At 70.2% G+C, this 181829-nt stretch carries 156 protein-coding genes, 6 pseudogenes and 1 riboswitch; of the genes and pseudogenes, 67 read left to right on the plus strand and 95 right to left on the minus strand.

Annotated elements, in window-relative coordinates; translation table 11 throughout:
* The 14 genes from SKC42_RS18355 to SKC42_RS18420 form a co-directional block, all read right to left on the minus strand.
* A partial coding sequence (locus SKC42_RS18355) for a WXG100 family type VII secretion target (RefSeq protein ID WP_330965708.1) occupies positions 1-643 on the minus strand: 643 nt, incomplete at its 3' end.
* 2 nt (positions 644-645) lie between these two features.
* The gene (locus SKC42_RS18360; protein ID WP_330965709.1) at positions 646-1113 is read right to left on the minus strand and encodes a YbaB/EbfC family nucleoid-associated protein; all 468 of its coding nucleotides are present in this window, start codon (positions 1111-1113) and stop codon (positions 646-648) included.
* A 41-nt stretch (positions 1114-1154) separates the two neighbouring features.
* Positions 1155-1928 carry an ESX secretion-associated protein EspG gene (locus SKC42_RS18365; protein WP_330965710.1) on the minus strand — a complete coding sequence of 258 codons (774 nt, stop codon included), beginning with the start codon at positions 1926-1928 and terminating at the stop codon, positions 1155-1157.
* Positions 1925-2923: a hypothetical protein gene (locus SKC42_RS18370; RefSeq protein WP_330965711.1), complete on the minus strand. Its 999-nt coding sequence runs from the start codon at positions 2921-2923 to the stop codon at positions 1925-1927. The genes SKC42_RS18365 and SKC42_RS18370 overlap by 4 nt, the downstream gene beginning before the upstream one ends.
* Complete coding sequence (locus SKC42_RS18375; protein WP_330965712.1) at positions 2920-4827, minus strand: hypothetical protein; 1908 nt, start codon at positions 4825-4827, stop codon at positions 2920-2922. The genes SKC42_RS18370 and SKC42_RS18375 overlap by 4 nt, the downstream gene beginning before the upstream one ends.
* Before the next feature lie 16 nt (positions 4828-4843).
* Complete coding sequence (locus SKC42_RS18380; RefSeq protein WP_330965713.1) at positions 4844-5161, minus strand: hypothetical protein; 318 nt, start codon at positions 5159-5161, stop codon at positions 4844-4846.
* Between the two features lie 197 nt (positions 5162-5358).
* The gene (locus SKC42_RS18385) at positions 5359-5643 is read right to left on the minus strand and encodes a hypothetical protein (RefSeq protein ID WP_330965714.1); all 285 of its coding nucleotides are present in this window, start codon (positions 5641-5643) and stop codon (positions 5359-5361) included.
* Positions 5644-5659: 16 nt separating this feature from the next.
* Positions 5660-5929, minus strand: coding sequence for a hypothetical protein (locus SKC42_RS18390; protein WP_330965715.1), 270 nt, complete (start codon positions 5927-5929; stop codon positions 5660-5662).
* Between the two features lie 67 nt (positions 5930-5996).
* A complete protein-coding gene (locus SKC42_RS18395; protein ID WP_330965716.1) occupies positions 5997-6824 on the minus strand; it encodes an ESX secretion-associated protein EspG in 828 nt (275 codons plus the stop codon).
* A complete protein-coding gene (locus SKC42_RS18400; RefSeq protein WP_330965717.1) occupies positions 6821-7909 on the minus strand; it encodes a PPE domain-containing protein in 1089 nt (362 codons plus the stop codon). Before SKC42_RS18400 ends, SKC42_RS18395 begins: the two co-directional genes overlap by 4 nt.
* Positions 7910-7961: 52 nt before the next feature.
* The gene (locus tag SKC42_RS18405; protein WP_330965718.1) at positions 7962-8258 is read right to left on the minus strand and encodes a PE family protein; all 297 of its coding nucleotides are present in this window, start codon (positions 8256-8258) and stop codon (positions 7962-7964) included.
* A gap of 14 nt (positions 8259-8272) precedes the next feature.
* On the minus strand, positions 8273-9727 hold the full coding sequence (locus SKC42_RS18410) for a hypothetical protein (protein ID WP_330965719.1): 1455 nt from the start codon (positions 9725-9727) through the stop codon (positions 8273-8275).
* A 1-nt stretch (position 9728) separates the two neighbouring features.
* The gene (locus SKC42_RS18415) at positions 9729-10007 is read right to left on the minus strand and encodes a hypothetical protein (RefSeq protein ID WP_330965720.1); all 279 of its coding nucleotides are present in this window, start codon (positions 10005-10007) and stop codon (positions 9729-9731) included.
* A 446-nt stretch (positions 10008-10453) separates the two neighbouring features.
* Complete coding sequence (locus SKC42_RS18420; RefSeq protein WP_330965721.1) at positions 10454-12091, minus strand: AMP-binding protein; 1638 nt, start codon at positions 12089-12091, stop codon at positions 10454-10456.
* Positions 12092-12227: 136 nt separating this feature from the next.
* Between SKC42_RS18420 and SKC42_RS18425 the strand changes: the two genes are divergently transcribed.
* Positions 12228-13145, plus strand: a complete 918-nt coding sequence (locus SKC42_RS18425; protein ID WP_330965722.1) for a class I SAM-dependent methyltransferase — start codon at positions 12228-12230, stop codon at positions 13143-13145.
* A gap of 14 nt (positions 13146-13159) precedes the next feature.
* Positions 13160-14359 (plus strand): CoA transferase, encoded by a 1200-nt coding sequence (locus SKC42_RS18430; RefSeq protein ID WP_330965723.1) that lies wholly within the window; start codon positions 13160-13162, stop codon positions 14357-14359.
* Between the two features lie 109 nt (positions 14360-14468).
* On the opposite strand, the gene SKC42_RS18435 is transcribed toward SKC42_RS18430, so the two are convergent.
* From SKC42_RS18435 to SKC42_RS18460, 6 genes are all read right to left on the minus strand, one after another.
* Complete coding sequence (locus SKC42_RS18435; protein WP_330965724.1) at positions 14469-14909, minus strand: response regulator; 441 nt, start codon at positions 14907-14909, stop codon at positions 14469-14471.
* Positions 14906-16417, minus strand: coding sequence for a sensor histidine kinase (locus SKC42_RS18440; RefSeq protein WP_330965847.1), 1512 nt, complete (start codon positions 16415-16417; stop codon positions 14906-14908). Before SKC42_RS18440 ends, SKC42_RS18435 begins: the two co-directional genes overlap by 4 nt.
* 71 nt (positions 16418-16488) lie before the next feature.
* Entirely contained in the window at positions 16489-17679 is a 1191-nt protein-coding gene (locus SKC42_RS18445) for a PP2C family protein-serine/threonine phosphatase (RefSeq protein WP_442932193.1), read from the minus strand.
* A gap of 188 nt (positions 17680-17867) precedes the next feature.
* Positions 17868-19037, minus strand: a complete 1170-nt coding sequence (locus tag SKC42_RS18450; RefSeq protein ID WP_330965725.1) for an acyl-CoA dehydrogenase — start codon at positions 19035-19037, stop codon at positions 17868-17870.
* Positions 19038-19109: 72 nt separating this feature from the next.
* Positions 19110-19631 carry a 5-(carboxyamino)imidazole ribonucleotide mutase gene (gene purE / locus SKC42_RS18455; RefSeq protein WP_330965726.1) on the minus strand — a complete coding sequence of 174 codons (522 nt, stop codon included), beginning with the start codon at positions 19629-19631 and terminating at the stop codon, positions 19110-19112.
* On the minus strand, positions 19624-20859 hold the full coding sequence (locus tag SKC42_RS18460; RefSeq protein ID WP_330965727.1) for a 5-(carboxyamino)imidazole ribonucleotide synthase: 1236 nt from the start codon (positions 20857-20859) through the stop codon (positions 19624-19626). Before SKC42_RS18460 ends, purE begins: the two co-directional genes overlap by 8 nt.
* A 118-nt stretch (positions 20860-20977) precedes the next feature.
* Here SKC42_RS18460 and SKC42_RS18465 point away from each other — a divergent pair, with 118 nt between their 5' ends.
* On the plus strand, positions 20978-21661 hold the full coding sequence (locus tag SKC42_RS18465) for a GtrA family protein (protein ID WP_330965728.1): 684 nt from the start codon (positions 20978-20980) through the stop codon (positions 21659-21661).
* On the opposite strand, the gene SKC42_RS18470 is transcribed toward SKC42_RS18465, so the two are convergent.
* On the minus strand, positions 21619-22134 hold the full coding sequence (locus SKC42_RS18470) for a PH domain-containing protein (protein ID WP_330965729.1): 516 nt from the start codon (positions 22132-22134) through the stop codon (positions 21619-21621). The two genes, SKC42_RS18465 and SKC42_RS18470, sit on opposite strands and share 43 nt — an antisense overlap.
* Positions 22135-22144: 10 nt before the next feature.
* Positions 22145-22972, minus strand: coding sequence for a biotin--[acetyl-CoA-carboxylase] ligase (locus SKC42_RS18475; RefSeq protein ID WP_442932187.1), 828 nt, complete (start codon positions 22970-22972; stop codon positions 22145-22147).
* A 48-nt stretch (positions 22973-23020) separates the two neighbouring features.
* Between SKC42_RS18475 and SKC42_RS18480 the strand changes: the two genes are divergently transcribed.
* The 7 genes from SKC42_RS18480 to SKC42_RS18510 all read left to right on the plus strand — a co-directional run bounded on the left by SKC42_RS18480 (position 23021) and on the right by SKC42_RS18510 (position 29539).
* Entirely contained in the window at positions 23021-24661 is a 1641-nt protein-coding gene (locus SKC42_RS18480) for an acyl-CoA carboxylase subunit beta (protein WP_330965731.1), read from the plus strand.
* A complete protein-coding gene (locus SKC42_RS18485) occupies positions 24658-24933 on the plus strand; it encodes an acyl-CoA carboxylase subunit epsilon (protein WP_330965732.1) in 276 nt (91 codons plus the stop codon). Before SKC42_RS18480 ends, SKC42_RS18485 begins: the two co-directional genes overlap by 4 nt.
* On the plus strand, positions 24930-25562 hold the full coding sequence (locus SKC42_RS18490; RefSeq protein WP_330965733.1) for a Maf family protein: 633 nt from the start codon (positions 24930-24932) through the stop codon (positions 25560-25562). The genes SKC42_RS18485 and SKC42_RS18490 overlap by 4 nt, the downstream gene beginning before the upstream one ends.
* Positions 25563-25708: 146 nt before the next feature.
* Positions 25709-26602 (plus strand): sulfurtransferase, encoded by an 894-nt coding sequence (locus SKC42_RS18495; protein ID WP_330965734.1) that lies wholly within the window; start codon positions 25709-25711, stop codon positions 26600-26602.
* Entirely contained in the window at positions 26599-27021 is a 423-nt protein-coding gene (locus SKC42_RS18500) for a SufE family protein (RefSeq protein ID WP_330965735.1), read from the plus strand. Before SKC42_RS18495 ends, SKC42_RS18500 begins: the two co-directional genes overlap by 4 nt.
* Positions 27022-27153: 132 nt before the next feature.
* Positions 27154-28947, plus strand: a complete 1794-nt coding sequence (locus SKC42_RS18505; RefSeq protein WP_330965736.1) for an acetyl/propionyl/methylcrotonyl-CoA carboxylase subunit alpha — start codon at positions 27154-27156, stop codon at positions 28945-28947.
* A gap of 160 nt (positions 28948-29107) precedes the next feature.
* Positions 29108-29539, plus strand: coding sequence for an STAS domain-containing protein (locus SKC42_RS18510; protein WP_330965737.1), 432 nt, complete (start codon positions 29108-29110; stop codon positions 29537-29539).
* Here SKC42_RS18510 and SKC42_RS18515 read toward each other — a convergent pair.
* The 5 genes from SKC42_RS18515 to SKC42_RS18535 all read right to left on the minus strand — a co-directional run bounded on the left by SKC42_RS18515 (position 29510) and on the right by SKC42_RS18535 (position 31968).
* Positions 29510-30298: an RNA polymerase sigma factor SigF gene (locus tag SKC42_RS18515; RefSeq protein WP_330965738.1), complete on the minus strand. Its 789-nt coding sequence runs from the start codon at positions 30296-30298 to the stop codon at positions 29510-29512. The two genes, SKC42_RS18510 and SKC42_RS18515, sit on opposite strands and share 30 nt — an antisense overlap.
* A complete protein-coding gene (locus SKC42_RS18520; RefSeq protein ID WP_085255941.1) occupies positions 30295-30732 on the minus strand; it encodes an ATP-binding protein in 438 nt (145 codons plus the stop codon). The genes SKC42_RS18515 and SKC42_RS18520 overlap by 4 nt, the downstream gene beginning before the upstream one ends.
* A gap of 73 nt (positions 30733-30805) precedes the next feature.
* Complete coding sequence (locus SKC42_RS18525) at positions 30806-30946, minus strand: hypothetical protein (protein WP_330965739.1); 141 nt, start codon at positions 30944-30946, stop codon at positions 30806-30808.
* Between the two features lie 205 nt (positions 30947-31151).
* Positions 31152-31463, minus strand: a complete 312-nt coding sequence (usfY, locus tag SKC42_RS18530; protein ID WP_330965740.1) for a protein UsfY — start codon at positions 31461-31463, stop codon at positions 31152-31154.
* A gap of 121 nt (positions 31464-31584) precedes the next feature.
* A complete protein-coding gene (locus SKC42_RS18535; protein WP_330965741.1) occupies positions 31585-31968 on the minus strand; it encodes a hypothetical protein in 384 nt (127 codons plus the stop codon).
* A gap of 163 nt (positions 31969-32131) precedes the next feature.
* On the opposite strand from SKC42_RS18535, the gene SKC42_RS18540 reads away from it, so the two are divergent.
* From SKC42_RS18540 to SKC42_RS18555, 4 genes are read left to right on the plus strand one after another with little or no spacing between them, the layout of a single operon-like run.
* Positions 32132-32794, plus strand: coding sequence for a TetR/AcrR family transcriptional regulator (locus SKC42_RS18540; RefSeq protein ID WP_330965742.1), 663 nt, complete (start codon positions 32132-32134; stop codon positions 32792-32794).
* A 34-nt stretch (positions 32795-32828) separates the two neighbouring features.
* Positions 32829-37433, plus strand: a complete 4605-nt coding sequence (locus SKC42_RS18545; RefSeq protein ID WP_330965743.1) for an ATP-dependent helicase — start codon at positions 32829-32831, stop codon at positions 37431-37433.
* A gap of 15 nt (positions 37434-37448) precedes the next feature.
* The gene (gene nei2 / locus SKC42_RS18550; RefSeq protein WP_330965744.1) at positions 37449-38213 is read left to right on the plus strand and encodes an endonuclease VIII Nei2; all 765 of its coding nucleotides are present in this window, start codon (positions 37449-37451) and stop codon (positions 38211-38213) included.
* Positions 38214-38267: 54 nt separating this feature from the next.
* Positions 38268-38600, plus strand: coding sequence for a DUF732 domain-containing protein (locus SKC42_RS18555; protein WP_330965745.1), 333 nt, complete (start codon positions 38268-38270; stop codon positions 38598-38600).
* Between the two features lie 9 nt (positions 38601-38609).
* Here SKC42_RS18555 and pstS read toward each other — a convergent pair whose 3' ends face one another.
* Positions 38610-39719 carry a phosphate ABC transporter substrate-binding protein PstS gene (gene pstS, locus SKC42_RS18560; protein ID WP_330965746.1) on the minus strand — a complete coding sequence of 370 codons (1110 nt, stop codon included), beginning with the start codon at positions 39717-39719 and terminating at the stop codon, positions 38610-38612.
* A gap of 88 nt (positions 39720-39807) precedes the next feature.
* Positions 39808-40725 (minus strand): extracellular catalytic domain type 1 short-chain-length polyhydroxyalkanoate depolymerase, encoded by a 918-nt coding sequence (locus SKC42_RS18565; RefSeq protein WP_330965747.1) that lies wholly within the window; start codon positions 40723-40725, stop codon positions 39808-39810.
* 204 nt (positions 40726-40929) lie between these two features.
* Here SKC42_RS18565 and SKC42_RS18570 point away from each other — a divergent pair, with 204 nt between their 5' ends.
* Both SKC42_RS18570 and SKC42_RS18575 read left to right on the plus strand, forming a co-directional pair.
* Complete coding sequence (locus SKC42_RS18570) at positions 40930-41280, plus strand: DUF732 domain-containing protein (RefSeq protein ID WP_330965748.1); 351 nt, start codon at positions 40930-40932, stop codon at positions 41278-41280.
* Positions 41281-41411: 131 nt separating this feature from the next.
* The gene (locus SKC42_RS18575) at positions 41412-41741 is read left to right on the plus strand and encodes a DUF732 domain-containing protein (protein WP_330965749.1); all 330 of its coding nucleotides are present in this window, start codon (positions 41412-41414) and stop codon (positions 41739-41741) included.
* A 318-nt stretch (positions 41742-42059) separates the two neighbouring features.
* On the opposite strand, the gene SKC42_RS18580 is transcribed toward SKC42_RS18575, so the two are convergent.
* Genes SKC42_RS18580 through phoU form a run of 4 tightly spaced genes read right to left on the minus strand, consistent with a single transcriptional unit; the run spans position 42060 to position 49285 of the window.
* The gene (locus SKC42_RS18580) at positions 42060-44963 is read right to left on the minus strand and encodes an arylsulfatase (protein ID WP_330965750.1); all 2904 of its coding nucleotides are present in this window, start codon (positions 44961-44963) and stop codon (positions 42060-42062) included.
* 11 nt (positions 44964-44974) lie between these two features.
* On the minus strand, positions 44975-47620 hold the full coding sequence (mgtA, locus tag SKC42_RS18585; protein ID WP_442932188.1) for a magnesium-translocating P-type ATPase: 2646 nt from the start codon (positions 47618-47620) through the stop codon (positions 44975-44977).
* Entirely contained in the window at positions 47617-48606 is a 990-nt protein-coding gene (locus SKC42_RS18590; RefSeq protein ID WP_330965751.1) for a magnesium transporter CorA family protein, read from the minus strand. Before SKC42_RS18590 ends, mgtA begins: the two co-directional genes overlap by 4 nt.
* A 13-nt stretch (positions 48607-48619) precedes the next feature.
* Positions 48620-49285: a phosphate signaling complex protein PhoU gene (gene phoU / locus SKC42_RS18595; protein ID WP_330965752.1), complete on the minus strand. Its 666-nt coding sequence runs from the start codon at positions 49283-49285 to the stop codon at positions 48620-48622.
* A 153-nt stretch (positions 49286-49438) separates the two neighbouring features.
* Here phoU and SKC42_RS18600 point away from each other — a divergent pair, with 153 nt between their 5' ends.
* From SKC42_RS18600 to SKC42_RS18610, 3 genes are read left to right on the plus strand one after another with little or no spacing between them, the layout of a single operon-like run.
* On the plus strand, positions 49439-53869 hold the full coding sequence (locus SKC42_RS18600; RefSeq protein ID WP_442932189.1) for a cation-translocating P-type ATPase: 4431 nt from the start codon (positions 49439-49441) through the stop codon (positions 53867-53869).
* Positions 53857-54477: a DUF5994 family protein gene (locus SKC42_RS18605; RefSeq protein ID WP_330965753.1), complete on the plus strand. Its 621-nt coding sequence runs from the start codon at positions 53857-53859 to the stop codon at positions 54475-54477. The genes SKC42_RS18600 and SKC42_RS18605 overlap by 13 nt, the downstream gene beginning before the upstream one ends.
* The gene (locus tag SKC42_RS18610; protein ID WP_330965754.1) at positions 54474-56978 is read left to right on the plus strand and encodes a cation-translocating P-type ATPase; all 2505 of its coding nucleotides are present in this window, start codon (positions 54474-54476) and stop codon (positions 56976-56978) included. Before SKC42_RS18605 ends, SKC42_RS18610 begins: the two co-directional genes overlap by 4 nt.
* On the opposite strand, the gene SKC42_RS18615 is transcribed toward SKC42_RS18610, so the two are convergent.
* Complete coding sequence (locus SKC42_RS18615; protein WP_330965851.1) at positions 56938-58473, minus strand: FMN-binding glutamate synthase family protein; 1536 nt, start codon at positions 58471-58473, stop codon at positions 56938-56940. The two genes, SKC42_RS18610 and SKC42_RS18615, sit on opposite strands and share 41 nt — an antisense overlap.
* A 202-nt stretch (positions 58474-58675) precedes the next feature.
* Between SKC42_RS18615 and SKC42_RS18620 the strand changes: the two genes are divergently transcribed.
* Positions 58676-60994: a heavy metal translocating P-type ATPase gene (locus SKC42_RS18620; protein ID WP_330965852.1), complete on the plus strand. Its 2319-nt coding sequence runs from the start codon at positions 58676-58678 to the stop codon at positions 60992-60994.
* A gap of 1 nt (position 60995) precedes the next feature.
* On the opposite strand, the gene SKC42_RS18625 is transcribed toward SKC42_RS18620, so the two are convergent.
* The 5 genes from SKC42_RS18625 to SKC42_RS18645 form a co-directional block, all read right to left on the minus strand.
* The gene (locus tag SKC42_RS18625; protein ID WP_330965755.1) at positions 60996-62129 is read right to left on the minus strand and encodes a PPE family protein; all 1134 of its coding nucleotides are present in this window, start codon (positions 62127-62129) and stop codon (positions 60996-60998) included.
* A gap of 80 nt (positions 62130-62209) precedes the next feature.
* Complete coding sequence (locus SKC42_RS18630; protein WP_330965756.1) at positions 62210-63358, minus strand: PPE family protein; 1149 nt, start codon at positions 63356-63358, stop codon at positions 62210-62212.
* Positions 63359-63638: 280 nt separating this feature from the next.
* Positions 63639-64496, minus strand: coding sequence for a pseudouridine synthase (locus SKC42_RS18635; RefSeq protein WP_330965757.1), 858 nt, complete (start codon positions 64494-64496; stop codon positions 63639-63641).
* The gene (locus tag SKC42_RS18640; protein ID WP_330965758.1) at positions 64493-66247 is read right to left on the minus strand and encodes a glycerol-3-phosphate dehydrogenase/oxidase; all 1755 of its coding nucleotides are present in this window, start codon (positions 66245-66247) and stop codon (positions 64493-64495) included. The genes SKC42_RS18635 and SKC42_RS18640 overlap by 4 nt, the downstream gene beginning before the upstream one ends.
* Positions 66248-66320: 73 nt before the next feature.
* Complete coding sequence (locus SKC42_RS18645; protein ID WP_330965759.1) at positions 66321-67736, minus strand: NAD(P)H-quinone dehydrogenase; 1416 nt, start codon at positions 67734-67736, stop codon at positions 66321-66323.
* A 76-nt stretch (positions 67737-67812) separates the two neighbouring features.
* Here SKC42_RS18645 and SKC42_RS18650 point away from each other — a divergent pair, with 76 nt between their 5' ends.
* Positions 67813-68289, plus strand: a complete 477-nt coding sequence (locus SKC42_RS18650) for a gamma-glutamylcyclotransferase (protein WP_330965760.1) — start codon at positions 67813-67815, stop codon at positions 68287-68289.
* Between the two features lie 85 nt (positions 68290-68374).
* On the opposite strand, the pseudogene SKC42_RS18655 reads toward SKC42_RS18650, so the two are convergent.
* The 4 genes and pseudogenes from SKC42_RS18655 to SKC42_RS18670 all read right to left on the minus strand — a co-directional run bounded on the left by SKC42_RS18655 (position 68375) and on the right by SKC42_RS18670 (position 72439).
* Positions 68375-69240, minus strand: a pseudogene (locus SKC42_RS18655) (endonuclease domain-containing protein).
* A 122-nt stretch (positions 69241-69362) separates the two neighbouring features.
* Complete coding sequence (locus SKC42_RS18660; protein WP_330965761.1) at positions 69363-70532, minus strand: amidohydrolase; 1170 nt, start codon at positions 70530-70532, stop codon at positions 69363-69365.
* A complete protein-coding gene (locus SKC42_RS18665) occupies positions 70529-71713 on the minus strand; it encodes a M20 family metallopeptidase (protein WP_330965762.1) in 1185 nt (394 codons plus the stop codon). The genes SKC42_RS18660 and SKC42_RS18665 overlap by 4 nt, the downstream gene beginning before the upstream one ends.
* A gap of 63 nt (positions 71714-71776) precedes the next feature.
* Positions 71777-72439 carry a cutinase family protein gene (locus tag SKC42_RS18670; protein WP_330965763.1) on the minus strand — a complete coding sequence of 221 codons (663 nt, stop codon included), beginning with the start codon at positions 72437-72439 and terminating at the stop codon, positions 71777-71779.
* A gap of 115 nt (positions 72440-72554) precedes the next feature.
* Between SKC42_RS18670 and SKC42_RS18675 the strand changes: the two genes are divergently transcribed.
* Together SKC42_RS18675 and SKC42_RS18680 are read left to right on the plus strand one after the other, a co-directional pair.
* Positions 72555-73358, plus strand: a complete 804-nt coding sequence (locus SKC42_RS18675) for a purine-nucleoside phosphorylase (RefSeq protein ID WP_330965764.1) — start codon at positions 72555-72557, stop codon at positions 73356-73358.
* Positions 73359-73363: 5 nt separating this feature from the next.
* The gene (locus SKC42_RS18680; protein WP_330965765.1) at positions 73364-74944 is read left to right on the plus strand and encodes a phospho-sugar mutase; all 1581 of its coding nucleotides are present in this window, start codon (positions 73364-73366) and stop codon (positions 74942-74944) included.
* On the opposite strand, the gene upp is transcribed toward SKC42_RS18680, so the two are convergent.
* Positions 74941-75564: a uracil phosphoribosyltransferase gene (gene upp / locus SKC42_RS18685; RefSeq protein WP_330965766.1), complete on the minus strand. Its 624-nt coding sequence runs from the start codon at positions 75562-75564 to the stop codon at positions 74941-74943. The genes SKC42_RS18680 and upp overlap by 4 nt on opposite strands.
* Before the next feature lie 153 nt (positions 75565-75717).
* Here upp and SKC42_RS18690 point away from each other — a divergent pair, with 153 nt between their 5' ends.
* The 3 genes from SKC42_RS18690 (at position 75718) to SKC42_RS18700 (ending at position 79044) form a co-directional block, all read left to right on the plus strand.
* Positions 75718-76554: an alkaline phosphatase family protein gene (locus tag SKC42_RS18690; RefSeq protein WP_330965853.1), complete on the plus strand. Its 837-nt coding sequence runs from the start codon at positions 75718-75720 to the stop codon at positions 76552-76554.
* Positions 76555-76596: 42 nt separating this feature from the next.
* A complete protein-coding gene (satS, locus tag SKC42_RS18695; protein ID WP_330965767.1) occupies positions 76597-77928 on the plus strand; it encodes a protein export chaperone SatS in 1332 nt (443 codons plus the stop codon).
* A gap of 132 nt (positions 77929-78060) precedes the next feature.
* A complete protein-coding gene (locus SKC42_RS18700; RefSeq protein WP_330965768.1) occupies positions 78061-79044 on the plus strand; it encodes a VWA domain-containing protein in 984 nt (327 codons plus the stop codon).
* A 6-nt stretch (positions 79045-79050) separates the two neighbouring features.
* Here SKC42_RS18700 and SKC42_RS18705 read toward each other — a convergent pair whose 3' ends face one another.
* Both SKC42_RS18705 and SKC42_RS18710 read right to left on the minus strand, forming a co-directional pair.
* Positions 79051-80058: a VWA domain-containing protein gene (locus SKC42_RS18705; RefSeq protein ID WP_330965769.1), complete on the minus strand. Its 1008-nt coding sequence runs from the start codon at positions 80056-80058 to the stop codon at positions 79051-79053.
* Between the two features lie 65 nt (positions 80059-80123).
* Positions 80124-81158, minus strand: a complete 1035-nt coding sequence (locus SKC42_RS18710; RefSeq protein WP_330965770.1) for a cupin — start codon at positions 81156-81158, stop codon at positions 80124-80126.
* Between the two features lie 144 nt (positions 81159-81302).
* On the opposite strand from SKC42_RS18710, the gene SKC42_RS18715 reads away from it, so the two are divergent.
* Positions 81303-81980, plus strand: a complete 678-nt coding sequence (locus tag SKC42_RS18715; protein ID WP_330965771.1) for a GntR family transcriptional regulator — start codon at positions 81303-81305, stop codon at positions 81978-81980.
* 100 nt (positions 81981-82080) lie between these two features.
* Complete coding sequence (locus SKC42_RS18720) at positions 82081-82365, plus strand: GlsB/YeaQ/YmgE family stress response membrane protein (RefSeq protein ID WP_330965772.1); 285 nt, start codon at positions 82081-82083, stop codon at positions 82363-82365.
* Between the two features lie 58 nt (positions 82366-82423).
* Here the strand turns inward: SKC42_RS18720 and SKC42_RS18725 are convergent, their stop codons facing one another.
* Genes SKC42_RS18725 through SKC42_RS18735 form a run of 3 tightly spaced genes read right to left on the minus strand, consistent with a single transcriptional unit; the run spans position 82424 to position 85184 of the window.
* Positions 82424-83512, minus strand: coding sequence for an adenosine deaminase (locus tag SKC42_RS18725; protein WP_330965773.1), 1089 nt, complete (start codon positions 83510-83512; stop codon positions 82424-82426).
* Positions 83509-84792: a thymidine phosphorylase gene (locus tag SKC42_RS18730; protein WP_330965774.1), complete on the minus strand. Its 1284-nt coding sequence runs from the start codon at positions 84790-84792 to the stop codon at positions 83509-83511. The genes SKC42_RS18725 and SKC42_RS18730 overlap by 4 nt, the downstream gene beginning before the upstream one ends.
* On the minus strand, positions 84789-85184 hold the full coding sequence (locus SKC42_RS18735; RefSeq protein WP_330965775.1) for a cytidine deaminase: 396 nt from the start codon (positions 85182-85184) through the stop codon (positions 84789-84791). Before SKC42_RS18735 ends, SKC42_RS18730 begins: the two co-directional genes overlap by 4 nt.
* A gap of 262 nt (positions 85185-85446) precedes the next feature.
* On the opposite strand from SKC42_RS18735, the gene sdhC reads away from it, so the two are divergent.
* From sdhC to SKC42_RS18755, 4 genes are read left to right on the plus strand one after another with little or no spacing between them, the layout of a single operon-like run.
* Positions 85447-85785: a succinate dehydrogenase, cytochrome b556 subunit gene (gene sdhC / locus SKC42_RS18740; protein ID WP_330965854.1), complete on the plus strand. Its 339-nt coding sequence runs from the start codon at positions 85447-85449 to the stop codon at positions 85783-85785.
* Positions 85782-86261, plus strand: coding sequence for a succinate dehydrogenase hydrophobic membrane anchor subunit (locus tag SKC42_RS18745; RefSeq protein ID WP_330965776.1), 480 nt, complete (start codon positions 85782-85784; stop codon positions 86259-86261). The genes sdhC and SKC42_RS18745 overlap by 4 nt, the downstream gene beginning before the upstream one ends.
* 16 nt (positions 86262-86277) lie before the next feature.
* Positions 86278-88032 (plus strand): succinate dehydrogenase flavoprotein subunit, encoded by a 1755-nt coding sequence (gene sdhA / locus SKC42_RS18750; protein ID WP_330965777.1) that lies wholly within the window; start codon positions 86278-86280, stop codon positions 88030-88032.
* Positions 88032-88856: a succinate dehydrogenase iron-sulfur subunit gene (locus tag SKC42_RS18755; protein ID WP_330965778.1), complete on the plus strand. Its 825-nt coding sequence runs from the start codon at positions 88032-88034 to the stop codon at positions 88854-88856. The genes sdhA and SKC42_RS18755 overlap by 1 nt, the downstream gene beginning before the upstream one ends.
* Here the strand turns inward: SKC42_RS18755 and SKC42_RS18760 are convergent, their stop codons facing one another.
* A complete protein-coding gene (locus tag SKC42_RS18760) occupies positions 88857-89921 on the minus strand; it encodes a GGDEF domain-containing protein (protein ID WP_330965779.1) in 1065 nt (354 codons plus the stop codon).
* A 150-nt stretch (positions 89922-90071) separates the two neighbouring features.
* On the opposite strand from SKC42_RS18760, the gene SKC42_RS18765 reads away from it, so the two are divergent.
* On the plus strand, positions 90072-90674 hold the full coding sequence (locus SKC42_RS18765; RefSeq protein ID WP_442932190.1) for a carboxymuconolactone decarboxylase family protein: 603 nt from the start codon (positions 90072-90074) through the stop codon (positions 90672-90674).
* Here SKC42_RS18765 and SKC42_RS18770 read toward each other — a convergent pair.
* Positions 90610-91551, minus strand: coding sequence for a sigma-70 family RNA polymerase sigma factor (locus SKC42_RS18770; RefSeq protein ID WP_330965780.1), 942 nt, complete (start codon positions 91549-91551; stop codon positions 90610-90612). The two genes, SKC42_RS18765 and SKC42_RS18770, sit on opposite strands and share 65 nt — an antisense overlap.
* A gap of 138 nt (positions 91552-91689) precedes the next feature.
* Between SKC42_RS18770 and SKC42_RS18775 the strand changes: the two genes are divergently transcribed.
* From SKC42_RS18775 to nagA, 3 genes are read left to right on the plus strand one after another with little or no spacing between them, the layout of a single operon-like run.
* Positions 91690-92937 (plus strand): D-alanyl-D-alanine carboxypeptidase family protein, encoded by a 1248-nt coding sequence (locus SKC42_RS18775; protein WP_330965781.1) that lies wholly within the window; start codon positions 91690-91692, stop codon positions 92935-92937.
* A complete protein-coding gene (locus tag SKC42_RS18780) occupies positions 92934-94295 on the plus strand; it encodes a sugar porter family MFS transporter (protein WP_330965782.1) in 1362 nt (453 codons plus the stop codon). Before SKC42_RS18775 ends, SKC42_RS18780 begins: the two co-directional genes overlap by 4 nt.
* Entirely contained in the window at positions 94292-95416 is a 1125-nt protein-coding gene (nagA, locus tag SKC42_RS18785; protein ID WP_330965783.1) for an N-acetylglucosamine-6-phosphate deacetylase, read from the plus strand. The genes SKC42_RS18780 and nagA overlap by 4 nt, the downstream gene beginning before the upstream one ends.
* An 18-nt stretch (positions 95417-95434) precedes the next feature.
* On the opposite strand, the gene yhjD is transcribed toward nagA, so the two are convergent.
* Positions 95435-96463, minus strand: coding sequence for an inner membrane protein YhjD (gene yhjD, locus SKC42_RS18790; protein WP_330965784.1), 1029 nt, complete (start codon positions 96461-96463; stop codon positions 95435-95437).
* A gap of 9 nt (positions 96464-96472) precedes the next feature.
* Positions 96473-97492, minus strand: coding sequence for a tryptophan--tRNA ligase (gene trpS, locus SKC42_RS18795; protein WP_330965785.1), 1020 nt, complete (start codon positions 97490-97492; stop codon positions 96473-96475).
* Positions 97493-97689: 197 nt separating this feature from the next.
* On the opposite strand from trpS, the gene SKC42_RS18800 reads away from it, so the two are divergent.
* Positions 97690-98529 carry an alpha/beta fold hydrolase gene (locus SKC42_RS18800; RefSeq protein WP_330965786.1) on the plus strand — a complete coding sequence of 280 codons (840 nt, stop codon included), beginning with the start codon at positions 97690-97692 and terminating at the stop codon, positions 98527-98529.
* Between the two features lie 299 nt (positions 98530-98828).
* Here SKC42_RS18800 and SKC42_RS18805 read toward each other — a convergent pair whose 3' ends face one another.
* The 3 genes from SKC42_RS18805 to SKC42_RS18815 form a co-directional block, all read right to left on the minus strand.
* A complete protein-coding gene (locus SKC42_RS18805) occupies positions 98829-99446 on the minus strand; it encodes a TetR/AcrR family transcriptional regulator (protein ID WP_330965787.1) in 618 nt (205 codons plus the stop codon).
* A gap of 842 nt (positions 99447-100288) precedes the next feature.
* On the minus strand, positions 100289-101518 hold the full coding sequence (locus tag SKC42_RS18810; protein ID WP_330965788.1) for an NADP-dependent isocitrate dehydrogenase: 1230 nt from the start codon (positions 101516-101518) through the stop codon (positions 100289-100291).
* Between the two features lie 27 nt (positions 101519-101545).
* A complete protein-coding gene (locus SKC42_RS18815) occupies positions 101546-103783 on the minus strand; it encodes an NADP-dependent isocitrate dehydrogenase (protein WP_330965789.1) in 2238 nt (745 codons plus the stop codon).
* Between the two features lie 145 nt (positions 103784-103928).
* Positions 103929-104049: riboswitch (SAM riboswitch) on the plus strand.
* Between the two features lie 157 nt (positions 104050-104206).
* Here SKC42_RS18815 and SKC42_RS18820 point away from each other — a divergent pair.
* Genes SKC42_RS18820 through SKC42_RS18830 form a run of 3 tightly spaced genes read left to right on the plus strand, consistent with a single transcriptional unit; the run spans position 104207 to position 107462 of the window.
* A complete protein-coding gene (locus tag SKC42_RS18820; RefSeq protein ID WP_330965790.1) occupies positions 104207-105559 on the plus strand; it encodes a bifunctional o-acetylhomoserine/o-acetylserine sulfhydrylase in 1353 nt (450 codons plus the stop codon).
* An 11-nt stretch (positions 105560-105570) separates the two neighbouring features.
* Positions 105571-106731 carry a homoserine O-acetyltransferase MetX gene (gene metX, locus SKC42_RS18825; RefSeq protein WP_330965791.1) on the plus strand — a complete coding sequence of 387 codons (1161 nt, stop codon included), beginning with the start codon at positions 105571-105573 and terminating at the stop codon, positions 106729-106731.
* The gene (locus SKC42_RS18830; protein WP_330965792.1) at positions 106728-107462 is read left to right on the plus strand and encodes a class I SAM-dependent methyltransferase; all 735 of its coding nucleotides are present in this window, start codon (positions 106728-106730) and stop codon (positions 107460-107462) included. Before metX ends, SKC42_RS18830 begins: the two co-directional genes overlap by 4 nt.
* Positions 107463-107479: 17 nt before the next feature.
* Here SKC42_RS18830 and SKC42_RS18835 read toward each other — a convergent pair.
* Positions 107480-108931: pseudogene (locus SKC42_RS18835) on the minus strand (FAD-dependent monooxygenase); the annotation flags it as partial.
* Positions 108932-109022: 91 nt separating this feature from the next.
* Between SKC42_RS18835 and SKC42_RS18840 the strand changes: the two are divergent.
* On the plus strand, positions 109023-109670 hold the full coding sequence (locus tag SKC42_RS18840; RefSeq protein ID WP_330965793.1) for a TetR/AcrR family transcriptional regulator: 648 nt from the start codon (positions 109023-109025) through the stop codon (positions 109668-109670).
* A 28-nt stretch (positions 109671-109698) separates the two neighbouring features.
* On the opposite strand, the gene SKC42_RS18845 is transcribed toward SKC42_RS18840, so the two are convergent.
* The 3 genes and pseudogenes from SKC42_RS18845 to SKC42_RS18855 form a co-directional block, all read right to left on the minus strand.
* On the minus strand, positions 109699-111099 hold the full coding sequence (locus SKC42_RS18845) for an HNH endonuclease signature motif containing protein (RefSeq protein WP_330965794.1): 1401 nt from the start codon (positions 111097-111099) through the stop codon (positions 109699-109701).
* Between the two features lie 133 nt (positions 111100-111232).
* Positions 111233-113230: an APC family permease gene (locus SKC42_RS18850; RefSeq protein WP_442932191.1), complete on the minus strand. Its 1998-nt coding sequence runs from the start codon at positions 113228-113230 to the stop codon at positions 111233-111235.
* An 89-nt stretch (positions 113231-113319) separates the two neighbouring features.
* A pseudogene (locus SKC42_RS18855) lies at positions 113320-115299 on the minus strand (APC family permease); the annotation flags it as partial.
* Positions 115300-115972: 673 nt separating this feature from the next.
* Here SKC42_RS18855 and SKC42_RS18860 point away from each other — a divergent pair.
* Entirely contained in the window at positions 115973-117754 is a 1782-nt protein-coding gene (locus SKC42_RS18860) for an NAD-binding protein (RefSeq protein ID WP_330965795.1), read from the plus strand.
* Between the two features lie 151 nt (positions 117755-117905).
* Complete coding sequence (locus SKC42_RS18865; protein ID WP_330965796.1) at positions 117906-119237, plus strand: PPE family protein; 1332 nt, start codon at positions 117906-117908, stop codon at positions 119235-119237.
* A 17-nt stretch (positions 119238-119254) separates the two neighbouring features.
* On the opposite strand, the gene SKC42_RS18870 is transcribed toward SKC42_RS18865, so the two are convergent.
* Positions 119255-120724 carry an FAD-dependent oxidoreductase gene (locus SKC42_RS18870; protein ID WP_330965797.1) on the minus strand — a complete coding sequence of 490 codons (1470 nt, stop codon included), beginning with the start codon at positions 120722-120724 and terminating at the stop codon, positions 119255-119257.
* A 249-nt stretch (positions 120725-120973) separates the two neighbouring features.
* Between SKC42_RS18870 and SKC42_RS18875 the strand changes: the two genes are divergently transcribed.
* Positions 120974-121447 (plus strand): DUF732 domain-containing protein, encoded by a 474-nt coding sequence (locus tag SKC42_RS18875; protein ID WP_330965855.1) that lies wholly within the window; start codon positions 120974-120976, stop codon positions 121445-121447.
* Here SKC42_RS18875 and SKC42_RS18880 read toward each other — a convergent pair.
* Both SKC42_RS18880 and SKC42_RS18885 read right to left on the minus strand, forming a co-directional pair.
* Positions 121444-121725: a DUF3017 domain-containing protein gene (locus SKC42_RS18880; protein WP_330965798.1), complete on the minus strand. Its 282-nt coding sequence runs from the start codon at positions 121723-121725 to the stop codon at positions 121444-121446. The two genes, SKC42_RS18875 and SKC42_RS18880, sit on opposite strands and share 4 nt — an antisense overlap.
* A complete protein-coding gene (locus SKC42_RS18885) occupies positions 121722-122567 on the minus strand; it encodes a bifunctional methylenetetrahydrofolate dehydrogenase/methenyltetrahydrofolate cyclohydrolase (RefSeq protein WP_330965799.1) in 846 nt (281 codons plus the stop codon). Before SKC42_RS18885 ends, SKC42_RS18880 begins: the two co-directional genes overlap by 4 nt.
* A gap of 26 nt (positions 122568-122593) precedes the next feature.
* On the opposite strand from SKC42_RS18885, the gene SKC42_RS18890 reads away from it, so the two are divergent.
* From SKC42_RS18890 to SKC42_RS18900, 3 genes are read left to right on the plus strand one after another with little or no spacing between them, the layout of a single operon-like run.
* Positions 122594-123802 (plus strand): NADH:flavin oxidoreductase, encoded by a 1209-nt coding sequence (locus tag SKC42_RS18890; protein ID WP_330965800.1) that lies wholly within the window; start codon positions 122594-122596, stop codon positions 123800-123802.
* 30 nt (positions 123803-123832) lie between these two features.
* Complete coding sequence (locus tag SKC42_RS18895) at positions 123833-126511, plus strand: ATP-binding cassette domain-containing protein (RefSeq protein WP_330965801.1); 2679 nt, start codon at positions 123833-123835, stop codon at positions 126509-126511.
* 48 nt (positions 126512-126559) lie between these two features.
* The gene (locus SKC42_RS18900; protein WP_330965802.1) at positions 126560-129160 is read left to right on the plus strand and encodes an ATP-binding cassette domain-containing protein; all 2601 of its coding nucleotides are present in this window, start codon (positions 126560-126562) and stop codon (positions 129158-129160) included.
* 4 nt (positions 129161-129164) lie between these two features.
* On the opposite strand, the gene SKC42_RS18905 is transcribed toward SKC42_RS18900, so the two are convergent.
* Genes SKC42_RS18905 through SKC42_RS18925 form a run of 5 tightly spaced genes read right to left on the minus strand, consistent with a single transcriptional unit; the run spans position 129165 to position 133751 of the window.
* Positions 129165-129734: a pentapeptide repeat-containing protein gene (locus tag SKC42_RS18905; protein WP_330965856.1), complete on the minus strand. Its 570-nt coding sequence runs from the start codon at positions 129732-129734 to the stop codon at positions 129165-129167.
* The gene (locus SKC42_RS18910) at positions 129731-130318 is read right to left on the minus strand and encodes a GTP-binding protein (RefSeq protein WP_330965803.1); all 588 of its coding nucleotides are present in this window, start codon (positions 130316-130318) and stop codon (positions 129731-129733) included. The genes SKC42_RS18905 and SKC42_RS18910 overlap by 4 nt, the downstream gene beginning before the upstream one ends.
* Complete coding sequence (locus tag SKC42_RS18915) at positions 130299-130673, minus strand: DUF742 domain-containing protein (protein ID WP_330965804.1); 375 nt, start codon at positions 130671-130673, stop codon at positions 130299-130301. Before SKC42_RS18915 ends, SKC42_RS18910 begins: the two co-directional genes overlap by 20 nt.
* Positions 130674-130680: 7 nt before the next feature.
* Positions 130681-131079 carry a serine protease inhibitor gene (locus tag SKC42_RS18920; RefSeq protein WP_330965805.1) on the minus strand — a complete coding sequence of 133 codons (399 nt, stop codon included), beginning with the start codon at positions 131077-131079 and terminating at the stop codon, positions 130681-130683.
* Positions 131076-133751: a sensor histidine kinase gene (locus SKC42_RS18925; protein ID WP_442932192.1), complete on the minus strand. Its 2676-nt coding sequence runs from the start codon at positions 133749-133751 to the stop codon at positions 131076-131078. The genes SKC42_RS18920 and SKC42_RS18925 overlap by 4 nt, the downstream gene beginning before the upstream one ends.
* A gap of 246 nt (positions 133752-133997) precedes the next feature.
* On the opposite strand from SKC42_RS18925, the gene SKC42_RS18930 reads away from it, so the two are divergent.
* Positions 133998-134471 (plus strand): tRNA (cytidine(34)-2'-O)-methyltransferase, encoded by a 474-nt coding sequence (locus SKC42_RS18930; RefSeq protein WP_330965807.1) that lies wholly within the window; start codon positions 133998-134000, stop codon positions 134469-134471.
* A gap of 30 nt (positions 134472-134501) precedes the next feature.
* The gene (locus tag SKC42_RS18935) at positions 134502-134828 is read left to right on the plus strand and encodes a transcription initiation protein (RefSeq protein WP_330965808.1); all 327 of its coding nucleotides are present in this window, start codon (positions 134502-134504) and stop codon (positions 134826-134828) included.
* Here SKC42_RS18935 and SKC42_RS18940 read toward each other — a convergent pair whose 3' ends face one another.
* Together SKC42_RS18940 and SKC42_RS18945 are read right to left on the minus strand one after the other, a co-directional pair.
* Entirely contained in the window at positions 134829-135473 is a 645-nt protein-coding gene (locus SKC42_RS18940; protein ID WP_330965809.1) for a nitroreductase family protein, read from the minus strand.
* A gap of 88 nt (positions 135474-135561) precedes the next feature.
* Complete coding sequence (locus SKC42_RS18945) at positions 135562-138855, minus strand: error-prone DNA polymerase (RefSeq protein WP_330965810.1); 3294 nt, start codon at positions 138853-138855, stop codon at positions 135562-135564.
* A gap of 164 nt (positions 138856-139019) precedes the next feature.
* On the opposite strand from SKC42_RS18945, the gene SKC42_RS18950 reads away from it, so the two are divergent.
* Both SKC42_RS18950 and otsB read left to right on the plus strand, forming a co-directional pair.
* Positions 139020-140393, plus strand: a complete 1374-nt coding sequence (locus tag SKC42_RS18950) for a wax ester/triacylglycerol synthase domain-containing protein (RefSeq protein ID WP_330965811.1) — start codon at positions 139020-139022, stop codon at positions 140391-140393.
* Positions 140394-140433: 40 nt separating this feature from the next.
* Complete coding sequence (otsB, locus tag SKC42_RS18955; RefSeq protein ID WP_330965812.1) at positions 140434-141594, plus strand: trehalose-phosphatase; 1161 nt, start codon at positions 140434-140436, stop codon at positions 141592-141594.
* Between the two features lie 3 nt (positions 141595-141597).
* On the opposite strand, the gene SKC42_RS18960 is transcribed toward otsB, so the two are convergent.
* The gene (locus tag SKC42_RS18960; RefSeq protein ID WP_330965813.1) at positions 141598-142470 is read right to left on the minus strand and encodes a MaoC family dehydratase; all 873 of its coding nucleotides are present in this window, start codon (positions 142468-142470) and stop codon (positions 141598-141600) included.
* Positions 142471-142553: 83 nt separating this feature from the next.
* On the opposite strand from SKC42_RS18960, the gene SKC42_RS18965 reads away from it, so the two are divergent.
* From SKC42_RS18965 to SKC42_RS18975, 3 genes are read left to right on the plus strand one after another with little or no spacing between them, the layout of a single operon-like run.
* The gene (locus tag SKC42_RS18965) at positions 142554-143261 is read left to right on the plus strand and encodes a histidine phosphatase family protein (protein WP_330965814.1); all 708 of its coding nucleotides are present in this window, start codon (positions 142554-142556) and stop codon (positions 143259-143261) included.
* A gap of 47 nt (positions 143262-143308) precedes the next feature.
* On the plus strand, positions 143309-145315 hold the full coding sequence (locus tag SKC42_RS18970) for an SDR family oxidoreductase (RefSeq protein ID WP_330965815.1): 2007 nt from the start codon (positions 143309-143311) through the stop codon (positions 145313-145315).
* Positions 145316-145370: 55 nt separating this feature from the next.
* Positions 145371-146333 (plus strand): nucleoside hydrolase, encoded by a 963-nt coding sequence (locus tag SKC42_RS18975; RefSeq protein WP_330965816.1) that lies wholly within the window; start codon positions 145371-145373, stop codon positions 146331-146333.
* On the opposite strand, the gene SKC42_RS18980 is transcribed toward SKC42_RS18975, so the two are convergent.
* The 3 genes from SKC42_RS18980 to SKC42_RS18990 all read right to left on the minus strand — a co-directional run bounded on the left by SKC42_RS18980 (position 146328) and on the right by SKC42_RS18990 (position 149379).
* Positions 146328-147020 (minus strand): hypothetical protein, encoded by a 693-nt coding sequence (locus SKC42_RS18980; RefSeq protein ID WP_330965817.1) that lies wholly within the window; start codon positions 147018-147020, stop codon positions 146328-146330. The genes SKC42_RS18975 and SKC42_RS18980 overlap by 6 nt on opposite strands.
* A 93-nt stretch (positions 147021-147113) precedes the next feature.
* A complete protein-coding gene (locus tag SKC42_RS18985) occupies positions 147114-148700 on the minus strand; it encodes a DNA polymerase Y family protein (protein ID WP_330965818.1) in 1587 nt (528 codons plus the stop codon).
* A 4-nt stretch (positions 148701-148704) separates the two neighbouring features.
* Complete coding sequence (locus SKC42_RS18990) at positions 148705-149379, minus strand: hypothetical protein (RefSeq protein WP_330965819.1); 675 nt, start codon at positions 149377-149379, stop codon at positions 148705-148707.
* Positions 149380-149478: 99 nt separating this feature from the next.
* Between SKC42_RS18990 and SKC42_RS18995 the strand changes: the two genes are divergently transcribed.
* Complete coding sequence (locus SKC42_RS18995) at positions 149479-150093, plus strand: hypothetical protein (protein WP_330965820.1); 615 nt, start codon at positions 149479-149481, stop codon at positions 150091-150093.
* A gap of 24 nt (positions 150094-150117) precedes the next feature.
* On the opposite strand, the gene guaA is transcribed toward SKC42_RS18995, so the two are convergent.
* The gene (guaA, locus tag SKC42_RS19000) at positions 150118-151695 is read right to left on the minus strand and encodes a glutamine-hydrolyzing GMP synthase (RefSeq protein ID WP_330965857.1); all 1578 of its coding nucleotides are present in this window, start codon (positions 151693-151695) and stop codon (positions 150118-150120) included.
* A 93-nt stretch (positions 151696-151788) separates the two neighbouring features.
* Positions 151789-152430: a winged helix-turn-helix transcriptional regulator gene (locus tag SKC42_RS19005; protein ID WP_330965821.1), complete on the minus strand. Its 642-nt coding sequence runs from the start codon at positions 152428-152430 to the stop codon at positions 151789-151791.
* An 80-nt stretch (positions 152431-152510) separates the two neighbouring features.
* Here SKC42_RS19005 and SKC42_RS19010 point away from each other — a divergent pair, with 80 nt between their 5' ends.
* From SKC42_RS19010 to SKC42_RS19030, 5 genes are all read left to right on the plus strand, one after another.
* Positions 152511-154046 (plus strand): MFS transporter, encoded by a 1536-nt coding sequence (locus tag SKC42_RS19010; protein ID WP_330965822.1) that lies wholly within the window; start codon positions 152511-152513, stop codon positions 154044-154046.
* 31 nt (positions 154047-154077) lie between these two features.
* A complete protein-coding gene (locus tag SKC42_RS19015; RefSeq protein WP_330965823.1) occupies positions 154078-154902 on the plus strand; it encodes a class I SAM-dependent methyltransferase in 825 nt (274 codons plus the stop codon).
* The gene (locus tag SKC42_RS19020) at positions 154899-155711 is read left to right on the plus strand and encodes a class I SAM-dependent methyltransferase (protein ID WP_330965824.1); all 813 of its coding nucleotides are present in this window, start codon (positions 154899-154901) and stop codon (positions 155709-155711) included. Before SKC42_RS19015 ends, SKC42_RS19020 begins: the two co-directional genes overlap by 4 nt.
* Before the next feature lie 143 nt (positions 155712-155854).
* Entirely contained in the window at positions 155855-156595 is a 741-nt protein-coding gene (locus tag SKC42_RS19025) for a beta-phosphoglucomutase family hydrolase (RefSeq protein ID WP_330965825.1), read from the plus strand.
* A complete protein-coding gene (locus SKC42_RS19030) occupies positions 156592-158961 on the plus strand; it encodes a glycoside hydrolase family 65 protein (protein WP_330965826.1) in 2370 nt (789 codons plus the stop codon). Before SKC42_RS19025 ends, SKC42_RS19030 begins: the two co-directional genes overlap by 4 nt.
* A 3-nt stretch (positions 158962-158964) precedes the next feature.
* On the opposite strand, the gene SKC42_RS19035 is transcribed toward SKC42_RS19030, so the two are convergent.
* Entirely contained in the window at positions 158965-159534 is a 570-nt protein-coding gene (locus tag SKC42_RS19035) for a TetR/AcrR family transcriptional regulator (protein WP_330965827.1), read from the minus strand.
* A 59-nt stretch (positions 159535-159593) separates the two neighbouring features.
* On the opposite strand from SKC42_RS19035, the gene SKC42_RS19040 reads away from it, so the two are divergent.
* Positions 159594-160490 carry a TauD/TfdA dioxygenase family protein gene (locus SKC42_RS19040; protein WP_330965828.1) on the plus strand — a complete coding sequence of 299 codons (897 nt, stop codon included), beginning with the start codon at positions 159594-159596 and terminating at the stop codon, positions 160488-160490.
* A gap of 15 nt (positions 160491-160505) precedes the next feature.
* Here the strand turns inward: SKC42_RS19040 and SKC42_RS19045 are convergent, their stop codons facing one another.
* From SKC42_RS19045 to guaB, 3 genes are all read right to left on the minus strand, one after another.
* Positions 160506-162242 carry a GMC family oxidoreductase gene (locus SKC42_RS19045; protein ID WP_330965829.1) on the minus strand — a complete coding sequence of 579 codons (1737 nt, stop codon included), beginning with the start codon at positions 162240-162242 and terminating at the stop codon, positions 160506-160508.
* Positions 162243-162364: 122 nt separating this feature from the next.
* Positions 162365-163492 carry a GuaB3 family IMP dehydrogenase-related protein gene (locus tag SKC42_RS19050; RefSeq protein ID WP_330965830.1) on the minus strand — a complete coding sequence of 376 codons (1128 nt, stop codon included), beginning with the start codon at positions 163490-163492 and terminating at the stop codon, positions 162365-162367.
* Positions 163493-163499: 7 nt separating this feature from the next.
* Positions 163500-165101, minus strand: a complete 1602-nt coding sequence (guaB, locus tag SKC42_RS19055) for an IMP dehydrogenase (RefSeq protein ID WP_330965831.1) — start codon at positions 165099-165101, stop codon at positions 163500-163502.
* A 175-nt stretch (positions 165102-165276) separates the two neighbouring features.
* Here guaB and SKC42_RS19060 point away from each other — a divergent pair, with 175 nt between their 5' ends.
* Positions 165277-165687, plus strand: coding sequence for a DUF5319 domain-containing protein (locus SKC42_RS19060; protein WP_085255589.1), 411 nt, complete (start codon positions 165277-165279; stop codon positions 165685-165687).
* A gap of 7 nt (positions 165688-165694) precedes the next feature.
* On the opposite strand, the gene SKC42_RS19065 is transcribed toward SKC42_RS19060, so the two are convergent.
* The 3 genes from SKC42_RS19065 to SKC42_RS19075 form a co-directional block, all read right to left on the minus strand.
* The gene (locus tag SKC42_RS19065) at positions 165695-166489 is read right to left on the minus strand and encodes an anti-sigma-D factor RsdA (RefSeq protein ID WP_330965858.1); all 795 of its coding nucleotides are present in this window, start codon (positions 166487-166489) and stop codon (positions 165695-165697) included.
* Positions 166482-167057: a sigma-70 family RNA polymerase sigma factor gene (locus SKC42_RS19070; protein ID WP_330965832.1), complete on the minus strand. Its 576-nt coding sequence runs from the start codon at positions 167055-167057 to the stop codon at positions 166482-166484. Before SKC42_RS19070 ends, SKC42_RS19065 begins: the two co-directional genes overlap by 8 nt.
* Positions 167058-167139: 82 nt before the next feature.
* The gene (locus tag SKC42_RS19075; RefSeq protein ID WP_330965833.1) at positions 167140-167967 is read right to left on the minus strand and encodes a hypothetical protein; all 828 of its coding nucleotides are present in this window, start codon (positions 167965-167967) and stop codon (positions 167140-167142) included.
* A 362-nt stretch (positions 167968-168329) separates the two neighbouring features.
* Here SKC42_RS19075 and SKC42_RS19080 point away from each other — a divergent pair, with 362 nt between their 5' ends.
* The 3 genes and pseudogenes from SKC42_RS19080 (at position 168330) to SKC42_RS19090 (ending at position 169866) form a co-directional block, all read left to right on the plus strand.
* Complete coding sequence (locus SKC42_RS19080; protein ID WP_330965834.1) at positions 168330-168638, plus strand: WhiB family transcriptional regulator; 309 nt, start codon at positions 168330-168332, stop codon at positions 168636-168638.
* Positions 168639-168705: 67 nt separating this feature from the next.
* Positions 168706-168816: pseudogene (locus SKC42_RS19085) on the plus strand (hypothetical protein); the annotation flags it as partial.
* A gap of 285 nt (positions 168817-169101) precedes the next feature.
* A complete protein-coding gene (locus tag SKC42_RS19090; RefSeq protein WP_330965835.1) occupies positions 169102-169866 on the plus strand; it encodes a superoxide dismutase family protein in 765 nt (254 codons plus the stop codon).
* A 29-nt stretch (positions 169867-169895) separates the two neighbouring features.
* Here SKC42_RS19090 and SKC42_RS19095 read toward each other — a convergent pair whose 3' ends face one another.
* The 12 genes from SKC42_RS19095 to SKC42_RS19150 all read right to left on the minus strand — a co-directional run bounded on the left by SKC42_RS19095 (position 169896) and on the right by SKC42_RS19150 (position 181333).
* Positions 169896-170813 carry an LLM class F420-dependent oxidoreductase gene (locus SKC42_RS19095; protein WP_330965836.1) on the minus strand — a complete coding sequence of 306 codons (918 nt, stop codon included), beginning with the start codon at positions 170811-170813 and terminating at the stop codon, positions 169896-169898.
* Between the two features lie 50 nt (positions 170814-170863).
* On the minus strand, positions 170864-171193 hold the full coding sequence (locus SKC42_RS19100) for a hypothetical protein (RefSeq protein ID WP_330965837.1): 330 nt from the start codon (positions 171191-171193) through the stop codon (positions 170864-170866).
* A 173-nt stretch (positions 171194-171366) separates the two neighbouring features.
* Complete coding sequence (gene groL / locus SKC42_RS19105; protein ID WP_330965838.1) at positions 171367-172989, minus strand: chaperonin GroEL; 1623 nt, start codon at positions 172987-172989, stop codon at positions 171367-171369.
* 85 nt (positions 172990-173074) lie between these two features.
* A complete protein-coding gene (gene groES / locus SKC42_RS19110) occupies positions 173075-173377 on the minus strand; it encodes a co-chaperone GroES (protein ID WP_007167930.1) in 303 nt (100 codons plus the stop codon).
* Between the two features lie 234 nt (positions 173378-173611).
* Positions 173612-174646 (minus strand): tRNA (adenosine(37)-N6)-threonylcarbamoyltransferase complex transferase subunit TsaD, encoded by a 1035-nt coding sequence (gene tsaD / locus SKC42_RS19115; protein WP_330965839.1) that lies wholly within the window; start codon positions 174644-174646, stop codon positions 173612-173614.
* Positions 174643-175113, minus strand: coding sequence for a ribosomal protein S18-alanine N-acetyltransferase (rimI, locus tag SKC42_RS19120; RefSeq protein ID WP_330965840.1), 471 nt, complete (start codon positions 175111-175113; stop codon positions 174643-174645). Before rimI ends, tsaD begins: the two co-directional genes overlap by 4 nt.
* Entirely contained in the window at positions 175110-175736 is a 627-nt protein-coding gene (tsaB, locus tag SKC42_RS19125) for a tRNA (adenosine(37)-N6)-threonylcarbamoyltransferase complex dimerization subunit type 1 TsaB (RefSeq protein WP_330965841.1), read from the minus strand. Before tsaB ends, rimI begins: the two co-directional genes overlap by 4 nt.
* Positions 175727-176200, minus strand: a complete 474-nt coding sequence (gene tsaE / locus SKC42_RS19130; protein WP_330965842.1) for a tRNA (adenosine(37)-N6)-threonylcarbamoyltransferase complex ATPase subunit type 1 TsaE — start codon at positions 176198-176200, stop codon at positions 175727-175729. The genes tsaB and tsaE overlap by 10 nt, the downstream gene beginning before the upstream one ends.
* Positions 176193-177302 (minus strand): alpha/beta fold hydrolase, encoded by a 1110-nt coding sequence (locus SKC42_RS19135; RefSeq protein ID WP_330965843.1) that lies wholly within the window; start codon positions 177300-177302, stop codon positions 176193-176195. The genes tsaE and SKC42_RS19135 overlap by 8 nt, the downstream gene beginning before the upstream one ends.
* Entirely contained in the window at positions 177292-178467 is a 1176-nt protein-coding gene (gene alr / locus SKC42_RS19140; RefSeq protein WP_330965844.1) for an alanine racemase, read from the minus strand. Before alr ends, SKC42_RS19135 begins: the two co-directional genes overlap by 11 nt.
* Positions 178468-178506: 39 nt before the next feature.
* On the minus strand, positions 178507-179889 hold the full coding sequence (locus SKC42_RS19145) for a glutamate decarboxylase (RefSeq protein WP_330965845.1): 1383 nt from the start codon (positions 179887-179889) through the stop codon (positions 178507-178509).
* 22 nt (positions 179890-179911) lie between these two features.
* Positions 179912-181333 carry an NAD(P)H-hydrate dehydratase gene (locus tag SKC42_RS19150; protein ID WP_330965846.1) on the minus strand — a complete coding sequence of 474 codons (1422 nt, stop codon included), beginning with the start codon at positions 181331-181333 and terminating at the stop codon, positions 179912-179914.
* A 117-nt stretch (positions 181334-181450) separates the two neighbouring features.
* Between SKC42_RS19150 and SKC42_RS19155 the strand changes: the two are divergent.
* A pseudogene (locus tag SKC42_RS19155) lies at positions 181451-181753 on the plus strand (class I SAM-dependent methyltransferase); the annotation flags it as partial.
* A pseudogene (locus tag SKC42_RS19160) lies at positions 181747-181829 on the plus strand (hypothetical protein); the annotation flags it as partial. The pseudogenes SKC42_RS19155 and SKC42_RS19160, both read left to right, overlap by 7 nt.

The raw sequence follows: 181829 nt of genomic DNA on the forward strand, positions 1-181829 counted from the left end.
AGCTCGCCGGCTGCACCGGCTGACCCGATGCCAACACCGAACCCACCGGCACCCCAGGCTGCACCGGCTGGGCAGGCTGCGCCGGGATCTCCGGCGACAAGCTCGCCGGCTGCACCGGCTGACCCGATGCCAACACCGAACCCACCGGCACCCCAGGCTGCACCGGCTGGGCAGGCTGCGCCGGGATCTCCGGCAACAGGGTGCTGGGCAGCGCGGCTGACAGCTGATTTCCCGTCGCGGTGAGAACTTGTCCGGGCCCACCCGAGCCCGAGCCGGTGCCTCCCCCACCGCCCTGGTTACCGGAGCCGTTGCCGGGCAACCCGTTTCCCCCGCCGCCCCCGGTCCCCGGTTGCCCATCCAGTTGCTCGAAGTTGCTCGCGGCCGCCGTCAGCGATTGGGCGATGCTGTCGAGCTGCTCGGCGGATCCCTGGATCGCCTGGTTGACCTGGTCCACTTGTGCGAGGTAGCCGCTGGAGCCGTTGGCGAACTGGTTCCCAATCGAATCGTCGCCCCACGGAGACCCAAGAGCAGCCAGCTGACCAGTCAGCGAGGAGAGCAGCTCCTTCATCTGGTTGGCGACGTCTTCGACGTTGGCGGCCGCCGTGCGCATACCGTCCGGACTGGCGCTGAGCGAGTCGGACATGACTATCTCCTCACCGTCGGGTACGAGGTTCCGTCGTCGACGTCCTCATCGCCGTTGTCGACCAGCCGAGGTTCCGGCACGGCCGGCGCATTCAGGGTTCCTAGCAACTCCCCGAAATCAGGGATATCCACGGACGAGCCGGCCAGCGACGATATTTCTTGCCGACGCCGCGCCAATGGCGCCATCAGCGCGGCCGCCTGTCGTTCGACCTCCTGCGTGGCCTGCTGCGCCGCGGCGGTGATGTGGCCGCCGAGGTCGGCGAAATCGAAGTCCTCCAAGTAAGACTCGTCAATCGTGATCTTGGTGACCATGCGTTGCGCGTCGACGGTCACCTCGACGGTTCCGTCCGCGGTGGTCGCCGCCCCGGACAGCATGGCCCGTTTCTGCTGCATCGAGGACAGTTCGAGCATCTGCTCCTGAACCAGCGCCAGCACATGATCAAAGTCGTGGGCCGCGGCATCGTTGTCCACGCTATCTCCCTCCTGTTGCCGAGATTGGGCCACCAGCCCTGTTAATCGCGCCGGAACTCCCGCAGGATCGCGATGTCGTCGGCGATGAGCCGGTCGATTTCTTCACGCAGCGCCGACCTGGTCATGGGCCTGGCGTGTGATTGGTCGGACGCGTAGAGGTACTCGCCGTCGTCGCCGACCCGCACCCACACCAGCGCACGCTTGCCCCGATCCAGGCCCCATCTGCGCGTTGGACGCCAATGGCTTTGCACCGTGGCGTATATGGTCACCTCGCTTGCGGGGACGCTGACACCCGCAGTCGCAGTCGACCGGTGACGCACCACTAAGCTATTGCTGTCGTACTCGGGCCTGGCGTTCGGCACGTATTCCGGTATCACGATCTCGGGGTGCGTCCCCGGTTGGGTCAACGGCAACGCCTCAGCAATTGCGGGACCCAGGTCGTATGGGGACAGGGTGTGAACGTCGATCACGTCGGCGTCCGGGCGTTGCGACGCGAAGAAGCCGAGATGTCCGGCCCGGTAGGCGATCAAGCGCACACTCGGGGTGTCGGCCGGTATGTATTGCGCCCGACACTCGACCCGAATATCGGCCGCATCGTAGGCGGCCACGCATTCCATGAATGTCTTCAGGTCCCCGTGTAGGAACCGATCCGGAACGGCGCCGACATACGCGCGGGCCTCGTCCCCGCTCGCAAAGCGCGGGCCCTGGGTGAACATGAACGGGTACGGCAGAAAGTCGTTTCCGTAAAACTCGCCGATCGCATTCAGGTCAAGCAGATCGAGGGACCCGACCCTACCAGTCAGCACACCGCTCACGAGATCACCTGCATCATCTCTCGCGCGCGCACCCGGGGCGGGCGAACGATTCGAAGGACGACCGCGGTGGCGCTCATCTGATACTCGGCAGCCAACAACAGGACAATCGAGTCCCTGGTGAGGCACCCCTCGTTGGCCAGAAATACGAGCCCATCCGCCTGGGTGCTCACGCCGAGGTAGCCGTGATCGAGGGTGTGCCGGTGCAATTCGTCCGACCACGGTAATCCGAGGACCTCCGCCAACAGGCGAAACGGCTGACCGGTGTCCGAACCCTGCGGCACGAAGTGATCGACGTATTGTGCGCTTATCCGAGCGTCGGCCAACGCGGCCTTGATGGCGCAACCGAACATCTGAAATGAGTCGCGCAGCGACTCCTCGGACCGCAGCGCCGTAGCGCGGGTGTAGGCATTGTGGAAGTCGTCGGTCTTCGTGTTCTCCCAGAACGAGTCGTGAATGCGCCAATCGTCCGCCATACCAGGACAACTCGCGCTACCGCTGCCCAGCAGCTTCGCGAAACCGCCGCGCTGTGAGATGACGGTCGAATAGGCGACGTCCGAAAACGGTTCACCACCAACCGCTCTGCAGGTCGCCAATCGATCACTCCACGACCAGTTGTCGGCGCCGGTGCAAATGGCGTAGCCGCACTCGTCGATCAGCCGCGAGCCCAGCACCCACGAGGTGAGCCCGCCGGCGCAGTTCTGTTTGAGTTCCAGCGCATTGCCGTGACCACCGATGACGCCGTTTTGGATGTGGTGATGCACCGGCCAGCCCTGGCTGCCCTGCGGTCCAACCCCGGCGTGCAGCAGCCAGCGTGTTCTCTCGGCGTCGGCATCGGCCGCCTCGAGCGCGGCCTTGCCCGCCTCGACCGCCATTTCCGCCGGAGTGGTGCCGGGATACTCGCAGACGGCCCGCCAATGGCAGTCCGGACCGACATCATCGGCCGCGATGGGTCGCGGCGGCGGCCGCAGCACAGCGACCGATCGCAGCGAACTCACCGGCCGACCTCCGTTCGCTGTTCCAACACCGGCCGACGCGGCGTGCCCGTCGGGGCCGGCCGGGGCGGCTGGGGCACCGGGGAAACCGGGGCGCGCTGGGGCGGCTCGGCCTCCTCGGGACCGTCGTCACCGATCACCGGGACGACGGCGTCGACGTCACCGAGGACGAGCTCACCGTTCTTGACTCGCCGCAACGCTTTATTGGCCTTGTGCTCCTTACCGCCCGGTCCCCGTTGTCCGCCGCCGCCACCACCCGGTGGCGCTCCGCCGGCACCGGCGGCGCCGAGCGGAGCGCCACCCGGACGCGCAAGGGCACCCTCCGGTGCTTGGGGAGCCTTGGCCGCGGCGGCCACGGGCGCACCCGCGGGCCCCAGAGTGTCACGCCCTTGAGATCCCAGCCCGGCGCCGCCGCCGGCGCCGTGACCGGCTCCTCCACCCGGCTTGCCCAGCGCGTCGAGGTCCTTCGGCGCGAACCCCGGCGCCCCGCTTCCCGGCATGCCACTCGGGTGGCCTTGCGCCGCGCCCAACGCCTGTTGGAGTGGTTCGCCGAGCCCCTCGGCCGCTTGGCCCAGTCCGCTCAGACCGGCGGCCGGATTGGTCGCAGCGCCGGCACTATTGGTCGCGCCACTGAACGGATTGGTCGCGCCGGTGCCGCTGGGCAGCGGAAAGTTGCCGGAGCTTCCGGCGGGATTGCTGATGTCGCTGAACGGATCGCTGGTGGGCGCGCCGTTCGGGGCCGACGGTCCGCCCGGCACCCCACCCGGAAGCGCGGATCCCCCGGAGGCCGCGTTTGACCCGAACGGGTTGGCGAGGCCTGCGGCGCTGGGCAGCGGGAAGCTCCCGGAGCTTCCGGACGGACCACCGTTGGGCAGGGCGAAGTCACTCGAGCCCACGCCCGGAACGCCGCTGGGTAGGGCGAAGTTGCCGAGACCGGCGCCCGAAGCACCTGAGCCGCCGAATGGACTGTTGATTCCCGCGCCCGCGAGCGGGTCCCCCGGCGGGGGAACGGACCCGTTCGGCCCGAGGTCGGTGTTCAACTGCGGCGGGGGCGGGGCACCGCTCGGGTCGGTCGGTGGCGGAGTGGGGTCGGGCGGCGGTAGCGCCGTGTTGTCGACCGGTGGTGGCGGGCCCGTGTTGTCGGGCGGTGGTGGCGGGGTGTTGTTGTCGGTGGGCGGCGGCGGAGGGGTGTCGGGCGGCGGCACCGACGACGAGTCGGGCGGCGACGACGCGGGAGTGGAAAAGCCGGGGTTGTTGCTCGCGATACTCGTGATGTTCGGGGCGTAGACGGTGTTCATCACGTCTTGGGCGAACGAGTCATAGACCTGATTGATCTCGTCGACCTCGTTGGGCCACCTGCTCACCGACTCGTCGTACCTCGGCTTGTTCTGGTTCAAATACCACTGGGTCTGAAAAATGGTGTGCGAGAACGCGTCGATGAGCAATCCCAACGCGTTGGCCCCCATCGCGATGTTGGTGACGTCCGGCAGCGACTCGGTGATGTTGGCGATCGCGGCATCGTGTGTCTTTCCCACCCACAGGTTCTGAGCTTCCTGCTGCCCGAGGGCTTCCTGGAAAGTGTCCGACGCACTGACGATGGCGGACGAAATCTGCTGCAGGGCTGAGCCATTGCCGTTGTCCAGGGTCCCGGAGGCGCCCTGGAAATCAGCGAACATGGTCGTGAAGGAGACGCCGGTAAAGTCCTCGACCGCGACGGCGGCGGGATTCTGGGTGATCCCGGCGATCTGCTGCAGCTCGTCCTGCGAGGTGGTGAGCGACGAGACGTCACTGTTGGTGAGGGCTTCGAACAACCCCCAGTTCGCCCCGGCGGTACCAGCGGGGAGTTTGCCCGAGTTGATCATGTCGTCGATCTGCTCGGGTGTGAGCGACTTCTTGTGGTGCGACACAGGCGGAATCCCGGCGCTATCCAGACTGGAGGAGGCGGTCGGCGGCCTTCTTCACCGTGGTCGAGAACTGATCCAGGTAGGACAGGTACTGGTTGATCGACGCCTCGATACCTTCCATACCGGAGATGTCGAGCTCGAGATTGCTCTTGGTCTGGTTCGCCGACGCGAGCGAACCCGGGCTCCCCAGCGAGCCCAACTTGCCGATCGCCGTGAGCTGATCCTGCAGCTGACCGCGAAATGTACTGATGATGTTGAGATACGCGTCCCGGGTGGCCGAAGAGAGTTTCACGTCGGCCGGTCCGCTGTCCCCCAGCTGCTTGAGCTGGCTGGTCAAATCGGCGATGTTAGCGCCCCCCGCGCCCGTCCCGCCGGTGCTGGATGCGCCCGTTCCCGGCCCGTTAGTCCCCGACCCGCTGCCGGACCCGCTGCTGCCTGAGCCACTGCTCGCCATTGTTCCTGCGCTCCTTCCCGTTTCGCGGCCGAATCGCCCGGGCTCGCCACTGTGGCGGGCCCGGGCTCAGCGGCGATGCCTCAGAATGCGGACGCGTTCTGCTGGTCCAGGGCCTGCATCGCGGCCTGCTGGTCCTGAGCCTGCTGCTGCGTGATGGCCATGTTGTCGAGCATGTCGTTCAACATCGCATCGATGTTGCTATGCGCCTGATTCAGCGCGGTCGCGCCGGCGCCTTCGTATACGGTGGCCAGCACACTGAAGAGGTTGCTGATGTCGGAGCGGACCTCCTGAATGCTGTTGATGTTGCTGTTCACGTCGTCCAGCGACGCGTTGTTGGCCCCGAAGTTGTAGAAAATCTCGCTCATGGTGTCGCTCGCTCCTCTAGCCGTTGTCCATGTTCGCCACGGCGCGGATCTGCGCTGATCCCGTCTCGACAATCTGGTTGAGGTAGTTGATGATCTGCTGGGCGTCCTCCTGCTGCTGCGAGGACGTGTTGCCGTAGGTGTTCGCGCTGCCGCCCTTCCAGCTCGCACCGAGCATGGACTGCTGGGTGTCGGCGATCCGCCCGAGGATTGAGACCGCCTGATTGCGGGCGTCCTCGATCTGGGAAAGCTTTGACTGCGCTTCCGCCTGCGTGAGGGACAGTGTCATGTTGTTTCTTGTTTCCTTTCTCATTTATCGGTTGTCGGATCCGCGGGAAATGACCAGCAGCGCTGCGTCAGAACGCATTCCCGCCACGAGGGGACCAACCCTCGTCTCCCAGCGCGACCAGTTGGTTGATCGCCTGGACCAGCGCATGGTCGGAGCCCGCCTTCACGGTGCTCCACAGTTGACCGGTCGGTGACGCGCTCGGGGCGCCGATCACGCGCCCCCGTCCCGTGTAGAAGACCCCGACCGCCGAGGGCGCACGGCAAATCCTGTCCTCGTCATCGCCCAGGGTGTAGTAGACGATTTCGGCGAACGCCTGACGCGAGGCCAGCGCCGCACCAAGCAGCATCGCCGCGCGCGGTTCGGCACCCAGGGCCCGGACCCGGTCCGCGAGCGCCATGGCATCGCCTGGGGCGCGGAGGCTTTCCATAAACTCCTCGAGCGGTGCCGTCACCGGCGCAATGTCGGCCACCTTGGCTCTCGGCAGCTCGGCCAGCAACGCCGTTGTCACGTCGTGTAATCCGACACCGTGCCCGACGGTCCGCAGCAGGATCTCGTCCGCGATCCGGCGCGCGAGCACGCACAACCCGCCCCGTCGAACGACACTGACTCGCGCAGTACCGTCCGGCGTCACCAGGCGCATGGCCAGTTCGCGGTCCGGCCGGTGTAGCGCCTGCAGCACCGGCATGAGGTCCGGGTGAACCGCGCCATCGACGATGAGGTTGCGGGCGGACAGGTCCCGAGCCGCCCGTTCGTACGCCCCCTCGCGACCGGTGACGGTGTCGTGGCGCGGCCGCGACGCAAGGACCGTCGGGAGGTCATGCACGCCCACGCGCGCCGCCACCACCCGCAGCTCATCATCGGTGAGCGCCAGCCGCTCGACCAGGGCCGTGCTCACAGCGTCAGCCCCTTATCCACGCCGATCACCGGCGGGGAGACCCACCGATTGGACACCTGCTCGAGGGTCGGACCCGGCGCGTCGGCGTACTGCGGCGGCTCCGGCTCGGCGGGCGCCGCGAGTTGGTCGAACACCGACGTGTCCGGGCCCCAGCTGACGTGGGACACGGTGAACGGCGCATCGGCCTGTTGCGCCGCGGGCAGCCACGACGGGTCGTCCGCGGACAACCCTGCACCCGGCTCCCCGCCGCCGTCGAGGGGGGCTCCCAGCCAGGCCTGATGCTCACGCGCGTTGTTGCCGCGCCCGAGGGCCGCCATCGGGCCGTATCCGCCGGCCACGGGCGCCGCACCTGTTGTGGCGCCGGTTGGCTCGGCGTGGTGCGACGCCTTCCCCTCGCTGGTCGGCTTGACCGCGGCAGCGCGGAACGGTGCGAGCGGCGGGGGCGTGACGACCGCCCCGGAGCCGGCACCGCCCGGCAGAGCGCCCGCGGCCCCGGCGTCGCCGCCCGCTTTGGCCTCGTGCTCGGCGTTGAGCGCCGCGCCGTTGCTGACGGCGGGCGGGCCGGGTTGTTCCCACGGCGCGGCGATTTCGGCGCACGCTTCTTCGTACTGGTACATCGCCGCGGACGCGGTCGCCTGATGAGCCGTCACCGCCTGGTCGAGCTCGGCGAACTGCCCGTTGAGTACCGCCCCGTTGTAGGCGGCCAGGGACGCCATGATGTCGTGGGTTGTCCGCGCCTCGACGGCGTCCGGAACGCTCGGCATGGCGAGGAGGGCGACGCTGTAGGCGACGGCCGCTTCCTCGGCCCGTTCACCGTTGGCCGCCGCGCTGAGGCTCACCGATTGCAGCCACTTGCCGAATTCCTCGAGTTTGCGCGCCGCCCGCTCGGCGCCCTGGCCGGCAAACGACGCCTTGATCTTCTCGACGATATTGTCGTAATCCTCGGAGATGCTGGCCCATTCGTCGGCCAGGCGTACCCATGCCGCGCCGGCCCCTCCGACGGATGCGGGCCCGGGGCCGTCGGCGAGATCGCGGGCAAGCTGCTCCGCGCTGCGCGACTCCCAGGCCACGTTGGTAAACCCCATGCCTTGACCTCCTTTCCGACGAGCGGGCGGGCGCCACAGCGGCGCCGCCTATTCAGACGGCGAAATCCTGTTCAGCCGCAATGACGTTGTCGGTGTGCGCGCGCAAAGTCGCCGAGACCTGCCGCAATTCGACGGTGGCCTGATCGGTCGATTTGCCGAAGGCGGCGTGGACGTCATTCAGCGTTGCCGCGACACGGCGCGACACCTCGTCACGTCCCGCGGCCGTGACCGACAGGTGGGGCGCCTCGTCTTGCATGAGTTTCTCGGCGCGGCTGGCCAATTCGTCGAGCTGCCGGGTGGCATCGGCGACCTCCGCCGGCTGCATCCGGAAATCAGCGGTGCTTGTCACGCGAAACTCCCTTCCTAGATCCTCAATTCGATGTCGGGGCCGGTAACGGTATCGAGCTCACCGATCACCGATGGGGCGACGCTGCCGAGGTCACCAACGATTTCGTCGCCTTGGTCCGAGGTGTGCAGAAACGCCGCCGCGCTGTGGCTTTTGCTGGCGCCGGCCCGCGCGCCGAGCCCCATCGGCGCGCCGCCCATTATTGGCGCGCCGCCCATCGCGGCGGGCGCCGCGGCGTCGGTGGCGATCGCGGCGGGGGCCGTATCGGAACCCGGGGCTAGCGGTCCGGCCACGCGCGACTCGATCGTTTCGGGAAGGGCACCGGCGACCCCCGCGCCCGCACCGCCGCCGATCCCCGCCTTGCCCGCGGCGCCGGGTCCGCCGCCGGCCGCGTGGCCGGCGCCCGGAGCCGAGGCCGACGGGGCCGGCGCGCCGCCGGCGCCGCCACCCTGCAGGGCGCCCGTCGCCGCGCTTATCCCGCTCATCGCCGGCATGGCGACGGCCTGCAGCATCATCGGCGCGAACGCCGAAGCCGGGGCGGATGCCACCGCGGCCGGGGCGCCGGCCGCGGCAGCGGGGGCGCTCGCCGTGGCGGCCGGCGCCGCCGCGAAATTGGCGGCGAGATGCGAACCGGCGGTCGTGGACGCGCCCGTCGCGGCGAGTTCGCCACCGGTCTGCGGCGCCGACGTCACCGAGACGGGCGCGCCGATGGCGGTCACGTTGGCCGCCTCGGCGGCCAGCGAGCCCTGCAACTCGGTCATGACCTCGGCTGCCATGGTGACCGCGTGGTTAGCGGCCGCGATGGCTTCGGCGATCCCCCAGGGAAAGATGATGTTGGGGCCGATCGCCGCTATCGTCGCGAAGAATTCGTTGGCGATGGCGACCAGCTGAGCCCCCGCCTGTTGAACGTTGGCGGCCGCCGTGGACAGGCTGGCGCCCAGGGCGGTCGCCTGGTTGGCGACCTGCGTGCCATCCGCCAGGGCCGCGCTCGTCTTCGCGCTCGCGGCAGAAGCGGCGGCGCCCTGCCACACGCCGTCGATCTCGCTCAGGGCCTGCTGGACCGGCTGGCTCGCCGCTTCGAACGCCTGAGAAATCCCGCCGAACATCTGCGTCGGGTCCAGGCCTTCGAACATTCCGGGTCCCAGCATCCCCAGGGCGTCGGTCACCGGCTGGATCATTTGCGTCAGCAGACCGGCCAGCATGCCGGGCACCTGACTACCGGCCCCGGCGCCCGGCCCGGCATTCGGGTCGGGCTGATCCGGGGGCGGTGCCGCTTGCGGGGGCGCCGGCAGCCCGAGGCGCCCCATGAGGGCGTGCACCGGTTGGTTCAGGTAATCGGCAAGATTCGATTCCCGCGCGTCGATGGCGGGTGCGGCGTCGAAACCGGACAGCGTCCGGGCCAGCTGACCCGTCGGGGTGAGGGTTTCCGCCGTCGGCGGCGTGACCGGCGCGGCGTGCTGCGTCGAAGCCACGTCACAACTCGTCAGCGGCCACGAACGACGCCTTCGCGGCCTCCGTCGCGGCACCGATTGCCTCGTGCGCCTGCCCCACGAGCAGGGTCGCCGCGAGATTATTGGCTTGCGCGGGCCCATACGCCGCCAGATAGCCGGCGCCGATGGGCCCCAACGCCGCGGCCGCCGCGTTCAGCATCGCCGCGGAGTCGGCCGACCCGGCCGACGTGATCAGCTCCGCCGCAGCGGAATTGGCAGCACCGAACGCCGTTAGCACCGGGGGAACAACTGAAAGAACCACTGTGAGGACCCCTCCCTGAGCTGATGACCCGTCATCCCGCGTGCGACCGATACTAACCTCGCCGAGTTACTCACGGGTGAACAATACAAGCCAAAATCTATCAGAGATATCGTCGTTAACCGTTGACTCCCAACAATATTCAGCTCACGTCCGCCGGGGCTGCCGGTAAACGGCCGGAAACTTCCGGGGAGCCCTACCCGTCCGCGAAACGCCTGGTACGACCCTCTTGGGTCAAGGTAATGGCGTTAAGTCAGCTAATTCCAATGCATTTCGCCGAAAACCGGCATTTCACCCTGTCGGTGAACGTAAGGGGCTCACCGATCCACCAAACCGGTCAAAGACGCGCCTGGTAAAGCGGCGTTGTCGAACAATAGCGCCGTTAAGTCAGCTAATTCGATCGTCCGTCACCGAGACATGTTTTGGTTCAGCGCATTTCGTGCGACCGCTCAGCGATCGGCCGGGTCGGTGAGCGCCGCGCCGTTGAGCAGACGCTTGAGCACCTTGCCACCGGCGTTGCGCGGCAGCGCATCGACGAAGATGACGTCGCGCGGAACCTTGAAGCGGGCCAGCCTGTTTCGCACGTAGTCCCGAATGTCCTGTTCCGTCACTGTCACGCCCGGGCGGGACACGATGTAGGCGCGCAGCCGCTGGCCGAACTCCTCGTCGTCGACCCCGATCACCGCGGCCTCGAGGACGCCGGGGTGGTGGGCCAGCGCCTCTTCCACCTCGCCTGGGTAGACGTTCTCCCCGCCGGAGACGATCATCTCGTCGTCGCGGCCGTCGATGAACAGCCTGCGGTGCGCGTCGAAGTGCCCGATGTCACCGGTGGACATCAGACCCGCGACCGATTCCTTGGTGCCACCGCCGGTGTAGCCCTCGAAGGCGAGCACGTTGCCGACGAAGATGCGGCCCGGTGTCCCCGCAGGGGCCTCGCGCCGGTCGTCGGTGAACACCTTCACGATCGATCCGGGCACCACCGAGCCGACGCACCCGGGAGCGGCGGCGAGGTCGGCGGGCGTGGCGATGGTGGCGTAGGCGACCTCGGTGGAGCCATACATGTTGTAGACGATCGGCCCCAGCGCCTCCAACGCGCGGGTGGCCAGCGCGGCGCTCAGCTGCGAGCCACCAACGAACACGATCCGCAACGAGGAAAGGTCCCGCGCCGCAAGCGCCTCCGGGCCAAGGTCGAGGATGCGCCGCAGCATGGTCGGAACGACGATCATGGCGCTGGCCCGGTGTTCGGCCACGCTCGCCAGCGCCTGCTCGGGGTCGAAGTGGCGGCGCAGCACCAGCGTCGAGCCCAGCACCATCCCGTACATCGCGTGGCTGAATCCCATGGAATGGAAGAGCGGCACGCAGCATTCGGTGACTTCCCGGCCGTGGAACGGCACCTTGCCGAGCAGGCCGCCGACCGGTATCAGCGAGTAGGGCTCCGATCGGGCGGCGCCCTTCGGGACGCCGGTCGTGCCGCTGGTCGAGATGACGATCTTAGGCCGGCCTCCGGACCGGGGCGGCGGGGTCCGGTCGCCGCGCGCGATCAGCGCGTCGAGGGTGTCGGGGGCGGGCGTGTCGCTCCACGCGCGGACGCGGCCCAGCCTCGGGTGGACGTCGACGACCACATCGCGGGACTCGTCGTCGTAGACGAGCAGGTCCGCCTTCTCGCGGGTGACCATCTCGGCGAGCTGGGTGTGGCCGAAGCCGGTGTTCAGCAGCAGCACGCCCGCGCCGCACTTGCCGGCGGCGAAGACGGCTTCCAGGAAGCCGCGGTGGTTGCCCACCAGGATGGCTACGCTGGCGCCGGGGCCCAGGCCGAGGCGGCGCCACTCGTTGGCCAGCGCGTTGGTCCGCGCGTCCAATTCGGCGAAGCCAAGGGGCCCGCGCTCGTCGATCAGCGCCAGTCCCCTCGCATCCCGCCCGGCGGTGATCGCCGTCGCCGCCCCCAGCAACCCGTAGCGTTCGACAGCGCGCAACACGGGCAGGACCTCACCCGGTGGCAACGGTCGCATGCCGCCGGACCGCACGTACAGCAGCAGCGAATACGCTTCCAGCCCCAGCCGCCGGACCAACCCCGCAGTTGTCGTCACACGTCGATGCTGCCGTCGGACTCCCGCGCGCAGAAGGGCGCAACGCCACCACCGGGCGGGTCTTTGGTCCCCGGCGGGGCACGCGGGACGCATCGTTATTGTGGCTAATAAGTAGACCGGGAGGGGACTTGCCACGATGGGCCGCACCGAAAACGACACCTGGGATCTCGCGACGAGCGTGGGGGCCACCGCCACCATGGTGGCCGCCGGGAGGGCCCGGGCCACCCGTGACGCGCTGATCGACGACCCGTTCGCCGAGCCGCTGGTGAGCGCCGTCGGCGTCGACTTCATGACCCGCTGGGCGCGCGGCGAACTCGACGCCGCCGACGTCGACGTTCCCGGCGCACCGTGGGGCATGCAGCGCATGACCGACATGCTGGCCGCCCGAACCAAGTACATCGACGCGTTCTTCGCCGACGCCGGGAACCAAACGGACCCGGCGATCCGCCAGGTGGTGATCCTGGCGTCGGGCCTGGACGCGCGGGCCTACCGGCTGCCCTGGCCGGCGGGCACCACGGTGTTCGAGATCGACCAGCCGGAGGTGATCGAGTTCAAGACCGCGACCATCGGCAAGCTCGGCGCCCGGCCGACCGCCGAGGTCCGGTTCGTGCCGATCGACCTGCGCAACGACTGGCCGGCCGCGCTGGCCGAGGCGGGCTTCGACGCCGGGCGGCCCACCGCCTGGGCCGCCGAGGGCCTGCTCGGGTTCCTGCCGCCGGAGGCCCAGGACCGGCTGTTGGACCAGGTCACCGCGCTCAGCGCCGACGGCAGCCGGCTGGTGGCCGAGGTGTTCGTGAATTCGGGCCCGAGCGGGGACGCCTTGAACGCCGCGAGTGAGAAGTGGCGGGCCAACGGCCTGGACATCGCGCTCGGCGACCTTGGCTTCCCGGGCGAACGCAACGACGCCGCAACGTATTTGGAGGAGCGGGGCTGGCGGCCGGTGCGCAACCCGCTCAATCAACTCCTCGACGACGCGGGATTGCCGTTGCAGAGCGATGACCCCGGCGCGCCGTTCGCGAAGAACTACTACTGCACCGCGGCCAAGTCAGGTTAGACGGAAGGCTGCGCATGCCAAATGACAAGGCGTCCAAGCCGCTTGACGGATTCCGGGTCCTCGACTTCACGCAGAACGTGGCCGGCCCGCTGGCCGGGCAGGTGCTGGCCGACCTGGGCGCCGAGGTCATCAAGGTGGAGGCGCCGGGCGGCGAGGCCGCCCGGCACATCACCGCGGTGCTGCCCGGCCGCCCGCCGCTGGCAACGTATTTCCTGCCCAACAACCGCGGGAAGAAGTCGGTGACGGTGGACCTGACCACCGAGGAGGGCAGGCAGCGGATACTGCGGCTGGCCGACACGGCCGACGTCGTGCTCGAGGGCTTCCGGCCGGGCGTCATGGAACGCATGGGCCTGGGCCCCGACGAGTTGCGGTCCCGCAACGCGCGACTCGTCTATGCGCGGCTATCGGCCTACGGCGGCAACGGCCCGCACGGCAGCCGGCCGGGCGTCGACTTGATGGTCGCCGCCGAAGCGGGCATGACCACCGGGATGCCTACCCCGGATGGCAAGCCGCAGATCATCCCGTTCCAGCTCGTCGACAACGCCAGCGGCCACGTGCTGGCCCAGGCGGTGCTGGCCGCCCTGCTCAACCGCGAGCGCCACGGGGCGGGCGACGTGGTCCGGGTCGCGATGTACGACGTCGCGGTGGGGTTGCAGGCCAACCAGCTCACCGTCCACCTGAACAAGCCCGCCGCGGCCCCCAAAGCCGATGCGGGCCCGAAGCCGAAGCGGCGCAAGGGTGTTGGCTTCGCGACCCAGCCGTCGGACGCTTTCCGGGCCGCCGACGGCTACCTGGTGCTCAGCGCGTACGTGCCCAAACACTGGGCCAAGCTGTGCGAGATCATCGGGCGGCCGGACCTCCTGGACGACGAGCGGTTCGCCGACCAGCGGTCCCGGGCGCTCAACTATCCCGAGCTGACCGAGGAACTCGAGTCCGCGCTGGCCGCCAGGACCGCCGCCGAATGGGTCGAGCTGCTGCAGGACGGCGGCCTGATGGCCTGCCTGGCGTACACCTGGAAACAGGTCGTCGACACGCCGCTCTTCGCCGAGAACGAGCTGGCCCTGCGCGTGGGCGGCGATTCGGAAGCCGCGGCCATCACCGTCATCCGCACCCCCGCGCGGTACTCCAGTTTCGACGCGGCGGCCACCGACCCGCCCCCGGCGCCGGGACAGCACAATGACCAGTTCCTGGCCGAGACGGAGCCGGCAACATAGTGTGTCTCGCAACCGAGATCGACGCTAGCGTGGTGCTCACTCGAACTTCTCCGCGCTGACGTCGATCTCGACAGAAGTTCGCGGGATGCGGGCCGGATGCCCGCCGGCGCTAGATCCCCGGAAGCCGCACGACCTGAATGAAGAACTCGTCGATCTGGCGGACCGCGTTGATGAACTGGTCGAGGTCGACGGGCTTGGTGACGTAGGCGTTGGCGTGCAGCTCGTAGCTGCGCAGGATGTCCTCCTCGGCCGACGACGTGGTCAGCACCACGATCGGGATGCGCGACAAATCGGGGTCGGACTTGACCTTCTCGAGCAGCTGGCGCCCGTCGTACTTGGGCAGGTTCAGGTCGAGCAGGATCAGGTCGGGCCGCGGGGCGCCCTTGTATTCGCCGCGCTTGTAGAGGAAGTTCAACCCCTCCTCGCCGTCGTGCGCGACGTGCAGGTTGTTCTTGAGCTTGTTGTGTTCGAACGCTTCCCGCGTGATCAGCTCGTCCCCCGGGTCGTCCTCGACGAGCAGGATCTCGATGGCTCTACCGGCCGATGTCATTCGCGCGCTCCTTCCATAAGGGTGGGTTCGGCCACGGGCGCGGGGGCCGGAATGGTGAACACGAAACGGGTCCCGTCGGTGTAGGACGCGTCGATCCAGATGGTGCCGCCGTGGTGCTCGACGATCTTCTTGACCAGCGCCAGCCCGACACCCGTTCCTGAGTACACGTCGCGGCCGTGCAGGCGCTGGAAGATGACGAAGACCTTGTCGGCGAACTCCTGCGGAATGCCGATGCCGTTGTCCGACACCCGGAACAACACTTCGTCGTCGCCCCGCTCGCACTCGATGACGACCCGCGGCGGGCGATCCTTGTGCCGGAACTTCACCGCGTTGCCGATGAGGTTCTGCCACAGCATCGTCAGGAGCATCGGGTCGCCGACGATCTGCGGGAGGGGCTGCGCCGGGCGCACGACCTCGGCACCCGCCTCCTCGATCGCGGCGGACAGGTTGTCCAGCCCGGCGTCCAGGACGGTGTCGAGCTGAACCTCGGTCTGCAGGGTGTTCAGCCGGCCGACCCGGGAGAAGGTGAGCAGGTCATTGATCAGCACCTGCATGCGTTTGGCCCCGTCGACCGCGAACGCGATGTATTCGACGCCACGCTCGTCGAGCTTGTCGCCGTACCGCTTTTCGAGCAGCTGGCAGAACGATGCCACCTTGCGCAGCGGTTCCTGCAGGTCGTGCGACGCGACGTAGGCGAACTGCTCGAGCTCGGTGTTCGACCGCCGCAACTCGCCGGCCTGTTCGTCCAGGCGCTCCCGGGCCGACCGCGACACCTCGAGCTCGTCGACGATCCGCTTGCGCATGTTCTCCACGTCGATCGCCATGTCGCGGACGTCCCGCGGCCGCTTCGGCGGCACGATCCGCTCCTCGAAGTGGCCCTCGGTGATCCGCCGGCACGCGGCGGCCAGCGTGGCCAGCGGTCGCGCCACCATGTCGCGCACCAGGAAACCGAGCAGGGCGGCGGTGCCGAAGAAGACCAGCACCATGGCGATCAGCACCCGGTTGCGCCAGCCATCGGTGTGCCCGAGTTCCTCGGCGGCGTGCGCGCGGGCCGCCGACAGATCCGCGTTCTGCTTGTCGAAAAGCGAACGGAGATGGTCGAATTCGGCCTTGCCGCGCTCCGTCGCCGGCCGGTCGGTGAGATTGCGGGCCTCGGGAGCCACGCTCGCGATCGCGGGCTCGGCATAGTTCGCCCGCCAGCTGGTGGCGGCCTGTTCGATCGCCTCCAGGTCGGCGAGCAGGTCGTCGCGCCCGGCGAGGCGGCGCCGGATGTCGTCGGCCGCGGCCCGTTCGGTGTGCTGGCCGTCGTAGTAGGGCGTCAGGAACTGCCGGTCGGCGGCGATCAGGTAGCCCCGAATGCCGGTCTCCTGGTCGCGCAGCGCCGCCTGCAGCTGGCCGGCCGAAACGCGCGCCGGCTGAATCCCGTCGGTGAGTTCCCGCGTCATCGCGTCGGTGTGCCGTAGCAGCACCGCGCCGATCACCGCGCCGGCGAGCACCGTCGCGCCCATGACGAACAACGCCAGCGCCTGCCAGCCGCGCACGGTGAGCTGCGACGGGCGCAGCCGGCCCAGCAGAGCGTTCACGCGCCGGTCCGCTCGATGCGCAGCACGGCGATGTCATCGGTCAGCCCACCGCGCGGCTGGGCGAGCAACTGGGCGCCGTCGATGAGGGCGTCGACGAACTCCGGGCCCGCGCGGTGCGCGTGCGTCCGGGCCAGCGCAAGCAGGCCGTCCTCGCCGAGCCGTTCGTTGCCGCGGCCCGAGTAGCCCTCGAAGAGCCCGTCGGTCAGCAGCAGCAGGCCCTCCCCCGCCGCCAGCTCCAGCTCGTGCCGCGGCCACTCACCGGCCCGCAGCCCCAACGCCGGCCCGGCCGGCGGCTCGACCCAGTTCACGGTGCCGCCGCGCTGCAGCAGCATGCCGGGATGACCGGCGCGCACCGCGGTCACGTGGGGGCTGCCGGGCTCGATCTCCAGGCTGAGCACCGTCGCGAACACCGCGGAATCCGAGCGCTCCGAGTGCAGCACCTGTTCGAGCTGGCGCATCAGGGCGACACCCCGCACGCCCGCGAGGGTGAGGGCGCGAAACGCGATCCGCAGGGCCGCGCCCAGGGCCGCCTCGTGGGGCCCGTGGCCGGCGACGTCACCGATGAGGACGTGCGCGACCCGGTCGGGGGTCTGCACGACGTCGTAGAAGTCCCCGCACAGCAACGCGTCCTCGCGGCTGGGCCGGTAGCGGGCGACGATGTCCACGCCGGGGTTGTCGAGGAGCAGCGGCGACGGCAGCAGGCCGCGCTCCAGCAGCGCGTTCTCGCGGGCCCGCAGCTGGCTGGCGTGCAGGTCGGCCGCGATCAGTTCGGCGCGTTTGCGCTCGATCGCGTACAGCAGGGCGCGCCGCAGCATCTCGGGTTCGACCCGGCCCTTGACCAGGTAATCCTGCGCGCCGGCCGCCACGGCCGACGCGCCGAAGTACTCGTCGTTCAGGCCGGTCAGCACGACGATGGGGACGGTGGCGTCGCGTTTGGCGATCCGGTCCAGGGCATCGATCCCGTTGGCATCGGGCAGGTGCAGGTCCAGCAGGACGCAATCGGGGCGGGCCGTGGCGAGTTCTTGTTCGGCGTGGGCCATCGACTGGGCCCAGACCACCCGAATGTCGGCGACCGCGTCGGCGATCAGGTCTTCCACCAACACCGCGTCGGCCCGGTCGTCCTCGACCAACAGCAAGGACAACGACCGCCAATGAGCGGCCGGGGTGACTGGAGCGCGCACCGGCATCAATTCCCGGTCAGCCGCGGACACGCGGGGACGCCATGTCGGTCAATGGACACCCCCTGGCCCCGGTATGACCCTTTACTCCGTGCCGACGTTCCGGCTGTTTGGCCGGTGCGCCGACGCTAACTCGCTGACTCTACGTGTGGCCCTACCACCCCGAATGGCTGCCCCGGGGAATCCTAGCGCTGCGCTCAGCGCAGGAGTGCTCGCGACATCACCACGCGCTGAATCTGATTGGTGCCCTCGTAGATCTGGGTGATCTTGGCGTCGCGCATCATTCGTTCGACGGGGAAGTCGACGGTGTAGCCCGCGCCGCCGAACAGTTGGACGGCGTCGGTGGTGACCTCCATGGCCACGTCGGAGGCGAAGCACTTTGACGCCGCGGAGATGAACCCGAGGTTGGTTTCCCCGCGCTCGGCGCGGGCGGCGGCCTGGTAGACCATCAACCGCGCGGCTTCGACCTTCATCGCCATGTCGGCGAGCATGAACTGCACACCCTGGTTGTCGCTGATCGGGCGGCCGAACTGCTTGCGGTCCTTGGTGTAGGCGATCGCGGCGTCCACCGCGCCCTGGGCGATGCCGACCGCCTGCGCGCCGATGGTCGGGCGGGTGTGATCCAGAGTGGCCAGCGCAGTCTTGAAGCCGGTGCCCGGCTCGCCGATGATCCGGTCCCCAGGAATCCGGCAGTTCTCGAAATACAGCTCGGTCGTCGGGGAGCCCTTGACGCCGAGCTTCTTCTCCTTGGGCCCCACGGTGAACCCCTCGTCGTCGGCGTGCACCATGAACGACGAAATGCCGTTGGCGCCCTTGTCGGGGTCGGTCACCGCCATCACCGTGTACCACGACGACTTGCCGCCGTTGGTGATCCAGCACTTGGCGCCGTTGAGGATCCAGTCGTCCCCGTCGGCCTTGGCCCGGGTACGCATCGCCGCCGCGTCGCTGCCGGCCTCTCGCTCGCTCAGGGCATAGGACGCCATCGCCGTCCCGTCGGCGAGCGAGGGCAACACCTGCTTCTTCAGCTCGTCGGAGCCCCGCAAGATCAGGCCCATGGTGCCCAGCTTGTTGACCGCCGGGATCAACGACGCCGAGGCGTCCACCCGCGCGACCTCCTCGATCACGATGCACGCCGCCACCGAGTCCGCGCCCTGACCGCCATACTCCTCGGGCACATGCACCGCGTTGAACCCCGAGGCGTTCAACGCATCCAACGCCTCCTGCGGGAACCGCGAATTCTCATCCACCTCGGCGGCATACGGAGCGATCTCCTTCTCCGCCAGCGCACGGATCGCCGTCCGCAACTCCTGATGCTCCTGCGGCAACTGGAACAAATCAAAGGTGGGGTTTCCGGCCCAACCAGCCATCTCAAGCCTCCTCGTGCGCTTCCATCGTGCCCGGATCCCCCACGGCCGGAAACGGGCCGCGGCGTCACCGCGCTACTGACCGGTAACTTTACCGTGCAGCTCCTGCACCGCCTCATCCTTGGCCCGGACGCTCTCCGCCAGCCGCGCCTGGAACTCCGCGATCCGGGCCCGCAGGGCCGGGTCGGACGATCCGAGGATGCGCACGGCCAGCAGGCCGGCGTTGCGGGCGCCACCGATGGAGACCGTCGCCACCGGGACACCCGCGGGCATTTGCACGATCGACAGCAGGGAGTCGAGGCCGTCCAGCCGCGCCAGCGGCACCGGCACCCCGATCACCGGCAGCGGAGTCGCCGAGGCCACCATGCCGGGCAGGTGCGCGGCGCCCCCGGCGCCGGCGATGATCACCTCAAGGCCACGTTCGGCCGCGCCGCGCGCGTAGTCGAACATCACGCCCGGGGTGCGGTGCGCCGAGACCACCCGGACCTCGGCCGGCACGTCGAACTCGGCCAGCGCCGCCGCGGCGTCGGCCATCACCGACCAGTCGCTGTCGCTGCCCATGATCACGCCGACCCGCGGCCGATCAGCATTACCCATGCGGATCCCATCCGTCTGTCCACTGCCCGTGCGACAACCAGTGTGCCGCCAGCCCGGCGCGTTCGCGCAGCGCGGGCAGCTCGGCCATGTCCGTCCCCAGGAAGTTGATGTGGCCCACCTTGCGCCCCGGCCGCTCGGTCTTGCCGTAGAGATGCACGCGGGCGTCGGGCATCCGCGCGAACAGGTGGTGAAGGCGTTCGTCGACTGTCATCGCTGGCTCGGCCCGCGCACCGAGCACATTGGCCATCACCGTCACCGGCGCGATCGCGTCGGTACTGCCGAGCGGGTAATCCAGCACCGCGCGCAGATGCTGCTCGAACTGGCCGGTGCGTGACCCGTCCATGGTCCAGTGGCCGGAATTGTGCGGCCGCATCGCCAGCTCGTTGATGAGCACGTCGCCCCCGGGCGTCTCGAACAGCTCGACAGCCAGCACGCCGACCACGCCCAGCTCGGCGGCCAGGCGCAATGCCAGGTTCTGCGCGGCCGACGCCACGTCGGCGGGCAGCTCCGGGGCGGGCGCGATCACGAGGACGTTGATGCCGTCCCGTTGCACCGTCTCCACGACCGGCCACGCGGCCCCCTGCCCGAACGGGGACCGGGCCACCAGCGCCGACAACTCGCGGCGCAGTTCCACCCGCTCCTCGAGCAGCACCGGCACCCCGGCGGCCAGGTACTCGCGGGCGATGTCGCGGGCGTGCGCCGCGTCGTTGGCCATGCGCACGCCCCGGCCGTCGTAACCGCCCCGGACCGCCTTGACCACCATCGGCGCCCCAACCTGGGCGGCGAACGCGTCGAGGCCGTCGGGGCCGTCCAGGTCGTCGAGGTCCGCGAAGCCGGCGTACCGCGGCACCGGCGCGCCCAGCGCCTCCAATCGCCGCCGCATCACCAGCTTGTCCTGGGCGTGTACCAGGGCCTGAGGCGGCGGGGCGACGTTGACGCCCTCGGCGACCAGCTTGTCCAGCAGCTCGGAGGGGACGTGCTCGTGGTCGAACGTCAGCACGTCGGCCCCCGCGGCGACCCGCCGGAGGTCGTCCAGCTCGGTGTGCAAGCCGATCACGACGTCCGGGGTGACCTGCGCGGCCGGCTCGTCGGCGGCGGTCGCCAGCACCCGCAGCGTCTGGCCCAGCGCGATCGCGGCCTGGTGCGTCATGCGGGCAAGTTGGCCGCCCCCGACCATGGCGACGACGGGGGCTACCGCGGGAGTGCGTTGATCCGGCACGGGCTTCATCGTGTCATGGCCGGTCATGGCAGCGGTTGCCGGCTTTAGGCGTGTTGACCGGGGGTGACGCCAAATCGTTAGGTAAAATTTTGCGTCGTTTTTGTGTCCAACCGTATGCTGACGTGTTGTGTCCTTCGCCGAAGCCGCAATCGCGCGTCTACCCGAGGCCATTCAGCCTTATTTACTGCGCCACCACGAACTGATCAAATTCGCGATCGTCGGGGGCACGACGTTCGTCATTGACTCCGCGATTTTTTACACGCTGAAGCTCACGGTTTTGGAGTCCAAGCCGGTCACCGCCAAGGTGATCGCCGGGATCGTCGCGGTCATCGCCTCCTACGTGCTGAACCGCGAGTGGAGCTTCCGCGACCGGGGCGGCCGCGAGCGTCACCACGAGGCCCTGCTGTTCTTCGCGTTCAGCGGCGTCGGGGTGCTGTTGTCCATGGCGCCGCTGTGGTTCTCCAGCTACGTGCTGCAGCTGCGGGTGCCGACCGTGTCGCTGACCGTGGAAAACATCGCAGACTTCGTGTCGGCGTACATCATCGGCAACCTCATGCAGATGGCGTTTCGCTTCTGGGCGTTCCGGCGCTGGGTGTTCCCCGACGAGTTCGCCCGCAACCCCGACAAGGCGCTGGAGTCCGCGCTCACCGCGGGCGGGATCGCCGAGGTCTTCGAGGACGCCCTGGAGGGCGGTCTGGAAAACGGGAACGTCACCCTGCTGCGGGCCTGGCGGAACAAGGCCGGCCGGCGCTCCCAGCTGGGCGACGCTCAGGACCCGGGCGAACCGAGGGTGTCGTCGAAAACCTCGTGATACAGCAGCGCGTGCACTTCCCGCAGGCGCGGAATGTCGTAAAACTCCAAAGGGTCTTGTGACGCGGACTCGATAATCAGCGTTCCGGTCCGAAACATTCGCTCAAAAATCCGGTCGCGGAATTCGACGCTGTTGATTCGCGCCAGCGGGATATCGATCCCGGTGCGGGTCAGCACGCCGTGGCGGAACATCACCCGGCGGTTGGTCACTACAAAATGGGTGGTCAGCCAGCTCAGGAACGGCCACAGCGTCAGCCAGCCGACGATCACCAGCCAGATCCCCCAGATCACCCCGTGCAGGATGTTCTTGGCCGTCTGCTCCCAGTGGGTCGAGTTGACGTAGCCGGACCCGAACGCCGCCAGCGCTGTGGCCAGGATCAGGACCACCACCGGCCAGATCAGCCGCTTCCAGTGCGGATGGCGGTGGATGACCACCTGCTCGCCTGCGGCCAGGGCGTTGTCCGGATAGCTCACGTGAGCGAAGCTACCGCGGCTGGCGGAGATGCACGACGTCACCGGCCGAAACGACGACGGCCCCGCTTCCGGTCTCCAGGCACAATCGCCCATGATCGTCGATGCCGGTGGCCGATCCGACGATCTCCCTGCCCCCGGGGAGGTGGGCGCGGACGCGGTTGCCGATGGTCAGGCTGCGTGCGCGGTAGTCAGCGGCCAGCGCCCAGTCCGCGCCGCGGGCGGCGCGCCAGGCGACGATGCGCCGGCCCAGCTCCCGGAGCAGCACGCACACCAGCCAATGGCGGTCGGGCGCGGCCACGCCGAGCCCGACCAACGACGTCGCCCCGTCGACTCCCTCGGGCGCCTGAAAAACGTTGAGCCCCAGGCCAACGACCACCACGGGCCGCGACACCTCGGCGAGGATGCCGGCCAGCTTGCCGCCGGATCCGGCCGGGCCGGCCAGCACGTCGTTCGGCCACTTGAGGCCCACCGACATCCCGGTCCCGTCGAGCAGCGGGGCGACAGTGTCGACGACCGCCACGCCGGTGGCCAGCGGCAGCCACCCCCAGCCGGCTACGGGGACATCGACGACGCTGACACCGACCGACATCGTGACCTGGGCCCGCGGGGCGGCCACCCACCCGCGGCCGTGCCGCCCGCGACCGGCGGTCTGGTTCTCGGCGATCAACACCGACCCGGCGATGTCGGTGCCGGCCGCCGCGCGCGCCAACAGGTCGGCGTTGGTGGAGCCGGTCTGCTCGACGACGTCGAGGTGCCGCCAGCCCAGCCCGGTCCCGATCAGCTCGGCGCGCAGCGCGGCCTGGTCCAGCGGCGGTGTCAACCCTTCGGAGTCCATCACCGCCCAGCCTAAGAGCCCCGCGGGGGGCAGCCGATACCATCGACTCCCATGACGAGCGTTACCGACCACACCGCGGAGCCCGCAGCCGAGCACACCATCGACATCCACACCACGGCGGGCAAGCTGGCCGAGCTGCACAAGCGCCGGGAGGAGTCGCTGCACCCGGTGGGTGAAGAGGCGGTCGAGAAGGTGCACGCGAAGGGCAAGCTGACCGCCCGCGAGCGCATCCTCGCGCTGCTCGACGAGGACTCGTTCGTCGAGCTCGACGCCCTGGCGCGGCACCGCAGCAAGAACTTCGGCCTCGAGCACAACCGCCCGCTCGGCGACGGCGTGATCACCGGCTACGGCACCATCGACGGCCGCGACGTGTGCGTCTTCAGCCAGGACGCCACGGTGTTCGGCGGCAGCCTCGGCGAGGTGTACGGCGAGAAGATCGTCAAGGTGCAGGAGCTGGCGATCAAGACCGGCCGCCCGCTCATCGGCATCAACGACGGCGCCGGCGCCCGCATCCAGGAGGGCGTCGTCTCGCTCGGCCTGTACAGCCGGATCTTCCGCAACAACATCCTGGCCTCCGGCGTCATCCCGCAGATCTCGCTGATCATGGGCGCCGCCGCGGGTGGGCACGTCTACTCCCCCGCCCTGACCGACTTCGTGATCATGGTCGACCAGACCAGCCAGATGTTCATCACCGGCCCCGACGTCATCAAGACCGTCACCGGCGAGGACGTCACCATGGAGGAGCTGGGTGGCGCACACACTCACATGGCCAAGTCCGGGACCCTGCACTACGTCGCGTCGGGTGAGCAGGACGCCTTCGACTGGGTCCGCGACCTGCTGAGCTACCTGCCCCCCAACAACGCCACCGACGCGCCGCGCTACACCGCGCCCGCCCCCGAGGGTGCGATCGAGGACAACCTGACCGACGAGGACCTCGAGCTCGACACGTTGATCCCCGATTCGCCCAACCAGCCGTACGACATGCACGAGGTGATCACCCGGATCCTCGACGACGACGAGTTCCTGGAGATCCAGAACGGTTACGCGCAGAACATCGTCGTCGGGTTCGGCCGCATCGAGGGCCGGCCGGTCGGGATCGTCGCGAACCAGCCCACCCAGTTCGCCGGCTGCCTGGACATCAACGCCTCGGAGAAGGCCGCCCGGTTCGTGCGGACCTGCGACTGCTTCAACATCCCGATCATCATGCTGGTGGACGTTCCGGGCTTCCTGCCGGGCACCGGCCAGGAGTACAACGGCATCATCCGGCGCGGCGCCAAGCTGCTGTTCGCCTACGGCGAGGCCACCGTCCCGAAGATCACCGTGATCACGCGCAAGGCCTACGGCGGCGCCTACTGCGTCATGGGCTCCAAGGACATGGGCTGCGACGTCAACATCGCCTGGCCGACCGCGCAGATCGCCGTCATGGGCGCCTCGGGCGCAGTCGGGTTCGTCTACCGGCAGCAGCTCAAGGAGGCCGCGAAGGAAGGCAAGGACGTCGACGCGCTGCGGCTCGAGCTACAGCAGGAGTACGAGGACACCCTGGTGAACCCGTACGTAGCCGCCGAGCGCGGTTACGTCGACGCTGTCATCCCGCCGTCGCACACCCGCGGCTACATCGGCACCGCGCTGCGCCTGCTGGAGCGCAAGATCTCCCACCTGCCGCCGAAGAAGCACGGGAACATCCCGCTGTGAGTGAGGACGCTGTGAGTGAGGACGCTGTGACGAACGAAAACGGTTCCGCGCCAACGGACTCCGCACACGAGCCGCACATCCGTATCCTCCGCGGGCGTCCCACCGCCGCGGAGTTGGCCGCCGTGATCACCGTGCTGGCCAGCGCCGGCGGCGGGGGCGAGCCCGCCCAGCCCGAGAGCACCCGCTGGGGGCTTCCGGTGGACCGGCTGCGGTTCGCGATGTCGAACTACCAGCGGCTCACCATGCAGCAGATGACGCACATGAAGCAGTGACCCGCCTGGTCCTCGGGTCGGCCTCCGCGGGGCGGCGCGCGGTGCTGCGCCAGGCGGGCGTCGACCCGCTGATCAGGGTGTCGGGTGTCGACGAGGACGCGGTGGTCGCCGCCCTAGGTTTCGGTGCCGCTCCGGACCAGGTGGTGTGCGCGCTGGCGGCGGCCAAGGCCGAGCAGGTGGCGGACGGGCTGGACGGCGATGTCGCCGCCGATTGCGTTGTCCTCGGCTGCGATTCGATGCTGGAACTCGACGGTGAGTTGTGCGGCAAGCCCGGCTCGGCCGACGCCGCGACGGCCCAGTGGCTCCGCATGGGCGGCCGGTCCGGCCGGCTGCACACCGGGCACTGCCTGCTGCGGCTGAGCGACGGCGCGATCACCCACCGTGAAATACAATCAGCTTGCACCACAGTGCATTTCGCTGCACCCACGGACGCGGATTTGCGGGCCTACGTGGCCACAGACGAGCCGCTGCAGGTGGCCGGCGGGTTCACCCTCGACGGGCTGGGCGGCTGGTTCGTCGACGGGGTCGATGGCGACCCGTCGAACGTGATCGGCGTGAGCCTGCCGCTGCTGCGGTCCATGTTGCAGCGGGCCGGGTTATCGGTGGCCGCGCTGTGGGCGGCCGATTAGCCGTGGGCGGCTCCGCCCCCCGGCGAGACATAAGCATCTGCGCGCCCGACCGGCGCGTCGTCGCAACCGGATATGTGTCCTGGCCGCGGGTGGCCGGCGGCGGCAAGTTGGGACGAGCGCTGAGCGCTGGCGGTAGGCTCGGCAACGTGCCACTACCCCCCGATCCCGACCCGTCGCTGTCGGAATACGCCCACCCCGAACGACTGGTCACCGCCGATTGGCTGTCGGCCAATATGGGCGCGCCCGGCCTGGCGATCGTCGAATCCGACGAGGACGTCCTGCTCTACGACATCGGCCACATTCCGGGTGCGGTGAAGGTCGACTGGCACACCGACCTCAACGACCCCCGGGTCCGCGACTACATCGACGGCGCGCAGTTCGCCGACCTGATGAACCGCAAAGGCATCTCCCGCGACGACACCGTGGTGATCTACGGGGACAAGAGCAACTGGTGGGCCGCGTACGCGCTGTGGGTCTTCACCCTGTTCGGCCACCCCGACGTCCGCCTGCTCAACGGCGGGCGCGACCTGTGGCTGGGCCAGGGCCGCGAGACCACGCTGGACGTCCCGGCGAAGACCAGCACCGGATACCCCGTCGTCGCGCGCAACGACGAGCCAATCCGGGCGTACAAGGACGACGTGCTGGCCATCCTGGGCAGCCAGCCCCTGATCGACGTCCGCTCGCCCGACGAGTACACCGGCAAGCGCACCCACATGCCGGAGTATCCGGAGGAGGGCGTGCTGCGCGGCGGCCACATCCCGACGGCCCGGTCTATCCCGTGGAGCAAGGCGGTCGACGACTCCGGGCGGTTCCGCAACCGGGCCGAGCTCGAAGCGCTCTACGACTTCATCGACCCGGACGACAAAACCGTCGTCTACTGCCGCATCGGCGAGCGGTCGAGCCACACCTGGTTCGTGCTGACGCACCTGCTGGGCAAGCCCGGGGTGCGCAACTACGACGGGTCCTGGACCGAGTGGGGCAACACCGTGCGCGTCCCGATCGTCGGCGGTGAGGAACCCGGGGTCGTCCCCGCCCGATGAGCATGCCCGCGCCCCTGGCCGAGGTGGTGTCCGACTTCGCCGACGTCGAGGGCCAGGACAAGCTGACGCTGCTCCTGGAGTTCGCCAACGAGCTGCCCGCCCTGCCCCCCGACCTGGCGGAGGCCGCCATGGAGCCGGTGCCCGAATGCCAGACCCCGCTGTTCCTGCACGTCGACGCCAGCGACCCGGACCGGGTGCGGCTGTACTTCAGCGCGCCCGCCGAGGCGCCCACCACCCGCGGCTTCGCCTCCATCCTGGCCGCCGGGCTCGACCAGCAGCCGGCCGCGGACATCCTGGCGGTTCCCGAGGACTTCTACACCGAGCTCGGCCTGGCCGCTCTGATCAGCCCGCTACGGCTGCGCGGCATGTCAGCCATGCTCGCGCGCATCAAACGGCACCTGCGGGCTACCGCCGAGTAACTCCCGAAACCGGACACCGCCTCATCGGCCCAACGGCGCGGCGCTTAAACTTCCGGAGACAAAGCGGTAAGAAATTCTCTTAGAGAAGCGCGCAGAACGTCGTCTGCGACAGAGGCCAATCAGGGAGGCGCAGTGGCCAGTCACGCCAGCTCGAGGATCGCCAAAGTGCTCGTCGCAAACCGCGGCGAAATCGCTGTCCGGGTGATCCGCGCGGCCCGCGATGCGGGCCTGCCCAGCGTGGCGGTGTACGCCGAGCCCGACGCCGACGCGCCGCACGTGCGGCTGGCCGACGAGGCGTTCGCCCTGGGCGGTCAGACGTCCGCGGAGTCCTACCTGGACTTCGGCAAGCTGCTCGACGCCGCGCACAAGTCCGGCGCCAACGCCATCCACCCCGGCTACGGCTTCCTCTCCGAGAACGCCGACTTCGCCCAGGCCGTGATCGACGCCGGCCTGATCTGGATCGGCCCCAGCCCGCAGTCCATCCGCGACCTCGGCGACAAGGTCACCGCCCGCCACATCGCGGCGCGCGCCCAGGCGCCCCTGGTGCCCGGCACCCCCGACCCGGTTAAGGACGCCGACGAGGTGGTGGCGTTCGCCGAGGAGCACGGCGTGCCCATCGCGATCAAGGCGGCATTCGGTGGCGGCGGCCGCGGCATGAAGGTCGCGCGCACCATCGAGGAGATCCCGCACCTGTACGAGTCGGCGGTGCGCGAGGCCGTGGCCGCGTTCGGCCGCGGCGAGTGCTTCGTCGAGCGTTACCTCGACAAGCCCCGCCACGTCGAGGCCCAAGTGATCGCCGACCAGCACGGCAACGTCGTCGTCGCGGGCACCCGCGACTGCTCGCTGCAGCGCCGCTTCCAGAAGCTCGTCGAGGAGGCGCCGGCGCCGTTCCTGACCGACGCGCAGCGCAAGGAGATCCACGAGTCGGCCAAGCGGATCTGCAAGGAGGCCCACTACTACGGCGCCGGCACGGTCGAGTACCTGGTCGGCCAGGATGGCCTCATCTCCTTCCTCGAGGTCAACACCCGCCTGCAGGTCGAGCACCCGGTCACCGAGGAGACCGCGGGCATCGACCTGGTGCTGCAGCAGTTCAAGATCGCCAACGGCGAGAAGCTCGACCTCACCGAGGACCCGACGCCGCGCGGCCACGCCATCGAATTCCGGATCAACGGGGAGGACGCCGGCCGCGGCTTCCTGCCCGCGCCCGGCCCGGTCAGCAAGTTCCACCCCCCGACCGGCCCGGGCGTCCGGCTGGACTCGGGCGTCGAGACCGGCTCGGTGATCGGCGGCCAGTTCGACTCGATGCTGGCCAAGCTGATCGTGTACGGCGCCGACCGCAGCGAGGCGCTGGCCCGCGCCCGGCGCGCGCTCGCCGAGTTCGAGGTCGAAGGCCTCGCCACGGTCATCCCGTTCCACCGGGCCGTCGTGTCCGACCCGGCGTTCATCGGCGACGAGGACGGGTTCTCGGTGCACACGCGGTGGATCGAGACCGAGTGGAACAACACCGTCGAGCCGTTCACCGCGTCGGAGCCCCTCGACGAGGGCGACACCCGGCCCCGCCAGAAGGTCGTCGTCGAGGTCGACGGCCGCCGGCTCGAGGTGTCGCTGCCCGGTGACCTGGCGCTCTCCAACGGATCGAGTGACCCCGCCGGCGTCATCCGCAAGAAGCCGAAGCCGCGCAAGCGCGGGTCGCACGCGGGCGCGACGGCGTCCGGTGATGCCGTGACGGCGCCGATGCAGGGCACGGTCGTCAAGGTCGCGGTCGAGGAGGGCCAGGAGGTTGCCACCGGCGACCTCGTGGTGGTCCTCGAGGCGATGAAGATGGAGAACCCGGTCACCGCGCACAAGGACGGCACGATCACCGGGCTCGCCGTCGAGGCGGGCGCCGCCATCACCCAGGGCACGGTGCTCGCCGAGATCAAGTGAACCTGATCCGAATCGTTGTCTCGCGCGTCCGATTGCGAGTAGCGTTGACGATCAGGTTGAGTTCACAGCCGTCGGATCACGTCAGGACGCGGGGAGGTCAACTTCCCGCATCGGCGCTGTCGGCGCCCTGACGTCATCCACAGCACATCCTCCACTACTGATGGAGAAAGCAATGTCTGTGGCTCAATCGTGGCTGCAAGGCCGCACCGCCGTATTTGCCGCCCGCTTCGACCCAGCGGGCACCGTGATCACCGTCAACGGTGAACTCGACGCCGCCAACGCCGATCAGCTCGCCTCGTACGTGCAGCACAGCATCAGCCGCTGCCGCCGCGTGATCCTGGACCTACGGGGCCTGGAATTCATTGGCACCGCGGGTTTTTCGTCGCTGCACCGGATCAACGTCGTGTGTTCGGGCGCCCGGGTCCAGTGGGCCATGGCGCCCAGCCCGGCCGTGTCGAGATTGCTGCGCATCTGCGACCCGGACGGCACCCTGCCGGTGACGACGCCCTCGCAGGAGCCCATGCTGCCGAAGATCCGGGCCGAGTTAGGGCCGCAGGGCCCGCTACTCGAGCTGGTCCCGCAGCCGCGTTAGCGACTTGGCCAGCAACCGCGACACGTGCATCTGGGAGATCCCGACCCGTTCGGCGATCTGCGTCTGAGTCATCGACTCGAAGAACCTGAGCACCAGCACCGTCCGCTCCCGCTCGGGAAGCGCCTCGAGCATCGGCCGCAGCGACTCCCGGTCCTCGATCCGGTCCAATCCGGTGTCCACGTCGCCCAGGGTGTCGGCGATGGCCCGCACCTCGTCGTCGTCGCCCCCGCCGCCGCTGTCGATGGACAGGGTGTTGTAGGAGCTTCCCGCCACCAGGCCCTCGACGACCTCGGCGCGGTCCATGCCCAGCTCCGCGGCCAACTCCGTCGCGGTGGGCGCCCGGCCGAGCCGCTGCGACAGCTCGGCCGTGGCGGTGCCGAGCCGCAGGTGCAGCTCCTTGAGTCGCCGCGGCACCTTGACCGACCAGCTGTTGTCGCGGAAGTGGCGGCGGACCTCGCCCATGATCGTGGGCACCGCGAAGGACACGAAATCCGTGCCGGCGTCGACGTCGAAGCGGACCACCGCGTTCACCAGCCCGACGCGCGCGACCTGGACGAGGTCGTCGCGGGGCTCCCCCCTGCCCTCGAAGCGGCGGGCGATGTGGTCGGCCAGCGGCAGGCACCGCTCGACGATCTTGTCGCGCTGGCGCTGGAACTCCATCGAATCGGGCGCGACACCGGCCAACTCCCGGAACATGTCCGGGACATCGGCGTACTCGTTCGGCCGTGAGACCGAACCTCCGGCAGCTCGCGCCGTCACCTGCTGGAGGCCGCCCGTCGCGCCGTCAGCTTGATACCGAAGATGCTGCCGGTTTCGTTGGGTTCGCGCCCGTCGTGGAAGGTCTGCACGTCGTCGGCCAGCGAGGTCAGGACGTGCCAGCTGAAGCTGCCCGGGGCCACCACGTCGTGGGTGTCGCAGGCCGCCGACGCCTCGACGATCAGTTCGTCGTCGTGGGGGTCCACCACGACGACGAGCGTGGCGTCCGGGGTGGCCGAGCGGATGAGCCGGGTGCACACCTCGTCGACCGCGAGCCGGAGGTCGGCCACCGCGTCGAAATCGAGGTCCTCGAAGGTGCCGATCGCGCCGACCAACGTGCGCAGCATCGCCAGGTTCTCCAGCCGTGCCGCGACATGCAATTCCACGGCCCGGTGGCCGCGTTGACGTTGGTTGGCGCGCGATCCCGCATCGGTCATCTGGTCTCCCGGCGACGTTTGACTGACAGTATTACTGCTTTGCAGCCTGCCGTGGACCGTAGGCTCCAATCGATTAGTCATGATGGCCGCCGGGTATCCGGGCCGACGTGGCGAACTCCGAGACCACCGAGCCGGCCGCGATGCGCCGGTATCGGAGGGTCGCGGTGGTCGCAGGGATCACGCTGGTCATCTTGCTCGTTCTCGCGGTACTCATCTATGTCGGTGTCTTCGCGTCTATGTCGGTGTGTTCGCGTCTATGTCGGTGTCTTCGCGTATGTCGGTGTCTTCGTGATTCTCGCCCCGATGATGGGGTGACCACGCTGACGCAACCCTCACGGCACTCATCATGGTCTAGCTCTTGTACCCACTCGCGTTCGCGCATAACCCACCTGGGTTATGGCGAGGGTCACCCGCGCGGCTCAGCCGGCCAGGCGCTGTCGGGGAACTTCGGGGTGTTCGGCATACCAGCGATCCGCGATCTTGCGGATCCGCCGGTGCTCGACCGTCACCCACAGCAAGCCCAGCACGGTGACGACGATCGCGATGAGGCCCGCGGTCATGCCCTCGTGCCCGTGTCCGCTGCCGAAGCCCGCCAGGCTGGCAGACGTGCCGGTCACACCCGTCACGACGAGCAGGTAGCCGGGCCAGTGCACCACGTCGATCAGGGACTCGCCGGCGAGCGGGCGCGTGGTCCGCAGATGATCGATGGGGTCGTGATACGTGTCTCCCATGGCTGCTCCTATCGCAGATCTTCGGAGGCCTTTATGCAGCTCAAGATGGGTCGCACATACAACGGTAGACCTCGCGGAGCGCTTTGACGAGGGTGTCGGGACCAGAGGCTTTGCGCGCGCCTTACAGCGGCAGGACGGGGCCGGCGATGCGGGAAACGCCGAGCGAGACCGTCACCACCATCAGCGTGAACAGGAACCAGCCGGCACCGTGCCACGCCCACCACGTGCCCTCCGCCTTCCATACCCGGTAGGTGCGCAGGAAGGCCCAGAGGCCGCCGGCCAGCAAGATCAACGGGCTGCCGCAGGCGAGCAGCGTCCGTTGCGGGGCGCCGCACGCGACCGTGTCGACGGTCGTTCCCGGGCAGGTGCTGACCCACAGGGCGGCCAGGACGAGGAAGCCGAGCCCGGCGGCGGCCGCCAGCATGGCGAACCGGATCGCCGCGTGTACCTCGCGGTCGTCGTGTCCCAGGTGGTCCCCGGGCGATCGCTCGTCAGCCCTCTGCATCGGCGCCCTCCCATCCACCGGCCGGCATAAGCGTGCTCACTTTGCGAGTTCATCGTTGGCCGCGCCGCTTTAGTTACCGCACCCCGGACCTGGGGTAAACCGGGACCCACGGGTTCGATGCGGCGGCCAAGTCGAAATCACCTGCGTGAGTAACATGTGACACATGCCCAATTCGAGGAGGCGGCTGTCCCCCGAGGATCGACGCGCCGAACTGCTCGCCCTGGGGGCGGAAGTATTCGGGAAGCGGCCCTACGACGAAGTGCGCATCGACGAGATCGCCGAACGCGCCGGGGTGTCCCGAGCGCTGATGTACCACTATTTCCCCGACAAGCGGGCGTTCTTCGCCGCGGTGGTCAAGGACGAGGCGGACCGCCTGTACGCGGCCACCAACAACCCGGTTCCCGACGGCATGACGATGTTCGAGGAGATCCGGACCGGTGTGCTGGCCTACATGGCCTATCACCAGCAGAACCCGGAGGCCGCGTGGGCCGCCTACGTCGGCCTCGGCCGGTCCGACCCGGTCCTGCTCGGCATCGATGACGAGGCCAAGAACCGCCAGCTCGAACACATCATGACGCGCATCGCGGAACTGGTGAGCACCTTTCCGGACCGGGAACTCACGCCAACGGTCGACCGGGACCTGCGGGTCATCATCTACGGCTGGCTGGCGTTCACCTTCGAGATCTGCCGCCAGCGCATCATCGACCCCACGACGGACGCCGACCGGCTGGCCGACGCCTGCGCACACGCGCTGCTGGACTCCATCGCCCGGGTGCAGGACATTCCGCCAGAGTTGGCCCACGCGATGGCCACGGCGCGATTCTAGGCGTCCTGTCGGCGCCCCTTGGCACCATGGTGGGGTGAACGCTCGCAGCGATCCCCCGCAGCCCGACCCGTTGGGCCGGTTCAGCGCGGTCACGCGGGAATGGTTCGCCAGTACCTTCACCGAGCCGACCATCGCCCAGGCGCAGGCGTGGAAGGCCATCGCCGACGGCGACAACACCCTGGTCATCGCGCCGACCGGGTCGGGCAAGACGCTGGCGGCGTTCCTGTGGGCGCTGGACAGCCTCGCCGCCGCGGCCGACCGGCCGCCCGGCACCAGCGTCCTGTACGTGTCCCCACTCAAGGCACTGGCGGTCGACGTCGAACGCAACCTGCGCACCCCGCTGGCCGGGCTGACCCGGATCGCCGAGCGCCGCGGGGTACGTCCCCCCGCCATCAGTGTGGGTGTGCGCTCCGGGGACACGCCGCCCGCCGCGCGCCGCCAGCTCATCGCCCGGCCGCCCGACGTCCTCATCACCACGCCCGAGTCGCTGTTCTTGATGCTTACCTCCGCCGCGCGCGAGACGCTTGCCGCCGTGCAGACGGTGATCGTCGACGAGATCCACGCCATCGCCGCGGGCAAGCGCGGCGCTCACCTGGCGCTCTCGCTCGAGCGGCTTGACGAGCTGCGCCACACGATGTCCCAGGCGCGTCCGGCTCAGCGCATTGGGCTGTCGGCGACGGTCCGTCCGCCCGAGGAGCTGGCCCGGTTCCTCTCCGGCCAGCAGCCGACGACCATCGTCGCTCCCCCGTCCGCCAAGACCGTCGACCTCAGCGTCCAGGTGCCGGTGCCGGACATGGCCAACCTCGCCGACAGTCCCTCGCAAGAGGGTGGTACCCCCAGCATCTGGCCGGACGTGGAGGCGCGCCTGGTCGACCTGATCGAGGCGCACAACTCGACCATCGTGTTCGCCAACTCACGCCGGCTGGCCGAGCGGCTCACCGCCCGCTTGAACGAGATCCACGCCGAACGCCGCGGAATCGGGCCGGGAGCCGAGACCAACCCGAAGGTGGCCGGCGGCGCACCCGCCCACATCATGGGCAGCGGCCAGACCTACGGCGCCGAGCCGATCCTCGCGCGGGCCCACCACGGGTCAGTCAGCAAGGAGCAGCGGGCGCTCGTCGAGGACGACCTCAAACGCGGGCTCCTCAAGGCGGTGGTGGCCACGTCCAGCCTGGAGCTGGGCATCGACATGGGCGCGGTGGACCTGGTGATCCAGGTGGAGGCGCCGCCGTCGGTGGCCAGCGGCATGCAGCGCATCGGGCGGGCCGGACATCAGGTCGGCGAGGTGTCCCGCGGGGTGCTGTTCCCCAAGCACCGCACCGACCTGATCGGGTGTGCGGTGACCGTGCAGCGAATGCTGGCCGGCCAGATCGAGACGATGCGGGTGCCCGCCAACCCGCTCGACATCCTCGCGCAGCACACCGTCGCGGCGGCCGCGCTCGAACCGCTGGACGCCGATCGGTGGTTCGACACCGTGCGCCGCAGCGCCCCGTTCGCGACCCTGCCCCGCAGCGTGTACGAGGCCACCCTGGACCTGCTGAGCGGCAAATACCCGTCCACCGACTTCGCCGAGCTGCGCCCCCGGCTGGTCTACGACCGCGACACGGGCACGCTGACCGCGCGGCCCGGCGCCCAGCGGCTGGCGGTCACCTCGGGCGGCGCCATCCCCGACCGCGGGATGTTCACCGTCTACCTCGCCACCGACTCCGAGAAGCCGTCCCGGGTCGGCGAGCTCGACGAGGAGATGGTGTATGAGTCGCGGCCCGGCGACGTCATCTCGCTGGGGGCGACCAGCTGGCGGATCACCGAGATCACCCACGACCGGGTCCTGGTGATCCCCGCGCCGGGCCAGCCGGCCCGGTTGCCGTTCTGGCGCGGCGACGACGCCGGCCGCCCGGCCGAGCTGGGCGCCGCCCTGGGCGCGTTCACCGGCGAGCTCGCGGGCCTGGGCCGCGGCGATTTCGACCGTCGTTGCGCGCAACTGGGCTTCGACGGCTACGCGACCGACAACCTGTGGCGCCTGCTCGACGAGCAGCGCACCGCGGCCGGGGTGGTCCCCACCGACACAACGCTGCTGGTCGAGCGGTTCCGCGACGAGCTGGGCGACTGGCGGGTGATCCTGCACTCGCCGTACGGGCTGCGCGTGCACGGCCCGCTCGCCCTGGCGGTGGGCCGGCGGCTGCGCCAGCGCTACGGCATCGACGAGAAGCCGACGGCCTCCGACGACGGCATCGTGGTGCGGCTGCCCGACACCCTTTCCGACACCGGGACCGATGCCCCGCCGGGTGCCGAGTTGTTCGTCTTCGACGCCGACGAGATGGACCCCCTCGTCACCGCCGAGGTGGGTGGCTCGGCGCTGTTCGCGTCGCGCTTCCGCGAGTGCGCGGCCCGCGCCCTGCTGCTGCCGCGCCGACACCCCGGCCGCCGGTCGCCGCTGTGGCAGCAGCGCCAGCGCGCGGCCCAGCTGCTGGAGGTCGCGCGCAAGTACCCCGACTTCCCGGTGGTGCTGGAAACCGTCCGGGAATGCCTGCAGGACGTCTACGACGTCCCGGCCCTGGTGGAGCTCATGGCCGGCATCGCGCAGCGCCGGATCCGGGTGCTCGAAACGGAGACGGCGAGACCGTCGCCGTTCGCGGCGTCGCTGCTGTTCGGCTATGTCGGCGCGTTCATATATGAGGGCGACTCGCCGCTGGCCGAGCGCCGGGCCGCGGCGCTGTCGCTCGACAGCTCGCTGCTGGCCGAGCTGCTGGGGCGGGTGGAACTGCGGGAGCTCCTGGATCCCGAGGTGATCGCCGCGACCGGCCGTCAGCTGCAACACCTTTCCGACGACCGCGCCGCTCGCGACGCCGAGGCGGTCGCGGACCTGCTGCGGCTGCTGGGACCGTTGACCGAGGACGAGGTCGCCGCCCGGGCCGGCGGCGCCGAGGTGGGCGGTTGGTTGGAGGGTCTGCGCGCCACCCGCCGGGCGCTGACCGTGTCGTTCGCCGGCCGCGTCTGGTGGGTGGCCGTCGAGGACATCGGGCGGCTGCGCGACGGCGTCGGAGCCCCGGTTCCGCTGGGCGTGCCCGCGACGTTCACCCAGGAGGTGGCCGACCCGCTCGGCGAGCTGCTGGGACGCTTTGCGCGCACCCGCACCCCGTTCACCACGGCGGAGGCCGCGGGCCGGTTCGGCCTCGGGCTGCGGGTGACGGCGGACGTGCTGGGCCGGCTGGCTTCCGACGGCCGCCTGGTTCGCGGCGACTTCGTCGCCGCTGCCGAGGTCTCGGGCGCCGGGTCCGAGCAGTGGTGCGACGCCGAGGTGCTGCGCATCCTGCGGCGGCGCTCGCTGGCGGCGCTGCGCGCCCAGGTGGAGCCGGTCAGCACCGCCGCCTACGGCCGGTTCCTGCCGGCCTGGCACCGTGTCGGCGCCACGCCGGGCGAGGCCGGGCACTCGGGCGTCGAGGGCCTGATGGCGGTGATCGACCAGCTGGCCGGGGCCCGGATTCCGGCGTCGGCGCTCGAGCCGCTGGTGCTCGCGCCGCGGGTGCGCGACTACTCCCCGCCGATGCTCGACGAGCTGCTCGCGACCGGCGAGGTGACCTGGTCGGGGTCCGGGTCGATCTCCGGCAGCGACGGCTGGATCGCGCTACACCCCAGCGACGCGGCGCCGCTGACGCTCGCCGCGCCCGCCGAGATCGACCTCACCGACGCCCACCGCGCCATCCTGGACACGCTGGCCGGGGGCGGCGCCTACTTCTTCCGGCAGCTCGAGCCGGGTGAGGCCGGATCGGCCGAGCTCAAGGCCGCGCTGTGGGAGCTGATCTGGGCCGGCCGGGTCACCGGCGACACCTTCGCCCCGGTCCGTGCCCTGTTGAGCGGAACGGGCGCCCGAAAGCGGTCCGCCCCGGCCCACCGGGCGCAGCGCCCGCCGCGGCTCAGCCGCTACAGCGTCGCGCACGCCCAGCACCGCGCCGTCGACCCGACCGTCGCGGGCCGCTGGTCGGCGCTGCCCGCCCCGGAGCCGGACTCGACCCCGCGCGCGCACTACCAGGCGGAGCTGTTGCTGGGCCGCCACGGCGTCGTCACCCGGGGGGCGGTGGCCGCCGAGAACGTCTCCGGCGGGTTCGCCACCCTCTACAAGGTGCTCAGCTCCTTCGAGGACGCCGGCCGCTGCCAGCGCGGATACTTCGTCGAGTCGCTGGGCGGGGCGCAGTTCGCCGTCGCGTCGACGGTCGACCGGCTGCGCGCCTTCTCCGACGGGGTCGACCCGGAGCGACCCGAATACCGGGCGGTGGCGCTCGCCGCCGCGGACCCCGCCAACCCTTACGGCGCCGCGCTGCCGTGGCCGTCCGCGACGGAAGGCGCGCGGCCGGGCCGCAAGGCCGGGGCGCTGGTCGTGCTCGTGGACGGCGGCCTGGGCTGGTTCCTCGAGCGCGGCGGGCGGTCGCTGCTGACCTTCACCGACGATCCCGCCGCCCACCGGGCCGCGGCCACGGCGCTGGCGGGCCTGGTCTCCGCGCGCCGCGTCGCATCGCTGCTGGTGGAGCGCATCGACGGGGCGCCGGCCCTGCAACCGGGTGACGGCGGCCCGGGCCCGATCGTCGACGCGCTGTCGGAGGCCGGGTTCGCGCGGACCCCGCGCGGCATGAGGTTGCGGTGAGCGGGCCGGGCGGCCATGCCCGAGGGTGACACCGTCTGGCACACGGCCGCCGTGCTGCGCGAGCGGCTGGTCGGGCGCACGCTGACCCGCTGCGACGTGCGGGTGCCGCGGTACGCGACCGTCGACCTCACCGGCGAGGTGGTCGACGAGGTGCTCAGCCGGGGCAAGCACCTCTTCATCCGGGTCGGCCCGGCCAGCATTCACTCGCACCTGAAGATGGACGGCAGCTGGCGGGTCGCCGACCGGCCGGTGCGGGTCGATCACCGCGCGCGGATCGTCCTGGAGGCCGGCGCCGTCCGCGCCGTCGGCGTCGACCTCGGGGTGCTGGAGATCCTCGACCGCGGCCACGACGGCGAGGCGGTCGCGCACCTGGGACCCGACCTGCTGGGTGAGGACTGGGACGCCGCCCGTGCCGCCGTGAACCTGCTGGCCCGGCCGGACCGGCCGCTCGCCGAGGCACTGCTGGACCAGCGGGTGCTGGCCGGTGTGGGGAATGTCTACTCCAACGAGTTGTGTTTCGTCAGCGGGCTCGCGCCCACCGCCCCGGTGAGCGCCGTCGCCGACCCGCGGCGCCTCGTCGCGCGCGCACGGGAGATGTTGTGGCTGAACCGTTTCCGCTGGAATCGGTGCACCACAGGGGACACCCGGGCGGGCCGGCAACTGTGGGTTTACGGGCGTGCGGGGCAGCCGTGCCGCCGCTGTGGAACCCCCGTCAATTACGACGGGACCGGCGAGCGGGTGACCTATTGGTGCCCCTCCTGCCAGCGGGACATGCGATGATCGCAGAGTCAGCGGCTTGGCGTGCCGCCAGGACTGCTAGGGGAGGTTTCAGCGATGTCGACCTGCCACGTGCGCTCGCCCAGGAACCGACTGGCCGTCCTCGCCCTCGCCGTCGCGCTGCCGGGCATCGCGGCCGTGTCGGCGCCGGCGGCCGGGGCCGACACGATCGACAACGCGTTCCTGTCCGCGGTGAAGGGCAAGGGCATCAACTTCGCGTCGCCGCAGGCCGCGATCGTCGCCGGTCACGAGGTGTGTGACGAGCTCGACCTGGGCCGGCAGAAGTCCGACGTCGCGTCCGAGGTGATGACCAACAGCAACCTGGACGCCTACCGCGCCGGGTTCTTCGTGGGCGCCAGCGTGTCCGCCTTCTGCCCCCGGTACCGCTGATCGCGGCGGTCAGCCGATCGCGTTCACCGCGGCGGCCAGTCGCGGCTTGAACTCCTCCGGGATGGGGATGTAGCCGTTGTCCGCCAGCCCGTCTTGGCCGGCGCCGATCGTGCTCTGCAAAAACGCCTTGACGGCGGTGCCGACCTGCGGGTCGGGATATTTCGAGCAGACGATCTCGTAGGTCGCCAGCACGATCGGGTACGCCTCCGGCTGGTTGGGCCGGTAGAACGAGATGGTGTCCAGCGCCAGGTCGTTGCCGTCGCGGATGAACCAGGCCGACGAGATCGTCTTGCCCACCGAGTGTGTCGTGATCCCCACCGGGTCGGGGCCGGCCGACGTGATGATCCTGGCCATGTCCAGGTGCTGCGCCTGCGCGAAGGACCACTCGTTGTAGGTGATCGACCCCTCAATGCCCTTGGCGGCCGCGGCGGCGCCGTCGTTGCCCTTGGCGCCCTCCCCGACTCCGCCGTTGAACCTCTTGCCGGCGCCCTTGCCCCACGCGCCGTTGGACGCGGTGTCGAGATATTTCTGGAAGTTGTCCGTCGTGCCGGAGTCGTCGCTGCGGAACACCACCCGGATGGGCTCCGACGGCAGCGGCACCCCGGGGTTCAGCGCCTGGATCGCCGCGTCGTTCCACGTAACGATGCCCCCGTTGAAGATTCTCGCCGCGGTCGGGCCGTCGAGCGCCAGCGTCGTCACACCGCTGACGTGGTAGGCGATCGCGATGGGGCCGAACACCACCGGCAGGTTCCACACCGGCGAACCGCACCGCTGCTGCGCGCGGGCGTACTCGTCCTTGCTCAGCGGCGAGTCGGAGCCGGCGAAATCCGTCTGGTTGCCCACGAACTCGCTGATCCCGGCGCCCGAACCGTTAGGGGTGTAGTTCAGGGACTGGCCGGGGCAGGCCTGCTCGAAGGCCTTGACGAACCTGGTCATCGCGTTTGCCTGTGCCGTCGATCCGCTGGCCTTGGGGGCCGGGATCCCGCCGCACGCCACCTTTGCGGGTGAGAGGGGCGTCGCGTGCCCCCCGCCGCCGTTTTTGTCACCGCCGCACGCCGACAACGGCCACGCGGCGACGGACAGAACGGTCAGGACGAAGCCAAATCTATTGAGCCTCAACTGGAGTACCGACTTACTCTCGCTTACTCGCGACCATGAGGCATGGTAACAAGACGGCGGCGGGCGGGCATGCCGAGCGATTTCCCGGCTAATCCCTGGCGTGTGCCAGGAAGAACTGCGCGATCGCCTCCGAGGCGTCGAGTGCGCGCGTGGTGGGCCCGATGACCGCCCGCGGCAGGTATTGCTGGCCGCCCGGCCAGGTGTGGCCGCCGCCGTCGATCTGGTACAACACCACCTCGGTGGCCGCCGCGCATCCCGCGGAAGCGAACCGGTGGACGACGGTGCCGTCACCCACGCCGGGCAGGTCCTGCGCCGACGGCTGGCCCTGGCAGCCGTCGACCGAGCGCCACTTGTCCACCATGCTCTTCGCCGAGATGGCGTGACTCAGCCCGCCGCGGCCGCGCACCTCCCCGCCGTTGAACGGCACCAGCGGGTCGGCGGTACCGTGCGCCGCCAGGACGGACACGGGCCGCGCGGGATTGCAGGCCACCCCGACGCCGAGCGTGCCCGCCACCGGCGCGGCGGCGGCGAAGACGTCGGCGCGGTCGCAGGCCAGCTTGTTGGACATGAAGGCCCCGTTGGACATTCCGGTGACGAACACGTGCCCCGGCGCGATGCCGTAGTCGGTGCGCAGCTTGCCGGCGAGCGCGGTCAGGAACCCGACGTCGTCGACGTGGCGCCGGTCGGCCGGCGACGCCCCCCGGCCGTCGGCCCAGCTCTTCTCGTAGCCGTCGGGATACGCCACCAGCAGGCCGTGGGTGTCGGCGACCGCGTCGAAGTCGGTCAGGCCCCGCTGCCCGACCCCGGTTCCGCCGCCGCCGTGCAGGCTCAGCACCAGGGCGACGGGGTCGCCGGGCGGCACGTGCAGCGTGTACGTCCGGTCCATCCCGCCGGAACGCAGCGTGCCGGGCACGTCCTTGGCGCTGGCGGCGGACACGTCCCGCACGCCGCAACCGGCCACGCACGCCGCCATGACGGCGAGGCACAGCAAGCGCGCGTACGGCATGGGGGTCAAATTACCGATCCGCGCGGTGAATCGACGAGGACGCGCAGATGAAGGGTCGCCGCCGGGCCCCGAAGGTAGAGGAAAGTTAGACTGCTCGCAATCTCGACGACGATTACACCGCACCAATCCGTAACCTTCCGGCCACCTTTGGCGCAACACTTGATGTAGTCAACGATCAATTTCCAATATCGACGGGGTATCACTATGACCAGCAAACGCACCCGTAAGCCCGTACTCCTGTCGATGCTCGGCGCCGGCGCCCTCGCGGTGGCGGGACTGCTCGGCCCGCTCGCGGCGGCCCCGTCCGCGCACGCCGACGGCACCGACGACGCCTTCATCACGGCGCTGAGGAACGACGGCATCGAGCACGAGTCCAAGCAGGCCGCCGTCTCGGCCGGTCACCTCGTCTGCCACCAGCTCGACATGGGCAAGACGCAGGAGCAGATCGCCACCGACGTGATGAACAGCAGCGGCATCGACGGCGACCACGCCGGGTACTTCGTCGCGATCGCCGAACGCGCGTACTGCCCGCAGTACGCCGACATCCCCTCGTGACGCAGCGGGCATCGCGCTTTCGTTCGCGATGATCCAAAATTTGGCGATCGCGCCCGCCACGCGGACGTAAAGTGCAACTTGTTCGCATTCACCCGTCGGCGACCGGGATAACTGCACAGGGGAGTTCTGTCATGACGAGCAGGAGATTGTTCGGCTCCCTGTTGCGCATGGGCTCCGGCCTGCTGCTGGCGCTCGGCCTGCTCGCACCGCTGGAGGCGACCGCCCACGCCGACGCCACCGACGACGCCTTCCTCGGCGCCCTCAAGGCCAAGGGCATCAAGTTCGGGTCGTCGGAGAAGGCCCTCGTCGCCGCGCACGAGGTGTGTGACGAGCTCGACAACGGCAAGTCGCCCGCCCAGGTCGCCTCGACCGTGCAGAGCAACAGCGACCTGGATGGCTACCACGCGGGTTTCTTCGTGGGCGCCAGCATCCGCGCGTACTGCCCGCGGTACGCGTCTTAACGAGATCGCAACGCTCGCAGCCCCTGCGTGAAACACGCGCGTCCGTAAAATTTTGCGCAGTGCTACGACGGAGACTGTGAGTGATTACGAAACTATTGGTTAGCGGCGCTGTCGTTGTGGGGGCGGGTCTCGGTTTAGCCGGACCGGCGGGCGCCGATCCGAGCGTCTTCGGTGTGCTCAGCTGTGGCTGCCACGAAGTCGCGCCCGCCAACAGCCCGGTCCCCACCGACCGGGTGAACGAGGGAATCCGGCAAGGGCTCGCCGGCCCGGCATCCACCCCGGTTCAGTAAAAGCGGCCCGGCGGGCCCTGCGACCCGCTCACCCGGCCGCGCCGTGCCCGACGGCCTGGACGGACGCGTGCTCGTGCAGCGCCTTCTCGGCCTCCTCGGGAACCGGCTTCAGGTCGAACACCACCTCGTTGACGGTCCCGGTGAACGGGTACGGCGCCCTGTCCTCGTAGTCGCGGTCGACCACCAGGCCGTTGTCCCGGCTGACGTCCATCCCGGCGTAGGAGGTGAACGCCAGCGGCACCGTGTGCGCCATCTCTCCCTCGCCGATCTGGGTCTCGTTGGCCCACAACGTCACCCGCCCGCCGGAGCCGGCGACGGGCCGCTCGGTTTCGAACAGCATCCGCACCGTCACGTCGCCCGCCGGGATCGGCTCGGTGGAGACCTGCCGGTAGGTGTCCACGCCGAGATACGAATACGTGTGGTGCAGCCGCTGCGTCTCGTCGACCCAGAGCGCGAACCCGCCGATAAAGTCGCCGTTGGCCACGATCACGCCCTGGGCGCCGCCGTCCGGAACATGCAGCCGCGCCTCGATCGCGTACGAGCGGCCGAAGATGCGGGGCACCATGCCGCGCTGGATGTTCTGCACGTCGCCCTTGAAGGTGAACCGCGTGGTGGTCGGCAGCGGTGGCAGCTCCCCGAACATCACCGCGATCCCGCCGAGCAGCGGCAGGACCCGGTTGCGTTCGGCCTCCTGCCACCACAGCCCGGCGAGTTCGGCGACCTTGTCCGGGTGCTGCGCCGCCAGGTCGGTGGCCTGCGAGAAGTCGTCGGGCAGGTAATACAGCTCCCACACGTCGTCGTCCGGGTCGTACTTGCCCGGCGCGAAGCGCTGCAGGGTCTGCGGCGACAAGTCCCACGGCGCCTTGTCGAGGCGGGCGCAGGCCCACCACCCGTCCTTATAGATGGCGCGGCTGCCGAAGTTCTCGAAGTACTGCACCGTGTGGCGCTCTTCGGCCGATTGGTCGCCGAAGGTGTGCAGGAAGCTGGTGCCGTCCATCGGTTCCTGCTCGATCCCGTCGACGTGGGTGGGCTCCGGTAACCCGATAGCCTCCAACACCGTTGGGGCGATGTCGATGCAGTGGGCGAACTGCGAACGGATCGCGGCGTCCGCGGGAATCCGGCTCGGCCAGGCGATCACCATCGGATCGCGGGTGCCGCCCAGGTGGCTGGCCATCTGCTTGCCCCACTGGAACGGGGTGTTGCTGGCGTGAGCCCAGGCCGACGCGAAGTGCGGCGCGGTGAATTCGTTGCCCAGCGACTCCATGCCGCCGTACTGCTCGATGAGCTCGAGCTGGTGGTCGGCGTCGAGCAGCAGCCCGTTGAGGAACGTCATCTCGTTGAACGAGCCGGTGATGGTGCCCTCCATGCTGGCGCCATTGTCGCCCCAGATGTAGAAGACCAGCGTGTTGTCCAGCTCGCCAAGGTCCTCCACGGCGTCCAGCAGCCGGCCGACGTTGTAGTCCGCGTTCTCCGAGAACCCGGCGAACACCTCCATCTGCCGGGCGTAGAGCTTCTTCTCATTGTCCGAGAGGCTGTCCCAGGCCGGGAACAACTCGGGCCGCTCCGTGAGTTGGGTGTCGGGCGGGATGATTCCCAGCTCCTTCTGCCGTTCGAAGGTCTTGCGGCGGTATACGTCCCAGCCCTCATCGAATTGGCCGCGGTACTTGTCGGCCCACTCGGCGAACACGTGGTGCGGCGCGTGGGTGGCCCCGGTCGCGTAGTACATCAGCCACGGCTTCTCCGCGTCCTGGGCGCGCACCGCGTGCAGCCACTCGACGGCCTTGTCGGTGAGGTCGTCGGGGAAGTAATAGGGCTTACCGTCGCGGCCCTGCGGGACTCCGAGGACGGAGTTGTCCTGGGTGATCAGCGGGTCGTACTGACCCGCGGCGCCGGACAGGAAACCCCAGAAGTGGTCGAACCCCCAGCCCACGGGCCAGTTGTCGAACGGCCCGGCCGCACCCTGCACGTTGTCCGGGGTGAGGTGCCACTTGCCGAAACCGCCGGTGACGTAACCGTTGTCGCGCAGGATTCGCGGCAGCGACGCGCAGCTGCGCGGCCGCACCGTCGAATAGCCGGGGAACGGGCCCGGGAACTCGCACACCGATCCGAACCCCACCCGGTGATGGTTGCGTCCGGTCAGCAGCGCGGCGCGGGTCGGTGAGCACACCGCGGTAACGTGAAACCTGTTGTAGGTCAGCCCATTTTGCGCCACCCGGCTCAACGCCGGGGTGTGGATGCCGCCGCCGAAGGTGTCCGGGCCGCCGAAGCCGGCGTCGTCGATCAGCACGATCAGCACGTTCGGCGCGCCATCGGGCGCCTTGGGGCCGGGCACGATCGTCCAGTCGCCGACCGACTCGCCCATGGTGCGACCCACCGTGCCGCCGAAGCCGCGTTGCGGCAGCGGCAATTTGGTGCGGTCCGGGTTGAACTTGCCCATCGCCTCCTCCAGCGCGGCACCCAGGCTCCGCAGTGTCGAACGGCTCAGCTCCGCAACGGATTTCATGGGTGAGCCGGCCAGCGCCTGCTCGGTCGCGAGCCGGCCCTCGGACGGCACCACGGCGATGACGACGGCGCTGCCCGCGGCCAGCGCCTGCCCGATCTTGTCGCCCAGCCCGCTGGTGATCCGGTGCTGCGCGAACGTTCCGGCCAGCGCCCCGGCGGCGGCACCCACCGCCGCGGAGGCCAGCAGCGCCGGGGAGAACAACCCGACGGCCAGGCCCGCGCCGGCGCCCCATGCGGCACCGCGCCGGCCCAGGCGGTTGCCGGTGTCCAACAGGACCGCGTTGCCGTCCGGATCCTTCCCGACCAGCACGGCGCCCCGCAGCGCAATCCGCCTGTGTTTCGTTCCCTCGGTGAGGGTTTCGAAGTCCCGGCGGGCCGGGTCGATGTCCTGATATCCCGCGACGATGACCAGCGCGCGTTCTTCACTCATGACGGGGGACCCTACTTCCGAACGGGCCGCTGACGCGGCAATACACCGTTGACCTGATTGAAATAGTGAAACCGGGCGGCGCGCCGCCGGATGTGGTGGGCGCTTCCGCGGGCGCGCCGCGGCGGCGCGGGCGGGTGCATCGGCTCGGCGTAGAACATCAGCTTCGCGAGCTCGACCAGCACCAGGTAGCTGAGGACGAAGGCGCCCAGCACGGCGAAGAACTGCCACGGCAGCGGGCGGAAGCCCAGCGGCCGGGCCAGCGGCGAGATCGTGATCACGACACCGGCCGCCACCACGGTCAGCGTGGTGGCGGCCAGCTGCCAACTCGGCCGACTGCGGAAGAAGGGCACCTTGCGGGTGCGGATCGCGAAGATGATCAGCGTCTGCGTCGCAAGGGATTCCACGAACCAGCCGGTGCGGAACTCGACGGCGCCGGCGTGCAGCACGCCCAGCATCAACCCGAAGGTCAGGAAGTCGAACAGCGAGCTGATCGGACCGAAGATCAGCATGAACCGCCGGATGAAGGCGACGTTCCAATGCGACGGCGCATGCAGTTGCTCCTCGTCAACCCGGTCGGTCGGGATCGCGAGCTGCGAGCTGTCGTAGAGCAGGTTGTTGAGCAGGATCTGGCTGGGCAGCATCGGCAAGAACGGCAGCAGCGCCGAGGCGGCGGCGGCGCTGAACATGTTGCCGAAATTGCTCGACGTCCCCATCAGGACGTACTTGATGGTGTTGGCGAAGATCCGCCGGCCCTCGGCCACCCCGGTGGCCAGGACGCCCAGGTCCTTCTCCAGCAGCACCACGTCGGCGGCGTCCTTGGCCACGTCGGTGGCGCTGTCCACCGAGATCCCGACGTCGGCGGCGTGCAGGGCCAACGCGTCGTTGACGCCGTCGCCGAGGAAGCCGACCGACCGGCCGACGCGGCGCAGCTCGGTGATGAGCCGCGCCTTCTGCTCGGGGGTGATGCGGGCGAAGATCGTGTGGGACTGTGCGGCGTCGGCGAACTCGTCGTCGTCGAGCCCGTCGAGCTCGACTCCGGTGACGGTGCCCCGCGACGCCAAACCGAGATCGGCGCACACCTTTTCGGCAACGCGTGGGTTGTCGCCGGTGGCGATCTTGAGCTCGATGCCCAGATGCGCCAGATCGGCCAGGGATTCGCGCGCCGCCGCCTTGGGCTCGTCGGCGAACACCAGGAACCCGGCCAGCGAGAGGTCGCGTTCGTCGGCCGTGGTGATGCCGGTCGCGCCGGGGGCGGGCCTGGTCGCCACGGCCACCACCCGGCGCCCCGCCGCGAACAGGCTCGCCAGCGTGTCGTGGGCGGCCGGCGCCGTGGCCCGGCACTGGGCCAGCACCTGCTCGGGGGCGCCCTTGACGACGAGCACCCGGCCGCCGTCGTCGTCGACCAGCACCGACGTCGCGCGGCGCTCGTGGTCGAACGGCAGCACCGCCACCCGCCGCACCGTCCCGATCAGGTCGCGCGGCCGCGGCGACTCCCAGAGCGCGGCGTCGAGCGGATTGCCGCTGACCCCACCGGATTCCGGCTCCACGTCGGTGGCCAGCAGGCCGAGCCGGCGGACCGATTCGCTGGGCTGCCCGGCCGCGTCGATCGTCTCGACCAGCCGGATCCGGCCTTCGGTCAGGGTGCCGGTCTTGTCGGTGATCAGGATGTCGATGTCGCCGAGGTCCTCGATGCACACCAGCCGCTTCACCAGCACCTTGGCCTTGGCCAGCTGGCGCGAGCCGGTCGCCAGGCTGGTGCTGACGACGGCGGGCAGCAGTTGCGGGGTGATGCCGACCGCGATCGCCAGCGAGAACAGCACGGAATCGATGATGGGCTTGGACAGCAGCAGGTTGCTGAGCAGGATCACCACCATCAGCGCGACCGCGACCTGCAGCAGCAGGTAGGAGAATCGGCGCAGCCCGACCTGGAAGCCGGTCTCGGGCGCCCGCTCGTCCAGACCGGCTGCGATGCGTCCGAATTCGGCGTTGCGGCCGGTGGCGTACACCACGCCGACGCCCTCGCCGGCGCTGACGATGGTGCCCATGAACGCCAGGTCCGACGCCTCGGCGAGTTCGGTCCCCTGGGGCACCGGTTGCGGTGACTTCTCCGAACCGGTGGATTCGCCGGTCAGGATGCTTTCGTTGCATTCCAGGCCGGTGACCTCGATCAGCCGGACGTCGGCGGGCACGGCCTCGCCGAGCGAGAGCCGGATGACGTCGCCGGGCACCAGCGCGGTGACATCGAGCGTGACGTAGGCGCCGTCGCGGCGCACCAGCGCGTTGTGGCGCACCCCGGCGTGTAGGGCGGCGGCGGCGCGTTCGGCGCGGTACTCGTTGACGAACCCCAGACCGGCGCTGGCCGTGAGGATCACGAAGATGATGATCGCCTGCATGCTGTCGCCCAGAAAGTAGGAGACCACCGCGGTGCCGGCGAGCAGGATCAGCACCGCGTTGCGCAGCTGGCGGCCCAGCACGGCCAGCGCGTTGACGTGGTGGGTGCGCACCGCGTTCGGGCCGTGGCGGGCCAGGCGGGCGGCCGCCTCGCCGCTCGACAGGCCCGCCGCCGAAGTGTCCAACCGCCGCAGGACCTCGTCCAGGCCGGCCGCGGCGACCAGCCTGGTGTCGAAAGTGGGCTCCGCGACCCCGATCCCGGTCACAGCCAGTCACGCCGTCGGAACATCACGTACAGCACGGCCATGAACACGAGGATCACGGTGGTGCTGGCCGCGAACCCGGCCGCGGTTCCGAAGCCCGGGTACGGGACGTTCTGGCCGTAGAACCCGGTGATCGCCGTCGGCACCGCGATGATGGCCGCCCAGCCGGTGAGCTTTTTCATGACGGTGTTCAGCCGTGCGTCCTGCAGGGACAGGTTGGTCTCGAAAATCGTTGTGATCATGTCGCGTAACGACTCCGTCCACTCCGACACGCGCAGCACGTGGTCGTACAGGTCCGCGTAGAGCGGGTCAAGTTCCCGTGGGGCCGCGACCTCGAGGCGATGGTGCTGAACCGAGTTGACGACTTCGCGCATCGGCAACGCCACCCGCCGCAGGTTGACCAGGTCGCGGCGCATCCGGAATGTCCTGCGCTGGAAGGACCCTCGCGGTGAGTTGCCGTCGAACAGCTCGTCCTCGATCGCCTCCACGCAGTCGTCCAGCGCCTCGACGGCCGCGAAATGGCTGTCGACGACGACGTCGAGCAGCCCGTGCACTAGCGCACCGACCCCGTACTGCTGGGCGCCGATCTCGTCCCACCGGCGGCTGACCTGCGCCATGTCGAAGTCGGGCGTGAGGCGGACCGTGATCAGGCCGCGGGGCAGCACGAACGCCGACACCCGGCGCGTCGCCAGCATCCGCGGGCTGTCGTCCACGCCGTCGGCGGCGACGTCGACGGCGTAGACGGTGAAGAAGGTGTGGGTGGAGTAGGCGGTGGCCTTGACGCGCTCGGCCGCGGCGGCCGCGTCCTCGACCGCCCAGTGGTTCAGGCGCAGCTCGTCGGCCAGCCCGCACAGCGTGTCGTGATCGGGACCGCAGAGATCCACCCACGCCAGGGTGTCCTCGCGGTCGAGATACTCCGCCACATGGTCGAATTCGAAGTCATCCTGCGGCTTACCGGAACGCCACACGCGGCCCTGGATTTTCGGCACGACCCGCTTTCCTCTAGTAGGTGGAGATCTTGTCCCCGGCGGGTAGCGTACCGGTGACCGCGAAGATGACGCGCCGCCCGACTTCCACCGCATGATCGGCGAAGCGCTCGTAAAACCGGCCCAGCAACGCGGTTTCGACGGCCGCGGGGATTCCGTGGTTCCAGTCGTCGCCCATCAGCACGTCGAACAGGTGCCGGTAAAGGCGGTCCATCGCGTCGTCCTGTTCGTGCAGCCGGGCCGCCTCCTGCGGATCGCGGGTGGTGAGCACCCGCTTCGCGCTCTCCCCCATGGCGATGGCGACCGCGGCCATGTCGACGAAGCACTCTCGAACATCTTGCGGCAGAACGTGTCTGGGGTGTTCGCGCCGGGCGATCTTGGCGATGTGCACGGCCAGCGCGCCCATCCGCTCGGTGTCCGCGATGATTTGGATGCCGCCGAAGATGGCCCGCAGGTCCCCTGCCACCGGCTGTTGCAGCGCCAGCAGGTCGAACGCGACCTTGTCGGCGTGCGCGCGCATCGCCACGATCCGCTCGTGGTCCCGAATCACACCCTCGGCGGCCGCGAGGTCGGCCTCCAGCAGGGCGCACGTGGCGCGCTGCATCGCCACACCGGCCAGCCCACACATCTGTCCGAGTTGCCCGGCCAGCTCGATCATCTGCTTGCGGTATGCGGTTCGCATCGCTCAAAGCCTAGAGCTTCCGACGTTTCCCACAAGTGACAAAAGGCATCCGAATGGGTCCGTAACGACCCCTGCGCAAACGTGCGCTGGGGGCTAATCTCCCCTCATGTCGAACGGTTTGCCGAACGTTCATTGACAGGATCTGTCTGAACCGTGAACAGATTGATTACCACGCCTTTCCGGGTCGCGGCGGCCGGCACGCGGCTGGCGGTCACCGCCGGCGCAGTGGTGGCGGGCACGGCCGGAAGCGCCGCCCTGTTGGGCGGCCGGTCGCTGGCCCGGGCGACACCCGATGTTTCGGCGCTGACCCGCGCCGCGGCGGGCATGGCGGTCGAGGCGATAGGCGGCCCGCCGGCGCGGCGCACCAGCAGCAACGGCGCGCGGTGCTGGATCGAGGTGCGTGGCCTCGACGGCGGGCAGGCCCCCACCATCGGCGCCGACGTGCTGGCCGCCGCCCGCGCCACCCCCGGCGTGCGCGAGGCCTACCTGAACCCGACCCTGGCGCGGCTGGTCGTCACCCTCGAATCGGAGGACGGGCCGTCGACGGCCGAGCTGTGCCGGATCGTCACCGACGCCGAGCGGCGCGGCCGCGCCGGCGCGCCGAGGGCGCTGCCGGCGAGCCTGCCCGGGGACGACGCGCTGCTGATGGGCCGGATGATCGCCGCGACGGCCGCCGCTGTGGGCCTTGGCCTTTCGCTGACCGGCAGCCTGCTGCGCCTACCCAGGCTGCCCGACCTGGTGGCCGTGCCCCCGACGCTGGCCGACCACGTGCCGAGGCTGCGCCGCGAGCTGGACCGGCGCCTGGGGCCCGACGGCGCCGACGTGTTGTTCGGTTTCGTCAACGCCGCGACGGCGGCGCTGACGCTGTCGCCGACGGCGGCGGCCGCCGAGGCCGCGACGCGGGCGATGCTGGCAGCCGAGGCGTGGAACGGCCGGCTCACGTGGTCGCGGCGGGAACCCGTGCTGGGCGCCCTGCCGGTGCCCGACGACGCGGCCCTGACGCCGCGCCGCACGGCGGTTGTGCCGGACGGGCGCGCGGAACGCTACGCCGACCGCGCCGGCCTGGCCGGTGCCGCGGCCGCCGCGGCGGTCGGCCTGCTCTCCCGCAGCCCCGATGCCGCCGGTGCGGCCGCGCTGGCGGCCGTCCCCAAGCCGCTGCGCACCGTCCGCGAGGCGTTCGGGTGCGCGATGAGCCGCGGCCTGACCGCCCGCCACGACGCCCTGGTGTTACGGCCCCGGACCCTGCGCGCTCTGGACCGGATCGATGCGGTAATGATCGACCCGCGGGCGCTCTACACCGCCGACCTGATGGTGAGCCGCGTTCTGGGAGTGGAGAATTCGGAACGCGCTCGGGCCTGGGTGGCGGTCCGCGACGCGCTCGACGGCGACGGCCTCTCCCCGGGCTGGCACCGGCTGGCCGACATTCCCGGCGCGGGCGACGCCGGGGAGGCGCTGATCAGCCCCGTGCGGGACCGCTACGCCGCGGCGGTGCTGACCGAGGCGCGCCAGGCGCAACCGCGCATCTACTCGCTCGACGACGACGGATTACGCTCCCTCGCACAGGGTTTCGACCAGCTGTACCCGTCTGACGGGTCGATCGACCACGCCGTGGCGGCGGCCGTCGCCGAGCTCAAGGCGGGCGGGGCGACCGTGGCGCTGCTGACCACGTCGGAGATGCGGGCCCCGCACCGGTCCGACGTCACGATCGGGGTGCTGCGCGACGGCCACCCGCCGCCGTGGGGCGCCGACCTGCTGGTGTCCGACCTGACCGGTGCCTGGCGCGTGCTGCACGCGCTGCCCGCCGCGCGCGCCGCCACCGACAGCGCGATCCGGCTGGCGGCGTCGGCGTCGGTGATCGGCGCGCTGATGCTGATCCCCGGGGTGCCCGGGCGCAGCTCGACGTCGACGAACGTCGGAATGGCCGCCAGCCTGTGGTTCGGCTACCGGGCGGGCGCGAAGGTCTTCCGCGACCGGCTGCCGGAGCCCGAGACCACCCACGACTGGCATGGCCTGCCGGTCGCGGAGGTCCGGCGCCTGCTCCCCCCGCCACCCGGGCAACACCCCGCGGAGACGTCCGCGGGGTGGCAGGGAGCGGCCCCCGTCCGCGCGCTGCGCGGCGCCACCGCGACGTCGTGGGGGTTGTTCCGCGATTTCGCCGGCGAGATGCGCGACAACCTGGCCGATCCGATCACCCCGCTGCTGGCCACCGGGGCGCTCGCCAGCGCGCTGCTGGGTTCGCCGCTGGACGCGGTCCTCGTGGGCAGCGTGCTGCTGGTCAACGCGGCGATGTCGTCCGAGCAGCAGCTGCACGCCGAGCGGATCCTGAACCGCCTGCTCGCCGTGCAGGAACCGCCCGCGCGGCGCCGGGTCCGCTCCGATCCTGGGGGCGACGGGAAGCGCACCGAGAAGGTCGCGGCGACGCGGCTGCGTCCCGGCGACGTCATCGAGGTCCGCGCCGACGAGGTCATCCCGGCCGACGCCCGGCTGATGCACGCGCTGAACGTCGAGGTCGACGAGTCCACCCTCACCGGCGAGTCGCTGCCGGTGGCCAAGCAGACGGAGCCGACGCCCGGCGCCCCGCTGGCCGAGCGGACCTGCATGCTCTATGCCGGGACCACCGTGGTGGCGGGCACCGGGGTGGCCGTGGTCACCGCCGTCGGGTCACGCTCGGAGATGCGCCGGGCGCTGGCGATGGCCCCCCGCAAACTGCAGGAGATCGGCCTGCAGCGGCAGCTGCAGCGGATCACCCGGCGGGCCCTGCCGTTCAGCGTCGCCAGCGGGGGCCTGGTGGGGGCGCTCAGCGTGGCGCGGGGCACCCCGCTACGGGAGGCCGTCGGCGGCGCCGTCACGCTGGTCGTCGCCGCCATTCCCGAGGGGCTGCCGCTGGTGGCCACCCTGGCCCAGCAGGCCGCCGCGCGCCGGCTCACCGGCGAATCGGTCCTGATCCGCAACGCCCACTCCATCGAGGCGCTGGCCCGGCTGAACGTGGTGTGCTTCGACAAGACCGGCACGCTGAGCGAGAACCGGCTCAAGGTGAAGTCGGTGCGCCCGGTGGACGGCTTCACCCCGGGGCAGGTGCTGGACGCGGCGGTGAGCACGAGCTACGCCATGCACAGCCACCGCGTGGAGCACGCCACCGACGACGCCATCACCCAGGCCGCCGACGACCCCGCGCTGCGGGGGGACGGCCCGCCGGCCGCGCCGCGGGCGACGCGCGACGCGTTCCTGCCGTTCCAGTCCGGGCGCCCGTTCGCGGCCGCGCTGGTCGGCACGCGGCTGACCATCAAGGGCTCGCCGGAGGTGCTCGCGTCCGCGCTGCTGCGCGACGACGAGCCGCTGGAGGAGCGGATCGAGGCGATGGCGGCGGGCGGCCTGCGGGTGCTCGCGGTGGCCGAGCGCGAGCTGACTCCCGAGCAGGCCGCGGCCGCGGCGGCGGACCCCGACCGGCTGGAGGACCTGTGCACGTCGAACCTGACCCCGGTGGGGCTGCTCGGGTTGGCCGACACGCTGCGCCCGGCGGCGCCGGGCCTGATCGCGGAACTGGCCCGCCGCGGCATCGGGGTCCGGCTCATCACCGGTGACCATCCGGCGACCGCCGCCGTCATCGCCCGCGAGTTGGGCATCGACGTCACCACGGATCAGGTGGTCGTCGGCGGTGACTGGGAGGCCATGTCGGCCGACGAGCGCGCCGAAACGGCCGCGTCGCGCCAGGTTTTCGCGCGCATGACGCCCGAGCACAAGATCGACGTGGTGCAGACCCTGGAGCGGGCCGGGGTCGTCACGGCGATGGTCGGCGACGGGGTCAACGACGCCGCCGCCATCCGGGCGGCCAGCGTGGGCATCGGGGTGGCCGCTCGAGGCAGCGACGCGGCGCGCACCGCGGCCGACGTCGTGCTGCTCGACGAGCGGATCGAGGCGCTGCTCGACGCCCTCGACGAGGGCCGGCAGCTGTGGCGGCGGGTGCAGTCGGCGGTGGCGATGCTGGTCGGCGGCAACCTGGGCGAGGTGGGCTTCGCCCTGCTGACGACGATCCTCACCGGGCGCTCGGTGCTCAACGCCCGCCAGCTGCTGCTGGTCAACATGCTGACCGACGCGCTGCCGGCCGCGGCGCTGGCCGTCAGCCCGCAGACCGGCAGGGCCGACGTCGACCCCGACGAGGCCACGATGTGGCGGTCGATCGGGGTCCGCGGCGCTGCCACCACCATGGGCGCCACGTTGGGGTGGGGCATGGCCAGCGTGACCGGCACCCCGCGCCGGGCGGCCACGGTCGCGCTGATCGCCCTGGTCAGCACCCAGCTGGGCCAGACGCTGGTGGACTCGCGGGCGCCGCTGGTGGTGCTGACGTCGGTCGGGTCGCTCGGCGCGCTTGTCGCGGTGGTCAGCACCCCGGGGCTCAGCCAGGTGTTCGGCTGCACCCCGGTCGGCCCGGACGCCTGGGCCCAGGCCCTGCTGGCCGCGGCGGCCGGGAGCGCGGCGTCCGCGCTCGCCCCCGGCCTGCTGGCCCGGGCCGCCGAGACGGGGCAGCGCCGCCTCCTCCCTCTTCAGCCCGCACCTTCGAGCAGAGAGACATCATGGAACACGTAGATCGATTGCAGCTCAAGCCCTTCCGGACCGCCTCCGAGCACATCGACGGCGCCTGGTGGCCCCGGTCGACGGATCTGGTCAATGAGCTACCGGACCTGGTGGCATCGGTGGCGGACCGACTCGGGCGGGTGGTGATGGTGGGCTACCGGCGCAACGGCTGGCACGAGACGCCGCCGCTGGCCGAGATCGCCGGCCACCAGGTCGAGCTGCTGGGCTTCATCAGCGACGAGCCGTCCAGCGTCATCCTGATCGGCGAGGATGGTCGGCATCTCACCCTGCACGTGATCCGGCCCGACACCGGCGAGCAGGTGGCCCGGCGGGCCCTCGACGAGGCGCGCGCCCAGCCGGCCGCTGAGGCTCCCGACGCCACACCCGCCGCCCGCGCCCTGGTGTCGCGGTCGGTCGAGGACGTCGCCGACAAGCTCGCCCGCCACGAGGGCCTCGACGACGACCAGCGGACCGCCCAGATCAGGGCGTGGTGCGAGGAGGCCGCCCGCCAGTTCGTCGACGCCCCGGTCCAGACCTTCGTGCCCATCCTCGTCGAGCACATCGTCCGCAACCGCATGATCGAGTCACGCAGGCAACCCACGTCGCCCGTGCACTCGTGACCCCCGAACCGGGGCTCACCGCGCAGGAGGCCGCGCAGCGCCTCCTGGAGGTCGGCCCCAACGAGATCGAGGGTGTGCCGCCGGCGCCGGTCTGGCAGAAGGTCCTCGCCCAGTTCCGCAGCCCCCTGATCTACCTGCTGGGCGCCGCGCTCGTCGCCTCGCTGGCGGTGTGGGTGGCCGAGGGAGCCGCCGGCTGGCCGGTCGACGCCGTGGTGATCGGGGTCATCCTCGTCCTCAACGCGGCGCTCGGCTACGTGCAGGAGGCCCGCGCCGAGCGGGCGGTCGACGCCCTGGCGCGGATGACCGCGGCCACCGCGACCGTGGTCCGCGACGGCGTGGCGGCCCGGGTACCGGCCCGCGAACTGGTGCCCGGCGACGTGCTGCTGCTGCGCGAGGGAGACGCCGTCGCCGCCGACGCCCGGCTATTGTCGTCGGAGGGGCTGGAGGTGTCGGAGGCCGCGTTGACCGGGCGCAGCGCACCCGTCCGCAAACAGGCCGGGGCGGAGCACGATCGGGCCGACATGGTGTTCCGGGGCACCGCCGTCACCAAGGGCGCCGCGCGGGCGGTGGTGACGGCCACCGCGATGCAGACGCAGACCGGGCAGATCGCCGGCCTGGTGCGCACCGTCGACCACGAACCGACGCCCCTGCAACGCGAGGTGGCGCGGGCCAGCCGAGTGCTGGGGATCGCGGTGCTGGTCATCGCCGTCGTGGTCATCGCGACGGTGGTGTTCGTCTTCGGCATCCACAGCGCCCAGGACGCGGTGACCGCCGTGCTGCTCGGCGTCTCGCTGGCGGTGGCCGCCGTTCCGGAGGGCCTGCCCGCGATCATGTCGGTGGTGCTGGCGCTGGGGATGCGGCGAATGGCCGGCCGGCACGCCATCGTCAAGGAGCTGGCGTCGGCGGAGACGCTGGGATCGGCGTCGGTGGTCTGCTCGGGCAAGACGGGAACCCTCACCACCGGCGAGCTGACGATCGTCCGGGTCGTGACGCCGGTGGGCGAGGCCGCCATCAGCGGCGAGCCCCCCGACGACGCGCTGTCGCGGCAGGTGGCGCTGGTGCTGGCGGCGGGCGGCGCGGCCGGCGAGGGCGCCGACCCGGGCGATCCCATCGCGGCGGCCTTCCGGGTGGCCCGCGGGAAGGCCGGCGGGACCGGGCCCCTCGTCGCCGGCGAGGTCGGCGAGCCCGCCGCGCTGCTCGACCGCTGCGCGTGGGTGCAGTCCGGTGATCGGCCCGCTCCCCTCGACGACCGGGCGCGGGCCGCCATCCGCGCCGACGCCGAGCGGCTCGCCCACGACGCCCTGCACGCGGTCGGGGTCGCATGTCGCCGGCCGGACGGTGATCTGGTCTACCTGGGCATGGTGGGTATCACCGACCCGCCGCGGCCCGAGGCCGCCGCGGCCATCGCCGACGCACACCGCGCCGGGGTCCGGGTAGTGATGATCACCGGCGACCATCCCCGCGCCGCGGCGCGCATCGCCCGGGAGCTTGGCATCGAGGACCGGGAGTCGGCGGTGTCCGGCGCCGAACTCGCCACCCTCGACGACGACCAGCTGCGCGAAACCGTGCGCCGGCACTCGCAGTACACCCAGGTCAACCCGGCGGACAAGCTGCGCATCATCGACGCGCTGCAGGCCGACCACCAGGTGGTCGCCGTCACCGGCGAGGGCATCAACGACGCGCCCGCGCTCAAGCGGGCCGACATCGGCATCGCGATGGGACGCACCGGCACCGACGTCGCCCGCGAGGCGGCGAACATGATCCTGGCCGACGACAACTTCGCGACCATCGTCGAGGCCATCCGGGAAGGCCGGGGCATCTTCGCCAACATCAAGAAGTCGCTGCGCTACCTGCTGTCGTCGAACATGGGTGAGATCTTCACCGTCTTCTTCGGCGTCGTGCTGGCCGGCACGATCGGCCTGTCGCAGGGCGGCACCGTCGCGCTGCCGCTGCTGGCCACCCAAATCCTGTGGATCAACCTGCTCACCGACGGCGCCCCGGCGCTGGCGATCGGCGTCGACCCCCAGACCGAGGAGGTCATGGGCCGGCCGCCGCGCTCGAAGTCCGACCGGGTCATCGACGGGCGGATGTGGAACAACATCGTGGTGATCGGCGCGGCGGTGGGCGCCGCGACGCTGGTCACGATCTGGCTCTACTCACCCCGCGGCCCCCTGCCGTCGTCGCTGGACACCGCCCGCACCGCGGGCTTCACGGTGCTGGTCATCACCCAGCTGTTCAACACGATCAACGCCCGCAGCGAGACCCGGAGCGCGTTGCACCGCTTCTTCGCCAACGGCTGGCTGTGGGCGGCCATCGCCGTCTCGGCGCTGCTGCAGGTGGCCGTGGTTCAGCTGCCGTTCCTCAACACGGCGTTCACCACCACACCGCTGTCGCCGAGCCAGTGGCTGGTGTGCGTCGCCGTGTCCAGCAGCGTGCTGTGGGTCAGCGAACTGCGCAAGCTCATCCTCCGGCGGGCCGACCGGCGGCCGTCAGCGCCGTGAGGGCCGCGACGTCGCGCGGCCCCGGGAGGCCCCAGTCCGGCTTGTAGTCGAACAGCTCGTCGGCCGGGACCGTCTGCAGGTCGACGTCGAGCAGCTCGATGGCGTTCAGCGGAACCAGGGCCGGGTGCACGTGGCCGCATGCGCGGGCGAGGCACAGCAGCTCGAAGCGCAGCGTGGCCAGGTAGTTCGCGCAGCGCACGGCCTTGAGGTCCGGGTCGAGGCCGTGCTGCAGCCACGCCGACTGGGTGGCGACGCCGGACGGGCAGCGGCCGGTGTGGCAGCGCTGGGCCTGGATGCAGCCGATGGAGAACATCGCCGTCCGGGCGACGTTGATCATGTCGCAGCCCATGGCCAGCGCCAGCAGCGCGTTCTCGGGGATGCCGAGCTTGGCCGAGCCGATGAACACCACGTCATGGTGCAGCCCCTCCTCGGCGAAGGCGCGGTACACCCGCGGGAAAGCCCACTTGAAGGGCAGGGCCACGTGGTCGGTGAAGACCAGCGGCGCCGCGCCGGTGCCGCCCTCGCCGCCGTCGACGGTCACGAAGTCGACGCCCCGGCCGGTGCGGGCCATCCGCGCGGCCAGCTCGGACCAGAACGCGCCCTCCCCGACCGCGGACTTGATCCCCACGGGCAGCCCGGTCTCGGCCGCGATGGTCTCCACCAGGTCCAGCAGCCCGTCGACGTCGCGGAAGGCCGAATGGCCGGCCGGGCTCTTGCAGTCCACCCCGACCGGGATGCCGCGGATAGCCGCGATCTCGGGGGTTACCTTGGCGCCCGGCAGCATGCCGCCCAGGCCCGGCTTGGCGCCCTGGCTGAGCTTGATCTCGATCGCCCGGATGGACGGCGTGGCCGCCACCCGGTCGACCAGCCGCGGGAGGCTGAACGTGCCGTCGTCGTTGCGGCAGCCGAAGTAGCCGGTGCCGATCTGCCAGACCAGGTCGCCGCCGTGCAGGTGGTAGGGCGACACCCCGCCCTCTCCGGTGGTGTGCAGGGCGCCGGCCAGCCCGGCGCCGCGGTTGAGCGCGGTGACGGCGGCACCGCTCAGCGATCCGAAGCTCATCGCGGAGATGTTGACCAGCGAGGACGGCCGGAACGCCTTGGCGCGGCCGCGGGCGCCGCCGAGCACCTTCGCGGCCGGCAGCGGCACCGCAGGATCCGGGTGCTCCGGCTCGCCGGCGGGGGCCGGCATCGGGAACGCCGCATGCTTGATCACCGGGTAGTTGTGCACCCGTTCCAGGTCGTTGTCGGTGCCGAAGCCGAAATACCGGTTGGCCAGCTTCGACGACGTGTACACCCAGCGCCGCTGGTCCCGGCTGAAGGGCCGCTCGGCGTCATTGTCAGTGACGATGTACTGGCGCAGCTCCGGGCCCACGGCCTCCAGCAGGAACCGCAGGTGGCCGACGATCGGATAGTTGCGCAGAATGGTGTGCCGTCGCTGCCACAGGTCCCAGCCCGCCACGGCGGTGAGGCCCCCGCCGACGACGCCGCCGACGATGGCGGCCGGGGGCGGCTTTCTGCGGCGCTTCACGCCACCCATGTTCACCAGAACTTCGCCGACCCTTCTAGTGACCTCGGTCCTCAATTAAGTCCCAATAGGTCCTGGGGTCGGCGACTTCCGGCCCTAGCCCGTCCGACGAGGGCGCGCCAGGCTGACTGACACGCCGAAAGGGAATGGTGTGGGCGGTAAGCGTTTTGTCATCCGGGGGTTGGTCGAGCCGGTCCTCGTCGCGGTGACCGCCGGCGCGTTGGCCGCGGGCGGCATCGCCTGGCTGGCCGGCTCGCGACGGGTGGCTGACTGGTGCTGGATCGCGGGCACGATGGTGGCCGTGGCGCCCGCCGTCGTGTGGGTGCTGAAGGCCCTACGTCGGGGCCGGGTCGGCGTCGACGTGATCGCGGTGCTGTCGCTGGTCGGGACGTTGCTGGTCGGGGAATACCTCGCCGGCGCGCTGATCGCGGTGATGCTGGCCGGCGGGCGGGCACTCGAGGCGGCGGCCGAACGCCGCGCGTCCCACGACCTGCGGGCGCTGCTGGAACACGCGCCGCGCTTCGCCCGCCGCCGGGTCGGCGCGGCGGTCGGCGTGATCGCGCTGAACGACGTGGCGGTCGGGGACCAGCTGGTCGTCGGGCCGGGCGAGGTGGTGCCCGTGGACGGGCGCGTCACCGGCCCGGTCGCGGTGCTCGACGAGTCCGTCCTGACCGGCGAGCCGCTGCAGGTCGAGCGGGACGTCGGCGAACCGGTGCGCAGCGGGGTGGTCAACGCGGGCGGCGCCTTCGAGATCGAGGCCACCGCCACCGCCGCCGACAGCACCTACGCGCACATCGTCCGCCTCGCCGAGCAGGCCGGGGCCGAGAACGCGCCGGTGGTCCGGCTGGCCGACCGGTACGCCGCCTGGTTCCTACCGCTGACGCTGCTGATCGCGGCCGGCGCTTGGCTGGCCAGTGGTTCCGCGGTGCGCGCGGTCGCGGTGCTGGTGGTGGCGACCCCGTGCCCGCTGCTGCTGGCCGCGCCGGTGGCCATCGTGTCCGGCCTCTCCCGCGCCTCCCGTCAGGGCGTGGTGATCCGCAACGGGGCCGCGCTGGAAACCCTCGGCCGAGCGACCACGTTGGCGATGGACAAGACCGGCACGGTGACGACGGGGCGGCCCGTCGTGATCGACGTCGCGGCCGCCCCCGGGCGCGACGCGATCGAGATACTGCGGCTGGCGGCCTCCGTGGATCAGTTGTCGCCCCACGTGCTGGCCGAGGCGATCGTCACCGAGGCCCGCGCCCGCGGCCTGGGCCTGGCCCTGCCCAGCGCGGTGGTCGAGGAACCCGGGCACGGGGTCACCGGCACCGTCGACGGCCGGCGCGTGCAGGTCGGCAAGGACGCCGGGGAGACGGGGTCGGCGGCGTGGGCGCGCACGGCCCTGAACCGCGCCCTGCTGGACAGCGCCGCGATCGCATGGGTCCGGATCGACGGGCGACCGGCCGGCGCGGTGCTGTTGCGCGACCCGCTGCGCCGGCACGCGCCGCGAACCGTGCGCCGGTTGCGTTCCGCCGGCCTGAACCGGTTGGTGATGCTCACCGGCGACCGCGCGGAGCCGGCCCGGGAAGTGGGCGCCGTGCTGGGCCTCGACGAGGTGTACGCCGGGCAGACCCCGGCCGACAAGGTCGCCGCCGTGCGCGCCGAGAAGGACCGCGCCGTCACCGTGATGGTCGGCGACGGCGTCAACGACGCGCCCGCCCTGGCGGCGGCCAGCGTCGGCGTCGCGATGGGCGCCCGCGGCACGACCGCGTCGTCGGAGGCGGCCGACATCGTGCTGACCACCGACCGGCTGGAGCGCCTCGCCGACGCGATGGACATTGCCCGCTGGTCGCGTCGCATCGCCGTGCAGAGCGCGGTCGTCGGCATGGGGCTCTCGCTGGCGGCGATGGCCGTCGCCGCGCTCGGGTGGCTGCCGCCTGCCGTGGGCGCGCTGCTGCAGGAGGGCATCGACGTCGCGGTGATCGGCAACGCGTTGCGGGCGCTGCGCGGCAACCCGGCCGTCGAGGTCGACCTGCCGCCGCGCACGGAGGAGATGTTGCGGCGCTTCGACGCCGAGCACGACGAACTGCGGGACGCCGTCGGAGTGCTGCGGGACGCCGCCGACCGCCTGGCGGCCGAGCCGGACGGAACGGCCCTGCAGGCGATCACGCGGGCGTACGCGCTGCTGACCGAGCGGATCCTGCCCCACGAACGCGCCGAGGAGACCCAGCTCTACCCGGCGCTGGCCCATCCCCTGGGCACGGGCGAGGCCACGGCGACGATGAGCCGCACCCACGCCGAGATACAACGGCTGTCGGACCGGGTAGGCGCCCACCTGACGCTGGCCCGCGACGGCGGCGCGATCGCGCCCGATCAGGTCGACGACCTGCTCGCCTGCCTGTACGGCCTGTACGCGCTGCTGCGGCTGCACTTCGTGCAGGAGGAGGAGAACTACTTCACCCTCGCCGGGGACGAGCACGGGGCCGCCGCCCCCAAGATCGAAGCCGGGTAGCTCACCCGGCCGACGGCGGCCGGTGCATCACCGTCCCCTTGAGTTCCAGCCCGAGCTCGATGTCGTCGTAGTCGCGGCCCTCACGCTTGCGCTTGGCCGCCGACATCGGCGGCATCCGGAAGGGGGGCATCTGGATCTCGGGCAGCCCGAATTCGCTCGTCGGCAGCGGGGACACCGCCGACGCCAGCTGCACCTGCGGGCCGGGGACCACGCCGACCACGGACGGCGGCATCATCAGCTTGCCCACCAGCACGCCGACGCCCGTGGCGGCGGTGGGCGCCGATCCGATCGCGCGCGCCGCGCCCGTCAGGCCGCTGGCGACCGCGCCCAGCGCACTCTCGCCCTCCCCCAGGCCCTGGACGATATCGCTCCCCACGTTCTGCAGGGTCTGCGACGAGCCGAGCTGGGCCAGGTAGCTGAGCAGGTTGATCGGAATCCCGCCGGCGATGAACTGGTTGGCGTAGGCGTTGAGCAGCCCGAACCAGCCCTTCTGGGGGTTGAACCCCAGCGGCGTGCTCAGCAGCGAGGTCAGCAGCTCGCCCAGCGGCGTCTGCGCCGGGGCGGCGGCGGCCTGCGCGGCGGTTGCGGTCGTCTGGGCGGCGGCCATCGCCGGGTTGACGATCGCGGGCGGCGACGAGAACTGCGGCAGGTCGAGCGCCTGCGCCGAGGCCGCCTCGTAGCGGTACATCGCCGCCGAGTTCCGCACCCACATGCCCTCGTACTGGGCCTCCGTCTCGGCGATCGGCACGAGGTTCGTCCCGAGCCAATTGGTGGCCAGCAGCTGCGCCAGCCGGGCGCGGTTGGCAGCGACCTCCGCTGGCAGGGCGATCGAGCCCCGGGCCGCCTCGAACGCCGCCGCGGCGGCCTGCAGCGAGGCGCCGACCTGCTCACACTGCTGGGCCGTGGCGCGCAACCACGCGAGGTAGGGCTCCACGGCCTGGCCCATCGCCGCCGCGGACGGCCCGCGCCAGGCCTCGCCCAGTGACCACAGCTCGGCGGCGTAACGCGGGAGGGTGTCCTCGACGTCGATGGCCAGCGCCAGCCACACCCCGGCGGCCTCGACCAGTGACCCCGCACCAGGTCCGGAGTGAATCAGCGCCGAGGTGATTTCGGGGGGCATCATCCCAAAATCCATGACGCCCTACCCCGAGTTCGAGAACGGTGGCTGCCTCATGCGACGAGGCATTTCGGTTTCCCCCGCACGGCGATCAGCCCTCATCCCGCCGACGGCGATCGGGGCATGAAGCTGCCCTTGAGTTCCTTACCGACCGCAAGATCCTCGTATTTCTGCTGTTTTCTCTTGCGCCAGCCGCTGCCGGCCGAGATCGGCGGCGGCATCAACGGGGGCAGCATGGGGAAGCCGGCGTCCCCGGCGTCGAGCGGGGACGCCGCGGACGCGAGTTGCACGGGTGCCTGCGACGCGGGCAGCAGCCCGACCACCGCGGGCGGCGCGCTCAGCTTGCCCACCGTGACCGCCACGCCCATGGCGGCCGTGGGCGACGCGGTGGCCCCGACGGTGCGGATCGCGCTCGACAGGTCGCTGGCCGCCGCGCCCAGCGCCCCCTCGCCCTCCGTCAGGCCCTGCCCGACCTCGCCGCCCACCGCCTGGATCGCCTGCACCGAGTTGGCCTGCGCCACGTAGCTGAGCATGTTGATCGGGAAGCCGGACGAGATGAACTGGTTGGCGTAGGTGTTGGCCAGTCCGAACCAGCCCGCGTTGGGGTCGAACCCGAAGGGGGTGCTGAGGATCGACGTCAGGAAGTCCCCGATCGAGTTCGCCGGCGTGGCGGCGGCGGTGGTGGCCGCGGAGGTGGCGGTGGCCTGCGCCGCGGTGCCGGTGTCACTGGTGATCGCCGGCGGCGCCGAGAACTGGGGCAGGTCCAGGGCCTGGGTGGAGGCCGCCTCGTAGCGCGACATGGCGGCGGAGTTGTTGACCCACATGGTCTGGTACTGGGATTCGGTCTCGGCGATGGCGGCGAGGTTGCGGCCCAGCCGGTCGGTGGCGATCAGCTGCACCAGCCGCGTCCGGTTGGCGGCGACCTGCGCCGGCGTGACCACCGAGGCCACCGTCGCGCTGAAGGCCGCCGCGGCGGCGTTCGCCGAGGACGCCACCTGTTCGCACTGCTGCGCGGTGGTGCGCACCCAGGTGAGGAACGGCGCGACGGCCTCGCTCATCGCCGCCGAGGACGGCCCCTGCCAGGCCTGGGTGAGCTCCGAAACCGCCTCGGTATACAGCGGTGCGGTCTCCTCCAGGCCGACGCCCAGGTTGTGCCACGCGTTCGCCGCTTCGATCAGCGATTCAGCCCCGGGCCCGGCGTGGATCATGGCCGAGGTGATCTCGGGGGGCAGCGATATGAAGTCCATGACTGTCACACTCTCCGACGGCGGAAATCCGGTGAAAACTCTCGATGTCTACGGCACGAATAGCCCAAAAACATTGCGCTTCGACGCCTTAGCTGCGGTCGAAAATTTCGCAATTGACGCTAGCACTTGCCGTGCCCGACGTGCGCTTTTCCCCTCAGCGGGTGACGTGAGGATCGGCACGCGCAGCGCCCACCTTCAGACCGCGAGCGTGCGTGTCTGTACGCCGACACGCCGCTGCGAGTGGCATTCCGCGCACCCTCGCGAGGAGGTCAGGCGGGCGCTAGGGTGCCGTCCGGCGGCTGACGAACTCGCGGCGCGCACCGGTCAGCGGGTCGGTGAACGCGACGCGCTGGGCCAGGAGCCGCAGCGGCGCGCTGAAATCGTCGGCCGGCACGTCGATCACGTTGGGGTACAGCGGATCCCCGTCAATCGGCAGCCCGAGCGAGGCCATGTGCACCCGCAGCTGGTGGGTGCGGCCCGTGCGCGGAGTCAGCCGGTACAGGCCCTCGCCGGCGCGTTCCACCAGCGTCTCGGCATTCGCCGGCCCCGGCTCGCAGACCGCCTGCAGGTGTCCCCGGCGCTTGACGATGCGGTTGCGCACCACGCACGGCAGCGCGACGGACGGCGCGCCGGCGGCCCGCGCCAGGTACGTCTTGGCCACCAGCGCCTGGGCGAACAGCGTCTGGTAGGCGCCGCGCACCTCGCGGCGCGCGGTGAAGACCAGCACGCCCGCGGTCAGCCGGTCGAGCCGGTGCGCCGGGGCCAGCTCGGGCAGGCCCAGGTCGCGGCGCAACCGGACTAGCGCGGTCTGCACGACGTGCCGGCCCCGCGGCATGGTGGCCAGGAAGTGCGGCTTATCGACGACCACGATGGACGCATCCCGGTAGAGCACCGGCACGTCGAAGGGCACCGGAACCTCAGCGGGCAGCTCCCGATAGAGATAGACGTGCGCCCCGGCGGGCCGCACCGTCGCCTCGTCGACCGCCACCCCGTCGGCGTCGACCACCTCCCCCGCCAACACCTTCGACCGGGCCGCCGCGCCGAACCGGGCGGTCAGCTCCGCCAGCACCGGCCCGCCGCGCAGCCGCACCCGCGCCGGGCCGAGGCCGTCGCGAACCGGAAGCGGCGCGGCCCTCAATTGAGCGGCACCGGCTCGAGGATCTCGGCGCGCGCCTCCGGCGCGCTGGCCCGCAGCTCATCGGCCGACACGTCGTCGGGCTGGGCCTGCGACAGGACCTCGGCCTCCACGCGCGCGGTGTAGTTGGCCACCTCGCGCTCCACGTCGCCGGCGCTCCACCCCAGCACCGGCGCCACCACGTCGGCCACCTCCCGGGCGCAGGCGACGCCGCGGTGCGAGTACTCGATCGAGATCCGCATCCGGCGGGCCAGGATGTCCTCCAGGTGCAGCGCCCCCTCGGCGGTGACGGCGTACAGGGCCTCCACCTTCAGGTAACCCGGCGCCTCCTTGAACGGGCGCAGCAGGTCGGGGTCCCCGGCCGCGAGGGCCAGCACGTCGCCGATCAAGGACCCGTAGCGGTCCAGCAGGTGACGCACCCGATACGGGTGCAAGCCGTGGGGCGCCGCGACGTGCTCGGCCTGGTTGACCAGCGCGAAGTAGCCGTCGGCGCCCAGCAGGCTCACCTTCTCGGTGATCGACGGCGCCACCCGGGCCGGGACGAACTGGACCGCGGCGTCGATCGCGTCGGCGGCCATCACCCGGTAGGTGGTGTACTTGCCGCCGGCGATGGCGACCAGCCCCGGCGCCGGCACCGCGACGGCGTGCTCGCGGGAGAGCTTCGAGGTCTCCTCGCTCTCGCCGGCCAGCAGCGGCCGCAGCCCCGCGTAGACGCCGTCGATATCGGCGTGGGTCAGCGGGGTGGCCAGCACCGTGTTGACGGTGCGCAGGATGTAATCGATGTCGGCCTTGGTGGCGGCGGGGTGGGCCAGGTCGAGGTTCCAGTCGGTGTCGGTGGTGCCGATGATCCAGTGGCTGCCCCACGGTATGACGAACATCACGGACTTCTCGGTGCGCAGGATGATCGCGACGTCGCTGACGATCCGGTCGCGTGGCACCACCACGTGCACGCCCTTGGACGCGCGCACCTGGAACCGCCCGCGCTGCTTGGACAGCGCCTGGATCTCGTCGGTCCACACGCCCGTGGCGTTGACGACGACGTGGCCGCGGACGTCGGTGATCGAGCCGTCCTCGGAGTCGCGCACCCGCACGCCAGTGACGCGGTCGCCCTCCCGCAGCAGCGCCACCACCTGCGTCGACGACCGCACCACCGCGCCGTAGTGCGCGGCCGTGCGTGCGACGGTCATGGTGTGGCGGGCGTCGTCGACGACGGTGTCGTAGTAGCGGATGCCGCCGATCAGCGAGCTGCGCTTGAGGCCCGGGCTCAGCCGCAGCGCCCCCGCGCGGGTCAGGTGCTTCTGCGCGGGAACGGATTTCGCGCCACCGAGCTGGTCGTAGAGGAAAATCCCGGCGGCGATGTACGGCCGTTCCCACCCGCGATGGGTCAGGGGAAACAGGAAGGGCATCGGCTTGACAAGGTGGGGCGCCAGCGTGGTCAGCGACAGCTCCCGCTCGTAGAGCGCCTCGCGCACGAGGCCGAATTCCAGTTGCTCGAGGTAACGCAGGCCGCCGTGGAACATCTTCGACGAGCGGCTCGAGGTGCCCGAGGCGAAGTCGCGCGCCTCCACCAGGGCCACCCTGAGCCCGCGGGTGGCGGCATCAAGCGCGCACCCGGAGCCCACCACGCCGCCGCCGATGACCACCACGTCGAACTGCTCGGCGCCGAGCCGGTCCCAGGCGTCCCGGCGTTGCTGCGGTCCCAGCACGGACGCCGGCGAGCTCTGCCCGCTCGGTGCGTGAATCGGGTCGCTCACTGGGGAAACTCCTGTCGGTTACTCGTCAGTAGGACTCGTGCACCACCAAGGCTACGGCTTCTCCCCTGGCGTTTCAGTCCAGATCGTCGTGGGCCATCAGCCGCCGGGCCGCCTCGGTGATCGACCCGGACAACGAGGGGTAAACGGCGAGCGTCTGCGCCAGCTCGTTGACGGTGATGCGATTCTGGACGGCCACCGCGATCGGCAGGATCAGTTCCGAGGCGATCGGGGCCACCACCACGCCGCCGATCACCACGCCGGTGGATTTGCGGCAGAACATCTTCACGAAGCCCTGCTGCAGGCCCGACATCTTGGCCCGCGCGTTGGTGCGCAGCGGGAGCATGATCGTGCGGGCCGACACCGAACCGTCGTCGATCATCGCCTGCGGCACGCCGACGGCCGCGATCTCGGGCCGGGTGAACACCGTGGCCGCGACCGTGCGCAGCCGGATCGGGCTGACGCCCTCGCCCAGCGCGTGATACATCGCGATGCGGCCCTGCATGGCGGCGACCGACGCCAGCGGCAGCAGGCCGGTGCAGTCACCGGCGGCGTAGATCCCGGCCACCGAGGTCCGCGACACCCGGTCCACGGTCAGGTAGCCGCCGCGGCCCAACTCGATGCCGACGCGGTCCAGGCCCAGGCCGCCGGTGTTGGGCACCGACCCGATCGTCATCAGGGCGTGGCTGCCCTCCACGGTGCGCCCGTCGGCCAACGTGACCAGCACGCCGTCGTCCGTGCGGGTGACCGACTGGGCCCGGGCGTTCTTGACCAGCTGCACGCCGCGCTCGGAGAACGCCTCCTCCAAAACCAGGGCGGCGTCGGCGTCCTCGTAGGGCAGCACCCGGTCGCGGCTGGCTACCACCGTCACCGGAACGCCCAGCTCGGTGTAGGCGTGCACGAACTCGGCGCCGGTGACGCCGGAGCCGACGACGACGAGGTGCTCGGGCAGCGCCTCGAGGTTGTACAGCTGCCGCCAGGTCAGGATCCGCTCGCCGTCGGGCTGGGCGGACGGCAAGACGCGAGGGCTGGCGCCCGTCGCGATCAGCACCACGTCGGCTTCGAACTCCGTGGTGGTGCCGTCCGGGGCGGTCGCCTTGATGCGGTGGCAGGCCAGCCCCGGCGTGGGGTCGACCAGCTCGCCGTGGCCGGCGACCACGTGCACGCCCACGGCGAGCAACTGTTCGGTGACATCGGCCGACTGCTCCTTGGCGAGCCGCCTGACCCGGGCGTGGATCGCCGGCAGCGAGATCTTGGCGTCGTCGATGTCGATGTCGAACCCAAGCCGCGGCGCCCGGCGCAGCTCGGTGCGTAACCACGTGGAGGCGATGAAGGTCTTGGACGGCACGCAGTCGTCGAGCACCGCCGCGCCGCCGACGCCGTCCGAGTCGATGACGGTGACGTGAGTGGTGTCGGGGTGGGAGGTAGCGGCGACCAGCGCGGCTTCGTAACCGGCCGGGCCTCCGCCGAGGATCACGATGCGGGTCGCCACGGTTCAAACCTAGCGGCAGGCCGGGCGAAGCGCTCAGGTGAGCACCGCGCGGCGCGATGCCGTTTAAGCTTGCCCCGTGCCGCTCTACGCCGCCTACGGGTCGAACATGGATCCCGAGCAGATGCTGAAGCGCGCACCGCACTCCCCGATGGCCGGAACCGGCTGGTTGCACGGCTGGAGGTTGACCTTCGGCGGCGAGGACATCGGCTGGGAAGGCGCCCTGGCCACCATCGTGGAGGATCCCGATTCGAAGGTGTTCGTCGTCCTGTACGACATGACGCCGGCGGACGAGAACAACCTGGATCAGTGGGAGGGCTCGGAGTTCGGTGTGCACAAGAAGATCCGGTGCCGGGTGGAGCGGATCTCGTCGGACACCAACACCGATCCGGTGCTGGCGTGGCTGTACGTGCTGGACGCCTGGGAAGGCGGCCTGCCGTCCGCGCGGTACCTGGGCGTGATGGCCGACGCCGCCGAGATCGCCGGCGCGCCGGCCGACTACGTGCACGACCTGCGGACCCGTCCGGCCAGCAACATCGGCCCGGGGACGGGTTGACTTTCCGCGGCGCGCCTCGCCTTTTTTTGGCGAGCGTGCGTGTTTGCACACCGACACGCCGTCGTGGACGGCATTCCGCGCACGCTCACGCCGCCCGCTCGCAGCGCCGCGCGATCCGCGCCACGAGTTCGCGAGGCCGAAGCCTGACATCCTCGGCAACGATGGGCACGACGACCCAGCCGAGGTCCTGGAGCGCGGCGGCGCGGCGCCGATCACGCAGGAAAGCGCGCGGCCCGGTGTGCCAGTCAACGCCGTCATACTCGGCGGCGACGCGGTGCTCGGGCCAGGCGAAGTCCAGGCGCCAGATGTTGCCCTCCAGGTCCACGACCTCGTGCTGCAGCACCGGGTCGGGCAGCCCGCCGTCGATCATGACGAGCCGCACCTCGCTCTCCATCGGTGACTCGGCGAGCGGGGAGGCCAGCGCAGCAGCGCACGCACGTTGACCACGCCGCGACGCCCGGACTGCAGCCGCAGCGCCCGCGTCAACTCGCCACGGCCGCACCGCCCGCTGCGCAACGCGGCGTCCAGCGTGGCCAGAGCCCGGGGCCGGCGAAGCCCTCGGGCGACCTCGATCGCCGTCCACGCGGGCGCTGTGGCCGGCCGCCCCGCGACCACGGTCAGCGGCGCACCCTCGCGCCGATGCACGACGAGGCCGTCGGCCGACCGCAATTGCCCACCCGGCGGACTGAGGACGTGCAGGTCCGCGCCACTCTCGGTGTTGAAGCCGTACGCGGCCGCGGCCGTGCTCAGGCACACCGCCACCCTGCGACCGCAGGCCAGGTCCAGCCCCTTGAGCCGCAATGCGTCGGTTACCTCGCCTTGCCCATAGATCCCATACCAAATCCGTTGCAGCTCACGCTCCAATCGGCGACGGGGCAAGTACGTCAGCGCCTGAGCGGATGTGACGACTCCGCCTTGAGCGTCGAGCAACCGGCCGAGCTCTGGGTGCATGCCAGCAATCGTGGGAGTCCCCGGTTATGCCGACAATTCACCCTGGCGAGCGTGCTGGCGAGCGTGCGCAGAATGCCGCCAGCAGCGGCGTGTCGGCGTGCAAACACGCACGCTCGCGGTCCTTAGAAGGTGGCTGCCTGCTCGATGATGTTGACCATTACGCGCACGCCGATCGCCAGGGCGCGCTCGTCCAGGTCGAAGTTCGGCTGGTGCAGGTCGAGCTGCGGGCCGTCCCCCGGCCACACGCCCAGGCGCGCCATCGCGCCGGGGATCTCCTCGAGGTACCAGGAGAAGTCCTCGCCGCCGCCCGACTGCCGGGTGTCGGCCAGCGCGTCGGGACCGGAAGCCTCGATCGCGTGGGTGAGGATGCGCGTCGACACGTCCTCGTTGACCACCGGCGGCACGCCGCGGTGGTACTGCAGCGTGTGCTCGATGTTCAGCGGCGACAGCAGGGCGGAGACGGACTCCCGGATCAGGCCCTCCAGCTCGAGCCAGGTGTGCCGGCTGGCCGTGCGCACGGTGCCGCACAGGACGCCGGTCTGCGGGATCGCGTTGGCAGCGACGCCCGCGTTGACCGCCCCCCAGACCAGGACGGTGCCGTTGCGGGGGTCGAGGCGGCGCGACAGCACCCCAGGCAGCCCGGTGATCAGGGCGCCCAGCCCGTAGACCAGGTCGGCGGTCAGGTGCGGGCGCGACGTGTGGCCGCCCGGCGAGTACAGCCGGATCTCGATCGAATCGGCGGCCGAGGTGATGGGTCCGTGCCGGACCGCGACCTTGCCGACCTCGAGCCGGGGGTCGCAGTGCAGGGCGAAGATTCGCGACACCCCGGTGATCGCCCCGGCGGCGATGGCGTCGATCGCCCCACCGGGCATCAGCTCCTCGGCGGCCTGAAAAAGCAGCCGCACCCCGACCGGCAGCTCAGGCACCGACGCCAGCGCCATCGCGGTACCGAGCAGGATCGCCGTGTGCGCGTCGTGGCCGCAGGCGTGCGTGACGTTGGGCATGGTCGACGCGTAGGGCGCGCCGGTCCGCTCGGCCATGGGCAGGGCGTCGATGTCGGCCCGCAGCGCGATCCTCGGCTCCCCCTCCGGGCCGAGGTCGCAGACGAGACCCGTGCCGCCGGGCAGCACCTTGGGGTTCAGGCCCGCGTCGGCCAGGCGCTCAGCGACGAACTGGGTCGTGGCGTATTCCTGCCGGCCCAGCTCGGGGTAGCGGTGGATGTGCCGGCGCCACTCGACCAGGTCGTCGGCGTGGGCGGCCAACCACGATTCGGCGGCTTCGGCGAGGCTCATGCGTGTGCCCGGCGTTCGTGGGCCGCCAGCACGCGGTCGCGTTCGGCGGGGTTCTGGGCGAGGTGGATCACTGTGCGCGCCAGCATGATCGCCCCCTCGACGACGGCCCGGTCGGCGCTGGGCCCGGCGGCGGCAGCAGCGAAGGCACGCTGGTGGACCATGGCGCCGCCGGCGTCGACCCCGATGACGGGGTGAATTCCCGGCAGCACCTGCGTCACGTTGCCCATGTCGGTGCTGCCCATGGGCAGCGCCGATTCGTACTCGGGAGCAACCGGCTCACGCCCCAGCCGGCGCATCTCCTCCCGGAAGACCCCGGCCAGCCACGGATCGGGCTTGAGCTCGTCGTACGGCGGTGCGGGGTTGGCGATCTCGTATTCGCAGCCGGTGGCCAGGGCACCCGCGGCGAAACACGCGTACATCCGCCCCTCCAGTTCCCGCAGCGACTCCGCCTCGACCGCCCGCATCGCGTACTGCAGGCTCGCGTGCCCAGGGATGACGTTGACCGCCTGTCCGCCGTCGGTGACGATGCCGTGCACCATCTGCCCCGGGGCGAGCTGCTGCCGCAGCAACCCGATGGCCACCTGGGCCACCGTGACGGCGTCGGCGGCGTTGACGCCCTGGTGCGGCGCGACGGCGGCGTGCGACTCCTTGCCACGGTAATCGACGTCGGCTTCCGACAGCGCCAGCGAGCGGGCCGCGGCGATGTCGGCCGGCCCCGGGTGCACCATGACCGCCGCCACGACGTCGTCGAACACCCCGGCGTCCAGCAGCAGCGCCTTGCCTCCACCGGCCTCCTCGGCGGGGGTTCCGATCAGCGCGACGCGCAGGCCAAGCTGGTCGGCCACCTCCGCCAGCGCCAGGGCCGCGCCCACCGCCGACGCGGCGATGATGTTGTGGCCGCAGGCATGCCCGATCTCGGGCAGCGCGTCGTACTCGGCGCACACCCCGACGACCAGGGGTCCGCCACCGAAGTCGGCGCGGAACGCGGTGTCCAGGCCACCGGCGGGCGCGGTGACCTCGAAGCCGCGTTCCGCGACGAGCGCCCGTGTCTTGGCGCAGCTGCGGTGCTCGGCGAACGCGAGCTCCGGTTCGGCATGGATGGCGTGGGACAACTCGACGAGGTCGCCACCGCGTCGCCGCACCACGTCTTCGGCGCTGTCCAGGGGGGTGGCTGTGGGCATCCTTGCAGTATCCCACCCAGCGGTCTCCCGGCCTTCTCCCCCGGCGTCCCCGTCCGAGGCGGCCTACACCAGTCCGGCGATGAAGGATGCCGCCTGGCCCGGGTAGGGCGGATCCCCGTAGTCGTGATGCGCGTCGCGGTCGCGACCGCCGACGACGCAGATGGGGTCGCCCGGGCTGCAGATGTCGATGGCACGGCCGGCGAACAGCCCGGTCGACGAGAGCGGGGTGTTGAAGCGATTCCCGGGGTTGCCGAAGACCGCGACCGCCGCGACCTTGCCGGCCAGGCCGGGATCCAGCGGCGGCGCCGAGCCGAAGTTGCCGATGGTGTTGCCCAGCGGCGGCACGTCGGCCAGCATCGAGACGGCCGCGGCGCCCTGCGAGAAGCCGCCGAGCACCAGTCGCGTCGACGGGCACTGGTCGACCATTTGCGCGATGTGGTCACGCGCGTCGTTGGCCGCGTCGGCGGTCGTCAGGAAGTTGTAGCTGGCCGGGTAGTTCACCGGATAGGCCTCAACCGTGTGCCCGCCGAGGGACCGCTGCATCGCGGCGAACAGCGCGTCGCCCTCGGCCCCCAGGCCCGGCGGCTCGGCGGTGCCGCGGGCGAAGATGAGTTGGACATTGGGGCAGTCCGCCCGCGCCGCCGGCGCCGGACCGCCGGCAAGCGCGAGCAGTGAAACCGCCACGGCGGCGACCAGGCCGGCAACCGGCCAGCTCCGAAATCCCATGCGGCAGATCCTCACATATCCCGGACGGCAGCGCGGGTCGAGTCCCGGCGAAAGGACCAGCCGGCGGGTGGGGGGGGCAGCGCCTCCCCGCGGCCCGCCCCGTCGCCGGGCTAGATTGACCGGTGTGAGCGACCCCTTGGACCTCGCGCGGCGGTCGGCGGACGTCATCGCCGAACGTACCGGGGTCGACGAGCACGACGTCGCCGTGGTCCTGGGCTCGGGATGGTCGCCGGCGGTGACGGCGCTGGGCTCCCCGACCGCCGCCCTCCCGCAGGCCGAGCTGCCCGGGTTCGCGCCGCCCACGGCAGTCGGGCACACCGGTGAGCTGTTGTCGACGCGCCTGGCCGGGCACCGGGTGCTGGTGCTGGTCGGCCGGGTGCACGCCTACGAGGGGCACGACCTGGGCCACGTCGTGCATCCGGTGCGGGCGGCGTGCGCGGCCGGCGCCCGCGTGGTGGTGCTCACCAACGCGGCCGGTGGGCTGCGCCCGGACATGGCGGTCGGTCAGCCGGTGCTCATCAGCGACCACCTCAACCTCACCGCCCGATCGCCGCTGGTAGGCCCGCAGTTCGTCGACCTGACCGACGCCTACGCCCCGCGGCTGCGCCGGCTCGCCCTCGATGCGGAGCCCGGCCTGGCCGAAGGGGTTTACGCCGGGCTGCCCGGCCCGCACTACGAGACGCCGGCCGAAGTCAGGATGCTGCGGACGCTGGGCGCCGACCTGGTCGGGATGTCGACGGTGCACGAGACGATCGCGGCGCGGGCGGCGGGCGCCGAGGTGCTCGGGGTCTCGCTGGTGACCAACCTGGCCGCCGGGATCACCGGCCAGCCGCTGAGCCACGCCGAGGTGCTGGCGGCCGGGGCCGCCTCGGCCACCCGGATGGGCACCCTGCTGGCCGACGTCATCGCCCGGCTCTGACCCGGATGACGCCCGAGGAGTGGATCGCGCACGATCCCGACCCGGTGACGGCGGCCGAGCTTGCCGCGTGCACGCCGGCCGAACGCGCGGCGCGGTTCGCCCACCCGCTCGCCTTCGGCACCGCGGGCTTGCGCGGCCCGGTGCGCGGCGGTCCCGACGCCATGAACCTCGCCGTCGTCCTGCGCGCGACGTGGGCGGTCGCGCGGGTGCTCAGCGATCGCGCCGGCGCGGTAGTCGGCGGCGACGCCCGGCACGGCTCGGCGGCCTTCGCCGCCGCGGCAGCCGAAGTCCTTGCTGCTGAGGGTTTTTCGGTGCTGGCGCTACCCCTACCGGTGCCCACCCCGGTGGTGGCGTTCGCGGTGCGGCGCACCGGCGCCGCCGTCGGCATCCAGATCACCGCATCACACAACCCGCCCGCCGACAACGGCTACAAGGTGTACTTCGAGGGCGGCATCCAGATCGTCCCTCCCAGCGACCGCCGGATCGAGGCCGCCATGGCCGACGCTCCCCCGGCCGACGAAATCGCCCGCACGCCGGTGGCATTCGCCGGCACGGATCTGCTCGAGCGCTACGTCGAGCGGGCCGCCGGGGTGCGGCGCGGCGCGGGATCCGTGCGGGTGGCGCTCACACCGCTGCACGGGGTGGGCGGCGCGGTTGCGCTGGAGGCGCTGCGCCGCGCGGGCTTTGCCGACGTACACACCGTCGGGGCGCAGTTCGCGCCCGACCCCGACTTCCCCACCGTCGCCTTCCCGAATCCGGAGGAGCCCGGCGCCACCGACGTGCTGCTCGCCCTCGCCGCCGATGTCGGCGCCGACGTCGCGATCGCCCTGGACCCCGACGCCGACCGGTGCGCGGTGGGCGTGCCGGCGACCGGGGGCTGGCGGATGCTGTCGGGCGACGAAACCGGCTGGCTCCTAGGCGATTACCTGCTGTCGCACGCAACGCCCGGCCGGCACAACGTGGTGGCCAGCACGGTGGTGTCGTCGCGGATGCTGGCGGCGATCGCCGCGCACCACGGCGCGACGCACGTCGAAACGCTCACCGGCTTCAAGTGGTTGGCACGCGCGGACTCCGCCGGCGGCCGGCTGGTGTACGCCTACGAGGAGGCGATCGGGCACTGCGTCGACCCGGACGCCGTGCGCGACAAGGACGGCATCAGCGCCGCGGTCCTGGTCTGCGACCTGGCCGCTTCGCTGAAAAGCCGGGGCCTTTCGGCGCTCGACGCGCTCGACGACCTCGCCCGCCGGTATGGTGTGCACGACGTGGCGGCCGTGTCGAAGCGGGTCGCCGACACCGACGAGGCGGCCGGACTCATGCGCCGGCTGCGCGCGGCGCCGCCGGACCGGTTGGCGGGTTTCGACGCGACGACGACCGACATCGGTGACGCGCTGATCTTCACCGGCGGCGAGCCGGCGAGCCGAGGCGCGTGGGTGCGGGTGGTGGTGCGCCCCTCGGGCACCGAGCCCAAGCTGAAGTGCTACATCGAAATTGGCTGCCCGGTGACCGGCGAACTCGATGCCGCCCGGCAACGGGCCCGCGCCCTGCGCGACGACGTGATCGCTGCCGTCGGCGGCCTGTTCGGCTAGCGCGGCCCGTACTGGCGGTCGCCCGCGTCACCGAGGCCCGGGACGATGTAGGCGATCTCGTTGAGTCCGTCGTCGACGGCCGCGGTGTAAAGCCGTGCGCCCGGCGCCGAATCCCCCAGCGCCGCAATGCCTTCGGGCGCGGCCACGGCGCACACCACGGTGATGTCCGCCGCGCCCCGGGCGGTCAGCAGGCCGACCGCGTGGATCAGCGATCCCCCGGTGGCCAGCATCGGGTCGAGGACCATGACGCCGACGCCGGTCAGGTCGTCGGGCAGCGACTCGAAATATCCCGTCGCCCGGTGCGTTTGCTCGTCGCGCGCCACGCCGACGAAGCCCACCCGCGCGCCGGGCAGCAGCGCGAGCGCCTGGTCGACCATGCCGAGCCCGGCGCGCAGCACGGGAACCAGCAGCGGCGGGTTGGCCAACCGCACCCCGAGGGTGCCGGTCAACGGCGTGCGGATCGGGAACGACTCCGTCGCGGCGTCGCGGGTGGCCTCGTAGACGAGCATCGCGGTCAGGTCGCCCAGCGCCGCGCGGAAGCCGGCATTGTCCGTGCGTTCGTCGCGCATCGCGGTCAGCCGGGCCTGTGCCAGCGGGTGGTCAACGACGCGTACGTCCACGGGCTTTGACCTTATATAACAATCCGATCCAAGTCGGTTGACACGCTTGCGCGCGTGCGGTTCGGCGGCCGCGGCCGACCATATACTCCCCGCGTGCGGCGCCCACGACGACAATTCACAACGGCCCGACGAACGGCCCGACGAACGGCCCGGCTGCTCGCCGCGGCGGTGGTCGCCGGGGTGGCGGCCACCCCGCTCGCCCCACGGGTCGAGCTCACGGCCGCCGCGGTCCCCCAGCCCGCCCACGTGGTGATCGTCATCGAGGAAAACCGCTCGCAGAACAACATCATCGGCAACAAGTCGGCGCCCTTCCTCAACGCGCTGGCCGCCCGCGGCGCGCTGATGACGCAGTCGTTCGCCGAGACCCACCCCAGCGAGCCGAACTACCTCGCGCTGTTCGCGGGCAGCACCATGGGCGTGACCAAGGACAGCTGCCCGGTCGACGGCGGCGCCACACCCAACCTGGCCTCCGAGCTGCTGGCGGCCGGTTACACGTTCGTCGGGTTCGCCGAGGGCCTACCCGCCGTTGGCTCCACGGTGTGCAGCGCGGGAAAATACGCGCGCAAGCACGTGCCCTGGGCCAACTTCACCAACGTGCCGCCGGGGGACTCGTTGCCGTTCTCGGCGTTCCCGATGGGCAACTACGCCAGCCTGCCGACCGTCTCGTTCGTCATCCCCAACAACGACGACAACATGCACGACGGCTCGATCCCCCAGGGGGACGCCTGGCTGAACCAGGAGTTGTCGGGGTACGCGAACTGGGCGGTGGCCAACAACAGCCTGCTGATCGTGACGTGGGACGAGGACGACAACTCGACGACCCGCAATCAGATCCCGACGGTGTTCTACGGCGCGCACGTGCGGCCGGGCGCCTACCCCGAACAGATCAGCCACTACAACGTGCTGTCCACCCTGGAGCAGATGTACGGCCTGCCCAAGATCGGTTTGGCGGCCAACGCGCCCGCCATCACCGACATCTGGGGCGGGTAGGCGCGCCGCGCCACATCGCCGGCCGTCGCTATTGTGTGCCGCATGGCTGCTGACCTCGTGCCCATCCGCCTGAGCCTGCCCGACGGCGACCGCTACACCGTCTGGGCACCCCGCTGGCGTGATGCCGGCGACGAGTGGGAGGCCTTCCTGGGCAAGGACGAGGACCTGTACGTCTTCGAGACCGTCGCCGACCTGGTCGCGTTCGTGCGCTCCGACACCGACAACGACCTCGCCGACCACCCGGCGTGGAAGGACCTGACCGGGGTGCACGCGCACAGGTTCGAGCCCGCCGACGACAAGCGCTTCGACCTCGTCGCGGTCGAGGAGCTGGTGTCGGAGAAGCCGACCGAGGAATCGGTGACCGCGCTGGCCGGGGTGCTGACGATCGTGTCGTCCGTCGGTTCGGTGTGCGAGCTGACCGCGGTGTCGAAGTTATTCAACGGCAACCCCGCCCTGGGCACGGTCTTCGGTGGCATCGAAAACTTCACCGGCAGGGCGGGCCAGAAGCGGTGGACTGCGATCGCCGAGATCGTCAACCGCAGCTGGGACGACGTGCTCGCCGCGATCGAAGGCATCGTCAGCACCCCCCAGGTCGACGAGGCCCTGTCGGAGAAGGCCGCCGAGGAGCTGGCCGAAGAGCCCGAAGGCACGGAAGAGGCCGACGACGAACTCGAAGACACCGAAGACGCCGAAGACACGGAAGACACGGAAGACACGGAAGACACGGAAGACACGGAAGACACGGAAGACACCGAAGACTCCGAAGAGAGCGACGACGCCGAGGAGGTGCCCCGCGCGTCCGGCGACACGGTGGTGCTGGGAAGCGACGAGGACTTCTGGCTGAAGGTGGGCATCGACCCGATCCGGATCATGACCAGTTCGGGCACCTTCTACACGCTGCGGTGCTACCTCGACGACGAGCCGATCTTCCTGGGCCGCAATGGCCGCATCAGCGTGTTCACCTCGGAGCGGGCGCTGGCCCGATACCTGGCCGACGAGCACGACCACGACCTGGCGGACCTGGCCACCTACGACGACATTCGCACCGCCGCGACCGACGGCTCGCTGGTCGTCGAGGTCACCGACGACAACATCTACGTGCTGTCCGGGCTGGCCGACGACTTCGCCGACGGACCCGACGCAGTGGACCGCGACCAGCTGGACCTGGCCGTCGAGCTGCTCCGTGACATCGGCGATTACTCCGAGGAGGGCACGGTCGACAAGGCGCTCGAGACGAGTCGGCCGCTGGGGAAGCTGATCGGGTACGTGCTCGAGCCGGATTCGGTCGCCAAGCCCAACCCGCCGTACGCGGCGGCGGTCCGGGAATGGGAACGGCTGGAGCAGTTCGTCGACGGGCGGCTCCGGCGCGAATAGGGCGCGCACGAGCGGGAACGGCCGGGAATTCAGTGCGTTTGACGGGCCGTCGAGTCTCCTCTTTACTGGCGGCAGCATCCGCCGTCGGTCGAGGGGGCGGCTCGGGCGGGCCTGGACGGGAGGGTGAGTCACGTGTCGCTTCCCGGCGTCGGTCCCCTGCCGCTGTACGGATTCCAGCGCCCGGCGATGCTGCTGTTCGCCCTGGTCCCGCTGGCCCTGCTGGGCCTCTACGTCGTCGTCCAGGCCCGCCGCCGACGCCGGCTGCACCGGTATACCGACGCGCGGGTGCCGCAATCGGTGTGGCGGCACCTCCCCCTCGCGGTGGCCCTGCTCAGCCTGATCCTGCTGACGATCGCGCTGGCCACCCCCACCCATGACATGCGCATCCCGCGCAACCGCGCGGTCATCATGCTGGTGATCGACATGTCGCAGTCCATGCGGGCCACCGACGTCGAACCCAACCGGCTCAAGTCGGCCGAACAGGCGGCCAGCCAGTTCGCCGGTCAGCTGACCCCGGGCATCAACCTCGGGCTGGTCGCGTTCGCCGGGACGCCCTACCTGCTGGTGCCGCCGACCCCGCAGCACCAGGCCACCGTCGACGCGCTCAAGAAGCTGGACTTCGCCGACAGCACCGCGACCGGCGAGGCGATCTTCGCCGCCCTGCACGCGATCGGGGCCTCGGCGATCACCGGCGGCGACCATCCCCCGCCGGCCCGCATCGTGCTGCTCTCGGACGGCGGCGAGAACCGGCCGTCGGATCCCAACGACCCGCACGACGGGGCCTACACCGCGGCGCGGCTGGCCAAGGACCAGGGGGTGCCGATCTCGACGATCTCGTTCGGCACGAAGACGGGCGAGATCGAGATGGACCGGCAGCGGATCGCGGTCCCGGTGTCGACGGACCAGATGAAGACCATCGCCCGGCTGTCCGGCGGCCAGACCTACACCGCCACCAATCTCAGCGAGCTCGAGAAGGACTACGACGCCATCGAGCGTGAGATCGGCTACCGGATCGTCCCCGGCCCCGGCAGTGCGGGGTGGCTGCGCCTGGGGGTGATCGCCGCGCTGGTGGCGGCGGCGCTGGGGCTGCTGATCAACCGGCGGCTCCCGGTCTGACCGCGCTCAGGCGGGCAGCCTGCGGTTCAGCAGCAGGCCGGCCAGCAGGGCGCCGGCCAGCACCACCGCCCCCAGCAGCATCCAGGCGAGGCTGGCGTCCCCCTTGACGGTCTCGTAGCCGATCTGATGCTGCAGGGTCGTGTAGACCTCCTTGAGCGACTCCAGGCTGTCGGCGTGGAACGACTGGCCGTCGGTGATCTCGCAGATCTTCTGCAGCGTCTGGTCATCGACGGGGACGGGGATGGTGGCGCCCTGGTATTCGACGGTCCCGTAGGGGGTGCCGAACGAGATCGTCGAGATCTGGATGCCCTGCGCCTTGGCGGCCCGGGCCGCGGTGAAGGCGCCCTGGGGGGCGTTCGGGTCCAGTGGGACGTTCTCGGCGCCGTCGGACTCCAGCACGATCCGCGCGGGCGGCGGGCCGTCGCCGCCGCCCAGCACCGAGCCGACGGTCGCGATCGCCTGCATCGCCGTGAAGATGCCCTCGCCGGTCGCGGTCTTCGGCGCGGGCTTGAGGCTGTCGATCGCGGCCTTGACGGCGTCCCGGTTCGTCGTCGGCGCCACCAGCAGCGAGGCGTTGGCCGCGAATTCCACCAGGCCCAGGTTGATGGCCGGCGTCAGCTCGTCGGCGAACTGCTTGCCGGCCACTTTGGCGGCGGTCAACCGGTCGGGTGCGACGTCGGTCGCGGCCATCGATTCCGACACGTCGATCACCAGCATGACCACGGCGCGGTTGAGGGGGATCCGGACGTCGGACGTCGGGCCGGCCATCGCCGTGGTCAACAGGACCAGCGACGCGGCGAGTAGCACCGTCGGCAGGTGGCGCCAGCGGCTCGGGCGCGGCGGCGCGACGCGCTCCAAGACCTCCATGTTGGCGAACCGGAGCGCGCGACGGCGGCGCCTGAAGAGTAGGGCGGCGTAAACGCCCACCACCAGCAGCACCGCCAGCAGGAACAGGAAGAACCAGGCGTGCTGGAAGCCGGTGAGCGACACGGGGCCCAGCAGAGGCAGCTTCATGTCCAGCCACACTATTCGTCGACTCCCGACGCTGCAGGACCCCGTGGCCCCCGGTCACACGCGCATCAACCGACGACGAGGTCGTGGCTCTTGCTGAACCTGATGTCGAGGCTGCGCAGGTGGGTCTGCAGGCCGGCGTCCTGGATGGGGATCAGGTGGGCGGGCCGGTCGGTCTCGTTGTAGTGCGCGTGCCACATGCCCGGCGGCGTGGTGAAGGCCCCGCCGGCCCGCCACTCGACCCGCGTCGGGTTGACGATGTCGCCGTTGGCGTCGAGTTCGGTGCCGAGCAGCGTGTAGCAGCCGTGCTCGGGCGCGTCGAGGATCAGGTCCAGGGCGACCGACTGGTGCCGGTGGGCGCGCTGCACCTGGTTGGGCGGCAGCACCCCGAACATCGCCCACAGCACGTCGGTGATGGTCAGCGTCTGCTCCTGGTTGGCGTTGGCCAGCAGCACGCTGACGCGGCTCTTGTCGTTGGCGCCGGGCTGGGCGGCGATCTCCTCCAGCTTGGCCACGGCGTCCGTGCGCCGGAACTTGGTGGCGCGGAACCGCGGCTGGGTGGCCTCGGCGCCGAGGTAGCGCAGCAGGGGCTCGTCGTGCACCCAGTACATCGCCGTCTCGTCGTCGGCGTAGAAGACCGAGTGGGTGCCGGCCGGCAGGGTCAGGAAGTCGCCCTTCTCCCACTTGACGAGCTGACCGTTGATGGCCGCGATCCCGCGCCCGTAGAGGACGTAGTAGAGCTGCGAGGTGGCGTTCGGGCTGGCGTCGACCTGCTCGCCGGTGCGGATGCGCACGAAGTTGGCGAGCAGCGCGGGGCTGGTGGCCTCGCCGGTCGTGAGCCCGAGCTCCTTGGAGAGATCCAAAGGGAAGATTCCCGTCGGCTGATCGACGTAGATACCCGGGTCAAACCGGGTAATCGGCACCTGCGGGGCGTCTCCCGAGCCGATCGGGTTGGCGGCCTGCGAGTACTCGTAGAAGCGGGCGTCGTCGGCCCACTCCGCGAAGCGGCCCTCGAAGCCGTACTCGGCGACGTTCACCATCGGGGCCGGGACGGTGGGGTCGAGGTTGGGAACCACGGACTGGTTCGTTTCCAGGGTCGTCATAAGGCATCCTTTGGGCTGGACTTGACTTACATCCCTAACGTATCTCACTTGTATCTCAGCGTCAACGCGCCGGCGACGGCCGTCGACCGGTGTACCGTTCAAAGACGCTTTTGAGATACGACTGAGCTACAAGAAAGGCTGGAGGTGGCCACCAGACCCAGTGACGCGCGGCCGGCCACGGCCAAGGACCGCGCCCTCGAGTACGTCAAGACCCAGGTGCTCACCGGAGCGTTCCCCGGCGGCGAGTTGATCAGCGAGGGTGACGTCGCCGGCGAACTAGGCATGTCCCGTACGCCGGTGCGCGAGGCGTTCCTGCGCCTCGAGGCCGAGGGGCTGCTGCGGCTCTATCCGCAACGCGGCGCCCTGGTCGTCCCGGTGTCACCCGAGGAGGTGCGCGCCGTCATCGAGGCGCGGTCGGTGCTGGAAAGGTTCGCCGCGACCACGGTGATCAATCGCGGCCCCGCCGCCTGCGCCGCGCTTTTCGAGCGGTTGTCGGGTCAGCTGCAGCGACAGAGCGAGGCGGCCGCCGCGGCCGACTGGCGCCAGTTCCTCGACGCCGACCGCGCCTTTCACGCCGCCACACTCGACGAGTCGGGCAACGCCATCCTGGCCGGTTTCTATTCGTCGCTGCGGGACCGGCAAATGCGGATGATCGGCGAATCGGCACTGCGCGAACCCAGCCGGGTGGCGACCATCCTGGACGAGCACCGCGCCATCGCCGAGGCCCTGCGCGACGGCGACCTGCCCCGCGCGCAGCGCGCCGTGCAGGCCCACCTCGCCAGCACGGTGCGGGCCATGGGCGTCGCGGTCGACCACATTTGAGAGTGCCGTCCCGGCCGAACTGTGTTACGAGACGCCGATTCCGGGGAACTCCTGTCCAAGATGGCGCCCACCCCGGGAGCCGTTACGAACAGGAGCGGAAATGATCGGATCGATAGTCCTCGCCATCGTGGTGGGCGCGATCATCGGTTTGGTGGCGCGTCTCGTGATGCCGGGTAAGCAGAACGTGGGCATGCTCATGACGGTTGCCATCGGCGCCGTCGGTGGCCTGGTCGGCTCGGCGCTCGCGAGCCAGTTCGGCTACCACAATGCCAACGGAGGAGTCGCATGGATTCCGTTCTTCATCGGAGTCGGCGTCGCCATCGTTCTCATCGCCCTCTACGAGACCCTGACGGGTCGCCGCACCGGCACCAGGCTGCCCCGCTAAGCGGCCAGCCCTCGCAAACGCCGCTCGCCCGGTCGCCGGGCGGGCGGCGTTCGCCGCCTCAGCCGATCAGCACCGCGTACCGCGGCTTGATCACCTCGTCGATGATGGCCAGCCGCTCGTCGAACGGGATGAACGCGGACTTCATCGCGTTGATGGTGAACCGCTCCAGGTCGCTCCACCCATAACCGAAAGCGTCCACCAGGCGCGACATCTCGAGGCTCATCGAGGTGTCGCTCATCAGCCGGTTGTCGGTGTTGACCGTGACCCGGAACCGGGTGCGTGCCAGCAGGTCGAACGGGTGGTCGGCGATGCTGCGCACCGCGCCGGTCTGCACGTTGGAGCTGGGGCACAGCTCCAGCGGAATCCGCTTGTCCCGCAAGATGGATGCGAGGCGGCCAAGCCGGACGCCCCCGTCGGCAAGCACGTCGATGTCATCGACGATGCGCACCCCGTGGCCCAGCCGGTCGGCACCGCAGAACGCGATGGCCTCGTGGATCGACGGCAGCCCGAACGCCTCGCCGGCGTGAATCGTGAAGCGCGCGTTGTTGTCCCGCATGTACTCGAAGGCGTCCAGGTGTCGCGTCGGGGGGTTGCCGGCCTCGGCGCCGGCGATGTCGAATCCGACCACGCCCCTGTCGCGCCAGCGGATCGCCAGCTCGGCGATCTCCCGGGACACCGCGGCATGTCGCATCGCGGTGACCAACAGCCGCACCACGATCGGCCGTCCCGCTGCGGCGCAGGTCTTCTCGCCGTCGGTGAAGCCGGCCAGCACGGCGTCGACGATCTCGTCGAACGACAGCCCGCGGTCGATGTGCAGCTCCGGGGCGAACCGGACCTCGGCGTAGGCCACCGAGTCGGCGGCCAGGTCTTCCACGCACTCGAACGCCACGCGGTGCAGCGAGTCCGCCGTTTGCATCACCGCCACCGTGTGCGAGAAGGGCTCGAGGTAGCGCTCCAGCGAGCCGCTGTGCGACCGCGTGCGGAACCACTTCGCCAGCGCGTCGACATCGGTGGCGGGCAACCCGTCATAGCCGGTGCGGCCGGCGATGTCGACCACCGTCGACGGGCGCAGGCCCCCGTCGAGGTGGTCGTGCAGCAGGGCCTTGGGCGCCCTCTGGATCTGCTCGAAGGTCAGGGGGGTGGTCATGTGAGGATCCGATCGATGACGAGCGGCCGGCCCGCGGGTGCGGTATCACCCACGCTGTAGCCGCCGGCCAGCTCGGCCATCGCGGCGGCGAAGCGGTCCGGGGTGTCGGTGTAGAGCGTGAACAACGCCTCGCCGGCCGCTACCGGCTCCCCCGGCCGGCGGTGGATCCGCACGCCCGCACCCGACTGCACGGCACCACCCGGCCGGGCTCGTCCCGCGCCGAGCCGCCAAGCCGCCAGCCCCACTGCCATCGCGTCGATATCGCCCATTGTGCCGCCCCGGGCCGCGGTCACGGTCTCGGTATGCGCACCGATCGGCAACGGGACCGACAAGTCGCCGCCCTGGGCGGCGATCAGGCGCCGGAAGCGGTCCATGGCGGAGCCGTCCCGCAGGGCGTCGGCGGGGTCGCGGTCACCGATCCCGGCGAGCTCGAGCATCTCACGGGCGAGTCGCAGCGTCAGCTCGACGACGTCCGGCGGGCCGCCGCCGGACAGCACCTCCAGCGATTCGGCGACCTCGAGCGCGTTGCCCACCGTCTTGCCTAGCGGGCAGTTCATGTCCGTCAGCAGCGCGCGGGTCGGCACGCCGTAGGACGCGCCCAGCTCGACCATGGTGCGCGCCAGGTCGCGGCATTGCGCCTCGGAGGCCATCAGCGCCCCCGACCCCACCTTTACGTCGAGCACCAGCGCGCCCGTGCCCTCGGCCAGCTTCTTGCTCATCACCGAGCTGGCGATCAGCGGCAGCGACTCGACGGTGCCGGTCACGTCGCGCAGCGCGTACAGCTTGGCGTCGGCCGGGGCCAGCTCGCCGGCGGCGAAGATGGCCGCGCCCACGCCGCGCAGCTGCTCGCGCACCCGGCCGCTGGGCAGGTCGGCGGTGAACCCGGCGATGGACTCCAGCTTGTCCAGGGTGCCGCCGGTGTGACCGAGCCCGCGGCCCGAGGCCTGCGGCACCGCCGCACCGCAGGCTGCGACGACGGGCACCAGCGGCAGGGTGATCTTGTCCCCCACCCCTCCGGTGGAATGCTTGTCCACGGTCGGCAGCGGCAGGTCACCGAAATCCAGGCGCGGCCCGGACGCCACCATCGCCGCCGTCCAGCGCGCCAGCTCGCCGCGGTCCATGCCGCGAAAGACGATCGCCATCAGCAGGGCCGCCATCTGCTCCTCGGCGACGACACCGGCGGTGTAGGCGCCGATCACCCAGTCGATGGCGGCGTCGGACAACCGGCCGCCGTCCCGCTTCGTCTTGATCAGCGTCGGCGCGTCGAACGGGAGGCTCACGCCAGATCCTCGGGCCCGAACGCGTCGGGCAACAAGTCGCCGAGGCGGCGCGGCCCGGCCGGATGGTCCACCAGCAACTCGGGGCCGCCATGCTCCAGCAGCACCTGGCGGCAGCGTCCACAGGGCATCAGCGCCGAGCCACCCGCGTCCACGCACGCCAGGGCGACCAGCCGCCCACCCCCCGTTGCGTGCAGGGCGCAGACCACCCCGCATTCGGCACAGAGACCAAGGCCATATGAGACGTTCTCCACATTGCACCCGGTGACGACGCGGCCGTCGTCGACCAACGCGGCGGCGCCGACCCGAAATCGCGAGTAGGGCGCATACGCACCCGTCGATGCCTGAGTTGCCTTGTCGCGCAAGTGATCCCAGTCGATTCCCGGCGTGTTCAACCCGCTACCTCCGAAGGGCCGTGTCCCCAGGTCACCCTAGACCCAAACCCCATTTCGCCTGGCGGTGAGTTCGGCGCCGCGGGCTAACTCGCCGGGTTAGGCTGGACTGCCCGGCTTGGCTGTGGGCGAGTGCCCGGGAAGGGCGGTGAGGACAGGGGTGAGTACACAGGCGACGACCGCGGAGGCGGCTGACGCGGGGTTACCGAAGGCGCCGTCGCGCAAGCGGCGGCCACCGCGCACCCTCTACCGGGGTGACCCTGGGATGTGGTCCTGGGTGCTCCACCGCATCAGCGGCGCGACCATCTTCTTCTTCCTGTTCGTCCACGTGCTGGATGCGGCGATGCTGCGGGTGAGCCCGCAGACCTACAACGCGGTGCTGGCGGACTACAAGACGCCGATCGTCGGGCTGATGGAGTACGGCCTGGTCGCGGCGGTGCTGTTCCACGCGTTGAACGGGATCCGGGTGATCCTCATCGACTTCTGGTCCGAGGGGACCCGATACCAGAAGCTGATGCTGTGGATCGTCGCCGTCGTCTTCCTGTTGCTGATGGTCCCGGCGGCCGTGGTGACCGGCATCCACATGTGGGAGCACTTCCGATGAGCAGCCCCGACCTTCAGCTCGGCCCTCAATTTCAAAGAGGCCAGCCCGCGCCGGTGCGGCAGCGCAGCCACGACCGCCCCGCCAGCCTGGACAACCCGCGCTCGCCGCGGCGCCGCGCGGGCATCCCCAACTTCGAGAAGTTCGCGTGGCTGTTCATGCGGTTCTCCGGGGTGGCGCTGGTGGCCCTGGCGATCGGGCACCTGTTCATCACGCTGATGTGGGACAACGGCGTCTACCGCCTGGACTTCAACTTCGTGGCCCAGCGCTGGGCGTCGCCGTTCTGGCAGTTCTGGGACCTGGCGCTGCTGTGGCTGGCCCAGCTGCACGGCGGCAACGGCCTGCGCACCATCATCGACGACTACAGCCGCAAGGACGTCACCCGCTTCTGGCTCAACAGCATCCTGCTGCTGTCGATGGGCTTCACGCTGGTGCTGGGCACCTACGTGATCCTGACGTTCGACCCCAACATTTCCTGATGGAGGCGATCCGCAGTTGATCCAGCAACACCGATACGACGTGGTGATCGTCGGCGCGGGCGGTGCCGGCATGCGGGCCGCCGTCGAGGCCGGACCCCGGGTGCGGACCGCGGTGCTCACCAAGCTCTACCCCACCCGCAGCCACACCGGCGCCGCCCAGGGCGGCATGTGCGCGGCGCTGGCCAACGTCGAGGACGACAACTGGGAATGGCACACGTTCGACACCGTCAAGGGCGGCGACTACCTCGCCGACCAGGACGCCGTGGAGATCATGTGCAAGGAAGCGATCGACGCGGTGCTCGATCTGGAAAAGATGGGGATGCCGTTCAACCGCACCCCCGAGGGCCGCATCGACCAGCGCCGGTTCGGCGGGCACACGCGCGACCACGGCAAGGCCCCGGTGCGCCGCGCGTGCTACGCCGCCGACCGCACCGGCCACATGATTCTGCAGACCCTCTACCAGAACTGCGTCAAGCACGACGTGCAGTTCTTTAACGAGTTCTACGCCCTGGACCTGGTTTTGACGCAGACCCCGAGCGGCCCGGTGGCCACCGGCGTGGTGGCTTACGAGCTGGCCACCGGCGAGATTCACGTGTTTCACGCCAAGGCCGTGGTGCTCGCCACCGGCGGCTCGGGCCGAATGTACAAGACGACCTCCAACGCGCACACGCTCACCGGGGACGGCATCGGCATCGTCTTCCGCAAGGGGCTCCCGCTGGAGGACATGGAGTTCCACCAATTCCACCCGACCGGCCTGGCCGGCCTGGGCATCCTGATCTCCGAGGCGGTGCGCGGCGAGGGCGGCCGGCTGCTCAACGGCGAGGGTGAGCGATTCATGGAGCGCTACGCCCCGACGATCGTCGACCTGGCCCCGCGCGACATCGTGGCCCGCTCAATGGTTTTGGAAGTCCTCGAGGGCCGCGGCGCAGGTCCGCACAAGGACTACGTCTACATCGACGTGCGCCACCTGGGCGAGGACGTGCTGGAGTCCAAGCTGCCCGACATCACCGAATTCGCCCGCACCTATCTGGGCGTGGACCCGGTGCACGAGCTGGTCCCGGTGTACCCGACGTGCCACTACGTGATGGGCGGCATCCCGACCACGGTGACGGGACAGGTGTTGCGGGACAACACCTCCACCGTGCCGGGCCTGTACGCGGCGGGTGAGTGCGCGTGCGTGTCGGTGCACGGCGCCAACCGGCTGGGCACCAACTCCCTGCTGGACATCAACGTCTTCGGCCGCCGCGCCGGCATCGCGGCCGCCGACTACGCCGACGGGCACGACTTCGTCGGCATGCCGCCCAACCCGGAGGCGATGGTGGTCGGCTGGGTGGGCGACATCCTCTCCGAGCACGGCAACGAGCGCGTCGCCGACATCCGCGGCGCGCTGCAACAGTCGATGGACAACAACGCCGCCGTCTTCCGCACCGAGGAGACGCTGAAGCAGGCCCTGACGGACATTCATGCGCTCAAGGAGCGCTACTCCCGGATCACGGTGCACGACAAGGGAAGGCGATACAACAGCGACCTGCTCGAGGCGATCGAGCTCGGCTTCCTGCTGGAGCTGGCCGAGGTGACCGTGGTGGGCGCGCTGAACCGCAAGGAATCGCGGGGCGGGCACGCCCGCGAGGACTACCCGAACCGCGACGACGTCAACTACATGCGCCACACGATGGCCTACAAGCAGGGCACCGACCTGCTCAGCGACATCGCCCTGGACTTCAAGCCCGTCGTGCAGACCCGCTACGAACCGAAGGAACGGAAGTACTGATGACCGCGGACGTGGAGCCGACCTCAGCGCCGACCTCGGCGCCGGAGCCACCAGCAGAACGGCCGTTGCCCCCGATCCCCGAGGGCGCGGTGATGGTGACGCTCAAGATCGCCCGGTTCAATCCGGATCAGCCCGAAGCGTTCACCGAAACCGGTGGCTGGCAGAGCTTCCGGGTGCCCTGCCTGCCGAGCGACCGGCTGCTCAACCTGCTGATCTATGTGAAGAGCTACCTCGACGGGACGCTGACCTTCCGGCGGTCCTGCGCCCACGGGGTGTGCGGGTCGGACGCCATGCGCATCAACGGCGTCAACCGGCTGGCGTGCAAGGTACTGATGCGCGACCTGTTGCCCGCCAAGCCCAAGCCCGGCAAGACGCTGACCATCACGGTCGAACCGATCCGCGGACTGCCCGTGGAAAAGGACCTGGTGGTCGACATGGAACCGTTCTTCGACGCCTACCGCGCGGTGAAGCCGTACCTGGTCACCACCGGGAACCCGCCGACGCGCGAACGCATCCAGAGCCCCACCGACCGCGCGCGTTACGACGACACCACCAAGTGCATCCTGTGCGCGGCCTGCACGACCAGCTGCCCGATCTTCTGGAACGAGGGCACCTACTACGGCCCGGCGGCGATCGTCAACGCGCACCGGTTCATCTTCGACAGCCGCGACGAGGCCGCGGCCGAGCGCCTCGACATCCTCAACGAGGTGGACGGGGTGTGGCGGTGCCGGACCACGTTCAACTGCACCGAGGCGTGCCCGCGCGGCATCCAGGTCACCAAGGCGATCCAGGAAGTCAAGCGCGCGTTGATGTTCACGCGCTGATCACCTGGGGCGGTCACACGGCTTGTGATGGCTGCTCCGGTTGCCGCCCATCCGCTTGGCCTGGTACATGGCCGCGTCGGCGGCGGTGATCAACTCCGCCAGAACCGATTGCGGTTCGGACGCGGTGTCGTCGAGGTCGGCGCACGCGGTGCCGATGCTGGCGGTCACTCCGGCGGTCGACGCCGCGATCGCCCAGCATATCCTCGCGGCCAACGGCTCGGCGTTGCAGCTCGAGGACGTGGCCGCCAAGAGGAACTCCTCACCACCGCTGCGCGCCACCACCGAGTCGTCGGAAGCGGCCGACAGCGCTTGGGCAACTTGAACCAGCGCGCGGTCCCCCGCGGCGTGACCAAGCCGGTCGTTGATCGCCTTGAAGTGGTCGAGGTCGATCAGCATGACCACGAGGTGGGAGTCGATGCCGCGTCGGGCCAAGATCATCCCCAACGCTTCGTGCTGAAATGTGCGCCTGTTCAGCAGGCCGGTCAGGGGATCTCGGTCGGCCTGCAGCAAATCCCCCGTCAAGGCGCGCATCAAGATTCGAATGGCGAGCGGTAGCGCGATGTTCACTTCGATCACCAACCACAGATCCACCCCGCCGAGGCTGAGATGGCCGGATCGGGCCAGCGAAAACGCCTCCCAAGCGCCGACGGCGGCGGCGACGGCAAAGTTGTACAGCACGAATCCGGTGGTGTGAAAGAACGCCATGTAAGCGCCGAAGGTTGCGAAGGCGATGCAGCCGATCAGCGCGGCCAGCGGGTTCGGATGCGCCAGGCATGCCAACGCGACGGCGGTGTTGCACGTCAGGGCGAACACGATGGACTGCCTGCGCGTCGGCCAGCGCCACGCCCACAGCAGCACGCCCGCCACCCCACCGGCGACGGCCACCCACATCATCGCCACCGGTACCGATCCGCGGGGACCGTCCGAGCTGGCCAGCAAGGCGACAAGGCATAACGCCATCGATCCCGAAATGAGCGCCATCACCGCCCGAGTGGCACCGCCGATGCCCCGCGAAGCAAGGTAGCCGGAGAGCCAGTCGTACTGATCGGCCCGCCGGCTAGACACCGCGGGCATCGTTGACTAGCAATCACACCGCCGTTCATCAATTCGAAAAGGCTAGCCGCATGCTACGGATATCCCGCTGCTCTCGGGGCGGATTGCCGCCGCCGCGCGTACGGCCGTCACACTTTCGCGGCCCATCCCGTCTTCAAGGTCATGACGCAGAAAACCCGCATCGAACCCCTGTCCCCCGAACGTGCCGGGCTGTTGACCCGCGCCATGTACCGGATCGCCAGGCGGCGCTACGGCCAGGTGCCCGAGCCCTTCACCGTCGCCGCCCACCATCGCGGCCTGATGCTCGCCGGAGCCGTGCACGAGACGATGGTCGAGCGGGCGTCGCGCATGCTGCCGGTCAGCGTCCGGGAACTGGCGGTGTACTGGACGGCGCGCACCGTCGGCTGCTCCTGGTGTGTCGACTTCGGATCCATGCTGCAGCGCCTGGACGGCCTTGACGTCGCCCGCCTGCAGGAAATCGACCGGTACACGACCTCTTCCGCCTTCACCCATGACGAACGCGCCGCCATCGCCTACGCCGACGCGATGACGACCGACCCGCACACCGTCACCGACGAGCAGGTCGCCGACCTGCGTGCCCGCTTCGGCGACGGGGGCGTGATCGAGCTGACCTATCAGATCGGCCTAGAGAACATGCGCGCTCGCGTCAACTCCGCGCTCGGCATCACCGAGCAGGGCTTCAGTTCCGGTGCGGCGTGCCGGATTCCGTGGGGCGACCGGCAGCCCCCAGCCCAGAGCCGGTGAACTTGTCGGGATTGGCGATATCCCACAGCGCGCAGACCTTGCCGTCGCGCACGGTGAACGCCGTGATCCGCGGCAGCATGCCCCGGTGGCCGTCGTCACCGGGGGTGCCCGCGGTGTAGGCGCCGAGCTCGCCGTTCACCCGGGCGAGCTGCTGGGCGGTGAAAAACGCCGGGCCATAGCGGTGGGCCAGTCCGAGCATGAACCGCACCACCTTGTCACGCCCGTGGATGACCTGAACGGCCGTCGGCGCCTTGCCGTTTGAGTCGCCGGTGAAGATCACGTCCGGGTGCAGCAGTGCCACCACCTCGTCCACGTCGCCGGCGGCCATGGCCGCCATGAGGCGGCCGACGACCTCGTCGTGCGAGGGATCGGGCTTCGGCGGCGGTTGCGCGGCGACCGCCTTGCGCGCCCTCGATGCCAGCTGCCGGGCGGCGGCCGCGGTGGTGCCGAGCACCCGCGCCACCTCGGCGAACGGCACGGCGAACCCGTCGTGCAGCACGAACGCCACCCGCTGATCCGGCGACAGCCGCTCCAGCACCACCATCGCCGCGAACCGGGCATCCTCGTGGGCCACCACGGCGGCCAGCGGGTCGGCCTCCTGGGACAACGGGGTGACGACGGGTTCGGGCAGCCAGTTGCCGGTGTAGGTCTCGCGGCGGTGCGCGGCCGACCGCAGCTTGTCCAGGCCGAGCCGGCTGACCACCGTCGTCAGCCACGCACGCAGATCGGCGATGTCAGAGTCCTGCCGGTCCCAGCGCAAAAAGGCGTCCTGCACGATGTCCTCGGCGTCGGCCACCGTGCCCGTCAACCGGTAGGCGACGGCCATGAGATGCGGTCGCAGCGACTCGAATTGGGCGACCTCCTGCGCTGAGGTCATGTCATGAACCTACCCGAGCCCATCGTCGGCGAGGAGTGCCGGCGCCCGCCGGGGGCAAGGCCGGAAGCAACTTGCGTCCCAGCAGTCACAGCGCGGCTCCCCGGAATCGGGGCGCGGATCGCCTAGTCTGCACACACAATGAACTTCCTGCGCTCCGCATCATGCCTGGCAGCGGCGGCTTTCCTGACGGCGGCCCCGGTGCTGTTCGCGGCGACCGGCGCCCTCCCGAAGGCGACCGCCGAGCCGAACCCCGGCCCCAGCGCGGCACCGGCGAATTGCCCCTTCAAGGTCAACACGCCTCCGGCGGTCGACTCGTCGGAGGCGCCGCAAGCCGGCGACCCACCGATCCCGTTGGCGGTTCCGGCCAAGCCGATCGGCGGCGAGGCGCTGGGCGACTGCGGCATCGTCACGGCGCCGGACACGCCGCCGCTGCCGACCGACGTGTCGGCCGACGCGTGGCTGGTGGCCGACCTCGACAGCGGGGCCGTCGTCGCCGCCAAGGACCCCCATGGCCGGCACCGGCCCGCCAGCATCATCAAGGTGCTCGTCGCGATGGCGTCGATCAACGCATTCAACCTCAACAAGTCGGTGCCGGGCACCGCCGAGGACGCCGCCGCCGAGGGCACCAAGGTGGGCGTCGACGAGGGCGGGATGTTCACGATCAACCAGTTGCTGCACGGCCTGCTGATGCATTCCGGCAACGACGCCGCCCACGCACTGGCCATGCAGCTCGGCGGAATGCAGCAGGCGGTGGAGAAGATCAACGTGCTGGCCGCCAAGCTCGGCGGCCGCGACACCCGGGTGGCGACGCCGTCCGGCCTGGACGGCCCGGGCATGAGCACGTCGGCCTACGACATCGGGCTGTTCTACCGCTACGCCTGGCAGAACCCGACTTTCGCCGACATCGTCGCCACTCGCTCGTTCGACTTTCCCGGCCACGGCGACCACCCCGGATACGAGCTGGAGAACGACAACCAGCTGCTCTACAAGTATCCCGGCGCGCTGGGCGGCAAGACCGGATACACCGACGACGCCGGCCAGACGTTCGTGGGCGCGGCCAACCGCAACGGGCGGCGGCTGATGGCGGTGCTGCTGCACGGGACGCGGGTGCCGATCGCCCCCTGGGAACAGGCGGCGCACCTGCTCGACTACGGCTTTGCCACCCCGCAGGGCACCCAGGTCGGATCGCTGGTCGAGCCCGACCCCTCGGTGCTGGCGAAGCACGACAGCGCCACGGACCGGCAGACCGGCGCCCAGGCGGCGGGCCTCATCCCGTCGGCGGACGCGATGCCCGTGCGGGTGGGCGTCGTCGTCGTCGGCACCATCGTCGTGTTTAGCTTGATCATGGTCGCACGCTCGATGAACCGCCGACCCCAACACCGTTGACCGCGCGGGCCGCCCGGCTGCGCGGCGCGCTGGTCGGGCTCACGGCCGCCAGCGTCGGTCTCATCTACGGCTACGACCTGTCCATCATCGCCGGAGCCCAGCTCTTCGTCACCGACGATTTCGGGCTCACCACCCGGCAGCAGGAGCTGCTGACGACGATGGTGGTGCTCGGCCAGATCCCCGGCGCGCTCGGCGCCGGCGTGCTCGCCAATAGGATCGGCCGCAAGAGATCCGTCGTGTTGATCCTGGTCGCCTACGCGGCGTTCGCGTTGCTGGACGCGTTCTCGGTGTCGCTGCCGATGCTCCTGGCAGCACGGTTACTGGTGGGCCTGACCATCGGGGTGTCGGTGGTGGTCATTCCGGTGTATGTCGCCGAATCGGCCCCCGCGGCGGTGCGCGGCTCGCTGCTGACGGCCTATCAGCTCGCCGTGGTCAGCGGCCTCATCGTCGGCTACCTGACGGGCTACCTGCTGGCCGGAACGCACAGCTGGAGGTGGATGCTGGGTCTGGCCGCCGTGCCCGCAATCCTGTTGTTGCCCTTGGTTGCCCGGATGCCCGACACCGCCCGTTGGTACCTGCTGCGAGGCCGGGACGACGACGCCCGCGCCGCGCTACTGCGCGTGGAGCCCGCCCTCGACGCCGACGCCGTCGACGCCGAGCTGGCCGAGATCGGCCGCGCGCTCGGTGAGGGGGGCGGCGGGGCGGCCGAGATGCTGCGACCGCCGTACGCGCGGGCCACCGCCTTCGTCATCACGCTCGGCTTCCTCATCCAGATCACCGGCATCAACGCGATCATCTACTACAGCCCAAGGATATTCGCGGCGATGGGCTTCACCGGCGACTTCGCCCTGCTGGCGCTGCCGGCGCTGGTGCAGGTCGCCGGCCTGGCGGCGGTGGGCATCGCGCTGCTGCTCGTCGACAGGGTCGGGCGACGGCCGATCCTGTTGTGTGGCATCGCGATGATGATCGCCGCCGACGTCGTCCTGCTGATCGTGTTCGGCCGGGGCGCCGGCGGGGTGATCCTCGGGTTCGCCGGCGTGCTGCTGTTCATCGTCGGCTACACCATGGGTTTCGGCTCGCTGGGCTGGGTCTACGCCAGCGAAAGCTTCCCCACCCGGCTGCGTTCCATCGGGTCGAGCGTGATGCTGACCTCCAATCTGGTGGCCAACGCGATTGTCGCCGCCGTCTTCCTGACCATGCTCCATTCGCTCGGCGGCGCGGGCACCTTCGCGGTGTTCGCGGCCCTCGCGGTGTTCGCGCTGGGCTTCGTCTACCGGTATGCGCCCGAGACCAAGGGTCGCCCGCTCGAGGACATACGCCACTTCTGGGAAAACGGCGGCCGCTGGGAGAACGGGTGACACTGCTGCGCGCCGGGGCGATGGTCCTCGACGGGGACCTCGCCCGGCCGGGGTGGCTGGAGACCTCCGGCGGCCGGATCCTGGCCTGCGGCGCCGGCCCCGCGCCCCGGCCGGCCGACCACGACTTCCCGGATTGCACCGTGGTGCCAGGCTTCGTCGACATGCACGTGCACGGCGGCGGCGGCGCGTCCTACACCGATCCCACCGCCATCACAACGGCGGCCAGCTTCCATCTGCGCCACGGCACCACCACCACGCTCGCGAGCCTGGTCACCGCACCGCCCGCCGTGCTCCTCGCCGGCGTCCGCGCCCTCGCCGGGGCCACCCATGAGGGCACGGTCGCCGGCATCCACCTGGAGGGGCCGTGGCTGAGCCGTGCGCGCTGTGGGGCACACGACGCCGCCCAGACGCGTCCCCCGGAACCCGCCGAGGTCGACGCCGTGCTGACGGCCGGTGGCGACGCCATCCGGATGGTCACGCTGGCCCCGGAACTGCCCGGCGCCGGCGCGGCGATCCGACGCTTCCTGGACGCGGGAGTCGTTGTGGCCGTTGGCCATACCGATGCTACCTACGAGCAGGCCGAGCGGGCCGTCACCGCCGGTGCCACGGTCGCCACCCACCTATTCAACGCGATGCCGCCGCTGCACCACCGCGAGCCGGGGCCGGCGCTGGCGCTGCTGCAGGACTCGCGGGTGACGTGCGAGCTCATCGCCGACGGCGTGCACGTGCACCCGGCCGTGCTCCGCGCCGCGATCCGGGCGGCGGGACCCGGCCGCGTCGCGCTGGTCACCGACGCCATCGCCGCGGCCGGATGCGGCGACGGCGCATACACACTCGGCGCCGTGCCAATCGACGTGGAGTCCGGCGTCGCGCGGGTGCGCGGCGGGTCGACGGTCGCGGGCAGCACCGCCACCATGGCTCAGATCTTCCGGGCCGCCGCCACACTCGCGGGGGTGCCCGCCGCCGCCCGGATGACCGCCGCCACGCCGGCGCGGGCCCTGGGCCTCGATCGGGTGGGACACCTGCGCGCGGGTTACGACGCGAACCTCGTCGCGCTGGACGAGGACCTCGGCGTCCGGGCGGTGATGGTGCGCGGCGAGTGGCGGGTCGCCACAGACTAACGCCGGCCTAACGCCGGCCTAGCGCTGCCAGCGGGTCAGGCGCGAAAAGGCCAGCGCCACAACTGCTCCCAGTCCCATCGCGGTCAGCGTCTGGCGCGCGCTGAGGCCCTCGTCCAGCTGCACCCGGGGGGCGATGATGGCCGGGGGCGGTGGCTCGACGGGGCGACGGCGCGCATCGGTCGAGGTGGTCGCCGCCCAGGCGGTGCAGAACAGCACGAGATAGGCGGTGATGTAGGCGAACACCATCAGGCCCAGCACCGGCCCGAACGTGGCACCCGCCGGGCTGCGCGACACCACCCGCAGGTAGATCGATGCCACCTGCTTGAAGATCTCGAAGCCGACCGCCGCCATCAGCCCGGCCCGCATCGAGTCGACCAGGCTGACCCTCTCCCGGGGCAGCCTGGCGATCATCCAGGTGAACAGCAGCCAGGACACCAGCGCCGACACCGCGATCGAGATGCCCCGGAAGAGCCAGTCGAACACCGAAAACTCCGGTATGCCAGCCCATCTCAGCACCGCGGCCATCGGCTGCTCGTGGCCCAGCGTGGTCAGCGCGATGGTCGCCACCGTCACCGCGAACGTCCCGAGCATCGCCACCAGGTCGGAGACCTTGTTGCGCACGAAACCCGGCGAGTCCACGGAGTGCTCCCACCACATCTCGGTGAGGGCCTGCCGCAGGTGCGAAATCCAGCTCAGGCCGCCCCAGGCGGCCGTCGCCAGGCCGATCACGCCGACCGATGCCCGGGCGTCGATCGCCGAGTCGATCAGTTCCAGCAGCTGGTCCCCGAGCGGGCCCGACACCTGTGCCCGGATGTGATCGTCGATCGTGGCCAGCAGCCGGGGGCGGGTCGCGAGCAGGAAGCCGAAGACCGCGAACCCGACCATCAGCAAAGGGAACAGCGCGAAGATCGTGTAATAGGTGAGCCCGGCCGCGAAGAATCCACCGTTGCGGTCGTCGAAGCGCTGGTAGGCGCGCACGGCGTGGTCCAGCCAGTCGTACCGGGCCCGCAAACGGTCCAAAATCCCCGGCTTGGCCGGCTCGTTCATGTGTGAAACCTATTCCCGCTGCGGGAGGAAGCCCAGCCGATCGTAGACCCGACGCACGGTCTTGCCGGCCACGTCCTCGGCGCGGGCCGCGCCGGCGCCCAGCACCGACTCCAATTCGGCACGGTCGGACATCAGTTCGTCGACGCGCGCCTTGATGGGGCCGACATACTCGACGACCGCCTCGGCGGTCTCCTTCTTCAGGTCGCCGTAGCCGCGCCCGGCGTAGCCCTCGACGAGCTTGTCGATCCCCACCCCCGTGACGGCCGACTGGATGCTCAGCAGGTTCGAAACGCCCGGCTTGGCTTCGAGGTCGTACCGGATCTCGCGTTCGCTGTCGGTGACCGCCGAGCGAATCTTCTTGGCGGACACCGCCGGATCGTCGAGCAGGTTGATCAGCCCGGCGTCCGAGGACGCCGACTTGCTCATCTTCGACGTCGGGTCGGCCAGGTCGTAGATCTTCGCGGTGACCTTGGGGATGAGCACGTCGGGAACCACGAACGTGTCCGGGAACCGGCTGTTGAAGCGCTGCGCGACGTCGCGCGCGAGCTCCAGGTGCTGGCGCTGGTCCTCGCCCACGGGCACCAGGTCGCTGTCGTAGGCCAGGACGTCGGCGGCCTGCAGCACCGGATAGGTGAACAGCCCGACGGTGGTCGAGTCGCTGCCCTGCTTCGTCGACTTGTCCTTGAATTGCGTCATGCGCGACGCCTGACCGAAGCCGGTGAAGCAGCCCAGCACCCACGCCAGCTGGGTGTGCGCCGGCACGTGGCTCTGCACGAAGACGGTGCTGCGGCCGGGGTCGATGCCCAGCGCCAGGTACTGCGCCGCCGTCACCAGCGTCCGGTGCCGCAGCGCCGCCGGGTCTTGCGCGATCGTGATCGCGTGCAGGTCGACCACGCAGAAGAACGAGTCATGCTCGTCCTGCAGCGCGACCCACTGGGTGATGGCTCCCAGCGCGTTGCCGAGGTGAAGCGAGTCAGAGGTGGGCTGCACGCCGGAGAAGATCCGGCGGGGTTCGGTCGGGGTGTTCATGATGCCTCGATCTTTTCACGAGCGTCTTTCCTTGCATTCCCGCGCCTGCCCGCGCCTGCCCGGCCAGTCCCGTCGCCGACACCTGCCCGACCAGTCCCGTCGCCGAGTGCCCGGCCAGCCGGGGGCCAGCCTTCCAGAGCCCGGCCGGCAGGGCGCTCGCTTGCGGTACCGGCGGTACCGCATTTACTGTCACGGATATGGGGAACCGTCCACCGATCCACATCGGCTCCGGGGAGCCGGTCCTGCTGTTGCACCCGTTCCTGCTGTCCCAGGGGGTATGGGAGGGCGTGGCCCGGCGGCTGGCCGACACCGGCCGCTACGAGGTCTTCGCCCCGACGATGGCCGGCCACAACGGCGGCCCGCGCGCCGGCACCTGGTTCTTGTCCTCGGCGGTGCTCGCCGACCACGTCGAGCGCCAGATGGACGAGCTGGGCTGGGACACCGCCCACATCGTGGGGAACTCCCTGGGCGGCTGGGTGGCATTCGAGCTGGAGCGGCGCGGGCGGGCCCGCAGCGTCACCGGCATCGCGCCCGCGGGCGGCTGGACGCGGTGGAGCCCGCACAAGTTCGAGGTGATCTTCAAGTTCATCCTGGGCATCCCGTTGCTGCTGCTGGCCTGGGCGTTCGGGCCGCGCGTCATGCGCCTGCCGTTCAGCCGTCAACTGGCGACGTACGCGATCAGCGGATCGCCGGACGCGGTCAGCGACGCGGACATCCTGAGCTGCATCGACGACGTGGCGCACTGCCCCGCCTACTTCCAGCTCCTCGTCAAGGCGACGCTGCTGCACGGCCTGCGGGAGCTCGCCGACAACGCGGTTCCCGCGCACCTGGTGGTGTGCGGGAAGGACCGCGTGATCCCGGCGCCCAAATTCAGCCGGCACTTCACCAACCACCTGCCGGACCACCAGGTCACCGAGCTCGAAGGCGTGGGGCACGTCCCGATGTTCGAGGCGCCCGACCGGGTCACCGAAGTGATCAGCGGTTTCATCGACGGGTGCACCCGCGAGACGCGCGACAGCCAGCAGCCGGCGGGCTAGTCGACCACTCAGCCCTCGCCGGCCCCGTCCCACCGGTGGACGGGAGCCCGTTGGTGTCGCAGCCGACCGGCCCCCACCCTGTCGAGGCTTACGTCGACGCGTGCGCTCCTTCGGCGCCCCTCAAACACGTTGACCGCAAACGCATTGGTTGGAGACCTGGACCGAGCGCCGCGAGCGAGGGGTGATGGCGCCGGGACATCACGGTCGATATTCAACGAATCGCGCGGCCCGGCTGAATTCCGCCGGCGCCCTCAGCCTCGATCGACCGATCGGCCCGTCCGCTCCGCAGGTGGAGCCCGTCAAGGTCGTTTGACCGGCGCAACGAGCTTGTCGACAGTCCGCTGCGCGGCGGCGATCACCGCCGCTTGCGAGGCGGCGTCAGACATGGCGCGCGAGATTGAGACGGCACCCACGATGAGCGAGACGATGCTCCACGCTCGACGCTCACGGTCGGCTCGGGCACCGTCGAGCAGGTCCGCCACCCGACCGGCCATCGCGGTGATCTTGCGTTCGTATGCGAGTCGCGCCGCCGTTCCCGCCCGGCCGACGTCTGCGCTGAGCGCGGGCATAACGCAACCCTCGGCCGGATCGGACACGTGGTCGGCATTGAGATACTCCGCGAGAAACTTCTTCAACTGCGCGCGCCGCTCGGCCTTGCTGCCGGATTCGGTGTCGGACAGCAGCGGCTCACCGACACCGGCCTCGACGATCGCCTCGAGCATCGCTTCCTTATTAGGGAAGTTCGAGTAAAACGCTCCTGAGGTCACGTCCGCCGCGGCGGCAAGTCCGTCGACCCCCACCCCGTTGAAGCCATTGACCTTCATCGATCGCATGCCGGCTTGCAGCAGCGCAGCGCGCGCCTTCTGCTTGTGATCCGGTGGATATCTCATCTCGCCCTCGCCAGCCGCATCCTTCATGCGCTCCCGACGACTCTACACCCATTGCGTAATGGTCGATATCACAAAACCATTCCGGGCGGCCGGTCGCCCCACCCGGAGCCGAAGGGCGTTGACGCGATACGCATTCGGAACCTTGGCCCAGGCTCTGGGACAGCCCAATCGGCACGTAGCCCGCATCCCCAGGGCCCGAGACACCGCGGGTTTTGGGCAGGTTTTGGGCCCAGGGGAGGCACCATTGAACCGGAGCCGGAAAAGGCCCGCCAGGCGCCGGCGTTCGCCACCCGCAACGAACGCAGCGCCTACAACGCCGCCCCCGTGGCATCACTAGGGTAGATCCCCCATGAAAGCCTCTTGACCACAAGCCGTTCCGTGACGGTTTGCCCTACCTAGTCCTCGCGGCGCGCTCGTCGCCGACCAGACCACCAACTCGCCGACTGCCCAACACATTTGGCCGAACGGCCGGGGGTCGGAGCGCCCCTGGGGACGGCGACTGAAGCGCTCTAGACGACGCGCGCGAGGCGCTGGAGGGCGAGACCAGCAGGGCGATACTGCGCTCGGCCGCCGATGAACCGGAGGTCTCGAGCCGGCTTGGCTCGCGCGGCGACGATGATCGGTGTTTCACGCAGCTACGTCTTCGACACGCTCGGAGAAATGTTCGCAACGATAGCAGCGGGAGACGAGCCGTTTCTTGACCAGCTGCGCGGTGGGCATGATCGCTCAGCACGGGCTCGCGCAGGAACGCGGGTGGGAGTGGTCTGGAGCGCTGCATTTCGGCACGCAACCCCGGATCGCGGCATACTGACCGGTCGGCGGCCGCGGCATGACCGCGGGTACCGGCGCGGGACACCGCCCGCCGGACTTCAGCCGGCCAAAGCCTTCTCGAGGTTCTCGGCGATCGAGTTGAGGAACTGCTCGCTCTGCTGCCACTCCTGATCCGGACCGATGAGGATGGCGAGATCCTTGGTCATCTTGCCGCTCTCGACGGTCGCGATGACCACGCTTTCCAGCGTCTGGGCGAAACCGATCACTTCCGGCGTGTTGTCGAGTTTGCCGCGGTGCTGCAACCCGCGCGTCCAGGCGAAGATCGAGGCGATCGGGTTGGTCGACGTCGGCTTGCCCGCCTGGTACTGCCGGAAGTGCCGGGTGACGGTGCCGTGCGCGGCCTCGGCCTCGACGGTCTTGCCGTCGGCCGTCATCAGCACCGACGTCATCAGACCCAGCGAGCCGTAGCCCTGCGCGACGAGGTCCGACTGGACGTCGCCGTCGTAGTTCTTGCAGGCCCACACGTAGCCGCCCTCCCACTTCAGGCAGGCGGCCACCATGTCGTCGATCAGCCGGTGCTCGTAGGTGAGCCCCTCGGCCTCGAACTTGTCCTTGAACTCTTCCTCGTAGATGCGCTGGAACTCGTCCTTGAACATGCCGTCGTAGGCCTTGAGGATGGTGTTCTTGGTGGACAGGTACACCGGCCACCCGGCGTTGAGGCCGTACGCCAGCGAGGCGCGCGCGAAGTCCCGGACGGATTCCTTGAAGTTGTACATCCCCATCACGACGCCGCCGCCCTCCGGGATGGAGACCACCTCATGCACGATCGGCTCGCTGCCGTCCGACGGGGTGAAGGTGATCGACACGGCGCCCGGCTTGTCCACCTTGAAGTTGGTCGCCCGGTACTGATCGCCGAACGCGTGCCGGCCGATGACGATCGGCTTGGTCCAGCCCGGAACCAGCCGGGGGACGTTCGAGATCACGATGGGCTCACGAAAAATTGTGCCGCCCAGGATGTTCCGGATCGTGCCATTGGGCGACAGCCACATCTTCTTGAGGTTGAACTCGGCGACGCGGGCCTCGTCGGGGGTGATGGTGGCGCACTTGACGCCCACCCCGTGCCGCTTGATGGCATACGCGGCGTCGATCGTCACCTGGTCATTGGTTCGATCGCGGTTCTCGATGCCGAGGTCGTAGTACTCGAGGTTGATGTCGAGGTGCGGCAGGATCAGCAGGTCCTTGATGAACTTCCAGATGACGCGGGTCATCTCGTCACCGTCGAGCTCGACGACGGGGCCCTTGACCTTGACTTTGCCTCCGTCGGACATCTCGAGTCGACCCCCTCCTCGCTGCCCCTAGGCTTGCGAGCGTGCCAGCGCTTCGTTGAACGTTTTGCTCGGCCGCATGACCGCCGTCGTCTTCTCGTCGTCCGGTCGATAGTAGCCACCGATGTCAACGGCCTCGCCCTGCGCTGCGGCGAGCTCGGCCACGATCGTGGCCTCGTTTTTGCTCAGCGCGTCAGCCAGGGCGGCGAAGTGCACACGTAGCTCCTCGTCGTCGGACTGCGCGGCGAGCTGCTCGGCCCAGTACAGCGCGAGGTAGAACTGGCTGCCGCGGTTGTCAAGTTCGCCCGTCTTGCGGGACGGGCTCTTGTTGTTGTCCAGTAGCTTGCCGATCGCGGCGTCCAGCGTCTTGCCCAGGATCTTGGCGCGCTCTTTGCCGGTCTTGATCCCGATGTCCTCGAAACATGCTCCCAGCGCGAGGAACTCTCCGAGGGAGTCCCAGCGCAGGTGGTTCTCCTCCACGAGCTGGTGGACGTGCTTGGGCGCCGACCCGCCCGCCCCGGTCTCGTACATTCCGCCGCCGGCCATCAACGGCACGATGGACAACATCTTGGCGCTGGTGCCGAGCTCCAGGATGGGGAACAGGTCGGTGAGGTAGTCGCGCAGGATGTTTCCGGTGGCGGCGATGGTGTCCTGCCCGCGCACCGCGCGCTCGATCGTGTACCTCATCGCCCACACCTGCGGCATGATCTGGATTTCCAGGCCCTCGGTGTCGTGCTCCTTAAGGTACCGCTTCACCTTGTTGCGCAGCTCGACCTCGTGCGGCCGCTCGGTGTCCAGCCAGAACACCACAGTCATGCCCGAGTTGCGGGCCCGGGTGACGGCCAGCTTGACCCAGTCGCGGATTGCGGCGTCGGTGACGACGGGCATGCGCCAGATGTCGCCCTCCTCCACGTTCTGGGTGAGCAGGACTTCCCCGGTGTCGAGGTCGACGATATTGGCGACCCCGTCCTGGGGAATCTCGAACGTCTTGTCGTGCGAGCCGTACTCCTCGGCCTGCTGCGCCATCAGGCCTACGTTCGGCACGGTGCCCATCGTGGTCGGATCGAACTGCCCGTTGGTCTTGCAGAAGTTGATCATCTCTTGGTAGATGCGGGAAAACGTCGACTCGGGATTGACGGCCTTGGTGTCCTTCTGACGCCCGTCGGCGCCGTACATCTTGCCGCCGGCCCGGATCATCGCCGGCATCGACGCGTCCACGATCACGTCACTCGGCGAGTGGAAGTTCGTGATGCCCTTGGCCGAATCGACCATCGCCAGCTCGGGGCGGTGTTCGTGGCAGGCGTGCAGGTCGCGGATGATCTCCTCGTGCAGCGACCTGGGCAGCGACTCGATCTTGTTGTACAGATCGACCAGCCCGTTGTTGACGTTGACGCCGAGCTCGTCGAACAGTTCCTGGTGCTTGGCGAAGGCGTCCTTGTAGAAGATCTTCACCGCGTGACCGAAGACGATCGGGTGAGAGACCTTCATCATCGTCGCCTTGACGTGCAGCGAGAACATCACGCCGGTCTCGTAGGCGTCCTCCATCTGCTCCTCGTAGAACTCGCAGAGCGCCTTTTTGCTCATGAACATGGAGTCGATGACGTCGCCCTCGCGCAGCTCGACTCTGGGCTTGAGCTCGAGGGTCTCGCCGCCCTTGGTCTCCAGCACCATCTTCACGTTGCGCGCCCGGTCCAGCGTCATCGACTTCTCACCGTGGTAGAAGTCGCCGTGCCGCATGGTCGCGACGTGCGTGCGCGACGCCGGTGACCACGCGCCCATGCTGTGCGGGTGCTTGCGCGCGTATTCCTTGACGGCCTTGGGCGCGCGCCGGTCCGAGTTGCCCTCGCGAAGCACGGGATTCACCGCGCTGCCAAGGCATTTGGCGTAGCGGTCGCGAATCTCCTTGTCCTCGTCAGTCTTCGGGCTCTGCGGAAAGTCCGGGATCTTGAATCCCTTGCCCTGCAGCTCCTTGATCGCGGCGACCAACTGGGGCACCGACGCGCTGACGTTCGGCAGCTTGATGATGTTGGTATCGGCCAGCTTCGTCAGGCGGCTGAGCTCACCCAGGTTGTCCGGCACCCGCTGTTCCTCGGTCAGGTGCTCGGGGAACTCGGCCAGGATCCGGGCGGCCACCGAGATGTCGCTGGTCTGGATCGTGATGCCCGCCGGCTCCGCGAAGGCGCGCACGATCGGCAGGAAGGCGTAGGTCGCCAGCAGGGGCGCCTCGTCGGTCAGGGTGTAGATGACGGTCGGCTGTTCGGCGCTCATGGTCCCTCTCCCGGCGTCAATATCTTCACTATCGGTCAGATCTCTGGGGGGTCCAGCGTTCTGCCTGTCACGTTAGCAAGGGCGTTTAGGCAGGTGTAGACCTGCCATTGGCACGGAGTCGGCACCGTAAGATAGTCTTCGTATTGGTCATGAGCGCCAGCATCAAGCCCCGGCTTGCTGGCCGGCAACCCTCCAACCGCGGTGGGGTGCCCCGGGTGATGACCAGGTCTAGTAGCCAGTAGCCGGCTGCACGGCAAGCGCGGGTCCGCCATGACGGACCCCTGACTAGAGGGGAAACGTGATGTGCCTCCATTCACCCTGTCCGGGTTCGCTGATGCGCCTAGTTGCGTGCCGCTGTTAACCGGCTGCCGGCATCGCATCCTTTCTTCGCACCAGAGCACCTTCAGCAGAAAGTAACCATTCATGAGCTCGGAAAACACGACCGACCCGGACCCCGCGGCGCGCTGGTCCTTCGAGACCAAGCAGGTCCACGCCGGGCAGCAGCCCGACCCGACCACCCGCGCCCGCGCGCTGCCGATCTACCAGACCACGTCGTATGTGTTCGACGACACCACGCACGCCGCGGCCCTGTTCGGGCTCGAGGTTCCGGGCAACATTTACACCCGGATCGGCAATCCCACCATCGATGTCGTCGAGCAGCGCATCGCCGCGCTGGAGGGCGGGGTGGCCGCGCTGTTCCTCAGCTCGGGGCAGGCGGCTGAGACGTTCGCCATACTGAACCTCGCATGTGCCGGGGATCACATCGTCTCCAGCCCGCGGCTGTACGGCGGCACCTACAACTTGTTCCACTACTCGCTGGCGAAGCTGGGTATCGAGGTCACCTTCGTCGAGGACCCGGACGACCTGGACTCCTGGCAGGCCGCGGTGCGCCCGAACACCAAGGCGTTCTTCGCCGAGACCATCTCGAACCCGAAGATCGACGTGCTCGACATTCCCGGGGTGTCCGGCGTCGCCCACGCCAACGGCGTGCCGCTGATCGTGGACAACACTATCGCGACGCCGTACCTGATCCAGCCGTTCTCCCACGGCGCCGACATCGTGGTGCACTCGGCGACCAAGTACCTGGGCGGGCACGGCACCGCGATCGCCGGCGTCGTCGTCGACGGCGGCACCTTCGACTGGACGCAGGGCCGCTTCCCCGGTTTCACCGAGCCGGACCCGAGCTACCACGGGGTGGTGTTCGCCGAGCTGGGCCCGCCGGCCTACGCGCTTAAGGCGCGGGTGCAGTTGCTGCGCGACCTCGGTTCGGCCGCGTCGCCGTTCAACGCCTTCCTGGTGGCCCAGGGCTTGGAGACGCTGAGCCTGCGGATCGAGCGGCACGTCGCCAACGCCCAGCGGGTCGCCGAATTCCTCGCCGGCCATGACGGCGTGGTGTCGGTCAACTACGCCGGGCTGCCCAGTTCGCCGTGGCACGAACGAGCAAAGAAGCTGGCGCCCAAGGGAACCGGGGCGGTGCTGTCGTTCGAGCTGGCCGGGGGCGTCGAGGCGGGCCGGGCGTTCGTGAACGCGCTGAAGTTGCACAGTCACGTCGCCAACATCGGGGACGTGCGCTCGCTGGTGATTCACCCGGCGTCGACCACCCACGCCCAGCTGAGCCCGGAGGAGCAGCTCACCACCGGTGTCAGCCCCGGGCTGGTGCGGCTGGCGGTCGGCATCGAGGGCATCGACGACATCCTGGCCGACCTGGAGCTGGGCTTCGCCGCGGCCCGCAAGCACGCGGCGAGCTCCGACCCACAGGCTGTGGCGGCGTTCTAGGGGTTTCCGACGTGACAATCTCCGACATGCCGACTCAAACGCTGCCCGCCGAGGGGGAACTCGGCTTCGTCGACATCGGCTCGCTCACCACCGAGAGCGGCGCGGTCATCGACGACGTGTGCATCGCGGTCCAACGCTGGGGCGAGCTGTCGCCGACGGGGGACAACGTGGTGGTGGTGCTGCATGCGCTCACCGGTGACTCGCACATCACCGGGCCCGCCGGACCGGGGCATCCCACGGCCGGCTGGTGGGACGGGATCGCCGGTCCCGGCGCGCCGATCGACACCAACCGCTGGTGCGCGGTGGCGACCAACGTCCTGGGCGGTTGCCGCGGTTCCACCGGCCCCAGTTCCCGCGCCCGCGACGGAAAGCCCTGGGGTTCAAGGTTTCCGCTGATCACGGTGCGTGACCAGGTGGCGGCGGACGTTGCCGCGCTGTCCGCGCTCGGCATCGACCGGGTCGCCGCCGTCGTCGGCGGATCCATGGGCGGCGCAAGGGCTTTGGAATGGATGGTCGGCCACCCCGACCGGGTCCGGGCCGGGCTGCTGCTGGCGGTCGGGGCGCGTGCCACCGCCGATCAGATCGGCACACAGACAACGCAGATCGCGGCCATCAAGGCTGACCCGAACTGGCACGGCGGCGACTATCACGAGACTGGGCGCAGGCCGGACGCCGGCCTGGCGATCGCGCGTCGCTTCGCGCACCTCACCTATCGCGGCGAGGTCGAGCTCGACACCCGTTTCGCGAATGACGCGCAGGGTGACGAGGACCGCGCGAACGGCGGCCGGTACGCGGTGCAGAGTTACCTGGAACACCAGGGCGACAAACTGCTGGCCCGGTTCGACGCCGGCAGCTACGTTGCGCTGACCGAGGCGCTGAACAGCCACGACGTGGGCCGTGGCCGCGGCGGGGTCGAGAAAGCCCTGCGGGGCTGCCCGGTCCCGGCCGTGGTAGGCGGCATCACCTCCGACCGGCTTTACCCGCTGCGCCTGCAGGACGAGCTGGCCGAACTGCTGCCCGGCTGCGCGGAGCTGCAGGTAGTGGACTCGATCTGCGGGCACGACGGCTTCCTGGTGGAAACCGAGGCCGTCGGGGGCTTGGTGCGCAAGACGCTCGGCCTGGCCCTCGCGGCCGGGGACACGGACGGGACCGAAGTCGCGTGCCGGCGGTGACGCGTTCCAGCCACGAGCGCTCCCTGTCGTTCGGCTCGGCGGCCGCCGCCTATGAGCGCGGCCGCCCGTCCTACCCGCCGGAGGCGATCGACTGGCTGCTGCCGCGGGGCGCCCGCCAGGTGCTCGACCTCGGGGCCGGCACCGGGAAGCTGACCACCCGGCTGGTGGAACGGGGCCTGGAGGTGGTGGCCGTCGACCCGATCCCCGACATGCTCGAGGTGTTGCGCGCCTCCCTGCCGGAGACCAACGCGCTGCTGGGAACCGCCGAGGAGATCCCGTTGCCGGACGACAGCGTCGACGCCGTGCTGGTGGCCCAGGCCTGGCATTGGGTGGATCCCGAGCGGGCCATTCCCGAGGTCGCCCGCGTGCTGCGGCCGGGCGGCAGGCTCGGGCTGGTGTGGAACACGCGCGACGAACGGCTCGGCTGGGTGCGCGAGCTCGGCCAGATCATCGGATCCGACGGCGACGGAGGCCGATTCGACGTGGACCTGAGCGCGGCCTTCGGGCCGCCCGAGCGGCATCACGTCGAGTGGACGAATTACCTTACGCCGCAGGCCTTGATCGATCTGGTCGCATCGCGCAGTTACTGCATCACCTCGCCGACCGAGGTGCGCAGCAAGACGCTGGGCCAGGTGCGCGAGCTGTTGGCCACCCATCCGGCGCTGGCCAATGCGACGGGCTTGGCGCTGCCGTATGTCACGGTGTGCATCCGGGCGACGCTCGCCGCCTGACCGCAGGGCAGTTGGGTGAACCACCTGTCGAGCGCATCCGGTAATCCCGCGGTTGAGCCGTCCGCCACCCAGGCGACGTAGCCATCAGGCCGGATGAGCACTGCATCCGGAGCACTAACCTCGCCGATGACCGGAAGCTCCCACGCGCCCTTGTAGTTCACGTCGAACGTCGACACTTGGTCCTTCCAGCGCGTGATGTCGAAGTCCCATGGTTGGCCAACGAAGTTCAGGAGGACGCCATGGGCCTGGTGTAGGAGCGTGAAGACCCGAGTGGGGCTGGAGGGAGTCTGCAGGTCGAGGTCTGGCATGCGGCGGCCGAGCAGTGGGTGCCCGTCGCCGAGGTCGTAGTGGATGTCCAGGCCACACATCATGGCGGCGATCCGCGTGCGGGGTTCGCGCAGGGTGAGGATCTCGGCGACGGTGTCCCGTAGGGCATCGATGCGTTTCCCAGGTCCATTGAGCGCGGTTTGGGCCATGGTGTTGTGCAGCACGCGGGCGGCGACGGGATGCCGTTCAGCGTGATAGCTGTCGAGGAGGTCCTCACCGGATACGCCGCGCACGACCTGTGCCAGTTTCCAGCCCAGGTTCACTGCGTCCTGGATCCCGGTGTTGAGACCTTGCCCGCCGATCGGGAAGTGGATGTGCGCGGCGTCGCCGGCCAACAGTACGCGACCGGCTCGGTAGTTCACGGCTTGGCGAGTGGCGTCGGTGAACCGGGAAATCCATGTGGCGCTACGTATTCCATAGTCGGTTCCGCAGACGGCAATAAGTGCTTCAGTGAGATCGGCCAGAGTTGGTTCGGTTGTATTTCCGACCTGCGGCTCAGCCACCATCACCCGCACGGTGTCCTCGCCGTCGAAGGTGAAGAACGAGTGGAACCCGCCGTATCGATGCAAACCCCAGGGCGGCTCGTCGGTCATGTGGACGTCTGCGACCAGGCAACTAATTGATGGCTCCCATCCGGGGAAGCCGATACCAGCCTTTCTCCGGACAACGCTGCGGCCCCCGTCGCACCCGACCAGGTATCCGCAGCGCAGCGTCGTCCCATCTGACATCGCGGTATCGACGCCAGAGTCGTCTCGGGTGAAGTCCGTGATTCCACGGCCGTAGTGAACGGGCACGCCCAGTTCGGCGATCCAGTTCGCCAGGATTGTCTCGACGCGGTACTGCAGCAGTCCGAGCCCATAGTTGTGACGGGTCGGCAGATCGGACACGTCGAAGAACAGCCCTGCGTAGTGGCCGTTTTGGCCGATGGTGCCCTGGGCGAGGAATCGATCGGCAATGCCGCGCTGATCGAGCACCTCTATCGTGCGGGGTGTCATGCCACCTGCACGCGATCCCACCAGGTCACAACCGGTTCGACGCTCTATCACGGCAACGTCAGCTCCGGCCAGCGCCAGTTCGCCGGCCAGCATCAATCCCGTCGGGCCCGCACCTGCGATCACTACCTGGTGCTCTGTCGTCCCCATCCCACTCCCCACTTGGTAAACATTGTTCACTACGGAAGTCTGGGGTGGCGCGGCCGCTCTGTCAACAACGCCCGCTCTACGCTGGCCTGCGATGGTCAAGCGTGGATTAACCCGTGACGCGTTGGTGGCAATCGCTCACGAATACGTGGGCGCCAACGGGTTGGACGCGCTGACGATGCGCCGACTGGCAGCCGCTGCCGACGTCACTCCGGGAGCGCTGTACAAGCATTTTCGGGATCGCAAAGACCTGCAGCGCGCAATGGCCGACGCGATCTACGCCACGATCGACCTCTCTGACATCGACACCTCCGACCCATCAGTCCAGCAGGTGAAGACCTGCTGCGAGCGGATGCGCCACGCGATGCTGGCATTCCGCGACGGCGGCCGCATCATCGCCGGCACCTACGCCCCCTTGGCCGCGACGCTCAACCTGTCGGCAACGCTGATGGCGCTGCTGCAGGCGGTCACCGCACCCGAACACAGTCCAGGCCAGCTCGCAGCCCTATTACGCTCCTACACAACCGGATTCGTGATCGATGAACAGGCCTTCCTTGAGCTCAAAGGCACAGACGAGTGGGACGCGTTGGTACAACAGATAGCCGACAGCGGCCACCATCGACCCGTCGAGGCCAATGACCTCATTGCAATACTGACCGGCGACCGCGACCGACGATTCGATACCGGACTAGACATGATCCTCACCGGACTCGTCCGAGCCGGCGTGGCCCCGCCAAACTAACCGACGCTGTCCGATTGGCCAGCAACAATTAGTTCCCGCGTTCCTCGTCGTCACCGTCACAGTCCCCGCCTTTTTCGGTGTGGAGGAGTTTTTCGGGGTGCCAGTAGGGGTTGGTACGGGGTTGGCCGCGGTCGAGGTGGGGTGGGGGGATCCATTCGGTGTCGCCTCGAGGGCTGGTGCGGGTGGTCCAGCCGCCGGGTTGCAGCAGCCGGTGGTGGGGGCCGCAGGCGAAGGTGAGGCCATCGATGTCGGTGCGCCGGCATTTTGCGTAGTCGGTGACGTGATGGACTTCGGAGTAGTAGCCGGGCACCGTGCAGCCCGGCGCCGAACACCCACGGTCCTTGGCGTAGAGCACGATCCGCTGCCCCGGTGAGGCCAGCCGCTTGGCGTGGTAGAGCGCCAGGGCTTTGCCCTTGTCGAAGATCGCCAAGTAATGGTGCGCATGGCGGGCCAGACGGATCACGTCGCTCATCGGCAGCCGAGTCCCGCCGCCGGTGCGGCCGACCCCGGCGGCGGCTTCGAGTTCGGCCAGCGTGGTGGTGACGATGATGGATGCCGGCAACCCGTTGTGCTGGCCCAGCTTTCCCGAGGCCAGCAACGCCCGCAGCCCCGCGAGCAGCCCGTCGTGCTGGCGTTGGGCGGCGCCGCGGGCATCGCCGTCGATCGCCTCCTGCGACGGGGTGCCCTCCACACACGGGGCCTCGTCGAGGGGATTGCACATGCCCGGCGCGGCCAGCTTGGCCAGCACCGCCTCCACGGTGGCGCGAGCCTCCGGGGTCAACCGCCCCCGCAACTCCGACATGCCGTCAGCGCCCTGCGGCCCCACCGTCAGCCCGCGACGCCGCGCGCGGTCGCTGTCGGTGTAGCTGCCGTCGGGGTTGAGGCAATCGGCGAGCACCGCGGCCAACTCGGCCAGCTGCTCAGGGCGATAGCGGGCGCCCTCGGCGGCCAGCCGGGCCTCGACCCGCTCGCGGGTCTGCTCATCGACGCAGCCGGGCAGGTGGCCGAAGAACTTCCGAATCACGCGCACTTGCCCGGGCCCCAGCACACCGGCGCGCTGAGCCGCCGCGGTCGCCGACAACACCGGCGCGATCGGCTCCCCGGTCAACCCGTGGCGCGGACCCAGCTCGACCGCGTCGTCGACCCGCCGCGACGCCTCGGCCCGGCTGATCCTCGCCGCCTCGGCGATCGCGTGCGATAGCTTGCCGCCAAGCTCTTCCGGAGTGGCCTGGCGGCCCAGCAGATTGATCAGCGGATGCTCCAACGCCGGGAGCCGGCGGCGCACCCGCTCGGAACGCTCCAAGAACTCCAACGCCTCGTCCGGCGAGAACGCATCGCAGTCGACCCCCACCGCCTTGTCGATCGCGGCGTCGATGGTGTCGAAGGCGGCCGCCAACGCCTCCCGACTCATCCCACCGCTCGACACCATGACACGAATCTAAAGACGGCCTCTGACATTTAGCCCCGGCCAAAGCGACCTGGATGCACACTCGACAAAATACTTACAGCCGGGCGTACGTACGTGCCCTAAAACCGCGGCCGCCCAAACGATCTGCCGCCCGTCAGTCACCCACCATGCTGGACAGCGGCGCCTCACGCTCGACGTCGCGCGTCGCGACCTCGAGATCGGCGGGGGCGACGCGCGCTATTCGCGACTCGATGTCGTACGGCACGATGATGGCGGTAGCCCCGCGAACGCGGCTGACGGCGCGGGCCATCTTGTCGGCAGTCCGGTCGTGCAGCAAGCGACCCAGCAGCGGCGAGTAGGTCCTTCGCGGCAGCAGCACAGTCACTTTGGTGTCCGCATGGTCGTTGAGAACCCGCATTACCAGCTCGTGCGAGGCTCGGCCGAGGTGGCGATCCGGACAGTTGATCAACCACAGCGGCGTGTCGTGCTCGAAGACACTCCAACGTTCCCGCAGCGCCATCGCGTGATCGACGTCGATCACGAAGTGCACCGCCGTGAGCTCGTCGGCGTGCAACCCGTAGCCGAGGCGCAACGCCTCGATCTCCGCGAGATCGATCGAGTCCACGAAGACCAGCACCTGCAGTCGCGGATGCCGGTTGAGGTCAAGGTGTTCGGCGCGCGACATCTCCAGCACGGAGGCCTCGTCGCGGTATTTCCGGTTCAGGCGCATCAGCGCCAGCACCAGCAGCGGGAAGATGACGACGATCAGCCAGGCCCCCTCGGTGAACTTGGCCACCACGAAGATGCCCACCACGACCGTCGACATGATGCCGGCCGAAAGGTTCACCGCCACGTTGAATCGCCAGCCGCGCTCGCGCCGGGTCAGGTGATGCTTCGCCATGCCGTAACCCGCCATCGCGAAAGCGGTGAACACCCCGATCGCGAAGAACGGCACCAGCGCGCTGACCTTGGCTTCGGTGATGACAAGCAGCATCATGGCAAGCGCAGTCAACACGAAGATGCCGTTCGAGAAGACCAGGCGGTGGCCGCGTTTCGTCAGCGGGCGCGGCAGGAAGCGGTCCTCGGCAACGAAACTGGCCAGCGCGGGAAAGCCATTGAAGCTGGTGTTGCATCCCGTGAACAGAATGGCCGCGGTCGACGCCTGCACCAGGAAGTACAAGATGTTGCCGACCGCCCCGTGGCCGAAGACCGCCCGCGCGATTTCGGACAACATCGACGGGTATTCGTCGAGGTAGGGCGTGGCGTGGGTGACGTGCGTCAGCCACGCCACGCCCGCGAGCAGGAAGCCGAGTATGCAGGCCATCCACGTCAGCACGCGACGGGCGTTGGGGCCCTGCGGCTTTTGCAGGACGTTGACGGTGTTCGACACCGCCTCGACCCCCGTCAAGGACGTACCGCCATTGGCGAACGCGCGCAACACGATCAGGAGGGACGCGCCCATCACGAGCCCGCCGCCCTGATGAACCGGTACCGCCCCCACGATGTGCTGCGGATCGTATTTAGGCAACCCCCAGAGCATTTCGCGGACGAATCCCGTGACGATGGTCAGGGTGATCATTCCGACGAAGGCGTAGGTCGTCATCGCGAAGGTGCGGCCCGATCGCCGCAACCCGCGCAGGTTGGCCAGGCAGATCAGGACCACCGCGGCCAGCGTGATCTCCAGGTGGTAGTGCCGCAGCGGCGGAATCGCCGAGACCACCGCCACCGTTGCGGCCGCGGGCTGCACCGCCACGGTGACCACGTAATCGATGAGCAGTGCCGCGGCGGCCACCTGCGCCACCCGCGGACCGAAGTTCTCCCGCGCGACGGTGTAGGACCCGCCGGCCCGGGTATAGGCCATGACGACCTGGCGGTAGGACACGGACACCAACGCAAGGACGACCAGGATGACCCCGGTGATCGGGAGCACCAGAGCAAACGCCGCCATCCCGGCCGCCGGCAGCAGTTCGATCATGATCTGCTCGGTGCCGTACGCGGTCGAGGAGATCGCGTCCGGGGAAAGCGCGCCCAGGGCAATATGATTCGGCAGCCGTTCGCCATCGAGCTGATCGGTGGTCAGCGGCTTGCCGAGGAACACTCGCTTGCATTTGTCAGTGAAAGAGAGCGGTAATCCACCACTCGGTTGCGTCACAATGCATCCCTTCCTCAAGGGTTCTCGATCGATTCGGTTCCGCGGCCGCACTGTTCCCCCGGCCGCCGTGATCATCCGGCGCGAGTGACCTCTGCGATACGCGACTCGATGTCATACGGGACGATCTGGGCGGCGGCTCCCGGAATGCGGCTGACGGCGCGGGCGATCTTGTCGGCGGTGCGGTCGTGCAGCAGCCGGCCGATGAGCGGCGAGTAGGTTCGACGCGGCAAGAGCACGGTCGCCTTGGTGTCGGGATGCTCGTTGAGCACTCCCAGGATCAACTCGTGCGCGGCCCGACTGAGGTGACGGTCCGGGCAGTCGACCAGTCGCAGCGGGGTCCCGTGTTCGAAGACCTCCCAGCGCTTCTCCAACCGGGCGGCGTGATCGGCGTCGATCACGAAGTGCACGACCGTGAGCTCGTCGGCGTGTAAGCCGTTGGCGTACCTCATGGCCTCGACCTCGGCAAGGTCGATCGCATCCACGAAGACGAAAACCCGGTGTCGGGTGTACCGGCTCAGGACTGGCGGTTCGGTGCGCGACATCTCCAAGACCGAGGCCTCGGCCCGGTACTGCCGGTTGAGGCGCATCAACGCCAGCACGAGCAAGGGGAACACGACGACAATGAGCCAGGCGCCCTCGGTGAACTTGGCAACCGCGAAGATGCCCACCACGATCGTCGACAGGATGCCCGCCGACATATTGATCAGCACCTTGCGACGCCAGCCCGACCCGCGTTGCGCAAGATAGTGTTTGGTCATGCCGTAACCGGCCATCGAGAACCCGGTGAACACCCCGATGGCGTAGAACGGCACCAGCGCGTCGACCGAGCCGCCGGTGATGACGAGCAGTGCGATCGACAGGGCGGTCAGGGCAATGATGCCGTTGGAGAACACCAGGCGGTGTCCGCGTTTCATCAGCGGTCGCGGCAGAAAGCGGTCTCCCGCAACGAAACTGGCCAACGCCGGAAATCCGTTGAAGCTGGTGTTCCCGCCGGTGTAGAGGATCGCCGCGGTCGACGCCTGAACCAGGATGTACAGGACGTTACCGATCACCCCGTGGCCGAACACCGCCCGCGCGATCTCGGACAACATGGAGGGGTATCCGTCGGTGTAGGGCACTGCGTGGGTGACGTGCGTCAGCCACGCCACGCCCGCGAGCAAGAACGCCAGGATGCAGGCCATGATCGTCATCACCCGGCGCGCGTTGATGCCCTCCGGCTTCCGAAAGGTGGTGACCGTGTTGGAGATGGCCTCGACTCCGGTCAGCGACGATCCCCCGTTGGCGAACGCGCGCAACACAACCAGAATCGTCGCGCCCATGATGAGGCCGCTGCCGTGATGGACCGGCACCGCCCCGACGACGCGTTCGGCATCGTAGACCGGCAGGGTGCCGCACACCTCGCGGACGACCCCGACGACGATCGTCAGTGACACCATGGCGACGAAGGCATAGGTCGGTACCGCGAACCGGGCGCCGGCCTCACGCAAACCACGAAGGTTCGCGAAGCACATGAGCAGCACCATTCCGACGGTGATCTCCAGACTGTATGGGCCCAACGCGGGCAGCGCCGAGGCGACCGCGACCGTGCCGGCCGCGCATTGGACGGCGACGGTGACCACGTAGTCGATCAGCAGGGCGGCCGCGGCGACCTGCGCCACTCGGGGCCCGAAGTTTTCGCGGGCGACCACGTACGATCCGCCGGATCGGGTGTAAACCATGACGACCTGGCGGTACGACGCCGCCACCAGCACCAGAATCACCAGGATCACACCGGTGATCGGCAGTAGCAGGGCGAACGCCGCCATTCCGGCCGCCGGAAGCAGTTCGATCATGATCTGCTCGGAGCCGTAGGCGGTCGAGGAGATCGCATCCGGCGACAACACGCCCAGCGCGACCGGGTTCGACAATTTTTCGTGATCGAGCTGGGAGTTGATCAAGGGCTTGCCCAGGACGCCGCGCTTGCACGTGTCGCCGAAGGACGACCACGCCTTGTGCTCGCCGGCGCGCCCGTTGGCCCCCGCTCCCCCTTTAGCCAATGACGTTGCCAAAAGCCATATCCCTTCCCCCATACCTCACAGCCCGCCCCCGTGGGCCGTGATACCCCCGGAAGCGTAGCGGCCACAGTGCGGATGTCCCATCCCCATCCGCCTCCAGCAACCACAACCACAGGACTTCCTCAGCAGATTTGCCAGCACATTCCCAGATCCGTGACCCGGAGGTAACAAATCGCCGGGCGCCGGAAATAGATCTCCGCGGGGTGGTCGAGTTGACACATCTCGTGATACCGACGCGAAACATGCTGCGAATCACAGATCTTCGACGTCGCCGACGAAACCTTGGCCGCCCGCCAAGAATGCCCGAGTAGGTGTGACCATCAAACATGTTGCCCGGCAATTGGTCTGATCGCCATCGATCGACCGTCATTCGTACATTTCTCACAACACCAGGTTAGAGAAATTTAAATACGTTGCGGCGCAGACGTTTTTAGACTGTCAGCGACGAGGAGTTCACGTGGCTGCGTTATCGAACCGACGCCCTAAAACTAGCCACCCGGCGAATCTGCCTGTTAGCATCGGGTTAGATCTCCATTTCCTTGGAGCAGCACGCGACACACGTCAGCAAAGTATGCGCTCACGCCAGAGCACGCGGCTGCCCCGCCGGAGTCGTGGAGCAACCAATCCAGGTCATCCTGATTCAACGTTCGGCGGAGGGGTGGAATGTCCATCGGAGGGAAGCGGTCTCATGAGCCAACGTGTCATCGTCAGCGGTGACGACGCACTGGCGTCGACCATCGTCGATGAGTTGAAGAGGGCGGGCGCAAGCGTGGCCAGACTTCTCGACTCCGACCTCGCCAGCACCCGCGTCAAGACCGAGCTCACCAGGGCGGGAGTCACCGAGGCGGTGGCGGTCGTCTGTGCCGGCAATGACGACGCGACGAACCTCGAGATCGCGCTCCTGGCCCGGCGCGCCAATCCGGACATTCGTGTGGTCGCGCGGCTGGCCAATGACGTACTGCGCGAGGCGGTCGCCGCCGACGACGGGCCCAGCACGATCCTCGGCGTCGCAGACATCGCCGCGCCCGCCGTGGTCGAGGCGAGCCTGGCGCGCACCACGCATCCCTTCGAGGTGGCCGGCATCGACTTCGTCGTCTTTGGCGCCGAGGCGCCATTCGACGCGTCGCTTCGGGAGATCTACGGCGACCTCGCGCCGGTTGCAGTGGTGCACAACGACGACGCCGCGAACGCGGGCGAGGTGCTCGTGTGCCCCGGGCGGGACATGCGCGTCAGCGCCGGGGACTGGACGGCGATGATCGGCACCTCCGAGGAGGTGGCGGCGTGCGGTATCAAGGTTCCCGGGCAGGTCAAGGGTGGGCGGTCGCAGCTCTCGCGACTGCGCCGGTTCATCTACGCGGCGCGCGCCCTGCCCACTGAGGTCAACCCCGCGTTCTATCCCGTGATCGCCGCCTTGACCATATTGATCATCGTCTCGACGACGTTGCTGCACTTCTCCTACATCCATCCGGGAATGTCCTGGACCGACGCCTTCTACTTCACCAACGAGACGATCACGACGACGGGCTACGGGGACTTCAGCTTCGCCAAACAGCCGACGTGGCTGCGGTTGTACGCCGCCCTGCTGATGCTGGGGGGCGTCACCACCACCGCCCTGCTGGTCGCGTTCGTCGCGGACGTCCTGCTGTCTCGGCGTTTCCTGTTGTCCTCCGCGCGCCCGCGAGCGCGCCACCTGCGCAACCACGTCATCGTGGTTGGCCTCAGCGCCCTCGGGGTACGCGTCGTCACCGACCTGACCGAGGCCGGATACGACGTCGCCGTCATCGAGCGCGACCAGAACAACCCCTTCTTGGCCACGGCGGCCGAGCTCGACGTGCCGGTCATCTTCGGAGACGCGACGTTACGGCCGACCATGGAGGCGGCCCGGGTCGACACCGCGCGCGCGGTCGCGGTGCTGACCCGCGACGACATGGTCAACATCGAGACGGGGATCGTCGTCCGCGAGATGCTGGGATCCCAACCCGCGCCCGTGGGAAATCGCTGGGGGCAAGTGCCGCTGGTGCTGCGTGTCTACGATCACGACCTGGCGTCCGCGGTCGCGCAGCGATTCGGATTCGAAAACGTCCGTTCCACAGTCGAACTCGCCGCACCATGGTTCATCGGCGCGGCGATGGGCCTGCAGGTGCTGGGCACGTTCTCGGTCGGGAACCGATCGTTTCTGATTGGCGGCATGTACGTGCAGGCCGGCAGCGAGCTGGACGGGCTGCAAATGTTCGAAGTCTCGACCCAGACCAGGGTCATCGCCGTGACGCGCGAGGACGCGCCGGTTCGGCTGCACCCACGCCGCGACTCGCGGCTCAGTGCGGGCGACACCGTCTACCTGGTCGGGCCGTATCGAGAACTGCTGGCCACCCTGGCGAAGGGGCGGCCGGCACCGCGCTCGGCTCCGGAACAAGAGCTGGCGCGGGCAACGTCCGACGGCTCCACCCGCTCGGGGAGGGGCGCGGCGTAGCCAATCATCGACCCGACACCGGTCCGGCCGCCGGTTCGCCACAAGCCATTCGAGGGGGAAGGCTTTGTCGTCCACGACCGCTCAATCGAACGTGACCGCCCACGGCTCATGCGGCCGCGCACTCGGCGCGCGCCGGAGATAGGGCGTTGCAATGGATTACGCGACGCTCCCACCGGAGATCAACTCTAGCCTGATGTATGCCGGCCCGGGCGCCGCGCCGATGCTCGCCGCCGCGGCCGCGTGGGAATCATTGGCCGCCGACCTCTACGGAACGGCCAGTTCGTATCAGTCGGCCGTCGCGGGACTCACCGCCGGGCCGTGGCTGGGGCCGTCGTCGATGATCATGGCGGCCGCCGCCTCGTCCTACACGGCGTGGATCAGCGACACCGCGGCGCGGGCCGAGGAGACCGCCGGCCAGGCCAAAGCGGCCGCCGCGGCCTACGAGACGGCCTTCGCGGCGACGGTGCCGCCGACCGAGGTTGCGGCCAATCGCAGCCTGCTGGCCGCGCTGGTCGCCACGAACCTGTTGGGGCAGAACACCGCTGCGATCGCGGCGACCGAGGCGCTGTACGGCGAGATGTGGGCACAGGACGCGGCGGCCATGTACGGCTACGCGGGATCCGCGGCGGCCGCCACGCAACTGACGCCGTTCAGCCCGCCACGGCAGAACACCGATGGCGTGGGCGCGCAGGCCGACGTGGTGGCGCAGGCCGCCGAGCTGCCGGGAGGCTCCGCGCAGGGCCTGTTGTCCGTGCTCACCCAGCCGATTTTGTCGGCGGCGCAGGCCCTCACCAGCGCGACGTCCCCACTCGGGGTGCAATCGCCGCTAGACCTCGTGAGCCTGGGCGCGGACGGCATCGCCTACGGGTTTGACGCCCCCATGTCGCCCCTGGGGGCCATCTCGCTTCCGATCGACCTCATCGGCGCCCAAACCGGTTTGCACACCGACGACATCGTCAGCGGCTGGGAGGCGCTGGGAGCACTGCCCGGGGAAGTAACGACCACCACGCCCGTGACGGCGGCGGCATCGGAGGCCGCCTCGAGCACCGTGTCGGCGGACGTCGGAAGCGCGGACGCGATCGGCGCGCTCTCGGTGCCGCCCTCCTGGACCGCGGCGGCGCCGGCGGTGCGCTCGATCGCGCTGGCGTTGCCCGCCGCCCCCGCGGGCCTCGGTGCGCAAACAGTGTCAGCCACCCTGGGGAACACGTTCGGCGAGATGGCACTGGCCGGCACGGCCGCCCGTGCTCTGCGCGACAGCATCGGCGTGCGCGGTCCCGACCCACGCGACAAGGAAGCCGCCCGATGTCCGGCGCCTGCCGGCGGGGACGCCGAGCCCGCCGGTGATGGCGCCGAGCCGAAAGACCCGGGACGGACCGTGGTCATGGGGCTCGCCGCGGAAGTACGCGAGTTCGCCAAATTACGCGATGAGGGCCTGATCACCCACGAGCAATTCATCGAGCATCGGGACCGTCTACTGGGGTGAGCCGCGCGCGGCCGTGATCAAAAGTCCAACCCCGAGAACATCACCCGGCTGGGGTCGTACTTCTGCCGGACCGCACTGAGCCGGGAGAGGTTCGGCCCGAAATAACGCGCGGCCGACGTATTGGCCTCCAGGTAGTTGACGTAGCCGCCCGCCGAAAATTGTTGCACCGCTTGATGCGCGGCGGCCACCCACTTGTTTGCGGCGGCCACCTCGTTGCTGGCCGGTTCGACATACCACTGCAATACGGCGGCCTGGGTCCGCCACGGGAAGGCGGTATCGGCGGTCGCAACGTCGCCGGCCGCGCCGCCGAGCGGGTCGACGATCACCGAAGCCTTGCCCGATCCGGACGCGGGCCACAGGCCGATCGCCGTCGCAATGGCGTGCGCGGCAGCGGAATTCACCGTGCCGATGACGTCGGACCCGGCGACGAAGGCCCGCGGCGGGCTGGTCGAACTACCGCCGGCCAGATACGTCATCAGGTCCAGGTAGCCGAAGGTCTTGTTCTGAACCGAGTTGGGCGCCAGCCCGATCGCCGACTTGAGTGCATTCGCCACACCCGATCCGGCGCCGGCGGGGCACGCGGCCAGCACGTGGCAGTTCGCTTGGGCCGACCCGACGGACAGGTCGACCAGCCCCCAGGTGTTCCGGTCGGCCGCCGACAACCAGGACTGCCAACCGGTGAGCACCTGCACCGCCGCGGACGGCGCGAACTCGAGCCGGACGAGGTCGCTGTCGGCGGTCGGGAACGTCGCGAACGTCATGGACGTCGTCACGCCGAAATTGCCACCGCCGCCGCCGCGGAGCGCCCAGAACAGGTCGGGATGGTCGTTGGCCGACGCGGTGACCACCTCGCCGCTGGGCAGCACCACCGTGGCCGACCGCAGCGCGTCACAGGTCAACCCGGTGTGCCGCGTGGCCGACCCCATCCCGCCCCCGAGGGCCAGGCCCGCGACGCCCACGGTCGGACAACTGCCCGTCGGCATCGCCCGCCCGGAGGCGGCCAAAGCCTGTTGTACCGCATACAGGTTGGTGGCCGGGGTGACCGTTACGTTGCCGCCGCCGTCGAGGTTCGCGCCACCGGGCAGCCCGCGCAGGTCGATCACCATCGTGCCGTTGGCGCTCGACGCGCCGACGTAGGAATGCCCACCGCCGCGCGGGGCGATCTTGAGATTGTTCGCCGCCGCGAACGCGACCGCCTTCTGGACGTCCGACTGCGACGAAACCGCAACCACCGCGGCCGGATTCGAACTGTCGTAGAAGGAGTTGAAGATCTGCTTGCCCGAGGCGAATTGAGCTCCACTGGCCGGCAACAGCACCCGTCCCCCGATCGAGGATGCCAGGCCGCCCCAACCTCCTGCCGGGTCCGCCGCGGCGCGGGACATCCCGAAAACGGCGCCGGTCGCCAGTACCGACACCGCACCACGAAGGAAGCTCTGACGCGAGATGCCCCGGGCAGGGTCCAGCGGACGGCCGTGAGTAGTCGTCATGGCCGGATTCTTTCCCATTTCCAACGCGAAGTCCGGCGTCGCCGCCCGTGTCGGGTAACTTTGTTGCGACGATCGTTGGGACGGCCCATAATCCACGCCTCGGGGACGCTACCCTCACGAAACGCTTATTGGGCAAAGCTTTATCGCACCGTGTTGCAAACGTGACACGGGTAGATCAGAGTTCCATAGGTGATTCGAGTGCGGCCGAGCACTCCACAAACGGATGGGGAGGCTGGCATGAGGGCATCACTGGCATCATTGGCATCGACACACCGGTGGATCTGGGATCTCCGTCACCAACCCCTCACCGTTCGCCTGCTGGCGGCGGCTGCCGGCCTGCTCACGGCGGCCGCCGCGTTCGCGGCGCCGGCCGGCGCGGACCCCGCCACCGACGACCACTTCATCGACGCGCTCAACCACGCCGGCATCGACTTCGGCGAACCCGGCAACGCGATGGCCGTTGGCCAGTCCATCTGCCCGATGCTCGTCGAGCCGGGCGGCAACTTCGCCGCCGCCGCGGCCAGCGTCTCCCACCGTGGCATGTCACCGCAGATGGCCCAGATGTTCACCAGCATTGCGATCCAGATGTACTGCCCGCAGGAGATGGCCAACATCGCCAGCGGCAACCTCGGCGCCGCCGTCCCACAGCTGCCGGGCATGCCCGGGCTTCCCGGAACGGGCGGGCTCCCGGGTGGTCTCCCCGGCGGGATCCCGGGGATCTAGCGCGTACCCAGCGGATCGATGGTCGACGCGATGTAAACCATCGCCGCCCCGACCGTCGCGGTCGTGATGAAGTCGGTGCCCTTGCTGCGCACGGCCAGCAGGCCGGCCCGGTCCTCGGACAACACCAGACGCAGCACCGCCGCCACCCCGACACCGATGCCGATCAGCAGGGAGCCGCGGCGCCAGAAGTTGGCGCCCGCGAGAATGAACGCCGTCGCAAAGATCAGGCCCACCAACAGGATCGGCCACTGGGCCTGCAGCACGGACCGCGCGGTCATTGCCCCTCGGCCAGCTCGACGACGTTGGTCAGCAGGAACGCCCGCGTCAACGGCCCGACCCCACCGGGATTCGGCGAGACGTGGCCGGCGACCTCCCAAACGTCCGGGTGCACGTCGCCGACCAGGCCGCTGTCCGTGCGGCTGACGCCAACGTCGACCACCGCGGCGCCGGGCCGGACCATGTCGGCGGTCAGCATGTGTGGCACGCCGACGGCCGCGACCACGATGTCGGCCCGTTTGGTGAAGGCGGCCAAGTCGCGAGTCCCGGTGTGGCACAAGGTCACGGTGGCGTTCTCGGAGCGGCGGGTGAGCAACAGCCCCAGCGGGCGGCCGACCGTCACACCCCGGCCGATCACGACCACGTGCGCCCCGGCGATCTCGATGTCGTAGCGCCGCAGCAGGTGCACGATACCGCGCGCGGTGCAGGGCAGCGGCGCCGGGACGCTCAGCACCAGGCGACCCAGGTTGGTGGGGTGCAGCCCGTCGGCGTCCTTGTTCGGGTCCACGAGCTCGAGCGCCGCGTTCTCGTCCAGGTGCTTGGGCAGCGGCAGCTGCACGATATACCCGGTGCAGTCCGGGTTCGCGTTGAGCTCGGCGATGGTGTCGTGCAGCGTGGCGCTGCTGATGTCGGCGGGCAGGTCCCGGCGGATCGACGTGATCCCGACCTTCGCGCAGTCGGCGTGCTTGCCACGGACGTACGCCTGCGAACCGGGGTCGTCGCCCACCAGGATGGTGCCCAGCCCGGGCGCGCGGCCGGACGCGGTGAGCGCCGCCACCCGTTCCTTCAGGTCGACGAAGATCTCGTCGCGGGTGGCCTTGCCGTCCAGTGTAATTGCGCCCACGCCAGACAGTCTGGCACGCTCCGAAGATGTCTACCCCCCCGGACGTGCTGGCCCCCGCGAAACTGGGCCCCGTCACGCTGCGCAACCGCACCATCAAGGCCGCAACGTTCGAGGCGCGCACGCCGGATGCGCTGGTGACCGACGACCTCATCGAGTACCACCGGGCGCCCGCCGCGGGCGGGGTCGGCATGACCACCGTGGCCTACTGCGCCGTCTCCCCCGGCGGCCGCACCGAGGGCAACGGAATCTGGATGCGTCCGGAGGCCGTGCCCGGGTTCCGCCGGCTCACCGACGCGATCCACGCGGAAGGCGCGGCGGTGAGCGCGCAGATCGGGCACGCCGGCCCGGTGGCCAACGCCAAGTCCAATAAGGCCAGGGCGCTCGCACCGGTGCGATTCTTCAACCCGATCGGAATGCGGTTCGCCAAGAAGGCGACCCGCGACGACATCGACGACGTGGTCGCGGCGCACGCAGGAGCCGCGTTGCTCGCCATCGACGCCGGCTTCGACGCCGTCGAAATCCATCTGGGGCACAACTACTTGGCCAGCGCGTTCCTGTCGCCACTGATCAACCGTCGCGACGACGAGTTCGGCGGGTCGCTGGAGAACCGCGCTAAGGTGGCGCGGGCGCTGGTGATGGCGGTGCGCCGCGCGGTGGACATGCAGGGCGCGGGTCGGATCGCGGTCACCGCGAAGCTCAACATGACCGACGGCATCCGCGGCGGCATCAACATCGACGAGGCGCTGACGACGGCCAAGTGGTTGCAGGAGGACGGCGGGCTGGACGCGATCGAGCTCACCGCGGGCAGCTCGCTCGTCAACCCGATGTACCTCTTCCACGGCGACGCCCCGATCAAGGAATTCGCCGGCGCCTTCAAGCCGCCGCTGAGTTGGGGCATGCGCGCGACCGGCAAGAAATTCCTCCGCGAATACCCCTACCGCGAGGCCTACTTGTTGCGCCACGCCAAGCTCTTCCGGGCTGAGCTGACGATGCCCCTGATCCTGCTCGGCGGCGTCACCAACCGGGAGACGATGGACCTGGCGATGGCCGAGGGCTTCCAGTTCGTCGCGATGGGCCGGGCCCTGCTCGCCGAGCCCGACCTGATCAATCGGATCGCGGCCGACGGCGCCGCGCACACTGTGCATTCGGCCTGCACGCACTGCAACAAATGCATGGCGACGATCTACACGCGCACCTTCTGCGTGGTGACAGGCGCGCCCGACGTCACCGGGTGACAGGCGGCCCACAAGCTACAGTTGGTTTCGATGACCGCAGCAGCCCCACCTGTGTTGACCGTCCGCTTCGACGGCTCGGAACGCACCTTCGCAGCGGGCCACGACGTGGTGATCGGCCGCGACCTTCGCGCTGACATGCGCATCACCCACCCGCTGATCTCACGCGCCCACCTGCTCCTGCGATTCGACCAGGGACGCTGGCTGGCAATCGACAACGGTTCGCTCAACGGCACTTTCGTCAACGGCCGGCGCGTGCCGGTGGTCGACATCCACGACGGCGCCACCCTCAACATCGGAAATCCCGACGGGCCGCTGCTGAAGTTCGAGGTCGGCCGGCACCAGGGCATGGTCGGGCGACCGCCCGAGACCGAGTCGATGCGCCTGCCGGCCGGGGCGACCCAGTCGGCCGGCGGCGCCTGGTCGGCCGCCCCCGCGCCCGCGCCGGCACCCCCCGCTCCTGTTCCCGGCCGACCGCAAGGGCGCGTCGCGCCGCCGCCGCTGCGGCCGCACCCGGGACCCCCGCCGCCCCCGCACGGGCAGCCGATGTACCCGCCCGCCGGCGGGCGGCACTCGGCCTACGCGCCCGGCGCGGCCCACCCGCCCAGCGCGCCACCACCCCCGCCGCCCAACTTCCATCCGCACCCGCCGCTGGCGGGCGGCGGCGCCCTGCCCGCGGCGCCGCAGACCCAGCTGTCGCCGGTCGTCGAGAAGCCACCCGAAGTGGGGAACCTGGCGACCAAGATGTTCAACGCGCTGATGCCGTCCCGGTCCGGGGCGTTCCAGAAGCCGGTCGGGGCGCAGACCATCGGGCGCGCCACCGACAACGACATCGTCATCCAGGACGTCCTGGCGTCGCGCCACCACGCGTTCATGACGCAGACCCCGCTGGGCACCGAGATCCGCGATGCGCACAGCGTCAACGGCACCTTCGTCAACGGGGTCCGGGTCGGGTCCGCGCTGCTGACCGAGGGCGACGTGGTGACCATCGGCAACGTCGACCTGGTCTTCACCCGCGACACCCTGGTCCGTCGCACCGAGGCCGCCACCCGCTCCGGCGGCCTGGAGGTCAACTCGGTCTGCTACACCGTCGACCACGGCAAGCAGCTGCTCGACCACGTCTCGCTCACCGCCCGGCCCGGGACGCTGACGGCCATCATCGGCGGCTCCGGCGCCGGCAAGACCACGCTCTCGCGCCTGATCGTCGGCTACACGAACCCCACGTCCGGTTCGGTGACGTTCGAGGGCCACGACATCCACAGCGAATACGCTTCGATGCGCAGCCGGATCGGCATGGTCCCCCAGGACGACGTCGTGCACCGCCAGCTGACGGTCAACCAGGCCCTCAACTACGCCGCGGAACTGCGGCTGCCGCCCGACACCAGCAAGCAGGAACGCGCGCAGATCGTCGCCCAGGTGCTCGAAGAGCTCGACATGACCCGGCACGCCGACACCCGCGTCGACAATCTCTCCGGCGGTCAGCGCAAACGCGCCTCGGTCGCGCTCGAGCTGCTGACCCAGCCGTCACTGCTGCTGCTCGACGAGCCGACCTCGGGACTGGACCCGGCCCTGGACCGCCAGGTCATGCTGATGATGCGGCAGCTCGCCGACGCCGGCCGGGTGGTGCTGGTGGTCACCCACTCCGTGTCCTACCTGGACGTCTGCGACCAGATCCTGCTGATCGCGCCCGGCGGTAAGACGGCGTTCTGCGGGCCGCCGGACCAGGTCGAGGCCGCGATGGGCACCCGCAACTGGGCCGACATCTTCGCCAAGGTGGGCGCCGACCCGGACGAGGCCAACCGCCGCTTCAAGGAACGCAACCAGCAGTCGGAGCAGGCCCCGTCGCCGCAGAGCCCGGCCGACCTGGGCGAACCACCGAAGACAGACCTGTGGCGGCAGCTGTCCACCGTCGCCCGCCGGCAGATCCGGCTGGTCATTTCGGACCGCGGCTACACGATCTTCCTGGCGGTGTTGCCGTTCCTCATCGGAGCGCTGTCCCTGACCGTGAAGGGCCCCACGCCGGGTCTCGGTCCCGCCGACCCGCTCGGCCCCGCGCCCACGCAGCCGCAGTACATCATGGTGCTGCTCAACATCGGCGCCGTCTTCATGGGCACCGCGCTGACCATTCGCGACCTCATCGGGGAGCGACCGATCTTCCGCAGGGAGCAAGCCGTCGGCCTGTCGACGACCGCCTATCTGCTGGCCAAGATCGCGGTGTTCTGCGTCTTCGCCACGGCCCAGGCCGCGGTGGCCACGTTCATCGTGCGGCTCGGCAAGGGCGCGCCGACGGCGCATCCGCCGCTGTTCGGCAACTCGACCTTCGCGCTGTTCATCACCGTCGCGGGCACCTGTGTGGCCTCGGCGATGCTGGGGCTGCTGCTGTCGGCCGTCGCGCAGTCCAACGAGCAGATCATGCCGCTGTTGGTGGTCTCGATCATGTCGCAGCTGGTGTTCTCCAGCGGCATGATCCCGGTCTATCAGCGCTTCGGCCTCGAGGAGCTGGCGTGGCTGACGCCGGCGCGGTGGGGCTACGCGGCGGGCGCGTCCTCGATCGACTTCCCGTCGCTGGTGAAGGTCAAGCAGATCCCGACGAACGACCCGATCTGGCAGCACTCGGTCCACATCCTGCTGTTCGACCTGGGGATGCTCGCCCTGCTGTCGGTCGCCTACACGGGCTTCGTTCGCTGGCATATCCGGCTCAAACGGCACTGAGGTGGCTACTGAGGTGGCCCCGCCACCCGCTTTCGCCCCGAGGGACGGATGACTCGACCCGCTCAGCCCGTGCTGACGGTTGAATCCGGACGTTCTGAACTGAGCTTCGCGCCGGGGCGCGATGTCGTGGTGGGCAGCGACGTGCGCGCCGACCTGCGCGTGGCGCACCCGCTGGTCGCCCGGGCGCACCTGCTGTTGCGCTTCGATAACGGCCGGTGGGTCGCGGTCGACAACAACTCGCTGAACGGGGTGTTCCTCAACGGCCAGCGGGTGGCCACGGTGGACATCCGCGACGGGCAGGCCCTCAACGTCGGCAAGCCCGACGGGCCGCGGGTGACGTTCCGGGTCGGCCAGCACACCGGATCGGTTGGCTCCCTCCCGTTGACGACGGAGTCGATACCGGTGATCGCCCGGCCGGCGGCGGCGTCGGGACCCGTGTCGCGGCCCCAGCCGTCGACCGGCCGGCGGCCCCCTCCCCCCAGCCAGCCACCGCGGAAGGCCCCACCACGGCTGCACCGGCCCACCGACCCGCTCCGGACCACCGCCATCCCCATCGTGCCCCCGACCGCCGAGACGCAGGCGCTGCCGCAGGGCGCGCATCCTTCGGACCCGTCGTCGGAGGCCAACCCGCCGACCCAGATCGGCGTGAGCGGCGAGGTGGCCGAGTTCCCGACCACCCGGGTGAAGGTGCCCGGGGCCGAGGACCTGCGCGAGCCCGTGACCGGCACGGCGTGGATCGGCCGCTCCCTCGACAACGACATCGTCATCCACGACGTGCTGGCCTCGCGCCACCACGCCTTCCTCACCGCGAAGCCGATCGGCATCGAGATCCGCGACGCACAGAGCATCAACGGGACCTTCGTCAACGGGATCCGGGTCGGGTCCGCGGTGCTCGCCGAGGGCGACGTGGTGACCATCGGCAACATCGACCTCGTCTTCACCGCGGGCGCGCTGGTACGTCGCGGCGAGGCGGCGACCCGCACGGGCGGCCTGGAGGTGCGCGACGTCAACTTCACCATCGAGGGGAAGAACCTGCTCCAGCGGATCTCCCTGACGGCGCGCCCGGGCACGCTGACCGCGATCATCGGCGGGTCGGGCGCGGGCAAGACCACGCTGTCGCGACTGATCGCCGGGTATGCCACCCCGACCTCCGGGCTGGTCACCTTCGAGGGCCACGACATCCACACCGAGTACGCGTCGTTGCGGACCCGGATCGGCATGGTCCCCCAGGACGACGTCGTGCACCGCCAGCTGACAGTCAACCAGGCGCTCGGCTATGCCGCCGAGCTGCGCCTGCCGCCGGACACCAGCAAGGCCGACCGGGAGCAGGTGGTCGCGCAGGTGCTCGACGAGCTGGGTCTCACCAAGCACGCCGACACCCGGGTCGACAAGCTGTCCGGCGGCCAGCGCAAGAGGGCGTCGGTCGCGCTGGAGCTGCTGACCGGGCCGTCGCTGCTCATCCTCGACGAGCCCACGTCGGGCCTCGACCCGGCGCTCGACCTGCAGGTCATGTCGATGCTTCGGCAGCTGGCCGACGCCGGCCGCGTGGTGCTGGTGGTCACCCATTCGCTGACCTATCTCGACGTCTGCGACCAGGTGCTGCTGATGGCGCCCGGCGGCAAGACCGCCTACCTGGGGCCGCCCGGGCAGATCGGTGACGCGATGGGCACGACCAACTGGGCGCACATCTTCGCGAAGGTGGGCGCCGATCCCGACGAGGCAAATCGCCGCTTCGAGGCACAGAACAAGCCCCCGCCCGCCCCGCGGACGGAAGATGCGCCCTCTTCTGGAGCCGACCTGGGCGCCCCGGCGCACACGAGCATGCGCCGGCAGTTCTCCACGATCGCCCGCCGCCAGGTCCGGCTGGTGGTGTCCGACCGGGCGTACTTCGTGTTCCTGGCGCTGCTGCCGTTCGTGCTCGGGGCGCTGTCGCTGACCGTGCCGGGCAACACCGGCTTCGGCGTCGCCCAGCCGACCAGCGAGACCCCCGACGAGTCGGCGCAGATCCTCATCCTGCTGACCATCGCGGCGGTCTTCATGGGCACGGCGCTGACCATCCGCGACCTCATCGGCGAGCGCGCCATCTTCCGGCGCGAGCAGGCGGTGGGCCTGTCGACCGGGGCTTACCTGACCGCCAAGATCACGGTGTTCTGCGCGTTCGCGATCGTGCAGGGGGCGATCGCAACGGGCATCGTGCTGGTGGGCAAGGGCACGCCCAGCCAGCCGGCGGTGCTGCTCGGCTCCTCCAGATACGCCGCCAGCCTGGAGCTGTTCATCGCCGTGGCCGCGACCTGCGTGGCTTCGGCGATCTTCGGGATGATGCTGTCGTCCATCGCCCGCTCCAACGAGCAGATCATGCCGCTGCTGGTGGTGTCGCTCATGCTGCAGCTGGTGCTGGCGGGCGGCATGGTGCCGGTCACCGCCCGCGTCTTCCTCGACCAGCTGTCCTGGACGGTGCCGTCGCGCTGGGGGTATGCGGCGTCGGCGTCGACCGTCGACCTGTGGAAGCTGGTGCCGGGCACGCTGAGCCCCAAGGACAGCCACTGGAAGCACACCCCCGCCGCATGGCTGCTCGACATGGGGATGCTCGGCGCCCTGTCGGTCGTCTACGCCGTCGTCGTGCGGTGGCGCATCCGGCTCAAGCGCTGACGCGTCACGCGTCCGGCGCCCCGTCCAGCCGGAGCCCGTGGGCCAGCGCGAACGCCACGGCCTGGCCGACGTCGACGCGGGCGTCCGCCAGCTTCGCGGTTCGCCACAGCGCGGGGTCGACGATGGCGCCGCGCAGGTCGGCGTCGTCCAGCCGGGTGCCGGTGGTGCGGGCGCCGCCGAGGTCCGCGCCGCGCAGCACGGCCTTGCGCAGGTCGGTTTCCACGAGGCTCGCCTCACGCAGCCGGCAGCCGCTCAGGTCGACGCCGCGCAGGTCGTTGCCGCCCAGCACCGCCAGCGTGAAGTCCACCTCGTCGAACGCGATGGGCCGCAGCCGGCAGTGCACGAACACCGAGCCGAGGAGGCTGCACTGCGCGAACGAGCTGTGCCACAGCGTGGTGCGTTCGAACCGGCAGTTGCGAAACGCCGACCCGCGGTGCTGCGACTCGGCCAGGTTGGCGCCGCTGAAATTGCAGTCGCTGAACACGACCCGCTCGGTGCGAAGCCGGCTCAGGTCCTCGTCGAGGAAGTCGTGGCCGTCAAACTCCCGGTCGGCCCACGCAAGCGCAGCGGTCAGCTCGCCGCCAGGCTCTGCAGCGCGTACTCGCTCACGGCGATCAGCGCGTCCGTAGCCGACCGGCGGTCCCGGGCGTCCACCGCGATCACCGGGATGTGCGCGGGCAGGGTGAGCGCCTCGCGCACCTCGGCGACCGGATACCGCGGCGCGCCGTCGAACTCGTTGACCGCGATCAGGAACGGCAGGTTGCGGTGCTCGAAGAAGTCGACGGCGGCGAAGCTGTCCTCCAGCCGTCGGCAGTCGACCAGGATGATGGCGCCGATCGCGCCGCGGACCAGGTCGTCCCACATGAACCAGAACCGCCGCTGGCCAGGGGTGCCGAACAGGTACAGCACCAGGTCCTCGTCCAGGGTGATCCGCCCGAAGTCCATCGCAACCGTCGTGGTCCGTTTCCCCGGGGTGGCCTCGAGCGCGTCCACGCCGGTCGAGGCGTCGGTCAGCATCGCCTCGGTGCGCAGCGGCATGATCTCCGATACCGCCCCCACGAACGTGGTTTTGCCGGCACCGAACCCGCCCGCGACGACGATCTTCGTCGACGCGTGGGCTCCCCCCTCGGGCTGCGCCTCAGAGTGCTTTGAGGCCACGCAGCGTCCTTCCTATGAGTTCGTAGCGCTCGTCCCTGGTCGAACGCTCGGTCAAGGTCCTATGCACCCGAAGGTAGCCGGACAGCACCAGATCGCCGACCAGGACGCGCGCGACACCGACGGGTAAATCCAGCCGCGCCGAGATTTCCGCCACGGATGGGCTGTCAACGCACAGGTGGATGATCTTGCCTCTCGCGTCGTCGGACGGCCAGCGGTGGACCAGCCCGGCCTGCAGGGTCTGGATGGGAGCTTCCAGCGGTAGGTCGACGTCGGTGTCGGTCCGGCCGGCCGTCAGCGTGTACGGACGAACCAGGTTTGCCTCGCGTCTGACCGCCCAGGGCTCCCGTTCGACCATCGAGGGCTCACGAGACGGTGGACCGGCGGGCCGATTGCACCACGCCGCCCACGCGCTCGACCAGGACGGCCATCTCGTAGCCGATCTGTCCGATGTCGCAGGACGTCGCGGCCAGCGTGGCGAGGTGTGAGCCGTCGCCGACCCGCATCAACAGCAGGTAGCCGTTCTCCATCTCGACGACCGACTGCAACACCTGTCCGCCCTCGAAAAGCTGCGCGGCGCCGGTCGCGAGGCTGGCTAGCCCGGAGGCCACCGCGGCCAGCTGGTCGGCCCGCTCACGTGGCAGGTGCTCGCTGGCGGCGATGGGCAGCCCGTCGACGGACACCAGCAGGGCATGCGCCACGCCGGGCACCTCGCGGGAGAACCGCGTGACCAGCCAGTCCAGGGAGTTATCCGGTGATGTCATTGCTGCCCAGGCCCTTGATCACGGGCGTGCGAACGGCCCGTGCGCACGCCGCCGAAATGATTACTGAAGGAGGCGCGAACGGCCTCGGGGTCGCGGGTGACGGCCGCGTGCTGGGGGTGCTTGCCATTGGTGCCCTGGTCGCCCCCGTCCTGCTCCGCGGAGTCAGTTTCGCTGGCCGTGCCGGGCACCAGCCGGGCGCCGGGAGTGCGGACCGGCAGCCCGTGGTCGGCGGTGCGCGCCTCGACGGGCTTGTCCTCGGCCTCGGCCGCCAGCGTCCAGCCGCGGTCCCAGACCGACTGCCAGTCCAGGTCCGGGCTGTTGACCAGGTCGTGCGGGTCGCCCAGCATCTCCGACAGCATCCTCCGGTAGATGACGTCATCGTCGGCCGGGGCCGCCGGCGCGGTCTTCGGGGCGGGCGGGGCCGCGGGCGCCTGGTCCCGCCCTTCGGTGGTTCGGGACCGCGCGCCGAAGAACGCAGCGGTGTTCGTCACCGCCGGGGTCGGCGCGGGGGCGGGCACGTCGCGTCGGGGCTGACGCTCCGATTCGTCGGGTGGCGCGGGATCCTCGGTGATGCCGCTGGAACCGGGATTGCGCCGCGGCAGCAGCGTGACCGACGGGGCGAACGCCGCGGCGCCGTTCGTGTTCGACCGCTCGCGGGCGCCGGCGGCGGCCGCGGGCGCGGCCACCGCTTCGGCGGGCGGTGCGGTCGGCGCCCGCACCGCCCGGATCTCGCGCGGCGCGGGCTCCGACCCGTCGAGGACGGCGGCCGGCAGGTAGATCTCGGCGGTCGTGCCGGTGCCGGTCTCGTCCGGCGCCGGGCCACGCAGCCCCACCCGGATGCCGTGCCGCGCGGCGATGCGGCCCACCACGAACAGGCCCATGTGGCGGGCGTTGTCGGGGGTGGGGTCGGGGGTGTCCTCCCCGCCGGCCTGCAGCCGCGTGTTCGCGATGCGCCGGTCGGCGTCGTTCATGCCCAAGCCCGAGTCAGAGACGCGCAGCAACACCCCGCCGTCGCCGCCGCGGGCGGCCGACACCCGCACGGCCGTCGTCGGCGGCGAGTAGCGCAGGGCGTTGTCAATCAGCTCGGCGAACAGGTGGATGACGCCGCCCGCGGCCGCGCCGACCAGCGCGCAGTCGGGCAACGCGACGATCTCCACCCGCCGGTAGTCCTCGACCTCGGACACGGCGGCGTTGATGACAGTCGCCAGGGGAACCGGGTCACGCTGGTCACGCGCGAGCTGCGCGCCGGCCAGCACCAGCAGGTTCGCGCTGTTGCGGCGCAGCCGGGCCGCAAGGTGGTCCAGCCGGAAAAGGTTGTTCAGGCGTTCGGGGTCCTCCTCGTTGCGCTCCAGCCGGTCGATGAGCTGTAGCTGCTGGTCGACCAGCGAGCGGCTGCGCCGGGACATGGTCTCGAACATGTCGTTGACCAGCAGGCGCAGGCGCGCCTCGTCGCCGGCCAGCAGCAGGGCCTGGGTGTGCAGCTCGTCGACGGCGTGCGCGACCTGACCGATCTCCTCGGTGGTGTAGACGGGGAGCGGCACGGGCGTCGGCGCCGCGCCACCGGCCTTGACCCGCGCGACCTCTTCCTCGAGGTCGGTGTGCGCGACCCTGAGGGCGCCGTCGCGCAGCATGCGCAGCGGCCGGACCAGCGCGCGGGCCACCAGCAGCACGACGGCCAGGGCGACGACGATGGCGGTCAGCACGACGACCGCGTCGAGGATGGCGGCGTCGCGCCGGTCGTTGGCCTGGGCGTGCACCGACTTGGTGACCGAGGCCGTGGTGTCCTGGATGACCTGTTCGGCGATGTCGTCGGTGGCCTGGATCGAGCGCAGCAGCTCGGGGTTGTCGACGAGCATCGCGGCCGGATCGGACATGATCGCCATCCGGGTCACCATCTGCTGCTGCAGCGTCTTGGCGTCGGACGAGCCGGCGCCGAGCACCTCGCTCATCCCGAACAGGGTCGACGGCTCGGTGCCGGCCAGGGTGATCATCGACGTCCGCAGCTGCGGCTCGGGCAGGTCCGCCCCTCGCGTGACCAGGATCTTCTGCATCGTCATCTGGCCGCGGGCGCCGACCGCCCGGCTCAGCCCCTGCGTCTGCGCCCGGGTCTGCCGGTTGTCGACCTCTACCGAGGCGTTGATGACGTCCTCGGCCGTCAGCAGGATGGGGGCGTAGGTGGTGACCCGGTCGCGCAGGCCCATGCTGTTGTCGGCCACCTTGTCCAGCAGCGCCTGACCGCCGCCCAGCAGTGTCGTCACCCCCGACCGAACGTCGGAAGTGACGTCGGTGTCCGCCAGCCGCTGCTGCAGCTCGCCCTTGCGGGCCTCGTAGTTCTTCTTCGCGCCCTCGACGTCACGGTCGGTGGAACTCGCCAGCAGCGCGACGTCCAGCGCCGACATGTACTTGGTGATCGCCGGCACCACGTCCGCACGGGCCGCCGCCAGCCGCAATCCGCTGGAGTTGGCCATGGCGCCCTGGATCCGCAGGGCACCGAACACCGTCGCCAGGACGAGTGGGACGAGGACGATCGCCAGAACCTTCCAGCCGACGGGCCAGTTGCTCAGCGACCACGTCGGCGGGCGCTTCCCCGGCGCCGGCGCGACCGTGGGGGCATCGGAGGGCCCGGTCGGAACCGCCTCGGCCGCGTGGGCCGGGCGGGCGAACATGGTCACGTCGCCGCGGCCGGCAGACCGGCCGCCACGCAGACCTTCAGCGCTGAACGAAACGAGAGGCTCATGAAACTTCCTGAGTTATTTCCACCCGCCGCGCGCAGATAGGCGCGAGCGGTGAACGTGGCAATTCGACGAGTATGACAGCCCACGCCGCAGGTCACCAGATTCTCACTGTGTACCGAGGGGCCCTACGCCGGCGGGCGACGCCGGCAAACCCCGCGGACCCGGCTTTGTCATGATCGGCAGATGTTCCGGCTCATGTTCGTGTCCCCTCGCATTCCCCCGAATACGGGCAACGCCATCCGGACGGCGGCCGCCACCGGCTGCGAACTGCACCTGGTCGAGCCGCTGGGATTCGACCTGTCCGAGCCCCAGTTGCGGCGGGCCGGCCTGGACTATCACGACCTGGCGTCGGTGACCGTTCACCCGTCGCTCGCGGCGGCGTGGGGGGCGCTCTCGCCGGCACGGGTGTTCGCCTTCACCTCGCACGCGACCACCCCGTTCGCCGACATCGACTACCGGCCCGGGGACGTGTTGATGTTCGGGCCGGAGCCCGACGGGCTGGACGCCGCAACGCTGGCCGACCCGCACGTCACCGGCCAGGTGCGCATCCCGATGCTGGCGGGCCGGCGTTCGCTGAACCTGTCCAACGCCGCCGCGATCGCCGCCTACGAGGCGTGGCGTCAGCACGGGTATGCGGGGGCCGTGCAGTCGCGGTGACTTCCAGCCCCGGCGCGGGTCAGTACTGCCATGGCGATGTTCATCACGATCGGTTACGGGGAAGAAGCGGGTTACGACCGTTTGAGCGACGAATGCAAGCGGGCCGCGCATGCGCGCGACGACGAGTTGCGCGCGGCGGGCGCCCTCGTCAGGATCGCGGGTCGGCCGGTTCGGGTACGCAATACCGAGGCCGCAGGGGTGCGGATCGAGCCCGGCGCCTACCTCGAGTCAGCCTTGCCGATCGCCGGGTTCGCGGTGTTGGAGGCCGAGGACCTGGAGGCAGCGATCGAGCGAGTGAGCCACACGCCGTGTGCGGTCGCGCACGGGGTGGTCGAGGTGTGGCCCCTGGCGACCTGACTACCAGGCGTTCCAGTGCGCCACCTGGTCGGCGGGCAGCCGCTTGGCGGGGCGGAAGTCGGTGCCCTTGGTGTAGGCGATCGGGAACAGCCCGGCCTGGCTGTACCGGTCGAACGGGATGCCGAGCACCTCGGCGGCCTGCCGCTCGCCGTCCTCGAGCAGGTGCAGCGTGGTCCAGCAGGTGCCCAGCCCGCGGGACCGCAGCGCCAGGCAAAAACTCCACACCGCCGGGAACAGCGACGCCCAGAAGGACACGCCGCCCAGCGGCGACTGGTCGTCCCGGCCCTGGATGCACGGGACCAGCAGGACCGGCGCCTCGTGCATGTGCTCGGCGAGGTAGGTGGCGGAGTCGCGCACCTTGCCCATCCGATCGCCGCGGGTGTCTCCCTCGGGGTAGTCGCGCGGCGGCGCGCTAAGGTAACCGCGCGCGTTGGCCAGATAGATGTCGCCGAGCGCCTTGCGCTTGTCGGCGTCCTCGACGAACACCCACTGCCAGCCCTGCGAGTTGGATCCGGTGGGCGCCTGCAGCGCCAGTTCGAGACACTCCATCAACACCCCACGGTCCACCGGCTTGTCGAAATCGAGGCGCTTGCGCACCGACCGAGTGGTGGTCAGGACTTCGTCGACGGACAGGTTGAGGGTCATAGACGCGAGACTATCCGTTCGCGCCGAACGTGCACCCACCGCGAATATTTTGCAGAAATTTCGCGGTGGGTGCACGTTCGGCGGGCGCTCAGCGGAAGTCGCGGGATTTCGAGCCGACCGCCAGCGTGATGCGGCCCAGCCGCTCGGCGACCACGGTGACTGCGCCGCTGGCGTTTTGGACCTGACCGCGCACCAGCATCGCCGGGGCGGTGTTGGCCAGCTTGCGGTGCCGCGCCCACACCGCGGGCGTGCAGAGCACGTTGACCATCCCCGTCTCGTCCTCAAGGTTGAGGAACGTGACCCCCTGGGCCGTGCCGGGCCGCTGCCGGTGGGTCACCGCGCCCGCGATCAGCACCCGGTCACCGTCGGGCACGCTGAGCAGCCGCCCGGCGGGCACCACGCCCAGCGCAGCCAGGTCTTCGCGCAGGAACTGCGTCGGATAACTGTCCGGGGAGACGCCGGTGGCCCACACGTCAGCGGCGGCCAGCTCCAGCTCGCTCATCCCGGGCAACTCCGGGATGTGCGACGACGACCCCACCCCCGGCAGCCGGTCCGGGCGTTGGGTGGCGGCCGCGCCGGCCGCCCACAGCCCCTCCCGCCGCGACATGCCGAAGCACGCGAAGGCCCCGGCCGTCGCCAGCGCCTCGGTCTGCGGGACGGACAGTTGCAGCCGGGCGGTCAGATCCAGCAGGGAAGCGAACGGCCCGTTTGCCTTTCGCTCGTCCACCAGCCGCTCGGCCAGGTCGTCGCCGATGTGACGGACGGCGCCCAACCCCAGGCGCACCTCGGTTCCTTCGTTCTCGAGCGTGGCGTGCACCAGGCTGGCGTTGACGTCCGGGCCGTGCACCGCCACGCCGTGCCGGCGCGCGTCGGCCACCAGCGACTGCGGCGAATAGAAGCCCATCGGCTGCGCGCGCAGCAGCGCCGCGCAGAACGCCGCCGGGTGGTGCAGCTTGAACCACGACGAATAGAACACCAGCGACGCGAAACTCAGGGCGTGGCTTTCCGGGAAGCCGAAGTTCGCGAAGGCCTCCAGCTTTTCGTAGGTCCGGTCGATCACCTCGTCCGGGGCGCCGTGCAACGCGCGCATGCCGTCGTAGAACCGGCCGCGCAGCCGACGCATGCGTTCGGTCGAGCGCTTGGAGCCCATGGCGCGGCGCAGCTGGTCGGCCTCCGCGGCCGAAAAGCCGGCGCAGTCGACCGCGAGCTGCATCAGCTGCTCCTGAAACAAGGGCACGCCCAGCGTCTTTCGCAGCGCCGGCTCCATCGACGGGTGGTCGTAGACGACCGGGTCCAGGCCGTTGCGCCGCCGGATGTAGGGGTGCACCGACCCGCCCTGGATGGGCCCGGGACGGATCAGCGCGACCTCCACCACCAGGTCGTAGAAGGTCCGCGGCTTCAACCTCGGCAACGTCGCCATCTGTGCGCGCGACTCCACCTGGAACACGCCGACGGAATCGGCGCGGGCCAGCATCTCGTACACCCCCGGCTCGGACAGGTCGAGCCTGGCCAGGTCCACCTCGATCCCCTTGTGCTCGCCCACCAGGTCGATGGCGTAGTGCAGCGCCGAAAGCATGCCCAGCCCCAGCAGGTCGAACTTCACCAAACCGATGGCCGCGCAGTCGTCCTTGTCCCACTGCAACACGCTGCGGTTCTCCATCCGCGCCCATTCCACCGGGCACACATCGGCGATCGGGCGGTCGCAGATCACCATGCCGCCGGAATGAATGCCCATGTGCCGCGGCAGGTTCCGGATCTGGTTTGCCAGGTCGACCACCGGCGGCGGGATGCCCTCGACCTCGGGCGAGTCGGCCAGCCCGTCCCAATGGCCGAGTTGCTTGCTCCAGGCGTCCTGCTGCCCCTGCGAGAAGCCCAGGGCGCGGGCCATGTCGCGCACCGCGATCCGGCCCCGGTAGGTGATGACGTTGGCGACCTGGGCGGCGTAGTCGCGGCCGTAGCGCTCGTAGACGTACTGGATGACCTTTTCGCGCTGGTCGGACTCGATGTCCATGTCGATGTCGGGCGGCCCGTCGCGCGCCGGCGACAGGAACCGCTCGAACAGCAACTCGTTGGCCACCGGGTCGACGGCGGTGACGCCCAGGGCGTAGCAGACCGCGGAATTGGCCGCCGACCCCCTGCCCTGGCACAGGATGTTGTTGCACCGGCAGAACCGGGCGATGTCGTGCACCACCAGGAAATATCCCGGAAACCTCAGCTGGGCAATGACTTTCAGCTCGCGCTCGATCTGGGCGTAGGCCCGCGGCGCGGCATCTGCCGGCCCGTAACGGTCGCGCGCCCCCGCCATGGTCAGCTGCCGCAAAAAACTGTCCTCGGTGTGCCCGGCGGGCACGTCGAACGGCGGCAGCTGCGGGGCGATCAACGCCAGCCCGAACGCGCACCGCTCGCCGAGCTCGGCCGCGGCGCTCACCGCCTCGGGGCACCACGCGAACAGCCGGGCCATCTCCTCGCCGGACCGCAGGTGCGCCCCGCCCAGCGGGGCCAGCCACCCGGCGGCCGAGTCCAGGGACTCGCGGGCCCGGATGGCGCCCATCGCCATGGCCAGCCGGCCGCGCGACGGCCCGGCGAAGTGCGCGCCGGTGGTCGCGACCACGCCCACCCCAAAGCGCGGCGCCAGCGCAGCCAGCGCCGCGTTGCGTTCGTCGCCAAGCGGGTGACCGTGATGGCTCACCTCGATGCTGACCCGCCCGGCGCCGAACCGGTCCACCAGGTCGGCCAGCGCACGCTGCGCGGCCTCCGGTCCACCACCGGTAAGCGCCTGACGCACATGGCCTTTGCGGCATCCGGTCAGGATGTGCCAGTGCCCGCCCGCGGCCTCGGTCAGCGCGTCGAGGTCGTAGCGCGGCTTGCCCTTCTCCCCGCCGGCCAGATGCGCGGCGGCCAGCTGCCGCGACAGCCGCCGGTAGCCCTCCGGGCCGCGGGCCAGCACCAGCAGGTGCGGGCCGGGCGGATCCGGCGTCTCGGTGCGGGCCCCGGGGCCCAAGGACAGCTCGGCCCCGAACACGGTGCGCAGCTCGAGCTCGGCGGCCGCCTCGGCGAACCGCACCGCCCCGTACAGCCCGTCGTGGTCGGTCAGCGCGAGGGCGCGCAGGTCCAGCCGGGCGGCCTCCTCGACCAGCTCCTCCGGCGTGCTGGCCCCGTCCAGGAAGCTGAACGCCGAATGCGCGTGCAGTTCGGCATACGAAACGGAACGAGCAACGGACGAACGGGCCGCCCGGCCGCGCGCCGGCGCTTGATACGCCGCACGCTTGGGCGACAGCGGGGCGTCCTCCCCGACCACGGGCGGCTCGCCGGCATGGCGGGGCTTACCGGCGAGCACCCGTTCCATCTCCGCCCAGCTCGGCGGCCCGTTAAACCAACCCATGCCAGCCCACCCCGCGAGTGTATCGAATATATGTTCGATACACACCCGGCGTGTTAAACGCATCTTCAACTTCCAAACACGTTCTTAACGTCCCCGGTCTACCGCCGGACGCCGGGTTACCAGATACTGGTACGGGTGCAAAAGGCGACAGCGGGGGGCTGAGCATGGCGCAGCTGCGGACACTCGACACGGCGTTCCTGCGGGCCCACGACCCGGGCCAGCGCGCGAGCCTGGCGATCGGGGCGGTCGCGATCGTCGACGGCGCCATCCCCCGCAGCGAAGAACTCAATCGCCTTCTGGCCGAACGGGTTACCGCAATACCGCACTACGCGCAGCTGCTGCGGACGCCGGACCTCGACTGGGTTGACCACCCGGACTTCACCCTGACCGATCACCTGCACCACGCGGCCGTTGCCCGCCCCGGCGGTGACGCCGAACTGTCCCGGGCCGTGGCGCACGCCCTCGAGCGCCCCCTCGACCTGAGCCGGCCGCCGTGGGAATGCTGGGTGATCCAGGGCCTGCATGGCAACCGGTGGGCCATCGTCTTGAAGGTGCACCACTGCCTCGCCGACGGCCACTCCGCCGCCCACCTGCTCGCACGGTTGTGCGACGACGCCGACGGCGACGCGTTCGACCACGTTGCCGCGAAACCGGTGTCGGCGCCGAAGCCGCCGAAACCGGGCTGGACGCCGGCTCTCGGCGCGTTGCGGCACGCTTCGACGCTGACCGGCGCCCTCGCCGGTGCCGCGCTGCCGATGTGGCCGGGCCCCCGGGCCGCCGGGGCACACAGCGGGGCCACCCCGCGCCGCTACCGTTCGGTGCGGGTGCCGATCGCCGACGTCGACACCGTGTGCCGCAAGTTCGGCGTGACCGCCGACGACGTGGCGCTGGCCGCCCTCACCGAAGGCTTCCGGTCGGCGCTGCTGAACCGCGGCGAACGGCCGCGGGCGGATTCGCTGCGCACCCTGGCGCCCCTGCAGGGAGAACCGACGCAGTCGGCGATGTTGTCGCACCTGCCCGTCGAGCACGACGACCCGGTGCAGCGGCTGCGCAGCGTGCACCGCCGGCGGCAGGCGAACGAGACCGGCCTGCCGGAACCGGGCGGAATCCTGGAATCGGCGCTCAACCTGATACCGAACCCCTTTCGGACCAACGTTTTCCAGCTGCTGGCGCGCCTGCCCCAACGGGGCATCGTGAGCCTGGCGACCACCGCGCCGGGCCCCCGCCGGCAGCTGCGGCTGATGGGCCGCACGATGGAGCGCCTGTTACCCATCCCCCCGACCGCCGCCCAGCTGACCACCGGCGTCGCCGTCCTGAGTTACGGCGACGAGCTGGTGTTCGGCATCACCGCCGACGACGACGCCCCCTACGACGTCAAGCAGTTGGTGGCCGGCATCGAACTGGGCATGGCGCGGCTGGTCGCACTGAGCCAGGACTCGGTGCTGCTCTTCGGCACCGAGCACCGGCGCAGGCGCGCGCTTCGGGAACGCGCGCGCCGGGCCGGGCACCCGTCCACGTGGGGGCAGGCGCGTCACTGACCCGGCCCCCGCACTGCCGCCTGCCGTGAGAGGCTGGGGCGTGCGCAAATCCGGGCCGGTCAACATCGACGCGCGCCGCCACGACGCGGTGCTGTTCGACGCCGGCGCGACCGTATTTGCGCCGACCCTCGCCCGGCGCCTGCGCGAGGCCGGGGTCGGCGCCGGGGAGTTCACCGCGGTCGCCGGCGGCCCGGTCACCGCGGCCGCCGAGCTGAACGTGCGGCCGGGCCGCTGCGCCGTCGCCGCGACCGACCCGTCCGGCGTCGGCGCCGCCCGCGACGCTGGGTTCGCGCTGGTGATCGGTGTCGATCCCGGGGGGCGCCGGGAGGCGCTCGAAGCCGCCGGCGCCGACGAAGTCGTCACCGACCTGGACGAAGTCGCCGTACGGACCGGCGACCGGAGGATGTCGCAGCTTCCGGACGCGTTGCACGCCGAGGGCCTGTGCGGCGGGCATCCGGCGGTGTTCTACGACTTCGACGGCACGCTGTCCGACATCGTCAACGACCCCGGCGCGGCTACGCTGGTCGCCGGCGCGGGCGAGGCGCTGCGGCGGCTGGCCGCGCAGTGCCCGGTCGCGGTGCTGTCCGGCCGCGACCTCGCCGACGTCACCAAACGGGTCGGCCTGCCCGGCATCTGGTACGCCGGCAGCCACGGTTTCGAGCTGACCGCGCCCGACGGGACGCACCACCAGAACGAGGCCGCCGCAGCCGCCATCCCGGTGCTGGAACAGGCGGCCGCCGAGCTGCGGGAGCGGCTCGGCTCGATCCCGGGAATCATGGTGGAGCACAAGCGTTTCGGCGTCGCCGTGCACTACCGCAACGCCGCCCGCGACCGGGTCGGCGAAGTGGCGGCGGCGGTCCGCGCGGCCGGCCGCCGCGACGAACTTCGGGTGACCACCGGCCGCGAGGTCATCGAGCTGCGCCCCGACATCGACTGGGACAAGGGGAAGACGCTGCGCTGGGTGATGGACCACCTGACGCGGGACGCCGCCGGCCCGCTGGTGCCGATCTATCTCGGCGACGACATCACCGACGAGGACGCGTTCGACGCGGTGCGCGCGGGCCCCGTCCAGGGCGTGCCGATCGTGGTGCGGCACACCGACGACGGCGACCGCGCCACGGCGGCGCAGTTCGCGCTGGACAGCCCGGCGCGGGCCGCCGAGTTCACCGACCGGCTGGCGCGCCAGCTCGGCGAGGCCTGACGCTCACTCCTGCACGTACTCCACCGCGCCGTCGTCGAGCACCACGCGGGCGTCGGAGCCCTCGCCGCCGGACGCTTCGGTGCGGAAGACCGCCTTGCCCGGTTCGGTGCGCCAGATCAGCGTCGTCAGCGTCTCGCCGGGGAACACCGGCGAGCTGAACCGCGCGGCGATCGAGGTGACGTTGGCCGCGATCCCCCGGCCGAGCTCGGCGACCAGCGCGCGGCCCGCGACGCCGTAGCTGCACAGGCCGTGCAGGATCGGCTTGGGGAACCCGGCCATTTCGCGGGCAAACCAGGGGTCGCTGTGCAGGGGGTTGCGGTCGCCGGACAGCCGGTAGATCAGCGCCTGGTCCTCCCGGGTGGGCAGCGGGACGCGGGCGTCGGGCTCGCGGTCGGGAAACTCCGGCGCCACCGGCCGCTGGCCGGGCTGGCCGCCGAAGCCGCCCTCGCCCCGGATCACCAGCGTGGTGAGCGTCTCGGCGACCAGTTCCCCGGAGTCCGGGTCGGTGCCGCGGCCGCGCAGCATCAGGATCGCGTTCTTGCCCTCCCCTTTGTCCTGGATGTCGGCGACCTCGGAAACCACCGACAGCTTCCCCGCCGGCGGCAGCGGCGCGTGCAGCCGGACGGCCTGCGACCCGTGCAGCAGCATGGCCCAGTTGAACGAGCCGACCTTGCCCGCCGCCCCGAACGCCGGGCAGCAGATCACCGCGTACGTCGGCAACACCTGCTGGCTGATGCCGTGGCTGTTCTCCGTGGTGAACGACAGGTCGTCGAGCCCGGCGCCAACACCGAGCGCGTAAAGCAGCGTCTCCCGGTCCGTCCATTCGAACAACATCGGTTCCGTGACGGCGCCGACGGCGCTCGGGTCGATGGCCATGGGGGTCTCCTTCCAAGCATTTTCTCCGACGCAACCATCGCAAACCCTTCCCAGCGACGCCCTCCGCAGGGCAGGCTATCGCCATGCGCAAGGGGAGCAGGAGCGGGAAGGCACTCAAGGGACTGGCTGTGCTCGCCGCGGCGGTCATCGTCGGCGCCTGCGGTGGATCGCCTCAGGCGCGCAGCATCACCGTGACGTTCATCCGGCATGCCGAGTCGGAGGCGAACGCCAGCGGGACCCTGGACACGTCGGTGCCGGGCCCCGGCCTCAGCCCGGCGGGCCAGGCGGAAGCCCAGCAGCTGACGCACGCCCGGCACGACTTCGACGCCGTGTACGCCTCCACGATGACGCGGGCCCAGCAGACGGCGGCCCCGCTGGCCGCCGAACTCGGCAAGCAGGTCGAGGTGCTGCAGGGCATCCAGGAGATCGGCGCCGGGTGGTACGAGGGCAAGCCCGTCTCGATGTCGCCGTCGACGTACCTGCTCGCGCCGGCGGACTGGCTCAACGGCGACCTGCAGGACAGCATCCCCGGTTCGATCTCCGGCAAGGAGTTCAACGACCGGTTCACCGCGGCCGTCAACAAGATCTACAACAGCGGCCACAGCAAGCCCGTGGTGTTCGCGCACAAGTTCTCCATCGAGTACTGGACGCTGCTCAACGCGAGAAACGCCAGGGACACCCTGGCGACCAGCCACCCGCTGCCCAACGTCGGCCGCGTGGTGCTCAACGGCAATCCGATGACCGGCTGGACGCTGGTCGAATGGGACGGCATCCGCAACTTCAACAGCTGACCTAGGGGACGGTTGACCGGGCGGCCGCCAGCCGCGACGATGGCTGGATGCGCTATGTCGTTACCGGCGGTACCGGATTTATCGGGCGCCGGGTCGTTTCCCGCCTGCTGGACACCCAGCCCGGCGCCGAGGTGCATGTCCTCGTCCGCCGCCCGTCCCTGGGCCGCTTCGAGCGGCTGGCGGCCGAGTGGGGCGACCGCGTCAAGCCGCTGGTCGGCGAGCTGCCGGACCTGACCGTCAGCGACCAGACGCTCGCCGAGCTGGGCGGCCTCGAGGGGCGGGTGGATCACGTCGTGCACTGCGCCGCCGTCTACGACATCACCGCCGGCGAGGCCGAGCAGCGTGCCGCCAACGTCGAGGGCACCCGGGCCGTCGTCGAGCTGGCGCGGCGCCTCGACGCCACGCTGCACCATGTGTCGTCGATCGCCGTGGCCGGCGACTTCGCCGGGGAGTACACCGAGGACGACTTCGACGTCGGCCAGCAGCTGCCGACCCCCTACCACCGGACGAAGTTCGAGGCCGAGGCGCTGGTGCGGTCGGCGCCGGGGCTGCGCTATCGCATCTACCGCCCGGCGGTGGTGGTCGGCGATTCCCGCACGGGCGAGATGGACAAGGTGGACGGCCCGTACTACTTCTTCGGCGTGCTGGCCAAGCTGGCGGCGCTGCCGTCCCTGACCCCGATGCTGCTGCCCGACGCCGGGCGCACCAACATCGTGCCGGTTGACTACGTCGTCGACGCGCTGGTCGAGCTTATGCACGCCGAGGGACCGGACGGCCGCACGTTCCACCTCACGGCGCCGAAAACCATCGGGCTGCGCGGCATCTACCGCGGCGTCGCGCGGACGGCCGGGCTGCCGCCGCTGCGCGGGTCACTGCCCAGCTCGGTGGCCGCCCCGGTGCTGAAGGTGCGCGGGCGCGCGCGGGTGCTCCGCAACATGGCCGCCACCCAGCTCGGGATACCCGCCGAGATCTTCGACGTGGTCGACCTCAAGCCGAAGTTCGTCAGCGACGAGACCCGAAAGGCCCTGCGCGGCACGGGCATCGAGGTGCCCGACTTCGCCGCCTACGCCCCCCGGCTGTGGCGGTACTGGGCCACGCACCTCGACCCCGATCGCGCCCGCCGCGACGACCCGGCGGGGCCGCTGCGCGGCCGCCACGTCATCATCACCGGGGCGTCCAGCGGCATCGGCCGGGCATCGGCCATCGCCATCGCGGAAAAGGGGGCCACGGTGTTCGCGCTCGCCCGCAACGCCGACGCCCTGGACGAGCTGGTGGCCGAGATCCGCGCCGCCGGCGGCGACGCGCACGCCTTCACCTGCGACGTCACCGACTCGACATCGGTCGAGGCCACCGTCAAAGACATCCTCGGCCGCTTCGGCCACGTCGACTACCTGGTGAACAACGCCGGCCGGTCGATCCGCCGCTCGGTGGTGAATTCCACCGACCGGCTGCACGACTACGAGCGCGTCATGGCGGTCAACTACTTCGGCGCGGTGCGGATGGTGCTGGCGCTGCTGCCCCATTGGCGCGAGCGCCGCTTCGGGCACGTCGTCAACGTCTCCAGCGCGGGCGTGCAGGCGCGCAACCCCAAGTACAGCTCGTACCTGCCGACGAAGGCGGCGCTCGACGCGTTCGCCGACGTCGTGGCCTCCGAGACGCTGTCCGACCACATCACCTTCACGAACATCCACATGCCGTTGGTCGCGACGCCGATGATCGTGCCATCACACCGGCTGAACCCGGTGCCCGCGATCAGCGTCGAGCGAGCGGCTGCCATGGTGGTGCGTGGCCTGGTCGAGAAGCCGGCGCGCATCGACACCCCGTTGGGCACGCTCGCCGAGGTCGGCAACTACGTCGCGCCGAAGACCTCGCGGCGCATCCTGCACCAGCTCTATCTGGGCTACCCCGACTCCGCGGCGGCCCGCGGGCTGCCGTCCGCCGCCGCCTCCCCGGCGCGGCAGCCGGGCCGTCCCGCCCGTCCCGGTGCCCGCGGCTTCCGGGCGCCGCGACCTGTCAAGCGCCTGGTCCGCTTGGTGCCCGGGTTGCATTGGTGAACGTTTCACCCACGCCCGGAAGCGGTACTCCGGCGACGTTCGCGTCCGCCTGGCCGTGAGCGCGATCTTCGTCGACGCCGACACGGGCATCGACGACGCGTTGGCGTTGATGTACCTGCTGGGCAGCCCGGACGCCGACGTGGTCGGGATCGCCTCGACCGGTGGCAACATCGACGCCGAGCAGGTGTGTGCCAACAACCTCGGTCTACTCGAATTGTGCCGCGCCCCAGCCATTCCGGTGTCCAGGGGCGCCGACCACCCGCTGTGCGGCCGGTGGCCCCAGCAGTCGAAGTTCCACGGCCCGGGCGGATTGGGATACGCCGAGCTGCCCCCGACCGACCGGCGGGTCACCACCCACGACGCAACCGCGGCGTGGGTCGACGCGGCTCGCGCCCATCCCGGAACGCTGACCGGTCTGGTCACCGGCCCGCTGACCAACCTGGCGCTGGCCCTGCGCACCGAACCCGCGCTGCCCACGCTGCTGCGCCGGCTGGTGATCATGGGCGGCGCGTTCGGCGGCTCCGGCATTGGCGCCAATCCGCTGGCGGAATGGAACATCCGGGTCGATCCCGAGGCGGCGAGCGAGGTCTTCGCCGGTTGGGCCGGGCGGCAACGACTTCCGATCGTCTGCGGGCTGGACCTCACCCGGCGCGTCGCCATGACCCCGGCCATCCTGGCGCGCCTGGCCGAACGGACGGGTGAGTCGCAATTGATGGGGGTGATCGAGGGGGCGATGCGGTTCTACTTCGAATCCCACGAAGACCGCGGACACGGTTACGTCGCCTTCATGCACGATCCATTGGCCGCCGCGGTGGCGCTCGACCCGCGGCTGATCTCGGTCCGGGCCGCGACGGTCGACGTCGAGCTGGCGGACACGCCGACCCGCGGGACGACGATCGCCGATTGGTCAGAAAACCGAAAACACAACGCCCTCATCGGAATCGGGGTGGACCCGGCCGAGTTCTTCGACCGGTTCATCGACCGGGTCGGGCGCCTCGCCGATCGGGTGAGCTCATGAGGTCTTGGCCGGCGCTCCGGTCAACCCGGGGGCCGTTCGTTCGATGTTGCGCTTCAGCACGGCCAGCATGCGCGCCTGCATGACCCACACCACTGCGGGAAAGACCCACCCATACATCAGCAGCTCGAACCATCTGGGGCGGGCGGCCTGATAGCCGCCGACGACCAGGCGGGTGCGGCGGGCCGCCAGCTCGGTCAGGCGAAAACCCCACAGAGCCTCCATATAGGCGGCGGGCCGCGGCTGACGCGGATCGAGGGGTTTGCCCCACGGATCGCCCAGCCAGTAGAGCCCCAAGAACCGGTTCGGTTCAAGGGTGGCAACCGTATACGACTGGAGGCCGAAGCAGTTCAGACGATCCCCGACGCCGAGATCCTGCCACTCCGGGTGAACCTGCCGGGCGCTGGGACGGCCCGCGTTGTCGAGGAGGTCCCAGGAGTAGAAGCCGCCACGGTCCCAACCCATCTGAACCAGCCACGGCCAAACCTGCTCGGCGGCCGCCTCGATGGTGACGGCCATGGTGGCTCCCCGCCCGCCCTGAGGAACAAGGTCGCCGCCAGGGAAGGGGCCGGCAACCTCGTCATCAGTCGCCCCCCACGCCATGAGGCGGGGCACGAGGATGCGCCGATACGCCACCGCGGCCGCCGTTCCCACGACCGCGGCGCCCGCAATCTTCCGCACACCGGTCATCCGACAACCGTGCGACACATGCAGAGGGGCGACTAGGGCCAAACGTCATAGCGTTCGGCAACCTTGGTGGCCGGTGCCCGACCAACGACGTGATCACTCATAGCTGCCCTCGAGGTACCAGCGCCGCTGGCGATAGCAGAGCAGTAGCGCGCGCTCGCTTCCCAGCAGTACCTGCGCGCGGGCGGTGCGGCCCTTTGCTTGGTTTTCCTGGTTGGGATCCCACCACCGCTCGTCGACCGGCCACGGTCCGGCCCACCAGCTCAGCGGTTCGCCCCGGCCGCGAACGGTCAGGCTCGCGGGATCGGCGGAGAACATCCCGCGGGCGGTCACCTTCACCGGATCCCCCTGGGAATCAAGCAGTTCCACCGGGTCGTCGAGCAGCACGGCCGGCGACGGCGCGGGCAGCCGGCCGGGCCACGGCAGGTCCGGATCGGCCAGCGGCACCGGCTCGTCGCCCAACGGGGTCAGCGTGATGCGCTCGACCGGCCCCCTACCGCCGGACAGCACCGGCACCTGCACCGCCTCCGGGCCGAGCAGACCCTGCACCCGCACCAGCGCCCGGCGGGCCCGCAGCCTGTCCTCCTCGCCGAGCCCACCCCACAACGGCAGCTGCAGCGCCTCGGCGGACACCACCTCCACCGCCTGCAACCGCAACAGGGTCACCGGTGCCGTGGGTCGTTCACGCCCGGTCCGACTGCTCAACCACCCGTCGAGCTGCCAGCGCACCCGGTCGGCGGTGGCGTCCTCGGTCAGCGGCTCGGCGCACCGCCACACCCGGTGCAGTTCTTCGCCGTTGGCCGTGACGGCGTGAATGGCCAGCCGGGTGCAGCCCACCCCGGCGGCCATCAACGCCTGATGCAGCGAGCTCGCCAGCGACCGCCCGGCGAACGCCGCGGCGTCGACGCGGTCGATCGGCGGGTCGCAGTCCAGCACGGCCTCGAGTTCCGGCGGCGGTTCCCGCCCGGACGGCCCCCGCTCGGGTTCGCCGCGGGCGAGCCGGTGCGCGGCCACCCCGTCGGCGCCAAACCGGGAGGCCACGTCGGTGGCCGACAGCGCGGCGAACTGCCCGATGGTGCGAATGCCCATGCGCCACAGGAGATCCGTCAGCTCTTCGCGCCCCGGGCCGGACAGGCTCGGCTCGGTGGCGAGCTGCCGGATGGACAGCACCGATAGGAACCTCGCGTCACCCCCCGGTTCCACGATGCGGCCCGCCCGCGCGGCGAAGACCGCGGTGGACAATTGGTCGGCGATGCCGACCTGACACTCCGCGCCGGCCACCGAACTCACGGCCACCGCGTCGATCAGCCGCTCGGCGGCCTTTTCCTCGGACCCGAAATAGCGGGCCGCCCCGCGCACCGGCAACACCAGGAGGCCGGGCCGCAGTACCTCGGCCCGGGGCACCAGGTCGTCCACCGCCGCAACCACCCCCTCGAAGAAGCGGGCGTCGCGGTCGGCGTCGGCTGTCGCGACGTGCAGCTGCGGGCAACGTGCCGCCGCCTCCCGGCGCCGCAGCCCCCTCCGCACGCCCACCGCGCGGGCGGCCGCCGAGCAGGCGATCACCCGATTGGCCAGCGTGACGGCGATCGGGGACGTCACCGGCTGGTCCGCGGCCGCCGCCGCCGCGACCGCGGGCCAGTCCATGCACCAGATCGCCAGCACCCGTGAGGCCCTGACACCCATCTGGCTATCCGGCCCGCACCCGGTGGACCGTCCGTCCCGCGCACAGCCCGCTGACCTCCAGCCGCACCCGGCTGATCCGCCCGAATCCGGGTGATGGCACCCCCCGGCGACCCGCCGTGATTTCGTAACCGCAGACCCGGGCGGCAAGCCGCGTCGGCGCCCCCTCCCAGTCGCCGTCGGTGACCAACAGGGTGCAGCCCCTGTTGCGGGCCCGGGCCACCACCGTGCGCGCCCGGCTCTGCGGGACGCTCCGACCGCCCAGGCCGAGCACCACCAGATCCATGCCGTCGACGAGCACCGCCGCCACCTCTACCGGGTCGGCCCCTGGGTCCGGTATCACCGCGAGCCGGCCCAGGTCCGCCCCCATCTCCGCGGCGGCCAGCAACCCGAGGTCCGGCTGGCCGACGATGGCCGCGTTTCCCCCGGCCGCCGTCACCGCGGCCACCATGCCCAGCAGCAACGACCGCGCACCCGACAACACAGCCACCGTCCCGCGCGGCAACGACACCGGCAGCGAATCCGCCAGCCACTGTGGCAGGGCCAACCGGGACTCGGAATCGGGCAGCAGGTCATCCGCGCGGGCGACGCGCCCGGACATCTGAACCATTTGCCGGCGAAGCGATTCCAGCTGCTCAGCACGGTTTTCCCGGCGAGAATCGGGAGCGAAAGCCGCGGTCATGACAAGCCTCCCGATCCACGATTTTCGAAAGTATGTTCGATCTACACGCAGTAAACACCCGGCCTCCGACAAGCGTCAAGCAACGTGAGAGGCTGCTTTATGCGCTCGGTGCTGGTGTGGCTGATGGTGCTCTTCGGCGCCGTTTCAATAGCCTCAGGAGCTTCGATCGCTCCGAGCAAGGCCACGCCATGTCAACCGGCGGAGCTGTTCGTCACCGACAACTCCGATCCCCTGTTCGAGTCGCAGGCCGACGAGACGCTCGACCGCAATGGCATCGAGGTGACCGGATCGACGCCGCTCGACGGGGCCTACTGGTCCACCGCCCTGCAGCGGCTGACCTTCGAGCGCTCGCGCGAATTCCACCTGTGCGACGCCGACGGGTCCGCCCTGCACGCCGCGGCCGAGGCACTGCGCCGCCGGTTCGACCAGGCATCCGTGTTGACCTTCGACTACCTGCCGCCGCAGGCCCCGCAGGAAAACGCCATCCTCATCACCGTGCCGGATATCGACATCGGCCGCCTCGGCGGCGCGCTGGCGGCGGACCCCACAGCCCGCTCCCGCCTACGCGGAGGATCCGTCACCGCGACCGACCACACGCTGATCCTCGTCGCCGGCGAAGGCGACCGCGAGGTCGCCCGCCGGCTGGTCGGCGAGGCGGGCGGCGACTGGGACACGGCCGCGATAGCCGGCGGCAGAGGCGAATTCGTGGAGTAAGCCGACCGAGCGAGGCTCGGCGGCCTACTCCCACTCGATGGTGCCCGGCGGCTTGCTGGTGACGTCGAGCACCACGCGGTTGACCTCGGCCACCTCGTTGGTGATGCGGGTGGAGATCCGCTCCAGCACCTCGTAGGGCACCCGGGTCCAGTCGGCGGTCATGGCGTCCTCGCTGGACACCGGCCGCAGCACGATCGGGTGCCCGTAGGTGCGGTTGTCGCCCTGCACGCCGACCGAGCGGACGTCGGCCAGCAGCACCACCGGGCACTGCCAGATCTGGTTGTCCAGCCCGGCGGCGGTCAGCTCCTCGCGTGCGATCGAGTCGGCCCGCCGCAGCGTGTCCAGCCGCTGCGCGGTGACCTCACCGACGATCCGGATGCCCAGACCAGGGCCCGGAAAGGGCTGACGCCCAACGATTTCCTCGGGTAGACCCAACTCGCGCCCGACGGCGCGCACCTCGTCCTTGAACAGCAGCCGCAGCGGCTCGACGAGCTTGAACTTCAGGTCGTCGGGCAGGCCGCCGACGTTGTGGTGGCTCTTGATGTTCGCGGTGCCGCTGCCGCCACCGGACTCCACCACGTCCGGGTAGAGCGTGCCCTGCACCAGGAACTCGACTTCAGAGTCGGTGTCCCCCACAATATCTCGCACGGTACCCTCGAACGCCCGGATGAACTGGCGCCCGATGATCTTGCGCTTGCCCTCGGGATTGGTCACCCCCGACAGCGCGGCCAGGAAGGTCTCCTCGGCGTCGACGGTCACCAGGTTGGCGCCGGTGGCCGCGACGAAATCCCGTTGCACCTGCGCGCGTTCGCCGGCGCGCAGCAGGCCGTGGTCGACGAAGACACACGTCAATCGGTCACCGATGGCGCGCTGCACCAACGCCGCGGCCACCGCCGAGTCCACGCCGCCGGACAGCCCGCAGATCGCGTGGCCGTCACCGATCTGCGCCCGCACCTGCTCGACGAGAGCGTCGGCGATGTTGGCGGGCGTCCAGTCCGCGCCCAGCCCGGCGAAGTCGTGCAGGAATCGGCTCAGCACCTGCTGCCCGTGCGGGGAGTGCATGACCTCGGGGTGGTACTGCACCCCGGCCAGACGCCGCTCCCTGCTCTCGAAGCCGGCCACCGCCGCGCCAGCACTGCTGGCCACCACCTCGAACCCCTCCGGGGCGGCGGTGACCGCGTCGCCGTGGCTCATCCAGACCGGTTGGACGCCGGGAAGACCCGAATGAAGCTCTCCGCCAAGGACCTTCAGCTCGGTGCGGCCGTACTCGCTGGTGCCGGTGTGGGCGACGGTCCCGCCCAGCGCCTGCGCCATGGCCTGAAACCCGTAGCAGATGCCGAACACCGGCACGCCGATGTCGAACACCGCCGGATCGAGCTGCGGGGCGCCCGGTTCGTAGACACTGGACGGCCCCCCGGAGAGCACCAGCGCCGCCGGCTGCCGGGCCTTGATCTCGTCGACCGAGGCGGTGTGGGGGACGACCTCGGAGAAAACCCGCGCCTCGCGCACGCGACGGGCGATCAACTGCGCGTACTGGGCGCCGAAATCGAGCACAAGCACCGGTCGAGCCGGCGCTGCGGGCTCGACGCCCTCGGGAGGAATGTCAGCGGATTCGGCCACGATCGGTAAGTCTAATGACCCCTTCCCCGCAGGCTGAGCTGCCATCCATCCGTAGGGACCCGCCGGGCGGCCGGCCTACAACGAGAACACCTGACGCATGGTGTCGACGGCATCCGGGGCGCCGTCCCAGTCGAGTCGCCGCAGCGCCGCCTTGCGCTTGGCGTCGGTGGCACCCAGCCGAGCGGTGACCAGATCGGCCGCGGTAGCGGTGAGCGTCACCGAAGGCTCGCCGTGAGCCGCGACCAGCCGGCCCTGCGTCACCGCGAATCCGAAGCTGCGGCCGTCGATCTCGACGCGGTACGTCGCCGCCACGCCGGCCGCTTTCGCCGAATTGAAGCCCAGCATTATTCCGGCGAGGAACCCGTTCAGCGGCGACATGGGCCCATCACCGATCGGGTCCATCCGGTCGAGGCCGGCCCACGCGAGACTCTGCAGGACGGGCAACGCCCGCTGCCAGCCCAGCTCGCTGAGCGTGTAAACGGTGCGTCCGACCGGGGCCGGCAGGTCGGTGCGCTCGACCAGCCCGGCGTCTTGGAGCTCCTTGAGCCGCTCGGCGAGCAGATTGGTTGCGATCCCGGGCAACTCGGCGCGCAGGTCGCCGTAGCGGCGGGGACCGCCAACCAGCTCACGCAGGATGAGCAACGTCCACCGCTCACCCAGGACGTCGAGCCCGCGCGCGATGGGGCAGTTCTGGTTGTAGTTCCTGCGGGATGACACCACGCCACCCTACCAGTGGCAGACATGTTTTTGCATCTAAAACTTGATTTATTTGTCTATTGAGTTTAGTTTCAAGCCTCATGAGTCCCGAACCGGTCTTCCGCCACCGCCCCATCCCGGCGCTCGCCGTCATCTGCGTCGGCGTCTTCGTGATCAGCGTCGACGCCACCATCGTCAACGTCGCCCTGCCCACCCTGTCGCGGGAACTCGACGCCGACACCGCCCAGCTGCAATGGATCGTCGACGCCTACACGCTGGTCATGTCGGGCCTGCTGCTGTCGGTCGGCAGCCTGTCCGACCGCTACGGCAGGCGGGGGTGGCTCAACTCCGGACTCGCGTTATTTGCGCTCACCTCCGCCGTTGCGGCGCAGGCGAATTCGGCCGACGCGCTGATCGCGTCCCGCGCCGCGATGGGGGTCGGCGCGGCGGTGATCTTTCCGACCACCCTCGGACTGATCACAAACATCTTCACCGACCCGGTCCGGCGCGCCAAGGCGATCGGGCTGTGGGCGGCCATGGTGGGTGTCGGGGTGGCCGTGGGGCCGATCAGCGGCGGGTGGTTGCTCGAGAACTTCTGGTGGGGCTCGATCTTCATGGTCAACATCCCGATCGCGGCGCTGGCGATCCTCGGCGGCTACCTGTTCGTTCCGACCTCGCGAGACCCGGCGGCGCCGCGCGTCGACATCCCCGGACTGGTCCTGTCGGCGGCCGGCATCACGACGCTGGTCTACACGGTCATCGAGGCGCCCATGTGGGGATGGACCGACGGCCGGACCGCCACCGGATTCGCCCTCACCGCGGCCGTTCTCGCCGGTTTCGCGCTGGCCGAGCGGCGCAGCACCCATCCCATGCTGGACGTCTCGGTGTTTGCCAACCGCCGGTTCTCCGGCGGCAGCCTGGCGGTGACCGCGGGCTTCCTGACGTTGTTCGGGTTCATCTTCGTCATCACCCAGTACTTCCAATTCATCAAGGGCTACACGGCGTTTCAGAGCGGTGTGCGCCTGCTGCCGGTAGCCGCCTCGATCGCGCTGGCCAGCATCCTGGGGCCCCGGCTGGTGGAGCGAATCGGCACCACCGCCGTCGTCGCCGGCGGGTTGACCCTGTTCGCCGCCGGGCTCGCGTGGGCGTCCACGGCGGACGCCGCCACGCCCTACAACCAGATCGCCATGCAGATGGTGCTGCTCGGCGGCGGCCTCGGCCTGACGACGGCGCCGGCCACCGAGGCCATCATGGGGTCGCTGTCCGCCGACAAGGCCGGGGTCGGCTCGGCGGTCAACGACACGACGCGTGAACTCGGTGGCACCCTCGGGGTGGCCGTCGCCGGGAGCATCTTCGCATCGGTGTACTCGGGCCATCTCGAAGCGGGCGCGTTGGCGGGGCTTCCCGCCGACGCCATGCGGCACTCGATGGCCGTGGCGCACAGGGTTATCGAGCGGCTGCCCGCACAACAGTCCGGTCACGTCCGCGACGCCGTCGATCATGCCTTCCTCGACGGCCTGCAGGTGAGCTCGCTGGTATGTGCGGGCATCGCGCTCGGCGCCGCGATCGTCGTGGCCTGGCTCCTGCCGGCCCGCGCACGCCTAGCGACGCCGTCCCTCGAACTGGCCAGGGCCTAATAACTCCCAAACACAGAAAGGCACGATATCAATGAGTACAACCGAAAGCAGCTACGTCCTGGGCCATGCCGACGCGGAGGTGCGGCGGCTCCTCCTGCAGGGGCGGCTGTACAACGACTACACCGAGCATGCCCTACGGCTCGCCGGGCTGCGGCCGGGCATGCGGGTGCTCGACATCGGATGCGGGCCGGGTGACGTGTCGTTCATCGCCGCCCGGCTGGTCGGTCCGGCGGGAAGTGTCCTCGGGGTGGACGCCGCGCCCGCGATGATCGAGCTCGCGAGGGCCCGTGCCGCCGAACAAGGCCTGGGCGCAGTGCAATTCACGCAGGCCGTCGTGGACGCGATCACGCTGGACGAACCCGTGGACGCGGTGATCGGCCGGCTGATCCTGATGCACCTGCCGGACCCGGCCGCCACACTGCGGCACCTCAGCTCCCTGGTGCGCCCCGGTGGCGTGCTCGCCTTCTCCGAGAACGACATCACCGCAACGCGCAGCATCCCCGACCTGCCGCTGTTCCGACGGGTCAGCGACGGCATCGTGCGTGCCTTCGAGGCCATGGGGCTCAGCGCCGAGTTCGGCACCACGCTGCACAGGGTCTTCTTCGACGCCGGCCTGGGCGCGCCGAGTCTGACGCAGGGCACGCCCGTCGGTACGGCGGCCGACGGCGACATCTTGGCCTATGCCGCGGAAGTCTGGCGTCTGGTATCTCCGATCGCCGAACAGGGCGGCTTCGGCATCGACGAACTCGCCGACATCGACGACTTCGTGCCGCAGTTCCGCGAGGAGGCGCGCGCCGCCGGCGCCCTGATCACGATGCCCCCCATCATCACAGCGTGGACAAAGGTGCAGCGGTGAACGACACAATCCAGGACCAATACTCGACCGGACTGTCGCGCAACAACATCGAGCGGGCACTGGTCTCCGCCGGCAAGGACCTGGACCGGTTGGTTCCCGCGGACCTCGCCCCGCTGGAGGACTTTCACACCATGGGCCGCGCCGCCACCGCCCAACTGGTGGACCTGGCGCACATCACCAGCGGGAGCAACGTGCTCGACGCCGGCAGCGGGGTCGGCGGCACCGCCCGCTACGTCGCCGACCGCTACGGCTGCCACATCACCGCGGTGGATCTCACCGACGAATATTGCGAAACGCACCGCTGGCTCAATCGGCTGGTGGGGCTCGACGACCGGATATCTGTGCACCAATCTGACGTCACCCAACTCGCGTTCGCCGACGGCACTTTCGATGTCGTCATCAGCCAGCACGTCCAGATGAACGTGGCCGATAAGGCGCGCCTGTACTCCGAAGCGCATCGGGTGCTCAAGGATGGCGGACGGCTTGCGTTGTGGGACATCACGATGGGCGACCACGGTGAGCTGGTCTATCCCCTGCCGTGGGCGGATGAACCCGGGCGTAGCCGTCTGGTCGCCCCCGACGAGCTACGGGGGTTGGTCGAGTCCGCCGGGTTCGCCGTCGAACAGTGGAACGACCTGACCGAGCAGGCGACCGAGTTCATGCGAGCGCTCCTGGCCCGGCCTCCCAGCCCGCTGGGGCTGCATGCGTTCGTCGCCGATTTCGGCGGCAAAGTCGAGAACCTCAGCTCCGCGCTGGCGGACGGGCGCCTTCGGGCCATTCGGGGGGTCGCCGCGGCAACGCACCGGTGAGGGTGCGTCACGGTCAATCCCCGGGCCGAGGGCGGCGGTGAGCCGCCGCTCCACCGGGTGATCAGTGGCGGCCGGCATTTCCGCGTGGTGGAGTGGGTAAGCACGACGTAACTCCTTCAGAACAGAGGAAGTGAGGTCCCACCGTGCTGGGTCTGCCAGAGAAGGTGCACGCCTGTCTGTTCGACCTCGACGGTGTGCTCACCGATACCGCCAGCGTGCACACGAAGGCGTGGAAAGCCATGTTCGACGCCTTCCTCAAGGAACGGGCCGAACAATCCGGGGAGGAATTCGTCCCGTTCGACCCGGCGGCCGACTACCGCAAATACGTCGACGGAAAGAAACGCGAGGACGGGGTCCGGTCGTTTCTGGAAAGCCGCGGCATCGACCTGCCCGACGGCACCCCGGACGACGCGGGCGACGCCGACACGGTGTACGGCCTGGGCAACCGCAAGAACGAGATGTTCCAGAAGGTGCTGCACGACGACGGCGTCGAGGTGTTCGACGGGTCGCGACGCTACCTGGAGGCCGTCTCGGACGCGGGCCTGGCGATCGCCGTGGTGTCCTCGAGCGCCAACACCCGTGACGTCCTGCAGATCACCGGCCTGGACCGGTACGTACAGAAGCGGGTCGACGGGATCACGCTGCGCGACGAACACATCGCCGGCAAGCCGGCCCCCGACTCCTACCTGCGCGGGGCGGAATTGCTCGGCGTCGAGCCCGGGGCGGCGGCCGTGTTCGAGGACGCGCTGTCGGGCGTGCAGGCCGGCCGCGCCGGTAACTTCGGCTTCGTGGTTGGCGTCGACAGGGTGGGTCAGGCCGAGGAGCTGCGCCGCGACGGTGCGGACGTGGTGGTCACCGACCTCGCCGAGCTGCTGCCGTCATGATCGACGACGAAGCCTTCCCCGTCGAACCGTGGCACTTCCGCGAGACCAAACTCGACCTCAACCTGCTGGCCCAGACCGAATCCCTGTTCGCCCTGTCCAACGGCCACATCGGGCTGCGCGGCAATCTCGACGAGGGCGAGCCGTACGGGTTACCGGGCACGTACCTGAACTCGTTCTACGAGATCCGGCCGCTGCCGTACGCCGAGGCCGGGTTCGGCTACCCCGAGGCGGGTCAGACGATCGTCGACGTCACCAACGGCAAGATCATCCGGCTGCTGGTCGAGGACGAGCCGTTCGACGTCCGTTACGGGCGGCTGCTCTCCCACGAGCGCGTGCTCGACATGCGCGCGGGGACACTCACCCGCGAGGCGCTCTGGTGCTCGCCCGCCGGCAAGCAGGTCCGGGTGGTGTCCACCCGGCTGGTGTCGCTGACGCAGCGCGGCGTCGCCGCCATCGAGTATGTGGTGGAGGCGGTCAACGACTTCGTGCGCGTGACGGTGCAGTCCGAACTGGTCACCAACGAGGACCAGCCACATACCTCCGGCGATCCGCGGGTGGCGGCCATCCTGGAGAACCCGCTGGAGGCCGTCGACCACGAGAAGATCGAGACCGAGACCGGGGCGCTGCTCATGCACCGGACCCGCAGCAGCGCCCTGATGATGTCGGCCGCGATGGACCACGAGATCGACGTCCCCGGCCGCGTCGAATTCAGCACCGACGCCCGCGACGACCTGGCCCGCACCACCGTCATCTGTGGGCTGCGGGCGGGGCAGAAGCTGCGCATCGTCAAGTATCTGGCGTACGGCTGGTCGAGCATGCGCTCACGTCCGGCCCTGCGGGATCAGGCCGCCGCCGCGATCCACAGCGCCCGCTACAGCGGGTGGCAGGGACTGCTGGCCGCGCAGCGCGCCTACCTCGACTCGTTCTGGGACAGCGCCGACGTGGAGGTCGACGGCGACCCCGAATCGCAGCAGGCCGTGCGGTTCGGCCTGTTCCACCTGCTGCAGGCCAGCGCCCGCGCCGAACGCCGGGCGATCCCCGCCAAGGGCCTCACCGGGACCGGCTATGACGGCCACGCCTTCTGGGACACCGAGGGTTACGTGCTCCCGGTGCTCAGCTACACGGCGCCGCACACGGTCGCGGACGCGCTGCGCTGGCGGGCGTCGACCCTGGACCTCGCCAAGGAGCGGGCCGGTGAGCTCGGCCTCGCCGGCGCCGCCTTCCCGTGGCGGACGATCCGCGGGCAGGAGTGTTCGGCCTACTGGCCGGCGGGCACCGCGGCCTGGCACATCAACGCCGACATCGTGCTCGCCTTCGAGCGGTACCGGATTGTCACCGGCGACGATTCGCTGGAGCGCGACTGCCTGGCCGTGCTCGTCGAGACCGCGCGCCTGTGGCTGTCGCTCGGGCATCACGACCGGCACGGCGTCTGGCATCTCGACGGCGTCACGGGGCCCGACGAGTACACCGCCGTTGTCCGCGACAACGTCTTCACCAACCTGATGGCCGCGCAGAACCTGCGCATCGCCGCCGACGCCTGCGTCCGCCACCACGAGGAGGCCGAGACCCTCGGCGTCACCACTGAGGAGCTGGCCGCCTGGCGCGACGCGGCCGACGCCGCCAACATCCCCTATGACGCCGGACTCGGGGTCCATCAGCAGTGCGAAGGGTTCACCACGCTCGCGGAGTGGGACTTCAAGGAGAACCACGCCTATCCCCTGCTCCTGCACGACCCGTACGTGCGGCTCTACCCCGCGCAGGTGATCAAGCAGGCCGACCTCGTGCTGGCGATGCACTGGCAGGGCCACGCGTTCACGCGCGAGCAGAAGGCCCGCAACGTCGACTACTACGAGCGGCGCATGGTGCGCGACTCGTCGCTGTCCGCCTGCACGCAGGCGGTGCTGTGCGCCGAGGTCGGACACCTGGAACTGGCCCACGACTACGCCTACGAGGCCGCGCTGATCGACCTGCGCGACCTGCACCACAACACCCGCGACGGGCTGCACATGGCGTCGCTCGCCGGAGCCTGGACGGCGCTGGTCGGCGGATTCGGCGGCCTGCGCGACGACGAGGGCATCCTGTCGCTGGACCCCCAACTCCCGGAGGGCATTTCGCGGCTGCGGTTCCGCCTGCGCTGGCACGACTTCCGGCTGACCGTCGACGTCGACCACGCCCAGGTCATCTACACCGTGCGCGACGGGCCGGGCGGCCAGCTGACCATTCGCCACGCCGGGGCGGATCTGACGCTGAGCACCGATTCGCCGACGACCGTCGAGCTGCACCCCCGCGAGGCGCTGCTGCCGCGCCCCGAACAACCCGTGGGCCGCGAGCCGCTGCATCGGCGGGCCCTGGCCCGTCGTCAGTGAGGTTCAGCGCGGCTCGACGATTCGGGCCGCCTCGGCGGCCACCGCCTCACGCAGCTCGTCGTCGGTGAGGTCGGTGAGCCCGGCGGCCGAGCGCAGAAACGGCGCGAACAGCCGCCAACCGAACTGCAGCGCAAAGGCATTGGCGACGGCCAGCCGCGCGCTGCGCTCGTCGGGGTGGCCCGCGCGGCTGTGGTCCAGCAGCAGCGCCGCTCCCGGAAACCGAGTCTGCAGCGTCCCGGCCGGGTAGCCGTCGAGCAGCGTGCGGGCCAGCACCCGCAGGTGCCGATCCAGCGCGCGTTCGGCGTCCGCCGGGGCGGGGTCGCTCTCCAGCAACGCGGTGGTGGTGGCGCCGAGGTGATCGAGCACCGCGCCGACCAACTGCTCCTTGGTGCCGAAGTGCCGGAACACCAGGCCGTGGTTGACGTTCGACCGGGCGGCGATGTCGCGGATCGAGGTCGCGGCCGGGCCGCGTTCGGCGAACAGGTCGGCGGCCGCCTCCAGGATCGCCGCGGCCACCTCTTCGCGGCCCGTAGGGATCTTGCGGCGCGCAACGCTTGCCGACCCTGTAGTCATGCGTCTACACTAGCCGATGTAGTCATATGACTACAGTCGATTCACGAAGGACGATTCGCATGACACAGCCGGTATCCGTCACCAAGCTGGGTAGCCGCATCGGCGCCCGGATCGACGACGTGCGCCTCGGGGGCGACCTGGACGAGAACGCCGTGGAGGCGATCCACCAGGCGCTCCTGACCCACAAAGTGATCTTCTTCCGCGGCCAGCACCACCTGGACGACCAGCAACAGCTGGCGTTCGCCGGGCGCCTGGGCACGCCGATCGGCCACCCGGCCGCGACCGCCTTCGGCGCCGACACGCCGATCATCACGCCGATCAACTCCGAATGGGGCAAGGCCACCCGCTGGCACACCGACGTCACGTTCGCCGCCAACTACCCCGCGGCCTCGATCCTGCGCGCGGTCACCCTGCCCCGCTACGGCGGGTCGACCCTGTGGGCCAACACCGCGGCCGCGTACGAGCAGCTGCCCGGCGCGTTGCGCGCCCTCGTCGAGAACCTGTGGGCCCTGCACACCAACCGCTACGACTACGTCAACATCAACGCCGAAGCGATGACCGACGCGCAGCGCACGTTCCGGCAGGCCTTCGAGAAGGCCGACTTCCGTACCGAGCACCCCGTGGTGCGCGTGCACCCGGAGACCGGCGAGCGCACGCTACTCGCCGGCGACTTCGTGCGCGGGTTCGTCGACTTCGACAGCCATGAGTCGACCGTGCTCCTGGACCTGCTGCAGCGGCGGATTACCTTGCCGGAGAACACCATTCGCTGGAATTGGGAAGCCGGTGACGTCGCCATCTGGGACAACCGGGCGACCCAGCACCGGGCAATCGACGACTACGACAACCAGGCCCGGCTCATGCACCGCGTCACGTTGATGGGCGACGTGCCCGTCAACGTGCACGGCGAGCGCAGCCGGGTGGTCAGCGGCGCGCCCCTCAGCGCGGTGGCGAGCTAGGAGTGAGCTAGGTGCTCAGCCCGCGCTGCTCACCGGGGTGATCGGCAGCCACCGCAGCCCGCCGGGCGCCTGCGCCGGCACCACCGGGTGTTCCGGCGCGATCGGCGCCATCCGGCGGTAGGCGTCGCCCTGCAGCGGCCGCTCGTCGTTCTCGCCCTTGTTCGGCCAGAGCGAGGCGGCCCGCTCGGCCTGCGCGGTGATCGACAGCGACGGGTTGACGCCCAGGTTGGCCGAGATCGCCGCGCCGTCCACTACGTACAGGTTCGGGTAGCCCCAGACGCGGTGGTACGGGTCGATGACGCCGAGGTCGGGACTGTCGCTGATCGCCGCGCCGCCCAGGAAGTGGGCGGTCAGCGGGATGTTGAACAGCTCGCCCCAGGTGCCGCCGGCCACGCCGTCGATCTTCTCGGCGACGCGGCGGGTGACCTCGTTGCCCACGGGGTTCCAGGCCGGATTGGGGTCGCCGTGGCCCTGCTTGCTGGTGTACCAGCGGATGCCCAGCTTGCCGCGCTTGGTGTAGGTGGTGATCGAGTTGTCCAGGTGCTGCATCACCAGGGCGATCAGCGTGCGCTCGCTCCACTGGTGGACGTTGAGCATGCGCAGCATGCGGCGCGGGTCGTCGGTGGCCTGCTGCAGCAACTGCTTCCAGCGCGGCACGTCGGTGCCGCCGGGGCCGGTGCCGTCCGTCATCAGCGTCTGCAGGAGGCCCATCGCGTTGGAGCCCTTGCCGTACCGGCACGGTTCGACGTGGGTGTCGGACGTCGGGTGAATCGACGACGTGATCGCCACGCCGTGCGTCAGGTCGAGGTCCGGCGTCACCTCCAGCCGGCCGGCACCGACGATCGACTCGGAATTGGTCCGCGTCAGCACGCCCAGCCGGTCGGACAGCCGCGGCAGCTTGCCCCTGTCGCGCATCTTGAACATCAGGTGCTGCGTGCCCCACGTGCCGGCGGCCAGGATCAGGTTCTCGGCGGTGAAGGTGCGCCGATCCCGGCGCAGCCAGCTGCCGGTGCGCACCGTGCGCACCTCCCACAAACCATCCGGGCGCTGCTCGAAGCCCTTGACCGTCGTCATCGGAACGACCTCGGCGCCGGCCGATTCCGCGAGCCCGAGGTAGTTCTTGAGCAGCGTGTTCTTCGCGCCGTATCGGCAGCCCGTCATGCAACAGCCACACTCCAGGCAGCCGGTGCGGTCGGGGCCCGCCCCACCGAAGTACGGGTCAGGCACCGTCTTGCCCGGGGCCTTGGCGCCGTCGGGCCCGAAGAACACCCCGACCGGCGTGGGCACCCAGGTGTCGCCGCACCCCATGTCGTCAGCGACCTGCTTGAGGACCTTGTCCGCGTCGGTGACCGTCGGGTTGGTCACCACCCCCAGCATCCGCTGAGCCTGGTCGTAGTGCGGCATCAACTCGTCGCGCCAGTCCGTAATGTGCGCCCACTGCCGGTCTTTGAAGAACGGGTCCGGCGGCACGTACAGCGTGTTGGCGTAGTTCAGGGATCCGCCGCCCACCCCGGCCCCGGCGAGGATCATGACGTTCTTCAGCGGATGGATCCGCTGAATGCCGTAGCAACCGAGCCGCGGCGCCCACAGGAACTTGCGCAGGTCCCAGGACGTCTCGGCGAAGTCCTCGTCGGCAAAGCGGCGACCCGCCTCGAGCACACCGACCCGGTAACCCTTTTCGGTCAGTCGCAGGGCGCTGACGCTCCCCCCGAATCCCGAACCGATGATCAGAACGTCGTAATCCGGCCTCATCGCACCAGTATGGCCTTACCGGCCGGTAATAAACCAGCGAGCGGGCGGGCTGACCGACCGCCCCGCTGGCCGGGCCGTCGGCGCCGAGCGCCCGGCTGGCCGGGCGCTGGCCGGCGACGCGCTCAGCTACCGACGGCCAGGCCGACCTTCTGGAATTCCTTGAGGTCGCAGTAGCCGGCCTTGGCCATCGATCGGCGCAGCCCGCCGACCAGGTTCAGGGCGCCGAACGGGTCGTCCGACGGGCCGCCCAGGACCCGCTCGAGCGGCGGCCGTTCCCCCACAGCGATCTGCAGTAGAGCCCCGCGCGGCAGCGACGGGTGCGCGGCGGCGGCGGGCCAGAACCACCCCTCGCCGAGCGCCTCGGCGGCCTCGGCGAGCGGGGTGCCGAGCATGACCGCGTCGGCGCCACAGGCGATGGCCTTCGCCAGCTCGCCGGAGGTGTGGATGTCGCCGTCGGCCAGCACGTGGACGTACCGGCCGCCGGTCTCGTCGAGGTATTCGCGGCGCGCGGCGGCGGCGTCGGCGATCGCGGTCGCCATCGGCACGCTGATGCCGAGCACCTCGTCGCTGGTGGTCACGCCCCGGGTGGAGCCGTAGCCGACAATCACACCGGCGGCACCCGTGCGCATCAGGTGCAACGCGGTGCGGTGGTCGAGCACCCCGCCGGCCACCACCGGGACGTCAAGCTCGGAGATGAACGTCTTCAGGTTCAGGGGCTCGCCGTCGCTGGCGACCCGCTCCGCCGACACGATCGTGCCCTGGATGACCAGCAGGTCGATGCCGGCCTGCAGCAGCACCGGGGTCAGCGCCTGGGCATTCTGGGGGCTGACCCGCACCGCCGTGGTCACGCCGGCCTCCCGGATCCGCGCGACCGCGGAGCCCAGCAGATCGGGGTTCAGCGGGGCGGCGTGGAACTCCTGCAGCAGCCTGATCGCCGCGGACGGCTCCGGCTCCTTGCTCGCGGCCTCGACCAGCTGGGCGATCTTGGCCTCGACGTCGGCATGCCGCCCGATCAGGCCCTCGCCGTTGAGCACGCCCAAGCCGCCGAGGCGGCCGAGTTCGATGGCGAACTCCGGCGACACCAGCGCGTCGGTCGGGTGGGCCAGCACGGGGATCTCGAAGCGGTACGCGTCCAGCTGCCAAGCAGTCGACACGTCCTGCGACGACCTGGTGCGCCGCGACGGCACGATGCTGACTTCGCTCAGCTCATAAGTGCGACGGGCGGTGCGGCCCATCCCGATTTCAACCATCACAGCCTCAGCGCGCGAAGTAGTTGGGCGCTTCGACCGTCATCGCGACGTCGTGCGGGTGGCTCTCACGGAGCCCGGCGGCGGTGATCCGGACGAACTGCGCCTGCTGCAGCGCCTCGATGGTCGGCGAGCCGGTGTAGCCCATCGCGGCGCGCAGGCCCCCGGTGAGCTGGTGGATGACCGAGGCCAGCGGGCCGCGGAACGGCACCCGTCCCTCGATCCCCTCGGGCACCAGCTTGTCCTCGGACAGGGCGTCGTCGGCGAAGTAGCGGTCCTTGGAGAAGGACTTACCCGCCGCCCCGGAGGCCCCCCGACCCGCCATGGCGCCGAGCGACCCCATCCCGCGATAGCTCTTGAACTGCTTGCCGTTGACGAAGATCAGCTCGCCTGGCGCCTCGGCGGTGCCCGCCAGCAGGGAGCCGAGCATGGTGGTCGACGCGCCGGCCGCCAGCGCCTTGGCGATGTCGCCCGAGTACTGCAGCCCGCCGTCGGCGATGACGGGGACGCCGGCGGGGCGGCAGACCGCGACCGCCTCGAGGATCGCGGTGATCTGCGGCGCACCGACGCCCGCCACCACCCGGGTGGTGCAGATGGAGCCCGGTCCCACCCCGACCTTCACGGCGTCGGCGCCGGCGTCCACCAGGGCGGCGGCCGCGGCGCGAGTCGCGACGTTGCCGCCGATCACCTCGACCCGGTCCCCGACCTCGGCCTTGAGCTTGCCGACCATGTCGAGTACCAACCGGTTGTGGGCGTGTGCGGTGTCGACGATCAGCACGTCGCAACCCGCGTCGACCAGCATCATCGCGCGGACCCAGGCGTCGCCGCCGACGCCGACGGCGGCGCCCACCAGCAACCGGCCGTCGCTGTCCTTGGTGGCCAGCGGGTGCTGTTCGGTCTTGACAAAATCCTTGACGGTGATCAGGCCGGTGAGCCGGCCGTGGCCGTCGACCACGGGCAGCTTCTCGATCTTGTTGCGGCGCAGCAGCCCCAGCGCCGCGTCGGCGCTGACGCCCTCCTGGGCGGTGATCAGCGGGGCCTTGGTCATCACCTCGGCGACCGGCCTGGACTGGTCGACCTCGAAGCGCATGTCGCGGTTGGTGATGATACCGACGAGCGCGCCCGCGTCGTCGACCACCGGCAGGCCGGAGATGCGGAACCGGGCGCACAAGGCATCGACCTGGGCCAGCGTGTTGTCCGGCCGGCAGGTGACCGGGTCGGTGACCATGCCGGCCTCGGAGCGCTTGACCATCTCGACCTGGCCGGCCTGCTCGGCGACCGGGAGGTTGCGATGCAGGACACCCATGCCGCCCGCACGGGCCATCGCGATGGCCATCCGCGACTCGGTCACGGTGTCCATGGCCGAGCTGACCAGCGGCACCCTCAGCCGGATCTTCTTGGTGAGCTGGCTGGAGGTGTCGGCAGTGGCGGGAACGACATCGGACGCCGCGGGCAACAGCAACACGTCGTCGAAGGTGAGGCCCAGCATCGCCACCTTGTGCGGGTCGTCCCCGCCGGTGGGCACCGGGTCGTCCGCCAGCCCGCCCATCCGCAGGTACGGACTGGCGACCAGGTCGGAGCTGTCTTCCAGGTTGGACATGCCACGGGACATTCGGGACGCCTCCATACGCGCGCGGAGTTGAGAACCTCATCCTATCGGCTCAAAAGCCCGCGGCACCCGCTTGCTCTGGCGCGCCGCCCGGGCCGGATCGGCGCGGCCGAAATCGTCCGGCGGGGCGGTGTCGCGCTGCTGGCATTTTGACGGCCCCCCTGCGTAGGCTGTAGGCGTGCGCGACCACCTTCCACCGGGTTTGCCGCCCGACCCATTCGCCGATGACCCGTGCGACCCGTCGGCGGCGCTCGAAGCCGTCGAGCCCGGACAGCCGCTGGATCAACAGGAGCGGATGGCGGTCGAGGCCGACCTGGCGGATCTCGCCGTCTACGAGGCGTTGTTGGCGCACAAGGGCATTCGCGGGCTCGTCGTGTGCTGCGACGAGTGCCAGCAGGACCACTACCACGACTGGGACATGCTGCGGGCCAACCTGCTGCAGCTGCTCATCGACGGCACCGTCCGCCCGCACGAGCCGGCTTACGACCCGGAGCCGGACGCCTACGTCACGTGGGATTACTGCCGGGGATATGCCGACGCCTCGCTGAACGAAGCGACGTCAGACGCGGACGGTTTTCACCGGCGCTAGGTACCCATCACGGGTCGGTGGCCGGTGCCACCGGACTCGTCGTCTGGCCGTGATGATGGTGGTGCTGCCGACCCGACGACGGGCTCGTCGAGGGGCTTGCGGGCACGCTCGGCGACGGTGAAGCGCTCGGTTCGGGTGTCGGCGTGGGGGCCGAGCTCGGGGCCGGGGTCGGGGTCCAGCTTCCCGTCGTCGACGCGGCCGGGGGCAGTGTGGCGTTCGGGTTGCGGGATTCGACCCGCGTGTTCAGCAGGTTCACCTGGTCGATCAGGTCGTGCCGGTCGGCCCCGTCGTTCATCGACTGCACGGTGCTGCTGACCTCAGCCAGCTGGTTGTGGGCCTGGTCCCATTGACCGTCGTCGATCATTTGCTGAACCTTGGCCAGGTGGGCCTTGGCGGACAGCATGATCTGGTTCTCGTTGACCCTCGGTTGGTCGAAGAACATCGCATGCAGTCCGTACAGCGTGTCGCCGGGTCGGGCCTCCACCACCATGGCGCTGAACCCGCTCAGCACCAGCAGGGCCGCGGCGACCGACCCGACGGTCGCCAGGCCGCGCCGGCCCCGGCGGCGGATCGTCAGCCCGTCGTGCAGGGCCCGGATGGCCTCCTCCGGGGCGACCAGCGCGCTGGCCGGCGGCCACCGGAGGTTGTCGCGCCAGTCCTCCAACAGCGTGGCCAGCACGTCCTCGTCGGGGTCCTCGAGGCGGACGGGCCGGCGCTCGGCGAGGGCGTCGAGCAGCAGGTCGGTCTGGGCCACCTCGTCCAGGGCGGGCTGATCACCGAAGCTGTAACCGAATTCAGGCACAGTCACCCGCCGCAACGATCTCGGACTTGAGCCGCGACAGCGCGCGATGCTGCGCCACCCGGACGGCCCCGGGGGTGCTGCCGACGGCGGCGGCGGTCTCCTCGGCGGACAGGCCGACGACCACCCGCAGGATCAGGATCTCCCGCTGCTTCGCGGGCAGGATTTCCAGCAGCTCGCTCATCCGGCTGACCGAGTCCGCTTCGATGGCGCGCTGCTCGGGGCCTGCGTCGGGTGACCAGCGCTCCGGTAGGGATTCGGACGGGTAGGCAAGGTCACGGCCGGCGGCCCGGTGGGCGTCGGCGACCTTGTGGGCAGCGATGCCGTACAGGAAGGCCAGGAACGGGCGTCCCCGGTCGCGGTAGCGAGGCAGCGCCGTGATGGTGGCCAAACACACCTCCTGTGCTACGTCGTCGGCTGACAGACCACCCCGATCGACGGTGCCGACTCGCGCTCGGCAATATCGGACGACGATCGGACGGATGGTCTCCAGCACCTCCCGTAGTGCATTCCGGTCTCCCGCCACGGCCTCCGCAACCACAGCGTCGAGACGTTCCCCTTGAATTGTCATCGACGGCGGTATCTCCAACGTTACGAACGGGACACATCGCGGGCTAACTCACGGCAATGACAATAACGGCCGGAATGCCGTTTTAAGCGGAACGCCAGGTTCCCCCGGCGTGGCGCACCTGGCCTGCGCAGATATCGCGAACATCCTGCACCTTTTGTGCCGAAAATGTGACGCATCCGATATCGATCAGCAAGCAGGCGAGCGCCCACCGCAGGGGTACCAATCCCAGCCGGCCGGCCTCGTCGAGGGCCGGTTCGGCGACCGCGCGGGCGCGCTCGATGCGCCCCGCGCTGCACAGCGCGGCGGCGAGCACGACGTCGCTCTTGAGCAGGTGCCGCGCCGGGGCGTGCTCCCCGGTCAGCCGCATGGCCCGGGCGAGTTCCACCGCCTCCGCGGCATGCCTCACGGCGGCCTCGCCGTCCCCGGAGGCCATGGCCAGCTCGGCGCAGACCCACCCGCGGCGCACCGGCAACCGGGCGGGCACCGCCCCGCCCGCGAGCACCGCGTCCGCGCGCCGCAGCAACGCCGCCGCGGCCGCGAAGCGGCCGATCCCCAGCGCGTCGGCCGCGAGCCCGATCAGGGCATCGGCGCGCGCCTCGTCATCCCCGCCGGCCAGCGCCAGCGCTCGGCCGTCCCAGCCGCGCGCCAGGGTGTGCCAACCCTGTTGGCGCAGAAACGATCCCTGCGTGCTGTGCGCCAGCGAAACCAACCGCCGGTCACCGGTGCGGCGCAGGGTCGCGAGATCCCGATAGGCGCTGCCATACCGGCCCTGGCCACCGCACGCGACGGCGCGCAGCCACAGCTGTTGCGGGGTGGCCGCCGTCGGGAGGGGCCATTGGCCGGGCCGGTCGCCGAAGGCGGCGGTGGCCAGCCGCCGGTCCACGCCGGCACTGTGACGCGTTTCAATCACGGTGACCAGTAAACAGTTTGTGGTGTCCGTGTTGCCATACTGTTAATCACCACTACCCCTGTACTAATAGCCGTCCCCACTCTTCCGCGCCCTGAGCTGGGCAATCTCCATCAGGCGAAGTTGCCTGGTAGCACGCCCGCCGTCGCGCTAATGCGTTACAGATGAACGCGGCGTAAATTCTCCGCCAACCGTTACATATTTTGCCCATCTAACTGGCTATTGACGGCAATTCATTGGCGCACCTAAGTTCAACGATTGACAGGTAGTCATCGGTGACGCCACTCCAAAATTAGATAGACACATCCATTCTCGGACGCTTGGCGGACCTCACTTGGCGACCCGTGCAGAGAGGGAACAACCACATGCCACAGCCGGAGCAGCTACCTGGCCCCAACGCCGACATCTGGAACTGGCAACTGCAGGGCCTGTGCCGCGGCGTTGACTCCTCGATGTTCTTTCACCCCGACGGCGAGCGCGGCCGCGCACGCATGCAGCGCGAGCAGCGCGCCAAAGAGATGTGCCGCCGCTGCCCGGTGATCCAGGAGTGCCGCTCCCACGCCCTCGAGGTCGGTGAGCCCTACGGCGTCTGGGGCGGGCTGTCCGAATCCGAGCGCGACCTGCTGCTGAAGGGTGACATCGGCCGCAACCGGGGCATCCGCCGCACGGCTTAGCCAGTTTCGCAGCCAGTTTCTCGCAGCCCGTTCGCGGGTTTTCGGCCGCGGCCTTCGGGCCGCCCCGATACTGTTTGCCCATGCAGGCGTGTTCCTGATCGGTTTGCTCACCGGGTTCGCCGTCCCGGCGTTGACGAAGTTGAAGAACCCGCGGATGGCGCTTTCGAGTCACCTCGAAGCCTCGACCTGCCGCACAATCTGGGCACGGCCGCGGGCGGGCAGGAGTCGTCGGCGTGCGAAGGAGAGGGTCGTCGGCTTCTGCTGGTCTCGGTCGCAATCGTGATCGGCGTCGGCATCGTCATCGCCGGGCTCTGACCGGGCTCTCGCGGTCCGCGACACAGCAACCACGGCGGCGACACGCCGGCAAGCCGCGCCGTGGCTTATGTCTGGTGGCGGGACTGGCACCGAGGCGAGTCCGGCGAGCCGCCGTTTCGACCCCGGTCGATTTGGGTAGGCACGGCGCATGAACAGGGGCCTGACATTCGCGGTCACCGCGCTCACCGCCATCGCGCCACTGGGCGCCTGCGCGAACCAAACCGGCAACCAGGCCACTACGTCGCCCTCCAGCGCCCCACCCGGCACGGAACGGATGAGCACCCAGCTCAAGGGCGCCGACGGAAGTCAGATCGCAACCGCGACTTTCGATTTCGCCAACGGCTACGCGACCGTGACGGTCGAGGCGGGGCCGAACCAGGTGCTCAGCCCGGGGTTTCACGGGTTGCAGATCCACGCGATCGGCAAATGCGAGCCGAATTCGAGCGCACCGGCGGGCGGCCCGACCGGTGACTTCAATTCCGCCGGGTCGGTGTACCAGGCGTCCGGACACACCGGCTTTCCCGCCAGCGGTGACCTCACCGCGCTCGAGGTGCGCTCCGACGGCTCGGCGAAACTCGTCACCACCAGCAACGCGTTCACCGCTGCGGACCTGCGGAACAGCTCGGGCACCGCGCTCGTGATCCACCAGGACGCCGACAACTTGGGCAGCACTCCCGCCGCGGAGTCGAGCAAGCGAGTCGCCTGCGGCGTCATCGCCGCGGCCTCCACCGCCTCGTCGAGCACCTCGTCCACCGAGACGACGACCAGCGTCACCACGATCACCACCACGACCGCCGTACCACCACCGTCGACGAGCACGAGCACCAGCACGGTCACGGTCACCAGCCCGCCGACCGGCACCTCCACGCCGAGCAAGACGGTGACGACCAACAGCCTGCCGCCCGGCAGCTGAGGCCAGGCCTCAGCTGATCTGGCCCGGCGTCAAAGCAACGGGCTGAGCGCCTCACCCGCCGCGGTGATCACGCCGGGGGTGTAGCGGTGCGTCGGCAGGTTGATGATCACGCCGTCGATGCCCGCGTCGAGCACCCGGCGTTTGATCTCGTCGGCCACCTGCTCGGGCGTCCCGATGACCGCCCGGCCGCCGCGGGCCTCGCCGATGTCCCGGGGCGCGCCGTAACCGTCGAGCACGACCGTTAGCAGGCAGCTCGTCTCCAAAGTCGATGGATCACGGTCAATTTCGGCGCAGCGCTGCCGGAGCACCTCGAGCTTGCGGGGCAGCTCGTCGATGTCGGCGATGACGTTGAGGTGGTCGGCGTAGCGGGCCGCCAGACGGAAGGTCTTCTTCTCGCCGCTACCGCCGAGCATGACGGGGATATGGTCGCGATAGCGCGGCTCGTTGATCGCGCTTTCGGCGTGGTACCACTTGCCGTCGAACGTCGGCCGCTCGCCGTGCAGCATCGGCACGATGATCTGCAGCGCCTCCTCCAGCTTCTCGAACCGCTCGGTGAAACTGCCGAACTCGAAGCCCAATTGTTGGTGCTCGAGTTCGAACCAGCCCGCCCCGATGCCGAGGATGGCCCGGCCGGCGCTGACGACGTCCAGCGTCGTGATCGTCTTGGCCAGCAGGGTGGGGTTGCGATAGGTGTTGCCGGTCACCAGCGTCGACAGCTGCACGCGCTCCACGGACGCCGCCAGGGCGCCGAGCGCGGTGTACGCCTCCAGCATCGGTTCGTCGGGTTCACCCAGTCCAGGCAATTGATAGAAGTGATCCATCAGCAGCACGGTGTCGAATCCCGCGCTCTCGGCCTCCTGGGCCTGAGCCTTGACGGCGGGAAACAATTCGGCGACCGGCGTTCCGTAGGAGAAGTTGGGAATCTGCAGTCCGAGGCGAATAGTCACGCACCACTGCAACGGCGCCGGGCGGCATCCGCATTCCCGAGCTGGCCCCGCTAGGGGCACATGAAGCTGATCGGAGGGCAGTGCCTGATGGTGATCGCCTCGATCGGCGGGTTGTCGCCGTCCCAGATCGAGGTCGGCCGGCCCTGCATGGTGACGTTGCCCATCCCGTATTGGGTCGGGTACCAGGTGTGGCAGACGTTCCAGTCCCAGTCGATGTATTGGTTCACGACGTAAGGCATCTGCTTCGGGTTGCCCGGGCACCAGCGGTGCGGTGCCATCGTGTCCGCGTGCGCGACGCCCACGCCCCACCCGGTCAGTGCGGTACCCCCCGCCAGCAGTGCACCGGCGATGAGTGTCTTGGTCGTGCGGGCAAACAGCATGATGGCCGTCCTCTCTGGTGTGTACGTGCCTACCAGTGCACAAGCCCCGCCTCGCTACCGATCCCAACAAATCGAATCCGAGGAGCGAGGCCCGCGGCGCGCGACCAGACGCATGAGCCGGCCCAGCAACGAAAACGCCCCGGCCAGATGACCGGGGCGCTTCGCTTCGCTACTCAGTGATGGTGGTGACCATGCCCATGGCCGTGGTCGTCTTCCGCCTCCGCGGGCCTCTCCACCACCGCGGTCTCGGTGGTGAGCACCATCCGGGCCACCGAGGCGGCATTGACCACCGCCGACCGGGTCACCTTGACCGGGTCGATGACGCCCTCGGCCACCAGGTCGCCGTAGGTGAGGGTCTCGGCGTTGAGCCCTTGTCCCGCGGGCAGTTCCGAGACCTTGTTCAGCACGACCGACCCGTCGAGCCCGGCGTTGGTGGCGATCCAGTACAGCGGCGCGCCCAGCGCCTCGGAGAACACGTCGACCCCGAGCGCCTCGTCTCCCGACAGCGAGCCGCTCAGCTCCTTCAGCGCCTTGCGCGCCTGCAGCAGCGCGGTGCCGCCACCCGAGACGATGCCCTCTTCCACGGCGGCCTTCGCGGCCGCGACGGCGTCCTCCACGCTTTCCTTGCGCTCCTTGAGGGCGGTCTCGGTGGCCGCGCCGACCTTGATGACGGCCACGCCGCCGGCGAGCTTGGCCAGCCGCTCCTGCAGCTTCTCGCGGTCCCAGTCCGAGTCGCTCGCCTCGATCTCGGCGCGCAGCTGCTTGATGCGGCCCTCGACCGCCTCTTTCGAGCCGCCGCCGTCGACGACGATCGTGTCGTCCTTGCTGACCACGACGCGGCGCGCCGAGCCCAGCACCTCGAGACCGACCTCGCGCAGCAGCAGACCGGTGTCGGGGTTGACCACCTCGCCGCCGGTCACGATCGCCAGGTCCTGCAGGAACGCCTTGCGCCGGTCACCGAAGAACGGCGCCTTGACCGCCACGGCCCGCAGCGTCTTGCGGATGGAGTTGACGACCAGCGTCGCCAGGGCCTCGCCCTCGATGTCCTCGGCGATGATCACCAGCGGCTTGCCGGCCTCGGCGACCTTCTCCAGGATCGGCAGCAGGTCGGGCAGCGAGCTGATCTTGTCCTGGTGCAGCAGGATCAGCGGATCGTCGAGGACCGCCTCCTGGGAGTCGAAGTCGGTGACGAAGTAGGCCGACAGGAAGCCCTTGTCGAAGCCGACGCCCTCGGTGAACTCCAGCTCGGTGCTCAGGGTGGAGGACTCCTCGATGCTGACCACGCCGTCGGCGCCGACCTTGCTCATCGCCTCGCCGACCAGCTCGCCCAGCCGCGCGTCGCGCGATGAGACGGTCGCCACCTGGGCGATCGCGTCCTTGCCGGAGACCGGGGTGGCCGCGGCCAGCAGCGCCTCGGACACGGCGTCGGCGGCCTTGCTGATGCCGGAGCCCAGTTCGATGGGGTTGACGCCGGCGGCGACCAGCCGCAGGCCGCCCTTGACCAGCGCCTGCGCCAGCACGGTCGCGGTCGTGGTGCCGTCACCCGCGACGTCGTTGGTCTTGGTGGCCACCGACTTCACCAGCTGGGCGCCCAGGTTCTCGAACGGGTCCTCCAGTTCGATCTCGCGCGCGACGGTGACTCCGTCGTTGGTGACCGTGGGGCCGCCGAAGGCCTTGGCCAGCACCACGTGGCGGCCGTGCGGGCCCAGCGTCACGCGGACCGCGTCGGCGAGCTTGTTGACGCCCGCCTCCATGGCGCGGCGCGCGGTTTCGTCGTACTCAATAACCTTGCTCATCAGGCTCCTTCACGCCCCTCTACGCATGCCGCCCCGGAAATCACCCGCGGTCATCTGCGGGGATCGCCGGGGCGGAACACGGTGCTTACTTGGAAACGACAGCCAGAACGTCGCGGGCCGACAGGATGAGATATTCCTCGCCGTTGTACTTGATCTCGGTGCCGCCGTACTTGCTGTAGATGACGGTGTCACCCTCGGACACGTCCAGCGGGATCCGCTTCTCGCCGTCCTCGTCCCAGCGACCGGGGCCGACGGCGACGACGGTGCCTTCCTGCGGCTTCTCCTTGGCGGTGTCAGGAATGACCAGACCGGACGCGGTCGTGGTCTCGGCCTCGTTGGCCTGCACGAGAATCTTGTCCTCGAGTGGCTTGATGTTCACCTTCGCCACGATTGGAGCCCTCCACTTGAGATCGGGTCCGGGTCTCCGGACCGGAGTTGGCGGTCGGTCGGGGCAAGCCCCGGGCCGTCCGGATTATCAGGTGTTCGGCATTCGGCCGTGTCCTCGCGCCGTCGTCGCGGGTGCCGACGCAGGGGAGCGCCCGATTGCCACCTAGCACTCTATACACGCGAGTGCTAGCACTCAAGGCCGCCATGCTGCTTCCTGGATGTTCGCCAGAAGCGATCAGCTGACCTGGCCTTTTACCACCGGTAGGCCCGGGTCGCTCGGCACGTCCAGCGGTGACGGCGACGCCCCGGCGGCGACGAGGTGCGCGGCGAAGGACGCGATCATGGCCCCGTTGTCGGTGCAGAGCCGGGGCCTGGGGATCCGCAACGTCAGGCCGGCCGCCGCGCAGCGCTCCTCGGCCAGCTCGCGCAACCGCGAATTGGCGGCCACTCCCCCGGCGATCAGCAGCGTCGAAACCCCGAGCCCGCCGGCCGCGCGCACCGCCTTCTTCGTCAGCACGTCGGCGACGGCCTCCTGGAAGCCGGCGGCGACATCGGCGCCGGCGGCGTCCGGGTGGCTCTCGATGTAGCGCGCGACGGCGGTCTTGAGCCCGGAGAAGCTGAACGCGTACGGGTCGTCGCCGGGCCCGGTCATGCCGCGCGGGAACGCGGGGATCTCCGCGGGGTCCCGGTCGCAGGTGCGGGCCAGGTCGTCGAGCACCTTGCCGCCCGGGTAGCCCAGCCCCAGCAGCCGCGCTACCTTGTCGTACGCCTCGCCCGCGGCGTCGTCCACGGTGCTGCCGAGCTCGATCATCGGCTCGCCGAGGGAGCGCACGTGCAGGAGGTGGGTGTGCCCGCCGGAGACCAGCAGCGCCACGCATTCGGGCAGCGGCCCGTGTTCATAGACGTCGGCGGCCAGGTGCCCGCCCAGGTGGTTGACCGCGTAGAACGGGACGCCCCAGGCGGCGGCGTACGCCTTGGCGGCCGCCACGCCGACCAGCAGGGCGCCGGCCAGCCCGGGCCCGATCGTCGCGGCGACGACGTCGGGCTTGTCGATTCCGGCCGCCGCCAGCGCGCGGCGCATGGTGGGGCCGAGCGCCTCCAGGTGCGCCCGCGAGGCGATCTCGGGGACGACGCCACCGAAGCGGACGTGTTCGTCGACGCTGGAGGCCACCTCGTCGGCCAATGACGTGACCGTGCCGTTCCCGTCGAGCCGGGCGATGCCGACTCCCGTTTCGTCGCACGAGGTTTCGATGGCCAAGATGATCGTCATGTGAGCGCTTCCCGCCGCATCGTATAGGCGTCGGCGCCGCTGACCCGGTAGTAGCGCTTGCGCAGTCCGACCTGCTCGAACCCCACGCTGCGATACAGCGCGATGGCCGGCTCGTTGTCGGTGCGGACCTCGAGGTAGACGACGCCGCCGTCGGCGAATTCCAGCAACTGCCCGAGCAGCCGGCGGCCGATGCCCCGCCCCTGATATGTCCGGTCCACTCCGATGGTGTGGACCTCGTACTCGAACGGCGGGGTGCGGCCGAGCCGCGAGATGCCGGCGTACCCGACGAGCGCGCCGCCGACCCGCGCGGCCACGTAGTGGTTGTGCCGGCTGGCCAGCTCGCGGTTGAAGGCCGCCGCGGGCCACGGGTCATCGCCGTCGAACAGCTGCCGTTCCAGCTCGGCGCAGCGTGCGGCGTCGGCGGGCATCAACGCGCCGAGCGTGACGGGTTCGCTGGGGGCGGTCATTCGCGCGCCGCCATCGGTTTGGCGTCCGGGCGACGCAGGTACAGCGCCACCAGCGGCAAGGGGCGCTCCGACCAATCGGGCACCGCGGCGACCAGCCCGGCAGGTGTCGGGTAGACCGGTCCGCAATGCGGCAGGTCGAAAGGCGCGGCATGCTCCCGCGAGCCGGCCACCGCCCGCGCCGCGCCGGGATCCACGTCGCCGGGGGCGTTGACTCCCGGGCCCGCCATCCGAAACCCGTCGCGGTAGCGCGCCCAGTACACCTCGCGCCGACGGGCGTCGGTGACCACCAGCACCTCGCCGGTGGTGCGGACCCCGATGGCGTCCAGGCTGCACACGCCGCGCACCGGGACGCCCAGCGCGTGCCCGTAGGCGGCCGCGGTCGCCATCCCGGCCCGCAGCCCCGTGAACGGTCCCGGACCGCAGCCCACCACCACCGCGTCGAGGTCGGCCATCGTCAGCCCGGCGTCGGCCAGCGCGGCCACCGCGTTGGGGGTGAGCCGTTCGGCGTGCGCCCGCGCGTCGACGGTGACCCGCTCGGCCAGCACGGCGCCATCCCCGACGCGCACGATCCCGGCCGTCACGGCCGGCGTCGCGGTATCCAGGGCCAGGACGATCACGACCACTCCCAGGTCGCGATCCGCACGTCGGACCCGCTGAGCCGCTCGAGGCGGACGTCGAGGTGACGCTCGGCCAACCGCTCGGCCAGGCCCTCGCCCCACTCGACCACGACAACGGAGTCGTCGAGATCGCTGTCGAGGTCCAGCGAGTCGAGCTCACCGAGCAGGTCGGCGCCGGATTCGTCGAGCAAGCGGTACATGTCCACGTGGATCATCGCCGGCGCCCCGGGGCGGCGCGCCGGATGCGCGCGGGCGAGCACGTACGACGGCGAGGTGACCGGGCCGTCGACGTCCATGGCCGCGGCGATCCCCTTGGCCAGCACGGTCTTTCCCGCCCCGAGCGGCCCCGAGAGGACCACCACGTCGCCGGCGCGCAGCTGCCCGCCCAGCCGCGACCCCAGCGCGAGCGTGTCCTCGACGCGCTCACACGTGGCGGTGCCGGCCCGCCCGTTTGCCGCGAAGCTATCCACCGCGCAGCCTTTCCCGCAGCCGCCGGGCGGCCAGCCCCATCCGGCCGGGGGTGGCGCGCTTGACCAACCGGACCAGCCCGTCGTTGATGGCCTCGGGCTTGTCCAGCAGCGCCAGGTGGCTGGCGCCGGGCACGATGACCAGCTCGGATTGCGGCAGCGACGCCGCCATCTTGCGCGAGTATTCGTCCGGGGTGAGCAGGTCGTGGTCGCCGCAGGCGATCAGCGTCGGGATCCGCAGCAACGTCCACAGCCCGGCGGTCTCGTCGTGGTGCTCGAGGGCGTCGAGAAACCCGACCATGGTGGGAATCGGTGTGCCGTTCATCATCCGCTGGGAGAACGCGTCGAGGCTGCGGCTGACCTGCAGGTCGCTGTAGGACGCCGCCCGCAGCACGGGGCCGATCAGCGACCGGGACACGTTGCGGCCGCGATGCATCAGCTTCGGCGCCGAGCGCGCGGTGAACCGAAACGCTTCCAACGCGGGGTTTTTCAGGATCTCGCCGAGCGGCGACCGGGTGACGCCCTCGGCGGCCGAGGAGATGATGGCCGCCCCGACGATGCGGCGCCCGTACTGGTCGGGGAACTGGCGGGCGTGGGACAGCACCGTCATGCCGCCCATCGAGTGGCCGACGAGCACGACCACCCCGCGGGGCGCGGCCACCTTCAGCACGCTCTGCAGGTCCTGGCCGAGGTGGGTCAGGGTATAGGTCTCGGGTGAGGCCTCCCCCGAACTGCCGTGCCCGCGCTGATCGTAGAAAACCATCCGGACGTCGCGACACAGTCGTTCCGGGAGCCGGGTGCGCTGAAAGTGGAAGGCACCCATGCGCAGACAGAACCCGTGCACGAACACCAGCGTCACGAGGGCGTCCTCCGGGCCGGCCTCGCGGACCGCGAGCGGCACCCCGTCGGGGGTGGTGACCACGTACCCACGGTCGTCGTCGATCGTGTCGAAATCCTCACCCGCGTAAGGGTCTTCGGCGTTGGCGGCGCGCTGGGTCATCGAGCGGCGGGCCGAGGCCCCGACGATGGTGGCGAGGGCGGTGAGCCCGGCGCCACCCGCGAGCCAGGCCTTGCCCCTGCCCCGGCGGCGTTGGTCAGGACTCAACGGTTCGCGCCCCGCGGTAGGTCCGGGTGATGCGCCCACGCGGGCTGGTCACCACCTCGTAGTGAATCGTGCCGAGCAGGTCGGCCCAGTCCTGCGCGGTCGGTTCGCCGCCGGCGCCCGGGCCGAACAGGATCGCCTCGTCGCCCTCGGCGACGTCGGGCCGGCCGGGGCCGAGGTCCACCACGAATTGGTCCATGCAGACGCGCCCGACGCCCGGCCGGCGCCTGCCGTTGATCTGCACCTCCAGGCGGCCGCCGAGCGCGCGGAAGATTCCGTCGGCGTAACCGACCGGCAGCAGCGCCACGGTGGTGTCGCGCTCGGCGATCCAGGTGTGCGCATACGACACGCCCTCCCCTGCCCGCACCGACTTGACCAGCGCCACCGGGCATTTCACCGTCATCGCCGGCACCAGCCCCATGTCGCCGAGTTCCGGCACGGGGCTCAGGCCGTACACCGCGATGCCGGGCCGCACCAGGTCGAGGGCGAGGTCTGGGCGCGCCATCGTGGCCGACGAATTCGACAGGTGGCCCACCTCGAACCGCAACCCGGCGCCGCGAGCCTGCTCCTTCAGGTCGCGAAACCGTTGCGCCTGAATGTCGTTGATGGGGTTTTCCGGCTGGTCGGCGAACACCATGTGCGACATCAGCCCGCGCAGCCGGACGGCGTCGTCGGCGACGGCCCGGCGCAGCGCGGCGACCATCGCCGGCCACTGCGACGGCGGCACCCCGTTGCGGTTGAGGCCGGTGTCAACCTTGACCGTCAGCGTCGCGGTCCGGCCGGTCCGGCGCACCGCGTCCAGCACCTCGTCGAGCTGGCGTTCCGAGGAGACGGCGATCTCGACGTCCGCGAGCAGCGCAGGCCCGAAGTCGGCGCCGGGCGAGTGCAGCCAGGCCAGCGCCGGGGCGGTGATTCCGTCGGCGCGCAGCGCGAGCGCCTCGTCGACGGTGGCGACGCCGAGCTCGGCCGCCCCGGCCGCCAGCGCGGCGCGGGCCACCTGGGTGGCGCCGTGGCCGTAGCCGTCGGCCTTGACGACGGCCATGACCTGCGCCGCTCCGGCATGCTCGCGGAGCACCCGCACGTTGTGCTCGACGGCGCTCAGGTCCACGACGGCCTCGGCGAGGACGCCGGGCGTCAGGGTTATCGGCGCAACGGCCCGCCCGCTCATGGCCGCCATTGTCCCAGAAGTGCCCCTGGCGCCGGGAAATCAGTGCGCGAAGTGCTGCGCGTCGTAGTGGCCACCGGGCTTGACCTTGTCGAGGGCGGTGAGCGCCGAGACCGCGTCGTCGTGCAGCGCGCGCGCCAGGTCGGCCGACAAGCCCTCCCGCACCACGATGCGCAGCACGGACACATCGGTGGCGTTGTCGGGCATGGTGTAGGCGGGCACCTGCCAGCCGTAGGTCCGCAGCTCGTGGGAGACGTCGAACTCGGTGTACCCGCGGTCCCCGGACAGCCGGAACGCCACCACCGGGATCGCCGACCCGTCCGAAACCAGCTCGAAGTGCTCGCTGACGCGCAGCTGCTCACCCAGCCAGCGGGCCGTGCCGGACAGGGCGTGCATCACCTTGGTGTAGCCGTCGCGGCCCAGCCGCAGGAAGTTGTAGTACTGGCCCACCACCTGGTTGCCGGGACGGGAGAAGTTCAGCGTGAAGGTCGGCATGTCGCCGCCCAGGTAGTTGACGTGGAACACCAGGTCCTCGGGCAGGTACTCCTTGCTGCGCCACACCACGAACCCGACGCCGGGGTAGGTCAACCCGTACTTGTGGCCGCTGACGTTGATCGACACCACCCGCGGCAGCCGGAAGTCCCACTTGAGCTCGGGGTGCAGGAACGGCACCACGAACCCGCCGCTGGCGGCGTCGACGTGCACTGGCACGTCCACCCCGCCGCCGGCGGCCAGCTTGTCCAGGGCCGCACAGATGTCGGCGACGGGCTCCAGCTCGCCGGTGTAGGTGGTCCCGAGGATCGCCACCACGCCGATGGTGTCCTCGTCGACGGCGTCGACGACCTGCTCGGGGGTGATGACATACCGCCCTTCCTCCATCGGCAGGTAGCGCGGTTCGACGTCGAAGTAGCGGCAGAACTTCTCCCAGACCACCTGGACGTTGGACCCCATCACCAGGTTCGGCCGGCGGCTCTCCCAGCCCTTCCCGACCTTCGCCCGCCACCGCCACTTCATCGCCAGCCCGCCCAGCATGACGGCCTCGCTGGAGCCGATGGTGGACACGCCGCAGGCGCTGGAGGGGTCGGCGTCGTCCAGGGCCTCGGCGTGGAACAGGTCGGCCACCATGCACACGCAGCGCTGCTCGATCGCCGCGGTCGCCGGGTACTCGTCCTTGTCGATCATGTTCTTGTCGAACGTCTCGGCCATCAGCCTTCCGGCCTCCGGGTCCATCCACGTCGTCACGAACGTCGCCAGGTTCAGCCGGGAGCTGCCGTCGAGCATCAGCTCGTCGTGGATGAAGCGGTACGCGGCCTCCGGGTCCATCGACTCGTCGGGCATCCGCAGCGCGGGCACCGGGGCGGTGAACAGCCGGCCGGTGTAGGCGGGGGTGATCGCGTGTGCGGGCAGGGACGGGTGTTGGGGCACTGCGGAATCCTTTCCTGGGGTCCTAAAGGGCGGCCAGCGCGGCCCTGATGTGCGGAACCATGCGGGACGACGACGTCGGCGCGTCACCGGGGCCCGGGTCGGCCGCCGCCAGCGCCGCCGCGCGCGCGTGCACGAACGCCGCGGCCGCCGCGGCCTCGGCGGCGGGCAGGCCGGAGGCCAGCAGCGCGCCGATCATCCCGGACAGCACGTCGCCGGAGCCGGCGGTGGCCGCCCAGGACTGCCCGGCTGGATTGAGGTAGACCGGACCGCCGGGATCGGCGATGACGGTGACGTTCCCCTTGAGCAGCACGGTGGCGCCGAACGTGTCGGCCAGCTTGCGGCAGGCGCCGACGCGGTCGTCCCCGGGCGGGTTCCCCGCGAGCCGGGCGAATTCACCGGCGTGCGGGGTCAGCACGGTCGGCGCGGCGCGGCTGACGACCAGTTCGGGGTGCGCGGCCAGGATCGTCAGCCCGTCGGCGTCGACGACCACCGGCAGGTCGGTTTCCAGCGCGAACCACAGCGCCGCGGCCCCGACGTCGTCGGTGCCCAGCCCAGGCCCGACGACCCAGGACTGCACCCGGCCGGCCGCCGCCGGGGTCGGCGACGCGATCACCTCGGGCCACCGCGCCAGCACCTCGCGGTGCGCGCTGCCGGCGTAGCGCACCATCCCGGAGTGTGCGGCGACGGCGGCGCCGGTGCACAGGACGGCCGCCCCCGGATACGTCGACGAGCCGGCCATCACGCCCGTCACGCCTTGGGTGTACTTGTCGTCGTGCGGCCCGGGCACCGGCCAGCGCGCGGCCACGTCGGCGGCCTCGAAGCCCAACAGGTCCGTCTCGGACAGGCTCAGCCCGATGTCGACGAGCCTGACCCGCCCGCAGTCGGCCAGCGCGTGCACGGGCTTGAGCCCACCGAAGGTGACGGTCAGCGCGGCGTGCACCGCCGGACCGGTGATGGCGCCGGTCGCCACGTCGATGCCGCTGGGGATGTCGACGGCGACCACCGGGATGCCGGCGCGATCGACCGCGGCGAACACTTCGGCCGCGGCCGGCCGCAGCGGCCCGGAGCCGGCGATGCCCACCACGCCGTCGATGACGAGATCGGTTGTCGGAGCGACCTTTTCCACGATCTGGCCACCCGCCCGCAGCAGCGCGGCGAGCCCCTTGCGGTGCGTGTGGTCCGGGCTGAGCAGCACCGCGTCCGCCGCCGCGCCGCGGCGGCGGACGAACGTCGCCGCCCACAGGGCGTCCCCACCGTTGTCTCCCGAGCCGACGACCGCGCAGACCCGGCGGCCGGCCACCCCGCCCGTGCGGGCCTTCAGCTCGCCGAGGATTTCGGTGGCCAGCCCGAACGCCGCGCGCTTCATCAGGGCACCGTCGGGCAGGCTGGCCAGCAGCGGGGCTTCCGCCTCGCGGATCGCGTCCACGGAGTAGTAATGCCGCATCGGACCAAGCATTCCATGGATGCGCCCGCCTCTTGAACCTCGCTCACCGGTCATCACGTGTCATCGTTCGGGCGTACCCTCGCGCTCGACCTGACGGCGACCGGAGATGGGGTGGACATGGCACGGACGGACGACGACACCTGGGACCTTGGCAACGGTGTGGGAGCCACCGCTACCGGTGTGGCGGTGGGCCGCGCGCTGGCCAGCCGCGGCGACGAGCCACTGATCGACGATCCGTTCGCGGAGCCGCTGGTGCGGGCCGTGGGCGTCGACTTCTTCACCCGGTTGGCAAGCGGCGAACTGGATCCCGCGCAGGTCGACGACAACGGCGACTTCGGGATGGTCCGCATGGCCCAGATGATGGGCATCCGCACCCGCTTCTTCGACGGGTTCTTCCTGGCCGCGGCGGATGCCGGCATACCCGGTTGCTGGACGCAGAGTTTCCGAAGTTTCGGCAGTTGCTGCCAGCCGAGCACACCGCGGTCGCCACGATCAA

Source organism: Mycobacterium sp. 050134 (assembly GCF_036409085.1).
Lineage (GTDB): Bacteria > Actinomycetota > Actinomycetes > Mycobacteriales > Mycobacteriaceae > Mycobacterium.

Excerpts from the sequence above, each read along its gene's own strand:
- SKC42_RS18385 (WP_330965714.1), bottom strand. The coding sequence starts at position 5,643 with ATGAGCGAGATTTTCTACAACTTCGGGGCCAACAACGCGTCGCTGGAC.
- SKC42_RS18390 (WP_330965715.1), bottom strand. The coding sequence starts at position 5,929 with ATGACACTGTCCCTCACGCAGGCGGAAGCGCAGTCAAAGCTTTCCCAG.
- SKC42_RS18400 (WP_330965717.1), bottom strand. The coding sequence starts at position 7,909 with ATGGGGTTTACCAACGTGGCCTGGGAGTCGCGCAGCGCGGAGCAGCTT.
- SKC42_RS18425 (WP_330965722.1), top strand. The coding sequence starts at position 12,228 with ATGGGCCGCACCGAAAACGACACCTGGGATCTCGCGACGAGCGTGGGG.
- SKC42_RS18430 (WP_330965723.1), top strand. The coding sequence starts at position 13,160 with ATGCCAAATGACAAGGCGTCCAAGCCGCTTGACGGATTCCGGGTCCTC.
- SKC42_RS18435 (WP_330965724.1), bottom strand. The coding sequence starts at position 14,909 with ATGACATCGGCCGGTAGAGCCATCGAGATCCTGCTCGTCGAGGACGAC.
- SKC42_RS18440 (WP_330965847.1), bottom strand. The coding sequence starts at position 16,417 with ATGGGCGCGACGGTGCTCGCCGGCGCGGTGATCGGCGCGGTGCTGCTA.
- SKC42_RS18445 (WP_442932193.1), bottom strand. The coding sequence starts at position 17,679 with ATGCCGGTGCGCGCTCCAGTCACCCCGGCCGCTCATTGGCGGTCGTTG.
- SKC42_RS18450 (WP_330965725.1), bottom strand. The coding sequence starts at position 19,037 with ATGGCTGGTTGGGCCGGAAACCCCACCTTTGATTTGTTCCAGTTGCCG.
- purE (WP_330965726.1), bottom strand. The coding sequence starts at position 19,631 with ATGGGTAATGCTGATCGGCCGCGGGTCGGCGTGATCATGGGCAGCGAC.
- SKC42_RS18460 (WP_330965727.1), bottom strand. The coding sequence starts at position 20,859 with ATGAAGCCCGTGCCGGATCAACGCACTCCCGCGGTAGCCCCCGTCGTC.
- SKC42_RS18480 (WP_330965731.1), top strand. The coding sequence starts at position 23,021 with ATGACGAGCGTTACCGACCACACCGCGGAGCCCGCAGCCGAGCACACC.
- SKC42_RS18500 (WP_330965735.1), top strand. The coding sequence starts at position 26,599 with ATGAGCATGCCCGCGCCCCTGGCCGAGGTGGTGTCCGACTTCGCCGAC.
- SKC42_RS18510 (WP_330965737.1), top strand. The coding sequence starts at position 29,108 with ATGGAGAAAGCAATGTCTGTGGCTCAATCGTGGCTGCAAGGCCGCACC.
- SKC42_RS18520 (WP_085255941.1), bottom strand. The coding sequence starts at position 30,732 with ATGACCGATGCGGGATCGCGCGCCAACCAACGTCAACGCGGCCACCGG.
- SKC42_RS18525 (WP_330965739.1), bottom strand. The coding sequence starts at position 30,946 with ATGAGTACCGCGAGAACGAGCAAGATGACCAGCGTGATCCCTGCGACC.
- usfY (WP_330965740.1), bottom strand. The coding sequence starts at position 31,463 with ATGGGAGACACGTATCACGACCCCATCGATCATCTGCGGACCACGCGC.
- SKC42_RS18535 (WP_330965741.1), bottom strand. The coding sequence starts at position 31,968 with ATGCAGAGGGCTGACGAGCGATCGCCCGGGGACCACCTGGGACACGAC.
- SKC42_RS18540 (WP_330965742.1), top strand. The coding sequence starts at position 32,132 with ATGCCCAATTCGAGGAGGCGGCTGTCCCCCGAGGATCGACGCGCCGAA.
- nei2 (WP_330965744.1), top strand. The coding sequence starts at position 37,449 with ATGCCCGAGGGTGACACCGTCTGGCACACGGCCGCCGTGCTGCGCGAG.
- SKC42_RS18555 (WP_330965745.1), top strand. The coding sequence starts at position 38,268 with ATGTCGACCTGCCACGTGCGCTCGCCCAGGAACCGACTGGCCGTCCTC.
- SKC42_RS18565 (WP_330965747.1), bottom strand. The coding sequence starts at position 40,725 with ATGCCGTACGCGCGCTTGCTGTGCCTCGCCGTCATGGCGGCGTGCGTG.
- SKC42_RS18570 (WP_330965748.1), top strand. The coding sequence starts at position 40,930 with ATGACCAGCAAACGCACCCGTAAGCCCGTACTCCTGTCGATGCTCGGC.
- SKC42_RS18575 (WP_330965749.1), top strand. The coding sequence starts at position 41,412 with ATGACGAGCAGGAGATTGTTCGGCTCCCTGTTGCGCATGGGCTCCGGC.
- SKC42_RS18580 (WP_330965750.1), bottom strand. The coding sequence starts at position 44,963 with ATGAGTGAAGAACGCGCGCTGGTCATCGTCGCGGGATATCAGGACATC.
- phoU (WP_330965752.1), bottom strand. The coding sequence starts at position 49,285 with ATGCGAACCGCATACCGCAAGCAGATGATCGAGCTGGCCGGGCAACTC.
- SKC42_RS18605 (WP_330965753.1), top strand. The coding sequence starts at position 53,857 with ATGGAACACGTAGATCGATTGCAGCTCAAGCCCTTCCGGACCGCCTCC.
- SKC42_RS18625 (WP_330965755.1), bottom strand. The coding sequence starts at position 62,129 with ATGGATTTTGGGATGATGCCCCCCGAAATCACCTCGGCGCTGATTCAC.
- SKC42_RS18630 (WP_330965756.1), bottom strand. The coding sequence starts at position 63,358 with ATGGACTTCATATCGCTGCCCCCCGAGATCACCTCGGCCATGATCCAC.
- SKC42_RS18660 (WP_330965761.1), bottom strand. The coding sequence starts at position 70,532 with ATGAGCCTCGCCGAAGCCGCCGAATCGTGGTTGGCCGCCCACGCCGAC.
- SKC42_RS18665 (WP_330965762.1), bottom strand. The coding sequence starts at position 71,713 with ATGCCCACAGCCACCCCCCTGGACAGCGCCGAAGACGTGGTGCGGCGA.
- SKC42_RS18670 (WP_330965763.1), bottom strand. The coding sequence starts at position 72,439 with ATGGGATTTCGGAGCTGGCCGGTTGCCGGCCTGGTCGCCGCCGTGGCG.
- SKC42_RS18680 (WP_330965765.1), top strand. The coding sequence starts at position 73,364 with ATGACGCCCGAGGAGTGGATCGCGCACGATCCCGACCCGGTGACGGCG.
- satS (WP_330965767.1), top strand. The coding sequence starts at position 76,597 with ATGGCTGCTGACCTCGTGCCCATCCGCCTGAGCCTGCCCGACGGCGAC.
- SKC42_RS18705 (WP_330965769.1), bottom strand. The coding sequence starts at position 80,058 with ATGAAGCTGCCTCTGCTGGGCCCCGTGTCGCTCACCGGCTTCCAGCAC.
- SKC42_RS18710 (WP_330965770.1), bottom strand. The coding sequence starts at position 81,158 with ATGACGACCCTGGAAACGAACCAGTCCGTGGTTCCCAACCTCGACCCC.
- SKC42_RS18720 (WP_330965772.1), top strand. The coding sequence starts at position 82,081 with ATGATCGGATCGATAGTCCTCGCCATCGTGGTGGGCGCGATCATCGGT.
- SKC42_RS18725 (WP_330965773.1), bottom strand. The coding sequence starts at position 83,512 with ATGACCACCCCCCTGACCTTCGAGCAGATCCAGAGGGCGCCCAAGGCC.
- sdhC (WP_330965854.1), top strand. The coding sequence starts at position 85,447 with ATGTGGTCCTGGGTGCTCCACCGCATCAGCGGCGCGACCATCTTCTTC.
- SKC42_RS18745 (WP_330965776.1), top strand. The coding sequence starts at position 85,782 with ATGAGCAGCCCCGACCTTCAGCTCGGCCCTCAATTTCAAAGAGGCCAG.
- SKC42_RS18755 (WP_330965778.1), top strand. The coding sequence starts at position 88,032 with ATGACCGCGGACGTGGAGCCGACCTCAGCGCCGACCTCGGCGCCGGAG.
- SKC42_RS18765 (WP_442932190.1), top strand. The coding sequence starts at position 90,072 with ATGACGCAGAAAACCCGCATCGAACCCCTGTCCCCCGAACGTGCCGGG.
- SKC42_RS18770 (WP_330965780.1), bottom strand. The coding sequence starts at position 91,551 with ATGACCTCAGCGCAGGAGGTCGCCCAATTCGAGTCGCTGCGACCGCAT.
- SKC42_RS18775 (WP_330965781.1), top strand. The coding sequence starts at position 91,690 with ATGAACTTCCTGCGCTCCGCATCATGCCTGGCAGCGGCGGCTTTCCTG.
- yhjD (WP_330965784.1), bottom strand. The coding sequence starts at position 96,463 with ATGAACGAGCCGGCCAAGCCGGGGATTTTGGACCGTTTGCGGGCCCGG.
- trpS (WP_330965785.1), bottom strand. The coding sequence starts at position 97,492 with ATGAACACCCCGACCGAACCCCGCCGGATCTTCTCCGGCGTGCAGCCC.
- SKC42_RS18800 (WP_330965786.1), top strand. The coding sequence starts at position 97,690 with ATGGGGAACCGTCCACCGATCCACATCGGCTCCGGGGAGCCGGTCCTG.
- SKC42_RS18805 (WP_330965787.1), bottom strand. The coding sequence starts at position 99,446 with ATGAAGGATGCGGCTGGCGAGGGCGAGATGAGATATCCACCGGATCAC.
- SKC42_RS18810 (WP_330965788.1), bottom strand. The coding sequence starts at position 101,518 with ATGTCCGACGGAGGCAAAGTCAAGGTCAAGGGCCCCGTCGTCGAGCTC.
- SKC42_RS18815 (WP_330965789.1), bottom strand. The coding sequence starts at position 103,783 with ATGAGCGCCGAACAGCCGACCGTCATCTACACCCTGACCGACGAGGCG.
- SKC42_RS18820 (WP_330965790.1), top strand. The coding sequence starts at position 104,207 with ATGAGCTCGGAAAACACGACCGACCCGGACCCCGCGGCGCGCTGGTCC.
- SKC42_RS18840 (WP_330965793.1), top strand. The coding sequence starts at position 109,023 with ATGGTCAAGCGTGGATTAACCCGTGACGCGTTGGTGGCAATCGCTCAC.
- SKC42_RS18845 (WP_330965794.1), bottom strand. The coding sequence starts at position 111,099 with ATGGTGTCGAGCGGTGGGATGAGTCGGGAGGCGTTGGCGGCCGCCTTC.
- SKC42_RS18860 (WP_330965795.1), top strand. The coding sequence starts at position 115,973 with ATGAGCCAACGTGTCATCGTCAGCGGTGACGACGCACTGGCGTCGACC.
- SKC42_RS18865 (WP_330965796.1), top strand. The coding sequence starts at position 117,906 with ATGGATTACGCGACGCTCCCACCGGAGATCAACTCTAGCCTGATGTAT.
- SKC42_RS18870 (WP_330965797.1), bottom strand. The coding sequence starts at position 120,724 with ATGACGACTACTCACGGCCGTCCGCTGGACCCTGCCCGGGGCATCTCG.
- SKC42_RS18880 (WP_330965798.1), bottom strand. The coding sequence starts at position 121,725 with ATGACCGCGCGGTCCGTGCTGCAGGCCCAGTGGCCGATCCTGTTGGTG.
- SKC42_RS18890 (WP_330965800.1), top strand. The coding sequence starts at position 122,594 with ATGTCTACCCCCCCGGACGTGCTGGCCCCCGCGAAACTGGGCCCCGTC.
- SKC42_RS18895 (WP_330965801.1), top strand. The coding sequence starts at position 123,833 with ATGACCGCAGCAGCCCCACCTGTGTTGACCGTCCGCTTCGACGGCTCG.
- SKC42_RS18900 (WP_330965802.1), top strand. The coding sequence starts at position 126,560 with ATGACTCGACCCGCTCAGCCCGTGCTGACGGTTGAATCCGGACGTTCT.
- SKC42_RS18915 (WP_330965804.1), bottom strand. The coding sequence starts at position 130,673 with ATGGTCGAACGGGAGCCCTGGGCGGTCAGACGCGAGGCAAACCTGGTT.
- SKC42_RS18920 (WP_330965805.1), bottom strand. The coding sequence starts at position 131,079 with ATGACATCACCGGATAACTCCCTGGACTGGCTGGTCACGCGGTTCTCC.
- SKC42_RS18930 (WP_330965807.1), top strand. The coding sequence starts at position 133,998 with ATGTTCCGGCTCATGTTCGTGTCCCCTCGCATTCCCCCGAATACGGGC.
- SKC42_RS18935 (WP_330965808.1), top strand. The coding sequence starts at position 134,502 with ATGGCGATGTTCATCACGATCGGTTACGGGGAAGAAGCGGGTTACGAC.
- SKC42_RS18940 (WP_330965809.1), bottom strand. The coding sequence starts at position 135,473 with ATGACCCTCAACCTGTCCGTCGACGAAGTCCTGACCACCACTCGGTCG.
- SKC42_RS18945 (WP_330965810.1), bottom strand. The coding sequence starts at position 138,855 with ATGGGTTGGTTTAACGGGCCGCCGAGCTGGGCGGAGATGGAACGGGTG.
- SKC42_RS18950 (WP_330965811.1), top strand. The coding sequence starts at position 139,020 with ATGGCGCAGCTGCGGACACTCGACACGGCGTTCCTGCGGGCCCACGAC.
- SKC42_RS18960 (WP_330965813.1), bottom strand. The coding sequence starts at position 142,470 with ATGGCCATCGACCCGAGCGCCGTCGGCGCCGTCACGGAACCGATGTTG.
- SKC42_RS18965 (WP_330965814.1), top strand. The coding sequence starts at position 142,554 with ATGCGCAAGGGGAGCAGGAGCGGGAAGGCACTCAAGGGACTGGCTGTG.
- SKC42_RS18970 (WP_330965815.1), top strand. The coding sequence starts at position 143,309 with ATGCGCTATGTCGTTACCGGCGGTACCGGATTTATCGGGCGCCGGGTC.
- SKC42_RS18980 (WP_330965817.1), bottom strand. The coding sequence starts at position 147,020 with ATGACCGGTGTGCGGAAGATTGCGGGCGCCGCGGTCGTGGGAACGGCG.
- SKC42_RS18985 (WP_330965818.1), bottom strand. The coding sequence starts at position 148,700 with ATGGGTGTCAGGGCCTCACGGGTGCTGGCGATCTGGTGCATGGACTGG.
- SKC42_RS18990 (WP_330965819.1), bottom strand. The coding sequence starts at position 149,379 with ATGACCGCGGCTTTCGCTCCCGATTCTCGCCGGGAAAACCGTGCTGAG.
- SKC42_RS18995 (WP_330965820.1), top strand. The coding sequence starts at position 149,479 with ATGCGCTCGGTGCTGGTGTGGCTGATGGTGCTCTTCGGCGCCGTTTCA.
- SKC42_RS19010 (WP_330965822.1), top strand. The coding sequence starts at position 152,511 with ATGAGTCCCGAACCGGTCTTCCGCCACCGCCCCATCCCGGCGCTCGCC.
- SKC42_RS19015 (WP_330965823.1), top strand. The coding sequence starts at position 154,078 with ATGAGTACAACCGAAAGCAGCTACGTCCTGGGCCATGCCGACGCGGAG.
- SKC42_RS19030 (WP_330965826.1), top strand. The coding sequence starts at position 156,592 with ATGATCGACGACGAAGCCTTCCCCGTCGAACCGTGGCACTTCCGCGAG.
- SKC42_RS19035 (WP_330965827.1), bottom strand. The coding sequence starts at position 159,534 with ATGACTACAGGGTCGGCAAGCGTTGCGCGCCGCAAGATCCCTACGGGC.
- SKC42_RS19040 (WP_330965828.1), top strand. The coding sequence starts at position 159,594 with ATGACACAGCCGGTATCCGTCACCAAGCTGGGTAGCCGCATCGGCGCC.
- SKC42_RS19045 (WP_330965829.1), bottom strand. The coding sequence starts at position 162,242 with ATGAGGCCGGATTACGACGTTCTGATCATCGGTTCGGGATTCGGGGGG.
- SKC42_RS19050 (WP_330965830.1), bottom strand. The coding sequence starts at position 163,492 with ATGGTTGAAATCGGGATGGGCCGCACCGCCCGTCGCACTTATGAGCTG.
- guaB (WP_330965831.1), bottom strand. The coding sequence starts at position 165,101 with ATGTCCCGTGGCATGTCCAACCTGGAAGACAGCTCCGACCTGGTCGCC.
- SKC42_RS19070 (WP_330965832.1), bottom strand. The coding sequence starts at position 167,057 with ATGACAATTCAAGGGGAACGTCTCGACGCTGTGGTTGCGGAGGCCGTG.
- SKC42_RS19080 (WP_330965834.1), top strand. The coding sequence starts at position 168,330 with ATGCCACAGCCGGAGCAGCTACCTGGCCCCAACGCCGACATCTGGAAC.
- SKC42_RS19090 (WP_330965835.1), top strand. The coding sequence starts at position 169,102 with ATGAACAGGGGCCTGACATTCGCGGTCACCGCGCTCACCGCCATCGCG.
- SKC42_RS19100 (WP_330965837.1), bottom strand. The coding sequence starts at position 171,193 with ATGCTGTTTGCCCGCACGACCAAGACACTCATCGCCGGTGCACTGCTG.
- groL (WP_330965838.1), bottom strand. The coding sequence starts at position 172,989 with ATGAGCAAGGTTATTGAGTACGACGAAACCGCGCGCCGCGCCATGGAG.
- tsaD (WP_330965839.1), bottom strand. The coding sequence starts at position 174,646 with ATGACGATCATCTTGGCCATCGAAACCTCGTGCGACGAAACGGGAGTC.
- rimI (WP_330965840.1), bottom strand. The coding sequence starts at position 175,113 with ATGACCGCCCCCAGCGAACCCGTCACGCTCGGCGCGTTGATGCCCGCC.
- alr (WP_330965844.1), bottom strand. The coding sequence starts at position 178,467 with ATGAGCGGGCGGGCCGTTGCGCCGATAACCCTGACGCCCGGCGTCCTC.
- SKC42_RS19150 (WP_330965846.1), bottom strand. The coding sequence starts at position 181,333 with ATGCGGCATTACTACTCCGTGGACGCGATCCGCGAGGCGGAAGCCCCG.